The organism is Streptomyces sp. CLCI03 (genome assembly GCF_053615355.1).
On the sequence record NZ_CM132132.1, the window covers coordinates 7,222,928 to 7,447,927 of the forward strand.

201 protein-coding genes and 8 pseudogenes (2 of these 209 only partly in view) are annotated in these 225,000 nt (G+C 72.9%); 125 read left to right on the forward strand and 84 right to left on the reverse strand.

Features of this window, described 5'->3' with window-relative positions; translation table 11 throughout:
* Window positions 1-245: the 3' portion of a VOC family protein gene (locus ACWG52_RS33230; RefSeq protein WP_390136202.1), read on the forward strand. The gene continues 127 nt to the left of window position 1, outside the view; 245 of the gene's 372 nt are visible here — the last part of the coding sequence; the start codon falls outside the window, past its left edge; it ends in the stop codon at window positions 243-245.
* A gap of 27 nt (window positions 246-272) precedes the next feature.
* Here ACWG52_RS33230 and ACWG52_RS33235 read toward each other — a convergent pair whose 3' ends face one another.
* Window positions 273-569, reverse strand: coding sequence for a DUF1232 domain-containing protein (locus ACWG52_RS33235; protein WP_389807047.1), 297 nt, complete (start codon window positions 567-569; stop codon window positions 273-275).
* Between the two features lie 7 nt (window positions 570-576).
* The gene (locus tag ACWG52_RS33240; RefSeq protein ID WP_390136204.1) at window positions 577-1,089 is read right to left on the reverse strand and encodes a MarR family winged helix-turn-helix transcriptional regulator; all 513 of its coding nucleotides are present in this window, start codon (window positions 1,087-1,089) and stop codon (window positions 577-579) included.
* 123 nt (window positions 1,090-1,212) lie between these two features.
* Between ACWG52_RS33240 and ACWG52_RS33245 the strand changes: the two genes are divergently transcribed.
* The 3 genes from ACWG52_RS33245 (at window position 1,213) to ACWG52_RS33255 (ending at window position 6,356) form a co-directional block, all read left to right on the forward strand.
* Window positions 1,213-1,776, forward strand: coding sequence for a DoxX family membrane protein (locus tag ACWG52_RS33245; RefSeq protein ID WP_389807045.1), 564 nt, complete (start codon window positions 1,213-1,215; stop codon window positions 1,774-1,776).
* A gap of 175 nt (window positions 1,777-1,951) precedes the next feature.
* A complete protein-coding gene (locus ACWG52_RS33250) occupies window positions 1,952-4,507 on the forward strand; it encodes a discoidin domain-containing protein (RefSeq protein WP_453126753.1) in 2,556 nt (851 codons plus the stop codon).
* A 64-nt stretch (window positions 4,508-4,571) separates the two neighbouring features.
* Complete coding sequence (locus ACWG52_RS33255; protein ID WP_390136209.1) at window positions 4,572-6,356, forward strand: glycoside hydrolase family 15 protein; 1,785 nt, start codon at window positions 4,572-4,574, stop codon at window positions 6,354-6,356.
* Window positions 6,357-6,369: 13 nt separating this feature from the next.
* On the opposite strand, the gene ACWG52_RS33260 is transcribed toward ACWG52_RS33255, so the two are convergent.
* Entirely contained in the window at window positions 6,370-8,631 is a 2,262-nt protein-coding gene (locus ACWG52_RS33260; RefSeq protein WP_453129093.1) for a SpoIIE family protein phosphatase, read from the reverse strand.
* A 187-nt stretch (window positions 8,632-8,818) separates the two neighbouring features.
* On the opposite strand from ACWG52_RS33260, the gene ACWG52_RS33265 reads away from it, so the two are divergent.
* Window positions 8,819-9,556 (forward strand): class I SAM-dependent methyltransferase, encoded by a 738-nt coding sequence (locus tag ACWG52_RS33265; RefSeq protein ID WP_389807042.1) that lies wholly within the window; start codon window positions 8,819-8,821, stop codon window positions 9,554-9,556.
* Window positions 9,557-9,580: 24 nt separating this feature from the next.
* Here the strand turns inward: ACWG52_RS33265 and ACWG52_RS33270 are convergent, their stop codons facing one another.
* Window positions 9,581-10,516, reverse strand: a complete 936-nt coding sequence (locus ACWG52_RS33270; RefSeq protein WP_389807041.1) for an alpha/beta hydrolase fold domain-containing protein — start codon at window positions 10,514-10,516, stop codon at window positions 9,581-9,583.
* A 211-nt stretch (window positions 10,517-10,727) separates the two neighbouring features.
* Between ACWG52_RS33270 and tdh the strand changes: the two genes are divergently transcribed.
* The 4 genes from tdh to ACWG52_RS33290 all read left to right on the forward strand — a co-directional run bounded on the left by tdh (window position 10,728) and on the right by ACWG52_RS33290 (window position 16,032).
* Window positions 10,728-11,756 (forward strand): L-threonine 3-dehydrogenase, encoded by a 1,029-nt coding sequence (gene tdh, locus ACWG52_RS33275; RefSeq protein WP_389807040.1) that lies wholly within the window; start codon window positions 10,728-10,730, stop codon window positions 11,754-11,756.
* Between the two features lie 177 nt (window positions 11,757-11,933).
* Window positions 11,934-13,142, forward strand: a complete 1,209-nt coding sequence (locus tag ACWG52_RS33280) for a glycine C-acetyltransferase (protein ID WP_375943412.1) — start codon at window positions 11,934-11,936, stop codon at window positions 13,140-13,142.
* A gap of 84 nt (window positions 13,143-13,226) precedes the next feature.
* Entirely contained in the window at window positions 13,227-14,141 is a 915-nt protein-coding gene (locus tag ACWG52_RS33285) for a LysR family transcriptional regulator (RefSeq protein ID WP_389807039.1), read from the forward strand.
* A 583-nt stretch (window positions 14,142-14,724) separates the two neighbouring features.
* Window positions 14,725-16,032 carry a S41 family peptidase gene (locus tag ACWG52_RS33290; RefSeq protein WP_453126757.1) on the forward strand — a complete coding sequence of 436 codons (1,308 nt, stop codon included), beginning with the start codon at window positions 14,725-14,727 and terminating at the stop codon, window positions 16,030-16,032.
* Window positions 16,033-16,089: 57 nt separating this feature from the next.
* Here ACWG52_RS33290 and ACWG52_RS33295 read toward each other — a convergent pair whose 3' ends face one another.
* Entirely contained in the window at window positions 16,090-16,869 is a 780-nt protein-coding gene (locus ACWG52_RS33295; RefSeq protein ID WP_386017212.1) for a DeoR/GlpR family DNA-binding transcription regulator, read from the reverse strand.
* Window positions 16,870-17,057: 188 nt separating this feature from the next.
* On the opposite strand from ACWG52_RS33295, the gene ACWG52_RS33300 reads away from it, so the two are divergent.
* The 3 genes from ACWG52_RS33300 to ACWG52_RS33310 all read left to right on the forward strand — a co-directional run bounded on the left by ACWG52_RS33300 (window position 17,058) and on the right by ACWG52_RS33310 (window position 19,401).
* Window positions 17,058-17,960 (forward strand): SIS domain-containing protein, encoded by a 903-nt coding sequence (locus tag ACWG52_RS33300; RefSeq protein ID WP_390136215.1) that lies wholly within the window; start codon window positions 17,058-17,060, stop codon window positions 17,958-17,960.
* On the forward strand, window positions 17,957-18,793 hold the full coding sequence (locus ACWG52_RS33305; RefSeq protein ID WP_389807035.1) for a class II fructose-bisphosphate aldolase: 837 nt from the start codon (window positions 17,957-17,959) through the stop codon (window positions 18,791-18,793). The genes ACWG52_RS33300 and ACWG52_RS33305 overlap by 4 nt, the downstream gene beginning before the upstream one ends.
* Before the next feature lie 71 nt (window positions 18,794-18,864).
* The gene (locus ACWG52_RS33310) at window positions 18,865-19,401 is read left to right on the forward strand and encodes a hypothetical protein (protein ID WP_389807034.1); all 537 of its coding nucleotides are present in this window, start codon (window positions 18,865-18,867) and stop codon (window positions 19,399-19,401) included.
* Window positions 19,402-19,501: 100 nt separating this feature from the next.
* Here ACWG52_RS33310 and ACWG52_RS33315 read toward each other — a convergent pair whose 3' ends face one another.
* Together ACWG52_RS33315 and ACWG52_RS33320 are read right to left on the reverse strand one after the other, a co-directional pair.
* A complete protein-coding gene (locus tag ACWG52_RS33315; RefSeq protein ID WP_390136218.1) occupies window positions 19,502-20,188 on the reverse strand; it encodes a hypothetical protein in 687 nt (228 codons plus the stop codon).
* A 73-nt stretch (window positions 20,189-20,261) separates the two neighbouring features.
* A complete protein-coding gene (locus ACWG52_RS33320; protein WP_389807032.1) occupies window positions 20,262-20,813 on the reverse strand; it encodes a DinB family protein in 552 nt (183 codons plus the stop codon).
* Between the two features lie 125 nt (window positions 20,814-20,938).
* Between ACWG52_RS33320 and ACWG52_RS33325 the strand changes: the two genes are divergently transcribed.
* Together ACWG52_RS33325 and ACWG52_RS33330 are read left to right on the forward strand one after the other, a co-directional pair.
* Entirely contained in the window at window positions 20,939-22,129 is a 1,191-nt protein-coding gene (locus tag ACWG52_RS33325) for an acyl-CoA dehydrogenase family protein (RefSeq protein WP_389807031.1), read from the forward strand.
* Between the two features lie 22 nt (window positions 22,130-22,151).
* Window positions 22,152-22,442, forward strand: a pseudogene (locus ACWG52_RS33330) (alanine--tRNA ligase); the annotation flags it as partial.
* 86 nt (window positions 22,443-22,528) lie between these two features.
* Here the strand turns inward: ACWG52_RS33330 and ACWG52_RS33335 are convergent.
* Window positions 22,529-24,265: an amidase gene (locus ACWG52_RS33335; protein ID WP_453126763.1), complete on the reverse strand. Its 1,737-nt coding sequence runs from the start codon at window positions 24,263-24,265 to the stop codon at window positions 22,529-22,531.
* 173 nt (window positions 24,266-24,438) lie between these two features.
* Between ACWG52_RS33335 and ACWG52_RS33340 the strand changes: the two genes are divergently transcribed.
* Window positions 24,439-25,161, forward strand: coding sequence for a TetR/AcrR family transcriptional regulator (locus ACWG52_RS33340; RefSeq protein WP_390136223.1), 723 nt, complete (start codon window positions 24,439-24,441; stop codon window positions 25,159-25,161).
* A 104-nt stretch (window positions 25,162-25,265) separates the two neighbouring features.
* Here ACWG52_RS33340 and ACWG52_RS33345 read toward each other — a convergent pair.
* From ACWG52_RS33345 to ACWG52_RS33355, 3 genes and pseudogenes are all read right to left on the reverse strand, one after another.
* Window positions 25,266-25,621: pseudogene (locus tag ACWG52_RS33345) on the reverse strand (DedA family protein); the annotation flags it as partial.
* 176 nt (window positions 25,622-25,797) lie between these two features.
* Window positions 25,798-27,501 carry a SulP family inorganic anion transporter gene (locus tag ACWG52_RS33350; protein WP_389807028.1) on the reverse strand — a complete coding sequence of 568 codons (1,704 nt, stop codon included), beginning with the start codon at window positions 27,499-27,501 and terminating at the stop codon, window positions 25,798-25,800.
* 87 nt (window positions 27,502-27,588) lie between these two features.
* Window positions 27,589-28,059 carry a pyridoxamine 5'-phosphate oxidase family protein gene (locus ACWG52_RS33355; protein ID WP_389807027.1) on the reverse strand — a complete coding sequence of 157 codons (471 nt, stop codon included), beginning with the start codon at window positions 28,057-28,059 and terminating at the stop codon, window positions 27,589-27,591.
* A gap of 215 nt (window positions 28,060-28,274) precedes the next feature.
* Here ACWG52_RS33355 and ACWG52_RS33360 point away from each other — a divergent pair, with 215 nt between their 5' ends.
* Both ACWG52_RS33360 and ACWG52_RS33365 read left to right on the forward strand, forming a co-directional pair.
* Window positions 28,275-28,538 (forward strand): hypothetical protein, encoded by a 264-nt coding sequence (locus ACWG52_RS33360; protein WP_389807026.1) that lies wholly within the window; start codon window positions 28,275-28,277, stop codon window positions 28,536-28,538.
* Window positions 28,539-28,632: 94 nt separating this feature from the next.
* Complete coding sequence (locus ACWG52_RS33365; RefSeq protein ID WP_389807025.1) at window positions 28,633-29,331, forward strand: response regulator; 699 nt, start codon at window positions 28,633-28,635, stop codon at window positions 29,329-29,331.
* A gap of 15 nt (window positions 29,332-29,346) precedes the next feature.
* Here ACWG52_RS33365 and ACWG52_RS33370 read toward each other — a convergent pair whose 3' ends face one another.
* The 3 genes and pseudogenes from ACWG52_RS33370 to ACWG52_RS33380 form a co-directional block, all read right to left on the reverse strand.
* Window positions 29,347-31,077: a sensor histidine kinase gene (locus tag ACWG52_RS33370; protein ID WP_390166765.1), complete on the reverse strand. Its 1,731-nt coding sequence runs from the start codon at window positions 31,075-31,077 to the stop codon at window positions 29,347-29,349.
* Window positions 31,078-31,228: 151 nt separating this feature from the next.
* Window positions 31,229-31,480: pseudogene (locus tag ACWG52_RS33375) on the reverse strand (universal stress protein); the annotation flags it as partial.
* Between the two features lie 15 nt (window positions 31,481-31,495).
* On the reverse strand, window positions 31,496-31,837 hold the full coding sequence (locus tag ACWG52_RS33380; RefSeq protein WP_453126766.1) for a universal stress protein: 342 nt from the start codon (window positions 31,835-31,837) through the stop codon (window positions 31,496-31,498).
* A 12-nt stretch (window positions 31,838-31,849) separates the two neighbouring features.
* Between ACWG52_RS33380 and ACWG52_RS33385 the strand changes: the two genes are divergently transcribed.
* Window positions 31,850-31,975, forward strand: a complete 126-nt coding sequence (locus ACWG52_RS33385) for a hypothetical protein (protein WP_453126768.1) — start codon at window positions 31,850-31,852, stop codon at window positions 31,973-31,975.
* Window positions 31,976-32,053: 78 nt separating this feature from the next.
* Here ACWG52_RS33385 and ACWG52_RS33390 read toward each other — a convergent pair whose 3' ends face one another.
* Window positions 32,054-32,962: a universal stress protein gene (locus ACWG52_RS33390; RefSeq protein WP_389807023.1), complete on the reverse strand. Its 909-nt coding sequence runs from the start codon at window positions 32,960-32,962 to the stop codon at window positions 32,054-32,056.
* A 252-nt stretch (window positions 32,963-33,214) separates the two neighbouring features.
* Here ACWG52_RS33390 and ACWG52_RS33395 point away from each other — a divergent pair, with 252 nt between their 5' ends.
* The 3 genes from ACWG52_RS33395 to ACWG52_RS33405 all read left to right on the forward strand — a co-directional run bounded on the left by ACWG52_RS33395 (window position 33,215) and on the right by ACWG52_RS33405 (window position 35,957).
* Window positions 33,215-33,883, forward strand: a complete 669-nt coding sequence (locus ACWG52_RS33395; RefSeq protein ID WP_389807022.1) for a CBS domain-containing protein — start codon at window positions 33,215-33,217, stop codon at window positions 33,881-33,883.
* Between the two features lie 34 nt (window positions 33,884-33,917).
* A complete protein-coding gene (locus tag ACWG52_RS33400) occupies window positions 33,918-34,823 on the forward strand; it encodes a universal stress protein (protein WP_389807021.1) in 906 nt (301 codons plus the stop codon).
* 141 nt (window positions 34,824-34,964) lie between these two features.
* Window positions 34,965-35,957: an Acg family FMN-binding oxidoreductase gene (locus tag ACWG52_RS33405; protein ID WP_389807020.1), complete on the forward strand. Its 993-nt coding sequence runs from the start codon at window positions 34,965-34,967 to the stop codon at window positions 35,955-35,957.
* Here the strand turns inward: ACWG52_RS33405 and ppk2 are convergent.
* The 8 genes from ppk2 to ACWG52_RS33445 all read right to left on the reverse strand — a co-directional run bounded on the left by ppk2 (window position 35,954) and on the right by ACWG52_RS33445 (window position 41,468).
* Entirely contained in the window at window positions 35,954-36,742 is a 789-nt protein-coding gene (gene ppk2 / locus ACWG52_RS33410) for a polyphosphate kinase 2 (protein WP_371587276.1), read from the reverse strand. The two genes, ACWG52_RS33405 and ppk2, sit on opposite strands and share 4 nt — an antisense overlap.
* A 139-nt stretch (window positions 36,743-36,881) precedes the next feature.
* Window positions 36,882-37,478, reverse strand: a complete 597-nt coding sequence (locus tag ACWG52_RS33415) for an Rv1733c family protein (protein WP_453126772.1) — start codon at window positions 37,476-37,478, stop codon at window positions 36,882-36,884.
* A 41-nt stretch (window positions 37,479-37,519) separates the two neighbouring features.
* The gene (locus tag ACWG52_RS33420) at window positions 37,520-38,020 is read right to left on the reverse strand and encodes a flavodoxin domain-containing protein (protein ID WP_389807018.1); all 501 of its coding nucleotides are present in this window, start codon (window positions 38,018-38,020) and stop codon (window positions 37,520-37,522) included.
* 221 nt (window positions 38,021-38,241) lie between these two features.
* The gene (locus ACWG52_RS33425; RefSeq protein WP_389807378.1) at window positions 38,242-38,691 is read right to left on the reverse strand and encodes a universal stress protein; all 450 of its coding nucleotides are present in this window, start codon (window positions 38,689-38,691) and stop codon (window positions 38,242-38,244) included.
* Window positions 38,692-38,699: 8 nt separating this feature from the next.
* Window positions 38,700-39,488 carry a hypothetical protein gene (locus tag ACWG52_RS33430; protein WP_453126774.1) on the reverse strand — a complete coding sequence of 263 codons (789 nt, stop codon included), beginning with the start codon at window positions 39,486-39,488 and terminating at the stop codon, window positions 38,700-38,702.
* Window positions 39,485-40,243, reverse strand: coding sequence for an HAD family hydrolase (locus ACWG52_RS33435; protein ID WP_389807016.1), 759 nt, complete (start codon window positions 40,241-40,243; stop codon window positions 39,485-39,487). The genes ACWG52_RS33430 and ACWG52_RS33435 overlap by 4 nt, the downstream gene beginning before the upstream one ends.
* Window positions 40,240-40,386, reverse strand: a complete 147-nt coding sequence (locus tag ACWG52_RS33440) for a hypothetical protein (protein WP_389807015.1) — start codon at window positions 40,384-40,386, stop codon at window positions 40,240-40,242. Before ACWG52_RS33440 ends, ACWG52_RS33435 begins: the two co-directional genes overlap by 4 nt.
* A 5-nt stretch (window positions 40,387-40,391) precedes the next feature.
* A complete protein-coding gene (locus ACWG52_RS33445; protein ID WP_389807014.1) occupies window positions 40,392-41,468 on the reverse strand; it encodes a zinc-dependent alcohol dehydrogenase family protein in 1,077 nt (358 codons plus the stop codon).
* 176 nt (window positions 41,469-41,644) lie between these two features.
* On the opposite strand from ACWG52_RS33445, the gene ACWG52_RS33450 reads away from it, so the two are divergent.
* From ACWG52_RS33450 to ACWG52_RS33465, 4 genes and pseudogenes are all read left to right on the forward strand, one after another.
* Window positions 41,645-41,929, forward strand: coding sequence for an MBL fold metallo-hydrolase (locus ACWG52_RS33450; protein WP_389807013.1), 285 nt, complete (start codon window positions 41,645-41,647; stop codon window positions 41,927-41,929).
* Window positions 41,930-41,988: 59 nt separating this feature from the next.
* On the forward strand, window positions 41,989-43,062 hold the full coding sequence (locus ACWG52_RS33455) for an MBL fold metallo-hydrolase RNA specificity domain-containing protein (protein WP_389807012.1): 1,074 nt from the start codon (window positions 41,989-41,991) through the stop codon (window positions 43,060-43,062).
* Between the two features lie 51 nt (window positions 43,063-43,113).
* A pseudogene (locus ACWG52_RS33460) lies at window positions 43,114-43,191 on the forward strand (CBS domain-containing protein); the annotation flags it as partial.
* 205 nt (window positions 43,192-43,396) lie between these two features.
* The gene (locus ACWG52_RS33465) at window positions 43,397-44,869 is read left to right on the forward strand and encodes a sialidase family protein (protein ID WP_389807011.1); all 1,473 of its coding nucleotides are present in this window, start codon (window positions 43,397-43,399) and stop codon (window positions 44,867-44,869) included.
* 61 nt (window positions 44,870-44,930) lie between these two features.
* Here the strand turns inward: ACWG52_RS33465 and ACWG52_RS33470 are convergent, their stop codons facing one another.
* Complete coding sequence (locus ACWG52_RS33470; protein WP_389807010.1) at window positions 44,931-45,344, reverse strand: VOC family protein; 414 nt, start codon at window positions 45,342-45,344, stop codon at window positions 44,931-44,933.
* Window positions 45,341-45,904 (reverse strand): MepB family protein, encoded by a 564-nt coding sequence (locus ACWG52_RS33475; protein WP_389807009.1) that lies wholly within the window; start codon window positions 45,902-45,904, stop codon window positions 45,341-45,343. The genes ACWG52_RS33470 and ACWG52_RS33475 overlap by 4 nt, the downstream gene beginning before the upstream one ends.
* A gap of 310 nt (window positions 45,905-46,214) precedes the next feature.
* On the opposite strand from ACWG52_RS33475, the pseudogene ACWG52_RS33480 reads away from it, so the two are divergent.
* Window positions 46,215-48,062: pseudogene (locus ACWG52_RS33480) on the forward strand (glycoside hydrolase family 15 protein); the annotation flags it as partial.
* Between the two features lie 61 nt (window positions 48,063-48,123).
* Here ACWG52_RS33480 and ACWG52_RS33485 read toward each other — a convergent pair.
* Window positions 48,124-48,516 (reverse strand): TOBE domain-containing protein, encoded by a 393-nt coding sequence (locus tag ACWG52_RS33485; protein WP_386017179.1) that lies wholly within the window; start codon window positions 48,514-48,516, stop codon window positions 48,124-48,126.
* 141 nt (window positions 48,517-48,657) lie between these two features.
* Here ACWG52_RS33485 and ACWG52_RS33490 point away from each other — a divergent pair, with 141 nt between their 5' ends.
* The 3 genes from ACWG52_RS33490 to ACWG52_RS33500 are packed head-to-tail and all read left to right on the forward strand — an operon-like array spanning window position 48,658 to window position 53,266.
* Entirely contained in the window at window positions 48,658-49,563 is a 906-nt protein-coding gene (locus ACWG52_RS33490) for an oxygenase MpaB family protein (protein WP_389807008.1), read from the forward strand.
* A 26-nt stretch (window positions 49,564-49,589) separates the two neighbouring features.
* Window positions 49,590-51,701 carry a serine/threonine-protein kinase gene (locus ACWG52_RS33495; RefSeq protein WP_389807007.1) on the forward strand — a complete coding sequence of 704 codons (2,112 nt, stop codon included), beginning with the start codon at window positions 49,590-49,592 and terminating at the stop codon, window positions 51,699-51,701.
* Complete coding sequence (locus ACWG52_RS33500) at window positions 51,698-53,266, forward strand: phytoene desaturase family protein (RefSeq protein ID WP_389807006.1); 1,569 nt, start codon at window positions 51,698-51,700, stop codon at window positions 53,264-53,266. Before ACWG52_RS33495 ends, ACWG52_RS33500 begins: the two co-directional genes overlap by 4 nt.
* 58 nt (window positions 53,267-53,324) lie before the next feature.
* Here the strand turns inward: ACWG52_RS33500 and ACWG52_RS33505 are convergent, their stop codons facing one another.
* Window positions 53,325-54,164, reverse strand: a complete 840-nt coding sequence (locus ACWG52_RS33505; protein ID WP_390136242.1) for a LysR family transcriptional regulator — start codon at window positions 54,162-54,164, stop codon at window positions 53,325-53,327.
* Between the two features lie 105 nt (window positions 54,165-54,269).
* Here ACWG52_RS33505 and ACWG52_RS33510 point away from each other — a divergent pair, with 105 nt between their 5' ends.
* Together ACWG52_RS33510 and ACWG52_RS33515 are read left to right on the forward strand one after the other, a co-directional pair.
* A complete protein-coding gene (locus ACWG52_RS33510) occupies window positions 54,270-54,995 on the forward strand; it encodes an SDR family oxidoreductase (protein WP_389807004.1) in 726 nt (241 codons plus the stop codon).
* A gap of 326 nt (window positions 54,996-55,321) precedes the next feature.
* Entirely contained in the window at window positions 55,322-55,729 is a 408-nt protein-coding gene (locus tag ACWG52_RS33515; protein WP_389807003.1) for a PPOX class F420-dependent oxidoreductase, read from the forward strand.
* A gap of 105 nt (window positions 55,730-55,834) precedes the next feature.
* Here the strand turns inward: ACWG52_RS33515 and ACWG52_RS33520 are convergent, their stop codons facing one another.
* Window positions 55,835-56,284 carry a nitroreductase family deazaflavin-dependent oxidoreductase gene (locus tag ACWG52_RS33520; protein ID WP_389807002.1) on the reverse strand — a complete coding sequence of 150 codons (450 nt, stop codon included), beginning with the start codon at window positions 56,282-56,284 and terminating at the stop codon, window positions 55,835-55,837.
* Between the two features lie 40 nt (window positions 56,285-56,324).
* A complete protein-coding gene (locus tag ACWG52_RS33525; RefSeq protein WP_389807001.1) occupies window positions 56,325-57,533 on the reverse strand; it encodes an FAD-dependent monooxygenase in 1,209 nt (402 codons plus the stop codon).
* A gap of 97 nt (window positions 57,534-57,630) precedes the next feature.
* On the opposite strand from ACWG52_RS33525, the gene ACWG52_RS33530 reads away from it, so the two are divergent.
* From ACWG52_RS33530 to ACWG52_RS33545, 4 genes are all read left to right on the forward strand, one after another.
* Complete coding sequence (locus ACWG52_RS33530; protein ID WP_389807000.1) at window positions 57,631-58,344, forward strand: TetR/AcrR family transcriptional regulator; 714 nt, start codon at window positions 57,631-57,633, stop codon at window positions 58,342-58,344.
* 424 nt (window positions 58,345-58,768) lie between these two features.
* On the forward strand, window positions 58,769-60,172 hold the full coding sequence (locus ACWG52_RS33535) for an alpha/beta hydrolase family protein (RefSeq protein WP_389806999.1): 1,404 nt from the start codon (window positions 58,769-58,771) through the stop codon (window positions 60,170-60,172).
* A 135-nt stretch (window positions 60,173-60,307) separates the two neighbouring features.
* On the forward strand, window positions 60,308-60,853 hold the full coding sequence (locus ACWG52_RS33540; RefSeq protein WP_453126779.1) for a hypothetical protein: 546 nt from the start codon (window positions 60,308-60,310) through the stop codon (window positions 60,851-60,853).
* A 9-nt stretch (window positions 60,854-60,862) separates the two neighbouring features.
* Entirely contained in the window at window positions 60,863-61,237 is a 375-nt protein-coding gene (locus tag ACWG52_RS33545; RefSeq protein WP_389806997.1) for a VOC family protein, read from the forward strand.
* 22 nt (window positions 61,238-61,259) lie between these two features.
* Here ACWG52_RS33545 and ACWG52_RS33550 read toward each other — a convergent pair whose 3' ends face one another.
* Window positions 61,260-63,179 (reverse strand): serine hydrolase, encoded by a 1,920-nt coding sequence (locus ACWG52_RS33550; protein WP_453126782.1) that lies wholly within the window; start codon window positions 63,177-63,179, stop codon window positions 61,260-61,262.
* 402 nt (window positions 63,180-63,581) lie between these two features.
* Between ACWG52_RS33550 and ACWG52_RS33555 the strand changes: the two genes are divergently transcribed.
* From ACWG52_RS33555 to ACWG52_RS33595, 9 genes are all read left to right on the forward strand, one after another.
* Entirely contained in the window at window positions 63,582-64,697 is a 1,116-nt protein-coding gene (locus ACWG52_RS33555; protein WP_389806995.1) for a nitronate monooxygenase, read from the forward strand.
* 5 nt (window positions 64,698-64,702) lie between these two features.
* Window positions 64,703-66,286 (forward strand): acyl-CoA synthetase, encoded by a 1,584-nt coding sequence (locus tag ACWG52_RS33560; RefSeq protein WP_389806994.1) that lies wholly within the window; start codon window positions 64,703-64,705, stop codon window positions 66,284-66,286.
* 312 nt (window positions 66,287-66,598) lie between these two features.
* Entirely contained in the window at window positions 66,599-67,702 is a 1,104-nt protein-coding gene (locus ACWG52_RS33565) for a calcium:proton antiporter (RefSeq protein WP_389806993.1), read from the forward strand.
* Between the two features lie 118 nt (window positions 67,703-67,820).
* Window positions 67,821-68,417 (forward strand): hypothetical protein, encoded by a 597-nt coding sequence (locus ACWG52_RS33570; protein ID WP_453126784.1) that lies wholly within the window; start codon window positions 67,821-67,823, stop codon window positions 68,415-68,417.
* A 450-nt stretch (window positions 68,418-68,867) separates the two neighbouring features.
* On the forward strand, window positions 68,868-69,065 hold the full coding sequence (locus ACWG52_RS33575; RefSeq protein WP_453126786.1) for a hypothetical protein: 198 nt from the start codon (window positions 68,868-68,870) through the stop codon (window positions 69,063-69,065).
* 252 nt (window positions 69,066-69,317) lie between these two features.
* Window positions 69,318-69,596 carry a hypothetical protein gene (locus ACWG52_RS33580; protein WP_453126788.1) on the forward strand — a complete coding sequence of 93 codons (279 nt, stop codon included), beginning with the start codon at window positions 69,318-69,320 and terminating at the stop codon, window positions 69,594-69,596.
* A gap of 319 nt (window positions 69,597-69,915) precedes the next feature.
* Window positions 69,916-74,751: an RHS repeat-associated core domain-containing protein gene (locus ACWG52_RS33585; protein ID WP_453126789.1), complete on the forward strand. Its 4,836-nt coding sequence runs from the start codon at window positions 69,916-69,918 to the stop codon at window positions 74,749-74,751.
* 17 nt (window positions 74,752-74,768) lie between these two features.
* On the forward strand, window positions 74,769-75,257 hold the full coding sequence (locus ACWG52_RS33590; protein WP_453126791.1) for a hypothetical protein: 489 nt from the start codon (window positions 74,769-74,771) through the stop codon (window positions 75,255-75,257).
* 255 nt (window positions 75,258-75,512) lie between these two features.
* Window positions 75,513-77,063, forward strand: coding sequence for a fatty acyl-CoA synthetase (locus ACWG52_RS33595; protein ID WP_390136254.1), 1,551 nt, complete (start codon window positions 75,513-75,515; stop codon window positions 77,061-77,063).
* A 40-nt stretch (window positions 77,064-77,103) separates the two neighbouring features.
* Here the strand turns inward: ACWG52_RS33595 and ACWG52_RS33600 are convergent, their stop codons facing one another.
* Together ACWG52_RS33600 and paaK are read right to left on the reverse strand one after the other, a co-directional pair.
* Window positions 77,104-77,880 carry a YhjD/YihY/BrkB family envelope integrity protein gene (locus ACWG52_RS33600; RefSeq protein WP_389807374.1) on the reverse strand — a complete coding sequence of 259 codons (777 nt, stop codon included), beginning with the start codon at window positions 77,878-77,880 and terminating at the stop codon, window positions 77,104-77,106.
* Between the two features lie 149 nt (window positions 77,881-78,029).
* The gene (gene paaK, locus ACWG52_RS33605) at window positions 78,030-79,334 is read right to left on the reverse strand and encodes a phenylacetate--CoA ligase PaaK (RefSeq protein WP_389806987.1); all 1,305 of its coding nucleotides are present in this window, start codon (window positions 79,332-79,334) and stop codon (window positions 78,030-78,032) included.
* Between the two features lie 298 nt (window positions 79,335-79,632).
* On the opposite strand from paaK, the gene ACWG52_RS33610 reads away from it, so the two are divergent.
* On the forward strand, window positions 79,633-80,154 hold the full coding sequence (locus ACWG52_RS33610) for a hypothetical protein (RefSeq protein ID WP_390136256.1): 522 nt from the start codon (window positions 79,633-79,635) through the stop codon (window positions 80,152-80,154).
* A 27-nt stretch (window positions 80,155-80,181) separates the two neighbouring features.
* Here the strand turns inward: ACWG52_RS33610 and ACWG52_RS33615 are convergent, their stop codons facing one another.
* On the reverse strand, window positions 80,182-81,810 hold the full coding sequence (locus tag ACWG52_RS33615) for an acyl-CoA synthetase (RefSeq protein WP_389806985.1): 1,629 nt from the start codon (window positions 81,808-81,810) through the stop codon (window positions 80,182-80,184).
* Between the two features lie 198 nt (window positions 81,811-82,008).
* Here ACWG52_RS33615 and ACWG52_RS33620 point away from each other — a divergent pair, with 198 nt between their 5' ends.
* The 9 genes from ACWG52_RS33620 (at window position 82,009) to ACWG52_RS33660 (ending at window position 91,641) form a co-directional block, all read left to right on the forward strand.
* A complete protein-coding gene (locus ACWG52_RS33620; protein ID WP_033213936.1) occupies window positions 82,009-82,809 on the forward strand; it encodes a crotonase/enoyl-CoA hydratase family protein in 801 nt (266 codons plus the stop codon).
* A 193-nt stretch (window positions 82,810-83,002) separates the two neighbouring features.
* Window positions 83,003-83,962, forward strand: coding sequence for a Zn-ribbon domain-containing OB-fold protein (locus ACWG52_RS33625; RefSeq protein WP_389806984.1), 960 nt, complete (start codon window positions 83,003-83,005; stop codon window positions 83,960-83,962).
* The gene (locus tag ACWG52_RS33630) at window positions 83,962-85,020 is read left to right on the forward strand and encodes a thiolase domain-containing protein (protein ID WP_389806983.1); all 1,059 of its coding nucleotides are present in this window, start codon (window positions 83,962-83,964) and stop codon (window positions 85,018-85,020) included. Before ACWG52_RS33625 ends, ACWG52_RS33630 begins: the two co-directional genes overlap by 1 nt.
* Window positions 85,017-86,183, forward strand: coding sequence for a thiolase domain-containing protein (locus tag ACWG52_RS33635; protein WP_453126796.1), 1,167 nt, complete (start codon window positions 85,017-85,019; stop codon window positions 86,181-86,183). The genes ACWG52_RS33630 and ACWG52_RS33635 overlap by 4 nt, the downstream gene beginning before the upstream one ends.
* Window positions 86,184-86,328: 145 nt before the next feature.
* Window positions 86,329-86,556, forward strand: a complete 228-nt coding sequence (locus tag ACWG52_RS33640) for a DUF397 domain-containing protein (RefSeq protein WP_202505543.1) — start codon at window positions 86,329-86,331, stop codon at window positions 86,554-86,556.
* A 327-nt stretch (window positions 86,557-86,883) separates the two neighbouring features.
* Entirely contained in the window at window positions 86,884-87,291 is a 408-nt protein-coding gene (locus tag ACWG52_RS33645; RefSeq protein ID WP_033213929.1) for an ACT domain-containing protein, read from the forward strand.
* 103 nt (window positions 87,292-87,394) lie between these two features.
* Complete coding sequence (locus tag ACWG52_RS33650; protein ID WP_389806982.1) at window positions 87,395-90,256, forward strand: ATP-binding protein; 2,862 nt, start codon at window positions 87,395-87,397, stop codon at window positions 90,254-90,256.
* A gap of 34 nt (window positions 90,257-90,290) precedes the next feature.
* Window positions 90,291-91,052: a maleylpyruvate isomerase family mycothiol-dependent enzyme gene (locus ACWG52_RS33655; protein ID WP_390166750.1), complete on the forward strand. Its 762-nt coding sequence runs from the start codon at window positions 90,291-90,293 to the stop codon at window positions 91,050-91,052.
* 88 nt (window positions 91,053-91,140) lie between these two features.
* Entirely contained in the window at window positions 91,141-91,641 is a 501-nt protein-coding gene (locus ACWG52_RS33660) for a hypothetical protein (RefSeq protein WP_033213927.1), read from the forward strand.
* Between the two features lie 28 nt (window positions 91,642-91,669).
* Here ACWG52_RS33660 and kstD read toward each other — a convergent pair whose 3' ends face one another.
* The 4 genes from kstD to ACWG52_RS33680 form a co-directional block, all read right to left on the reverse strand.
* On the reverse strand, window positions 91,670-93,466 hold the full coding sequence (kstD, locus tag ACWG52_RS33665; protein ID WP_389806980.1) for a 3-oxosteroid 1-dehydrogenase: 1,797 nt from the start codon (window positions 93,464-93,466) through the stop codon (window positions 91,670-91,672).
* A 172-nt stretch (window positions 93,467-93,638) separates the two neighbouring features.
* Window positions 93,639-94,283 carry an ATP-binding protein gene (locus tag ACWG52_RS33670; protein ID WP_389806979.1) on the reverse strand — a complete coding sequence of 215 codons (645 nt, stop codon included), beginning with the start codon at window positions 94,281-94,283 and terminating at the stop codon, window positions 93,639-93,641.
* A 59-nt stretch (window positions 94,284-94,342) separates the two neighbouring features.
* Entirely contained in the window at window positions 94,343-94,936 is a 594-nt protein-coding gene (locus ACWG52_RS33675; protein ID WP_389806978.1) for a hypothetical protein, read from the reverse strand.
* A 217-nt stretch (window positions 94,937-95,153) separates the two neighbouring features.
* Window positions 95,154-96,281, reverse strand: coding sequence for an aminoglycoside phosphotransferase family protein (locus ACWG52_RS33680; RefSeq protein ID WP_389806977.1), 1,128 nt, complete (start codon window positions 96,279-96,281; stop codon window positions 95,154-95,156).
* 231 nt (window positions 96,282-96,512) lie between these two features.
* Here ACWG52_RS33680 and ACWG52_RS33685 point away from each other — a divergent pair, with 231 nt between their 5' ends.
* Entirely contained in the window at window positions 96,513-98,000 is a 1,488-nt protein-coding gene (locus ACWG52_RS33685; RefSeq protein WP_033213919.1) for a DNA-binding protein NsdB, read from the forward strand.
* 109 nt (window positions 98,001-98,109) lie between these two features.
* Here ACWG52_RS33685 and ACWG52_RS33690 read toward each other — a convergent pair whose 3' ends face one another.
* Complete coding sequence (locus ACWG52_RS33690; protein WP_389806976.1) at window positions 98,110-99,531, reverse strand: PP2C family protein-serine/threonine phosphatase; 1,422 nt, start codon at window positions 99,529-99,531, stop codon at window positions 98,110-98,112.
* 487 nt (window positions 99,532-100,018) lie between these two features.
* On the opposite strand from ACWG52_RS33690, the gene ACWG52_RS33695 reads away from it, so the two are divergent.
* From ACWG52_RS33695 to ACWG52_RS33710, 4 genes are all read left to right on the forward strand, one after another.
* The gene (locus ACWG52_RS33695; RefSeq protein ID WP_389806975.1) at window positions 100,019-102,247 is read left to right on the forward strand and encodes a xanthine dehydrogenase family protein molybdopterin-binding subunit; all 2,229 of its coding nucleotides are present in this window, start codon (window positions 100,019-100,021) and stop codon (window positions 102,245-102,247) included.
* Between the two features lie 21 nt (window positions 102,248-102,268).
* On the forward strand, window positions 102,269-102,724 hold the full coding sequence (locus ACWG52_RS33700; RefSeq protein ID WP_389806974.1) for a (2Fe-2S)-binding protein: 456 nt from the start codon (window positions 102,269-102,271) through the stop codon (window positions 102,722-102,724).
* A gap of 160 nt (window positions 102,725-102,884) precedes the next feature.
* Window positions 102,885-104,300, forward strand: a complete 1,416-nt coding sequence (locus ACWG52_RS33705) for a PucR family transcriptional regulator (RefSeq protein WP_389806973.1) — start codon at window positions 102,885-102,887, stop codon at window positions 104,298-104,300.
* A 51-nt stretch (window positions 104,301-104,351) separates the two neighbouring features.
* Window positions 104,352-106,301: an APC family permease gene (locus tag ACWG52_RS33710; protein ID WP_389806972.1), complete on the forward strand. Its 1,950-nt coding sequence runs from the start codon at window positions 104,352-104,354 to the stop codon at window positions 106,299-106,301.
* Here the strand turns inward: ACWG52_RS33710 and ACWG52_RS33715 are convergent.
* Window positions 106,210-107,532, reverse strand: a complete 1,323-nt coding sequence (locus tag ACWG52_RS33715) for a helix-turn-helix domain-containing protein (protein WP_389806971.1) — start codon at window positions 107,530-107,532, stop codon at window positions 106,210-106,212. The two genes, ACWG52_RS33710 and ACWG52_RS33715, sit on opposite strands and share 92 nt — an antisense overlap.
* 139 nt (window positions 107,533-107,671) lie before the next feature.
* Here ACWG52_RS33715 and ACWG52_RS33720 point away from each other — a divergent pair, with 139 nt between their 5' ends.
* The 9 genes from ACWG52_RS33720 (at window position 107,672) to ACWG52_RS33760 (ending at window position 116,048) form a co-directional block, all read left to right on the forward strand.
* Window positions 107,672-108,235 carry a TetR/AcrR family transcriptional regulator gene (locus tag ACWG52_RS33720; RefSeq protein WP_453126803.1) on the forward strand — a complete coding sequence of 188 codons (564 nt, stop codon included), beginning with the start codon at window positions 107,672-107,674 and terminating at the stop codon, window positions 108,233-108,235.
* Between the two features lie 56 nt (window positions 108,236-108,291).
* A complete protein-coding gene (locus ACWG52_RS33725; RefSeq protein ID WP_453126805.1) occupies window positions 108,292-108,912 on the forward strand; it encodes a DUF6461 domain-containing protein in 621 nt (206 codons plus the stop codon).
* Window positions 108,913-109,036: 124 nt separating this feature from the next.
* Complete coding sequence (locus ACWG52_RS33730) at window positions 109,037-109,279, forward strand: helix-turn-helix domain-containing protein (RefSeq protein ID WP_030723034.1); 243 nt, start codon at window positions 109,037-109,039, stop codon at window positions 109,277-109,279.
* A gap of 161 nt (window positions 109,280-109,440) precedes the next feature.
* The gene (locus tag ACWG52_RS33735) at window positions 109,441-109,881 is read left to right on the forward strand and encodes a hypothetical protein (RefSeq protein WP_389806968.1); all 441 of its coding nucleotides are present in this window, start codon (window positions 109,441-109,443) and stop codon (window positions 109,879-109,881) included.
* A complete protein-coding gene (locus ACWG52_RS33740) occupies window positions 109,878-110,675 on the forward strand; it encodes a hypothetical protein (protein ID WP_033213886.1) in 798 nt (265 codons plus the stop codon). The genes ACWG52_RS33735 and ACWG52_RS33740 overlap by 4 nt, the downstream gene beginning before the upstream one ends.
* A gap of 71 nt (window positions 110,676-110,746) precedes the next feature.
* A complete protein-coding gene (locus ACWG52_RS33745; protein WP_033213885.1) occupies window positions 110,747-111,166 on the forward strand; it encodes a roadblock/LC7 domain-containing protein in 420 nt (139 codons plus the stop codon).
* A gap of 125 nt (window positions 111,167-111,291) precedes the next feature.
* Window positions 111,292-111,666, forward strand: a complete 375-nt coding sequence (locus tag ACWG52_RS33750; protein ID WP_389806967.1) for a hypothetical protein — start codon at window positions 111,292-111,294, stop codon at window positions 111,664-111,666.
* A gap of 195 nt (window positions 111,667-111,861) precedes the next feature.
* Window positions 111,862-115,440: a CDP-glycerol glycerophosphotransferase family protein gene (locus ACWG52_RS33755; RefSeq protein ID WP_453126808.1), complete on the forward strand. Its 3,579-nt coding sequence runs from the start codon at window positions 111,862-111,864 to the stop codon at window positions 115,438-115,440.
* Window positions 115,441-115,565: 125 nt separating this feature from the next.
* On the forward strand, window positions 115,566-116,048 hold the full coding sequence (locus tag ACWG52_RS33760; protein WP_161288950.1) for a VOC family protein: 483 nt from the start codon (window positions 115,566-115,568) through the stop codon (window positions 116,046-116,048).
* Window positions 116,049-116,124: 76 nt separating this feature from the next.
* Here the strand turns inward: ACWG52_RS33760 and ACWG52_RS33765 are convergent, their stop codons facing one another.
* On the reverse strand, window positions 116,125-116,853 hold the full coding sequence (locus ACWG52_RS33765) for an SIR2 family NAD-dependent protein deacylase (RefSeq protein ID WP_389806965.1): 729 nt from the start codon (window positions 116,851-116,853) through the stop codon (window positions 116,125-116,127).
* A 152-nt stretch (window positions 116,854-117,005) separates the two neighbouring features.
* On the opposite strand from ACWG52_RS33765, the gene ACWG52_RS33770 reads away from it, so the two are divergent.
* From ACWG52_RS33770 to ACWG52_RS33780, 3 genes are read left to right on the forward strand one after another with little or no spacing between them, the layout of a single operon-like run.
* Window positions 117,006-117,434, forward strand: a complete 429-nt coding sequence (locus ACWG52_RS33770; RefSeq protein WP_389806964.1) for a hypothetical protein — start codon at window positions 117,006-117,008, stop codon at window positions 117,432-117,434.
* A 42-nt stretch (window positions 117,435-117,476) separates the two neighbouring features.
* On the forward strand, window positions 117,477-118,451 hold the full coding sequence (locus ACWG52_RS33775) for an ATP-grasp domain-containing protein (RefSeq protein WP_389806963.1): 975 nt from the start codon (window positions 117,477-117,479) through the stop codon (window positions 118,449-118,451).
* The gene (locus tag ACWG52_RS33780) at window positions 118,448-119,290 is read left to right on the forward strand and encodes a GNAT family N-acetyltransferase (protein ID WP_389806962.1); all 843 of its coding nucleotides are present in this window, start codon (window positions 118,448-118,450) and stop codon (window positions 119,288-119,290) included. Before ACWG52_RS33775 ends, ACWG52_RS33780 begins: the two co-directional genes overlap by 4 nt.
* Window positions 119,291-119,377: 87 nt before the next feature.
* On the opposite strand, the gene ACWG52_RS33785 is transcribed toward ACWG52_RS33780, so the two are convergent.
* Window positions 119,378-119,821, reverse strand: a complete 444-nt coding sequence (locus ACWG52_RS33785) for a subtilase-type protease inhibitor (RefSeq protein WP_389806961.1) — start codon at window positions 119,819-119,821, stop codon at window positions 119,378-119,380.
* A 327-nt stretch (window positions 119,822-120,148) separates the two neighbouring features.
* Between ACWG52_RS33785 and ACWG52_RS33790 the strand changes: the two genes are divergently transcribed.
* Together ACWG52_RS33790 and ACWG52_RS33795 are read left to right on the forward strand one after the other, a co-directional pair.
* Window positions 120,149-120,886: an ABC transporter ATP-binding protein gene (locus ACWG52_RS33790; protein ID WP_390166740.1), complete on the forward strand. Its 738-nt coding sequence runs from the start codon at window positions 120,149-120,151 to the stop codon at window positions 120,884-120,886.
* Window positions 120,880-123,354 (forward strand): FtsX-like permease family protein, encoded by a 2,475-nt coding sequence (locus ACWG52_RS33795; RefSeq protein WP_389806959.1) that lies wholly within the window; start codon window positions 120,880-120,882, stop codon window positions 123,352-123,354. Before ACWG52_RS33790 ends, ACWG52_RS33795 begins: the two co-directional genes overlap by 7 nt.
* Here the strand turns inward: ACWG52_RS33795 and ACWG52_RS33800 are convergent.
* Both ACWG52_RS33800 and ACWG52_RS33805 read right to left on the reverse strand, forming a co-directional pair.
* Window positions 123,351-123,812 (reverse strand): Crp/Fnr family transcriptional regulator, encoded by a 462-nt coding sequence (locus ACWG52_RS33800; RefSeq protein WP_033213868.1) that lies wholly within the window; start codon window positions 123,810-123,812, stop codon window positions 123,351-123,353. The two genes, ACWG52_RS33795 and ACWG52_RS33800, sit on opposite strands and share 4 nt — an antisense overlap.
* Before the next feature lie 192 nt (window positions 123,813-124,004).
* On the reverse strand, window positions 124,005-124,313 hold the full coding sequence (locus tag ACWG52_RS33805; protein ID WP_030722976.1) for a hypothetical protein: 309 nt from the start codon (window positions 124,311-124,313) through the stop codon (window positions 124,005-124,007).
* 235 nt (window positions 124,314-124,548) lie between these two features.
* On the opposite strand from ACWG52_RS33805, the gene ACWG52_RS33810 reads away from it, so the two are divergent.
* Entirely contained in the window at window positions 124,549-126,471 is a 1,923-nt protein-coding gene (locus tag ACWG52_RS33810; protein ID WP_389806958.1) for a glycoside hydrolase family 5 protein, read from the forward strand.
* On the opposite strand, the gene ACWG52_RS33815 is transcribed toward ACWG52_RS33810, so the two are convergent.
* Complete coding sequence (locus ACWG52_RS33815; protein ID WP_389806957.1) at window positions 126,472-127,944, reverse strand: MFS transporter; 1,473 nt, start codon at window positions 127,942-127,944, stop codon at window positions 126,472-126,474.
* A 77-nt stretch (window positions 127,945-128,021) separates the two neighbouring features.
* On the opposite strand from ACWG52_RS33815, the gene ACWG52_RS33820 reads away from it, so the two are divergent.
* Window positions 128,022-128,609 (forward strand): helix-turn-helix domain-containing protein, encoded by a 588-nt coding sequence (locus ACWG52_RS33820; protein WP_382515089.1) that lies wholly within the window; start codon window positions 128,022-128,024, stop codon window positions 128,607-128,609.
* Window positions 128,610-128,779: 170 nt separating this feature from the next.
* Entirely contained in the window at window positions 128,780-131,509 is a 2,730-nt protein-coding gene (locus ACWG52_RS33825; RefSeq protein ID WP_389806956.1) for a DNRLRE domain-containing protein, read from the forward strand.
* Window positions 131,510-131,575: 66 nt separating this feature from the next.
* On the opposite strand, the gene ACWG52_RS33830 is transcribed toward ACWG52_RS33825, so the two are convergent.
* The 6 genes from ACWG52_RS33830 to ACWG52_RS33855 form a co-directional block, all read right to left on the reverse strand.
* The gene (locus ACWG52_RS33830) at window positions 131,576-134,092 is read right to left on the reverse strand and encodes an acyl-CoA reductase (RefSeq protein ID WP_390166734.1); all 2,517 of its coding nucleotides are present in this window, start codon (window positions 134,090-134,092) and stop codon (window positions 131,576-131,578) included.
* A complete protein-coding gene (locus ACWG52_RS33835) occupies window positions 134,089-135,237 on the reverse strand; it encodes a LuxE/PaaK family acyltransferase (protein WP_389806954.1) in 1,149 nt (382 codons plus the stop codon). Before ACWG52_RS33835 ends, ACWG52_RS33830 begins: the two co-directional genes overlap by 4 nt.
* Window positions 135,234-136,379: a GNAT family N-acetyltransferase gene (locus ACWG52_RS33840; RefSeq protein ID WP_389806953.1), complete on the reverse strand. Its 1,146-nt coding sequence runs from the start codon at window positions 136,377-136,379 to the stop codon at window positions 135,234-135,236. The genes ACWG52_RS33835 and ACWG52_RS33840 overlap by 4 nt, the downstream gene beginning before the upstream one ends.
* Window positions 136,376-137,698 (reverse strand): MFS transporter, encoded by a 1,323-nt coding sequence (locus tag ACWG52_RS33845; RefSeq protein ID WP_390136294.1) that lies wholly within the window; start codon window positions 137,696-137,698, stop codon window positions 136,376-136,378. Before ACWG52_RS33845 ends, ACWG52_RS33840 begins: the two co-directional genes overlap by 4 nt.
* Window positions 137,695-138,978: a phenylacetate--CoA ligase family protein gene (locus tag ACWG52_RS33850; protein WP_389806951.1), complete on the reverse strand. Its 1,284-nt coding sequence runs from the start codon at window positions 138,976-138,978 to the stop codon at window positions 137,695-137,697. Before ACWG52_RS33850 ends, ACWG52_RS33845 begins: the two co-directional genes overlap by 4 nt.
* A gap of 316 nt (window positions 138,979-139,294) precedes the next feature.
* On the reverse strand, window positions 139,295-139,720 hold the full coding sequence (locus ACWG52_RS33855; RefSeq protein ID WP_389806950.1) for a DUF3224 domain-containing protein: 426 nt from the start codon (window positions 139,718-139,720) through the stop codon (window positions 139,295-139,297).
* Between the two features lie 107 nt (window positions 139,721-139,827).
* Between ACWG52_RS33855 and ACWG52_RS33860 the strand changes: the two genes are divergently transcribed.
* The gene (locus ACWG52_RS33860) at window positions 139,828-140,829 is read left to right on the forward strand and encodes a helix-turn-helix transcriptional regulator (protein WP_389806949.1); all 1,002 of its coding nucleotides are present in this window, start codon (window positions 139,828-139,830) and stop codon (window positions 140,827-140,829) included.
* A 41-nt stretch (window positions 140,830-140,870) separates the two neighbouring features.
* Here the strand turns inward: ACWG52_RS33860 and ACWG52_RS33865 are convergent, their stop codons facing one another.
* Entirely contained in the window at window positions 140,871-141,347 is a 477-nt protein-coding gene (locus tag ACWG52_RS33865; RefSeq protein WP_390166730.1) for a hypothetical protein, read from the reverse strand.
* A 96-nt stretch (window positions 141,348-141,443) separates the two neighbouring features.
* Between ACWG52_RS33865 and ACWG52_RS33870 the strand changes: the two genes are divergently transcribed.
* Window positions 141,444-141,743, forward strand: coding sequence for a hypothetical protein (locus ACWG52_RS33870; RefSeq protein ID WP_389806947.1), 300 nt, complete (start codon window positions 141,444-141,446; stop codon window positions 141,741-141,743).
* A gap of 10 nt (window positions 141,744-141,753) precedes the next feature.
* On the opposite strand, the gene ACWG52_RS33875 is transcribed toward ACWG52_RS33870, so the two are convergent.
* Together ACWG52_RS33875 and ACWG52_RS33880 are read right to left on the reverse strand one after the other, a co-directional pair.
* On the reverse strand, window positions 141,754-142,596 hold the full coding sequence (locus tag ACWG52_RS33875) for a MerR family transcriptional regulator (protein ID WP_390166894.1): 843 nt from the start codon (window positions 142,594-142,596) through the stop codon (window positions 141,754-141,756).
* 68 nt (window positions 142,597-142,664) lie between these two features.
* Window positions 142,665-143,105 carry a hypothetical protein gene (locus ACWG52_RS33880; RefSeq protein ID WP_389806946.1) on the reverse strand — a complete coding sequence of 147 codons (441 nt, stop codon included), beginning with the start codon at window positions 143,103-143,105 and terminating at the stop codon, window positions 142,665-142,667.
* Between the two features lie 187 nt (window positions 143,106-143,292).
* On the opposite strand from ACWG52_RS33880, the gene ACWG52_RS33885 reads away from it, so the two are divergent.
* Entirely contained in the window at window positions 143,293-144,693 is a 1,401-nt protein-coding gene (locus ACWG52_RS33885; RefSeq protein ID WP_453126816.1) for an MFS transporter, read from the forward strand.
* Window positions 144,694-144,989: 296 nt separating this feature from the next.
* Window positions 144,990-145,724 (forward strand): peptidoglycan-binding domain-containing protein, encoded by a 735-nt coding sequence (locus ACWG52_RS33890; RefSeq protein WP_390166728.1) that lies wholly within the window; start codon window positions 144,990-144,992, stop codon window positions 145,722-145,724.
* Window positions 145,725-145,885: 161 nt separating this feature from the next.
* Here the strand turns inward: ACWG52_RS33890 and ACWG52_RS33895 are convergent, their stop codons facing one another.
* The gene (locus tag ACWG52_RS33895; protein ID WP_389806943.1) at window positions 145,886-146,629 is read right to left on the reverse strand and encodes an SDR family NAD(P)-dependent oxidoreductase; all 744 of its coding nucleotides are present in this window, start codon (window positions 146,627-146,629) and stop codon (window positions 145,886-145,888) included.
* A gap of 244 nt (window positions 146,630-146,873) precedes the next feature.
* Here ACWG52_RS33895 and ACWG52_RS33900 point away from each other — a divergent pair, with 244 nt between their 5' ends.
* The gene (locus ACWG52_RS33900; RefSeq protein ID WP_389806942.1) at window positions 146,874-147,950 is read left to right on the forward strand and encodes an RNA ligase (ATP); all 1,077 of its coding nucleotides are present in this window, start codon (window positions 146,874-146,876) and stop codon (window positions 147,948-147,950) included.
* A gap of 168 nt (window positions 147,951-148,118) precedes the next feature.
* Window positions 148,119-149,036: an NADP-dependent oxidoreductase gene (locus ACWG52_RS33905; RefSeq protein WP_389807370.1), complete on the forward strand. Its 918-nt coding sequence runs from the start codon at window positions 148,119-148,121 to the stop codon at window positions 149,034-149,036.
* Between the two features lie 80 nt (window positions 149,037-149,116).
* On the opposite strand, the gene ACWG52_RS33910 is transcribed toward ACWG52_RS33905, so the two are convergent.
* From ACWG52_RS33910 to ACWG52_RS33925, 4 genes are all read right to left on the reverse strand, one after another.
* Window positions 149,117-152,023: a poly(A) polymerase gene (locus ACWG52_RS33910; protein ID WP_389806941.1), complete on the reverse strand. Its 2,907-nt coding sequence runs from the start codon at window positions 152,021-152,023 to the stop codon at window positions 149,117-149,119.
* Window positions 152,023-153,828 carry an RNA ligase family protein gene (locus ACWG52_RS33915; protein WP_389806940.1) on the reverse strand — a complete coding sequence of 602 codons (1,806 nt, stop codon included), beginning with the start codon at window positions 153,826-153,828 and terminating at the stop codon, window positions 152,023-152,025. The genes ACWG52_RS33910 and ACWG52_RS33915 overlap by 1 nt, the downstream gene beginning before the upstream one ends.
* 139 nt (window positions 153,829-153,967) lie before the next feature.
* Entirely contained in the window at window positions 153,968-154,639 is a 672-nt protein-coding gene (locus tag ACWG52_RS33920) for an NAD(P)-dependent oxidoreductase (protein ID WP_389806939.1), read from the reverse strand.
* Window positions 154,640-154,775: 136 nt separating this feature from the next.
* A complete protein-coding gene (locus ACWG52_RS33925; RefSeq protein WP_453126819.1) occupies window positions 154,776-155,582 on the reverse strand; it encodes a hypothetical protein in 807 nt (268 codons plus the stop codon).
* Between the two features lie 3 nt (window positions 155,583-155,585).
* Here ACWG52_RS33925 and ACWG52_RS33930 point away from each other — a divergent pair, with 3 nt between their 5' ends.
* Window positions 155,586-155,747: a hypothetical protein gene (locus ACWG52_RS33930; RefSeq protein WP_453126821.1), complete on the forward strand. Its 162-nt coding sequence runs from the start codon at window positions 155,586-155,588 to the stop codon at window positions 155,745-155,747.
* Between the two features lie 1,290 nt (window positions 155,748-157,037).
* Here ACWG52_RS33930 and ACWG52_RS33935 read toward each other — a convergent pair.
* Complete coding sequence (locus tag ACWG52_RS33935) at window positions 157,038-158,252, reverse strand: DUF418 domain-containing protein (protein WP_389806937.1); 1,215 nt, start codon at window positions 158,250-158,252, stop codon at window positions 157,038-157,040.
* 266 nt (window positions 158,253-158,518) lie between these two features.
* On the opposite strand from ACWG52_RS33935, the gene ACWG52_RS33940 reads away from it, so the two are divergent.
* The 4 genes from ACWG52_RS33940 to ACWG52_RS33955 all read left to right on the forward strand — a co-directional run bounded on the left by ACWG52_RS33940 (window position 158,519) and on the right by ACWG52_RS33955 (window position 161,926).
* Window positions 158,519-159,547, forward strand: a complete 1,029-nt coding sequence (locus ACWG52_RS33940; RefSeq protein ID WP_389806936.1) for an NUDIX domain-containing protein — start codon at window positions 158,519-158,521, stop codon at window positions 159,545-159,547.
* 271 nt (window positions 159,548-159,818) lie between these two features.
* The gene (locus ACWG52_RS33945) at window positions 159,819-160,334 is read left to right on the forward strand and encodes an SRPBCC family protein (protein WP_389806935.1); all 516 of its coding nucleotides are present in this window, start codon (window positions 159,819-159,821) and stop codon (window positions 160,332-160,334) included.
* 163 nt (window positions 160,335-160,497) lie between these two features.
* Window positions 160,498-161,232, forward strand: a complete 735-nt coding sequence (locus ACWG52_RS33950) for an SDR family oxidoreductase (protein ID WP_389807368.1) — start codon at window positions 160,498-160,500, stop codon at window positions 161,230-161,232.
* Window positions 161,233-161,380: 148 nt separating this feature from the next.
* Window positions 161,381-161,926 (forward strand): hypothetical protein, encoded by a 546-nt coding sequence (locus tag ACWG52_RS33955; RefSeq protein ID WP_389806934.1) that lies wholly within the window; start codon window positions 161,381-161,383, stop codon window positions 161,924-161,926.
* 19 nt (window positions 161,927-161,945) lie between these two features.
* On the opposite strand, the gene ACWG52_RS33960 is transcribed toward ACWG52_RS33955, so the two are convergent.
* Entirely contained in the window at window positions 161,946-162,347 is a 402-nt protein-coding gene (locus ACWG52_RS33960; RefSeq protein WP_389806933.1) for a hypothetical protein, read from the reverse strand.
* Between the two features lie 132 nt (window positions 162,348-162,479).
* On the opposite strand from ACWG52_RS33960, the gene ACWG52_RS33965 reads away from it, so the two are divergent.
* The gene (locus ACWG52_RS33965) at window positions 162,480-163,382 is read left to right on the forward strand and encodes a hypothetical protein (protein ID WP_389806932.1); all 903 of its coding nucleotides are present in this window, start codon (window positions 162,480-162,482) and stop codon (window positions 163,380-163,382) included.
* A 354-nt stretch (window positions 163,383-163,736) separates the two neighbouring features.
* A complete protein-coding gene (locus ACWG52_RS33970) occupies window positions 163,737-164,687 on the forward strand; it encodes a class I SAM-dependent methyltransferase (RefSeq protein WP_390136313.1) in 951 nt (316 codons plus the stop codon).
* An 81-nt stretch (window positions 164,688-164,768) separates the two neighbouring features.
* Here ACWG52_RS33970 and ACWG52_RS33975 read toward each other — a convergent pair whose 3' ends face one another.
* Window positions 164,769-166,247 (reverse strand): DEAD/DEAH box helicase, encoded by a 1,479-nt coding sequence (locus ACWG52_RS33975; protein ID WP_078908897.1) that lies wholly within the window; start codon window positions 166,245-166,247, stop codon window positions 164,769-164,771.
* Between the two features lie 75 nt (window positions 166,248-166,322).
* Entirely contained in the window at window positions 166,323-166,817 is a 495-nt protein-coding gene (locus ACWG52_RS33980; protein WP_389806930.1) for a MarR family winged helix-turn-helix transcriptional regulator, read from the reverse strand.
* Between the two features lie 108 nt (window positions 166,818-166,925).
* Here ACWG52_RS33980 and ACWG52_RS33985 point away from each other — a divergent pair, with 108 nt between their 5' ends.
* Window positions 166,926-167,294, forward strand: coding sequence for an HGxxPAAW family protein (locus tag ACWG52_RS33985; RefSeq protein WP_389806929.1), 369 nt, complete (start codon window positions 166,926-166,928; stop codon window positions 167,292-167,294).
* A 243-nt stretch (window positions 167,295-167,537) separates the two neighbouring features.
* The gene (locus ACWG52_RS33990; RefSeq protein ID WP_033213830.1) at window positions 167,538-167,744 is read left to right on the forward strand and encodes a cold-shock protein; all 207 of its coding nucleotides are present in this window, start codon (window positions 167,538-167,540) and stop codon (window positions 167,742-167,744) included.
* 79 nt (window positions 167,745-167,823) lie between these two features.
* On the opposite strand, the gene ACWG52_RS33995 is transcribed toward ACWG52_RS33990, so the two are convergent.
* On the reverse strand, window positions 167,824-168,453 hold the full coding sequence (locus ACWG52_RS33995; protein WP_389806928.1) for a TetR/AcrR family transcriptional regulator: 630 nt from the start codon (window positions 168,451-168,453) through the stop codon (window positions 167,824-167,826).
* Window positions 168,450-168,803 (reverse strand): DUF1304 domain-containing protein, encoded by a 354-nt coding sequence (locus tag ACWG52_RS34000; RefSeq protein WP_389806927.1) that lies wholly within the window; start codon window positions 168,801-168,803, stop codon window positions 168,450-168,452. Before ACWG52_RS34000 ends, ACWG52_RS33995 begins: the two co-directional genes overlap by 4 nt.
* 142 nt (window positions 168,804-168,945) lie before the next feature.
* Between ACWG52_RS34000 and ACWG52_RS34005 the strand changes: the two genes are divergently transcribed.
* Window positions 168,946-169,965 carry a BtrH N-terminal domain-containing protein gene (locus ACWG52_RS34005; RefSeq protein WP_453126827.1) on the forward strand — a complete coding sequence of 340 codons (1,020 nt, stop codon included), beginning with the start codon at window positions 168,946-168,948 and terminating at the stop codon, window positions 169,963-169,965.
* A gap of 10 nt (window positions 169,966-169,975) precedes the next feature.
* Here the strand turns inward: ACWG52_RS34005 and ACWG52_RS34010 are convergent, their stop codons facing one another.
* Window positions 169,976-170,314 carry a thioredoxin family protein gene (locus ACWG52_RS34010; RefSeq protein WP_389806925.1) on the reverse strand — a complete coding sequence of 113 codons (339 nt, stop codon included), beginning with the start codon at window positions 170,312-170,314 and terminating at the stop codon, window positions 169,976-169,978.
* A 118-nt stretch (window positions 170,315-170,432) separates the two neighbouring features.
* Between ACWG52_RS34010 and ACWG52_RS34015 the strand changes: the two genes are divergently transcribed.
* A complete protein-coding gene (locus ACWG52_RS34015) occupies window positions 170,433-170,702 on the forward strand; it encodes a hypothetical protein (RefSeq protein ID WP_389806924.1) in 270 nt (89 codons plus the stop codon).
* A 5-nt stretch (window positions 170,703-170,707) separates the two neighbouring features.
* Here ACWG52_RS34015 and ACWG52_RS34020 read toward each other — a convergent pair whose 3' ends face one another.
* Entirely contained in the window at window positions 170,708-171,073 is a 366-nt protein-coding gene (locus ACWG52_RS34020; protein WP_389806923.1) for a DoxX family protein, read from the reverse strand.
* A 293-nt stretch (window positions 171,074-171,366) separates the two neighbouring features.
* Here ACWG52_RS34020 and ACWG52_RS34025 point away from each other — a divergent pair, with 293 nt between their 5' ends.
* From ACWG52_RS34025 to ACWG52_RS34040, 4 genes are all read left to right on the forward strand, one after another.
* A complete protein-coding gene (locus ACWG52_RS34025) occupies window positions 171,367-171,726 on the forward strand; it encodes a YciI family protein (protein ID WP_386237621.1) in 360 nt (119 codons plus the stop codon).
* Window positions 171,727-171,793: 67 nt separating this feature from the next.
* On the forward strand, window positions 171,794-173,014 hold the full coding sequence (locus ACWG52_RS34030; RefSeq protein ID WP_389807366.1) for an RNA polymerase sigma factor: 1,221 nt from the start codon (window positions 171,794-171,796) through the stop codon (window positions 173,012-173,014).
* A 134-nt stretch (window positions 173,015-173,148) separates the two neighbouring features.
* Window positions 173,149-173,907: a TetR/AcrR family transcriptional regulator gene (locus ACWG52_RS34035; RefSeq protein WP_453126831.1), complete on the forward strand. Its 759-nt coding sequence runs from the start codon at window positions 173,149-173,151 to the stop codon at window positions 173,905-173,907.
* Window positions 173,904-174,578 carry a hypothetical protein gene (locus ACWG52_RS34040; RefSeq protein WP_389806921.1) on the forward strand — a complete coding sequence of 225 codons (675 nt, stop codon included), beginning with the start codon at window positions 173,904-173,906 and terminating at the stop codon, window positions 174,576-174,578. The genes ACWG52_RS34035 and ACWG52_RS34040 overlap by 4 nt, the downstream gene beginning before the upstream one ends.
* Window positions 174,579-174,619: 41 nt before the next feature.
* On the opposite strand, the gene ACWG52_RS34045 is transcribed toward ACWG52_RS34040, so the two are convergent.
* Window positions 174,620-176,098, reverse strand: a complete 1,479-nt coding sequence (locus tag ACWG52_RS34045) for a condensation domain-containing protein (RefSeq protein ID WP_453126833.1) — start codon at window positions 176,096-176,098, stop codon at window positions 174,620-174,622.
* Between the two features lie 125 nt (window positions 176,099-176,223).
* Here ACWG52_RS34045 and ACWG52_RS34050 point away from each other — a divergent pair.
* Window positions 176,224-176,421, forward strand: a pseudogene (locus ACWG52_RS34050) (response regulator transcription factor); the annotation flags it as partial.
* A 17-nt stretch (window positions 176,422-176,438) separates the two neighbouring features.
* Here the strand turns inward: ACWG52_RS34050 and ACWG52_RS34055 are convergent.
* On the reverse strand, window positions 176,439-177,776 hold the full coding sequence (locus ACWG52_RS34055) for a hypothetical protein (protein WP_453126835.1): 1,338 nt from the start codon (window positions 177,774-177,776) through the stop codon (window positions 176,439-176,441).
* A complete protein-coding gene (locus ACWG52_RS34060) occupies window positions 177,773-178,693 on the reverse strand; it encodes a LysR family transcriptional regulator (protein ID WP_453126837.1) in 921 nt (306 codons plus the stop codon). Before ACWG52_RS34060 ends, ACWG52_RS34055 begins: the two co-directional genes overlap by 4 nt.
* 71 nt (window positions 178,694-178,764) lie before the next feature.
* Here ACWG52_RS34060 and ACWG52_RS34065 point away from each other — a divergent pair, with 71 nt between their 5' ends.
* Complete coding sequence (locus tag ACWG52_RS34065) at window positions 178,765-179,712, forward strand: Rossmann-fold NAD(P)-binding domain-containing protein (RefSeq protein ID WP_389806917.1); 948 nt, start codon at window positions 178,765-178,767, stop codon at window positions 179,710-179,712.
* A gap of 5 nt (window positions 179,713-179,717) precedes the next feature.
* Here ACWG52_RS34065 and ACWG52_RS34070 read toward each other — a convergent pair whose 3' ends face one another.
* The gene (locus ACWG52_RS34070; RefSeq protein ID WP_453126839.1) at window positions 179,718-180,476 is read right to left on the reverse strand and encodes a GntR family transcriptional regulator; all 759 of its coding nucleotides are present in this window, start codon (window positions 180,474-180,476) and stop codon (window positions 179,718-179,720) included.
* A gap of 203 nt (window positions 180,477-180,679) precedes the next feature.
* Between ACWG52_RS34070 and ACWG52_RS34075 the strand changes: the two genes are divergently transcribed.
* Genes ACWG52_RS34075 through ACWG52_RS34095 form a run of 5 tightly spaced genes read left to right on the forward strand, consistent with a single transcriptional unit; the run spans window position 180,680 to window position 185,468 of the window.
* Window positions 180,680-181,843: an ABC transporter substrate-binding protein gene (locus ACWG52_RS34075; protein WP_453126840.1), complete on the forward strand. Its 1,164-nt coding sequence runs from the start codon at window positions 180,680-180,682 to the stop codon at window positions 181,841-181,843.
* Window positions 181,843-182,733: an ABC transporter permease gene (locus tag ACWG52_RS34080; RefSeq protein ID WP_390136335.1), complete on the forward strand. Its 891-nt coding sequence runs from the start codon at window positions 181,843-181,845 to the stop codon at window positions 182,731-182,733. The genes ACWG52_RS34075 and ACWG52_RS34080 overlap by 1 nt, the downstream gene beginning before the upstream one ends.
* Window positions 182,721-183,653 carry an ABC transporter permease gene (locus ACWG52_RS34085; RefSeq protein ID WP_453126842.1) on the forward strand — a complete coding sequence of 311 codons (933 nt, stop codon included), beginning with the start codon at window positions 182,721-182,723 and terminating at the stop codon, window positions 183,651-183,653. Before ACWG52_RS34080 ends, ACWG52_RS34085 begins: the two co-directional genes overlap by 13 nt.
* A 4-nt stretch (window positions 183,654-183,657) precedes the next feature.
* Window positions 183,658-184,761, forward strand: a complete 1,104-nt coding sequence (locus ACWG52_RS34090; protein ID WP_389812795.1) for an ABC transporter ATP-binding protein — start codon at window positions 183,658-183,660, stop codon at window positions 184,759-184,761.
* The gene (locus tag ACWG52_RS34095) at window positions 184,758-185,468 is read left to right on the forward strand and encodes an HAD family hydrolase (protein ID WP_389812798.1); all 711 of its coding nucleotides are present in this window, start codon (window positions 184,758-184,760) and stop codon (window positions 185,466-185,468) included. Before ACWG52_RS34090 ends, ACWG52_RS34095 begins: the two co-directional genes overlap by 4 nt.
* On the opposite strand, the gene ACWG52_RS34100 is transcribed toward ACWG52_RS34095, so the two are convergent.
* Window positions 185,426-185,935, reverse strand: coding sequence for a hypothetical protein (locus tag ACWG52_RS34100; protein ID WP_389812802.1), 510 nt, complete (start codon window positions 185,933-185,935; stop codon window positions 185,426-185,428). The two genes, ACWG52_RS34095 and ACWG52_RS34100, sit on opposite strands and share 43 nt — an antisense overlap.
* A gap of 86 nt (window positions 185,936-186,021) precedes the next feature.
* Between ACWG52_RS34100 and ACWG52_RS34105 the strand changes: the two genes are divergently transcribed.
* The 3 genes from ACWG52_RS34105 (at window position 186,022) to ACWG52_RS34115 (ending at window position 189,371) form a co-directional block, all read left to right on the forward strand.
* Window positions 186,022-187,110: a DUF2330 domain-containing protein gene (locus tag ACWG52_RS34105; protein WP_390166705.1), complete on the forward strand. Its 1,089-nt coding sequence runs from the start codon at window positions 186,022-186,024 to the stop codon at window positions 187,108-187,110.
* Between the two features lie 106 nt (window positions 187,111-187,216).
* A complete protein-coding gene (locus ACWG52_RS34110) occupies window positions 187,217-187,804 on the forward strand; it encodes a hypothetical protein (protein ID WP_390166703.1) in 588 nt (195 codons plus the stop codon).
* 127 nt (window positions 187,805-187,931) lie between these two features.
* Window positions 187,932-189,371, forward strand: a complete 1,440-nt coding sequence (locus ACWG52_RS34115) for an amidase (protein WP_390136342.1) — start codon at window positions 187,932-187,934, stop codon at window positions 189,369-189,371.
* 41 nt (window positions 189,372-189,412) lie between these two features.
* Here ACWG52_RS34115 and ACWG52_RS34120 read toward each other — a convergent pair whose 3' ends face one another.
* From ACWG52_RS34120 to ACWG52_RS34130, 3 genes are all read right to left on the reverse strand, one after another.
* Window positions 189,413-191,053, reverse strand: a complete 1,641-nt coding sequence (locus ACWG52_RS34120; RefSeq protein ID WP_453126845.1) for a carboxylesterase/lipase family protein — start codon at window positions 191,051-191,053, stop codon at window positions 189,413-189,415.
* Between the two features lie 131 nt (window positions 191,054-191,184).
* Entirely contained in the window at window positions 191,185-192,090 is a 906-nt protein-coding gene (gene surE / locus ACWG52_RS34125; RefSeq protein ID WP_389812816.1) for a 5'/3'-nucleotidase SurE, read from the reverse strand.
* Between the two features lie 116 nt (window positions 192,091-192,206).
* On the reverse strand, window positions 192,207-193,460 hold the full coding sequence (locus ACWG52_RS34130; protein ID WP_389812820.1) for an MFS transporter: 1,254 nt from the start codon (window positions 193,458-193,460) through the stop codon (window positions 192,207-192,209).
* Between the two features lie 647 nt (window positions 193,461-194,107).
* Between ACWG52_RS34130 and ACWG52_RS34135 the strand changes: the two genes are divergently transcribed.
* The 3 genes from ACWG52_RS34135 to ACWG52_RS34145 all read left to right on the forward strand — a co-directional run bounded on the left by ACWG52_RS34135 (window position 194,108) and on the right by ACWG52_RS34145 (window position 197,595).
* Entirely contained in the window at window positions 194,108-194,851 is a 744-nt protein-coding gene (locus ACWG52_RS34135) for a phosphatase PAP2 family protein (protein ID WP_389812823.1), read from the forward strand.
* A gap of 113 nt (window positions 194,852-194,964) precedes the next feature.
* Complete coding sequence (locus ACWG52_RS34140) at window positions 194,965-196,530, forward strand: carboxylesterase/lipase family protein (protein WP_389812826.1); 1,566 nt, start codon at window positions 194,965-194,967, stop codon at window positions 196,528-196,530.
* Window positions 196,531-196,587: 57 nt separating this feature from the next.
* Window positions 196,588-197,595, forward strand: coding sequence for a LacI family DNA-binding transcriptional regulator (locus ACWG52_RS34145; protein WP_389812829.1), 1,008 nt, complete (start codon window positions 196,588-196,590; stop codon window positions 197,593-197,595).
* A 47-nt stretch (window positions 197,596-197,642) separates the two neighbouring features.
* Here ACWG52_RS34145 and ACWG52_RS34150 read toward each other — a convergent pair whose 3' ends face one another.
* The gene (locus tag ACWG52_RS34150; protein WP_390136345.1) at window positions 197,643-198,872 is read right to left on the reverse strand and encodes a serine hydrolase domain-containing protein; all 1,230 of its coding nucleotides are present in this window, start codon (window positions 198,870-198,872) and stop codon (window positions 197,643-197,645) included.
* A 184-nt stretch (window positions 198,873-199,056) separates the two neighbouring features.
* On the opposite strand from ACWG52_RS34150, the gene ACWG52_RS34155 reads away from it, so the two are divergent.
* A complete protein-coding gene (locus tag ACWG52_RS34155; RefSeq protein ID WP_389812835.1) occupies window positions 199,057-199,827 on the forward strand; it encodes a MerR family transcriptional regulator in 771 nt (256 codons plus the stop codon).
* A gap of 64 nt (window positions 199,828-199,891) precedes the next feature.
* On the opposite strand, the gene ACWG52_RS34160 is transcribed toward ACWG52_RS34155, so the two are convergent.
* Both ACWG52_RS34160 and ACWG52_RS34165 read right to left on the reverse strand, forming a co-directional pair.
* A complete protein-coding gene (locus tag ACWG52_RS34160; RefSeq protein ID WP_389812838.1) occupies window positions 199,892-200,653 on the reverse strand; it encodes a phosphatase PAP2 family protein in 762 nt (253 codons plus the stop codon).
* 119 nt (window positions 200,654-200,772) lie between these two features.
* A complete protein-coding gene (locus tag ACWG52_RS34165; RefSeq protein ID WP_453126850.1) occupies window positions 200,773-201,723 on the reverse strand; it encodes an alpha/beta hydrolase fold domain-containing protein in 951 nt (316 codons plus the stop codon).
* A gap of 260 nt (window positions 201,724-201,983) precedes the next feature.
* On the opposite strand from ACWG52_RS34165, the gene ACWG52_RS34170 reads away from it, so the two are divergent.
* From ACWG52_RS34170 to ACWG52_RS34205, 8 genes and pseudogenes are all read left to right on the forward strand, one after another.
* Entirely contained in the window at window positions 201,984-202,427 is a 444-nt protein-coding gene (locus tag ACWG52_RS34170; RefSeq protein WP_389812844.1) for an ATP-binding protein, read from the forward strand.
* 217 nt (window positions 202,428-202,644) lie between these two features.
* Window positions 202,645-204,261: pseudogene (locus ACWG52_RS34175) on the forward strand (AMP-binding protein); the annotation flags it as partial.
* 141 nt (window positions 204,262-204,402) lie between these two features.
* Window positions 204,403-204,771: pseudogene (locus ACWG52_RS34180) on the forward strand (acyl-CoA thioesterase); the annotation flags it as partial.
* Window positions 204,753-207,056: an oxidoreductase gene (locus tag ACWG52_RS34185; RefSeq protein WP_453126851.1), complete on the forward strand. Its 2,304-nt coding sequence runs from the start codon at window positions 204,753-204,755 to the stop codon at window positions 207,054-207,056. The pseudogene ACWG52_RS34180 and the gene ACWG52_RS34185, both read left to right, overlap by 19 nt.
* 20 nt (window positions 207,057-207,076) lie before the next feature.
* Complete coding sequence (locus ACWG52_RS34190; RefSeq protein WP_389812850.1) at window positions 207,077-208,096, forward strand: carbon-nitrogen hydrolase family protein; 1,020 nt, start codon at window positions 207,077-207,079, stop codon at window positions 208,094-208,096.
* Complete coding sequence (locus ACWG52_RS34195; protein ID WP_386024347.1) at window positions 208,093-209,205, forward strand: cupin domain-containing protein; 1,113 nt, start codon at window positions 208,093-208,095, stop codon at window positions 209,203-209,205. Before ACWG52_RS34190 ends, ACWG52_RS34195 begins: the two co-directional genes overlap by 4 nt.
* Before the next feature lie 109 nt (window positions 209,206-209,314).
* The gene (locus ACWG52_RS34200; RefSeq protein WP_453126854.1) at window positions 209,315-210,220 is read left to right on the forward strand and encodes a fumarylacetoacetate hydrolase family protein; all 906 of its coding nucleotides are present in this window, start codon (window positions 209,315-209,317) and stop codon (window positions 210,218-210,220) included.
* Between the two features lie 8 nt (window positions 210,221-210,228).
* The gene (locus ACWG52_RS34205) at window positions 210,229-211,008 is read left to right on the forward strand and encodes a maleate cis-trans isomerase family protein (RefSeq protein WP_389812858.1); all 780 of its coding nucleotides are present in this window, start codon (window positions 210,229-210,231) and stop codon (window positions 211,006-211,008) included.
* Between the two features lie 293 nt (window positions 211,009-211,301).
* On the opposite strand, the gene ACWG52_RS34210 is transcribed toward ACWG52_RS34205, so the two are convergent.
* From ACWG52_RS34210 to ACWG52_RS34225, 4 genes are all read right to left on the reverse strand, one after another.
* Window positions 211,302-212,357: a zinc-binding dehydrogenase gene (locus ACWG52_RS34210; protein WP_453126856.1), complete on the reverse strand. Its 1,056-nt coding sequence runs from the start codon at window positions 212,355-212,357 to the stop codon at window positions 211,302-211,304.
* Window positions 212,358-212,411: 54 nt separating this feature from the next.
* Window positions 212,412-213,266: a DMT family transporter gene (locus ACWG52_RS34215; RefSeq protein ID WP_390136353.1), complete on the reverse strand. Its 855-nt coding sequence runs from the start codon at window positions 213,264-213,266 to the stop codon at window positions 212,412-212,414.
* A gap of 100 nt (window positions 213,267-213,366) precedes the next feature.
* Window positions 213,367-214,164 (reverse strand): ATP-grasp domain-containing protein, encoded by a 798-nt coding sequence (locus tag ACWG52_RS34220; protein ID WP_389812866.1) that lies wholly within the window; start codon window positions 214,162-214,164, stop codon window positions 213,367-213,369.
* Entirely contained in the window at window positions 214,161-215,069 is a 909-nt protein-coding gene (locus ACWG52_RS34225) for an ATP-grasp domain-containing protein (protein WP_389812869.1), read from the reverse strand. The genes ACWG52_RS34220 and ACWG52_RS34225 overlap by 4 nt, the downstream gene beginning before the upstream one ends.
* A 153-nt stretch (window positions 215,070-215,222) precedes the next feature.
* Here ACWG52_RS34225 and ACWG52_RS34230 point away from each other — a divergent pair, with 153 nt between their 5' ends.
* Together ACWG52_RS34230 and ACWG52_RS34235 are read left to right on the forward strand one after the other, a co-directional pair.
* On the forward strand, window positions 215,223-216,641 hold the full coding sequence (locus ACWG52_RS34230; protein ID WP_453126858.1) for a hypothetical protein: 1,419 nt from the start codon (window positions 215,223-215,225) through the stop codon (window positions 216,639-216,641).
* 9 nt (window positions 216,642-216,650) lie between these two features.
* Window positions 216,651-217,382 carry a DUF7873 family protein gene (locus ACWG52_RS34235; protein WP_033225830.1) on the forward strand — a complete coding sequence of 244 codons (732 nt, stop codon included), beginning with the start codon at window positions 216,651-216,653 and terminating at the stop codon, window positions 217,380-217,382.
* Between the two features lie 466 nt (window positions 217,383-217,848).
* Here ACWG52_RS34235 and ACWG52_RS34240 read toward each other — a convergent pair whose 3' ends face one another.
* From ACWG52_RS34240 to ACWG52_RS34250, 3 genes are all read right to left on the reverse strand, one after another.
* Complete coding sequence (locus ACWG52_RS34240) at window positions 217,849-218,574, reverse strand: anti-sigma factor (protein ID WP_375943532.1); 726 nt, start codon at window positions 218,572-218,574, stop codon at window positions 217,849-217,851.
* On the reverse strand, window positions 218,571-219,182 hold the full coding sequence (locus ACWG52_RS34245; RefSeq protein ID WP_030725819.1) for a sigma-70 family RNA polymerase sigma factor: 612 nt from the start codon (window positions 219,180-219,182) through the stop codon (window positions 218,571-218,573). Before ACWG52_RS34245 ends, ACWG52_RS34240 begins: the two co-directional genes overlap by 4 nt.
* A 111-nt stretch (window positions 219,183-219,293) precedes the next feature.
* Window positions 219,294-220,292, reverse strand: coding sequence for a DUF1996 domain-containing protein (locus ACWG52_RS34250; RefSeq protein ID WP_390136355.1), 999 nt, complete (start codon window positions 220,290-220,292; stop codon window positions 219,294-219,296).
* Between the two features lie 82 nt (window positions 220,293-220,374).
* On the opposite strand from ACWG52_RS34250, the gene ACWG52_RS34255 reads away from it, so the two are divergent.
* The 4 genes from ACWG52_RS34255 to ACWG52_RS34270 form a co-directional block, all read left to right on the forward strand.
* Window positions 220,375-221,358: a phosphotransferase family protein gene (locus tag ACWG52_RS34255; RefSeq protein WP_453126862.1), complete on the forward strand. Its 984-nt coding sequence runs from the start codon at window positions 220,375-220,377 to the stop codon at window positions 221,356-221,358.
* A 216-nt stretch (window positions 221,359-221,574) separates the two neighbouring features.
* Window positions 221,575-222,324, forward strand: a complete 750-nt coding sequence (locus ACWG52_RS34260; RefSeq protein ID WP_389812885.1) for a DUF1838 family protein — start codon at window positions 221,575-221,577, stop codon at window positions 222,322-222,324.
* Between the two features lie 447 nt (window positions 222,325-222,771).
* Complete coding sequence (locus ACWG52_RS34265) at window positions 222,772-224,535, forward strand: S8 family serine peptidase (protein WP_389813216.1); 1,764 nt, start codon at window positions 222,772-222,774, stop codon at window positions 224,533-224,535.
* 216 nt (window positions 224,536-224,751) lie between these two features.
* Window positions 224,752-225,000, forward strand: partial view of an AAA family ATPase gene (locus ACWG52_RS34270; RefSeq protein ID WP_390136538.1) — the 5' portion only. The gene runs 2,517 nt beyond the window's last position; the window shows 249 of its 2,766 coding nt (coding positions 1-249); the start codon lies at window positions 224,752-224,754; its stop codon lies off the right edge, out of view.

The following is a 225,000-nucleotide window of genomic DNA, read 5'->3' on the forward strand; positions in this document are numbered from 1 at the left end:
ACGGCGACGTCGTGATCGGGCTGTTCGTGGGCATGTTCGAGAAGAACATGCTGACCTTCAATCCGGGCTGGGACAGCAACGCGAGCGCCCTCGACTCGTTCACCGACATCCGCGAGACGCAGCGGCGGCTGAAGGCGCGGGGCGTGGAGTTCCTGACGGAGGTGGACGGGTCGGGCTCCGGTCCGGGCAGCTTCCTCGTCGTCGACCCGGACGGGAATCCGGTCCTCTTCGACCAGCACGTCTGATCCCCGAGAGGGACGGACCGGGCCGGCTCAGGCGGGGGCGCCGGGCTCCTTCGAGGAGCGGGCGGCTCCGGCCGCCGCGTGCAGCGCGCGCAGTGCCACCAGCAGGATCCCGATGTCGTCCAGGTACACCGGATCGGGGATCAGGTCCACCGGCGAGATGGTGTAGACGACCGCGACCCAGAACAGAGCCTTGTCCTGCAGCGGGATCCCCGCGTCGACCAGCAGCCGCCGGGCCGCGAAGACTCGTGTGAGCAGCACGGCGGCGAGGATCGCGACCCCCACCGCGAGGAGTGTGCCCAGGGCGAGCCAGACCTTTCCGTCCATGGCGGCCCTATACCCCGATATCGGGCCGCGATACCTCGGAGGCGGTCGCAGTCGTTCCGGTGGCCTCTCCGCGCAGCCGGCGACCGACCTCGCCCAGCCCGTCGGCGAGCGCGTCGAGCTGCTCGGTGGTGAGGACGTCGACGAGGATCTCCCGGACCGTCGCCACGTGCCCGGGGGCCGCCTCCTCCAGCTTGGCGCTGCCGGCGTCCGTGAGGACGGCGAAGACGCCGCGCACGTCGGAGGGACAGCTGCGGCGGCGGACCAGACCGGCCTTCTCCATCTGGGTGACCTGGTAGGTCAGCCCGCTCTTGGAGTTGATCAAGCCGTTGGCGAGCTCGGTCATCCGCAGTTCGCGCCCGGGCGCGGCGGCGAGCCGTACCAGGATCTCGTACTGGGGGTGGGAGAGGCCCGCCTCGTCCTTGAGCTGTTGGTCGAGGCGGCGGTTCACCAGGGCCGACGCGGCGAGGAAGCCGCTCCAGGCGCGCATCTCGCGGTCGTCCAGCCATCTCGGTTCAGCCATGGCTCCAGACTACACAGGTTGTTCCAATTTGAATCAATGGTTAGGGTCAGGGTCCAGCGGTTCGAATTTGAACAACTCCTCCTGCCTCCCCACCGGGCCGCCCGACCGGAAGGACCCCCCCCGATGACCAGCCCCTCCGTCACCTCGACGAAGCCGCAGGCCGCCGCACCGGCCGTACGTCCCGCACTCGCCGCCCTCTCCACCCCCGGCCACGACACCGGCCTGCTCCTACTGCGCCTGGTCCTCGGTCTGACCATGGCGGCGCACGGCGCGCAGAAGCTCTTCGGCTGGTTCGGGGGCGGCGGCATCAGCGGCACCGGTCAGTTCTTCACCGCCAGTGGCTACCCTGCGGGTGACGCCATGGCGGTCCTCGCCGGCCTCACGGAGACCCTCGGCGGGCTCGGCCTCGCCCTCGGACTGCTCACCCCGCTCGCCGGAGCCGCGATCGTCGGCACCCTCATCAACGCGATCGCCGTCCACGGCGCCGGCTCCTTCTTCGCCCCGAAGGGCATCGAGTACGAGCTGCTGCTGACGGCCGGCGCAGCGGCCCTCGCCCTCACCGGCCCCGGCCGCTACGCCGTCGACCGCTTCCTGCCCGTCCTGCGCGGCCACCGCCTCGCCCACGGCGCCCTCGCCGTCGCCCTCGGCGTGGTCCTCGCCGTCGCGATGCTCCTCGTACGCGACTGAGGGGTCGCCAGACCGCCGCGATCGTCGACGCCGCGTGGGCCGCAGTGGCCCGCCCGGCATCGACGCATTTCGCCCGGTCAGACAGTTTTGCGCCAACTCTCTTTGATCTCAGGCGAGTTGCTGCTGTGCTCACCTATGTTCTACGGGGCACATCGGTTCGCCCCAGGAGGTCAGATTGCAGAACAGGCGCTTCCTCGCCCTTCACCGCGCGATACGCCGTTCCCACCTGCTCATCGCCCTCGGCCTCGGCTCGCTGCTGATCGGTCTGACCCCGTTGTTCGTGGTCACGAGTACGGCAGCGGCCGGTCGCGCCCCGGCACCCCGTCCGGCGCCCGTGCCCTTCGACCAGCAGACGGCGAAACAGTCGCCGCACCACGGCATCGTCCCCGCGAACGCGATGGAGCCGACGGCCCCGGTCCTCGACCGGGCCGGATGGACCGCCACGGCGAGCGACGAGGAGACCGGCGCCGAGAACGGCCGCGCGGCCAACGTCCTCGACGGGAACACCGCCACCCTCTGGCACAGCAAGTGGGCTCCCACCCCCACCCCGCTGCCCCACGTCATCACCGTCGACATGCACCGCACCGAGGTCGTCTCCGCCCTCGTCTACCGTCCCCGCACCAACGGGCCCAACGGGCGCGTCGGCGAGTACAGCATCAGCCTCAGTGCCGACGGACTGGGCTGGGGGACCCCCGTCGCCACCGGCACGCTCGCGGACGACGCGAGCACCAAGACCCTCGGATTCGCCCCCCAGGGCGCCCGGTTCGTCCGGCTGACCGCGCTCAGCGAGGCGGGCGGCCGCGGACCCTGGTCCTCCGCCGCCGAGATCGACCTGCTGGGCGACCCCGGCACCCCGGCGGCCACCATCGACCTCTCCCGCGCCGGATGGACGGCCACGGCGAGCGACGAGGAGACCGGCAGCGAGAACGGCCGCGCGGCCAACGTCCTGGACGGCAAGGACGACACGCTCTGGCACAGCAAGTGGGCTCCCACCCCCACCCCGCTGCCGCACAGCATCACCATCGACATGCACCGCACGGAACTGGTCTCCGCCCTCGTCTACCATCCCCGCTCCAACGGTTCCAACGGGCGCGTCGGCGCGTACTCCATCGCCACCAGCACCGACGGCGTCACCTTCGCCGCACCGGTGGCCACGGGCACCTGGCGCGACGACGACACCGTCAAGACCGCCACCTTCACCCGCGCCGCGTCCGCCCGCTTCGTCCGGCTGACCGCGACCGGTGAGGCCGGCGGCCGTGGACCGTGGACCTCCGCCGGCGAGATCCGCCTGAGCGGACCGTCCAGCCCGGCCGTCCACGGTTCCTGGGGCCGCATCACCGGCTTCCCGCTCGTCCCGGTGGCCACCGCGGCCCTGCCCGGCGACAAGCTGCTGGCCTGGTCCGCGTACGCCGTCGACCGCTTCGGCGGCAGCAACGGCTACACGCAGACCGCGATCCTGGACCTGAAGACGGGCAAGATCACCCAGCGGCGCATCGACAACACCGGACACGACATGTTCTGTCCCGGCATCGCCATGCTCGCCGACGGCCGGGTCCTGGTCACCGGCGGCAGCAACGCGGAGAAGGCGAGCATCTACGACCCCGCCACCGACGCCTGGTCCGCCACCACGAGCATGAACATCGCCCGCGGCTACCAGGCCATGACCCTGCTCTCCACCGGCGAGGCGTTCGTCCTCGGCGGCTCCTGGAGCGGATCCACGGGCACCGACAAGGCCGGTGAGGTCTGGTCCCCGGACACCCGCACCTGGCGCACCCTCCCCGGAGTGCCCGCCGCCCCGGCACTGACGGCCGACCCGGCCGGACCCTACCGCGCCGACAACCACATGTGGCTGCACGCCACTTCGGGCGGCAAGGTACTGCAACTGGGCCCGAGCAAGCAGATGAACTGGATCTCCACCAGCGGGCAGGGCGGCATCACCCCCGCCGGCACCCGGGCCGACAGTGCGGACGCCATGACCGGCAACGCCGTCGCCTACGACGTCGGCAAACTGCTCACCCTGGGCGGCTCACCCGCCTACCAGGACAGCCCCGCCACCCGGCGCGCCTACACCGTGGGCATCTCGGGCAACCAGGTCCAGGCCGCCCGCACGGGAGACATGGAGCACGCCCGCGCCTTCAGCAACAGCGTGGTCCTGCCCGACGGCAAGGTGGCCGTCTTCGGCGGTCAGGCCCATCCGGTGCCGTTCAGCGACGCCACCTCCGTCCTGACCCCCGAGCTGTGGGACCCGGCCACCGGCACCTTCACCCCGCTCGCCACCATGGCCGTGCCGCGCAACTACCACAGCGTGGCCAACCTGCTGCCCGACGGACGGATCTTCTCCGGCGGCGGCGGTCTGTGCGGCGACTGCGCGACCAACCACCCCGACGGGGCGATCTTCACCCCGCCGTACCTGCTCAACGCGGACGGAACCCCGAAGCCGCGCCCCGCCATCACCGCCGGCGTACCCCCCAGGGCCGCTCCCGGCGCCTCGCTCACGGTGAGCACCCAGGGCCCGGTGGCGTCCTTCGTCCTCATGCGGGCCGCCGCCGCGACCCACTCCACCGACAACGACCAACGCCGGGTACCCGTGGTGTCCACCGCCGCGGGAGGGGGCGCGTACCACGTGTCCGTGCCCGCCGACACCGGTGTGGTCCTGCCGGGCACCTACATGCTCTTCGCCCTTGACGCCCAGGGCGTACCGAGCATCGGCCAGTTCGTCACGATCTCCTGATGCCATGAGAGGTGTCCGGGGCCTGAGCTGATTGGCCCCGGACATTCAGGGGAATAGCGCACAAATGACACAACCCATCGAAGACTACGCACTCATCGGCGACCTGATGACCAGCGCACTGGTCGGCCGCGACGGGTCCATCGACTGGCTGTGCCTGCCGCGCTTCGACTCGGCGGCCTGTTTCGCCAAGCTCCTCGGCGAGGAGGAGAACGGCCACTGGCGCATCGCGCCCCTCGACGCCGCCGTCGGCGAGCCCTGCACCCGCCGCGCCTACGTCGACGGCTCGCTGATCCTGGAGTCGTACTGGGAGACCGAGACCGGGACCGTCAAGGTCACCGACTTCATGCCCCAGCGCGAGATCGCCCCCGACGTCATCCGCATCGTCGAGGGCATCAGCGGCACGGTCCGGATGCGCAGCACCCTGCGCCTGCGCTTCGACTACGGCCACGTCGTGCCCTGGGTACGCCGCAGCGACGGCGATCGGGTCGCGGTCGCCGGACCCGACTCCGCCTGGTTCCGCAGCGAACCCCCGGTCCGCACCTGGGGCGAGGCGAACAGCACCTGCTCACAGTTCCCGGTCACCGCCGGCCGGCGCGTCGCCTTCGTCCTGACCTGGCACCCCTCGCACCGGCCGCGCCCCGAGCCCTGCGACCCCTTCGACGCTCTCGACCAGAGCCTCGCCGACTGGCGGGAGTGGACCTCGCAATGCCGCTACGAGGGCCCGTACCAGGAGGCGGTCACCCGCTCCCTGATCACCCTCAAGGCCCTCACCTACGCACCGACCGGCGGCATCGCCGCCGCGGCCACCACCTCCCTTCCCGAGGAACTCGGCGGCGTCCGCAACTGGGACTACCGCTACTGCTGGCTCCGGGACTCCACCCTCACCCTCGGCTCGCTGCTGTCCACCGGCTTCCTCGACGAGGCCCGCGCCTGGCGCGAGTGGCTGCTGCGCGCCGTCGCCGGCGACCCCGCCGACCTCCAGATCATGTACGGCATCGCCGGCGAGCGACGGATCCCCGAGAGCGAACTGCCCTGGCTGCGCGGCTACGCCTCCTCCGCCCCGGTCCGGGTCGGGAACGCCGCCGTCGACCAGCTCCAGTTGGACGTGTACGGCGAGGTCATCGACTCCCTCCACCTCGCCCGAACGGCCGGGCTGCCCGCCGAACGGCACGCCTGGCGGATCCAGCTCGCGCTGCTCGACTTCCTCGAACGCAACTGGCGGCGGCCCGACGAGGGCCTGTGGGAGGTCCGGGGCCCCCGCCGCCACTTCGTGCACTCCAAGGTGATGGCGTGGGTGGCGGCCGACCGGGCCGTCCGCACCCTGGAGAGCGACCCCTCCCTGGACGGCGAGGTGGAACGCTGGCGGGCCATGCGCGACGAGGTGCACGCCGACGTGTGCGACCGGGGCTACGACCCCGTGCGCGGCACCTTCACCCAGTACTACGGCTCCGAGGAGCTCGACGCGGCGACCCTGCTCATCCCCAGGGTCGGATTCCTGCCGCCCGACGACCCCCGCGTCATCGGCACGGTCGACGCGGTACGCGCCGAGCTCGGCAGCAGCGGACTGGTCCGCCGCTACAGCACCGCCGGCTCCACGGTCGACGGACTGCCGGGTGACGAAGGAGCCTTCCTGGCCTGCTCGTTCTGGCTGACCGACGCCCTGCACATGACGGGCCGCAGGGAGGAGGCCCGCGCCCTGTTCGAGCGGCTGCTGGCCGTACGCAACGACGTCGGCCTGCTCGCGGAGGAGTACGACCCCCTGGCCGGACGCCAACTCGGCAACTTCCCGCAGGCGTTCAGCCACGTCGGCCTGGTGAACAGCGCGCTCACCCTGGCGAGCCCGGACTGAACCGCCCGACCTCCTACGGATCCCCGCCGGTACGGGAGGCCAGCAACAGGGCGATGTCGTCCGGCCGATCGGCGGTGTTGCCCGCCTCGCTGATCAGCCGGTCGGCGGTCTCGGTCAACGGGGACGGCCGGGCCGCCTCCAGCGCCGTCCGCAGCCGCTCCACCCCGACGTCTATGTCGAGCCCCGGCTTCTCCACCAGCCCGTCCGTGTACAGGGCGAGGATCGAGCCCGTCGTCAGCCGCAGCTCCGTGACCGGGTACGAGGCCTCCGGATCGATGCCGAGCACCACCCCGCCCGCCAGGTCCAGCACCTCGGTCCGGCCGTCCGGGTGGCGCAGCAACGGCTGGGGGTGCCCGGCCCGCGCCGCCATGACGGAGCCGGACGCCGGGTCGAGCAGCATGTAGCAGCAGCTCGCGAACTGGCCCGGATCCAGGTCGATGAGCAGCTGGTTGGTACCGCTCACCACCTGCTCCGGGGTGCTCCCGCTGAGGGCGAAGGCCCGTACCGCGCTGCGCAGCTGGCCCATGGTCGCCGCGGCCGCCACACCGTGGCCCTGGACGTCCCCGATGACCAGGGCCAACAGGCCCGCGCCCGTCTCGACGACGTCGTACCAGTCGCCGCCGACCTCCATGCCCTGGGTGCCGGGGAGGTAGCGGCCGACGGTGTCCACGTGCTCGCGCACCGGCAGCCGGTGCGGCAGCAGGGCCGACTGCAGACCGCGGGCGAGCGCCACCTCGCTGTCGTAGCGCCGGGCCCGCGCGAGTGCCTGCGCGATCAGACCGGCCAGCGCCGTCAGCACCGTGCGCTCCTCCGGGCTGAAGCCGCGGGGCGAGTCGAAGCCGAGGATGCACGAGCCGACGGGACGCCCTGAGGCGATCAGCGGCAGGAAGGCGCGGGCGCCGACATCGGCGTCCAGCGGAATCCCCGGATAGGCGGCGGCCAGGTGCTGCATCGACTCGAAGAACATCGGCCGGCCCGTGGTCAGCGTCTCCACGCCCGGCAGCCGGACGTCGAGGGAGACCCCGTCGAACCGGTTGAGGAAGCCCTGCGGGAAGCCGGTCTCCCAGGCCAGGTACAGATGCCGCTCGTCCAGCAGGTAGATCGCCAGCTGGCGGCCGCCGAAGGCCGGCAGCAGCTCCTCGGTCACCACCGCCGACACCTGCCGGGCCGTGACCGCCTCCGTCAGCGCGATGGCGAGAGCCACCGGCCGGTACAGGGCCGAGGCCTCGTCGGCGGACACGTCGAGGTCCGCGTACCCGTCCACGTCCACATCCATGTCCACATCCATGTCCACGTCGGTGTCGGCGTCGGTGTCGGCGCGGGCGTGGGCGTGGGTGTGAGCGCCGGTGTCCGGGTCCTGACGGATCCGTGACGCGGGCGCGTAGGCAGGTTTCACGGAGGTGCCCAGGGTCAGGGTCACCCCGTCGGCCGCGGGATACAGGTCCACCGACAGCCACTGCCCGGGCGGGTGCCGGCCGCGTCGGGCGGGGAAGTGCACCGGCTCGCCGGACATGAAACCGGCCCGGAAGTGGTCCTCGTAGGCGGGATGCCCGAGCCACGGCAGTGCCTCCCACAGCAGCCGCCCCCGCAGATGCGGCCCGTCGACGCCGAGCAGCGCCTCCGCCGCGGTGTTCACGTAGCCGATCCGGCCCTCCCGGTCCAGGGACAGGACCGCCTGCGCGAGCCGGTCCGCGGCCTTGCGGGCCCCCTCGGCCCCGGCCTCGGGCGGTGGCGCCGGTACCCCCATCGGGTCGCCCTCCCACAGAACCCGCCCCCCGGCCGCCGCGAGGGCGGTGAGGTCGGCGGCCAGCTGCTCCGCGGCCCGCCGCAGCCGTTCGCGGTCCGCGGTCCCGACCGGGATCCCCGGGGTCGCCTCGCGCAGCACCACCAGCACCCCGAACCGTTCCGTCCCGGCGGTCACCGGCTCGTACAGCGAGGCGAAGGTGAACGGCAGCCCGGCCATCAGCTGCGGGAAGCGGCTCATCGCCGACTCCGCGTCGGGCAGGAGCACGGCCTGCCCGGAACGGTAGGCCTCGGCGACCGGGTAGGGGCGGTTCACCTGCATCCGCCACCAGGGCCGGAACAGCTGCAGCGGCAGCCCCGTGAACACGGCCAGCAGGAGCAGCCCGGTCGTGGGCGAGCGCAGGTAGATCCCGGCCGCGTACCCGCCGACGGCCTCCAGTGCACGCGTGGCGGCCCGCACGAGCACCTGGGTCGTCGCATCGGGGGCATCGCCGGTGTCAGGCGCGGCGCCGAGGCTGTCCGCTCTGGCCATCACACAGCCAGGATGCGCCCTCGGCGGCGGCCGCTGCATCCCGGCCGGTCGCGGCCGTGCCCCGGCCGATAGGCCGACCGCTTCCCTCGTCCGGGGGACGCACGGGTGTGCGGGCCACCCCTCGCGGGACGGCGCGGGGCACGATACCCAGGCGTCCCACCCCCGGCAGGCCCCCGGAAGGCAGAGCATGCGGTTCCAGTACGACACCATCGGCGAGCGCTACGCGGAGTCCACGAGCACGGCGGCCTTCTCCGCGGCCGACACCTACACCCTGCACGGAGCCCTCGACGCCCTCGGCGGGGTGCGCGGGCTCGACGCCCTCGACCTGGCCTGCGGATACGGATACAACACCCGGCTGCTGGCCCGAGGCGGGGCCCGGCGGACCGTCGGCGTCGACGTCTCGGAGGAGATGATCCGACAGGCCCGCGCGCACGAGGCGACCAAGGACCGGCCGGACGTCGAGTACCACGTCGCCGACGCCGCCGGCCTGCCCCACCTCGGCCCCTTCGACCTCGCGACCGCCGCCTACGTCTTCAGCTACGCGCCCGACCGCAGATCCCTGCACGCGATGTTCCGGTCCGTCCGCGCCAACCTGCGGGCGGGCGGGCGGCTGCTGGCCATCGTCCCCAACGCGGGGGCGTTCCCGCGCGTGGACTGGTCGCCGTACGGGGTGCGCATCCTCGACCGGGTCCCGGACGGCGACGCGCCGCTGCTCAAGGCGCATTTCCTGACCCAGCCCCCGGTGCCCTTCGAATTCCGTGAATGGGCCCACGCCGACCTCGCCGAGGCCGCCGTCGAGGCGGGCTTCGTCACCGTCGGCTGGCAGCCGAACCGGACCCCGCCCGCCGACGCCGTACGCGACGAGGCGTACTGGACGGCGTACCGTGCCTGGCCGATCAGCTCACTGATGACCTGCACGGCGTAGGGGGCGGCCGTCACCGAACCGCCGTCACGATCCGCCGTGCCCGCCGTGCTCTCGGAGCTGCGCCGTCGACCTGATCAGCTCGACGATCCGCTCGCGCGCCGCCCGCCCTTCCGGGACGGGCAGCAGCGGGTACCCGTGCGGCAGCCCCGCCGCTTCGTGGAACTCCACCTCGGCCCCCTCCGCGCGGGCCCTGCGGAGCAGCTCCCGGCTGTCCGTGGTCAGCACGTCCCGGGTCCCGGTGAACACCGTCATCGGCGCCAGCCCGGTGAAACCGCCGTGCAGCGGGCTCACCCGGGGGTCGTCGGCGGCCAGGGTCCCGGCGTACAACCGACCGGCCTCCAGCAGCCCCGGGCGGGCCAGCAGCGGATCGGCCGCCTCCAGGGCCGCCTGGTCCGGATGGCTCATGGTCACGTCCAGCCAGGGCGAGATCAGCACGATCCGGGACGGCTGGTCCCCGGTGCGGTCGCGGAGCCGCTGCGCGGCCGCCAGCGCCAGCCCGGCCCCGGCCGAGTCCCCGATCAGCACCGTCCCGGCGGGGCCGCCGCTCGCGATCAGACCGCTCAGCAGGTCGGCCGCGATCGGGACGGTCCGGTCGGCCGTGCCGCGCGGAGCGAGGATGTACGCCGGTACGACGACCCGCGCCCGCGCCTGCGTGACCAGGGTCCGGATCAGCGCCCAGTGCGGGCGGACCAGCTCGTGGATGTACCCGCCGCCGTGCACGTACAGCACGTGCGCCGCGGGCTCCGTCCCGAGCGGGGAGACGTCGTACACCGGCCAGGCTCCGACGAAGGTCCGCGAGATGTCGGCGACCCGACCCAGCCAACGCGGCGGCAGATGGGAGGCGGGCCTGCGGGCGGACTCCGCCACCCTGGTCCGGACGGCCTCCGCGCTCGCGTACCGTCTTCGCCGTCCCGCCGCGATCAGCGCCGCCGACAGCGCTCTGCTGCGCAGACTCGGCACGCCCCTCACCTCCCCTTTTCCCCACGCCGTCGCCGGCGCGAGCCCCTTCCCCGTCACGGGAGGAGCATAGGCGTGAAGCTGTGCTGTCGACCCGCTTAAGAAAGTCTCGATGGACTGATCACCGCGCCGATCGGCAGATTGGTGCACGTCACCACCGCCGTTCGGGCCCATCCGCCCGCGGCGTACCCTTCCGCATGCCTGGAGCCACCCCATGAAGGCACTCGTCAAGCACAAGGCAGAACCCGGCCTGTGGCTCATGGACGTCCCCGAGCCCGAGTACGGCCCCGGCGACGTGCTGATCAAGGTGCTGCGCACCGGTATCTGCGGAACCGACCTCCACATCCGTGCCTGGGACGGCTGGGCGCAGGGCGCGGTCAAGACCCCCCTCGTCCTCGGCCACGAGTTCGTCGGCGAGGTCGCGGCGCTCGGCGCGGACGTCCAGGACATCGAGGTCGGCGCGCTGGTCAGCGGCGAGGGCCACCTGGTGTGCGGCAAGTGCCGCAACTGTCTGGCCGGCCGCCGCCACCTGTGCCGCAGCACGATCGGCCTCGGGGTCGGCCGCGACGGCGCCTTCGCCGAGTACGTGGTCCTGCCCGCCCAGAACGTGTGGGTGCACCGCACCGCCGTGGACCTGGACGTCGCCGCGATCTTCGACCCCTTCGGCAACGCCGTGCACACGGCGCTGTCCTTCCCGCTGGTCGGCGAGGACGTCCTGATCACCGGCGCCGGCCCGATCGGCATCATGGCGGCGGCCGTGGCCCGGCACGCCGGCGCGCGCAACGTGGTGATCACCGACGTCAGCCCCGAGCGCCTGGAGATCGCCCGCAAGGCGGGCGCCACGCTCGCCGTCAACGTCGCCGAGTCCTCGATCGCCGAGGCGCAGGCCACGCTCGGCCTGCGCGAGGGCTTCGACATCGGCCTGGAGATGTCCGGGCGCGCCGAGGCCATGCGCGACATGATCGACAACATGACGCACGGCGGCCGGATCGCCATGCTGGGCCTGCCCGCCCAGGAGTTCCCGGTGGACTGGGCGAAGGTGGTCACCTCGATGATCACGATCAAGGGCATCTACGGTCGTGAGATGTTCGAGACCTGGTACGCGATGACCGTGCTGCTGGAGGGCGGGCTCGACCTCAGCCCGGTCATCACCGGCCGCTACTCGCACCGTGACTTCGAGGCCGCCTTCGACGAGGCGTCGACCGCCCGCAGCGGCAAGATCATCCTGGACTGGACGGCGTAACCGACCGCCACGCCGGTCGGCGCGGCCTTCGCCGTACCGGCCGCCGTACCGGTCGCCGTACCTGCCGTCCCACCCATCGAACCATCTCCCTCGGGCCGGGCCCCGCACACCCTCCCCCCTCCGCGGGGCCCGGCCCCCCTCCCTCGTCGCCCTCCGCCGCACAAGGAGAACCGCACCATGTTCGAGACCGTCCGCGAGGACCTGCGCTCCACCCTCGACGAGATCCGCGCCGCCGGCCTGCACAAGCCCGAGCGCGTGATCGGCACCCCGCAGAACGCGGCCGTCGCCGTCACCTCGGGCGGCGCCGCCGGCGAGGTGCTCAACTTCTGCGCCAACAACTACCTGGGGCTGGCCGACCACCCCGAGGTCGTCGCCGCCGCGAAGGACGCGCTGGACCGCTGGGGCTACGGCATGGCCTCGGTCCGCTTCATCTGCGGCACCCAGGAGGTGCACAAGGAGCTGGAGGCACGGCTCTCGGCCTTCCTCGGCCAGGAGGACACGATCCTCTACTCCTCCTGCTTCGACGCCAACGGCGGCGTCTTCGAGACCCTCCTCGGCGCCGAGGACGCGGTCATCTCCGACGCCCTCAACCACGCCTCGATCATCGACGGCATCCGCCTCTCCAAGGCCCGCCGCTTCCGCTACGCCAACCGCGACCTGGTCGAGCTGGAGGCCCGCCTGAAGGAGGCCACCGAGGGCGGCGCCCGCCGCAAGCTGATCGTCACCGACGGCGTCTTCTCCATGGACGGCTACGTCGCCCCGCTCGCGGAGATCTGCGACCTGGCCGACCGCTACGACGCGATGGTCATGGTCGACGACTCGCACGCCGTCGGCTTCGTCGGCCCCGGCGGCCGCGGCACCCCCGAGCTGCACGGCGTCATGGACCGCGTCGACATCATCACCGGCACCCTCGGCAAGGCCCTCGGCGGCGCCTCGGGCGGTTATGTCGCGGCCCGCGCCGAGATCGTGGAACTGCTGCGCCAGCGCTCGCGCCCGTACCTCTTCTCCAACTCCCTCGCCCCGGTCATCGCGGCCGCCTCCCTCAAGGTCCTGGACCTGCTGGAGTCCGCCGGTGACCTGCGCGAACAGCTCGCCGCCAACACCGCGCTCTTCCGCACGAAGATGACCGAGGCCGGCTTCGAGGTGCTGCCCGGCGACCACGCCATCGCCCCCGTCATGATCGGCGACGCGGCCGAGGCGGCCAGGATGGCGGAGCTGCTCCTGGAGCGCGGCGTGTACGTGATCGGCTTCTCCTATCCGGTGGTGCCGATGGGCGCGGCGCGCATCCGCGTCCAGCTCTCCGCGGCCCACTCGACGGCCGACGTCGAGCGCGCGGTGGCCGCCTTCATCGACGCCCGTGCGGCCCTCGGGACCGCCGGCGCCTGACGGGAGCACGAGGCCGCAGGGGAACACGAGGTCGCAGGGGAACACGAGGTCGGAGGGGCCTGCGCACCCTGAGACAATGGTGGGGTGATCGACCCCCGCCGGCTGCGCATCCTGCGGGCCGTGGCGGACCACCGTACGGTGACCGCCGCGGCCGCAGCCCTGTACCTCACCCCCTCCGCCGTCTCCCAGCAGCTCGCGGCGCTGGAACAGGAGACGGGCCACGCGCTGCTCACCCGCAGCGGGCGTGGCGTACGGCTCACCGCAGCCGGTGAGATCCTGCTGGGCCACGCCCACGAGGTGCTCGCGCAGCTGGAGCGGGCGGAGGCGGAACTCGCGGCGTACGCGGGCGGTTCGGCGGGCGAGGTCACCGTCGCCGCCTTCGCGACGGGCATCGCGGAGGTACTGGCTCCGGCCATCGCCCGTCTCGCGCTGGAACGGCCCGGCATCCGGCTGAGGGTCCGGGACGCCGAGGGCGACCAGAGCCTGCCGCTGCTGCTGGACGGCGAGGCCGACCTCGCGCTGGCCGTCGAGTACCGGGGCGGCCCGGGCGCCGACGACGCCCGACTCTCCGTCCTCCCGCTGTACGCGGAACCCTTCGACGCGGTCCTGCCCTCGGGGCATCCGCTGGCCGACCTCCCCGCGGTGTCGCTGGCGGACCTCTCCGACGCGGACTGGGTGGGCCAGTACCCCGGCAACCCGTGCCACGACGTGACGCTGCTCGCCTGCGAACTGGCGGGCTTCCAGCCCCGGTTCGTGCACTCCTCCGACGACTTCCGCGCCGTGACGGCGCTGGTGGGCGCCGGGGCCGGAGTGGCCCTCGTACCGCGCTCGGCCCTGCGCGGCATGGACCTGAAGGAGGTCCAGGTCCGCCCGGTCACGGGCCCGGCCGCCACCCGCCGCGTCTTCGCGGCGACCCGCCGAGGCGGCGAGACCCACCCGCTGATCGCCCCCGTCCTGGCGGCTCTGCTCAGGGAATCGGAGCGGCTGCCGGCCCACTGAGGCCGTCGGTGGAAGGAGTACCTCAGCCTGACCGCCGAACCGGTGCGTGAACACCTGGCCGCCGCCACCCAGCTCGAAACCTTCCTCACGGGTGCGGGCACCCTCACCCTCGACCAGCGGATGCTCCTCGTCGACCAGGCGCTGGTGCTGCTGGAGCAGAACTACGTACACCTGCCCCTGAAGATCTCGATGCACGCCGTCAACCCCGTACAGCGGCTGCGCCTCATCCGCCGGCAGCCGGAGCAGCAGACGGCGGCCACCATGCCGCCCGAGTGGATCTTCCACGCGGAGCTGTCCAAGGTGTTCCACTCGGTCCGGGACCTGCACACCAACTACCAGCTGCCCGCACCGTTCGCCGGGAAGATCGCCTTCCTCCCGTTCCTGGTCGAGGAGAGCACCGACGGACCGGAGCCCCGTTTCCTGATCACCCGCGTCGTCCAGGGCTTCTCCGCACCGACCTTCGCGCCGGGCGTCGAGGTCACCCACTGGAACGGTGTCCCCATCGAGCAGGCCGTCGAGCTCAATGCCGCCCGGTTCGCCGGAGGCAACGCGGCGGCGCAGCCGGGGCGTCGAGTCGCTGACGGTGCGCTCCCTCTCGGCCCATCTGCCCCCGTTCGAGGAATGGGTGACCGTCAGCTACATCGGTACCGACGGCGTCGCCCGCGAACTGCGCGAGAACTGGCAGATCGTGGAGAACCGCCCGTCGGCGGCCGGCCCGGCGGGCGAGGCCTCGCTCGTCCTGGGCCTGGACCACGAGTCCGAGGAGGTCAGCCGAGCCGAGGTCATGCTCTTCGTCCCCCACGTCATCGAGCAGCAACTGGCCGTGGACGCGGGGAGGTCCCCGGACATCGCGGCGGGCGAGACCGCGAGCACGATGCCGGAGGTCTTCACGGCCCGTACCGTCCAGACCCCCTCGGGCACCTTCGGGCACATCCGCATCCACACGTTCCACGTCCCCGACGCCGGTGCCTTCGTCGAGGAGTTCGTCCGGCTGATCGGCGAGCTGCCGCAGAACGGCCTGATCGTCGACGTGCGCGGCAACGGCGGCGGCTCGGTCTGGGCCTCCGAGCTCACCCTCCAGACCCTGACGCCCCAGCGGATCACCCCGGAACCGTTCCAGTTCATCAACACCCCCCTCAACCTGCGCATCTGCCGCAGCAACCCCACCCTGCGGGCATGGGTGAATTCCATGGAGCAGTCCGTCGAGACCGGCGCCACCTTCTCCGCCGCCCTGCCCCTCACTCCGGAGGACCTCGCGAACCGGATCGGCCAGCAGTACTTCGGGCCGGTCGTCCTCATCACCAACGCCCGCTGCTACTCCGCGACCGACATGTTCGCGGCCGGCTTCCAGGACCACGCGATCGGCACCGTGCTCGGCACCGACGACAACACCGGAGCGGGCGGCGCCAACGTCTGGGAGCAGGGCCGGTTCATGGAGGACTTCCCGGTCGCCTCCTCGCCGTACCTCCCGCTGCCGAACGGAGCGGGGATGCGCGTGGCGATCCGTAGATCCCTGCGGGTCGGCGAGCGGGCCGGGACGCCCCTGGAGGACCTCGGGGTCGTCCCGGACGAACGCCACCGGATGACCCGCCGGGACCTCCTGGAGGGCAATGTGGACCTGATGGCGCGGGCCGGCGAACTCCTGCGGTCCCAGCCCGTGCGCGAGCTGACCATCGCCGACGTCACGCGCGCCGACGGCTCGCTCCGCCTCAGCCTGAAGACCGCCAACGTCGACCGGGTGGACGTGTACCTCGACCGCCGGCCGCGCACGTCGGTGGACATCCCCGACGGGCGGGCGGACGTCACGGTACCGGGCGCCGGCGCGGCCACGTCGGTACGGGTGGACGGCTTCGCGCTGGGCGAGCTCGTCGCCAGCAGCAGGCGGTTGTAGGGCACGGCCGCGGGGGACGGGAGGGCGGCCGGGCCCGGGAGGCTCCGGCCGCGCCCCTCAGACTCGCAGCACCTCCACGCCCGCGGCCGCGAACTCCTCGGCGACCTCCGCCGTCAGGCCGGTGTCCGTCACCAGCACGTCCACCGACGAGGTCGCGCAGATCCGGGCGAACGCGCGGACGCCCAGCTTGCTGGAGTCGGCCGCGACGACCACCCGGCGGGCGCGTTCGCACAGCAGGCGGTTGATCGAGGCCTCGTCCTCGTGGCGGGTCGCCGCGCCGTCCGTCGGGTCGAAGCCGTCCACGCCGAGCACCGCCGTGTCCACCGCGAGTTGGCCCAGTACCTGCTCGGCGAGGGGGCCGGTCAGCTCGTACGACTGGGGGCGGGCCACCCCGCCGGTCAGCACGATCTTGAACTGCGGTCGGATCACCAGCTCGCCCGCGATGTTGAGGGCGTTGGTCACCACCGTGAGCGCGGGCGAGCCCTGGGCCAGGTCCGGTCGCCCGGCCAGGGCCCGCGCCACCTCGGTGGTCGTGGTGCCGCCCGTCAGGCCGATCACCTCGCCCGGGGTGATCAGGGCCGCCACCGCCTCGCTGATCCGCTGCTTCTCGGCGGCCCGGCGCGACGTGCGGTAGCGCAGGGGGAGTTCGTACGAGACCCCGTGCAGCACGGCCCCGCCGCGCGTGCGGACCAGCAACTGCTGCTCGGCCAGCTGGTCGAGGTCGCGGCGGATGGTCGCGGCGGACACGCCGAGGGTCTCCGCCGCCGGTTCCACCTCCAGCTCGCCCCGTTCCACGAGCAGGTCCAGCAGCGCCTGCCAGCGCTCCTTGCGGGTCATCGGCCGCCCCCTTCGGTGTTCTGCGACATACGTTCCACGGCGTTTCCCGGCGGTACCCGTCGGCCCGCCCGGCGACACTAACTCAGCCGCTCCAGCCGTGGATGCTTGAAGTTGCGTGAAACAGGCCGCTACCTTGCAGGAAAACGCAATCGAGCCTTCCGGACCCGCCTGTCACAGAGGGAGCCTGCATGAGTCACGTCGCGTACGAGTTGGGCACACAGCCCGCATGCTGGGAGCGGGCCGCCGAACTGGCCCCTGCCAGGCGGGCGGTGCTGCCGCAGCCGGGGGAGCGTACCGCGATCGTCGGGTGCGGGACCTCGTACTACATGGCCCAGGCGGCCGCCGTGCTGCGCGAGGAGGCCGGCCAGGGCGAGACCGACGCCTTCCCCGCCTCGGAGTTCCCGCGCCACCGCCGCTACGACCGGGTCGTCGCCCTGACCCGGTCCGGCACCACCACCGAGGTACTGGACCTGCTGGCCGGGCTCCGCGACGCGGGCGTACCCACGACCGCGGTCGTCGGCGATCCGGCGACCCCGGTGATGACCGCCGCGGACGAGCTGGTCGTCCTCGACTTCGCCGACGAACAGTCCGTCGTGCAGACCCGGTTCGCGACCACCGCCCTCACCCTGCTGCGCGCCCACGTCGGGCTGCACACCCCCTCGGTGGTCGCCGACGCCCGTACCGCCCTCGTCGAGCCGCTGCCCGCCGACATCGCCGGCCGGGGCCAGTTCACCTTCCTCGGCCGCGGCTGGAGCGTCGGGCTCGCCCACGAGGCGGCGCTGAAGATGCGCGAGGCCTCGCTGTCCTGGGCCGAGTCCTACCCGGCGATGGAGTACCGGCACGGGCCGATCAGCGTCTCCGGACCCGGCACCGTCACCTGGTCGCTCGACGAGGCCCCGGACGGGCTCGCCGACCAGGTCCGCGCCACCGGCTGCCAATGGGTGCCCGGCGGGCTCGACCCGCTGGCCGAACTGGTCCGCGTCCACCGACTCGCCCTCGCGGTCGCCGCCCACCAGCAGCTGGATCCGGACGCACCGCGCCATCTCACGCGCTCGGTGATCCTCGCCACCGGCGAGGAGGCCGTCCGATGAGCCTCGTCCGTGCCGGCGATCTGGTCCTGGAGGCGACCGCGGCCGGCCGGGCCGTCGCCGCCTTCAACATCATCACCCTGGAGCACGCCGAAGCCGTCGTCGCCGGGGCCGAGGCGGCCGGCCTGCCGGTCATCCTCCAACTGAGCGAGAACGCGGTGAAGTTCCGCGACGGGCGGCTGCTGCCCATCTCCCGGGCCGCAGTCGCGTGCGCGGAGGCCGCCGGGGTCCCCGTCGGCCTGCACCTCGATCACGTCAAGAGCCCCGAGCTGCTCCGGCAGGCCTGCGACGCCGGATACAGCTCGGTGATGTACGACGCCGCGCAACTCCCGTACGCCGAGAACCTGGAGGCCACCCGGTCCGCGGCCGACTGGGCCCACGCCAACGGGCTGTGGATCGAGGCCGAGCTGGGCGAGGTCGGCGGCAAGAACGGCGCCGCCCCGCTGGACCCGCACGCGCCCGGCGCCCGTACCGACCCCGACGAGGCCCGGCGGTTCGTCGCCGACTCCGGGGTCGACGCCCTGGCGGTCGCCATCGGCAGCAGCCACGCGATGACCAGCCGGACCGCGGCCCTGGACCACGTGCTGCTGGCCCGTCTGGCCAAGACCGTGGAGGTGCCGCTCGTCCTGCACGGGTCCTCCGGGCTGCCGGACACCGAGCTCGCGGCGGCCGTCGCGGGTGGCATCCGCAAGGTCAACATCGGCACCGCCCTCAACGTGGCGATGACCGAGGCCATCCGTACCCACCTGACCCCGGCGGACCCCCGGCCGTACCTGACGGCGGCCCGTACGGCGATGACGGCGACGGCGACGGCTATGATCGGCGCCCTGAACTGAGGGGTGGCCGGTGACCGGTGGCAGGTGACCGGTCACGGGCTACGGGCTACGGGCTACGGGGGACGGCGATCATGGACACGCAGCGGGGACGCACGAACCGCCGCCGGTTCCTGCTGATCGCCGGCCTCCCGCTGCTGACGGCGGGCGCGGGCCTGACCTACCTGATGTGGCCGGAGCCGCCGCGCCGGCCCGAGGTCCGCACCGACCTGGAGCCGCTGAACCGGCGGCTCGGGCCGTTCCTCGGCGAGCTGACCGACGCGCACTGGCTGGGCTACGACATCGACGACACGGGTGACGGCCGGAGCATTCCCGGCCCCGACTCGCGGATCCGCGTGGTCGGCGTCGCCCATCTCCCGGCCGGCGGCGCGGCCGCGATCACCGGCAAGCCCGACCACGCCTTCACCGCCGCCGGGGCTCCGTCCGACCTGCCCGACGCGCTGCGGCAGTACCTGCCCGCCGCGACCTGGCAGCACAGCCCCGGCTTCGACGCGTACGCGAACGGCCAGGGCGCAGCGGGCCAGGCCTCCGACGGGATCCCCTCGGGCCGGTACCTCTTCGACCCCGCCCGCGACCTCGTCCACTTCGACGTCCTGTACCTCTTCACCTGACATCCCACTCGGCGGGAGGACGTACGCGGCGCCGTCGAAGGCGCGCGGCGCGCGGTGTTCCGTCGTACGGCAGACGTGCCGGGCCTGGCGGGGGCGGGCGTCAGCGCGGTGTGAGGCGGGCCTGGTGGTACCGGATCCCGTGCCACCGGGCCTGGTCCGGTCGGGCGCCCCGGTCCAGGGTCCGGGTGCCCTCGGCGAGCGTCAGGGCGTGTCCGGCGGACAGGACGAGAGCGACGAACCACCTGGACCGGTCGGGCTCGACGGTCTCGTCGTAGTACCAGTCGGCGGTGACACGGTCCTCCCCGGTGAGGAACGGCCGTTGCAGGAAGTCCTGGACGGGGAGCGGGAAATGGCCCAGCACCCCCTGGGCCTCCCGGTCCAGCTCCAGACGCAGTACGGGAACCCCCGGCAGGCCCGGGGCGGTGGCCCGCCCGTCCGCCGCAGGCCTCCCGTCGAAGGACCGGCTGTGCAGCGAGCCGGGCTCCACCCGGGTGCGCTGCCCGCGGTACTCCGCCACGCCGTCCCGCAGCACCTGGCCGACCCGGCACAGCCCGCGGTCCCCGACCACCAGGGCGGTGGGCCGGCCGTCGGCGTCCGGCCCGGCCCACCAGGTCAGGCACCGGCCGGCCTTCTCCAGCAGCCGGGCCCGTACGTCCCCCGGGAGCAGCTCCCAGTAGGCGTGTCGGGCCGGGATCTCGGGGTCCGTGGGAAGCGCGCCCGGCTCGTGGATCTGCGTCACCGCCCGCGTGAACTCGGGGTCCTCGCGGCGCCATGCGTCGATGTCCATATCCGCACATTGTGCGGCAGACGCCGGAACCACACCTGCCTTTCCGGTGAGTCGGCCGGGCCGGCCCGTGACCTCAGATACCTCTGGCCCCGTCGATCCGTTCGCGCAGGAGGTCGGCGTGCCCGTTGTGCCGCGCGTACTCCTCGACCATGTGGATCAGCACCCAGCGCAGCGACACCTTCCCGCGCCACGCGTCGACGGCCTCGACGTCCAGATCGGGCGCCTCGGCCACGAACCGTTCGGCGAAGGCCACTTCGGCCCGCCACGCCTGCCAGGCCGCCTCGACCGCCGAGGGATCCGCGAGGGCCCCGTCGAAGTCCCCGTCGGGATCCTGCGCCGAGGAGAACAGGGGCGGCGCGTCCTCGCCCGCCAGAACCAGCCGGAACCAGCGGCGCTCCACATCGGCGAGGTGCCGCACCAGCCCGAGCAGCGAGAGCGTGGACGGCTCCACCGACCGGTGGGCCAACTCGGCCTTCAGGCCTGCGCACTTGAGCTCCAGGGTGGCGCGGTGGTCCGCGAGGAAGGCGACCAGCATCGGCCGCTCGTCACCGGTCGCCGGGCCGCCGAAGCGGCCGTCCCGCTCGGGTTCGACGAAGAATTCCGCTCTGCTGCGTGGGCTCGTCATGGTGGCGAGTATGAACGCCGACCTGGAGCTGCCGGCACCCGGGTCCTTCCGAATTCTTGTAACAGGTTCTACTCTGACCGCCGCCACCACAGCGCCCGGTAGGACCGTGAGACCCCGGAGGGGCCGTGCACCTCGAATACACGCCTGAGCAGCAGCAGTTGCGCACCGAACTGCGCGCCTACTTCGCCGAGCTCGTGCCGCAGGACGTCTACGCCCGCTACGAGGACCCGGCCGCACAGAAGCGCTTCTACCGGGACACCATCCGCCGGCTCGGCGCCGACGGCTGGCTCGGGGTCGGCTGGCCCAAGGAGTACGGCGGCCGCGGGATGACCCCGATGGACCAGTTCATCTTCTTCGACGAGGCCGCACAGGCCGTCGTACCGCTGCCGCTGATGGCCCTCAACACGGTCGGGCCGACCATCATGCAGTTCGGCACCGAGGAGCAGAAGGCGTACTTCCTGCCGAAGATCCTCGCCGGGGAGATCGACTTCGCCATCGGCTACAGCGAACCCGACGCCGGCACCGACCTCGCGGCGCTCAAGTGCAAGGCCGTCCGCGAGGGCGACGAGGAGACCGGCACCTACGTCGTCGACGGGCAGAAGATCTGGACGACCAACGGAGACACCGCCGACTGGGTCTGGCTCGCCGTACGCACGGACCCCGAGGCCCCGGCCCACAAGGGCATCACCATGCTCCTGGTCCCGACCTCGGACCCCGGCTACTCCTGCACCCTGATCAACACCCTCGCCTCGCACGACACCACCGCCAGCTACTACGAGAACATCCGCGTTCCGGCGAGCCGCCGCGTCGGCCAGGAGAACAAGGGCTGGCGCCTGATCACCAACCAGCTCAACCACGAGCGCGTGACCCTCGCCGCCCACGGCACCATGGCCATCCGGGCCCTCCACGACGTCCAGCGCTGGGCCGCCGCGACGAAACTCGCCGACGGCCGCCGGGTCATCGACCTCTCCTGGGTCCGCGGCCGCCTCGCGCGCACCCACGCCCGGCTCGACGCGATGAAGCTGCTCAACTGGCAGATGGTGGGCGCGGTCCAGGCCGGCACCCTCACCCCGCAGGACGCGTCCGCGGTCAAGGTGTACGGCTCGGAGGCCCGCCGGGACGCGTACGCCTGGCTGATGGAGATCGTCGGCGCGGCCGGCTCGCTCAAGGACGGTTCGGCGGGCGCGGTCCTGCACGGCGAACTCGAACGCGGCTACCGCAGCGCGGTGATCTTCACCTTCGGCGGGGGCAACAACGAGATCCAGCGCGAGATCATCTCCTGGATCGGCCTCGGCATGCCACGCGTACGCCGCTGAGTGGCTGTGACCGACAACGATGGTCGGCGCGGGCGTGCGCCGCTCGGAGGCCGCCGTCGGCGTCGGAGGCTTCGCCTACCTCGCCCGCGAGCGGGATCCGGTCGCACGGATCGCCGAACAGCTCGGCGCCCCGCGCGCCGAGCTCCCTGAGAAGATCGCCGGCCTCCTGGACCGGCTCAAGGCCGCCGACCGGGAGAACGCCCGCCTCAAGCAGCAGGCCACCACCGCCCGCGCCGCCGATCTCGCCGACGGCGCGGTGGATGCGAACGGCGTCCAGGTCGTCACCGCCACCTCCGACGGCGGCGCCGACGCGTCCGGCCCGCACCCCGGCCTCCGCTTCGTTGGGCGGGTCGCATCCGCTGATGGCCCTTGCGACCCGCCCGGAGACCTCCGGTCAGGTCACCGTGCCGACAGCCGCGGCGTACGCGGCGGTACCGTGCGGCGGCTGCCGGTCTTCTCGAAGGCGGCGGCCAGGGTCAGCAGGGCGTTGTCGTCGTAGGCGCGGCCCGCGAAGGTCAGCCCGACGGGCATGCCGATGTCGGCCATGGTGCCCATGGGCACGGTGACGGTCGGGATGCCGAGGTGGCGGGGGACCAGGTTGCCGTTCGCGACCCAGACGCCGTTGCGCCAGCCGAGGTCGGCGGAGGCCACGGAGACGTCCATGTCGGCGGGACCCACGTCGGCGACGGCGGGGAAGACCACGGCGTCCAGGCCCAGTCCGTCCATCCACTCCTCCAGGTCGACGCGGCGCGTCTCCTCCAGCCCGCGCAGCCCCTGCTCGAGGTGCGGCATGTCGGTGAGGGACGCGTACGGGCGCTCGCGCACGAGGCGCGGGTAGTCGCCGATCGTGTCGTCGAAGCCTTCGTAGCGGTCGGGCAGTTCGCCTTCCTGCTTGGGCCAGATGCGGGTGCTGTCGACCTCGGCCAGGGTGGGGAGCGCAGGGTCGCCGTTGGCGCGCAGGAAGTCGTCCCATGCCCAGGCGGACAGGTCTTCGATCTCGAAGGTGAGGTACTCGCGGCTGACCAGTCCGCGGGTGAGCAGCGAGGGCGCGCCGGGGCGGTCGGACTCGTAATTGGACACCACGGGGAAGTCGACCTCGACGACCTCGGCGCCGGCGGCCTCCAGGTCGCGGCGGGCGGCCTCCCACAGGGTGATCACCGAGTGGCGGGTGTCGATGCGCTGACCGGTCTGGCCGCCGATGCCTCCGTCGGGGTTCGTTCCGGCGTCGGGGTCGGCGTTGACGTACATCCTGGGTACGCCGACGCGCTTGCCGGCGAGTGCGTCGGATGCGGACTCGGCGTCGGCGGGTGCGAGGGCCGGGTAGGAGGCGGGCCGTACCTGCGAGGGGGAGGGCAGCGGCACCCACGGCTGTGCGCGCCAGAGGTCCCCGCGCGTGTTCGGGTCGTCGGCGACGATGACGTCGAGCAGTTCGAGGAGGTCGGCCATGGTGCGGGTGTGCGGGACGACGACGTCCATGGTCGGCACGAGCGGCCAGTTGCCGCGGACCGAGATCACGCCGCGGCTGGGCGTGTAGGCGCACAGCGCATTGTTCGACGCGGGGGCCCGGCCCGAGGACCAGGTCTCCTCGCCGAGGCCGAAGGCGCCGAAGGACGCCGCCGTCGCCGTGCCGGAGCCGTTGGACGAGCCGGAGCCGTAGGCACTGGTGAGCCAGTCGGCGCTGTACGGGCTCTCCGCGCGGCCGTACACACCGCGCTGCATGCCGCCGTTCGCCATCGGCGGCATGTTGGTCAGGCCGATGAGAACGGCCCCGCCCGCGCGCAGGCGTTCGATGGCGAAGGCGTCGCGCTGGGCGACGAGGTGCTCGAAGGCCGGTGAGCCGGACGCGGCCGTGAGCCCCTCGGCGAGGTAGCTGTCCTTGGCGGTGTACGGGATGCCGTCCAGCGGGCCGAGTGTCTCTCCGCGTGCACGGCGGGCGTCGGAGGCCTCCGCGTCGGCGCGGGCGTCCGGGTTCATCACGACCATCGCATGGAGAGCGGTGGCCGTGCCGGGGCGGTCGTAGGCGTCGATCCGGGCGAGGTAGGCGTCGAGCAGGCCGACCGCGGTGGTCTCCCCCTTCTCCAGCGCCGCGCGCAGGTCGGCGATACAGGTCTCCACGACATCGAATCCGCGCGTCATGAGGGTGTCTCCTGGGTGGTGGGTCGTACGGACGGGCCGCCGGCCGTCGGGGTGGCCGCGCACACGGCCGTCACACTCCCCATCGTCCTGACTAGATTTTCAGTCTAGACTAAGAATCTAAACTCTCGGAACCTAGACTTGTGGCTTGGATTTCCGGAACTGAAAGTGAGCTCATGCCAACGTCAGAGACCGGGCCCGGGCTGCCCGACCGGCTCCTCCCGTCGGGCGGCGTGATCGGGTCCGCGGGCGCCGAGGCCGGCGCCGTGTCCCGGTCCGTCGACCGGGTCCCGGTCGACAGGAAGCGTCAGCGCAGCGGGGACGAGGCGCGAGGGCGGGCGATGCGGGCCGCCATCAGCGTCATTGCCGAGAAGGGGGCGGCGGGCCTGCGGATGTCGGACATCGCCGAGCGGGCCGGCATGAGCACCGGACACATCCTCTACCACTTCGGCAAGAAGGACCGGCTCCTGCTCGAAGTCCTCGCGTGGAGCCAAGCGGACCTCTGGGCCCGGTTCCACCAGGCCGCCGACCAGGCCGCGTCCCCTGCCGAGAAGCTGGACCTGTTCGTCCGCTTCTACCTGCCCCGCCACCAGGGCGACGAACGCTACGCGCTGTGGACACAGGTACTGGCTCAGCGCCACGACGAAGCAAGCCGGCAAACCCTCACCGAGCTGCTGGACGGCTGGGACGAGCGCCTGGAAGCCATCCTGCGTGAGGGTCGGGATCGGAGGCACTTCGCCGACGTGGACATCACCGAATTCACCATCCGAGCCGTGGCCATGCTGAGCGGAATCTCCGAAGACGTGATGTTCGGACGGTCCCGCTGGCAGCACACCTCCGCACACGCGTTCGCCCTGTCCGCTCTCGAACGCGAGCTGCGTCCCACCGGTCAGGAGTGACGGCGCGGAGCCGCCGCTCCCGACGGCCGCGCGAGCCGGCGCTACGACCAGGGGCAGCGCCGCGGCGACGATCACCGCGTGACCGGTGTCCAGGGCGACCGGGCTCACCGCGCATCCCCCCGCGGGGTACGGGGACCCCGCCGGCGGATCATTTCGACGGCCACCGGGGTGAGGGGGACGACGAGGGCCACGATCGGCAGGAGGTAACGGTCGACGTCGGGCACGGAGGCGCCGGGGGCGTATCCGGCGAGGACGAGACCCACGGTCCAGAGGAGCCCGCCCACGACCTGCCAAAGGGTGAAGACACGGGCGGGCACGCCAAGGCTCCGGCCGGCGGATTGAGCACCGTGCGCACCACCGGTACGAAGCGGGCCAGTACGACGGCCTTGGCGTGCCCGTAGCGGTGGAGGAGGTCCTCGGCGCGCTCGGCTCCGTCGCGGAGCTTCCGGCTCCGGCAGCGTCCTCAGGCGGACCGGCTGACCAGCCCGGGGGCGTCCTGATCTGCACCTTGCACCTCGGGTGGGCAGCCGGCGCGCCCATGGTCGTCGACCGTGCCCACGGCGGCGTACTGCGCTCGACTTCTACCGAGCTGCTGTGCCGAAGTGCCGGCAATCCTGGCCACAGGCCGGGACCTGCTCAGAGTGCCGGTTCGCGGCCTGTGCCGCGTTGCCAGTCCCGGTAGGCGGCGACGGCGGTGGGGAGCGTGGGGAAGATGTGCTCCGGCCCGATCTTCGCCGTCAACCCGTAGGCGTCGAGGGGGCGGCGCAGGTCGTGCTTGACCCGGGCGAGGGCGAACACGATGTCCTTCTCGGCGAGTTCGCCGCGCAGGGCCTCCACAGCGTCGAGGGCCGTGATGTCGACCTCGACGTTCGCTTCGGTGTTCAGGACGAACCAGTGCACCGGTTCGTCCTGAACCGCCACAGATGCCAGGGCCCGGCGGCGGAAGTCCTCGGCGTTGGCGAAGAACAGCGGGGAGTCGTACCGGTAGATGAGCAGACCGGGAATGGTGCGCGCGGTCGGGTAGTCGTCGATGTCGTGCATGCCGGCCAGACCGGGCACCATGCCCTCCACCGCGTCGTGGGGGCGGGCGACCCTGGTGAGGAGTTCGGCGACGGACAGCGCCACGGCGAGGAGCACGCCGTACAGGATGCCGAGGGCGAGGACGCCCAGTCCGCAGCCGAGGGCGAGCAGGAACTCGCGCCGGCGGAAGGCCGCCAGCCGGCGGAACTCGCCCACCTCGATCAGGCGTACGGCGGCGTAGACGACGATGGCGCCGAGGGCGGCCGACGGGGTGTGGGCCAGCAGTGGGCCGAGGAAGAGCAGGACGGCGGCCACGCAGACGGCGCCGACGAGGGAGTACGCCTGGGTGCGGGCGCCGGCCGACTCGGCGAGGGCGGTGCGGCTGGCGCTGCTGCTGACGGGAAAGCCGTGCAGGACGCCGGCGCCGATGTTGGACACACCGAGCGCGAGCAGCTCGCGGTTGGCCGCCAAGGGGTGCGGGTCGTCGTGGCGCGCGAAGGCGCGCGCGGTCAGGACTACGTCCGAGTATCCGACGAGGAGCACGCCGAAGGCGGGCAGGACCAGGTCGGCGTAGTCCGACGGATCGGGTAGGGCGAAGCCCGGAAGGCCGGTCGGCACGACTCCGATGACGCTGATGCCGTGGTTCTCGTCGAGGGCGAAGCCCGCCACCACGGCGGTGGCGAGCGCCAGCACGACGAGGGGCCCGGGCAGCGGGCGCCACACCCGGGGCAGGGCGAACAGAAGGGCGAGACATCCGGCGGCGAGCACGGCCGTGGGCAGGTGCACGTCACCGAGGTGGTGGAGGAAGGAGAGCAGTTGGGGGAAGAAGCCCGATCCACCACCGCTGGTCCCGGTCAGGCGGGGGAGCTGGTCCACGATCATGATCAGGGCGACCCCGGCCAGGTACCCGACGAGGACCGGCCGGGAGAGGAGATCCGCGAGGAAGCCCAACCTGGCGGCCCACGCGACGAGGCAGAGCAGGCCGACCACGACGGCCAGGGCCGCCGACAGCACCGCGTACCGCGCGGGGTCACCGGCCGCGATCGGGCCCACGGCCACGGCGGTCATGAGGGCGGTGGTCGATTCCGGTCCGACGGACAGCAGACGGGAGGACCCGCTGAGGGCGTACAGGACCATGGCCGGCAGGGCGGCCCACAGGCCCACGACCGGCGGCAGGCCGGCGACGCCGGCGTACGCCATGACCTGCGGTACGAGATAGGCGGCGACGGTGATGCCGGCCGGCACGTCACCCCGGAGCAGGCCGGCCCGGTAGCCGCGGAAAGCAGGTGGGACCGCCACGGTCCGTCCGCGCTTCGGCATGGCACCTCCGGAACTCCTGCGGGCGTGTGCCGCACCATCGTGACGTGCGGAGAGCCGCGTGGAGGTGAAGCGCGCGAAGGGGCACCGCTACGGGCCGCCCTCGCGCAGACGGAAGCCGGTGACCAGGTCGGGCCGGATCCGGATCGCTCCCGACGCGCCGCCCGCGGTCCAGCGCTGCAGCAGGCGCACGTACCGGTCGATCTCGGCGGGGTCGGTGACAGCGGTCGCGTAGCCGGTGGCGACCACGCTCCAGCCCAGGTGTTCGCCCGGGTCGATGTCGTCGGCCTCGTAGGCGACGACCACGCCCGCACCCTGCTGGGTCGCGAGCAGCGCGGCCAAGGTCGATCCGTCCTGGACGCGGACGATGATGTCGCCGGCATCGAGAACGTGGTTGACGGGGCGTACGGCGGGCAGCGCGTGGTGGGTGAAGACGATCCGGCCCAGTTCGGCGGTGCCGAGGAGCCGCAGCGCCTCGTCGACGCCGAGCTCTTCCATCCGCCGTCCCGGCACACCGACGGCAGGTGAAGAGGTGGTGGCACCGGCCGGGTGGCTTTTCATCGTGGACGTCCTTCGTCGAGCGAGCGGGCCGCGATCCGGACGGACGGCGTGGTGAGGGAGGCGAACACTCCGCGGACGAGCGGTCTGCTGCCAGGATCTCCACGCGCGCCGATCTCGGACAGGGGCCGATCGGCCCCCGGACGGGACCGCAGGGCCCATGGTCGCGATCGGTGGAACCACCAAGACTGAAGGCGGACTCGAACAGGAGGCCGTCCATGAGCACCCCTTCACCCACCCGTATTTCCGAGGCGTTGTCCGCCGACTGCCGCTCCCGACTGATGGAACTGGCCCATGAGGTCGACTTCGAGGAGGGGACGCGGCTCTTCCGGGAGGGCGGCCACGCCGACGCGGAGCGCGTGCGGACGCTGATGGACGCCGACACCGCCTTCGGCTCCGCGCTCGGCCACTGGGTCGGGCAGGTTCTCGCCGACCGGCTGCAGGCCGCCCGCGTGCGCCTTCTCGACCTGTACGCGCCCTAGGGCAGCGGCAGCTTCCTCTGATACGGGTGCGCCGTCCACCTTACTGAGATAATTCGGATGGAAATGTGTCATAGCGGCCGAATCGGAGGTGGTCATGTCCGACGATCCGAATGCCTCCGCCGGGGCACCGATCAAGGTGTTCCTCCTCGACGACCACGAGGTGGTCCGTCGCGGGCTGCACGACCTCCTGGACGGCGAGCCGGGCATCACCGTCGTCGGCGAGGCGGGCACGGCCGAGCAGGCACTGGACCGCGGGCCGGCGCTCCGCCCGGACGTGGCCGTGCTCGACGTAAGGCTCCCCGACAGCGACGGCATCACCGTCTGCCGAGAGCTGCGCTCCCGCATGCCCGGCCTGGCCTGCCTGATGCTGACGTCCTTCGACGACGAGGACGCGCTGTTGGACGCGATCATGGCGGGTGCCGCCGGGTACGTGTTGAAGCAGATCAAGGGCTCCGACCTGGTCTCCGCCGTACGGACGGTGGCGACCGGGCAGTCCATGCTGGACCCGGCCACCACCGCCCGTCTGATGCACTCCCTGCGGGACCCCGAGGCGGCGAAGGAGCCGCAGGACGCCCGGCTGGCGGCGTTGTCCGAACGTGAGCGGGCCGTCCTGGAACTCATCGGCGACGGCCTCACCAACCGGCAGATCGCCAAGCGGCTCTACCTGTCCGAGAAGACGGTCAAGAACCACATCTCGCGGCTGCTGGGAAAGCTCGGCGTGGAGCGGCGGGTCCAGGCGGCCGTCATCGCCGCTCAGGTGCACGAGCACGAGACCGGGACGGCGAAGCGGTAGCGACGACGGTGCCGGTCACCGCGGTGGTGGAGCCAGCGGCACCTGCCACTCCAGGCGCGTCCCCCGCGCTCCGTCGTCCCGCGCCGCGATGTGCATCCGGCCGCTCAGCCTTGCGGCACGCTCCGCCAGATTGCGCAGTCCACTGCGCCGACCGCTCTCGGACAGGCCGACGCCGTCGTCGGTCACGGTGATGGTCAGGTTTCCGGCGCCCGCCGCGATGGAGACCTCCGCCTGCGTGGCTTCGGCATGGCGGGCGACGTTGGTGAGTGCTTCCCCCACCACCGCGAGGGCCTCGTCCGCGACGGCCGACGGTACGTCGGTGTCGATCAGCCCCTCCACCCGCAGGGCCGGTGCGAAACCGAGAGCTGCCGCGGCCTCGTCCATGGCCCGGACCAGGCGGGAGCGCAGCTTGGACGACTGACCCGGGGTCCCGTGCTCGCGGAGTCCGAAGATGGTGGACCGAATGATCTTGATGGTGGCGTCCAGGTCGTCCACCGCACGGGAGAGCCGTTCGGACGCCTCGGGGTGGTCGATGAAGCGCTGGGCGCTCTGGAGGGTCATGCCGGTGGCGAAGAGGCGCTGGATGGCGAGGTCGTGCAGGTCGCGGGCGATGCGGTCGTGGTCCTCCAGCAGGCTCATCTGCTCGGTGTCGCGACGTCGTTCGGCCAGCTCCAGCGCGAGGGCGGCCTGGCCGGCGAATCCCGGCAGCGCGGCGATCTCCTCGCTGGCGAAACCGGGGCGGCCGTGCCGCCGGGCGAGCATCAGGACGCCGCTGAGCTTCTCCTCGGTGCCGACGGTGACGGCCACGGCCGGGCCGAATCCGGTCCACCTCTCGGGCTGGACGGTGACGCGCTCGTCGGTCGCCACGTCGGGGACCGTGACGAGGCCGTCGCGAGCCAGTGCGGCCTCGGCGAGCGTCCCCCGGATGCTGGGCAGGACGATCCCGCGGTGCGCCTCCGCCCCCTCTCCGAGGGCGAGGGAGCCCCGCAGTTCACCGGCGGAGCCCAGCAGGTAGAAGACGCCCATGTCCGCGGTGGTGATGTCCTTGGCCCGTTCCAGCATGCCTTCGAGGACGTCGTCCTCGGGCGCTCCGGAGAGCAGGGCGCTGGTGATGGCCGAGCCGGCCTCCAGCCAGCGCTCGCGCAGCCGGAGGCCCTCGAAGAGCCTGGCGTTCTCGATGGCGATGCCGGCCGCCACCGCGAGGGTCGACAGGACCGCCTCGTCCTCGGCGTCGAACTCGACTCCACCGCGCTTCTCGGTCAGATAGAGGTTGCCGAAGACCTCCTCACGGATCCGGATGGGGACTCCGAGGAACGAGTGCATCGGCGGATGGTGGGCCGGGAACCCGTACGAGGCGGGGTGCTCGGACAGCTCGGACAGCCGCAGTGCCTCGGGGTGGCGGATCAGCTCGCCGAGGATGCCGTGGCCGGAGGGCAGGTCCCCGATCTGCCCGCGCAGTTCGTCACTGATGCCGACGGGCAGGAACTGGGCCAGCTTCTTGTCGGTTCCGATGACTCCGAGAGCCCCGTACTCGGCGTCGACGAGGACCACGGCGGCCTCGACGATGCCGCGCAGGACCTGGGGCAGGTCGAGTTCCCGGCCCACGGACATGACGGCTTCGAGCAGACCGTTCAGCCGGTCCCGGGTGCCCCTGACCTCGTCGATCCGTACCTGCAGTTCGTCCAGCAGTTCGTCGAGCCGCAGCCGGGGGACACCGCCGCGGGTGGGCTGCTCGCCTGCGCTCATCCCCACCTCCGGCCGGAAGCGATGACGAGTCGGTCATCGCTTCCACGGTATCTCCGGCCGGAAGGCCCGGCCTTTCCGTACAGCGGGCCGTCGCGCCGTACGGCCTGCGGCGCGGCCGGTCGTGGCGGGCTCGGTCGGCCGGGACGGTGATCACCGGGCAGTGCGCGCGGTGGAGCAGGCCGTGGACGACGGATCCGATCCGCGTGCCGGTGTATCCGCCGCTGCCGCGGCGGCCCACGACGACGGACAGGGCGTGTTCCGCGGCCTGTGCCAGTTCCTCGACCGGGTGGCCGGTGAGTACCTCGTGCGTCACGTGCACGTCGGGGTACTTCTCGGAGGGGCCGGCGGTGGCTTCGGAGAGCACGGTGCGCTGCCCCCGCAGTGCCGTCCTCTCGTCGAGCATGATCAGCGGCCGCTGTCACACGCACACGACCCGCAGCGCCGCACCCCGCAGGTCGGCCTCGTCGAAAGCGAAGGCCAGAGCGGCCGCGGCGGACGCGCTGTCGTCGATGCCCGCGACGACGTAGGGCGGCTGCCCGCTGATGTGCTCGGCGTCGCCCACGACGACGACCGGACAACGGGCCTGGGCGGTGACGGGGACCACGAGCGAGCCGGCGCTGAAGACCTCCGCGGTGCGGCTCAGGTGCCGGGAGCCGAGGACGATCATGCGGGCTTCCCGTGCCGCACCGCCCAGGACGGGGGCGGGGAAGCCGCCGAGCAGATCACCGGTGACGGCGACCTCGGGGTGGCGGCCACGCACTCAATAGCACGTTTGTTCGAGTCTGTCGGATCCGGCCTGGCTCAGGGCGGTCTGGCCGGGGGTGCCGTCGACGTGCTGGGTGTCGTGCTGGGGCGGTACCGCGAGCACCAGGCGCAGCGGGAGCCGGCGCCGTTGTGACTCGTCGGCGGCCCAGGACAGGGCGAGGTGCCAGTCCCTGTCCCACGACGATGTCGCCGCTTCCTGCCGGGTGGACGGTCATGACCGGATCCCGAAGTCGCTGCCGGTCCGGGGGATGAGGAGCACAGGGCAGTGGGCGTGGTGCAGCAGGCTGTGCGTGGCCCTGCCCAGGTCGCGGGTCATTCCGAGGGCGCCGGGGACCCGGCGGCCGCCCATGACGAGCAGATCGGCGTGGCGGGACGCCTCGACCAGGACGCCGGCGACGGAGATGCTCTTCTCGGCGTCGGCCCGCACGTCAAGATCGGGGAACTCCTCGCGGATCGCGTCCGTGACGGCCCGCAGGGTCTCCGCGTGGCCGCCCGCGATCGCGTCGACGCCGTCGAGCATCGTGACCACCTCGCCGACGGAATCCAGCATGTGCCATACATGGAGCAGCCGCAGCGACGCTTTGTGCAGCTCGGCTTCCCGGGCGGCGTACCGGGCGTACAGGAGGTCGTGCTCGTCACGGACCGCCGCGAGGACGGTGCCGGTCTCCTCGACCTCGTCCACGCCGCGGACGACGATGACGGGGGTCATCGCGGCGGCCGCGACATCCAGGCCGACCGAACCGAGCAAGAGGGAGTCGAATCCGCCCAGGCCGCGGTTGCCGACCACGATCGTGCCGTGGAGCCCGGCCGCCCGGTGCAGGCTCTCGACGGCGCCCGTACGGCTGAACTCGGTGGTCACGCTCAGGCCCGGGAACGCGGCCGACACGGCCTTCGCCGTATCGTCCAGGAGCTCCCGACCGCCGACGCGGACCCGTTCGACGGTCTCCGCGGGCAGGTACAAGGCCCTGCCGTCGGTGTCGGCACCGTAGACGATGCGCAACGGTCGGTCCCGACGTTCGGCCTCCTCGGCCGCCCACAGGGCAGCGACGCGCGCCGGCTGCGAGCCGTCCACACCGACGACGACCGAGCTGGTGTCCGGCGTACGGAATGTGCTGTCCACGATTCCTCCCATCCGAGAAGCCATGAGGGACACCTTTCCCGCCGGCATCCTCGGAGCTTCGGGAAGAGGGCCGCCCGGGACCCCTCGACGGGACCAAAGGTCCCCATCGTCCTAGGCTCGGCACCTGGGGCCCTACGGGCCCTGGAACGGGACCGTTCGGCCCTCGATCACCGGCAGGCGACGACAGAAGGTGGGTGCACGCCCCGACAACGGACATCAGCCTCGCGCGACGCCGCGGAGCAGGAGGGTCTCATGAAACACATCAAGGTGGCGGACCTCATGACCGACGAGGTCGTCTCCGTGGCCCCGGGCACCGCCTTCAAGGACACCGCGAAGCTCCTCGCCCAGTACGACATCTCCGGAGTCCCCGTCCTGGACGACGAGGACCGTGTGGTGGGCGTCGTGTCGCAGACGGACCTGTTGGCCTATGCCGCGCCCGGCCCCGATACGTCCTGGCAGAACGGCACAGAGGCGGAGCCGCCCACCGCCGGCGATGTCATGTCCGCGCCTGCGGTCACCGTCCGGGCCGAAGAGACGGCGGCTGACGCCGCACGGCTGATGACCCGCCGGGGCATCGAACGTCTCCCCGTCGTGGACGTCGAGGACCGGCTCGTCGGCATCGTCACCCGCCGCGACCTGCTCCGCATGTTCCTGCGGCCGGACTCCGAGATACGCCGACGGGTCACCGGCGAGGTCCTCACGGAAGTGCTCGGTGTGCCGACCGGCGACATCGACGTCCACGTGGTGGACGGCATCGTCACCCTCGACGGCCATGTCGAGCGCCGGAGTCAGCTCACCGCACTCCTCAGCCTCGTCGAGCGACTCGACGGGGTCGTCACCGTGGCATCGCAGGTGACCGCCCGAACCGACGACACGGCGACCACGCACCCCGACCACGCCCGCCACGCGATGCCCTGGTGACGAGGCGCCGGACCGGACGCAGGAAGGCGCAGCCATGAAACACCACATCACCGTCGGAGCGGACGGCTCCCCGGAGAGCCGGGCGGCGGCACGCTGGGCCGCACGGGAAGCCGTCCTGCGGCAGGTGTCGCTGCGGCTCGTACACGCGGTCGACTGGCCCCTGGACCCCGTGCTCCCCGGCTTGGGACGCCAGGACGTCGACCTCTGGGCGGACCACGCGCTGACCGGGACGGTGCGGGAGCTGCACGAGCGCCACCCGCACCTGGAGATCTCGACCCGCTGCCTGACGGCCCGACCGGCCGCCGCCCTCGCGGCCGAGGCCGCCGACGCGGGTCTGCTCGTTCTGGGATCGCGCGGTCTGGGCGGCCTGGTCGGTTTCCTCGTCGGCTCGGTGGCGATGTCGACCGTGGTCGCGACCGACACCCCGGTCGTCCTCGTGCGCGTCGCCGACGACCCGGCGGACGCGGAGGACTCGGGGGACACGGAGGGCTCGGACGGCCCGAGCGCAGGTTCACGGGCCGAGGTCGTCGTGGGCGTCGACATCCACGAAGCGTGCGACCGGGTACTCGCCTTCGCTTTCGAAGAGGCGGCGCGGCGCGATCGCCCACTGAAGGCCGTGCACGGCTGGAAGATGCCGGCCGCCTACAGCTACGTCCCCTTCTTCGACCCGGACGACGAACGCGACATCGCCAGGAGCGTCACACGCATGGTGGAAGACGTGCTGCTGCCCTGGCGGCACAAGTTCCCGGAGGTGAGCGTCAGCCACGACGTTCGCCTGGGATCCGCGGGCGAGCATCTCGTTCGCGCCTCGCGGGGCGCGGGACTCCTCGTCGTGGGACGCCATGTGCGCCGCTCTCCCCTCGGCGCTCACCTCGGCTCGGCCGCCCACGCCGTTCTGCACCACGCGGCAGCCCCCGTGGCCGTCATCGCCCACGGCTGAAGGAGGCCCACCTGAGGGCGCCACCGCGACGCACCCGCGTCGGCCCCGCCTCACCCGCGCGGTGACGCACCACGCCACCACGCCACCTCATCCGTCGCCGTCGCGGCGCACGACCGAGGCCGCACAGACAGGAACAGTCCCGTGACCGCACCACACTTCGACCCCGACACCGTCATCCGGCTCGTGGGCGACGCCGTCACCGCCCCATCCATGCACAACGCCCAGCCATGGAAGTTCGTGTTCCACGTCGGGAGCGGTGCACTCTCCCTGTACGGCGACGCTGAACGCGCCATGACCCGAACCGACCCGGTCCACCGCAGCCTCCACCTCGGCTGTGCTGCGGCACTGTTCAACCTCCGCGTGTCCGCGGCCCGGAGCGGCCTCCCGGTCCGCGTGCAGCTCTTGCCCGACGACGCCGAACCATGGCTGCTCGCCACGGTGACCATCGACGAGACCGCGGACACGGACCGCGAGTCCGCCTCCCTGCACGACGCCATCCGGCGTCGGCACACCAGCCGGTACCCCTTCAGTGAGGAGCCGGTGCCGACGGAGCTGCTGGACGGCCTGTGGACCGCGGCGCGTCGGGAGGGCTGCCGGCTGACCGTCCCGGACACCTGGCACATCGACACCGTGCTCGGGCTCGTACGGGACGCAGAACACCGCGAGGAGATCGATCCGCTCGCCCGAGCGGAGACCACGGCCTGGACCTCCCCCACGCGGAGCGCTTCAGGCACACGTCCCGACGGCATTCCCACCACCGCGTTCGGCCCCAGGGCTGCCGGCGGGCCCGCCCCCGTACGCGACTTCGGTTGGGCCGACCCGATACCGGATCGCGGCTGGGCCGTGTTCGAGAAGCGACCGCAGCTGGCTCTGCTCAGTACCGAGCGGGACGCGAGAGTCGACTGGCTGCGCGCCGGTCAGGCGATGGAACGGGTACTCCTCCAGGCCACCGCCGACGGCCTCGCCACCTCGATGACCTCCCATCCCCTGGAATGGCCGGAGCTGCGCTGGACGGCCCGCGACCCGGTCGCGGCCATGGGACACGTACAGATGGTCTTCCGCCTCGGCTACGGCCCCCCAGGCCCCGACACACCCCGCCGCCCCTTGACCGAGGTGCTGGAAGTCCGGGACTAGGCAAGGGTGGCCGCGTGGTCGGGCACTTCGGTCTGCAGCTCCTTGGACGGACGCTGGTAGCCGGTGGACGGCGGCCTCGGCGGCAAGGTCGGCGACGGCACGGCCACGTCCTCGTAGGGAACCGAGGACAACAAGTGGGCCATCATGTTGAGCCGTGCGCTGCGCTTGTCGTCGCTCTCGACCACGTACCACGGGGCATCGGCCGTGTCCGTGTGGACGAGCATCTCGTCCTTGGCCCTTGAGTATGCCTCCCAGCGCGTGAGGGACTCCAGGTCCATCGGGGAGAGCTTCCACCGGCGCAGCGGGTCCTCCGCGCGGCGCCGGAACCGTTCCTCCTGCACCGCGTCGCTGACGGAGAACCAATACTTGCGGAGCAGGATCCCGTCCTCGACCAGCATCCGCTCGAACTGCGGGCACTGGCGCAGGAAGAGCTGGTGCTCGGCGGGCGTGCAGAAACCCATGACGTGCTCCACCCCGGCACGGTTGTACCAGCTGCGGTCGAAGAGGACGATCTCTCCGGCGGCCGGTAGATGCTCGACGTACCGCTGGAAGTACCACTGAGTACGCTCCCGGCCGGTCGGTGTGGGCAGGGCTGCGATGCGCGCGACACGGGGGTTGAGGTGCTCGGCGACGCGCTTGATCGTTCCTCCCTTGCCCGCAGCGTCACGGCCCTCGAAGACGACGACCAGGCGGGCGCCTTCCGCACGCGTCCACTCCTGGAGCTTGACCAGCTCCGTCTGGAGTCGCAGCAGCTCCCTCTCGTAGACCGCCTTCTTGAGACCCAACGCAACCACCGTCCCTTTCGCCATCGGGTGCTGCGATCAAGTCGGTCACGGTCTGCGCCTGCGCGCAAGGTTGCCTCGCGCGTCGCACGGGTGGCCGCTCGACGGCAGCCGCGCTCACTGCGCGAGGCCCGGGACGGTCTCAGTCATCGCCGGCTCCCTGCCCGGGGCGCAGGCGGCCGGACCACCGGGGCTCGATGTCTGCCCACTCCGATTCCCAGGACCGTGCGCTGCACGCGTCCACGATCCGCAGGCGCACGGCGACAAGGGCGCCGCCGACGAGAACGATGCCGGCCAGCGCTCCGGTGCCGATGCCCACCGCGTTCAGAGCGATGTCGGATCGGCTGGGCGGCGCGGCGGCCACGGTGCCGTTTCCGTCGACCCACAGACGGACCGTGTCCCCGTGCCGGGTTCCCGCCGGAACGGGGATGGTCGCGGAGTGTGGGCGCTGCGAAGGGTAGTGCCACGTTGCGGCCGCCACGGTGACCGGCCGGCTGCTGGGCAGTTCACCCGCTCGGTAGGTGGTCTCGCCGACGGTGGTGGCCGTCACGGTGTGCCGGTGGCGCGCGATGTTCTCGGCAGACCGGTGGCCGTCGGTCCAGGCGGACCGCCCGAGGGCGAAGCCGGCGATGACGGCCAGCAGACAGGTCAGCGCGAAGGCGGCACGCATACGGGTCCGGGTGCGGTCGGCATCCCGCCTGAGCGGGTTGGCTCCCGTCCCTTTCGTCCGCCGGTGCATGGCACACCTCCGTGCTGTGCGTGCCGAGCCGGGCCGTCCCTTCAGGCGGCGACGACCTCGGCGCTGATGTGGTGGGCCCAGTTCCGGATCCGTTCGGGGTCGCGGAAGTCCCCGCCCTTGCCCTGGCGCGTCAGTGCCTTGGCGAGGAAGCCCGGGGTGTGGGCCGTGACGCTGCCGCCGAAGGTCATGTGCTCGCGCGCTCCGACCAGCTGCATTTCCCGGGCGACGGCCGAGACCGGAGGGATGTCGTGTTCCTCGGCCGAACGGTCCAGCGGGCCGCTGCTGAACATCCACACCGGGCGGTGCCGGAGGGATTCGGCGTTGCGTTCCGCGCAGTGCTCGGCCTTGCTGTTCCAGCGGCCTGCGTAGAGGGAGCCGCCGAGGACCACGGCGTCGTAGGCGCGGACGTCGTGGACGTCGTCGGCGGGCAGCACGACCGCGTCGAGACCGTCCTCGCGGAGGGTCCTGCCGATCTGTTCGGCTATGCCTGCGGTGGCGCCGTGCCTGCTGCCGTAGGCGACCAGGACTCGCTTGGTGCTCATGGCGGGTGCTCCTTGATTCCGTGGTGCGGGGCTGGTGCCCACTGTCACGCCGCCGACGGCTTGTCCGCATGGGCCGGACGGATCCCTACAGGGACCATTCGGTCCTCCGTCCGGCCGAGGAGCGCTGCTGAGGAGGTGAGCGCCGAGACACCCATCGGCGCAGGACCTGTCCCGGCCCGCCGCGACGTACCGGCCCGCCGGATCGCACGGTGATGCGGTGGCTATGCGACGGGCACGTCCTGTCGGATGATGGTGATCGGGCACGGAGCGTGGAGCGCCGCCTGCTGGCTCACCGAACCGAGCAGGGCTCGGCTGAAACCGCCGCGCCCCCGGCCGCCCACGACCAGCATGTCCGCACCTTGTGCCGCATCCACCAGGACATCGACCGGATTTCCGCGCACCAGGCGCTGGTGCACGGACGCGGCGCCGTCCTCACCGAGGACCGTGCGCACCTCCTCGACCAGACGCCGCTCGGCCTCTTCCTCGTCGAACGTGGCGTCCACCGCCGGCGCCGACCACGACGCGGCACCGGGCAGGTCCCAGGCGCCGACCGCCTCTACGCGTCCCCCCACCAGCCCTGCGTACCGGACCGCCCAGCGCAGCGCGGCCTGGGACGAGGGCGATCCGTCGACACCCACCACGATCCGCGGAGCCTCTTGTTGCCTGTTCATCATCCCGTTCACCTTTCCCAACGGCTGATACATCCACAGTGTGTGCATCGCGAACGCGCCGCCACGTGAGACGGCACAGCCTCCGCTCCACACATTCGACTTCCGATCCGCCGGTACCGGCCGCCCGTCGCATCAGCTCCCTGGTAGTCGGAACCATCGCTCCTGGCCTGCGGAAACGCGTTCGTGCCGGCCTCCGGGCAGGACCAGGGGCACCGGGCCCAGGAGCGACGAGGGGACGCTGATGCCGAGCCGAGCCGACCCGGCCGGAACCGGATACGGATGTCCCGGTGCCCCAGGTAGGAGATCGAGAATGAGGAACCGGGCACCTGTGAGAGGGGCACCGGGTCGATGCGCAGGCCGTCGCCGTGGGGTTCGAGTCCGACGATGCCGCGCTCGACGAGGCAGAGGGTGCCGCTCATGGCACCGAGGTGGATCCCTTCGCCGGTGGTGCCGCCCTGTGCGTCCGTGATGTCACTGAGCAGGGCTTCCTGGCAGTGGCGCCAGGCGTCCGGGCCCTGCTGCCGGGCGAGGATCCAGCCGTGGACGAGGCTGCTGAGCGTGGAGCCGTGGCAGGTGCGCCGCAGGTAGTGGTCCACCGTCCTGCGCCAGAGGCCGTCGTCGAAGGGGTATCCGAGCCGCGTGAACAAGGACGCGAGTTCGGCGGGGCGGAAGAGGTGGCCGAGCATGAGGGTGTCCGCCTGCTTGGAAGCCCGGTAGCGGTTGGGGGTGTCGGATTCGACCAGCCGCTCGGTCCGGGGATCGTAGCGTCGGTACTCCCATCGCCATGCGGTGGTCACGGGCGATCGCCTTCGAGTACGGCGGGCAGCCCGCCGAGGTCGGGGAGGACCAGATCGGCGCCGTGCGCGCCCAGGGCGTCCCTCATGCGTGGGTCGTCCTCGCGGTCGAGCCCCACCACCAACCGGAAGCCGCCCCGGTGTCCGGCCTCGACGCCGGCGAGAGCGTCCTCCACCACGGCGGCATGTGCGGGGGGCACGCCAAGACGGCCGACAGCTTCGAGGAAGAGTGCGGGTTCGGGTTTGCCCGGAAGCCCGAGCACGGCCGCGTCCTGGCCGTCCACCAGGGCGTCGAAACAGTCCGCGAGTTCCGCGGACTCCAGGAGGGAGCGGGCGTGCCGGGAAGCCGAGACAGCCGCGCACCGCACCGCCTTTCCATGCAGTTCCTGGAGTGCCGGCCGCACGTCCTCGAAGGTGCGGACGCCGTCGGTCCGCAGCATCGCGGCGAAGACCTCCTCCTTGCGGGCGGCGACCGCGTGGACGGTGGCGCACCCGGGCGGGTCCTCGGGCGTTCCGGGCGGGAGGTCGACGTGACGGGCGGCGAGGAAGGCGCGTACGCCGTCGAGGCGGGAGCGGCCGTCGACCAGGTCCCGGTAGTCGCGGACGGCGTCGAACGGGCGCGGTCGCGCACCGGCGTGCGATGACTGCCACTCGGGGAGGCAGCCGTCGAAGGTCTCCTTCCAGGCGGCCGCATGGCGGTCCGCCGTGGCCAGGAGCACTCCGTCGGTGTCGAAGACGACCGCGCGCAGGCCGTTCATGAGCCGTCGGCGCCGCACCGCCGGCCCAGTTCGTCGCGGCTCGGACCGAGGGCTTCGCGGCGGGCCGCCAGGCGGCGGCCCAGGTCGGTGCGTCCGGTCAGCTCGCCGGAGTGCCGGGGACGGATGCTCGGCATGCTCGTCACGGCACTCACCGCTCCTCGGGCGGTACGGCGACCGTGTCGTGCTGCGGTCCGCCGAGTACGACCTTGAGGGCGCCGGTCTCTCCCGCGCGGGAGAAGACGTCGTACGCCTCTTCCATCCGGTCCAGCTCGAAGCGGTGGGTGACCATCGCGGCCCCGGGCAGGCGGCCCGCGGCCATCATCCGCAGCAGCATGGGGGTGGAGTGGGTGTCGACGAGACCGGTGGTGATGGTCACGTCCTTGATCCACAGGTCTTCGAGGTGGAGGACGGCGGGCTTGCCGTGGACCCCGATGTTGGCGACCCGGCCACCCGGGCGGACCATGCGGGTGCACATCTCGAACGCCTCGGGCACGCCGACGGCCTCGATGACCACGTCCGCGCCGAGCCCGTCGGTGAGGTCCTCCACCAGCCGCTCGGGCTCCTCGTCCGCGCTCGCGGTGGCATCGGCACCGAGGCCGCGGGCGGCGGCGAGCCGGGACGCGGCGAGGTCGACGGCGATGATCCGCCCAGGGCTGTAGAGCTGCGCCGTGGCGATGACGGCCAGCCCGATGGGTCCGGCACCGACCACGACGACGGTGTCGCCCGGGCGCACGTTGCCGTTGAGCACGCCGACCTCGTAGGAGGTCGGGAAGATGTCGGCGAGCAGTACGGCGTCGTGGCCGGCCAGGGCGCTGGGCAGCGGGTGGACGGAGAGGTCGGCGAAGGGGACGCGGACGTATTCGGCCTGGGTGCCGTCGATGGTGTGGCCCAGGACCCAGCCGCCGCCTCCGCGGCACTGGCCGTAGTGGCCCTCGCGGCAGAACCGGCAGCGGCCGCAGGCGGAGATGCAGGAGATCAGGACGCGGTCGCCGGGGCGGACGCCGCGGACATCGCCGCCGGTCTCGACGACGGTACCGACGGCCTCGTGCCCCAGGATCCGTCCCGGTGTGACCTCGGGGACGTCGCCCTTGACGATGTGCAGGTCGGTGCCGCAGATGGTGACGGCGTCGACCCGGACGATCGCGTCGGCGGCGTCCTTGATCGAGGGGTCCGGAACATCCTGCCAGGAGGTCTGTCCGGGCCCGTGGAAGACGAGTGCCTTCATGGCGCGGCCTTCTCTCTGTGCGCTGTGCGGGAGGGGTCACCATCAGGCTGTGCTCGCACCCCCTGGTCCCGCTTGGGCCGGTCGGCCCCTACCCGGGACCGGTCGGTACCCGGCGGACAGGGCGCCGCGGTGCGACGGTGGAGACCGGCATCCGCTCCCGAAAGAGGGCCGCTGCCATGTCCCGGTCAGCCCCGTGCCCCGCTACCGCCCGCCCGGCCCTGCTGAGGTTCCTCGGCGGAGTGCGGACGGTCACCGGCAGCAAGTTCCTGGTCGAGAGCGACCACGCCCGGATCCTTGTCGACTGCGGACTCTTACAGGGTGTCGCGGACCTACGGCGCCGCAACTGGGACAAGCTGCCCTGCGACGCCTCGGACATCCACGCCGTCGTCGTCACACACGCCCACCTGGACCACTGCGGCTACCGCGCCTGGTCCGGCACGGATTCCGAGGGCCGATCCTGACCACCGCGGCCACCGCCCGGCTCGCCGAGATCGTCCTCGGCGACAGCGCCCGCCTCCAGATGGAGGCCGCCGAGCACGCCAACCAGCACGGCTGGTCCAAGCATCGGCCCGCCAAGCCGCTCTACGACGACGATGACGTCGACCGCACGATCGAGTACGTCGACCCGGTACCGGTGGGCAGCGAGATCGAGATCATGGCCGGCACGAAGCTGATGCTGCACCACGGCGGCCACATCCTCGGCTCCGCCTGGGCGCACCTGACGCCGGAGGACGGCCACACCCTTGCCGTCAGCGGCGACCTCGGCCGCCCCGGCCACCCGCTCCTGCTGCCGCCCGAGCCGTTCTCCGGCGCCGACGTCCTGCTGATGGAGTCGACGTACGGGAACCGTCGCCACGACCACGGGAGCGCACGGCGCGCATTCGCCTCGGTGATCACCCGCGCACTGGCCCGGGGCGGAACCGTGGTCATCCCCGCCTTCGCGATCGACCGCACCGAAGTCGTCCTGCACGAACTCGCCGCCCTGCGCGGCGACGGCACCTTGCCCCGCCACGTACCCGTCTACGTCGACAGCCCCATGGCCCTGGCCGCACTGGACGTCTACCGCGACGCCGTACGGGCCCACTCACCCGAGCTTCGCCCCGAGATCCTCGCCCGGGGCGAGGCGGCGATCAGCCCGGAACCCTTCCTGGCCGCCCGCACCGTCCAGGAGTCCATTGACATCAACAACTCCGGCGGACCGGCGCTCATCGTCTCGTCCGCCGGCATGGCGACCGGCGGCCGCGTCCTGCACCACCTCCACCGGATCCTGCCCGACCTCCGCAACGCCGTGGTCATCGTCGGCTTCGCCGCCGCCGGCACCCGCTCCCGAGACCTCGTCGACGGCGCCCGCACGCTCAAGATGTTCGGCGAGTACGTCCCCGTACGCGCCGAGGTCGCCGACGTCCCGCTGTTCTCGGCGCACGCCGACGCCGACCAGATCATCGACTGGCTGCGCGCCGCCCCGGCCCCGCACACCACCTACCTCGTCCACGGCGAGCAGAGCGCCGCGGAAACGCTGCGGGACCGGATCGATGACGAACTGGGCTGGACGGCCGTCGTACCCAAGTTCGGGGAGGCCGTGCTGGTCCGCTGACCAGGGCCGGACGGCCCCGGCGGTCTGCACCCGCCCACCCGCGCCGACCTGATGACCACCCCGGCCGTCACGATCCGCCCCGACACCACCTTGCACCGGGCCGCCCACCTCATGGCCGAGCGGCACATCGAGCGCCTGCCTGGCGGCTCCGCCGTGCCCGTCCGTGACTCCGGGGGCGACTCCGTCGTTCGGCCCATCAAGGGCACCGGCCGCAGCGCCGAAAAGGACCGAGCGGAGTCCCCCCACCCTTGCGTTCCGGTACGGCTCCGCGCCCCGGGCCGCCCCGACGACGGCGTCCCGGGGCCCCAGCCGACCGGCCCGGAGGAGATCCCGCATGCGCGCCGTCCTGCCCCTGACCGCCGTCACCACCGCCGCGCTCCTGCTCGTCACGGTCACCGGAGTGACGTCCGCGGCGGACCGGAACCCCGACGGCACGCCGCCCCTGGTCAAGGTGTCCCACGGCGACCCGTACGCGGACTGCACCATCGGCGCGAGATCCCCCGACAGCGTCGCCTACCCGGGCACCGAGGTCGAGCCGTACCTGTCCGTCGATCCGCGCGACTCCCGGCGCGTGGTCACCGTGTTCCAGCAGGACCGCTGGAACGACGGCGGCGCCCGCGGCCTGGTGGCGAGCTGGACCACGGACGGCCGCGCCTTCCACCGGAGCACGCTGCCGTTCAGCCTCTGCGCCCCGGGCGGAGCGGACTTCGAACGGGCCACCGACCCCTGGGTGAGCACCGGACCGGACGGAACCGTCTACGCGAGCGGCGAGGGCGTCGACTTCGTCAAGAGCACGCGCACCGGCCTGCTGGCCGCCACCTCCCACGACGGCGGACGCACATGGCAGAACCTCACCACCACACACGTCGACGAGCAGCCGTTCTTCAACGACAAGCCCTCGCTCACCGCCGACCCGATCCGCAAGGGCACCGCCTACCAGGTCTGGAACCGCCTCGACAACGACCCGCCCGGCGCCGGCTCCCTCGACGGTCCGGGCTACATCTCCGTCACCCGTGACGGCGGCCGCACCTGGAGCGGGGCCCGGCGCTTCGTCGACACCAGCACCGTGCCCGACACCCAGACCATCGGCCATCAGATCGTCGTGGACCGGCACACCGGCACCCTGTACGACTTCTTCGACCGCATCACCTACTCCGAGGACCTGAGCACCGTCGTCGAGGCCCGCTACGAGATGGTCACCTCGACCGACGCCGGAGAGACCTGGAGCGCCCCGGTCACCGTGGCCGAGGACACCTCCGTACCGGAGGTCGACCCGAACGACCCCACCAAGGCGCTGCGCGCCGCGTCCACCCTGCCCAGCCCGGCCGTCGACCCGAAGTCGGGCACGCTCTACATGGCGTACGAGGGCTCGGACTTCTCCGGCGGCGAGTTCGATGCCGTCCAGCTGGTGCGCTCCACCGACGGCGGCCGCACCTGGGGAGCCCCGGAGCTGATCAGCCCGGCGGGGGTGCCGGCCTTCTCCCCGTCGGTCGCGGTCGACGAGCGGGGCACGCTCGCGCTCACCTACTACGACCTGCGCTTCCTCCGGCCGGGCAACACCACCACCCTGCCCACCGCCTACCAGCTGGCCACCCTGCCGCACGGAGACCCGCGGCGACGCACCGAACGCCAGATCTCGCGGGTCTTCGACTGGCTGCAGGCTCCGTTCGCCGGGGGCTACTTCCTCGGCGACTACCAAGGCCTGGTGGCCGACGGCAAGGGAGTACGGGCGGTGCTCACCGAGACCCACTCCGACGCACCGGAGAACCGTACGGACGTGTACACCGGCACGTTCCGCACCCACTGACCCGACGCGGACGCCGTCGGTCGGCCGGCCCGACCGCCGCCGGCCGCGGGGGTCCCGCGCGTCAGTCCGGGGCGGTGAACGCGACGAGTTCGACCTCGAAGCCGTCCGTGTTCTCCAGATAGGCGGCGTAGTGCCGGGAGCCGCCCGCGTGGGGATGACGGTCCGGGAACATCAGCTGCCAGCCGTGGCGGGTGGACTCCCGCGCCAGACGGTCCACCGCCGCCGCGTCCTCCACGTGGAAGGCCAGGTGGTTCAGCCCCGGCCGGCAGCGGTCGTGCCGGTCGGCGCTGAGGGCCGGGGACCGTTCGACGACCAGGTACGTCGGCCCCAGCCGCCAGCTGCGGCCGTCGGCCCAGTGCTGGTAGGGGGTGTGCCCCAGGGCTTCCAGGAGCCAGCCGAGGGAGGCGATCGCGCGGTCGAGGTCCGGCACCCACAGCTCGACGTGGTGCAGCGTGCCGCTGACGGGCCGGCTCACGAGTAGAGCTTCCGGGCGCGATCGAGATCGACGGGGCCGTCCTCGGGCCGGGGCAGCGGCAGGAAGTGTTCCAGCTGCCACTTCTGGGCACTGCCGGCCTGCCGGTTGGTGGTGGTCACCCAGGGCGGATAGACCCGGAAGGCGCGCTTCCCGCCGGCGCCGTCCGTCGAGACGATCCCGTGCCGGCGGAGCGCGTCCAGGGGGAGGACGAACTGGCCGAAGTGCTCACCGTCGCGCGTACCGATGACGAAGAGGTCCACCGGGTCCGCGGCGTCGAACGGCTGGATCGGTCCCTGCGGTGAGCGCTTCCAGACGGTGACGAACTGGCCGACCTTCGTGGGGGTCGTCCTCGCCGCGCGGAACCGGACGGCGAGGCCGTCCACGGTGAAGGTGTGGGCGGCGTAGTCGGCGCTCTCCGCCTCCGGGACCGGCTGCGAGCAGGTGAACCCGCAGGGGTCGTAGACGAGCGCCTTCGCCGCGACGAGGTCCGCGTGGGCCGTGGTGGTGTCCGACCAGGGCCGGGGGAGTGGAAGGGGTGCGGGTGCGCGGTGCGTCGTCATGCCCTCACCCTGTCATGACACGGGACCGGTCCCGCGGCCCGCCGTCCGGTGACCACGGCTCCCGCGTCCACCGGACCACGGCCTGCGGACCACGGCCTGCGGACCGCGGCCTGCGGACCGCGGCCTGCGGACCGCGGCCTGCGGACCGCGGCCTGCGGACCGCGGCCTGCGGACCGCGGCCTGCGGGCCGCGTGGCGATCACCGGCGCAGGATCCGAGAATGAGAGGCGGCCCGAGCCACGCGAGGCCGAAGCCGCGGGCCGCGCGGGCCCGCGCGGCCCGAGGGTCTCCCCGCGAACCGTGGAGGGCCGATGCGTCCCTATCCGCCCATCGCCGAGCACGGACTGATCGGGGACCTCCAGACGTGCGCGCTGGTCTCCTCCGAGGGCGTGCTGAACTGGTTCTGCTCGCCCCGTTTCGACTCACCCAGCGTCTTCGCCGGGCTGCTCGACCACGACCACGGCGGATACTTCGCCATCACCGCGGACACCCCCGCCGCCGAAGGCGGGACCGAGGGCGCCGGAGTCGTCACCCGCCAGCTCTACCTCGCCGACACGGCCGTCCTGATCACCCGGTTCCTCACACGGGACGGCGTGGGGGAAGTGGTCGACTTCATGCCCGTCGACGACCCGCACACCGTCACCGACCGGCACCGGGTGGTACGGGTGCTGCGCGTGGTACGAGGTTCCGTGCGCTTCGCGCTGGAGTGCCGGCCGCGCTTCGACTACGGCCGCGCCCCCCACGCCCTCGTCGTGGAAGGCCCGGCCGCGCGCTTCGAGGCGCCGGGCACCACCGCCCACCTGCACGCCGTCGGACACGTCACGCTGGAGGCCGACGGCAGCGACGTACGGTCCACGGTGACGCTGTCCGCCGGTGAACGCGCGGCCGTCGTCCTGACGGTCTGCGACGCGGGCGCCGAGCCGCCCCGGCCGCCGACGCCCGACGACCTGGTGGAGGAGTTCGCCGCCGTACGCCGCTACTGGCACGACTGGATCGGGCACTGCACCTACCGGGGCCGCTGGCAGCAGATCGTCAACCGCTCCGCCATCACCCTCAAGCTCATGACGTACGCGCCCACCGGCGCGCCGATCGCCGCCGCGACCATGGGCCTGCCCGAGGAGGAGGGCGGCGAACGCAACTGGGACTACCGCTACACCTGGATCCGCGACGCCTCCCTGGCCGTGCGCGCCATGCTCGACCTCGGGTTCGCCGACGAGGCCGACGCCTTCCGCGGCTGGCTTCAGAGGCGGATCATGGACGGTTCCGCCCCCAACGGCGAGCCGCTGCAGATCATGTACCGCGTGGACGGGGATCCGTACCTGTCCGAGGAGACCCTCGGCCATCTCGCGGGGTGGCGCGGCTCGGCCCCGGTGCGCGCGGGCAACGGCGCCGCCGGACAGCTGCAGTTGGACATCTACGGCGAGGCGGTCTACGCGCTGGTCCAGGCGGGCCGGTCCGGGGAGTCGGCCGGCTACGACGGCTGGCAGCACTTCGCGGAGGTCCTGGACTGGCTGTGCGACAGCTGGGACCGTCCCGACGAGGGCATCTGGGAGACCCGCGGCGGCCGGCAGGACTTCACCTACAGCCGCGTCATGTGCTGGGTCGCCCTGGACCGCGGCATCCGCCAGGCCACCGCCCTCGCCCGCCCGGCCGACATCCCCCGGTGGACCGCCGCCCGGGACGCCATTCTGCGCCAGATCATGACCCGCGGCTGGAGCGCGGAGCGTCGGGCGTTCGTCCAGCACTACGGCACCACCGTCCTGGACGCCTCCCTGCTGATGATGCCGCTGGTCGGCTTCATCTCCCCGAAGGATCCCCGCTGGCTGTCCACCCTGGAGGCCATGGACGGCGAACTCGTCTCCGACAGCCTCGTCTACCGCTACGACCCCGCCGCCTCGCCCGACGGCCTACGGGGCTCGGAAGGCACCTTCTCCCTGTGCAGCTTCCTCTACGTCTACGCCCTCGCCCGGGCCGGTGAGGTCGAGCAGGCCCGTTACGCCTTCGACAAGATGCTCACCTACGCCAACCACGTGGGGCTCTTCGCGGAGGAGATCGGGCCCAGGGGCGAGCAGTTGGGCAACTTCCCGCAGGCCTTCACCCACCTCGCCCTGATCGTCGCGGCCCTCGCCTCGACACGGAGCTCGACAAGGAGTGAGCGGGCCGACCCCGACTCACCGAGCCGAGCGGTCGGCCAGGGCCCGGTCGGCTCGGTCGGCCCGGTCAGTCGAGGTCGATGTGGACGCTGGTGGACTTCACCCGGGCGACGGCCCGCACGCCGACCGCGAGCCCGAGCTCCTCGACCGCCTCGCGGGTCAGCAGGGAGACCACGCGGTGCGGACCGGCCTGCATCTCGACCTGGGCGGAGACCTCGCCGAGCGTCACCGCCGTCACGATCCCGGGCAGCGCGTTGCGCGCCGACGTCGCGGACTCGCCGTCCCCCTCGGCCGCCTCCTGGGCGAGCGCCACGCAGAAGGCGGCCAGATGCACGCCCTCGACCATCCGCTTGTTGCCCTCCCGCAGGGTCGGGAAGCGACCCGCGTCCGCCCAGCGGCGCGCGGTGTCGGTGCTGACGCGGAGGAGTTGGGCGGCCTCGCCGATCGTGTAGAGCTGCACGCCGCAACTCTATGCCGCCGACGCCCGGGCCGGCGCTCGGCAAGAGACGGGAAGGAACGGTTCGGCCCCCGAGGTTCCGCCGACCGCGGCCCCCGATCGGTAGGCTGGAGCCGCCGGACGCCTGTGACGGGGAGGTACGCGATGGGGACCACCGGTACCGGACCGCGCCCCGGCGCCGACCCGGGGCTGTACGGCCCGTCGTCCGTCACCTGGCAGTGCCACGGCGACCCGATGATGTGGATCGCCGGACTCCGCGCGCTCTACCTCCAGGCCCTCCACCCGCGCGCCGTCCGCGGGGTCATGGAGAACTCCGACTTCCGGCGGGACGCCTGGGGACGACTGCTGCGCACGGCCGACTTCGTCGGCACCCTCACCTACGGCACCACCGAGGCCGCCGAGCACGCCGGTCTCCGCGTCCGCGCGATCCACCGCAAACTGTCCGCCACCGATCCGGACACCGGCGCACGCTTCCCCGTGGACGACCCCGAGCTGCTGCTGTGGATCCACTGCGCGCAGATCGACAGCTTCCTGCACGTCCTGCGCCGCTCCGGCGTCCGCCTCACCCCCGCCCAGGCCGACCGCTACGTCGACGAGAACCGGGTGAGCGCCCGCCTCGTCGGGCTCGAACCGGCCACGGTCCCCGCCGACACCGCCGCGCTCGCCGCGTACTTCGAGGCGATCCGCCCCGAACTCGCCGCCGGCCCCGACGCCCTCGCCGTGGACGACTTCCTGCGCGGCCCGCCCGTCCCCGCCCTCCTCGTACGTGGCCGAAACCTGCTGTGGCCGCCGATCGCCGGTCTGGCGTACGGTTCCCTCCCGGGCTGGGCGCACCAGCTGTACGGGCGGCCCGCACCGGCCCCGCGCAGCGTCACCCGACGCCTGCGCCTCACCGGGCGCGTACTGCGCAGCATTCCCGCAGGTCTACGCTGGCAGCTGCCTCCAGGTCACATCTTGAAAGCGATGCGTCGCATGGGCCCCGGGAGCCGCCCCTCGCCGTACACACTGCGTACATCAGCGGCCATACTGGACCGGCCGGGGAGGGCGTAGCACGACAACGGGGGCGGCTTTAAGACATGGCGGAGTCCAGACTGATCCAGGGCCGGTACCGGTCGCTCGATCTGATCGGGCGCGGCGGCATGGGCGAGGTATGGCGCGCCCGGGACGAATCGCTGGGCCGACAGGTCGCCGTGAAGTGCCTCAAGCCGATCGGTGCCGAGCAGGACGCCCACTTCACCCAGGTGCTCCGCGAGCGGTTCCGGCGCGAGGCGCGCGTGGCCGCCTCCCTCCAGCACCGCGGAGTCACCGTCGTCCACGACTTCGGTGACGACAGCGCCGCCGGCGGCCCCCTGTACCTCGTCATGGAGCTCCTGGAAGGCCGCAATCTCAGCCAACTCCTGGAGGACAACGACACCCGCCCGCTCCCCGTGGACGTCGTCGTCGACATCGCCGAGCAGATGGCCGCCGCCCTCGGCTACACCCACGACCAAGGCGTCGTCCACCGCGACCTGAAGCCCGCCAACATCATGCGGCTCACCGACGGCACCGTGAAGATCTGCGACTTCGGCATCGCCCGCCTCGCCCACGACATCGGCTTCACCGCCAAGCTCACCGGCGGCGGCATGGCCATGGGCACCCCGCACTACATGTCGCCCGAACAGATCGCGGGCGGCGAGGTCGACCACCGCAGCGACCTCTACTCCTTCGGCTGCGTCCTGTACGAGATCGCCACCGGCGCCCCGCCCTTCGACCTCGGCGACTCCTGGTCGGTCCTGGTCGGCCACCGCGACAACGCGCCCGTACCGCTGCGCGAGCACCGCCCCGAGCTGCCCGGCTACTTCGACGAGGTGGTCCTCGACCTGCTCGCCAAGCGTCCCGAGGACCGGCCCGGCGACGCCCGCCACGTGCACCGCCGGCTCGTCGAGGCACGGCTGGGCCCGGGCGGGCTGCCCGGCGCCCAGGCCCCGCTCCCGCCCTGGGCCCGCGGCATGACCGCCGGCCGCAAGGCCGGGATCGACGCACGGCCCGCGAGCGGCGAATGGGCCGTGCTCACCGGAGCCTGGACGGCCGCGCGCCCCGCCGGCCGGTCGCCGGTGCCGCGCCCGCGCGGCGCATACCCCCCGGTCCACCCCGGCACCACCACCATCGTGCGACCCGCGCCCGCCGAGGACCCGCGGCTCACCGCCGCGTACGGCTTCCCGCGCCCCGCCGGCCCGCGCGGCAGCGGCCCCGACGCCCTCGCCGCCGGACACGCGCGCGCGTACGCGCTCAGCCGCGAGGGCCGGCCCGCGGAAGCGCTCGCCGGGTACACGGCCGTCGCCGAGGGGCGCACCCGGGTCCTCGGCGCCGATCACGCCGACACCCTCGCGGCGCGCCAGGAGACGGCGTACGAACTGGGCCGGCTCGGCCGCCACCAGGAGGCGCACGACGTCTACCGCGCGGTGCTCGTCGCCCGCGAGCGCACGATGGGCCCGCTCCACCCCGACACCCTGCGCTGCCGGCACAACCTGGCCTGCGCGCTGGGCGCCCTGGGCCGGTTCGCGGACGCCCACGCCACCGCCGCCGAGGTCGCCGCCGACCGGGCGGCCGTCCTGGGCGCCGAGCACGCGGACACCCTGCTGACCCGGTACGAGGCGGCGTACGCGCTCGGTCGCCTGGACCGCTGGCAGGAAGCCCTGGTCGCCTTCCACGAGGTCGGCCTCGTACGGGAACGGGTGCTCGGCCGCGACCACCCCGACACGCTGGCCGCCCGCTACGAGATCGGCATCGCCCTCGGCCGCACCGGGAGGAGCGCCCAGGCCCTCGACCTGTTCCGGGCCCTGGTCCGCGACCGCACCCGCGCCTACGGGGTCACCGACCCCGAGACGCTGCGCGCCCGGCACGTCCTCGGGGTCAACCTGGGCCGTCTGGAGCGTTGGGAGGAAGCCGTGGCCGAGGCCCGTCAGGTGGGTGCCCTACGGGCCGAGGTGCTCGGCCCCGAGCACCCGGACACCCTGGTCAGCCGCCGGGAACTCGCCGGAGGGCTGGGCCGGCTGGGCCGCTGGGACGAGGCGCTGCCCATCTACCGCGACCTCTCCGGAATCCGCGAACGGTCCCTCGGCGACGAACATCCCGACACGGTCCTGGCCCACGCCGACGAGGCACACTGTCTGGAGCGGCTCGGCCAGGTGTGCTACCAAGAGCCATGACGACCTTCGGGCGGGACGTGTACGACGACGTGATCGTGGGCGGTGGGCACAACGGCCTGGTGGCCGCCGCGTACCTGGCTCGGGCCGGCCGCTCGGTGCTGGTCCTGGAACGGCTGGGGAACACGGGAGGGGCGGCCATCTCCAGCCGTCCCTTCGTGGGCGTCGACGCCAGACTCTCGCGCTACTCCTACCTCGTCTCCCTCCTCCCGTCGAAGATCGTGCGCGACCTCGACCTGCGGTTCGCGGTACGCCGCCGGACGATCTCCTCGTACACGCCCACCGAGCGCGGCGGGCGGCCCGGCGGACTGCTCGTCGGCGGCGGCGAGCGGCGCACCCGGGAGTCCTTCGCGCGACTGACCGGCTCGGAGCGGGAGTACGAGAACTGGCGCGCCTTCTACGGGACCACCGGGCGGGTCGCGGAGAAGGTGTTCCCGACCTTGACGGAGCCGCTGCCCACACGGGCGGAACTGCGGGCCCGGATCGACGACGAGGCCGCCTGGCGGATGCTCTTCGAGGAACCCCTCGGGCAGGCCGTGGAACGGAACTTCGCCGACGACCTGGTCCGCGGCGTGGTCCTCACGGACGGCCTGATCGGCACCTTCGCGGACGCCCACGACCCCTCCCTCGCGCAGAACCGCTGCTTCCTCTACCACGTCATCGGCGGCGGCACCGGCGACTGGGACGTGCCCGTCGGCGGCATGGGCGCGCTGACGGACGCCCTCGCGGCGGCGGCCCGGGCGGCCGGAGCCGAGATCGCGACCGGCCACGAGGTGCTGCGGATCGACACGGACGGGGTCGCCCCGGCCGAGGTGGTGTTCCGTACGGCGGCCGGGGAGGGCCGGGTCGTCGGCCGTACCGTCCTGGTGAACGCCTCGCCGAAGGCCCTGGCCGAACTCCTCGGCGAGACCCCGCCCGCAGGCGCGGCCGCGGCTCCGGAGGGCGCCCAGCTGAAGGTCAACATGCTGCTGCGCCGACTGCCCCGGCTCCGGGACACCTCGGTGGACCCGAGCGAGGCCTTCGGCGGCACGTTCCACATCGCCGAGGGCTACGCCGAGCTCGCCCGGGCCTACGCGGAGGCCGCCTCCGGCGAACTGCCCTCCGTACCGCCCTCGGAGATCTACTGCCACTCGCTGACCGACCCGACGATCCTCGGCCCGGAACTGGTGGAGCAGGGCTACCAGACCCTGACCCTCTTCGGTCTGCACGCCCCGGCCCGGCTCTTCGAGAAGGACAACCAGCAGGCCCGCGAGGTGCTCCTGACGGCGACCCTCGCCCAACTCGACGCGCACCTCGCCGAACCGCTCACCGACTGCCTCGCCTTCGACGCGGACGGCCGCCCGTGCATCGAGGCGAAGACCCCGCTGGACCTGGAACGCGAACTGCGGCTGCCCGGCGGCCACATCTTCCACCGCGACCTGTCCTGGCCCTACGCCGACCAGGGCGGCCGGTGGGGCGTGGAGACCGCCCACCGCAATGTCCTGCTGTGCGGGGCGGGCGCGGTCCGAGGCGGCGGTGTCAGCGGGGTCCCCGGGCACAACGCGGCGATGGCGGTACTCGGGCACTAGGGGGCTTGACTGATCGGCAGGGCACGCCCTGGGTCGTCTCTTTCGGACCGTGCCGTCGTCAGAGGCGCGTCGCGGTGCGGACCAGGTCGGCGACGGCCTTGGATCTGCTGTGCGGTGGCCAGGCGATGACGGTCGTGACCGTCGGTGCGTCCACCACCGGCACCGTCGCGTGGTCGTCGCGCAGGTGGGCTCGGAGGGACTCGGGCACGACCGCGCAGGCCCGTCCGAGCGCGATCAGCTGGAACAGCTGGGTGTGGTCGCGCACCTGAGGGCCAGGTCCGTCCGAACAGCCCCCGCCCCGTCGAGGCCAGCGCGGCAGGGGCAGGTCCGGCAGGGCGGTGACCTCGGCCATCGACACATGGGGTCGGTCGGCCAAGGGGTGCCCCGCGGGCAGCACCACGACCTGCTGTTCGGCGCGCAGTTCCTCGATGTCGAGTCCGGCCGTCGTGTCGAAGGGCCGCTGGAGCAGAGCGACGTCGGCCCGCCCGTCGCGCAGCAGCCCTTCCTGCTCCCCGGGCCCGCACAGCACCACCTCGACGGCGACCGCGCCGGGCTCGGCGGCGTAGGCGTCCAGCAGCTTCGACAACAGTTCGCCGGCCGCTCCGGCTTTCGTCGCCAGCACCACACCGGGCCGTTCGGCAGCCGCGCGGCGGGTGCGGCGCTCGGCGGCCTCGACCGCGGCGAGCGCGGCCCGGGCCTCCCGCAGAAGCACCGACCCGGCCTCGGTCAAGGAGACCGCGCGAGCGGTGCGGTGCAGCAGAACCACTCCGAGCCGCCGCTCCAGCTGCTGGATCGCCCGGGACAGAGGTGGTTGCGCCATGGCGAGCCGCTGCGCCGCCCGCCCGAAGTGCAACTCCTCCGCGACGGCGACGAAGTATCGCAACTCCCGCGTCTCCACCGCATCATCGTATCCGCCGCTGACCAGGACCGATATCCGCGGGGTATCGCCACCCACCGAGTCGGTCTTGGACGCCCCACACGCGTCCGCACCACGATGGATCACATGACTGAACAGACGATCGCGCTGGTGACCGGCGCGAACAAAGGAATCGGATACGAGATCGCGGCGGGCCTGGGCGCCCTCGGCTGGCGCATCGGCGTGGGCGCGCGGGATCAACAGCGCCGCGACACCGCGGTGGAGAAGCTGCGCGCGGCCGGGACGGACGCCTTCGGCGTCCCGCTCGACGTGGCGGACGACACGAGTGTGGCCGCCGCGGCCGAGCTGATCGCCGACCGGGTCGGAAGGCTGGACGTCCTGGTCAACAACGCCGCGATCACCGGTGGTTCGCCGCAGACGCCCACCACGGTCGATCCCGCGACGGTACGAGCCGTCGTGGAGACCAACGTGATCGGGGTCATCCGCGTCACCAACGCGATGCTGCCCCTGCTGCGCGGTTCGACATCGCCGCGGATCGTGAACATGTCCAGCAGCGTCGGCTCGCTCACCCTGCAGACCACGCCCGGCATCGACATGGGCCCGGTGCCCACCGCGTACTTGGCGTCGAAGACCTTCCTCAACGCCGTTACCGTCCAATACGCCAAGGAGCTGAGGGACACCGACATCCTGATCAACTCCGGTTGTCCCGGCTTCACCGCCACCGACCTCAACGGCTTCCAGGGCGTCCGCACCCCCCAGCAGGGCGCGGCGATCGCGATTCACCTCGCGACCCTGCCCGACGACGGACCGACCGGCGGATTCTTCGACGACGCCGGAACCGTGTCCTGGTGACGGGCTGAGGGGCTGACCGGCCAGGCGGGCCGCTCAGCTCCACGGCCGCAGGGCGCTCCAGGTGCCACCGGTCGCCGAGAAGACCAGGTCCGAGCCCTCGAAGACCTCCCGCGCGTTCTGCGGGGAGCCGTCGCGGCGCGGCCACGCCCCGGCCCGAAGGCGGCCGGTGCGGTGCGAGATCGCTCGGCCGGACGGGTGGATCGTGCCTGCCGCGTCCGCCCGCCGGGCCCCCGTGGTGGCGCCGGTTTTGCAGGCTGTCCGTTGCCGGTCCCCTCCGAGGCCAGTCGGCCCGGGGAGGGCAGTCAGCCGAGGGAAGGAACCGCCGCGTGTCCGCCGCACTCTCCGACGACCTGAAGAAGCTCATCGACGACAGCCCGGTCTTCGCGACCGTGGCCACGATCCAGCCGGACGGCAGCCCGCAACTGTCGATCACCTGGCTCACCCGGGACGGCGACGACCTGCTGGTCTCCACGACGGTCGGCCGCCGCAAGGAGAAGAACCTGCGCGCGGACCCGCGGGTCACCGTCATGATCAACCCGGCGGACGCGCCGTACTCCTACGCCGAGGTCCGCGGCACGGCCCACCTGACCACGGAGGGTGGGCAGGAGCTGATCGACGAGCTGTCGCGCAAGTACACGGGCAAGGCCTACGCCGACTTCAACCCGGCGTCGAAGGAGGACGCCCAGCGCGTCGTCGTGCGCGTCACCCCGCGCAAGGTCGTCGGCTCGATCTGACGCGTCCCGGACGGGCCGACGGGAGGAAGACTCCCGTGGGCCCGTTCCCGCGGTGCGCGCCCCGGCCCGTGCACGCGCCTTCGGGCACGGGCCGGGCCGTCGTGGTCATCCGGTGGGTTCGATGACGACGATCGGGATCTCGCGGTCCGTCTTGGACTGGTACTCGTCGTACGCGGGCCAGTGCCCGACCATCACCGGCCAGTACGCGGCGCGTTCCTCGGGGGTGGCGGTACGCGCCGTGCCCTGCATGATCTTCGTGCCGACCTGGATGCGGACCGTGGGGTGCTCGGAGAGGTTGCGGTACCAGAGCGGGTGCGCGGGGTCGCCGCCCTTGGACGCGACGACCAGGTAATTGCCGTCGGCCTCGCCGTAGATGAGCGGGGTCCGCACCGGCTTGCCGGACACCCGGCCCAGGGTGGTCAGCAGGAGGGTCTGGGTGCCGTTCCAGTACTGGCCCTCCGAGCCGCCCGAGCCCGCGTAGAGCTTGACGTGGTCCAGCTGCCAGGTGCCCTCCCTGGGGTCGGTCGGGTGGTCCCAGTCGATGTCGGTCGTCATGTGTCTGTGCCTGCCTTCGCGTCGGAACAGTCGGCGAACCTCACCAACGAGCACCAACGCCCTTGGGCACGGTGTCCATTCCGTCCGGGAGCGCGAATCCGTCGAACAGCGCAGCCATCGCCCGGGTGGTGACATGGGCCGGGGTGGCCCGGACGGCGAGGTCGCGGACGGCCACGCCGAGGGGGTGGCGAAGGGCGGCGACCCGCCCGGCCCGGCGGGCGCGGACGCGGATGGCGTCGGTGCGGGCGCAGCGGGCCGCGCTGTAGGCGGCGAGGGCGGCCGGGACCTGCGCGGGGCCGGCGTCGGCCAGCAGGTGGCCGAGGACCGCGGCGTCCTCGACGGCCTGGCAGCCGCCCTGACCCAGGTTGGGGGTCATGGCGTGGGCGGCGTCGCCGAGCCAGGCCAGGCGTCCGTGATGGAAGCGGGGGAGCGGCGCGGCCAGGTCGTACAGGTCGTGCTGGAGCACGGCCGCCGGGTCGATCCGGTCCAGCAGGGCCGGGATCGGGTCGTGCCACGTGCCGTAGCGGCGTAGGAGTTCGGCGCGGACGTCGGCGGGACGGTGGCCCGCGGGGACGACGGCGGTGGCGTAGAGGTAGGTCCGGCCGTCGGCGAGCGGGACCACGCCGAAGCGCTCGCCGCGGCCCCAGGTCTCGGCGGTCGCCGTCCCGGCCAGGTGCGCGGCGGCCGGCAGGACCGTGCGCCAGGCGGTCTCGCCGCTGTGGCGCAGGCCGGGGTGGCCCGGGAAGTACTGGCGGCGCAGCGGGCTGTGGATGCCGTCGGCGGCGATGACCAGGTCGGCGCCGTCGAGGTCGCCGGCGTCGGTGCGGACCACGGGGGAGCCGTCGGCGTCGTCGACGGAGGTGACGGCGACGCCGTAGCGGATCGCGGTGGTGGGAAGGGCGGCGGCCAAGGCGTCGGCGAGGGCCGAGCGGTGCAGGGCGAGCGGCGGGCCGCCGAAGCGGGCGCTCAGGGCGGCGGTGTCGGCGCGGCTGAGCCAGCGGCCGTCCGGGCGGCGCAGGCCCATCGCGGCGGGGACGGCGCGGCCCGCCGCGCGGGCGATGTCGAAGCCGATGGTGTCGAAGGCGCGCAGGGCGTTGGGGGCGAGCACGATCCCGGCGCCGACGGCGGTCGGCCCGGCCGCCCGCTCGCACACGGTGACCCGCCAACCGTGCCGGTGCAGGGCCAGGGCCGCGGTGAGCCCGCCGATCCCCGCGCCCGCCACGACCGCGTGTCGCTGAACCGTCGACATGACGAGTCCCCCGTTTCCTCTTCCTCGGTTCTCCTCCACCGGATCCTCTACATGTGTAGAGTCCGATGCCGTCACTCTACAGCTGTAGAGTGGCCTGATGTCCACCCCCCGTACGGGCCCGCCCGCGGCGGACCGCAGAACGCTGATCGCCGACACCGCGATCGACCTCGTCGCCGCCGCCGGGCTCCGGGGCCTGACCCACCGCGCGGTCGACGGTGCGGCGAGGCTGCCGGCCGGGAGCACCTCGTACTACTTCCGTACGAGGACGGCGCTGATCGGGGCCTGCTACGCGCGACTGGCCGAGCTGGACCTCGGCGACGTCGGCGAGCTCAGTGGCTTCGGCGAGGTCGGCGATGCGGGCGGCGAGGTCGGCGATGGCGAGGTCGGCGAGGTCGGCGGCGAAGGCCCGTCCCGGCCTTCGCCCCCGCCCCCGCCCCAGCCCGGGCTCGCGCCGGTGGACCGGGAGGCGGCGGCGGCCGCGTTGGCCGGGTTGCTGCACCGCTGGCTGACGGTGGGCCGCGCCCGCCAGCTGGCCCGCTTCGAGCTGAGCCTCGAAGCGGCCCGCAACCCCGAACTGGAGGCGGACTTCCACCGGGCCGGTCAGGGGGCCCGGGCCCGCGCCACGGCCATCCTCATCGCCCTCGGGGCGCGGCGGCCCGAGGAGGCCGCCGAACTGCTGGTCGCCTGGACGGACGGACTGCTCTACGACCGGCTGGCCGGCGCCCTCGCACGCTCCCGATCGGCCCCGGACCTCCCGGAACTGACCTCCATCACCCGGCGGATGCTCGACGCGGTCCTCGCCGAGGGCTGACCCCGGCGGTGCCGCCGGAAACCGCCGGCCCGGCCGGGAACTTCCCGGATTGGTTGACCGTTCATCCAGGTGTGGGACCGCGCGCCCACCCTCACACGCCCAGGCCGGCCACCCCCCCGGTCGGCCCGGGCCCGCCCCGATCGGCCTCCCCCCCCGGCCGGTCGGGGCCCATACGTACGCTGGGCCGCGTGCGATCGTCGCCGCCGTCCTTCCGCCGAGGCGGTCGGGGTGGGGAAACCCGCCCCCGCATACCCCGGACGGCGCAAGAGCGCCCGCCCCCGGAAGACCGCGCCACCACCCCGGCCCCCGGCCCCGCCACCTGCCGCGCACGACGACGGCCGGGGTACGGACGGCGGGCTCGGCGCGGACCGCGCGCGGCGGGACGGCAGGCCGGCGCGCCGGGTCGGCGCTACGTTCCGGAGGCATGAACCGCATACCTGGTGATCGGCACACCGGCCCCACCCGACGCGCCCTGCTCACCGCCGGGGCCGGTGCGGCCCTCGCTGCGGGTTGCGCGCGCGGCGGCGCCTCCGGCGCTCCGGCGGCGGAGTCCAGCGGCACCGCCACCCCCACCGCGGCCGCCGGCGGTCTCACCCCCGGCGTGATGACCCTGTTCAAGGACCCGGGCTACAACTTCAACGGGCTCCTCGCGCTCGGTGCCTCGGGCGCCGGCGCCGCCGAGGTCGGCGAGGTCCTCACGGCCGTGAACGCGATCAACGACTCGGGACTGGGCGCCCAGTCGTACGTGAAGACCTTCCGTGCCCTCGGTGACCAGCTGCTGAAGGCACCTCCGGGCGCGCCGGCGGACACCCGGACCAAGCAGTTCCGGGCGCTGCGCGCCGCCCAGTACTACGGCCAGGCGCTCTTCTTCGTCCTCGGGTCGGACGACCCCGGCAGCGAGGAACAGCTCTACAAGGCGGGGCGTGGAGCCTGGGACACCTTCTGTGACCTGTGCGAGCCCGCGCCGGTGAAGGCGAACGTCCCCTACGGCAGCACGCCGCTGCCGGTGTGGTTCTTCCGCCCCGACACGAGCGGCAGCCCCCGCCCGACGGTGATCCTCACGAACGGGAGCGACGGCCAGAACGTGGACATGTGGACCTACGGGGTCCCGGCCGCGCTGGACCGTGGCTGGAACGCGCTCGTCTACGACGGGCCGGGCCAGGGACAGCTGCTCTTCGTGGACCAGGTGGTGTTCACGCCCACCTGGGAGAAGGTCGTCACCCCTCTCGTCGACTGGCTGTCCGCCCGCCCCGACGTGGACCCTGGCCGGATCGCCCTGACGGGCCTGAGCATGGCGGGCGACCTCGCCCCGCGGGCGGCCGCCTTCGAGTCCCGGATCGCCGCGCTGGTCGCCATGCCCGGCTGTGTGGAGCCGTGGCTGGGCTTCCCGCCCGAGATCCGGCAGATCCTCACCCCCGACAAGCAGGAGACGAACGACATCTGGAACAAGGAGGTCGTCCCCGAACTGCCTCCGGACGCGGCCGACGTGATGAAGAAGCGCTTCGAGCCCTTCTCGATCCCGGCCATGCTCGAAGCGCGGCAGGGCAAGCTGTTCACCGACTTCTACACGCCCGCCACCCGCATCCAGGCGCTGACCATCACCGATGTCGTCGGCCGGATCAAGGCCCCCACCCTGGTACTGGACTACGAGGGCGAGCAGTTCTACCCCGGCCAGCCGCGCCGCATGTACGACGCCCTCACCTCGCCCAAGGACTACCTGAAACTGACGGCCGCCGAAGGCGCGCAGCTGCACTGCTCCCCGATGGCCCCGCAGCTGCACTGCGAAGTCGTCTTCGACTGGCTCCAGAAGACGCTCCCGGACCGCTGACGAACGGCTCCCGCTCCAGGGGGCGCGGTTCCGGCCGGACACGAACCGCCGGCGACCGCGTCGACTCCGCATCAGGGGAACGTCGCCACCCGCCCGTGGCGACGACACCGGCCCTCGGAGCGGAGCAGTACAGCCATGGCGACCATCGCGGTGACCGGCCACGTGAACCTCACCGCGGCGAGCGTCGCGCCGGTCGAGGAGGCGCTGCGCACGCTGCTCGGCCGCTACCCGGCCGCGGAGCTCACCGGCATGTCCTGCCTGGCCCCCGGCGCCGACACCGTCTTCGGGCATGCCGTACTCGCCCTGGGCGGGCGGCTGGTGGCGGTGCTCCCCTCGGACGACTACGGGGCGCGGATGCGGGAGGGCCCGGACGCCGTCGCCTTCGACCGCCTCGTCGAGGCCGCCGCCGAGGTCGAGGTCATGCCGTACCGAAGGGCCGGCACGGATGCCTACGCCGCCGCCGACCGACTCCTGCTCGGCCGGGCCGAACTCCTGGTCGCGGTGTGGGACGGCGGGCCCGGCGGCAGGCAGGGCGGGACGGGCCACACGGTGGCCGCGGCCCGTGCGCGGGGGCTACCGGTGGAGGTCGTCCGGCCGGCCGGCGCCGCCCGCCAGGACCCCGCCCGAGGCAAGCGTCGGCGCCGTTCCCCGATCTCCTCCGCTCGACAGGACAGGACTTAGGATCCGACCATGATCGCTGAACTGCAGTGCGTGGTCCTGGACTGCCCCGATCCGCAGTCGCTCGCCGAGTTCTACCGTTCCCTGCTGGGCGGCAACGTCAACCAGCAGGACCGGCGTTGGGCGCTCGACGAGAGCTGGGCGACGCTCCACACGCCCTCGGGCCCGGTCCTCGCCTTCCAGCAGGCCCTGAACCACGTGCCCCCGCGTTGGCCCGACCCCACCCGGCCGCAGCAGTTCCACCTGGACCTGGGCGTCCCGGACCTGGACCGGGCCCAGGAGGAGGTACTGGCGGCCGGCGGGACTCTGCTCGACGGCTCGGACGGGCGCGGCTGGCGCGTCTACGCGGACCCGGCGGGGCACCCCTTCTGCCTGGTCCGCCACTGAGCCACCTACCCGGTCGGAGCGGTCAGTCCGTCGATCGGGTCCACCCGATGGCCTCGATGCGGTCGGCGTCCGCCGGGCGGTCCTCCGCGAAGAGCAGCCGGCCCGGTTCCGCCACACGGACGACGTCCACGTAGGCCCCGCGCCCTACGTAGCGGCCGGTCGCGGTGTGGCGGAAGCGCAGCCGTACCTCGCGTCCCGCCCAGGCGGCCGTGAGGGGGGCTTCGAGGCGGTGCCAGACGCGGCCCGACCAGCCGCTCACGGAGCCCCGCGGCCACTGTTCGGGCGCGCCGCCGGTGGACCGCAGCGTGCTGAAGGGCAGCGGCTCCCAGTGCTCCCCGTCGGCGGAGGCCTCCAGGTGCAGGGCGCCCTCGCCCGGCACCGTGTCCCACCACACGGCGCAGCGCAGCCGGGCGGCGGCCGTGGCCGGGCCGAGCGGCGGCAGCGTGAGGGTGCCCGAGGCGCCGGGCAGGATGCCGGAGAACCAGGCCGCGCCGCCGTGCCGGGTGCGGACCGGGACGGCGCGGGCGAAGCGGTTGCCGACCGCGACCCGCGGCGCGCTGCCGGCCCGCCAGGTCCGCACGGGGTGGACGGAGTTGCCGAGCAGGATCAGGAACGAGTCGGTGGAGGGGTCCAGGACCAGGGAGGTGCCGGTGAAGCCGGTGTGCCCGGCGGAGTGCGGGGTGGCCATGGCGCCCATGTACCAGTGCTGGTAGAGCTCGAAGCCGAGGCCGTGGTCGTCACCGGGGAAGGCCGTGTTGTAGTCGGTGAAGAGCAGCTCGACGGAGGCGGGGCGCAGGATGCGCTTGCCCGCGTAGACCCCGCCGTCGAGGAGGGTGCGGGCCAGGACGGCCAGGTCCCAGGCGGTGCCGAAGACCCCGGCGTGGCCCGCGACGCCGCCGAGCGCGTACGCGTTCTCGTCGTGGACCTCGCCCCACACCAACCCGCGGTCCAGGCCGGACCAGGGCGGGCGCTGGACCTCGGTGGCGGCGATCACACGGCGCCAGGAGAGCGGTGGGTTGTAACGAGTGCGGTGCATCCCGAGCGGAGCGGTGATCTCGTCGCGGAGCAGCGTGTCCAGAGTGCGACCGGTGATCCGTTCCAGGAGCAGTTGCAGCGCGATGAGGTTGAGGTCGGAGTACCGGTAGACGGTCCCCGGGGTCTCCTGCGGTCGGACCGACCACAGAAGCCTCAGTCGCCCCTCCCGCGTGGACTCCTGGTAGAAGGGCGCCCAGGAACGCAACCCCGAGGTGTGCGTGAGCAGCTGGCGGACCGTGATGATCTCCTTGCCGCCGCCGACGAACTCCGGCAGGTACCGGCGCACCGGAGCCTCCAGCTCCAGGCGCCCGCGTTCCATCTGCTGCACCGCCAGGACGGAGGTGAACAGCTTGGTCAGCGAGGCCAGGTCGAAGACGGTGTCCTCGGACATCGCGATCCGCTCGGCCGCCGGGAACTCCCGGACCCGGTCGGCCCGGCCGTCGTAGTCCGCGTACCGGACCGCGTACCCCATGGCGCGGTGCAGGGCGATGGTGCGGCCGCGGCCGGCCAGGACCACCGCCCCGGCGTAGTAAGGGTGTTCGGGGGAGGGGCCCAGGAAGCGCCGGGCCTCGTCCGCGACTCCTTCCAGGTGCTGCTCCGACAGGCCCGCCTGGCGCGCCGACCCGTACCGCAGTCGCAGCCCCTGGAGCGCGCGCCGTTCGGCGGGACCGCCCGCGGCGCCGGCGGAGCCCGGGAGCGCCGCGTGCAGGACGAGCACCCCGCCCAGCGCGAGCAACCGCGCGCCGAGCCGCCGCCGGTTCAGCCCGCGGCCCGGTGTGGCCACGCCGTCGCCTCCCTCGGCTCCCTCGCTTCCCTCTCCACGGTCGTGCGGTCGCTCACGACCGATGTCGTCCGGCCGTTCCGTGCCGACCTCCGCCACCGCTTCGGCCCCCGTGTCCGCTGCCATGTCCGGTCCTCCTCGTCCGCAACCCGCGCCCACAACACCCGCACCCGCCGTGCGCATTCCGCGCCCGCAGCCCCGCTGTCCGCACGGCTCCCGCGGCCGCCGCGGGCGGACCGTCGTCCTCCGGGCGTGCCGAGTGCCGGCCCGCCTCTACGCCGGCCCGCCGCTCCGCCCGGAGCCCGCGTGTCCGCGTGCCCGGCCCGCGACCCGTACCGGTCGAGCGCGCCGCGAACGGACCGGCCGGCCGGAGCCCGGTACCCGTCGAGCGCGCCGCAGGCGATCCGCACGGTAGTGGGTATCTGCCCGCCCATCGGGCACCCTCCGCACCGACCGACCCGTAAAGAATCTGACACTGCATCAGAAAATCTCTTCCCTCGGCCGGCGGGCTGCGGCATCCTGCCGCCCATGGAGACGGAGCTGAGCAAGAAACTGGGAGTCGAGCACGCCATCTTCGGCTTCACGCCCTTCCCGGCGGTCGCCGCTGCCATCACCCGCGCGGGCGGTTTCGGTGTGCTCGGCGCGGTCCGCTACACGGCCCCCGACGACCTGAAGCGCGACCTCGACTGGATGCAGGCGCACACCGACGGCAAGCCCTACGGCCTCGATGTCGTCATGCCCGCCAAAAAGGCCGTCGACGGCATCTCCGAGGCCGACATCGAGGCGATGATCCCGGCCGCCCATCGCGCCTTCGTCCGCGACACCCTCGCCAAGCACCACGTGCCCGAGCTCGCCGAGGGCGAGGCCTCCGGTTGGCGGATCACCGGCTGGATGGAGCAGGTCGCCAGGAGCCAGCTCGACGTCGCCTTCGACTACCCGATCAAACTCCTGGCGAACGCCCTCGGTTCGCCGCCCGCCGACGTCATCGCGCGCGCCCACGACCACGGCGTCCTCGTCGCCGCCCTCGCCGGCAGTGCCAAGCACGCCCGCCGCCACGTCGACGCCGGCATCGACATCGTCGTCGCCCAGGGCTACGAGGCCGGAGGCCACACCGGCGACATCGCCACCATGGTCCTGGTGCCCGAGATCGTCGAGGCCGTCGCCCCCCTCCCGGTCCTCGCCGCCGGCGGCATCGGCAGCGGCGAGCAGATCGCCGCCGGCCTCGCCCTCGGCGCCCAGGGCGCCTGGCTCGGCTCGCTCTGGCTCACCACCACCGAGGCGGACCTCCACTCGCGCGCCCTCACCGAGAAACTGCTCGCCGCCGGCTCCGGCGACACCGTCCGCTCCCGCGCCCTCACCGGCAAGCCCGCCCGCCAGCTGCGCACCGAGTGGACCGACGCCTGGGACGACCCGGCGGGTCCGGGCGCGCTCCCCATGCCGCTCCAGGGCCTGCTCGTCGCCGAGGCCGTCTCCCGGATCCAGAGGTACGAGATCGCGCCCCTGCTCGGTACCCCCGTCGGCCAGATCGTCGGCCGGATGACCGAGGAACGCGGCGTCCAGGCCGTCTTCGACGACCTCACCAGCGGCTTCGAGAGGACGATCGACCGCATAAACCGCATCGCCGGCCGAGTCCGAGAGGCGTGACCGACATGACCGCGACGACGTCCACGACCCCCGCCACCGACCAGCAGCCGCCCAACGGCTTCTGGGCCCAGGCCGCCGCCGACCCCGGGCGCACCGTACTCGTGACCCCCGAGGGCGAGGAATGGAGCGCCGGCCGGCTGCACGCCGACGTCAACCGTCTCGTCCACGGCCTGCGCGCCGCCGGACTGGAGAAGGGGGACGTCTTCGCCGTCGTCCTCCCCAACGGCGTCGAGTTCCTCACCGCCTACCTGGCCGCCTCGCAGGCGGGCTTCTACCTCGTTCCCGTCAACCACCACCTCGTGGGCCCCGAGATCGCCTGGATCGTCTCGGATTCCGGCGCCAAGGTCCTCATCGCCCACGAGCGCTTCGCCGAGGCCGCCACGGCCGCCGCCGACGAGGCGGCCCTGCCCGCGAGCCACCGCTACGCCGTCGGAGCGGTCGCCGGCTTCCGCCCGTACGCGCAGCTCCTCGACGGGCAGCCCGCGACCGTCCCCGAGGGCCGCACGCTGGGCTGGGTCATGAACTACACCTCCGGCACCACCGGTCGCCCGCGCGGCATCCGCCGCCCGCTGCCCGGCAAGCTCCCGGAGGAGACGTACCTGGGCGGCTTCCTCGGTATCTTCGGCATCCGCCCCTTCGACGGCAACGTCCACCTGGTCTGCTCGCCGCTCTACCACACGGCCGTCCTCCAATTCGCGGGCGCGGCCCTGCACATCGGGCATCCGCTGGTCCTGATGGACAAGTGGACCCCGCAGGAGATGCTCCGCCTGATCGACGGCCATGCCTGCACGCACACCCACATGGTGCCGACCCAGTTCCACCGCCTCCTGGCCCTCCCGCAGGAGACGAAGGACGCGTACGACGTCTCCTCGATGCGGCACGCCATCCACGGCGCCGCGCCCTGCCCCGACCACGTCAAACGGGCGATGATCGACTGGTGGGGCCGGTGCGTGGAGGAGTACTACGCGGCCAGCGAGGGCGGCGGCGCCTTCGCGACCGCCGAGGACTGGCTGAAGAAGCCGGGAACGGTCGGCAAGGCCTGGCCGATCAGCGAACTCGCCATCTTCGACGACGACGGCAACCGGCTGCCCCCCGGCGAACTGGGCACCGTCTACCTCAAGATGAACACCGGCGGCTTCAGCTACCACAAGGACGAGGGCAAGACGCGGAAGAACCGCATCGGCGACTTCTTCACCGTCGGCGACCTCGGCCTGATGGACGAGGAGGGCTACCTCTTCCTCCGCGACCGCAAGATCGACATGATCATCTCCGGCGGGGTCAACATCTACCCCGCCGAGATCGAGTCGGCCCTGCTCACCCACCCGGCCGTCGCCGACGCCGCCGCCTTCGGCATCCCGCACGCCGACTGGGGCGAGCAGGTCAAGGCGGTCGTCGAACCGGCCGAGGGTTTCGTGGCGGGCGACGCCCTGGCCGCGGAGATCCTGCACCACTGCGAGCGACAGCTCGCCGGCTACAAGCGCCCCAAGACGGTCGACTTCATCGAGACGATGCCGCGCGACCCGAACGGCAAGCTCTACAAGCGGCGGCTGCGCGACCCCTACTGGGAGGGCCACGACCGCGCGATGTGACGGTACGCGCCGACCGCGCCCCCCGGGGGGCCGACCGGCGGGAATCCCGGCCGTCCGTTCCGGGGCGCAGGTCCGGCCGCCGCCCCGGGCCGGCCGGCGAGCCGGCGCACCGAGGCCGCGGCCCGTCCGCCCGGACCACCCAGGTGCTCCCCGGCCGGTCCGGGCGTCCGCGGCACCCCGCGTACGGCCGCTCGGCACCCGCGCGCTCGCCCCCCCCCGCCACGCCCGGGATCGCGTGAGAAATGCCACGAGAGGCGCCAGGAGGCGCGCCTTGCGCCGCACCGTCGGGACAATTCTGGCAACTTGGCCGATATGAGTACGGCAACCCGCAGATCGTTCCTGACCGACTGGACCGTCGTCGTCCCCGTCGTCGCGCTCGTCGCGCTCGTCTTCAGCTGGGGACGGGACCTACCGGGATTCGCGGTGGCGCTCGTCGCGCTCTGTCTCGCGGGCGCGGTGCTCGCGGCCGTCCACCACGCCGAGGTCGTCGCCCACCGCGTCGGCGAACCCTTCGGCTCCCTCGTCCTCGCCGTGGCGGTCACCGTGATCGAGGTGGCGCTCATCGTCACCCTGATGGCCGACGGCGGCGACAAGACCGCCTCCCTGGCCAGGGACACCGTCTTCGCCGCCGTCATGATCACCTGCAACGGCATCGTCGGCATCTCCCTGCTCGTCGGCGCCCTACGCAACCGGGTCGCCGTGTTCAACCCCGAGGGCTCCGGGGCCGCCCTGGCCACCGTCGCGACCCTGGCCACCCTCAGTCTGGTCCTGCCGACGTTCACCACCAGCAAGCCGGGACCGGAGTTCTCCACGGCACAGCTCACCTTCGCAGCCGTCGCCTCGCTCGCCCTGTACGGGCTCTTCGTCGCCGTCCAGACGGTCCGTCACCGCAGCTACTTCCTGCCCGTGGACACCGGCGGCGGTGCGGCCGGCGGCGAGGAACACGCCGACCCGCCCACCGCCCGCGCCGCCTTCGTCAGCCTCGCCCTGCTGCTGATCGCGCTCGTCGCCGTGGTGGGCGACGCCAAGGCCGTGTCCCCGACCATCGAGCGGGCCGTCGCGGCCGCCGGACTGCCCCAGGCGGTCGTCGGTGTGATCATCGCCCTGCTCGTGCTGCTGCCCGAGACCCTCGCCGCCGTCCGGGCCGCCCGCCGCGACCGCGTCCAGACCAGCCTCAACCTCGCCTACGGATCCGCGATCGCCAGCATCGGCCTGACCATTCCGGCGATCGCCCTCGCCTCGATCTGGCTCTCCGGCCCGCTCCTGCTCGGCCTCGGCCCGATCCACATGGTGCTGCTCGCCCTCACCGTCGTGGTCAGCGCCCTCACCATCGTCCCCGGGCGCGCCACACTGCTCCAGGGCGGAGTCCACATCGTGCTGCTGGCCGCGTACCTCTTCCTGGCGGTCAGCCCTTAGGCCGTGTTCCGGTTCCGGATCACGAGGGTGGTCGGCAGCCGCCGGCGTGCTCGGCCTCTTGTCGGACACCGCTGTTACGTTGACGTGAGGATCTTGCTTCGGCCTCTGGAGGGGGCGTATGTACGACGAACGGCTCGCCGAGTTCTCCCGCGAGCGGCTGGACGGCCGTCCGGTACCCGACGATCTGCGCGTTCTCCTGGTGGCGCAGTGGGAAGGGCGCACCGACTTCACCCGCCTTCTCGACCTGGACTTCTTCGAGGCAGGAGAGGTTCACCCGCTCCTGGACACCAGCTATCTGAGCGAAACGGAACTCGCGGACCCGGAGATGCAGGCCGTCAACGCCGCAGCCGCGGAGATGGCCACATACGTCAAGCTCGTGGCGAAGGGCGGAAAGGGGTGGATCGGCTACTGGCTGCACCCCGACGAACCCGCGGAACGGGCCTGGCATCTCACGGAATTGGACACCGAGTTCACCTTCTGGGGCATGGTCGGCCGCACCCTGACCGAGGGGGCCGCTGCCGAGCGGGCAAGCTACCAGGACGAGCCCGACGAGCGAATCGCGTTCACCCGGCTGGCCGCCGAACTCGCCGATCTCGGCATCGCGCTGAGCACCCAGGACTACGACGCCCTCGATGACACCGAGTACAGGGTGAGACCGGAGGAACTCATGGAGGAGCTGATCGAAGCCGAACGCGAGAAGCGCGGTCTTCGCTGAGCGGGGCGACGCATGCGCCCCGGGCGCCGCGCGGGAGGAGTACGCCTTGTCGCCGGCCTGTCCGGGGTTGACCACGAACGACAGACAGTGGACGGCGGTGCCGGTCGGCCGACAGATGAACCGTGCAGGTCGGACCGCCGCCGGAGCGGCCGGGGGCAGCCGCCTTCCGTCGCACCGCAACGTCGCGCCGCCGCCGGAGGTGCTCCGCGCTCCGGATCCGGCTCGGCCTCGGCGGCCGTACCCAGGGCGGACAGGATTTCTTCGTCCACGACCGGGCCGGCCGCGTCGTGGTGGGCGCGGGCGGGGGTCGAGTCCACGACGACGTGGCCGGCGGCTTCGGCGATCATCTGAACCACGATCGCTGCTCCGCACAGGCCCTGGTGGAGCCCCCGCACGCTCCGACGTGCCCCCGCGCCAGGCCGCGTCCGGGATGCTCCTTACCCTCCTCCCATGAGCATGGACGTTCCCGAGTACGTGCAGGACCGCGAGCTGGTCGCGGGCGAGGAGCTCGCACGCGAGCCCGCCTTCTGGCTAGCCCATCTGATGCTGACGATCGGCGATCCGGGTGAGCCCTCCGAGCCGTACGGTGTGGACGCGTCCGCCTACGACGAGATGGTGGAGCGCCTCGGCAACCCCGACCTGCCGTGACCGGTACTGCGGCTCCGCTTCGACGGCGGGCACACCGCCTATGCCGTCTACGCCAACGAGGAGGACGAGAACAACGTCGAGTTCTTCGTCCGACACCCCCGATGGGGGCGCCTGGGCCATCTCGGCCAGTGCGGCGCCGACGACGCCCGCCCCGGCCTGTCGTGGACGGAGCTCGTCACCCTCGCCACCAGTACCCAGAACGGTGGCGAAGGCCTGACCGATCCGTCCGAGCGCCTGCTGCTCCTGCTCCCGATGCTCGGCGACGCCGACCTGCCCGCCGAGGCCCCCGACACCGTCGCCCGCGCACTGGCCCACTGCGGGATACGCGCGGACGCCGCCCGGGAACTGGCCGCGACCCTGGTGGGGGAGCCCGACCCGGCCGGTGGGCCACGGTGGGCGGTGACGGAAGCCAACCCGATCCCGGTGTGTTCTTCCCCGTACAGCCCCCGCCGGGTACCGCTCGCCCTGGGCATCACCCCGGATCAGGAACATGCCCTGGCCGCCGCCCTCGGGGCGACGCCGGCGGGGTGACCGACGCGCGCGGGGCGGGCGGCGGCGGGTTCGGCGGGGCGACTCGCCGTCGTTCGCGGACCGGCGCCACCCTCAGCTTCGGCGACGTGAAGACGTCCCCCCACGGCTGGGGGTTGCCCCGGGTGGGTGCCCCGACGGCTCCCAACAGCCCCCGGCGTGCGTAAGAAGAGAGATCTCATGCATGTCGTACGCCCGGATGCAGCTGCGACCCCTTCCTCGGCTGCCCGGATTTGCAGGTGCGGATTACCTGTCAGATCAGTTGCGTGATAGGACTGTTCGATTATCTGAACGGTTCTGACTTGCTGGGGATGAGGTTCACGTGGCTGTCACGGTGCCCGACTGGGCGGACACACTGCTGGACCTGATCGGTGTGGCCTGGCCGAACGTCGACGAGGACGCCTACCGGGCGATGGCCGATTCGCTCCGCGAGTTCGCCGAGGACCTCCTCGACGACGGCCAGCTCGCCAACAACCACGTCGAGCGCCTCCTCTCCGCCAGCAAAGGGGAGTCGATCGAGGCCCTGAACCGGCACTGGAACACGGTCAAGGGCAAACACTTCAAGGACATCGCGGACGCGGCCCGCACCATCGCCGGCGCGATGGACATGGCAGCCGACGCAGTCGAGACGATGAAGTACGCGGCTCTCGTCCAGCTCGGCTACCTCGCAGCCGAAGCCGGCATCGCGCTCTCCCTCATCCCCGTCACCGCGGGCCTGTCCGCCCTGTTCGGCGCGGCCGCGATGCGGCTGACCCAGGAGGTCGTCAAGCGGCTCATCAAGGAGTGCGTCGAGGAAGCCGTCGGCTACATCGTGTCCGCGATGACCGAGCCGGCCGTCGCCGCCCTGGAGGGCATGGCCGCCGACCTCGTCGTCCAGCTGGGCTCGATGGCCCTCGGCTTCCAGGACGGCGTCGACCTCGACCAGACCAAGAACGCGGGCAAGGAAGGCTTCGACGACGGAGTGAAGTCCGGCAAGGAAGCACTCCACCTCGCCTCCGCCGGCGGCTCAGGAGCCGGTGGGGGCGGCGGCACCGGCCTGGTCGACCTCCACATCGAGCACTCCGAGCACGCCCGCGCCGGCACCAGCCTCAACTCCGTCAGTACCAACATCCACGGCAAGACGACCACGCACCTCACCAAGGCCAAGTCCCACCACGGTCGCACCCGCGGCCGCGACTCCATCGCCCAGGCCATCGACCCTGTCGCCGACAAGGCCATGGCGGCCCTGGTCAAGGCCACCAAGGCCATGGGCGACCACGTCGGTACCACCCTCCCCAAGGCCGTCAAGAAGATATCCACCGACCACAAGAAGAACGACGACGCCATCCACGACGCCTTCAACCGCCTGAATCGCAAGAACTCCGGTGGTGGCGACGGGACGGGACCCGGGCGTGACGCGGGTGGAAAGGGCACGGGCAGTGGCGGCGCGGACGGATCGGCCGCCCGGGGCCCCAAGTCCACCCGCGATGTCAAGGACGATCCGCGTCGGAACGGTGTGCCCCTCAACTCGCGTCGCTGTGAGACCGATCCGGTCGACGTGGCCAGCGGTCAGATGGTCCTCGCCCACACCGACCTCGCTCTCCCCGGTGTCCTGCCGCTGCTGCTGCGCCGCACCCACGTCTCCGGGTACGACTACGGCCGCAGCTACGGCCCCGGCTGGGCCTCCACCGTCGACGAGCGCCTGGACATCGACGTCGACGGCCTGGGCGGGAGCGTCTGGGCACGTGAGGACGGCTCGCTGCTGTTCTATCCGCGTCTGCCACGCGACGAGTGCGACGCCGTCCTTCCGGTGGCCTGCTCCCGGCTTCCGCTGCGCCTCGTGGAACGCACCGAGTTCGGCGACGTGACCTACGCGATATCCGATGCGCACTCCGGCCTCACGCGTACCTTCACCGGCAACCCCTACCACGGCACTGCCTGCCACTGGCTGAGCTCCATCAAGGACCGCAACGACAACGCCGTGCACTTCCACCGGGAAGCGGACGGCCGACCGATCTCCGCCACCCACGAAGGGGGCTACCGGGTCGATTTCACCACCGACCCCACGGGCCTCCTTACAGCGCACGCCCTGCGCACGCCCGACGGACAGCAGACGCTCCACACCTTCGGCTACGACGAAGCCGGGAACCTCCGGGCCGTGGCCCACGACGACAGCGCTCCGCTGCTCTTCGACTACGACGGAGCGGGCCGGATCACCTCGTGGACCGATCGCCACGGAGCGGCGTACTCCTACGACTACGACACAGCCGGCCGCGTCGTACGCACCACCGGCCCGGACGGCATGCTCTCGTCCCGGTTCTCCTATGCGACCGATCCGCACCACCCGGACCTGCGCATCACCCGGTTCACGGACTCCACCGGCGCCGTGACCACCCATCACGTCAACGGCCTCGGCCAGGTCGTCGCCGAAACCGACCCGCTCGGACACACCGTGCTGCGGCAATGGGACGGCTTCGACAACCTGCTCGCCAGGACCGACCCGCTGGGCAACACCGCCCGGTTCACCTACGACGACCAGGACAACCTCATCGTCCTCGACTTCCCGGACGGCACAAGGTCCACCGCCCAGTACAACGACCTGAACCTGCTGGTGGGGCTGACCGGCCCCGACGGCGCCACCTGGCGGCAGGAGTACGACGAACGCGGCAACCGGACGGCCGTCCTCGCCCCGGACGGCTCCGTCGCCCGCTTCGGCCACGACGAGAACGGGGCCGTGATCAGCCGTACCGACCCGACGGGTGCGGTCGAACGGCTCACCCGCGATGCCGCCGGCCTCGCCCTCACCCTCTCCGACTCCCTGGGAAACTCCTTCTCGGTCGTACGGGACGCCTTCGGCCGTCCCGTCGAAGGTACTGATCCCCAGGGGGCGGTGACCCGGACCGAATGGAGTCCACAGGGGTGGGCGCTGCGCGCCACCGCGCCCGACGGCGGTGTGGAGAGCTGGACCTGGGACGCCGAGGGCAACTGCACCGCGCACACGGACGCGGCGGGTGACACCACCCATTTCGAGTACGGCCCGTTCGACCTGCTGACCGCGCGCACCGGGGCCGACGGCGCCCGCTACGAGTTCCGGCACGACACCGAGCTGCGACTTGTGCAGGTACGCAATCCCCAAGGCCTCACCTGGGACGACACGTACGACGCGGCCGGGAACATGACGCGAGAGACCGACTTCGACGGCCGAAGCCTCCACTACGCCTACGACGCCGCGGGGCGGATCGTCTCCGTCACAACCCCGACCGGCGAAGTGATCACCAGCGAGTACGACACCTGCGGTCGCGTCACCGGCAAGCACGTGGGCGCCGCATCGACCCGCTACCGGTACGACACGGCGGGACAGCTCACCTCCGCCGTCTCCACGGCGCCGTCCGCCGTGGATCCCGCCACCGCATCCGCCTCTTCCGTCACCCTCGAACGCGATCCACTCGGCCGGATCGTCGCGGAGACGGTGAACGGGCGCACCATGCGATACGCCTACGACGTCGCAGGCCGGGTCGCAGCACGCACCACACCGGGAGGGACCGTCTCCCGGGCCTCCTACGACACGGCAGGCCGACGCAGCAGCCTTCTGGTGGGCGGCCACCACATCGGCTTCGACCGGGACGGCCGGGGACGGGAGCTGACGCGCACCATCGGAACCGATGACCGACCGCTGGTCATCGGTTCCACCTGGGACACCGCCGGCCGGCTCGCCACGCGCCGGGTGACGGCCGGAGACCGGACCTTGCGGTCCCGTGCCTACGGCTACCGCGCGGACGGTCACCTCGACCGCCTCACCGATGAGCTGGACGGCGTGACGGTCCGCTTCGAGATGGACCCGGTCGGCCGCCCGCTCCGGGTCACGGCGGCGAACTGGCAGGAGTCCTACGCCTACGACCTGGCCGGGAACCAGACTGCCGCCGACTGGCCGGACCGCGCGCACCGCATCGAGGGGCGCGGCGAGCGCACGTACCACGGGACACGGCTGCTCGGCGCAGGGAACATCCGGTGCGAGTACGACGAGGCGGGGCGCACCGTGGCCCGGCACCGGACGACCCTGTCGGGCCGCAAGGAAGCGTGGCGGTACACCTGGGACGCGGAGAATCGCATGACCTCCTGCCGGACCCCCGACGGGGTCCTGTGGCGGTACGACTACGACCCGTTGGGGCGCCGGACGGCAAAGCACCGCATGGCACAGGACGACCGGACCGCCGTGCACTCCGTGTACTTCGCCTGGGACGGCAACCGTCTTGCCGAGCAGGTGGACACCGCGCACGCCACGGTCACCACGTGGGAGTACGACGGATACCTCCCGTTGGCTCAGTGGGAACGGCGCCTGCTCGCGCCGGAGACTCCGCCGACCGCCGAGCCGCAGGCCGATCAGCACGCCGACGCACGGTTCTTCGCGATCATCACCGACCTGGTGGGCGCGCCGAGCGAGCTGGTGGACGAGGACGGCCACATCGCCTGGCAGGCTCGGGCCACCGTATGGGGCGCGACGACCTGGAACCGCAACGCGGCCGCCTACACACCGTTGCGCATGCCGGGACAATACGACGACGCCGAGACGGGCCTGTACTACAACCTCCACCGGCACTACGATCCCCAGACCGCCCGCTACGCCAGTCCTGACCCTCTGGGCCTGGGCGCAGCCGCGAACCCCGTCGCGTACGTACTCAACCCGCACCGCTGGTCCGACCCCGAGGGCCTCATCGCCAAGGGCTGCACGGAGCACGGCGGCTGGTACAGCGGCCTGAGCCCGGCCAACCTCAAGAACGCCGACGGTACGCGGCGCACGGATACCAACATGGAGGTCAACCACATCCCGGCGAAGAATGCGTACGCGCACCTGGACGAGCCCGGCTTCAAGACCAACAAGGACGGCGGCGGCGCCGGCATGGGCCCGGCGATCCGGATGGAGTACGACGATCACCGCGGTGTGACGAGCACGGGGTCCAGCGCGGAATCCATCAAGTGGCGTGCCGAGCAACGTGCGCTGATCGATGCCGGCCGGTGGGACCTGGCGATGAAGAAGGACATCGACGAGATCCGGGAGCTGTACGGCGACAAGTACGACACGCACATCGCGGACATGGTCGAGAGCCTCAAGGTGAACAAGAAGTTCCAGAAGATGCTGGAGAAACGAGGCTGGGAAATAGACTACGAAGTGCTCAAGTAGACAATCGGAGAAACAACATGGATCTGCTCCTGGCACCACCGACCGCCGCCGGGCCCGTACACCTGGGAAGTCCGTACGAGGAGGCCCTGACAGCGCTCCGGCCCTGGGGCGAGCCGCGGGTGATCGGCCCCACCTCCCGGCGGGCGCGTCGGCTCACGGGCGACTTCGACGGGGTCGGCTACACGGTCTTCTTCGATGCGGAGGACCACACGACCGCCGTGGAACTGTGGTGGCCCGGAGAGGGCCGACAGAGCACCACGCGTGTCCTCCTGGACGGGCATGACGTCTTCACGGCCCCCGCCGACACGGTCCTCGCGGATCTGCGCGAGCGCGGGTGGACCGTGGATGCCGAGGATCCGGAGAACGTCTTCGTGCCCGGCGTCTCGCTGGGCTTCACCCGTCAGACCTCCCAGGAGGTACCGCGCGACGGGCAGGGCCTGCCCGTCTCCTTCACCTCGGTCCTCGTTGCGGGCAAGAGCTACTACGACTTCCGCTACGCGCAGTAGATCGGACGAAGAGGCCCGGGGCACGGCGGCCGTCGCGGCGAGCAGAGCGGCGCCCGTGAGGGCGACGCGGCGGAGTGCGGGACGCGTGCTGAGACGCAACAGTCCTCCCAAGTGTCCTGTGAACGGGCGTGGTCACCCGTCGACAGGCGGTACCTCCGTGCCCCCACACTCATTCAGCTCCTCCGATGATCTGTCGACATCCCGTTCGGTATCCGGTGATTGACCTTGGGCGTACGGGGGGACGAGGATCGCGCCATGACGGCAGACCGGGCGGTGCGGGCAGGGCGAGCGGTACGGGACGACACGGTCGACGGACTGGTGCGGCACAGCGCGCGGCGGGTCCCCGACCGCCCGGCCGTCCGCTACCGCGAACGGACCTGGACGTACGCGGAACTCGACGCGGCCGTCACCACCGGTGCCGCCCTGCTGCGGGAGCGGTACGGACTGGCCGCCGGGGACCGGGTCGCCACCTTCGCCCACAACTCCGATGCCTACCTGCTGGCCTACCTCGCCTGCGCCCGGGCCGGGCTCACCCATGTCCCGGTCAACCAGAACCTCACCGGCGAGGACCTCGCCCACATCCTGGACAACTCCGCGAGCGCCCTGGTCCTCGCCGATCCCGACCTGGCCGGGCGGATCCCCGACGGGTACCGGGTACGGGCGCTGCGCGACGCCCCCGACTCCTTCCTGGCGGAGCTGGCCGATCCGCTGCCCTTCGCGGCCGACCGGGATCCGGACGCGCTGGTACAGCTCCTCTACACCTCGGGGACCACCGCCCTGCCCAAGGGCGCGATGATGACGCACCGGGCCCTCGTGCACGAGTACGAGAGCGCGATCGAGGCCTTGGACCTGGCCGAGGACGACCGGCCCGTCCACTCGCTGCCGCTCTACCATTCGGCGCAGATGCACGTCTTCCTGCTGCCGTACCTGGCGGTCGGGGCGCGGAACACGATCGTGGACGCGCCGGTCGCGGAGCGGATCTTCGACCTGGTCGAGGCGGGGGAGGCCGACAGTCTCTTCGCCCCGCCGACGGTGTGGATCGGCCTGGCCGACCACCCGCAGTTCGCGGTGCGCGAGCTGGGCGCCCTGCGGAAGGCGTACTACGGGGCTTCGATCATGCCGGTCCCGGTCCTGGAACGGCTGCGCGAGCGGCTGCCGGACCTCTGCTTCTACAACTGCTTCGGCCAGAGCGAGATCGGCCCGCTGGCCACGGTGCTCGGGCCGGCGGAGCACGAGGGGCGGATGGACTCCTGCGGGCGGCCCGTGCGCCATGTGGAGGCGAAGGTGGTGGACGAGGACGGGAGGGATGTACCGGACGGCACGGCGGGCGAGGTCGTCTACCGCTCACCGCAGCTCTGCCTCGGGTACTGGAACGACCCGGTGGCCACGGAGAAGGCCTTCCGGGACGGCTGGTTCCGCTCGGGCGACCTCGCGGTGCGCGACGCGCAGGGGTACTTCACGGTCGTGGACCGGGTGAAGGACGTCATCAACTCGGGCGGGGTGCTCGTCGCCCCACGGCAGGTGGAGGACGTGCTCTACACCCACCCGGGCGTGGCCGAGGCGGCGGTGATCGGGCTGCCCGACGAGCGTTGGATCGAGGCGGTCACGGCGGTGGTGGTACCGCGCGGGGAGGCGGGGGAGCCGGGCCGCGTGACGGAGGGTGAACTGATGGCCTACGCCCGGGAGAAGCTCGCCCATTTCAAGGCCCCGAAGCGGGTGCTCTTCGTGGGCGCCCTCCCGCGCAACGCCAGCGGCAAGATCCTCAAGCGGGAACTGCGCGACCGCTTCGCCCAGCCCGGCGACTGAGCCGGCCGGCGACCCCGGCCACCGGCGCGGCGAAGCCCGCTCAGCCGGGGTGCGGAGGGTGCGCGGCGGGGTCCTCGGGCGGGAAGAGCCCGCTGCGCCGGAGCCGCCGCAAGGTGAGGTGCTCGTGCACGAGACGGCCGACGAGCGCGCCCCCGTAGACCACGAAGCCGACGCCGACCAGCCAGGACTGGACGACGAGCAGGGTACCGAAGGGGCCGTAGATCACCGCGTTGGAGGCGATGAGCGGGGAGAACACCAGCTGCGAGAAGATCCGCAGCCCCAGCAGCCCGAGGCTGGTCGCCACCGCTCCCGGCACCAGGGCGCGCCAGCGGACCCGGCCGCCGAGCAGCAGGCGCTGCGAGACGATGAAGAACAGACAGGTGCCGACGAGGTCGCCCAGCGCGCCGAGGATCGTGCCGAAGGCGTTGTCCGACGGTGAGGGGATCCCCACGAGCAGGCCGAGGTAGCAGACCAGCAGCGCGAGCCAGACGACGTGCAGCCACATCGTGTGCCAGCGCGCGGTCGGCAGGTCCCAGACCTTCTCGTAGCCGGTCTGCACGGCCGACCCGAAGGTCAGGCCGAACACCGCGAGCGCGGCCAGACCGAACGCGGTCGTCCGCTCCAGCGCCAGGTCCGCGGCGCCGAACAGCATCTCCACCCGGACCCGCGAGGCCTCCGTCACCCCGAGGGCCTGCCCCAGCCAACGGCCGAATCCCGAGCCGCTCCCGGGCGCGGCGGCCGCCACGACCACCAGCAGCGGCACCAGGGTGAGGAAGCCGAGAGCCGCGAAGCCCATCGCCCGGTGCATCAGCTCCATCTCCCGGCCGCGGCTCCAGGCCAGCCCGATCTGGGAGCCCTGGAGCCGGTCGTAGAGCTGCCGGAGGGAGGAGATCACACCTCATGGACTACCCCCGAGCGCCGGCTCGCTCCCGGGGGCCACCTCCAAATGGGCCCGAAGGGGTGGTCTCAGCGGCCGGATCCGCGAAGGTCGACCAGCCTCTTGATCTTCCCCACCGAGCGCTCCAGCGTCTCCGGGTCGACCACCTCGACCCGCACGGAGACTCCGACCCCCTCCTTGACGGCCCGGACCACGGCGTCGGCCGCGTCCTGCCGCCGCTCGGCGTCCGTCTCCCGCCGTGCCTCCACCCGTACCGTCAGGGCGTCCATCCGGCCCTCCCGGGTCAGCCGCAGCTGGAAGTGGGGAGCCAGCCCCGGCGTCCGCAGCAGGACCTCCTCGATCTGGGTCGGGTACACATTCACCCCACGCAGGATGATCATGTCGTCGCTGCGGCCCGTGATCTTCTCCATCCGACGGAAGGCCGGCCGGGCCGTCCCGGGCAGCAGCCGGGTAAGGTCCCGGGTGCGGTAGCGAATGATGGGCATGGCCTCCTTGGTGAGGGAGGTGAAGACCAGCTCGCCCGGTTCACCCTCCGGCAGCACCGCGCCCGTCAGCGGGTCGACCACCTCGGGGAAGAAGTGGTCCTCCCAGATGTGGAGGCCGTCCTTGGTCTCCGCGAACTCCTGGGCCACACCCGGTCCGATGACCTCGGACAGGCCGTATATGTCCACCGCGTCGATGTCGAGCCGTTCCTCGATCTCCCGGCGCATCTCCTCGGTCCACGGCTCCGCGCCGAAGATCCCCGTCCGCAGTGAGGTCGCGCGCGGGTCGATCCCCTGGCGCTCCATCTCGTCCAGCAGGGTCAGCATGTAGGAAGGGGTCACCATGATGACCTCGGGTCGGAAGTCCTCGATGAGCCGGACCTGCCGGTCCGTCATCCCGCCCGACGCGGGCACGACCGTACAGCCGAGGCGCTCGGCGCCGTAGTGCGCGCCCAGGCCGCCGGTGAACAGTCCGTACCCGTAGGCGATGTGGATGATCTGGCCGGGCCGTCCGCCCGCCGCGCGTATGGACCGGGCCACGACATCCGCCCAGGTCGCGAGGTCCTTGTCGGTGTACCCGACGACGGTCGGCCGCCCGGTGGTACCGCTGGAGGCGTGGATGCGGCGCACCTGGGAGCGCGGCACGGCGAACATCCCGAAGGGGTACTGGTCGCGCAGATCGGCCTTGGTGGTCAGGGGGAACAGGGAGAGGTCGGCGAGCGACCGACAGTCGTCGGGATGCACACCCGCCTTGTCGAAGGCCTGCCGGTAGAAGGGGACCTTCTCGTAGGCACGGTGCAGGGTCGCCCGCAGCCGGGTGAGCTGGAGCGCGGCCAACTCGTCATGGCCCAGCCGCTCGCCCTCGTCGTGCAGATCCGTGTACACCGCCATGCCGTCACCTCATCATGAGAACCGACCGATCATTCGGTAGATTGCCAGGAATCCGCAGGTGAAATCAATGACTCGAACGAGTGATCGTCTGTTGTGGTGCCCCACATGTCCACCCTCACCACCTATGACGGAACGAACTCCGGGGGATCTCGGCGACCTCGCGGCGCGGCGTCTTCCGATCCTCGTCGACCCGCGCGGTACGGGCGAATCGGCGATACCGGACGGCCGATGATCGGTCAAGATCGACGGGGTGGCAGACTGGCCGACCGTATCGCGAACCGAGAGGACCCACATCATCGTGCGACGGATCCTGGTGCTCGCAGCCGTGGCGTTCCTGGCCTTGGCGGCATTGGCGACGGCCACGGTGGCCGCCGGCGCCTATCTGCTGCGGGACCTCGGCCCGCTGCCCCCGCGCTACTCGGGTCCGCCGCTGCCTCGCGAAGCGGTGGTGTCGGAGATGACCTCGATACTGGCGGCGGAGGGCGTCACGGTGGAGCGGGAACCCTCCGGGGGCATGCGCACGTGCCACGAACGGCTCTCAGGGCGTCATGCGCCGGAGACGGCGGACGCCGCCGTGGCGGCGGCCTTCGCGCGGGCCCGTTCCGACCACGGCTGGCAGGACGGCCCCGACATGGGTGAGCGGACGTTGACCCTGACGAAGGGCAACTGGACGGTGATGTCCAGCCTCATGGGCGAGCAGGCGTCAGGTCGGCCTGTACCGGTATTCATGGTGCTGACCTGCGTGGACGAGGACGACGCCACCACCGCCCCCACGGCACCCTCCGCCCCGCCCCTCACACCCGCGCCGGCGTCGTCCTGAGCGGGCGCGGGGCGTGCGACCGTACGACTACGCCGTGTCCGCCTCCGTCGCCACCGCCTTCGCCCAGCGGTAGTCCGCCTTGCCGCTCGGCGAGCGCTGGATGGCGGGCGCGATGACCAACTGCCGCGGGATCTTGTAGCCCGCCAGCCTGGTACGGCAGTGGCTCTGGATCTGGTCCAGGGACGGGGCCCGGGCACCCTCCCGGACCTGGACCACCGCGGCCACGTGGCTGCCCCAGGTCGGGTCCGGGACCCCTGCCACCAAGGCGTCGTACACGTCCGGGTGGGACTTCAGCGCCTGCTCGACCTCCTCCGGATACACCTTCTCGCCACCGGTGTTGATGCACTGCGAGCCGCGGCCGAGCACCGTGACGATGCCCTGTTCGTCCACGGTCGCCATGTCGCCGAGCAGCACCCAGCGTTCCGTGCCCTTCTGGAAGAAGGTCTCGGCGGTCTTCCCCGGGTCGTTGTAGTAGCCGAGCGGGACGTGCCCGCGCTGGGCGAGGCGTCCCGGCTCGCCCACCGCCACCGGCTCGTGCGTCACCGGGTCCACCACCTGCGTACGGTCGTTGACCTCCAGTCGGAAGCCCTTCTCCGGGCCGGAGTCGTCCGTCGCCCGACCGTTGGACCCGGACTCGGACGACCCGAAGTTGTTCAGGAGCAGCACGTTCGGCACCAGCCGCTGGAACTCGGCGCGCACCGTCTCCGACATGATCGCCCCCGACGAGGAGACGCTGAACAGCGACGACAGGTCCGTGCCCTTGAGCGGCCCGTTCAGGGCGTCGATCAGCGGCCGCAACATCGCGTCGCCGACCAGCGAGACGCTGGAGACCTTCTCCTTCTCGATCGTGCGGAGCACTTCCTCGGGCGCGTACTTGCGGTGGATGACCACGCGTTGGCCGTAGTTGAAGGCGATGAAGGAGGTCAGCGTCGACGTGCCGTGCATCAACGGCGGCGCCGGGAAGAAGGTGAGCCCCGCGCCGCGCGCCGCGACCCGCTCGGCCAACTCCTCCGGCCGCTTCACCGGCTCGCCCGAGGGCTCGCCGCCGAAGAGCCCGGCGAAGAAGAGGTCCTCGGCCCGCCACATCACGCCCTTGGGCATGCCGGTCGTGCCGCCGGTGTAGATGATGAACAGGTCGTCGGGGCTGCGCGGCGGGAACCCGCGACCGGGTGAGCCGGCCGCCTCGGCGTCCGCGTACGGGATCGGCGCGATCGAGGGCTCCGGGGCGCCGGCGGGAGCCTCGCCGACCCGGATCAGGTGCCGGAGCTTCGTCGTCCGCGGCAGCGCCGCCGCGACCCGCTCGGTGAACTCGCCCTCGAAGACCAGGGCGGCGAGATCGGCGTCGTCGTAGAGGTAGACCAGCTCCTCCTCCACATACCGGTAGTTGACGTTCACCGGGACCAGCCGGGCCTTCAGGCAGGCCAGCACGGTCTGCAGGTACTCGATCCCGTTGTAGAGGTGCAGGCCCAGGTGCTCGCCCGCCTTGAGACCGCTGTCGAGCAGGTGGTGGGCGATCCGGTTCGCCGCCGTGTCGAGCTCCGCGTACGTCAGGCGGCGCTCGGCGCCGGTCCCGGGGTGGTCCACGTACACAAGGGCCTCGCGGTCCGGGACCACGTCCACGACCGACTCGAACAGGTCGGCAAGGTTGTACTCCACCGTTCCTCCTGACCCTGGATGTTCCCGAAGTTCCCGGCGACCGGACACATGGCCGGCCTGCTCCGGCGGTCATTAGAGCGCCGGAGACGGCAACTGGGAAGGGTGCCCGCCAAGAAATCTGACTGAGTGTCAGAAAACTATTGAACTGCACCCTCCCCTACTGCAACCTGTTCTAGGTCTTGAGATGGGAGGACGGCAATGGGTGGGACGGAACACCTGACCGTGGATCGGCACGGCGCCACGCTGGTGCTCACCATGAACAGGCCCGAGGCGAAGAACGCGCTCTCGCTGCCGCTGCTGGTGGGGCTGTACGACGGCTGGCTGGAGGCGGACGCCGACGACGGGATCCGCTCGGTGGTCCTCACCGGCGCGGGCGGGGACTTCTGCGCCGGAATGGACCTCAAGGCCCTGGCCGGGAAGGGAATGGCGGGCGACCTCTACCGGGACCGCCTCAAGGCCGACCCCGACCTGCACTGGAAGGCGATGCTGCGCCACCACCGGCCGCGCAAGCCGGTGATCGCGGCGGTCGAGGGCTACTGCGTGGCCGGCGGCACCGAGATCCTGCAGGGCACGGACATCCGGGTGGCGGCCGAGGGTGCCACCTTCGGACTGTTCGAGGTCAAGCGCGGGCTCTTCCCGATCGGCGGCTCCACGGTGCGGCTGCCGCGCCAGATCCCGCGGACGCACGCCCTGGAGATGCTGCTGACCGGCCGGCCGTACTCCGCCGCCGAAGCCGAACGGATCGGGCTGGTCGGGCGGGTGGTGCCGGACGGTACGGCGCTGGCGGCGGCCCTGGAGATCGCGGAGCGGATCAACGCGTGCGGGCCGCTGGCGGTGGAGGCGGTCAAGGCGTCGGTCTACGAGACCGCCGAGCTGACGGAGCGGGAAGGGCTGGCGTCCGAACTGCTGCGGGGGTGGCCGATCTTCGACACCGCCGATGCGAAGGAGGGGGCGCGGGCGTTCGCCGAGAAGCGGCCGGCGGTGTATCGGCGCGAGTAGTGCGGGCCGTGCCGGTGCCCTGCCGGTGCCCTGCCGGGTGCGGCGCCGTTGCCGGGGGCGCTGCCCCGGACTCCCGCGCCTCAAACGCCGGCGGGGCTGGAAAGAGCGCCTCAAGCGCCGGCGGGGCTGGGGGGAGCGCCTCAAGCGCCGGCGGGGCTGACATCAACCGAATCGATCGCATCGGAGAGCCACCATGACAGCTGCCTCCCCACCGGAGATCCTCCGCGCGCCCCTCGTCGTCGAGTTCCCCTTCACCCGGTCGCTCGGGCCCGTCCAGAGCGCCTTCCTCACCGGCCTGCGCGAGGGCACCGTCCTCGGGGTGAAGACCTCCGACGGCAAGGTGATGGTCCCGCCCGTCGAGTACGACCCCGTCACCGCCGAGGAGATCCGCGAGCTCGTCGAGGTCGGCGCCACCGGGACCGTCACCACCTGGGCGTGGAACGATCGGCCCCGCCCCCAACAGCCCCTGGACACCCCCTTCGCCTGGGTGCTGGTCCGGCTCGACGGCGCCGACACCGCCCTCCTGCACGCCCTCGACGCGCCCGGCCCCGACGCGGTCCGCACCGGCATGCGGGTACGCGTGCGCTGGGCCGCCGAGCGCACCGGCGCCATCACCGACATCGCCTGCTTCGAACCGTACGACGGCCCCGCGGGCGGCGAAGCCGTCCCGCACGACGGGGACTTCGCCGACGCCGTCACCGGCATCGTCGCCGAGGCCCGGCTCGACTACGTCTACAGCCCCGGCCGCGCCCAGACCGCCTACATCGACGCCCTCTCCGAGCGGCGGACCGTCGGCGAGCGCTGCCCCTCCTGCCACAAGGTGTACGTCCCGCCGCGCGGGGCCTGCCCCACCTGCGGGGTCGCCACCACCGACCGCGTCGAGGTCGGACCCGCCGGCACGGTCACCACCTACTGCATCGTCAACATCAAGGCGAAGAACCTCGACATCGAGGTCCCCTACGTCTACGCCCACATCGCCCTCGACGGCGCCGGCCTCGCCCTCCACGGACGGATCGGCGGCATCCCCTACGACCAGGTCCGCATGGGACTGCGCGTCGAGCCGGTATGGACCGAGGGCGGTCGCTACCCCGACCACTACCGCCCCACCGGCGAACCGGACGCGGACTACGACGCGTACAAGGAGCTCATCTGATGGCCCGATACGCCCGCGAGGTCGCGGTGGTCGCCTTCGCGCAGAGCGACCACCTGCGCCGCACCGACGAGCTCAGCGAAGTCGAGATGGTCATGCCGGTCCTCCACCAGGTCCTGGCCGCCACCGGCCTGAAGGCCGGCGAGATCGGCTTCACCTGCTCCGGCTCCAGCGACTACCTGGCCGGCCGGGCCTTCTCCTTCACGATGACCCTCGACGGGGTCGGCGCCTGGCCGCCGATCTCCGAATCGCACGTCGAGATGGACGGGGCCTGGGCCCTCTACGAGGCCTGGGTCAAGATCCAGACCGGCGAGGCCGACACCGCGCTCGTCTACTCGTACGGGAAGTCCTCCCCGGGATCGGTCCGTGACGTGCTGACCCGCCAGCTCGATCCGTACTACGTCGCCCCGCTCTGGCCCGACGCGGTCGCCCTGGCCGCCCTCCAGGCCCAGGCCCTGATCGACGCGGGCGAGACCGACGAGGCCGCCCTGGCCGCCGTCGGCGCACGCAGCCGGGACGCGGCGGTCGCCAACCCGCACGCCCAGCTCCGCGGCCCCGTCCCCCAGGGCGACCACCAGGTCCGGCCGCTGCGCACCGGGGACTGCCCGCCCATCGGCGACGGCGCGGCCGCCGTCGTCCTGGCCGCCGGCGACCTCGCGCGGCGGCTCTGCGAACGCCCCGCCTGGATCACCGGAATCGACCACCGCATCGAGGCCCACAGCCTGGGCCTGCGCGACCTCACCGACTCCCCGTCCACCCGGCTCGCCGCCGAACACGCCGGTGTCTTCGAAGCCCCGGTGGACACGGCCGAACTGCACGCCCCGTTCTCCTCCCAGGAGGTCGTGCTGCGCAAGGCCCTCGGCCTCGCCGACGAGGTGAGCGTCAACCCCTCCGGGGGAGCGCTCGCCGCCAACCCGATGATGGCCGCCGGCCTGATCCGCATCGGCGAGGCGGCCGCCCGGATCCACCGCGGCGCGTCGCGACGGGCCGTCGCCCACGCCACCTCCGGCCCCTGCCTCCAGCAGAACCTGGTCGCCGTCCTGGAAGGGGACGCAAGGTGAGTAAAGAGCCCGTGGCCATCGTCGGGATCGGCCAGACCAAGCACGTGGCGGCCCGCCACGACGTGTCCATCGCCGGCCTGGTCCGCGAGGCCGCCGCCCGCGCCCTCGCCGACGCCGAACTGACCTGGGCGGACATCGACGCGGTCGTCATCGGCAAGGCCCCCGACTTCTTCGAGGGGGTGATGATGCCCGAGCTGTACCTGGCGGACGCCCTCGGCGCCGTCGGCAAGCCGATGCTGCGCGTGCACACGGCCGGTTCGGTCGGCGGGTCCACCGCCCTGGTCGCCTCGAACCTGGTGGCGGCCCGCGTCCACCGCACGGTCCTCACCCTCGCCTTCGAGAAACAGTCCGAATCCAACGCCATGTGGGGCCTCTCGCTCCCCGTCCCCTTCCAGCAGCCGTTGCTCGCCGGAGCCGGCGGCTTCTTCGCCCCGCACGTGCGCGCCTACATGCGGCGCACCGGGGCGCCGGACACCGTGGGCTCGCTCGTGGCGTACAAGGACCGGCGCAACGCGCTGAAGAACCCGTACGCGCACCTGCACGAGCACGACATCACCCTGGAGAAGGTCCAGGCCTCGCCGATGCTGTGGGACCCGATCCGCTACTCGGAGACCTGCCCCTCCTCCGACGGCGCGTGCGCGATGATCCTCACCGACCGGGCGGGCGCGGCCCGTTCCCCGAAACCGGCCGCCTGGGTGCACGGCGGCGCGATGCGCAGCGAGCCCACCCTCTTCGCCGGCAAGGACTTCGTGTCGCCGCAGGCCGGCAAGGACTGCGCGGCCGACGTCTACCGCCAGGCGGGTGTCACCGACCCGCGCCGGGAGATCGACGCGGTCGAGATGTACGTGCCGTTCTCCTGGTACGAGCCGATGTGGCTGGAGAACCTCGGCTTCGCGGCGGAGGGAGAGGGCTGGAAGCTCACCGAGGCCGGGGTCACCGAACTCGACGGCGACCTGCCGGTCAACCCCTCGGGCGGCGTGCTGTCCACCAACCCGATCGGCGCCTCCGGCATGATCCGCTTCGCGGAGGCGGCCCTCCAGGTCCGCGGCCAGGCCGGGGAGCACCAGGTTCCGGGCGCTCGCCGGGCGCTCGGGCACGCCTACGGCGGCGGCGCGCAGTTCTTCGCGATATGGCTGGTGGGGGCACAGGAGCCGACCTCCTGAACACAGGCCCGGCCGACGACGGAGGGGCCGGCCGGGGACCCGGACCGGCCACGGGTGACGCACCGTGGCCTGTCCGGCACCCGCCGCGGTGGTTAACCTGGCCCCCGGACGACGTACCGGGAGGAGCACGCACGTGGCCGAGAGCATGACTTCACAACCCCTCGCAGGCTGGGGGAAGCCGGACCTCGATCTCACCGAGGCGGACTGGCAGTCGAGCAGCCGGGGAGTGGGCGACGTCCAGATCGCCTTCGTCGAGGGCTTCATCGCGATGCGCAACAGCGAGCGCCCCGAGAGCCCTTCGCTGATCTTCTCGCCGGACGAGTGGCACAAGTTCGTGCTGAACGCCCGGGGCGGTGAGTTCGACCTGACCTGACCGGGCACCGTACGGACGCGGCGCACCACCGGGCGCGGAGCCGCCGGCCCGGTGGCCGCCGAAATCCCTCGATGTCGGCTCGGGACGCCGGGCAGGACGGGGGCATGACCTTCACCCGCCGAAAGGCCGAGGCCGCGTAGCCGGCCCGGCGCGCTGCGCGCCGTACGAGGAACCCACGCCGTCCGCCCGGCCCCGCCCCGCGCGATCGACGACGTCGCCGTGGTCCGCGACGAACCGGCCGACGCGTACCGGATCCTGCCGCCCGTGGCCCGCCGCGCGCCGGGCGATGGACCCGGTGCCCGCCGGGGCGATCGGTAGAGTGGCCGGATGAGTGGAGAGCAGGACCTGCGGAAACTTCTGAGCGGGATGCGGCCCGAGTTGAACGAGGGGCGGTACGTCTTCTGCACCGTCGACGGCACCACCGTCCCCGCCGGGACCACCCCCGTCGCCACCGTCCTGGAACCCGAGGGGCTCACCCTGGTCCTGCGCCAGGAGGACGCCGACGCGGCCGGACTCGCCTACGACTACACCGCCGGCTGGATCACCCTGCGGATCCACTCCGCCCTCGACGCCGTCGGACTCACCGCGGCCTTCGCCACCGAGCTCGGCGCACACGGTCTGAGCTGCAACGTCATCGCCGGCTACCACCACGACCACCTCTTCGTCGCCGCTGACCGGGCCGAGGAGGCCGTGGCCGTCCTGGAAGGGCTCGCGGCCCGGTCCGTACACCACTGATCCGCCCCGGAAAAGAAGATCGGATTCTTTTCCGCAGTGGCATCCCTCGCGCTGTGCGCCGGGCGTACGCTGAACCCCCGAACAGGCCTGGGGGGTACCAGCCATGACGGACCGCCGGACCCGCACACGGCGCACCATGGTCGAACGCGACGCCGAGCTCGCGATCGTCGACGAAGCCCTGGACCAACTCACCGGTCCCGGGCCGGACGCGGGTGGCGCGCTGCTCGCCTTCTCCGGCCCCGCCGGCCTCGGCAAGACCACCCTGCTCGCCGAACTGCGCCGTCGCGCCCACGTCCGCAACTGCACCGTCCTCGCCGCCCGCGGCGGTGAACAGGAGCAGAGCCAGCCCTTCCACGTCGCCCGCCAGCTCATCCAGCCCCAGCTCGCCGGCACCTCCGAGCAGGAACTGCGCGCCGCCCTCGGGGGCTGGTACTCCATCGTCGGCCCGGCCCTCGGACTCTGCGCCCCCGAACAGGGCGCCCCGCCCGACCCGCAGGGCCTGCGCGACGGACTCGACTGGGTCCTCACCCACCTCGTCGTCAAGCGCGCCCCCGTCGCCCTCGTCCTCGACGACGCCCACTGGGCCGACCCCGAGTCCCTCGGCTGGCTCGCCGCCTTCGCCCCGCGCGCCGAACACCTCCCCCTGCTCCTCGTCGTCGCCTACCGTCCCGACGAACTGCCCGAGCACGCCGACGCCTTCCGTACGCTGCCCGGCCGGGCGGGACAGCGCCCGCTGCCCCTGGCCCCGCTCACCCCGGCCGCCGTCGCCACCCTGGTCCGCGAGGCCGTCGGCGCCCACGCCGACGACGCCTTCTGCCAGGAGGCCTGGGCCGTCACCACCGGCAACCCCTTCGAGGCCGTCGAACTCACCGCCAAGGTCCGCGGCAAGGGCCTGACCCCCGTCGAGGCGAACGCCCCGCAACTGCGCGACCTCGCCGCCGCCCAGCGCGGCAGCGGCCTCGTCGCCCGCCTGGAACGCCTCGGCCCCTCCACCGTCCGCTTCGCCTGGGCCTGCGCCGTCCTCGGCACCGCCATCCCGCAGGACCTCGCCGCCCGGGTCGCCGCCCTCGGCGCCGAGGAGGCCGTCGACGCCACCAGGCGGCTGCGCGACTCCCGCATCCTCTCGGCGGCCACCGCCGAGGAACCCGACGCCGGGCTGGAGTTCGTCCACCCGCTGATCGCCACCGCCATCTACCGCGCCATCCCCGACGCGCTCCGCGTCGCCCTGCACGGCAAGGCCGCGGCCGCCGTCGTCGACGCCGGACTCGGCTCCTCCGCGGCCGCCCGCCACCTCCTGGAGACCCACCCCGAGAACGACCCCTGGGTGGTCCGCACCCTGCGCGAGGCCGCCGGCGAGAACCTCCGCGCCGGCGCCCCCGAGGCCGCCCGCCGCCAGCTCGCCCGCGCCCTGCTCGAACCCCCTGACTTCGACGAACGCGCCGCCGTCCTCTACGAACTGGGCTGCGCCTCGCTGCTCACCGAGCCCGCCAACACCGTCAACCACCTGCGGGCCGCCCTCGCCGAACCCTCCGACGACCCCACCCTGCGCCAGGGCATCGTCATCCGGCTCGCCCAGGTCCTCGCCCACAGCGACCGCCTCGCCGAGGCCTCGGAATCCCTCGCGCGAGAGATCCCCTACACCCAGGACGTACGTGCCCGGCTGCGCCTGCAGTCCGAGCAGTTCATGTGGGACGCCTTCAACGCCGCCGAGACCGACTCCCCGGCCCGCTCCCGCAGGCTCGCCCGCCTCGCCGACCGGCTCACCGGCCGCGACCTCACCGAGCGGTACATCATCGGGCTGCGCGCCTGGGACGCCTGCCTGCGGGGCGAGCCGGTCGACGTGGTGCTGCACCACGCCGGACGGGTGCTGGATCGGCCCTTCAGCTGGGCCCACGAGGACCGCGGCTTCGAGGTCCCGGTCCTCGTCGCGATGGCCCACATGTACACCGACCGGCCCGGACGGGCCGAGGAGCTGTTCGAGGCGGGCACCGCCGAGTTCGAGCGGCACGGCTGGCGCGGGGCGCACCTCTCCTTCGCCTACAGCCTGCGCGCCTACGTCCGCTACCGGCGCGGACGGCTCGTGGAGGCCGAGGAACTGGCCCGGGCCGGGCTGCGGCTCGCCGAACGCGTGGGCCGGCGTACCCCCGTGCACTGGTACGCCATAGCCATCCTCCTCACCACCCTGCTCGCGCGCGGCCGGCCCGAGGAAGCCTGGGAACTGGCCCAGGAGCACGAGTACGGCAGCCCCTTCCCGGCGGCCGTCGTCTTCCCCGACTCCCAGACCGTGTACGCCGAACTGCTCCTGTCCCGGGGCGAGACGCAGGCCGCGATCGTCGAACTGGAGGCGGTCGACCGGCGGCTGACCCCGCGCGGCATCCAGAACCCGTCCTGGTGCCCCTGGCAGCTGCACCTGGCCCGGGCGGTGGCCGCGGACGATCCGCCGCGGGCCCGCGCCCTGGCCGACGACGCCCTTCGCCGGGCCCGCGCCTTCGGCGCCGCCTCGGGCATCGGCCAGGCCCTGCGGGTGGCGGCCCAGGTCGCCGCCCCCGAGGACCGGGCCGGGCTGCTCCAGGAGGCGGTCGCCCTGCTCTCGGCGTCACCGGCGGGCTACGAACTGGCCTGCGCCCTGGCCGCGCTCGGCACCGAGCTGCGGGACACGGACCTGTTGATGCAGGCCCTGGTGACGGCACGGGAATGCGGTGCGGAAGGGCTGGCCGCGCAGACCACCGACACCCTGCTGGGGCTGGGCGGCTCCCTGCCGTGCGGCCTGGCTTGGGAGGACGAGCTCACGGAGGAGGAGCAGCGGGCCGCGGACCTCGCGGTGCGGGCCGACAAGGAGCCCGTGCCGGAGGTCGTGGTGCTGCCCTCGCCGGACTGGGACCTGTCGGCGGCCTGCCGCAAGCTGGGCACCGACCGGCCCGGTCTCAGGGAGGCACTGGAGGCGTTCGCCCGTAGCTCAACGTGATCGGATCCACCCCCCGCCGGGCAGGGTCAACCGTATGGATCACGTCGAGAGACTCGTCATCTTCCGGACCGAGACGGCGGCATTCGAGAAGGCGGTGCGCCGGGCCTTCGACCCCGGCGAGCCGGCGCCCGCGGTGCCCTCCTGCCCCGGTTGGTCCGTCACCGACCTCGTCCGACACCTGGGTGGGGTGCACCGCTACCTCGCGCACATCCTGCGCGAGCGGCTCACGGCCCCGCCCGACCCCGCCGGCCTCGGCCTCCCCGAGCCCCCGGAGGCCCCGGACGCGCTGACGGACTGGTTCGTACAGGGCGCCGGGGAGCTGGCGGACCTCTTCCACGAGCTGGGCCCGGACACCACGGTCTGGACCTGGTCGGCCGAGCGGACCTCCGGCTTCTGGCTGCGCATGCAGCTGATCGAGCTGGCCGTGCACCGCTGGGACGCCGAGTCCGCGACCGGCACCCCCGGCCCGCTCGACCCCGCCGTCGCCGCGGACGCCGTGACCCAGACGGTCGAGGTGATGGCCCCGGCCCGCCGCGGATGGGAGCAGGCACCGCCGGGGGCGGGGGAGAGGTACCGCTTCCGGCGTACCGACGGACCGGAATCCTGGACGGTCCTCTTCTCGGGTGACCAGGTCCTGCTGGAGCCCGGCTCCACCGCCCCGGCGGACGTCGAGGCCGCGGGGACCGCCTGCGACCTCGCCCTGTTCCTGTGGCGCCGCCTCCCGCCCACCGCCCTGCGCGCCGAGGGCGACGCCGCCCTGCTCCCGCACTGGTTCACGCTCGTCCCACCGGTCTGACCGGCCGGGCCGGCGGGCCCGGCCCGGGCAGGTCCCCGGATGCGGGCCCCCGGACCGGAAAACTCGCGCGGCCACGTACCATGGCGGCATGTCCTTCCTCCGCCGCCACCGCGCCGCCACACCCGCCGGCCCGGACTTCGATGTCCTGGCCATGGACCCGGGGGACTGGCCGGGCAATCTCGGGGCCGGGCTGCTGCCCGCGCCCGACGGCAGCTGCCAGGGTGTCTTCCTCCGTTACGACCTGTTCGGCGGACGCGGCCCCGCGATGATCATCGGGAACCTCCCGGAGGGCTCTCCGGCCCGGGACCTCACCGACGGCCAGATCCCCTTCGAGGTGGCCCAGCTCCTCGACGCACTGGAGAACGACGAGGACGTCGAGGTCACCGGCGTCGAGGACTGCCCCGTCATGCAGGGCGACAACCTCCTCATCGTCCGCAAGGTCAAGCTGTCGGAGTCCCGCATCTCCTGCGTCCAGTTCGACCGCAGCGACAACGTGCTGGTCACCATCGCCAGCTGGGACCGCCCGATCACCGATGACCTCTACGCCCTCCTGAAGCCGCTCCCCGCCGAGCTCTTCCAGCAGGGCTGACCGTCCTCCGTCACCCAGGGGACGGGCGTCATGCGTCCGCGACGGCGTTCGCCGCCACGTAGCCGAACGTCATCGCGGGGCCGATCGTCGATCCGGCGCCCGCGTAGCTGTGGCCCATCACCGCCGCGCTCGCGTTGCCGGCCGCGTACAGGCCCGGGATCACCGAACCGTCCGGGCGCAGCGCCCGGGCCCGGGCGTCCGTGACGATGCCGCCCTTCGTACCGAGATCACCCGGCACGATCTTGAACGCGTAGAACGGCGGGACCCAGACGGGTGCCAGGCACGAGTTCGGGTGCACTCCCGGGTCCGTGTAGTAGTGGTCGTACGCCGTGTCGCCCCGGTGGAAGTCGGCGTCGTCGCCGCTCCACGCCTGCGCGTTGAAGCGGCTCAGCGTCGCCCGCAGCGCGCCCGCCGGGACCCCGATCTGGCCGGCCAGCGCGTCCCAGGTCCATGCCTTCTTCGCGGCACCCGCCTGGTACCACGCGTCCGGGAAGGGCAGCGTCGGCAGGATGTCCTTGAACAGGTACTTGTTGCGGTAGTGCTGATCCACGATCAGCCACGCCGGGATGTGCGAGCCGACCGCGCCCCGGTCCTTCTCGTACATCACGTGCACCACATCGCTGTACGGCGCCGCCTCGTTGACGAACCGCGCGCCGTTCGCGTTCACGATCAGCCCGCCCGGCAGGGTCCGTTCGGCGAGGCAGAAGTACGGCTCCCCGGGCAGCGGGATCGACGGCCCCCACCACGCGTCCTCCATCAGCGCCAGCGAGGCTCCGGCGCGCTGCCCCGCGCGGATCCCGTCGCCGGTGTTCTCCTTCGCTCCCACCGACCACTGGGTGCCGATCGGTTGCTGCTGGTACTGCGCCCGCATCGCCGCGTTGTGTTCGAAGCCGCCCGAGCCGATGACCACCCCGCGCCGGGCCCGTACGGTTCCCCGTACGCCCCCCTGCTCCACCACCACGCCGGTGACCGCACCGCCCTCCTGGACCAGGTCCACCAGCGGGCTGTTCAACCACACCGGAACTCCGGCCCGCTGGAGACCGGCGCGCAGCCCGGCCGCCAGGGCCTGCCCCATCGTCAGTGGCTTCTCGCCGCGCAGCGCGGCCTTCGTGCCGCGCGCCAGGCACTCGGTGGACACGGCGAGACCCTTGGCGCTCACCGCCGCCAGGTTCAACCACTTGTAGTCCTGGCTGAAGACCACCATCCCGGCCGGGACCGGCATGTAGGCCGGGTTCAGGTGGGACAGTTCGGCACCCAGGATGTTCCCGTCGATCTGGTCCGGTTCGATGGAGCGACCGTTCGGCAGGCCTCCCGGCAGATTCGGGTAGTAGTCGCTGTAGCCCTCCATGAAACGGAACCTCAGTGGGCTGTTGGCCATCACGAAGTCCAGCATCCGCGGCCCGTTGGCGAGGAACGCGGCCTGCCGGTCGGCCGGCACCTCTGGCCCGACGACGGCGGCCAGGTACGTCGCCGCCTTCTGCGGGGTGTCCGGTACCCCCGCGCCCAGGATCACCGAGTTGTTGGGCAGCCAGATACCGGCGCCCGACCGGGCGGCCGATCCGCCGAAGGTCGGGGCCTTCTCGACCACCAGCACGCTCAGGCCCCGCTTGGCGGCGGTGAGCGCGGCGGTCATCCCGGCCGCCCCGGAGCCGACCACGACGACGTCGTACTCGCCGAGCGGCGGCCCGTCCTGGGCGCCGGCGGCCCGGGCGGTGGCGGACGGCAGCACGGTGGCGGCGAGCACCCCGGCACCCGTTCCGGCGAGGACCGTACGTCTGGACGGGAGGGTGGCGGGGGCGGTGGTGCGTGAAGCGCTTGCGGACATGGGCAGGCTCCAGCGGTGTGGGGAGGAGGGGAAGTGCCTCCAGCATTTCTGATGCTGAGTCAGAAAAGGTGTTCGGGGGATCATGGGATGTCAAGACATCCGGCGCCGGGCGCGTGCACGCGGGGCAGGGCGCCCACGCCGCGCACCGCACTCGGGTCGAGCCGCCCCGTGGTCACGGACCCGGCCGGTCCTCGCCGTGGCGCCGGTCGTCGAGGCGGGCGGTCAGGTAGGGCCAGTGCGCGGACCACAGCGCCGGATCGTCCGCGGTCAACGACCACCGCGCACGCAGGGCTTCGTCCGGCAGGAAGCGGACACAGGTCCCGGTGGTGCCGTCGGCCTCGACGGGCAGCAGATCGGTCACCGGCACGCCGCGCTCGTAGCGCCGACTCCAGGACCCGTTGACGCGGCGATTGGTGTGGATCAGCCACTCGCTGAGCGCCGCGACCACGGACATGCCACGACGCGGATGTCCGTCCGGAAGCCGCTCCGCCTCCGGGAAGTCGAAGAACCGGAGGTCCTTCGTGGCCATGACCGGCTTCTTCACCACCCGGCCGTGCTCGTCGACCCGCGTGTCGGTGCCCCGCCCGTCGTCCTTCACCGACACCGAGCCGTCGGCGTGCAGCGTCACCACGCACCGTCCGCCGCCCCGGCCTGCGGCCTCGTCGGCGGCGTAGGCGACGACCTCGAGAACGAGGTGTTCCGGCCCGCCGGGCATGAACTCCGCGGATCTGCGGCGGATCCCGTCGAGATGGTCCCGGTCCACGGACCCGGCCCAGTCGTGCGTGGTGTTGACCCAAGAATTCCTTGATCCATCCATCCGGGAAGTATCCGCCGGCGGACAGGTCGCGGGCTCGCTGCGTGTCCTCGGGGGTGATGTCACGGCATCCGGCGCCGCCGCCTCCAGTACGCCACGGTCACCACGCCCAGCAGCGGGCCCCACAGGACCAGCGGGGCGTAACAGACGTAGAACCACAGGGCGCTCCGGCCGCCCACCTCGCTGGGGAAGTCGGTGGGCACCGGATCGCCCTGGAGGGTGGTCCCGGATACCTGGGTCACCAGCGCGAGGACGGTCCAGAGTCCGGTCAGCGCGACGGCACCGAGCGCGGCCGGGACGACGGCGGCCACCACCGGGATCCGCCGGCCGCCCAGGACCGGGATCCAGCGGGGGAGCACCTCGCCCCACGCGGCCACCAGCCCGACCGCCGTGAAGGCCAGCAGCTCGGAGAGCACCGAGAGGAGGACGACGTACACCTCCAGCGGCAGCCAGTGCGGCAGCTGCCCGCTGTCCGCCGAGGAGTGGTCGACGAAGAGCAGGCCCAGCCGCCACAGACCGGACGGCAGGACGGTGAACGGGATGGCGAACGCGCAGATCCGAGCCCAGCGCGGAACCCCCTCCACCGGGGTGTGCGCGGACTTCCAGGCGGCGCGGACGCGACCGCCCGACGGGCGGTCGTCGACGGGTACGGGCATGGTCTCCTCCGGAGCCGCGGACAGCCTTTGCCCGCTCCCTTTCGAAGATCGCAGCCGCGCCGGCGTACGCGGATCGCCCGCCGGACGGATCCGCCTCCACCGTGTGGGGGAGCCCGGTCCGCCTCTCGGATGAGGGGCCACGCCCCGGGTCCGCGGCCGTGAACCGGCGAAGCCCCGTGGCGGTGGGGGCCACGGGGCTTCGCGTATCGGGGGACGGTCAGCGGGTGCCGACCGCCGCGCGGACCGCTCGGCGCGCCATTCCCGCATCGTCGTGCAGGCGGCGCAGCAGCAGCCGCTGCTCCTCGCCGGAGGCCAGGGCGCCCACCGGCAGCGGCTGGGTCGGGGCGGTCGCCAGCATCGAGCGCTGCACCGCCGTCTCGGACATCCGGATCTCCCGGGTCAGGACCAGCATCAGATTCACCAGGAAGGCGTCCCGCGCGGCCGGACCGGCCGACTGGGCGAGCCGGCTGATCTGGGCGCGGGCGGCCGGGGCGTCGCCCAGTACCGTCCACAGCGTCGCCAGGTCGTAGCCCGGCAGGTACCAGCCCGCGTGCTCCCAGTCGAGCAGGACCGGCCCGGCCGGCGACAGCAGCAGGTTCGACAGCAGGGCGTCACCGTGGTTGAACTGCAGCGCCGTACCCGACAGCTTCACGCCGTGCAGCAGCTTCTGCAGGTCACCGAGGTCCCGGTCGGTCAGCAGGCCCAACTCGTAGTCGCGGGCGATCCGCCGCGCGTAGTTCATCGGAGTCCCGAACAACTCCGCCGGCGGCCGCCACTGGTTGACCCGGCACACCGCGCCCAGGGCCGCCCGGAGGTCCACCCGCGGCGGCGGCTCCACCGGGTGCCGCTGCAGTGCCGCGACCCGGCCCGCCATCCGCTCCACCACCAGCGTGCAGTTCTCGGGGTCGGCGGCGATCAGCCGCGGCACCCGGACCGGCGGGCGGTGCCGGACGAACGCCCGGTATGCCGCTATTTCGTGCCGGTAGCGCTCACGCCACTCGGGCGAGTGATCCAGTAAAACCTTCGCGACGGCGGTCATCCGTCCGGTGGTGCCCACCAGGAGGACCGAGCGGCCGCTGCGCCGTAGCACCTGCACCGGGGCGAACTCCGGACAGATCCGCTGCACCGAGGCGAGCGCGGTGCGCAGCTGCGCCCCCTGCGGCCCCGAGAGGTCGATTCTTCCGCTGACGGGCAGGGATCCGGTGCCGGGCATCCGGCGCGCCCGGACGGCGCCCTGTGCAGGAGCCGACGGACGGCCGGGTTCGAGGTAGGGGCTGCCGCCGCCCGCCGGGAGCGTGCGGTGCGACCGGACCGGTGCGGACACGGAGGACGTTGCTGCGTACATGGTGATACGGATCCCTTCGTGCGCCGACGAGTTGCGTACGCCGCCCCGCCGGATCCCGTACTTCACCCTGGGGAGTTCCGCCGGTGAACCGGGTCGGGGAGGCGCATTCCTACCTGACACCCGGCGCAAGGTGGCGAACCATCGGGCGTGCCCTGGCGAAGCCTGGCGAATAGTCGCTGGGCATCTGACGGCGGGCTACTGTCAACTCAGCCGAGAACCTGGGGGCTTGACGTGAGCAAAGGTCCAAACACCCGCTTGAACGACCTGTTCGGCCTGGCCGGCTGGTCGAAGGGCGAACTGGCGAGGATGGTCAACAGACAGGCGGCGGCCATGGGCCACCCCCAACTGGCCACCGACACCTCGCGGGTGCGGCGCTGGATCGACATGGGGGAGGCCCCCCGCGAACCGGTGCCCACGGTACTGGCAGCACTGTTCACCGAGCGGCTCGGTCGTGTCGTGACCATCGAGGACCTCGGGTTCGTACGGCAGCGGCGCACCTCCAGACGGCAGCCGGACGGGGCTCGTGAGAACCCCGACGGGATGCCATGGGCGCCCGAACGCACAGCCGCGGTCCTCACCGAATTCACGGGAATGGACCTCATGCTCAACCGTCGCGGTCTGATGGGCGCGGGAGCGGTGCTCACCGCCGGCTCCGCCCTCAGCAACGCCATGTACGACTGGCTGCACACCGACCCCGCCCTGGCCAAGGAGGCCCGGAACTTCGGGGATTCCTTCCAGGCCGACCCAGCGGGCTACGACCGCTACGAGGCAGCGCCCATCGGCTCCCAGGAGATCGAGGCGCTGGAGCGCTCCGTGGACGTGTTCCGTGCCTGGGACGCCTCCAGGGGTGGCGGACTGCAGCGCAAGGCCGTCGTCGGCCAGCTCAACGAGGTGGGCGGCATGCTCGCCTACCACCACCCCGACCACCTGCAGCGGCGCCTGTGGGGGGTGGCGGCCAACCTGGCGGTCCTCGCCGGCTGGATGTCCCACGACGTGGGCCTCGAACCCACCGCGCAGAAGTACTTCGTCATCGCCGCGCACGCGGCCCGCGAGGGTGGCGACCGGCCGCGCGCGGGCGAGGCGTTGTCCCGCGCCGCCCGCCAGATGGTCCACCTGGGCAAGCCGAACGAGGCCCTGGACCTGATGAAGCTCGCCCAGTCGGGCTCGGGCGAGCAGACCCTCCCGCGCACGCGCGCCATGCTGCACACCATCGAGGCCTGGGCGCAGGCCGCCATGGGCAAGGGCCAGGCCATGCGCCGCACCCTCGGCGAGGCGGAGGAACTGTTCGTCTCCGACAAGGGTGATGTGCCCCCGCCGAGTTGGATGCAGCACTTCGACGAGGCCGACCTGCACGGCATGCAGGCCCTCGCCTACCGGACCCTCGCGGACCATGACGCCGCCGCGGCGCCGATCGCCGCCCGCCATGCCAAGGAGGCCCTGCGGCTGCGCGGCGAGGGCTACCAGCGCTCGCAGATCTTCGACTACATCTCCATGGCCTCGGCCTGCTTCATCGCCGACGAGCCGGAGCAGGCGGACCGGTACGCGCGCCTCGCCCTGGTCTCGATGAACGAGACCTCCTCGCACCGGACCTGGGACCGGCTGCGCGAGATGTACCGGCTCACCGCCCAGTACTCCGGGTACGCGCGCATCGAGGACCTGCGTCAGGAGATCAAGCTGGCCCTCCCGGACACCCCGGCGCCGCGCACCACGGGGGCGTAGGGCGGTCAGGTCCTTGCGTGAGGCCCTTGTACGGAGACGAGAAAGGCCGCGCCTGACGGCGCGGCCCTGAAGCTCCTCCGTAGTCCCTCCGTGGGAACGTACGGGCCCGTTACCCGCCGACCCGGGCGACGAGCACACAGGCGTCGTCCTCGCGCTCGCTCTCGCCGAACTCCTCGATCACGATGCGCACGCATTCCTGAGCCGACCGCGCCGCCGAGAACCGCGGCGCCAGCGCCAGCAGCCGCTCGGTACCGTCCGCCCGGCTGAACTCGATGCTGCGCGGCGTCAGTCCGTCCGTGTGCAGCACCAACAGGTCGCCGACCTCAAGGTGTTCCTCCACCTGCCCGTACGAGGCTCCCGAGGTCGCGCCCAGCAGGACGCCCTCCGGCGGCAGCAGGGAACGTCCCGACCCGCGACGGAAGAGCAGGGGCGCCGGGTGGCCGGCCTGCGCCCAGGACAGGACCTGGCGCGCGGGATCGTAGCGGCAGCACACGGCCGAACCGAGCGCGGGCTGTACGGAGGTCTCCAGGAGCTGGTTGAGCCAGCCCATCAGGGGGCCGGGCTCGATGCCGGCCATGGCCATGCCGCGCAGGGCGCCCAGCATCATCGCCATCCCGGAGGTGGCGGTCACCCCGTGCCCGGTCAGGTCGCCGACCGTCAACATCGAGCTGCCGTCGGGGAGTTCGAGAGCGTCGTACCAGTCGCCGCCGATCAGCGCGCTGGTCGCGGAGGGCAGGTAGTGCGCGGCCACGTCCAGCGTGCCCGCGCTGCCGTACGGGAACCGCAGGGAGCCGCGCCACGGGGGGAGCACGGCTTCCTGCAGCTCGACCGCCAGCCGGCGCTCGGTCTGCGCGATCTCCCGCTGGCGCTGCAGCGAGTCACGGGACTCGCGCACAGCGCGCTGGCTCCGGCGCAGTTCACTCACGTCCCGCAGGACGGCCCACATCGAGGCCGTACAGCCGTCGGAGTCGAGTACCGGCTCGCCCCTCATGTGCAAGGTCCGGACCCGGCCGTCGGCCCGGACGATGCGGAACTCGCCGTCGATCGGCTTGCCGTCCACCAGACAGGCGGTGACCCAGGCGGTGAGCAGCGGTTGGTCCTCGGAGAAGAGGGTCGAACCCAGTTCGTCGAGGGGGAGCGCGCCGGACTCGGGCGAACGGCCGAAGATCTGGAACAGCTCGTCGGACCAACTGACCTCGTCGGTCAGCAGGTTCCACTCGGCGCTGCCGACGCGGGTCTGGGCCTCGGGCACGGCCTCGGGCGCCACCTGCGGCTGTTCGACGATCTCGGGCGCCGGCGGCAGGCCCTCCTTGAGCTGACCGAGGTGCTCGCGCAGGTCGTCGAGGTGGTGGACGGCGAGATCGCACAGTGCGCGCTGCCAGCGGCCCTGGGCGTCGTCGTCGTCGACGACGGTGTCGCGGCGGACCGCGTCCACTTCCCCCCGCAGCCGCCGGGTCTGCGAGATCAGCGCGTCCACCGACCCGGGCTCGGGCGGCTGCGCGGGACGGTCCGCGAACAGGTGGGACGGCATGAGAACTCCGATACAGGCGCGGCACGGCCAAGTCTGAAGGAAGGACCGGTAACGACTGTTGCACAGGGCGCGACGGTGTGTAAGGCGTTTGGCAACATCCGCTACGTTCTTGCTTCTGGTATATGCCGCAGGCCTCCGGACCCGCTCGGAGCGTGCGAACGAATTCGGTCAGGTGAACTCCCGCGCGGCGCCCGGGCATCGGCCGGTCCGGGTGGATCCACCCCGGGAACGGCGGCCGGAATCAGGCCATCCGGTGGCCACCGCTCGATCGTACGGCCGAGCTGTACGAGCCCTGCCCATTGCCACGATCGCGTAAGGAACGGATCAAGGCGGGCCCTCGGGATACCCCCGAAAGAGTGATGTCGGCGTAGGTGACGCGGCGTGATCAGGGCTTCCCAACGCCCTGCCGGGTCGCTACCCTACGTGCCGGTAATGAGCCGGGGGAGGTCTGCGCGGGCGGACCCGCGCAGCGTGGGGACACAACGACATGACCGGGCCGAACCACGCCGCGGGGCAGAGCCGCCGTTCCTTCCTCACCCACCTCGTGGCCGCGCCCACCCTGGCCCTGGTCACCCGGGCCGGAGCCGACGCGCTCGCCCCGCAACCCGCTCACGCCGTGGTGCCCTCCCTGCCGGCCATCGCCGACGTGATCGACCTCGGCGACCTGTTCATCCTGGCCGGCGCCCCCACCTCCGCCCTGCTGGCGCTCGCCGTGGAGGCGGACGGCACCATCCGCTTCCGGCTGCCGCGCGAGGAGGTCGGTCAAGGCCTCACCACCGCCGTGGCCATGCTGGTGGCCGAGGAACTCGACGCCCCGTTGGCCGACGTCCGCGTGGAACTGGACGACGCCCGACCCGAGCTGCTCTTCAACCAGCTCACCGGATCCTCCAACTCCGTCCGCTCCCTCTACGGGCCCGTCCGTCAGTGCGCCGCCACCGCCCGGGCCCGCCTCGTGGCGGCCGCGGCCCGCCGCTGGAGCCTGGCCCCGGCCTCGCTGGCCACGTCCGGTGGCACCGTCCGAGCCCCCGACGGCCGCACCGCCGACTACGGCGACCTCGCCGCGGCCGCCGCCGACCCCGGCCTGATCGTCCTCGGCGCCACCCCCAAGAAGCGGGCCGGGCACACCCTCGTGGGCCGGCCGACCGGCCGCGTCGACGCCCGCGCCATGGTCACCGGCGCCCTGCGGTACACCCTCGACCTCGACGTGCCCGGTGCCAAGCCCTGCGTCGTGCGCCGCCCGCCCACCCTCGGCGGCACGGTCCGAGGCGTCACCAACCTCGCCGCCGTCCGGGCCATGCCCGGTGTCCTGCACGTGGTGACCGTCCCGACCGGGGTCGCCGTCGTCGCCGAGACCTTCGGCCAGGCCATCGACGCCAAGTCCGCCCTCCAGGTCACCTGGGGCCCCGGCCCCGCCGACCAACTGTCCGACGACGGGATCCGCGCCAAGCTGCGCGCCGCCACCCCGCCGTTGCTCGTCCCGCCCCTGCTGACCCCGTACGTCGACGCCGAGTTCGACTTCGCCTTCGTCAGCCACGCCCCGATGGAGACCAACTCCGCCGTCGCCGACGTGCGCGACGACCGGGCCGAGATCTGGTCCGGTCTCAAGTCCCCGATCGTGGCCCGCGAGACCATCGCAGCCGAACTGGGTCTACCGCTGTCCGAGGTCACGGTGCACGTGGTCCAGGCCGGCGGATCCTTCGGCCGGCGGCTCTTCTTCGACGCCGCCCTGGAGGCCGCCCGTATCTCCAAGGCCTGTCGCCGCCCGGTCCGGCTCATGTGGACGCGCGTGGACGACACCCGGCACGGCCGGATGCGCCCCGCGACCCATCACAGGATCCGTGCCACCCACCTGCTGGGCGAGGTCCTCAGCTTCGAGCACCGCGTGGCCGCCGCCGAGACCGACTTCCGGCACGGCCTCGGCGAGATCATCACCGCCACGGCGGCCAGTCTGCCGCTCGGCATCGGCAACGCCACCCTCGCCCAGACCCTCTTCCTGACCACGGTGAAGTCCCCCTACCACTTCGGACTCACCACCCAGGCCCTCACCGAGGTGCCCACCGGCATCCCCACCGCCTCCTGGCGCTCGGTCTACTCCGCCAACACCCGCGGAGCCGAGGAGATCGTGGTCGACGAACTCGCCGCCCGCACGGGCCGGGACCCGTACGCCTTCCGGCGCACCTTCCTGAAGACCGACGCCCAGCGCGCCGTACTCGACAAGGTCGCGAAGGAAGGGAACTGGGGACGGCCGATGGAGGCCGGGTGCGCGCAGGGCATCGCCTTCCACGAGGAGTACAAGTCCCGTACCGCGTGCCTCGTCGAGATCGACGCACGCGACCCCGACCACGTCCGCGTCACCAAGGCCGTCATCGCCGTGGACGTGGGCCTGCCGGTCAACCCGCGCGGGCTGGAGGCGCAGATGATCGGCGGCCTCACCGACGCGATCTCCACCACCCTGCGTGCCGGCCTGCACCTCCACAAGGGGCTTCCGCTGGAGGGCAGCTACAGCCAGTTCCATTGGGCCCGGCAGCGCGACACCCCGCGGGACGTACGGGTCTTCGTACTGCCAGCCACCGGCGAGGAGCCGGGGGGAGCGGGCGAGCTCGGCGTGCCCGCCGCCGTCGGCGCGATCGCCAACGCCTGGGCCAGGGCCACCGGTTCCAAGCCGCGCAGCTTCCCCCTCGACTTCGACGTCGACTTCACCCCCTACCCCCGATAGCCCCGGATCCAGGAGTACGCAGTGCCCTCGCACACCTTCACCGTCAACGGGCGGAGCGTCACCGTGGACGCCCCCGACGACCTGCCCCTGCTGTGGGTGCTCCGCGACATGCTGGGGATCCACGGCCCCAAGTACGGCTGTGGGGTGGACGTCTGCAAGGCCTGCACCAGCCACCTGGACGGCGCCGACATCCGCCCCTGCGTGGTGCCCGTCTCCGCGTGCGCCGGCAGAACGGTGACCACCATCGAGGGCCTGGCGGACGGGGAGGACCTGCATCCCGTGCAGGAGGCCTGGCTCGAACAGGACGTCTCCCAGTGCGGTTTCTGCCAGCCCGGTCAGATCATGGCCGCCGTCGCCCTGCTGAAGCGCACCGCCGACCCCACGGACGAGGACATCGACGCCATCGCCAACATCTGCCGCTGCGGCACCTACTTCCGCATCCGGGAGGCCATCCGCAGCGCGGCGCGCAAGATGTGAGCGGCGGCGGACCCCGGGGTTCCCCCGTGGATGCCGGGATCCGGCCGCTCATGGGTAAACCTATGCGGCCCGGCGCCCGTCGGCAGGGTTCGCCGTGCACAGTGACCGGCCGAGAGGGGTATCACAGCGCACAGTGAGCGTCGGATGGTTGAATGCACCGGTGTCCCGCTCCGACGACGTCCTCAAGCTGCACCGGCTCGCCCATTCCGGCGGGTCGGCCGCCCTGCTGGACTGGCTCTCCGCCCGCCTCGGCGGATGGGCCGGGGTGGTGGACGCCGAACACGGCCGTGGCCCGGAGACCGCCGTGCGGGGCGCCACCGAACTGGCCGCCCGCGGCGTACGGTCGGCCGTGCTGCACGCCCCCGGCTCCGCCACTCTGCTGTTCGCGCTGTACGGCGGGCGGGCACTGGCCGCCGTACTGGAACAGCCGCACCACCCCGACGCCGCGGTCCTGCTCGCGGACGCCGCCGCGCCGCTGGCCCTCGTCCTGCGCGCCGAGGAGGCCGCCCGGCGGGAGGAGCGGGCCGCGCTCGCCGAGTCGCGGGCCCGCGAGGCGGTGCTCCGCCTGCTGATGGACGGCCGGCTCCCCAGTGCCCACCAGATCGCGGAGGCGTTGGGGCCCTCGCTGCCCGAGCCGATGCGCCTGTACGTCGTCGAGTGCCGCGCCGGCCGGCTCTCCGAAGTGGCCCGACTGTGCGCGGAGCTGACGCAGGGCCGGGCCTGGACCGTGCGCTGCCCGGTCTACGTACGCCACCTCATCGTGCTCGCTCCGGGCGGCCAGGCGGCGTCCGCCGGCCACGACTCGCTCGCGGACGCGCTGGTCGCGGTCGCCCCGGACTGCACGGTCGGGGCCAGCGGGGAGCTGCCCCTGCGCGAGGCCCCGGCCGCCTACACCCAGGCCTTCCACGCCCTGGCTGTCGCCCGGGAGCGGGACGAGCGGCACGCCCGCTTCGGGCCCGGCCCGGAGCTGGTGCTCGCCGCGCGGGAGGCGGGGGCCGGCTGGGCCGAGACCCTGCTCGCGCCCCTGGACGCGTACGAGCCCCGGCGCCCCCAGGACCCCGGCGGACAGGAACTGCGCGCCACCGCCCACGCCTGGCTGAACTTCGCCTCGCACGCCACACGGCTGCTGAGGATCCACCGCAACACCCTCGCCGCCAGGCTCCGGCTGGTCGAGGGGCTGCTCGGGCTGGACCTCGCGCGCCTGGGGGACCAGGCGGCGCTCTCGCTGGCGCTGCGGCTGACCCCGGGGACGGCACGGGGCGCGGGGGTGGCCGCGGCGGCCACCCCCGGTCTCGACGCGGTGCTGCGCGATCCGCGCGTGACCGCCTGGGCCATCGCCCGGCTGAGCGCGCTGAGCGGCCCTGACGCTCCGTCGGGCGCCCGGGACACGGTCCGCGCCTGGCTGGCGCACGACGCCCAACTCGCGGCGGCGGCCGCGGCGCTGGGCGTCTCCGTCCCGGGCGCGCGCAAGCGGCTGAGCCGTATCGAGGTGCTGCTGGAGCGCTCCCTGCTCCAGTCCCCGAGCGCCCGGCACGACCTGTGGCTGGCGCACCGGGCGGAGGAGCTCGCCGGGTGACACAAGCGGCAAAAGGGATGATCGGTGAAAGGAATCGACGATCATGCCCGAATGAGGCGTATCAATGCGAAACGCATGCTGGTCGGCGAGCCCCTCGACACCGCCCGCCTGGGCGAGACCCTGCTGCCCAAAAGACTCGCCCTGCCGATCTTCTGCAGTGACCCGCTCTCCTCCGTGGCCTACGCCACCGAGGAGATCCTGCTGATCCTCGCCCTCGGCGGCGTCGCACTGCTGCACCTCACCTGGTACGCGGCCGCCGCCATCGTCTTCCTGCTCATCGTGGTCGTCGCCTCGTACCGGCAGACCTGCCACGCCTACCCGGGCGGAGGCGGCGCCTACGTCGTCAGCTCGGAGAACCTCGGGCAGACCGCCGCGCTCACCGCCGCCAGTGCCCTGCTCGTCGACTACGTGATGACCGTCGCCGTCTCCGTCGTCTCCGGCGTCTCCGCGATCACCTCGGCCGTCCCCGCGCTCAGCGACCACGAAGTGGTCCTGTCCGTCGCCTTCGTGGTGCTGCTGACCCTCATGAACCTGCGCGGTGTGCGGGAGTCGGGCCGGGTCTTCGCCATCCCCACCTACGGCTTCGTCCTCGTCATCTACCTCATGTTCGCCGTCGCAGCCGTACGGCTCGGGACCGGCGACACCATCCGCGCCGAGTCCTCCGACCTCCCGATCACCCCGGTCGACACCTACACCGGATTCGCCCTGGTGTTCCTCACGATGCGCGCCTTCGCCTCCGGGTGCACCGCCCTCACGGGCGTCGAGGCCATCAGCAACGGCGTACCCGCCTTCCGCAAGCCCAAGGCCAAGAACGCCGCGACCACGCTCGCCGCGATGGGCGTGCTCTCCGTGACGATGTTCGTCGGCATCACCGCCCTGGCCATGTCGTACCAGGTGCACGTCGCGGCCGACCCCACCGAACTGGGCCTGCCCCCGGGCACCCCGATGTCCACCGCCCTCGCCCAGATCGGTCGCGCCACCTTCGGCAGCTGGCACTTCCTCTTCTACCTGCTCCAGGCCGTCACCGCGGGCGTCCTGATCCTCGCCGCCAACACCGCCTTCAACGGCTTCCCGATGCTCGCCTCGATCCTGGCCAAGGACCGGTACGCGCCCCGCCAGCTCTTCAACCGCGGCGACCGGCTCGTCTACTCCAACGGCGTCGTCCTGCTCGCGCTCGCCGCCATCGCCCTCATCGTGGCCTTCGACGCCGAACTGACCCGCCTCATCCAGCTGTACATCATCGGCGTCTTCGTCTCCTTCACCCTCTCCCAGTCGGGCATGGTCCGGCACTGGAAGAAGGTGCTCGCCTCGCCCACCACCCCGCGCGAGGAGCGGATCCACATCCACCGCAGGCGCGCCATCAACGCGGTCGGCGCCGCCCTGACCGCACTGGTCCTGGTCATCGTCCTGCTCACCAAGTTCACCCACGGAGCCTGGCTGGTCGTCATCGCCATGCCCCTGCTCTTCCTCGGCATGAAGAGCGTCCGCCGCCACTACGACCAGGTCGCCCGACAGGTCGCCGTCGCCCCCGACGCCATGCCGCGCAAGCCCGCCCGCCACCACGTCCTGGTCCTGGTCGCCGCCGTGCAGGCCCCGACGCTCAAGGCCATCGGCTACGCGCAGGGGCTGCGCCCCGACACCCTGACCGCGGTCACCGTCGCCGCCGACGAGCAGGAGGCGACCCGTCTGCGCGAGGCCTGGGACGGGCACGACACCGGCCTGGCGCTGAGGATCCTGCACTCGCCGTACCGGGAGGTGGTGGGCCCGATCCTGGCCCACGTCGAGGAACTGGCCGCCGCGCCCGGGACGGACATGCTGTCGGTGGTGATCCCGGAGTACGTGGTCGGCCACTGGTGGGAGCAGCCCCTGCACAACCAGAACGCCCTGCGGCTGAAGGCGCGGCTCCTCTTCACGCCGGGCGTCGCGGTGATCGACGTGCCGTACCTCCTGGAGTCCGCGAGGTCCGCGCGGTCCGCGGACCCGGCGCCGCGGGACGGGTGACCGGTTCCGCCTCGACGCGCTGCAGCACCGCCGAGTGCGCCAGCGCCAGCTCCACCACGTGCCGGGGGTCGGACAGGGAGCGGCCGGTGAGCTGCTCCACGCGCCGCAGCCGGTTGGAGACCGTGTTGCGGTGGCAGTACAGCCGCTGCGCGGCGTCCGTGGTCGAGCCCTGACAGGCCAGCCAGGTGCCCAAGGTGGTCAGCAGCGTCCGCCGGTCCTCCACGGGCAGCGCGAGCACCGGACCCAGCACCACCTGACGCAGCCGGCCGGCGAGCTCGGCCTCGGCCGCGACCAGCGCCGCCGGCAGCCGTTCGTCCAGCAGCGCGGTACGCGGGCCCTCCGACTCGGGGGCGGTGCGCAGCGCCAAGGCCGCCAGCCGGTGCGCGCGAGCCAGTTCGGCCGGCGCCCCGACGACCGGGCCGACCCCGGCGCGCACCCCGAGCGGCGCGAGCAGGTCCCGTACGGACTCCAGCGGATGGTGGCCCAGCTCCACCAGGCCGACCTCCCCGTCGGCGCGGTAGCGCCACAGCACCCGCGGGGCGGAGGCCGCCCCGGACCCCCCTGCCGGGGCGGGCGGGACGGCCGCGGTCGGCGCCGTGGACGGGCTGCCGGACGGGGTCCCTGACGGGCCGGCGGACATCTCGGCGGCCAGCACGACCACGGTGAAGCGGCCCCGCTCCGGCAGCCCGAGCTGCGCGGCGGCCGCCTCGGCCGCCGCCGACGGTCCGTCCGCGCCGTCGAGCAGCACGTCCAGCAGCGCCGCCCGGCGCTCCCGGTCCCGGTCGCCGTGCGCGGCCTCCGTCCGGCGGTACGACTCGGTCATGGCGTCCGCCGTCCGGTCCACCACGTCCCACAGCACGGACGCGGCCGGCAGCAGCCGGGGCAGCGCCGCCCGGTCGTGCGCGGTCACGGACTCGGTGAGGCTCTGCCAGAGCATCCGGCCACCGCGGCGGTGCGTACGCAGCAGGGAGGCGAGCGGCAGGCCCTGCTCGGCCCGGAGCGCGCCGACGGCCCGGGCGTCGGCGAGCTCCACCGGCAGACCTCGGCAACTGCGGAGCAGCCCCTCGACGGCCTGACGAAGGGTGTCGTGGATCCGCTCGCGCAGCTCGGCCCGGCCCAGCAGGGCGGCGTAGGCGGGGTCCTCGGCCAGCGTCCGATCGGCGAGCCGGTCCGCCGCGACGGCGATCCGGCGGGACAGGTCCTCGCGTATCTGCTCGATGATCCGCTCCATGACGGGCAGCCTGACACGGGTGAGGGGGCGCTGGGGAGGGCCCGGACCGGGCACGTCCGCTACCGTGTGCGAATCACTGCACCTGCAGTGCTCACCCGATGTGCCCCGATGCGCCCCACCCACCCCCAGGGATCCGCCCATGCGCCAGAACCCGCAGCGCCGCGCCGCACTGCTCGACGCCGCCATCGAAGTCCTGGCGCGCGAGGGCTCGCGCGGCCTGACCCTGCGCGCGGTGGACGCCGAGGCGGGCGTGCCCACGGGCACCGCCTCGAACTACTTCGCCAACCGGTCCCAGCTGCTCGTACAGATCCTGCACCGCACCCGGGAGCGACTGGTCCCGGACCCGGCGGACCTGGCCGGCCCGCTGGACACCGAGGTCCTGCTCACCCGGCTCCTGGAGCGGATGCGGCGCGAGCGCAGTGTGCACATCGCCATGCTGGAGCTGCGGCTGGAGGGCACCCGGCGCCCCGAGCTCCAGACCGAGCTCGCGTCCTTCCAGGGCCTGGAGCTGGAGGCCAACATCAGGTGGCACCTGGACGCGGGCCTGCCCGGGGACCGACAGGGTGTGGTCCTGATGTACCTGGCGATGCTGGGCCTGATCGTGGACGACCTGACCGCGCCCGCGATGCTGGAGGCGCACCCGGCGCAGGGGCTCATTCGGACGATGGTCGAGCGCCTCCTCCCGGAGAAGCCCACGGACTGACTATCGTGCCGGGGAACAAGCACCGGCGGGGTGGGCAAACCGTGGGGAGCGCGGACATGGTGGACATCGCAGAGGACGTGGCGGACGGAATCAGTCGGCTGGCCGACTGGGACCAGTGGTTCGCCGGTCTGACCTTCGCCCGGGGCATAGGCCCCGGCGAACTCGCCGTACGGCTCGGCGCGCTGCCGGGCGTGCGGCCCGGGCCGCTCGACGCCCACGACGCCTGGAGCATGGTCGCCGAGACCGTGGACGGTGACGGCGTGGCCCGGGTCGGCCGGTGGGGCGGCTGGTCCTTCGCCGTCGAACACGGTCTGCCGGCCGGAGCCGAACGGCTCGCCGAGGTCTCCCGGGGCGGCGTCGAGGCCGTCCACCTCGACCCCCAGCCCGACCGTCCGCCCAAGCAGTTCGCGTACGCCCGGGACGGCGAACTGATCTGTTGCTTCGGCCTCGGCGAGGAATGCTGGCGCGGCGGCCACCGGCCGGACTTCCTGCTCCCGGAGCTGATCGCGGCCGGGATCCTCACCCCGGACGGCGCGTGCGCCCGCCCGGCGGGCGAAGGCGACGCGGAGCGTGACCGCCGTACCCTCGCCGTCGTGGAACGTCGCTTCGGCCTGTCCCTGCCGCGTCACCTGATCGCCGGCACCCCGCTCCCGGCGTACGTGACCTGCACGCGATAGCGGTCCGCCAAGAGCCGGGATGCGGTGATCTTATGCTCAGGTTTACGCGAGTCCGCTGGTTTTGCGCCCGGTGAGCCACTTTGATGGGTTTGCCAGGCCTCGTACCGGAGCAGGGGGACTAGTCATGGGCACCGACCACAGTCAGAAGGACAGCACACCCACCCTGATCGGCTCCGTGCAGCGCGCGCTGCGCCTCCTGGAGGCGATGTCAGCGGAGGGCGGGGTGACGGCGAAACGGCTCGCCCGGCTCACCGGGATCCCTTTGCCCACGGTCTACCACCTGCTGCGCACCCTCAGCCACGAGGGTTATGTGCAGCGCGAGGGAGGGTCCTTTCGCCTCGCGGACGATCTTCCGCTCGCTTCGTGATCAAATTCCGACGCGTTCCGGCCAAGCTCTCGCACCCTTCCTGGCATGTTCCAGCGGAAAATGCCAGAACGCCCTTTCGTACAGTGGAACTTGAGTAAGTTCCCTCCTGTCGCGCCGTACGAACCGTGCACCCCGCACGTCCGGCCGGGAGGGGAGCCCGCGTGCCCGGGATCGACGAATGCCTGCTCGAAGCCATGGCCCTGCCTGGTGCGCGGGGGGCCGCGCTGGTCGACTGGAGCAGCGGACTGGCCCTCGGCACCGCCGGGGAGTCGCCCGTGGGTGACCACGAGACCACCGCCGCCGAGACCGCCGAACTGGCCCGGGCGGCAGCCGAGTACGAGTCCTTCGCCCCGGCGGGGACCGACCCGGCACACGGCGGCGGAGCCGTTCCCTCCGCCGGTTCGTCCGCCGGCTTACCGGCCGGCCCGCCCGTCGAGGATCTGATCGTCACCACCCGCACTGGATACCACGTACTGCGCTTCGTCGAGACGAGCTTCGACAGCAGCGTATTCCTGCACCTGTGGCTCGACCGTGCGGACGGCAATCTCGCCCTCGCGCGCCACAGGCTCCGTGCCCTGGCCGAGGGGCTGGTACTGAGATGACCTCCCCGGCCACCGCCACGGCCCCGAATGCCTTCGCCGCTGTCTCCCCCCTTCTCACCCGACTCGCCGCGGAGCGCGCCACCGGCGCCCTGCTCCGCGACCGCGGCACCCTCTTCCTGGAGGACGGCCGCATCGTCCACGCGGAGAGCCCGGCCACCCCCGGTCTCGACGTCCTGCTCACCACCGGTGGCGGCCTCGCCCCCGAACGCTGGCGCGAGGCCGTGGACCGGGCCGGTGCCCGCCGTCAGGTCGCGCGCTTCCTCGTGGACAGCGGCGGGCTCGCCGGCGGAGAGCTGGAGATATGCCACCTCGCCGCCATATTCGACGCCGCCTTCTTCGCACTCTCCCCGGGCAGCGGGCCCTCCCGCTTCCGCCGCGGGGCCACCCACTGGATCGGCTCGGTCCGGTCCGTTCCCGCGGCCGCCGTCGAACGGGAGACCCGGCGCCGCCGGGACCTGCTCGACGCGGTCTGGCCGTACCCCCTGCTGGACACCTCCCCGGTCGTCCCCCGGGCGGCCGCGCCCGGACAGACGATCACCGCCCGACAACGGGCCCTGCTCGGCCAGGCCGACGGCCTGCGCACCCCGGCCGACCTCGCGTGGGTCCTCGGCCGGCCCGCCTTCCACACCCTGCTCGACGTACGGCGCCTCGCGGCGGCCGGACTGGTCGAGACCCCGCACACCCCGGCCCCGCCGCCGGCCGTGGCGCCCCTGCCCGACTGGATGACCGAGGCCCAATCCCCGGACGTGGCGCTGCTCCGCCGGTTACGCGACGCACTGGAGGCAAGTCTGTGAGGCTCCCGCTGCGACCGGCCCTGCGCGCCGACCGCTCCGAGCGTAGGCAGCCCGAAAGGAGTAAGGCCGACATGAGTACGGTGCCCCCCGAGACGGAGGCCGAGATACTCGCCGAGCTTCGCAGGCTGCGGGCCCGGGTACCTCAGCTCACCGGCGCCCTGGCTGCGAGCGCCGACGGTTTCGTCCTCGCCCAGGACAGCGCGGCCACCGAGGCCGAGTCCGTCGCCGCGCTGACCGCGGCCGCCCTCGGGGTGGCCCAGCGGCTCAGCGACTGCACCGGCCAGGGCGCCTTCCGCGAACTGCTCGTGCGCGGTGAGGACGGATACGTCGCCACCTACGCGGCCGGCCTGGCGGCGGTCCTCACCCTGACCGCCGAGCCGCGGGTCAACGTCGGGCGCCTCCACCTGGAGGCCCGGCGCTCCAGCCTCCGGATAGCCGAACTGATCGACCACACCCTCGGGCGACGGGGCCCCGGAGCCCCACCCGGTTGATCCGTGGTCCGACCGGCGGCCGAGCCCGAGATGTCCGGTGCGTTCCGCCGCAGCCACCTCCCACTACAGCCAGTCACGTTCCCCTCACATCCCAGTAACAGTGAAACGAGAAAGAGGACACTCTCATGGTCAATGTGGAGACCGCGCTCAAGGAAGCCACCACCACCATCGAAGGCGCGATCGGTGCCGCGCTCGTCGACTACGGCAGTGGTATGGCCCTCGGCACCATCGGGGGCGGCAAGGACCTCGACCTGGCGGTCGCGGCGGCGGGCAACACGGACGTGGTGCGCGCCAAGGTCCGCACGATGGAGATGCTCGGCCTCAAGGACGAGATCGAGGACATCCTGATCACGCTCGGCGGCCAGTACCACCTGATCCGACTGATGAAGAGCCGTGGCTCCACGGGCTTCTTCCTCTACCTGGCCCTCGACAAGAAGCGGGCCAACCTCGCGATGGCCCGCCATCAACTGAAGAAGATCGAGTCCGATCTGGAGATCTGACCGGCCCGATCCGGGCCGGTCGGGCCGTCTCCCCCCGCATCGCCGAAGTGGCGGACGGCTGAATTCTTTGCCGTCCGCCCTGGCGGTTGGCTTCGTATGCCCCATATGGGTGGAGTTTATGACTCTGTTACAGAGTAGGATGCTGTGAGCAGCTGATCATCGACAAAGCATAAAACGCTGGAGAAACCGCCACCCATGCCGCCGCGCCTGAGTATCGTCGTCCCCGTCTACAACGTCGAGCTTTATCTCGACGAGTGCCTGGAATCCATCGCATCCCAGACCTTCGAAGACTTCGAGGCCATCCTCGTGGACGACGGGTCCACGGACACCAGCGCCGTCATAGCCAAGGCCTTCGCCGCCAAGGACAAGCGCTTCCGCGTCGTGATGCAGGACAACGCAGGCCTCGGCGCGGCCCGTAACGTGGGTGCCCGTCACGCCGACAAGGACAGTGAGTACCTGGCCTTCGTCGACAGTGACGACACGATGCCGGACTACGCCTACCAGCGTCTCATCGACGCGCTCGACGAGACGGGTTCGGACTTCGCGGGCGGCAACGTGAAGCGTTTCCGCTCCGTCGGCATGCAGCAGTCCTGGGGGCACCGGGCCGCTTTCGCCCGCACCCAGCTGAAGACCCACATCTCGAAGTTCCCGGCGCTGGTCACCGACCGCACCGCGTGGAACAAGGTGTACCGGCGCAGCTTCTGGGACCGGCACGGCTTCCAGTACCCCGAGGGCATCCTCTACGAGGACGCCCCGGTCAGCATCCCCGCGCACTACTTCGCCTCCAGCGTCGACATCATCAGCGACTGCGTCTACCACTGGCGTGTGCGCGAGACCGGCGAGCGCTCCATCACCCAGCGCTCCACCGACCCGATCTCCCTCATCGACCGCGTGAAGTCCGTGCGCCTGGTGCGCGAGTCCCTCAAGGCCAAGCAGGGCGCCAAGTACGTCCGTTACCTGCGGGACTACGACTACAACGTGCTGAGCGAGGAACTCCCGCTCATCTACAAGTACGTCGGCGAGGGTGGCCCCGACTTCCGCGCCGCCTTCGTCAAGGAGGTCGGCGGTCTCGTCCGCGAGATCGGCACCGGTCCCTGGTCCGACCTGACCGTCGCCGACCGACTCAAGGCGTACCTGGCCGGCGAAGGCCGCGTCGAGGACTTCATCGCGCTCCAGCACCACCAGCGCGACTACCACTACAGCGTGCCGGTCAAGGGTCTCGCCCGCCCGCAGGCGGACTACCCCTTCCTGCGCGGCCGTCCGCCGGTCCCGGCCAAGATCCTCACCCTCGGCCCGCGCGAGCGCCGCGTCGTCAGCCGCCTGGAGCAGGCGGCCTGGGTCGACGGCAAGCTGCTGCTGCGCGGCTACGCCCTCCCCGGCCACCTCGGTGCGGAGAGCCGCCTCGGTACCCGCAAGATGCTGGTCTTCCGCGAGGGGGGCAAGCGCCGCCGCTCCGTCGTCAGCGCCCGGACCGTCGCCTCCCCGATGGCCACGGTGATGTCCCCGCACCTCGCCCTGCGGCACGCCGACTGGGCCGGCTTCACGGCCGTCGTCGACCCCTCGATGTTCCAGTCGGGCGGCAAGTGGAACCAGGGCATATGGACCACGTCGATCGCCGTCACCGGAGCCGGCGGGCTGCACCGCGCCCGCCTGCGGGGCGGCGAGCACGACACCGGGCAGAACCCGCCCCCGCACTGGGTGGCCCCCGACGTCCGGATCGTCCCGACCGTCGCCGGCGCCCTCACCATCCAGGTCGAGATCGCCCGCGCCCGCGCCCTGGACGTCCACGCCGTGGGTGACGACGCCGTCGAGATCACCGGCGAACTCACCGCCGAGGCCATCGGATCCACCGCGCTGCAGGCCGTCCACGTCACCACCGGCACCGTCCTGTCCTACCCGCTGGAGACCGCCGCGTCCGGCGCCGACCGGGCCACCTTCACCGCCCGCGTACCGCTGGCCGACCTGGCCGCCGTACCGGACGCCGCGTGCGAGCCCGGCGAGTGGACCCCCGAGCCGTGGAGCCTCTCGGTCATCGGCCCCGACGGCACCAAGCACCGCATGGTCCACGACGAGCGCGGCGGCTTCGAAGGCCTGGTCCTGCCCCTGCCCGGCGATGAGAGGGACCGTGCCCTCTTCGCCAAGCGCGGAAACACCGGCCACCTGACCCTCTCGGTACAGCCCTCCCCGCCGCTGCTCGACGAGGTCACCGCCGAGGACGGCACCCTCACCCTGCGGGGCCGCTTCGTCGCGCCGACCGACGAGGCCTACGAGCTCGTCCTGCACAACGCGCAGGGCGTGGAGTTCAGCTACCCCGTCACCCGAGACGGTGCCACCTTCGAGGCCGTCTTCGAGCCCGTGCTCCCCGAGGCGTACGCCGGCCGCACCACGATCCCCGAGGGCCGTTGGTGGCCGACGCTGCGCCCGGCCGCGCAGAGCGGAACCACCGCCGGACTGCTCGGTGTCGACCGCGGCGCCCCCGTCCAGATGAGCCCCGGCCTGCTGTTCGCCGGGCCGCACCCGATCACCGTGCAGGGCCGCCGGATGCGGGTCGAGGCCCGCTTCTACGACCGCATGGCGCTGGTCGTCGACCCGCTGCTCAGCCCGCACGACCGCTCCAACTACGCGCAGCGCGTCGCCCGCGTCGAGACCTACCCGGCGCAGCGCGCCCTGCCGGTCAAGGACATGGTCGTCTACGAAACCTTCCACGGGCAGCGGGCCGGCGACTCCCCCCGCGCCATCCACGAGGAACTGGTGCGCCGCGGCGAGAAGCTCGACCACGTCTGGCTGGTCCGCGACGGCCAGGCGGAGATCCCCGCGACCGCCCGCGCCGTGCAGCACGGCAGCGTGGAGTCGTGGGAGGTGCTCGCCCGCGCCCGCTACTTCGTGACCAACGACAACGTGCCGGACCGCTTCCACCGCCGCGCCGGCCAGGTCGTCGTCCAGACCTGGCACGGTACGCCGATCAAGCAGATCGGCCACGACTTCGTGCACGACTACTACACGAGCCCGGAGATCCTGGAGGGGCTGGCGCACGACAGCGCCCAGTGGACCCTGCTCGCCTCCCCGAGCTCCTACGCCACGCCCCTCCTCAAGCGCGCCCTCGGCTACGACGGCGAGGTCATCGAGGCCGGCGGCCCGCGTACGGACGCCCTGGTACGGCCCGACGCGCAGCGGATCGCCGAGGTCCGTCGCCGTCTCGGCCTGCCCGAGGGCAAGAAGGTCGTCCTCTACATGCCCACGTGGCGGGAGAACAACGAGTCCTTCACGGGCGGCTACAAGCTCGACCTGCGGATCGACCTGGAGCAGGCCCGTCGCGAGCTGGGCGAGGACCACGTCCTGCTGATCCGTGGCCACCACCACGTGACGGAGCAGGTCCGTGACGGCGTCCGCGACGGGTTCGTCGTCGACGTGTCGCGCTGGCCCGACGCGACCGACCTGCTGCTGGTCGCCGACGTGCTGATCTCGGACTACTCCTCCGTGATGTTCGACTTCGCGCACACCGACCGGCCGATCCTGCTCTTCACGTACGACCTGGCGCACTACCGCGACACGCTGCGCGGCTTCAACTTCGACCTGGAGGCGAAGGCGCCGGGACCGCTGCTGGCGGACTCGGCGAGCCTCATCGAGGCCGTGCGCAACGCGGACGCGCTCGGGGCGGAGTACGCCGAGGCGCGGGCGGCGTTCCGCGCCGAGTTCTGCGACCTGGACAAGGGCGACGCCGCCGAGCGCGTCGTCGAGCGGATGCTCGCGCAGGGCGCGGAGTTCGCCAAGTAGGCCGAACGGGCGAAATACCGGCTGCATGCGGACCGGCCCCGGACCCACCGATGAATTTCGGGTCCGGGGCCGGTCTGCATGTGAGGGACGGTGTCCACCGTCCCGTCACCGGCCCGGAGGCAGAGATGAGCGGCAACGGATTCACCACGTGTCTGTGGTTCGACGGCAACGCGGAAGCGGCCGCCGACTACTACCTGTCCGTCTTCAAGGACGGCAAGATCGGCCGGATCGGCCGGTACACGGAGGCGGGCCCCGGCGAGGCCGACTCGGTGATGGTCGTCGAGTTCGAGATCAACGGTCAGCGGTTCATCGGCCTCAACGGCGGCCCCCAGTTCCCCTTCACCGAGGCGATCTCCTTCCAGATCCGCTGCGCCGACGAGGCGGAGGCGGACTACTACTGGGACGCGCTGACCGGTGGCGGCGGCGAAGAGGGAGTCTGCGGCTGGGTCAAGGACAGGTTCGGCGTGTCCTGGCAGGTCATCCCGCCGGGTGCCATCGACCTGATCGCCGACCCGGACCCCGGGCGCGCCGCCCGGGCCACCGCCGCCATGATGCGGATGAAGAAGCTGGACGTGGGGGAGATGCGCCGGGCGGCGGACGCGGGCTAGCCGGCCGGGCCGGCGCCGGGCCAGGTATCGGGCCACGTGTCGGGCCTGGGTGTGGCCGGGCGCGTCGGGGCGTGGGTCAGGACGTGGCGAACCGGGCCAGCAGAGCCGGCAGGGCCGTACCGATCGGCTCGCGGACGATCTCGTCGGCGAGCGGGTCGTACGGGGTCTCCTCCGCGTTCACGATGATCAGCCGGGCCCCGGCCTCCGCGGCCATCCCGGCGAGCGACGCGGCGGGCTGCACCTGCAGGGTCGACCCGACGGCGATGAAGATCTGGCAGCCCTTGGCCACGGCGATCGCCTGCCCCAGCACCTCGGGGTCGAGCCGCTGGCCGAACATCACGGTCGCCGACTTGAGGATCCCGCCGCACACCAGGCAGGCGGGATCCGGCTCCCCGGCGGCCACCCTGGCCAGCGCCTCGTCCATCCCCGACCGGGCGTGGCAGTCCGTGCACACCACCGACCGGGCGCTGCCGTGCAGCTCGAACACCTTGCGGTCGGGCATCCCGGCGAGCTGGTGCAGCCCATCCACGTTCTGGGTGATCACCCGTACCGGGGTGCCACCGCGCTCCAGCTCCGCCACGGCCAGGTGCGCGGCGTTCGGGCGTGCTCCGAGCGCGCCGAGCTCGGCGCGCATCAGCCAGGAGCGGCGCCGGATCTCCGGATCGGCCATGTAGTACGCGTAGGTCACGAGCTTCTCGGCGTCGGGTTCCCGCCGCCACAGGCCCTGGGGCCCCCGGTAATCCGGAATTCCGGATTCGGTGGACATTCCGGCCCCGCTGAACACTGCGACAAGTGGCTTCCCCATGCGTCGACCCTATGTACGGGTGCGGGCCGCCCGCGAGCCGATTTCCGCGCACCGGCCGGAGGGTCGTTTCTGCGGTGAATCCCGACCCCCGCAGGAGTGAGATCCGGGCCCCGCCCTCCCGATCCACCGGCCCGGCGGGTACAAGACCGGACATGATGCTCAAGCCGTACCGTCTCGGTGCCCTGCTGCTGACCCTGCTCGTGCTGCCGGTCATGCCGTCCGTTCCCGCCCTCGCCGCGCCTGCCGCCGTCGCGGGGAAGGGACACACCGCTGCCCAGATCAGCGACTTCCTCAGTGGCTTCTACGGGGACCACGGTCCCTCCGCGCAGGACCGGGAGAACCGGATCTCGCAGATCCTCAAGGAGAGACAGCAGGTCAGTGAGGACATCGACGTCCTGCTCTGCTCCCACGAGGAGCCGCAGGAGATCACCGTCGGCCCGGTCACCGTCGCCAAGGCCGCCTCGGTGGGCTGGGCCACCGTGACCACCCACTGGGCCTCGGGTGCCACGGACACCTTCACCGCCTACGTGCGTCTCGACTCCGACCCCATCCGGCTCGACGACGTGATCTGCGCGGGCTGAAATCCGTACGGTGATCGACGGAGCCGTTCATAGGGTGGGCGCATGGCTACGACAACCGCGACCACCACCACCGTCCTCTACTGCCACGACCCGTTGAACGAGCGCCGGGCCGACGCCCACTTCGCGGCGGAGGCCCGGCAGTTGCGTGCCGCCGGGGGCGCCGCCCTGCTCATCGACCACGACGCGCTGCTCGCCGGGGACGCGGAGCGGGCCGTCGCGCGTGTTCCGGAGGGGGCCGGAGCCCTCTGGTACCGGGGCTGGATGATCCCCGCGGGTCCGTACGCCGCACTGGACGCGGCCCTGCGCCTGCGGGGTGGCGAGCTCGTCGTCACCCCGCAGGCGTACCGGCGCGCGCACGAACTCCCCGGCTGGTACGAGACCTTCGCCGGACTGACCCCGGTCAGCGGCTGGTTGCCGGCGGGGCCGGGCGCGGTCCCGGACCCGGAGGGGCTGGCGGCCCTCGCGGCCGGCCTGCCGCCGGGAGCCGCCGTCGTCAAGGACTATGTGAAGTCCCGCAAGCACGAGTGGGACGAGGCCTGCTACGTGCCCGACCTCGCCGACCCGGCCGCCCTGCATCGCGTCGTCGACCGCTTCGTCGCACTGCAGGGCGAGTTCCTGACGGGCGGGGTGGTGCTGAGGGCCTTCGAGCACTTCGTCACGCCGGAGGGGGCGGCCGCCGAGGTACGGGTGTGGTGGCGGGACGGGGTGCCCCGGCTGGTCACGGCCCACCCCGACAGCCCGGTCGCCGAGGTCCCGCACCCGTTCGATCCGACTCTCGATCCGGTCCTCGATCCGGCCCTCGCACCCGTCCGGGCGGCCGTCGAGGCGCTGGGCTGCCCCTTCGTGACCACCGACCTCGCGCTGCGCGCGGACGGGGTGTGGCGGGTCGTCGAAGTAGGGGACGGGCAGGTCAGCGACCTCCACCGAGAGGCCGATCAAGCCGCCTTCACACGTCTCCTGACGGCTGATCAGGCACCCCTGCGCACACCGGCCCCATCTGGTACAACACCGGCATGACGGGATTCGAGATCGCCGGCGCGAGCGCCGCCGACATGAAGCTGATCCGCGACTGGGCCGACGAGGAAGGATGGAATCCGGGGGACTCGGACCGGTTCGCCTTCGCGGTCGCCGACCCGGAAGGGTTCCTCGTGGGGCGGCTGGACGGCGAGCCGGTGGCCTGCATCTCCGCCGTCCGGTACGGCGGAGGCTTCGGCTTCATCGGCTTCTACATCGCCCGGCCCGCCGTCCGCGGCCAGGGGTACGGCATCCGGCTGTGGCACGCCGGGACGGAACGGCTCGACGGTCGGCTCGTGGGCCTGGACGGAGTCGTCGACCAGCAGGACAACTACCGCAAATCCGGGTTCCGTTCGGCGTGGAACAACTTCCGTTACGAAGGCGTGCCGCAAGGGGAGGACGACCGCGCCGTCGAGATCGTGGACGCGGCCACCCTGCCCTTCGGTCGGCTCGCCGCCTACGACCGGCGGTTCTTCCCCGCGGCGCGGGACGCCTTCCTGTCCGCCTGGACCGGGCTGCCCGGCCGCACCGCCCTGGCCGCCGTCCGGGACGGCCGGATCGAGGGCCTCGGCGTGATCCGCCCCTCCAGCGCCGCCCACCGGATCGGCCCCCTCTACGCGGCCACCCCGGCGGTGGCGGCGGCCCTGGTGCGGCGGCTGGCCCGGCACGCCCCGGACGGGGAGGTGTCCGTGGACGTACCGGACGCGAACCCGGAGGCCGGCGCGCTCTTCGAACGCCTCGGCCTGGCACCGGCCTTCGAGACCGCCCGCATGTACACCGGCCCGACACCGGACCTCGCCCTGACGGAACTGTTCGGGGTGACCAGCCTCGAACTGGGCTGAGGATCCGGTGGTCCTGGCGGCAGGTCGCCGCGGGCCGGGCCGGACGGCGGTCGCACGGCGCCGCCCGGCCCGGCGATCCACGGGGGGTCAGAAGCCGAACAGTGTGCCGGAGGTGTTCCGCAGGCCGCACGGGTTGGCGAAGGTGTAGCTGTAGTCGAGCCGGCGGCCCTGCCACACCCCGACGGCCGACACCGTCATCGGGTTCCACTCCCTGGTGCAGACGGCGTCGGCGGCCGGTGCGGCGAGCGGGTCGAGCTGCGAGCCGTTCGCGCGTAACTCGGCGCACGCGGCGACCGGGTCGGGGTGCGTACCGCCGGGCGTCGGTGAACAGACGAGGGTCACGGCGCGCCTGACCGTGCCCGCTTCGGCATCGGGTCCGGTCGTCACACTGAGCACCAGCGCGGACGGGGCGTACAGGCTCTCCGTACCGGTCGGTGCGGCCCCGGCCGTACCCGGCCAGGCCAGTGCGGTGAGCGCGGTGAGCGCCATGGCGGCGGAACCGAGCCCGAGACCCTTTGCGATGGACCGCATTTCGAACACTCCCTTGGGTTGGTGTTTCGGATAGCGGACGCAGTCTTGCCGACGTGAGCGGTGAACGCCCGCTCCCACCCCCATTTTTCGTCACCGATCGTGTACGAATGACTGCAGACCGCAGCCATGCGGGCGGGCTGACCTGTGGGGGAGCGAGCCGCCGAATCGGCCGAACACCGACCGGGACACCTCCCCGAAACCTGCCGCGGCACGGCTGTGATCTGCCCGGACGGGGTCCTGGCCCCCTCCGGGGGTAGGGCCGGCCCCACCCCCGGGACACGGCCTGGGCCCGCTGTGCCGTGCGATCCGCGACGGTTGGCTGGGGGCATGAAGAACGACGTGATCCAACTCACTGACGTCACCCGGGTCTTCGGCTCCGGCGACCGGGCCGTCACCGCCCTCGACCGGGTTTCCCTCGACTTCCCCCGGGGCACCTTCACGGCGGTCATGGGCCCCTCCGGCTCCGGCAAGTCCACCCTGCTCCAGTGCGCGGCCGGACTGGACCGGCCCACCTCCGGCAGCGTGCGCGTCGGCGGCACCGAACTCGGCGACCTCGGCGAGACCCGGCTGACCCTGCTGCGCCGCGACCGCATCGGCTTCGTCTTCCAGGCCTTCAACCTGCTGCCCGCCCTGACCGCCGAACAGAACGTCGCCCTCCCGCTGCGGTTGGCCGGCCGGCGCCCCGCCAAGGCCGAGGTCCGCGAGGCCCTCGCCCGGGTGGGACTCGGCGACCGGGCCCGGCACCGACCCGCGCACCTGTCCGGCGGGCAGCAGCAGCGCGTGGCCCTGGCCCGCGCCCTCATCACCCGCCCCGAGGTGCTCTTCGGCGACGAACCCACCGGCGCCCTGGACTCACGGACCGGCCGCGAGGTGCTCACCCTGCTCCGCTCCATGGTCGACACCGAACACCAGACGGTCGTCATGGTCACCCACGACCCCGTGGCCGCCTCCTACGCGGACCGCGTGGTCTTCCTCGCCGACGGCCGGCACAACGGTGAACTCCGGGGTGCGCCCGCCCAGGACATCGCCGCCCGGATGACCGCGCTGGAGGCGGCGCCGTGCTGACCCTCGCCCTGCGCACCGCCCGCACCCGCTGGGTCACCTTCGTCGGAAGCTTCGTGGCCCTGGCCCTCGCAGTCGGCCTCCTCACCGCCATGGGGCTCGGACTCGCCGCCACCCTGGACGCCCCGCTCCGCCTGCCGGAGCGGTTCGCCCAGGCACCCGTCGTCGTCAAGGGCGACGACGTGCTGCGCGTCCCCGTCGCCGGCGGGGAACGCACCGCCGAGCTCGCGCACCCCAGGCCCGTCACCCCCGAACTCGCCCGGCTGCTGGCCGCCCTCGGCCCCACCACCGAGGACCGGTCCTTCCCGGTCCGCGCCTTCGGCGGGCCGAAGCACCTGGTCGGCCATCCCTGGTCGGTCGCCGCCTTCGCCCCGTACACCCTCGACGGGGGCCGCGCCCCGCACTCCGACGACGAGGTCGTGACCACCGGCTGGGCCCGGCCCGGCGCCCGGATCGACACCGACCACGGCACCGTCACCGTCGTCGGCACCGTCACCGACCGCGGCTTCGAGGACGCCGTCTTCTGGACCGACGCCCGCGCCGCCCGCCTCTCGCCCGCCATCGACCAGCTCGTCGTGGCCGCCGACCCGACCGCCGTGGAGGTGGCCGTACGGGACGCCGTCCGGGCGCTCCCGGGCCGGGACGCGGAGGTCCGGGTCCTGACCGGCCGGGACCGCCGGTACGCCGACCCCGATCCCGAGCGCGACGGCGAAGCACTGCTCGCCGTGAACGCCGCGCTCGGCACCGCGGGCGGTGTCACCGGCTTCGTCTCGGTGTTCGTCGTCGCCTCCACCTTCGCCTTCGCCGTCGCCCGACGCCGCGAGGAATTCGCCCTGTTGCGTACGGTCGGCGCCACCCCGGGCCAGATCCGCCGCACGGTGATCGCCGAGGCGCTGCTGCTCGGCGTGGCCGCCTCCGCGGCGGGCTGCCCGCTCGGGGCGTACGGGGCGCCCGTGTTGGTCTCGTACCTGGTGGACGAGGGGCTCGCGCCCCGCTGGTTCACCCTCGGCGACGCCACCTGGCCCTTCCACGCCGCCTTCTGGGCCGGCCTGCTCGTCGCCCTCGCGGGGGCCGTCGCCGCCTCCTGGCGGGCGGGCCGGGTCGCCCCCGCCGAGGCGCTGCGCGAAGCCGCGTTCGAGACGCGGACCATGACCCCGGGGCGCTGGATCGTCGGCGCCGGACTGCTGGTGGCCGGACTCGGCACCCTCGCCCACGCCCTGCTCACCGACCCGTCCGACCTGCTCCACCGCAAGACCTACATCAGCCGTCCGATGCTCCTCATCGTCGCCTTCGCCCTGCTGTCACCGGTGCTCGTGCGGCCGCTGGTCCGGACGATCGCCTGGCTCCCCGCCCGGCTGCCGGGCGCCGGCGGGATGCTGATCCGGGAGAACGCGTCGGCCGGAATCCGCCGTACCGCGGCCGTCGCCGCCCCCGTCCTGGTCACCGTGGCCCTCGCCGGATCCCTGCTGGGCACCACCGCCACGCTGAACGAGGCCAAGGCCGCCGAGATCCGGTGGCGGACCACCGCCGACCACGTGATCACGGCCGGCGCGGGCGGGTTCGATCCGACCACGATCGAACGGATCCGGGCCGTACCCGGAACGGAGGTCTCCGCCACCGCCGCGACCGCCGTCCACGTACGGGAGGAGGGGACGGCGCTGATCCGCTCCGACGCCCGCGCCGTGGACCCCGCCGCACTGGCCCGGACCGCCCGACTGCCCCTCACGGCCGGCGCGATCACCGATCTCGACGACGACTCCGTCATCGTCACCCAGGAATGGGAGCGGCACACCGTCGGATCCACCGTCGAGGTATGGCTCGGCGACGGTACCCGCAAGTCCTTGCGGATCGCCGCCGTGATGAGCATCGGCACCGGCGGCAACGGGGCCTACGTCACCCCCGCCAACGCCCCCGGCGCGACGGTGGACCGGATCGACGTACGCCTCGCCCCCGGCGCGGACCCCCGGGAGGTCGGCGCCGCGCTGGCCGAGGCCGCCCGGCCGGCCGGGGGCCGCGTGCTGACCGCGGACCGGTGGATGTCCGAGAACCGGCCCGGGACCGGCCGCACCACCCGGGCGGGCCTCCTGCTGGTCCTCGGCATCGCCCTGCTCTACACGGGCATCGGGCTCGCGAACACCCTGGTCATGGCCACCTCCGACCGGGCCCGCGACCTCGCGGCGCTGCGGCTGGCCGGCGCCGGCCGAGGGCAGGTGCTGCGCCTGGTGGCGGGGGAGTCCCTGCTGGTCGTCCTCGTCGGCGCGATCGCCGGGACCCTGGTCGCCGCCCTGAACCTGGCCGGCGTCCGGGCGGCGCTGGGCGTCCTGCACGTCCGCGGCGGCCTGGTGGTCCCGTGGAACGCCCTCGCGGCGACGCTCGGCGCCTGCGCGGCCGTGGCGGTGGCCGCCGCGGTCGTCCCGGCCGCGCTGTGCCTGCGGCGCGGGGCGGCCGAGCGGGCGGGAGTACGTGGTTAGGCGGTGCTGCTGAGGCGGGGCGCGTACATCTCCAGCAGGCGGGTGCGCGTCTGCTGGAGGCGCATCGCGAGGACGCGTCCGACCCAGTGCCCGATCGCGGAACCGAAGGTGGGGTCGGCGTCCATCAGCATCCGCACGGTCGCCGCGTCGAACTCGTACGCCCGTACCGGCGTCATCGCCTCCGCGCCCAGCTGCCACACGTACGGCGGGAACAGCCAGGACCAGCCCACCAGCTCGCCGGGGCCGAGGCTCTCCACGGGCGCGGGCCGGCGGCCGGCGACGGGGATCTCCAAGGTCACGGTGCCGGACCGGACGATCCAGAAGGAATCCGCCCGGGTGCCCTCGTCGAAGATGCGCGCGTTCTCCGGGAAATTGACCTCACGGGCCTGGGACATCAGCCGTCCACGGTGCTCGGTGGACAGGACGGCGGCGATCCGGATGGGGGAAGGTGTGCTCACGACGGCCTCCGATCACGACCCCCCACGACGCTCCTGCTCTCCCAGTGTCGCCGACAGCCGCCATATCGCGGCCGGACGGGACCCGGTTTCTTCCACGCCCGATGCGGGAACGGGGCTCCTGAGGCCTTGTGCGCCTTGGGATCCTTCACGGGGTCCTGCCGTTCGAGCCCGGTCCGATCGACCGGGCACGAGCTAAGGGGTGTCTTCGGCGTTCGCCTCCAGGCAGGCCAGCTCCATCGCGTCGAGGACGGCTTCGTGGCTGCGCCCGCTCAGCTCGGCGACGTTCTCGATCTGAGCCGTCGCCCAGGCCGCCAGGGTCATCACCAGCACCCTGAGCCCGTCGGTGCCGTGCTCGGCCAGCACCGCGTCGGCGACGACCATGGCCTCCTCGGGGACCTGCTCGGGCGGTTCGAGGCCCGCCAGACCCCGTAGCAGGGTGAGGGTGCGGCGGGAGATCTCCGGCGTCATACCCGCCAACCGCATGTCTTCCTCGTCGTCCATCCGCCCCGCCCTCCGGTGCCGTGCCGTTCACCTCAGGGCACGGTAGAGGGGCGCGGCCCCGCGCGGGGCCGTTTCTCCAGGGTGACGGTGCGTGATCGGGTCTCGACCGGCCGGATCCGGCGGGTGCCGACCGTGGCGGAAACCGTCCCCGCGTTCGACTTCCCCCGGAAGCGACCCGCCGGTAACCTGCCCGCGGCAGCCGCCCGCCGGGACGGCCTTTTCCGGCAGGAGCGAGATGAAGAGCCTCTTACGCGCGGCCCTGTGCGCCCTCCTGCTGGTGGCCGGCGCCCTCGCGGCGCCCTCCGCGCAGCCCGCCCACGCTGCCGCCCCGCCGCCCACGGTCGCCCCGGGCACCGCCGAGGCCTGGACGCCACCGCTGTCCACCCGCGGCCGGTACATCGTCGACGCGCGGGGCGACCGCTTCCGCCTGCGCTCCGGGAACTGGGACGGAGCCCAGGGCTCCTGGAACGGCTCGGGCGACCGGGAGGATCCCGCCACGCACCACAGCGGCCAGAACGCCCACGGCATCCCGATCGGCCTGGACCGGGCGCCCCTGCCCGCCCTGCTCGCCGACTTCCGGTCCCTGGGGCTCAACAGCATCCGGCTGCCCTTCTCCAACGAGATGCTGCGCGACACCACTCCCGTCCCGGACTCCGCCGTCGCCGCCAATCCGGCCCTGCGCGGCCGTACGCCCCTCCAGGTCTACGACGCCGTGGTCGACGCCCTCACCGACGCCGGCTTCGCCGTCATCCTGAACAACCACACCGTCACCACCCGTTGGTGCTGCGGCCTGGACGGCAACGAACGCTGGAACAGCGGTCGCTCCACCGCGCAGTGGGCCGACGACTGGGTCCTCCTCGCCCGCCGCTACCGCGACAACCCGCGGGTGGTCGGCGCCGATCTCTACAACGAGGTCCGCCGCGACGTCTTCGACGACCCCAACTGGGGCCTCGGCGACAACCACGACTGGCACGCGGCCGCCCAGGAGGCCGCCGACCGCATCCTCACCGAGGCCAACCCGAACCTGCTGATCGTCGTCGAGGGCATCAACTGGTTCGGCCTGCCCGTGGACGGCTTCCCGCACGGCCGCCCCACCCTCACTCCGGTACGCACCCTGTCCCACACCCTGGTCACCTCGAACAAGTTGGTCTACTCGGCCCACTTCTACGGGTACACCGGCCCCCGGCACAGCGGCGCGACCGGCATGGGCGAGACCCATGACCTCCGCTACCAGGACATGACCGCCGCCGAGCTCGAACAGACCCTCTACGACCAGGCCTTCTTCGTGTCCGCGGAGACCGGTACGCACTTCACCGCCCCCGTCTGGATCAGCGAGTTCGGCATCGGGGCCGACGAGAACGGCGCCGCCCCGCGCACCTGGTTCGACCGCATCACCGCCCACCTGACGCGCGTCGACGCCGACTTCGCGTACTGGCCCCTCGTCGGATGGAGCACCGACGCCCAGGGCAACCCCGGCGGCGACAGCTGGGCCCTGCTGCGCTACGACGCGACCGGCCACCGCTCCGGCGTCCTGGACGCGGGCGACTGGCGCACGGCCCGCTGGTCCCCGCTCGCCACCACCCCCGGCCGCACCGGACCGGTCCCCGCCACCACCTCCTGGTACCAGCTGACCACCGACCACCGTGACCACAACGCCTCGCTGCGCACCCGGGCCGCCGGGGACTGGGACAGCGGGGCCCGCAAGGCGGTCTGCCCCGACGGCGCCCGCCTCGCCGGGCTCGCCCACACCGGCGGCCGCGGCCTGTGCACCAGCTCCGACCTGCGCACCCCGACGGGCGGGCACACCGTGGTCCGCGACGAGACGTACGTCCCGCCGGGCGGCGACTGGGCCGGCGGGTACACCAAGTTCCAGTGCCCGGCGGGCCAGTTCCTGATCGGCTACAGCCTGCGCGGCGAGCGGGTCTCGGCCGCGCTGTGCGCCCCGGCCCGTACGGCGCTTCCCGGAGCCGGCCGGACGGTGTGGTTCGACCGGGGGGACAACCGTCCGTCCGGCGGCCCCGGCGGAGACTTCGCCTACGGCAACCACAAGGGCCAGTGCCTGCCCACCGAGTACGCGGCGGGCATCGCCTTCACCACCCGCCTCGCCACCCGCCCGTCCCCGGCCGCCCTGCTGTGCCGCCCCCTGCCCGCCGCGTGATCAGGCGTCGGACGGGGGTGCCGCTCGGCCCGCCACGGCGACGGCGGCGAGCGCGACGAGGATCAGGGCCGAGGCGACCAGGAAGGTGAACCGCATCCCGGTGGCCACGGCCCCGGGGGGCGCCGAGGCGATGTCGGCCGAGGCCGAGGCGTGCGTGAACACGGCGCCCATGACGGAGGCGCCGGTGACCAGGCCGAGGTTGCGCGAGAGCCCCAGCATGCCGGAGACGACGCCCCGCCGCTCCGGGCCGACGTCCGCCATGACGGCGGTGTTGTCGGCCGTCTGGAACACCGCGTAGCCGGCGGTCACGACCGCGAGCGGGGCCACGTACCCGAGGACCCCGAGCGACGCCGGTGTCAAGGACAGGGCGGTGGCGCCGGCCGTCATCGTCAGCAGCCCGAGCAGGGTCGTGCGCCGCGCTCCGAACCGGTCCGCGAGACGGCCGGCGGGCACCCCGGTCACCGCGGCGACCAGCGGACCGACGGACAGGACGAATCCGACCGGGGCCGCGCCGAGCCCGAGCGTCCGGGAGAGGTAGAACGGCCCGACCACCAGCGTCGCCATCATCACCGTCGACACGAGCGCGTTCGAGGCGAGGCCCGGCCCGATCACCGGATCACGGACGAGCGCCCCGCGGACCAAGGGGGAGGCGGCCCTCGATTCGACGCGTACGAAGAGGGCGACCCCGCACGCGGCGGCCACGAGCAGCGCCGTGTCGAGCGCCCCGAAACGGCCGCCACCGAGCGTCATCGCGAGCGCGTACGCCGACAGGGTCAGCGCGAGCAGCAGCGTGCCCAGGTGGTCGAAGCGGGCCCGATCGCCCCCGGGTTCGCGCCGATCGGCGGGCAGATGGCGGTGCGAGAGCAGGAACGCCACGATCCCCAGAGGCACGTTGACCAGGAAGAGCGCCCGCCAGCCGAACCCGGCGAGCAGGGCCCCGCCCAGCGAGGGCCCGAGAGCCGTGCCCACCGCGGACATCGTGCCGAGCAGCCCCATGGCGCTGCCCGTCCGTTCCTTCGGAACCGTCTCACCGACGAACGCCATGGTGAGGGCCATCATCACGGCCGCGCCCACCCCCTGGGCCGCCCGGGCACCGACCAGCAGCCAGAGCGTCGGCGCGGCGGCGCACAGCACCGAGGCCGCGGTGAACAAGGAGATCCCCGCCAGGAGCAGCCGTCGGCGGCCGACCAGGTCACCGAGGCGTCCGGCTCCCACGACCAGGGCGGTGACCGCGAGGAGATACGCGAGGACGACCCACTGGACCGCCGGGAAGGAGGCGGAGAACACCTGGGCCAGGGTCGGCAGGCCGACGTGGGCGATGCCGGTGCCCAGCGAGGAGAGCAGAACGGAGAGGGACAGACCGGCGAGCGCCCACCGGACCGCGAGCCGGTGCGCGCCCGTGGACGCCGTCCCGTCCTGGCCGCCGGTGCGGTGCTGTCGGTGTCCGGTCGCGTAATCACTGTGTGGGCTCATGCCGGGAGGGTGCGGTCGCCGGGTCGCCGGCGGCAAACCTTGTTGCCGTTTCCGGGACGGCCGGGTGCAATGGCCGTATGGACGACACGCCATCCCCCCACCAGGCGGTCCTCGACGAGGTCGCCCCCCGGCTCAGACGGCTGCGCGCCCGACGCGGACTCACCCTGGCCGCGCTCTCCGAGACGACCGGCATCTCGAAGAGCACCCTGTCCCGGCTGGAGTCCGGGCAGCGCCGCCCCAGCCTGGAACTGCTGCTGCCACTGGCGGCCGCGTACCAGGTACCCCTGGACGACCTGGTGGGCGCCCCCGAAGTGGGAGACCCCCGGGTACGGCTGACCCCCCGCACCCTGCCGAACGGCGGTACGGCCGTGCCGCTGACCCGCGGCCCGGGCCCTCTCCAGGCGTACAAGATGCTCATCCCCGACCGGGGCGGAGAGCCGGAGCCGCGGACGCACGAGGGCTACGAGTGGCTGTACGTGCTGGAAGGCCGGCTGCGCCTGGTCCTCGCCGAGCACGATCTGGTCCTCGGCCCCGGCGAGGCGGCCGAGTTCGACACCAGGCTGCCCCACTGGTTCACCAGCGCCGACGGCCGACCGGTGGAGATCCTCAGCCTGTTCGGGCGGCAGGGCGAGCGCATGCACGTCCGGGCGAAGCCCCGCGCGTGAGCCCGGGGCCGGCGCGATTCTGCATCCGATGTGTCAAGTGGGATGAATCAGGCCTCGAATCGCTCTAGGGTGCGCCCGTGGGCATGGTCGTGGACTGCTGTTCGGCGATTTTCGGCCATCTCCCGCACGGTCGCACCCACGGCCGTACCGCACATCGAACTGGGGGATTCATGCGTAGATCCCGAGGGCTGGTGGCCGCTCTCGCCCTGTCCCTGGCCGGAACCGGAGCGGGGGTGGGCCTCGGCCTGGTCCCGCAGGCGGCGGCGCTCACCCCGCCCGTCGCGTTCACCGCCGACGCGCTGTCCACCTGGCAGCCCGACGGCGTCGTCTGGGCCCTCGCCGAGGCGGGCGGCCAGGTCTTCGTCGGCGGCACCTTCTCCACGGTGCGCCCGCCGGCCGGAGGCTCCGGAAGCGAGCGGTCGGCCGTGAACTTCGTGGCCCTCGACGCCGCGACCGGCGCCCCGACCTCCTGCGAGCTGTCCTTCACCGTGGGCTCCGGCACCGCCACGGTCCGCGCGCTCGCCCTGTCCCCGGACAAGGAGACCCTGTACGTCGGCGGCTACTTCGGCGCCGTCAACGGCACCCCCGTCTCCAGTCTCGCCGCCGTCGACGTGGCGAGCTGCACCGTGAAGCAGGGCTTCCGCCCGGCCTTCGCGGCCACCGTGCGCGCCCTGGCCGTCACCGGCGACACCGTCTACGCGGGCGGCGACTTCCTCACCGTCGCCGGTCAGCCGCGCGGGCGCTTCGCCGCCGTCGGCGCGACCGACGGCGCGCTCAAGCCCTTCACCGCCGACGTCGACGAACCCGGGCGCGCCGTCGAGGTCACCCCGGACGGCGAGAACGTGATCCTCGGCGGCGACTTCTTCACCGTCAACGGCACGAACACGCACGCACTGGCCGTCGTCGACGCGACGAGCGGCGCGCTCACCAAGTCGTACGCCGGCTTCATCGAGACCAACTCCGTCGTCAAGGACATCGCGACCGACGCCACCGGCTTCTACACCGGCAACGAGGGCACCGGTGGCGGGGTCTTCGACGGCCGGATCGCCCTGAACCTCGGCGACTTCGGCCAGCGCTGGCGCGACACCTGCCTCGGCGCCACCCAGGCCGTGCTGCCCTACCAGAACGTGCTCTACAGCGCCTCGCACGCGCACGACTGCTCCAGCGTCGGCGAGTTCCCCGACGGACAGCGCCACCACCTGCTCGCCCAGCCCACCACCGGCACCGGCAAGCTCGGCTGGGCCCCCGACACCAACGACGGCATCGGCGAGGGCATCGGACCGCGCGTGATGACGGTCGGCTCCAAGGCCGGCGTCCAGTACCTGTGGGTCGGCGGGGAGTTCACCACCGTCAACGGAGCCGCGCAGCAGAGCCTGACGCGCTTCGCCTCCACCGGGGACACCGGCGCGCCCACCGTGCCCGTGGCGAGCGCGGTCAGTTTCAAGTCGGACGAGGCCCAGGTGCGCTGGCGTACCAGCCTCGACCTCGACGACAGCGCGCTGACCTACCGGATCTACCGGAACGGCGCGGCCACGCCGATCGCCACAATCACCGCCGACTCGCTGTTCTTCCGGCGACCGCAGGCCTCCTGGACCGACACCACCGTGGCGGCCGGCCAGTCGTACACCTACCGTGTGACGGCCACCGACGGGGCCGGCAACACCAGCGCCCTGTCCGCGACGGCGAGCGTGACCGTCCCGACCACGGCGGAGGCCTACCCGAACAAGGTCCGCTCCGACGGCGCCGAGCTGTACTGGCGCTACGACGAATCGGCCCTGCCCTTCGTCGCCGACTCCTCGGCGGGCAACCAGAGCGGCGTCCACAACAACGCTCCCGCCCTGCGGCAGACGCCCGGTGCGGTCTCCGGCGCGAGCACGGCGATCGGCTTCAACGGCTCCAACACCCACGTGTACGGGGACAAGCGGCAGTCGATCGGCAGCACCTACAGCGTCGAGACCTGGTTCCGGACCGACACCACCCGAGGCGGCAAGCTCGTCGGCTTCGCGAACCGCCAGGCCGGCGGCTCCAACCAGTACGACAAGCACGTCTACATGACCAACGACGGACGGCTGGTCTTCGGCGTCTACACCGGAGCCACCCGCACGATCACCACCCCGGCCGCCTACAACGACAACCAGTGGCACCATGTCGTCGCCACCCAGGGTCCGGGCGGGATGACCCTCTACGTGGACGGCGCGCCGAAGGGCACGCTGAACGTCACCACGCACGAGAACTACGCCGGCTACTGGCGCACCGGCGGCGACAACCTCAACGCCTGGCCGAACCGTCCGACCAGCGACTACTGGGCGGGCCGGCTCGACGAGACCGCCGTCTACCCGACGGTGCTCAGCGCGGCACAGGTGCAGAACCACTACGCCCTCGCCACCGCCCCGGCCGACTCGGTGGTCCAGGTCCCCGTGGCGGAGGACACCTACGCCAACGCGGGGGCACCCGCCACCAACTACGGCACCTCGGGATCGCTCGCCGTGCGGGGCACCTCGTTCTACGCGAGCTACCTGCGCTTCGACCTGCCCGCCGCACCCCCGGGCACGGTACTGAAGGCGGCCGCGCTCAGCGTGAAGACGAGCACGCAGAGCGGCGCCGGCACCACGGACACCGTCTCGGTGGTCCCGATCACCGGCTCGTGGAGCGAGGGCGGGACCACGTACAACAACCGGCCCGCGCTGGGTGGTCCGGCGCTCGGCACCTTCGCCGGGATCGCGGACGGGTCGGCCGTGCACACCACCGGGCTGACCACCGCGAGCGTCGCGACGGCCCTCGGCGGCAGCTACGGCCTCGCGCTCACCAGCACCGGCACCGACGCCCTGTGGCTGTGGTCCTCCGAGGCACAGGCGAACGAAGGGACACCGCAGCTGACGCTCACCTTCGGCGCACCGTGACCTGACACCCCCAGGGGACAGGAAGGGGCGCGGGTCGGCCTGAGGGCCGGCCCGCGCCCCGCTCGTCTAACGGCGCGCGTCCACCACGGCCAGGAGCTTGCCACTGGTCGCACTGCGGTCCAGCGACGCGCCGTCCACCGCCTCGACCACCAGCTCCAGCAGCCGCTCCTCGACCGCAGAGCGCAGCTCCGGGTAGCCGGCCAGGAAGACCTCCCGCAGCCGCTCCGGGTCGCTCGCCGCGGTCCGTTCCACCCGTACGGTCAGTCGCTCGCGCGCGTCGGCCGAGTCGAGCCGGACCTGCAGCTCGCCCCGGTGGCCGCCCTGTTCCTCGGCCAGGTCCAGGAAGCGCCGGAGGTTCAGGAAGTACGTCGCCACCCGCATCACGTCGCCGGTGCGGCCCCGCAGCTCGAAACGCGGCGCGTGCCGTCCGCACGGGCAACGGCCCGGGACCTCCCGGCCCAGGTCACCGATCACGTACCGGCCAAGCCGCTGGCCGCGCCGGGCATGCGTGGTGAACACCAGCCGGCCCGTCTCGCCCGGGACCACCGGGCGATCCTCGGCCAGGTCCAGGATCTCCATCGTGTGCAGGTCGGCGTGCAGGTGGTGGACGCCGCCGGAGCTCTCGGTGCACTGGTAGCCCAGCGGGCCGAGGTCGGTGCTGCCGTAGGTGATCGAGTGGACCACCTCGATGCCGAAGGTGTCCTTCAAGGTGCGCCGCTGCTCCTCGGTGAAGTGCTCGCCGCCGTAGAACACCTTGCGCAGGCCGCCGTACGCGCGCAGCGCCTCCTCCTCGGCGTGCAGCAGCTGCCACAGGTAGGAGGGCATGCCGAAGAGGGTGTCGGCCCCGTGGTCGATCAGCGCCTGCGCCGTGGCCCGGTGGTCGGGTCCCGCCGACAGCGGCAACTGCACCCCGCCGAGCCGTTCCAGCACGGAGAAGAAGCTGATGAAGCTGCCGTACATGGAACCGCAGTAGAACAGGTTGGCGGTCCGGTCCACGGCCGGGTCGTAGCCGGCGGCCACCAGGCCCCGGGCCGCGGCGTGCATCTGCGTGTCGTAGTCGTCGTAGCTGAAGACCGACAGCGTCGGCGCGCCGGTGCTGCCGCCGCTGCGGAAGTACAGCTCGGCATCGGCCCGCGTCAGCCGGCGGGCCGGCTCCTGCACGTCCTCCTTGCCCAGCAGCGGGCCCGCGGGACGAGGCAGCAGCACGGGCCGGACCAGGTCGTCCAGGCAGGCGGTCGTGGCGAAGCCGGCCGGATCGGCCTGGACCGCGACGCGGCGGCTGTAGCGCTGCAGGGCGTAGACGCCGTCGTGCGGCTCACCCGCGTAGCTCCGCAGCATGGCGCCGACCGGTGTGACCCGGGTGACGCCCGCGGCGAGGGCGGTGCGGGACAGCTCGGCGATGTCGGTGGCGCTGCCCGCGATGCCCGCCGTCTGCAGGTAGCGGCGCATCGGCCGCAGGGTGGCGATCAGCCGCTTGCGGGGCAGCGGCTTGACCCACACGCTGCGGTGCAGCGGCGAGGCGGTCAGCGGGGACCGGGTGTCGGCCATGACCCGCCACGACCCGTCGGGGGCGGCGAACACCCGCGTCAGACCCAGGTGCTCCTCCAGCCGGGCCATCAGCTCGGTGGTGGTCAGCTCGGCCGCCTCCGCCGGGTCCGGCTCCCGCGCCGGAGCACCGGTCGCGGCCGGCGGCCGGGTGGCGAGCACCGCGGCGAACCGCTCGGCGAAACCGAAGACCTCGTCCTCGTCCTCGGTGTCGAGGTAGACCACCTGAGGGCTGGAGCACGCCTCCTGCTCGTACAGGCAGACGTCGTCCGCCAGGGCGTCGAGCGTCCCGGCGTCCGACCACGCGTCGGCCGTCAGGTAGGCGAAGGAGATCCGGTGCCCCCACTCCACCAGCCGGGCCCCGGCCGGTACATGGCCCGCCACCCCTTCGACGGCGGCCTCCCCGCCCCAGACGGCGACGGCGTCCGCCGGCGCGCACATCAGACGCAGCCACTCCTGCCGGGAGGAGGGGAAGCGCAGGACCACGATCCGCGCGGCGAGTGCGCCGCTGGGATCCAGGGCCGCGAGCTCGGCCATCAGGTGCTGGGTCAGCAGGGTGTCGTCGCCGCTGGTCTTGAGCACGTTGACGTTGCCGGCGAGCAGGCCCTCGACGATGCTCAGGGGCGCGACCGTCGCGGCGTTGCCCGGCGCGATGTGGGCGACCATCCCGACGGGCGCCCACGCCTCGTAGACCGTCTCGCGCGGATCCGCCCGGTTCAGCCGGCCTGGCGTCGCGCTCCCCAGTTCCCGGCGCAGCTTGCGCGTCAGCTCCCGCCGGCCGAGGAGAGTGCCCAACTCGGCCAGGACGGCCGGGTCCTCGCCCTCGGGCAGGTGCGCGGCGAGCCGGGCCCGCACCGGGTGGTCGGGGTCGGCCAGGGCGGCGCCGAGGGCGTCGCACGCGGCCAGGACGGTCTCGGTCTCCAGCCCCTCGGCCAGCGCGGCCTCGACGGCCGCGGGCAGCTCGGCCAGGCGGCGGGCGGCCTCCTCGTCGTCGATGAAGGAGCCCTGCCAGTAGTGGTGGTGCACGTTCACGGTCACGCCATTCCCTTCATCAGTTCCGCTGCGGCCACCGCGCAGCTGCGGTTGCGGCTCACCCCGGCACGGCCGTGGACGGTGAACCAGGGGGTCGGGAGCTCGCACCCGCAGGCGTCGCCCGGTCGGAGGGAGGCGAGGTCGCCCATGACCACGCTCTGCGCGGGCACCGAGGTGATGTAGGGCGACACGAGGTGCAGGTAGCCCCGCTCCCCGTACGGCAGGGGTTCGAGCGTGCGGGTGGAGCGGATCGTCACCCGCGACCAGACGGGCGCGTGCAGCCGGTGGTGGTCGCACTCGATGTACGGGATGCAGTGCTCGACCGACCCGAAGGTGTCCCGGATCCGCTCACCGGGAATGCCGAGCTGCTCGGTGACCCGGGAGTACAGCTCCTCCTTGCCGATGCGCCGGTCGGAGTGGCCCTTCCACCCGCCGCCGAGGACGACGAGGGAACCCTCGGGCAGGCGCAGCGGAGGCAGCCCCATGGCCCGCATCCGCTCCAGCGTGAAGAAGAGGAAGGCCGGGAAGCCGAGGATGCGGACCGGGGCGTCCTCCCGCTCGAAGCGGCGCAGTGCGGCGATGCAGCCGAAGGGGTCGAACTCGTGCTCGCCGCCGGTGTTGCGCAGCGCGTACGCGACGCTGCGCGCGGGGGCGAAATCGCACAGGTAGTTGTCGGTGAAGGCGGTCCCGAGGTTCAGCGAGGGGGCCGGCTCGTAGCTGTAGAGGAGGTAGTTGACCTCCTGGTCGGGGGTGATCCACCCGTTGCGGTCGAAGATCCGGGCGACCATGCGCTGGGCGGAGCGGATGGTCCACCGGTCGAAGAACATCTGCGACTTCTGGCCGGTGGTGCCGGAGGAGGTCAGGTGCAGGTCCACGTCCTCGCGGGGGATCGAGAGCACCTCGTGCCGCTTGAAGAAGTTCGCGTGGACGAGCGGCGTACGGTACGGCTCGGCCGGGGGAGTGGCCTCGTACAGGGAACGGAAGAACGCGGAGCGCTCGGTGTGCCAGGCGTTGCTCTCCGCCATGGCCGCGGCGAACAGCGCGTCCTGCTCGGGGCCGAAGGCGTACGGGTCGGTCAGGTCGCACAGTTCTTGTACGTGCGGCAGCAGGGCCGGGTCGGGTACGGCGACCGGCGCGAGATGGGGGTTCATGAGGCAACCTCGGATGATGTGGGCAGGTGTGTCGACGCCCAGGCCGACACGTAGCAGTCCAGGTACGGCTGGAGGGGCGGTTCGACGGCGACGCCGCGGAAGTCGATGCGCTCGCCGGAGCGGGACAGGACGACGTAGTCGTGGAAGCCGTCGCCGTCCGCGCGCATGGCCGGGTAGAGGGCTCCGGCGACGAACCCCTGGGCGAGGAAGGCCGAGAGGGCCTCGTGGTGCGCCAGCGGTACCAGGGCTTCGACGTAGCCGGCGCCCGCGCGGGCCAGGGCCCGGGTGACGGGTTCGAGGTGGGCCGCGGCGGCGGCCGGGTCGGGATGGGCGGTCAGCAGGGAGCCGTAGCCGCCGGCGCGGTTGAGGTAGGCGTAGACCTCGAAGCGGCCGTCCTCGGGGGTGAGCAGCACGTTCGGTGTGTGCAGCGGGTAGAACCAACCCTCGGCGTGCGGGAACCGCTCGCGGAAGCGGCGGCGGACGAAGGCCGGCGCCTCGATCACCTCCAGCCGTTCGACGGCCGTGTGCGTCACGGCCGCCGGGAGCGGGCGGTCGGTGGCCGTGACGCCGGGGTACTCGATGCCGAGCGCGGACCCGGAGGTGCGCAGCAACGGCATCAGCGGGGCCGGTACTTCGGCGACGGGGATCCGACGGTCGAGCACTCCGTCGGCGTGACGCGCGTAGAGCGCGAGGGTTTCACGGGTGCTGAGATCGACCGCGTTGGGCAGGATGCCCAGGGGGCGGAAGCCGTTGCGGGCGACGACGCGCTGCGGACCGGCGCCGACGGTGCGCACGGTGGCGTACACCGAGTCCAGGCGGCCCGTGTCCAGCATGCCGGCGCACAGGGCCTCGGTCAGGGCGGCGGCCAGGCCCGCCGAGCGGTGCTCGGGGTGCACGGCGATGCCCTCCAACCGGCCGGTGCGGCTGCCGGCCTCGCCGCGGATGGCGGCGGACCCGGTCAGGGCCCCGGTGTCGGCGCAGCGGGTGACGAGCCACAGGGAGTGCGGGTCCGCGATGAGCCGGGCCATCTCGGCCGGGTCGGTGCCGAGCGCCACCGGGTAGTGCGGTCCGTAGACGGCGTAGTAGAGCTGGCGCAGTTCGGCGATGTCCGCGCGGACGGCCGGGCCGATCACGGGGCTCATCGCTCGCCTCCCGCGGATTGCGCGGCGGCCGCCTCCGGCGTACGGAACCCGAGCAGGGCCAACGCGCAGGCCGCGGGGAGCAGTCCGATGCCCTGCGCGAGGCAGAGCGTCTGCGGGGAGAGGTGATCGCCGGCGGAGCCGAACACCAGGGACGCCACCGGAAGGGAGGCGCCCAGGACGGCCTGCATCACGGCGAAGAAGCCGGGCTTGTCCGCCGCCGGCACCATCCGCTGGAACAGGGCGACGAAGCGGACGCTGACGGCCCCGGCACACCAGCCGGCCACGGCCAGAGCGCCCGCGACGACCGGGCGCTGCGTGAACAGTCCCGGCGTCGCCAGGGCGAGGGCCATCAGCACCAGGCACCAGGCGCCGGCGACGGTGGGCCGGCCCGGCACGAGGGTGCCGGTGAACGCGCCGACGAGCGCCCCGGTGCCCAGGGCGGCCTCCAGCAGGGCCACGGTGCCGCCTCCGCCGAGGAGCACCGACCGGGTGTAGAGGGGGATGACCACGAACACGGCGGCGGTGAACAGGTTCGCCGCGGTGAAGCAGATCAGGATCCGCCGTACGGAGGGCAGTTCGGCCAGGATGCGGCGGAGCGGGCGCCGCGGGGGCGCGGCCGTCGCCGCACCGTCGTGGCTGTCCACCACGACGGTCCGGAACCGGGCGCTCGCGACGAGCACGGCGGCGCCGAGATAGGCGGCCGCGCAGCCGGCGGACAGTCCGGCCACGCCCGCCCGGTCGACGGTCAGGGCGCCGAGCAGCGCGCCCACGAGGCCCGCCAAGGACTGGGTGGACAGCTCGAAGCCGGTGGCCGTCTCGATGTCGGCGTCGTCGACGAGTTCGGGGACCGAGGTGGTCAGACACGGGTCGAAGAACGCCTGGCAGGTGGCCAGGGCGAGACCGGCGGCGTACACCGTGGTCAGCGGCAGGTCGCCGCTGTACGCCCACAACGCGAGGGCGGTCGAGGCGACCCCGGCCACGGCGGCGGCGGTCCGCAGCACCGAGCGGTGCGCGCACCGGGCGACGACCCCGGCCACGACGGGTGCCAGCGCCACGGCGGGCAGCGTGCAGACGGCCATGAACAGCCCCGAGGCCAGACCGCGGGCCTCGGGCACGGCGTAGGCCACGATCCACCAGGACACGCCGACCTGGAACATGCGCACGGCGGCCTGGGTGAGGACCTGGCCGAGCCATACGGCGCCGAAGGCGCGGTTGCGCAGCACCAGCGGAGCACGCCGGTGCTCGGCCCCGGTCCGGCGCTCCGGCTGCTCCTCCGTGTCGGCGCTGTCGGCCGTGTCGGTCAGGGGTGCGGCGGTCATGCGGTCGGCCTCTCGTCGAGGACACGGACGAGCTTGCCCGTGCGCGGGTTGACGGCGAGGTCGCGGTGGCGCGCCCACTCCACGGACAGCGGGTGCACGAACCCGGCACGGACGCTGTCCGGATAGAGCGGCCGTACGGTCTCCAGCTCCGTGACGACGGCCTCGGCCAGTGCCGCCCGGTCGCCCGCGACCGGGCCGCGGGCCTCGTCACCGGGGGTCGTCGCCAGTCTCAGGACGAGTCCGTCACGGCCGTCCCAGCGGCGGACGACGAGTTGCATGCCGACCACGTGGCCCGCGGTGTCCGCCGCGGCGACGGCGTCCTGGGCGTCCTGCGTGTAGAGGGAGACGGGACCCACCCGCACGCCCTCCTCGGCGCGCCCGAGGATCCGGAAGTGGCCGGGCCCGGTGCCGGTCCACTCGGCCCGGTCGCCGGCGGGATAGCGGATGATCGGCATCAGCCGACGGAAGAGGCTGGTGACGACGACGCGGCCGGGCCGCCCCGGTTCCGTGATGGGCTCATCGGTGGAGTCGTCGAGGATCTCGACGACCGCGTACGGGGAGAAGGCCCGGTGCACCCGGGCGTCGGGGCCGGACACCGGGCGGCCGAGCAGGCCCGCGTCGACGCTGGCGTAGCCGACGGAACGGACCTCGGCACCGGGGAACGCGGCGGCCAGCAGGCGCCGTTGGTCGTCGAAGAGGGCCTCACCGCCGAAGAGGAGCAACTCCACGGAGTCGAGCCGGACATCGCAGGAGACGACCTGTTCGGCGAGCCGGCACAAGGTGGTGGGTGTGCCGGTCAGCACCTGGGCGGCGAGATCGCGCAGCGTGGGGATCGTCGACTCCAGCGGCGCGCCGCCGCCGATGGGCAGGCGGACGTTGTCCACGGGCGCGTGGGCGAGCGAGTCGAGGACGAAGAGGAAGCTGGCGTAGAGCTCCCCGGCGTAGAAGAGGTCGGCGACACGGTGGCCCGGGCGCAGACCGGTGTCCACGAGCCCCTGGCCGAAGGCGGTGACGAAGGTGCGCCACTCGTCGCGGGTGTAGACGGAGAACTTGGGGGACCCGGTGGTGCCGCCGGTCTTGTAGACCGTGGCCTCGCTGAGCGGGCCGGTCAGCACACGGCTGTCGTGCAGGGTGTTGGCCGCCCAGAAGTCCTGCTGGTCGACCACCGGAAGGTCGGTGAGGCGGTCGACGTGCGGTGGCAGGGACGCGTAGAGGTCCCGGTAGTAGGGCGAGTTGTGGCGGGCGAAACGTATGAGGTCCGTGAGCTGCTGGGCGGACATGAGCCTTTGCCTGGGTGACGGGAACGGGGACGGGAGCCACGGCGGCCGCGGCGAGAGCTGTGACTCGCCCGCGGCATCGATCCGGTGTGAACGGGGGACCCCCCGGCGCCCCCGCCTCCCTCTGACGCACGCCGAAAGCTGACGTGCAGTCATGATGATGAAACATCAGTCCACTCATCGCCAAATTGGCCGAGTATTTCCGGACAGTGGAACCGAATTCAACAATTTCTTCGGACCAATTGGTTCCGGTAACGACCTCCGGCGGGTCCCGGGACCCGCCGGAGCGGCCGCTCGGTCGACGGCTCGTCCCCGTTCCTCAACGGGACGGGGCCTCGCCCAGCTCGTAGACGAAGGTGTACGCGACGGAGGTGTCACCGTGGCGGTAGGTGAAACCGCCGGAACCCGTCAGCCCCACGAGGTCCCCGGTGCCGGAGCCGGGCACCACCTCGAAACGGCAGACCGTGCCGTCGGCGTCGAAGGTGCCGCGCTCCTCCAGGACGAAGCTGCCCTCGCGGCCGTCGAGGCCGCCGGAGACCAACTCCATCCCGCTGTAGGAACCGAGGTTCTCCCCGGTGTAGGCGATCGTGTAGTCGCAGGCGGTCCCGGCCGCCGAGATCCCGCCCGTGAAGGCGTTGGCGACATGGGCATGGGCGAGCCGCGGGACGGCGTCCGCGGCGCCGACCGGGCTCTCCTGCCAGTTGGCGAAGGTGAAGCGGCCACCGGTCTCTACGGGCGTGGGCATGATGGGCGACGGTCCTCTCGGCCTGCCGGACGGCCTCTCCGCCCGGTGTGCCCCAGGCTGGCAGCCGTACCTGACACCTTCTGTCAGGTACGGGAGACAATGACGCCATGCGCGCCGACCGGCTTCTCTCCCTGCTCCTGCTGCTGCAGAACCGCGGCCGGATGACCGCGCCCGAACTCGCCGCCGAGCTGGAGGTGTCGGTGCGCACCATCCACCGCGACATCGACGCCCTCGGCGCCTCCGGCGTCCCCGTCCTCGCCGACCGCGGCCCGGCCGGGGGCTACCGGCTGGCCGACGGCTACCGCACACGCCTCACCGGCCTCACCGACGCCCAGGCCGGCTCCCTCTTCCTCGCCGGCGCCCCCGGACCCGCGCGGGAACTCGGCCTCGGCGCCGATCTGGCCGCCGCCCAGCTCAAACTCCAGGCGGCGCTGCCGGCCGCGCTCGCCGAACGGGCCCGCCGGATCCAGGACCGGTTCCACCTCGACGCGCCCGCCTGGTTCCGGGAGGCCGACCCCGTCCCGCACCTCGCGCAGATCGCCCAGGCCGTCTGGGACCAGCACGTCCTGCGCACCCACTACCGCCGGTGGCGCGGTGAGGTACGGCGCGCACTGCGTCCGCTCGGCCTCGTCCTCAAAGGGGGCATCTGGTACCTCGTCGCCGATGTCGACGAGGCCGTACGCACCTACCGCGTCTCCCGGTTCCTGACCGTGGACACGACGCCGGAACGCTTCGAACGGCCCGCCGGATTCGAACTGGCCGCGTACTGGCAGGAGTCCACCAGCCGCCTGGACGCCGCGCTCCGGCAACAGACCGCCGAACTCCGCCTGTCCCCGCGCGGGCAGCTGCTTCTGCCCATGCAGTTCGGGGCGGCGGGCACCCGGGCACTCGCCGAAGCCGAACCGGCCGACGCGGACGGCTGGGTCCGGCTGCGCATCGCCGTGGAGTCCCAGGCCGTCGCCGTCGGCGACCTGCTGCGCCTGGGCACGGAGGCGGAGGTGCTCGGCCCGCCCGAACTGCGCCGCGCCCTCGCCGAGACGGTGACCGCGCTGGCCGGACGCTACGCCCCTGACGAGGTGTCCGTGCCGGCCCCGCGTGCCTCACCCTGAGCGCCGACCCGGCGGCCGTCCGCCGGGTCGGCTCGGAATACTCAGGGTCCGCCGGGTCCGCCCGGTCCGCCCGGGGGCTCCACCTCCAGGAAGCGGCGCCGCCGCGGGCCCCGGTACAGCAGGCACACCCAGCCCAGCGACTCCAGCACGGCGGCGCAGGCCGCCAGCCGCTCCTGCTCCTCACCGGCCGCTCCGCCGCCCGCCGGGCCCACCCAGGTCACCTCCGCCCGCCCGGGCTCCGCTCCGGCCGCCACGCGGTAGCCCGTCCGCGTACGCCGCCCCTCCTCGTCCACCGCCGACGCCGCGACGCCCGCCGCCTCCAGGGCGAGGGCCACCGCGCGCGGCGGCCGCCGCACCTCCCACGGCGCGGGAACCGCCGCGCCCGCCGGGCCGTTCACCAGTCGGCGGATCTGCAGCAGCCCCTCGTACGCGGTGCGCAGCTCGGCCTGACGCCCGACCGGAGCGGCCGCCGGACCGTCGCCGGTCGCGGGCTCGAAACCCTGCCCGGGTACCACCATCACCCACCCCCGCCCCGCCCGTCTGAGTACCTCACACCCAACGGCCTGAGTATCCACCCCGATTCCCGGACGCTGCTCCGCCGCTGGAATGGGGACATGACTTCACAGGACCCGAGCGGCGCGACGCCCGCCCGCCCGCGCATGCAGCACGTGACCACCGCCGGCTCGGCCCTGGCCGTGGCCCTGGTCCCGCTCGTGGTCGGCGTCCTGTTCGCCAAGGCGATGGCCGCCGACCCGATGACGCCGGTGAACGCCCTGATCGCGGGCGGCGGACAGCGGGCCGCGCTGCCCCGGGGCGAGTGGAAGCGACGCGGCCACACCACCGTGCGCAGGCTGCGCACGGCCCGGCGCGACACGGCCCGGCGGTGTGCCCGAGCCTGCGGCCGCCGCCCCTGAGCGGCCGGGGTCAGGAGGTGGCGGCCAGCGGCTCCTGGAGTTCGGTGACCCACTGATCGGGATCGTCCGGGCAGGCCAGGGTCAGCTCGCGGGCGTACCCGGCCGAGCGGTGCCCGTGCGCGTCGATCCACCGGGCCAAGGCCTGCGACGTCGGCAGGATCCCGTCCATCGACCCTCGGTGCACCACCGTCGCGGCCCGCTCCACCGCCGCCAGCGTGACGATCCGGACCTCGCCCCCGAGGTCCTCGGCGCGGACCGACGCCGCCACCGGCAGTCCGGCGTGGACGAGGACGGCCGACGCGGATCCCGTCCCGGGCACGTCCTCGTAGTAGGCGGTCCCCGGGCCGGTCGGGACGACCCCGGCCGCCTCGATCCGGCGGCACAGCTCGTCGTAGAGCGGCCCGATGACCGGGCCGATGTCCTGCGGTTCGTAACTCCCGGCCGTGCCGGTCAGCTCGGCGAGCCGGACGGGCGGAAGGCTTTTCACGACGATGTCGTCGGCGGGCATGGATCCCTCTTTCTCGATGGTCCGGAGCCTCGCCTCGACCTGGACCAGCCGGGCCGCCGCGGCGGCCATGGCGCTCTCCAGCTCGGCCTGCCGCAGTCGCAGCATGCCGCGCAGCTCCTCCGGGCCCACCCGCTCGGCGAGGATCGATCCCACCTGGTCCAGGGAGAATCCGAGTTCCTTGAGCGCGATGACCCGGTTGAGGCGGGCGAGCTGCCCGGCCTCGTAGGAGCGGTAGCCGGTGAAGGGGTCGACACGTGCCGGGCGCAGCAGTCCGAGGGCGTCGTAGTGACGCAGCATGCGGACCGACACCCGGCCGTGCTTGGCGAAGTCTCCGATGGTGAACATGACGCTCTCCACTACAAGGTCTGACACAGGGGGAGGGTCAAGCGTCGCACTGGGGGAGGGCGCGGTGGTCAGCGGCCGTACTGCCGCAGACACAGGTCGACGATGGACGGCGGCACCGTGCCGTCCGCGGCCGCGCACAGCTGGTCCAGACGTGGCGGCGGGGCCGGCCGCCGCCGCGGATGGTTCGTCGCCGCTCCCGGTACCCGCTTGCGCCGCGGCGGAGCCGCCTTCGCGGGGGCCCGCTCGCGCGGGGGCTCGGGCTCCGGGCCCGCCTTCGGCGCCGGCCCGCGGTCCGCGTCCGGGCGCTGGGCCGGGGCCGGTGACGGTGCGGCGACCTCGGGCAGCGCCCCCAACGGCAGGGCCAGGGGGGCCGGAACCTCGGGTGCTTCGGCCGGCGGAACGGAGCCCCGTACGGGAGCCGGCGCGGAATCCCGCGGCCCGACGGAGACACAGCCGGTGCTCGCGAGGAGCACGACGAGGGAGAGGGGCACGGCGCGGCGTAACTGCATCCGACCACCTTGCCGTACCGCCGGGCCGGTCCGGTTCCCCTCTCACGCGTGCGGGTGACACCGGCCCGGTGGGAATGGTCGGGGCGTGTGGGAAATTGGAACGGCAGTACGGGTGAAGGGGGAGGCGCGACCCCCGGCTCCCCGTGCCGTGTCCTGCCCGCCGATCGTCCGTACGGAGTACCGATCCATGACCTCAGCTGCCGCGCCCGGCAACCGTCCCGCGCCGCCGCCCGAGTCCGGCCCGACCGGGGGTCCCGGGTCCGGTCCCGAGTCCGAGTCCGAGTCCGAGCCCGGTTCCGGCTCGGAGTCCGGCTCCGAGTCCGAGTCCGAGTCCGGTTCCTGGTCCGATACCGGTGCGGAGTCCGTCTCCCCGCCGGTGGCCCGATCCGCACCGGGGAGCGACGGGGCTCCGTGGCGGGGCTGGGCGGCCGTCTGCGCCGTCTCCCTCGGGATCTTCTGCCTGATCACCTCCGAACTGCTGCCCGTCGGGCTGCTCACCCCCGTCGGGGCCGCCCTCGGCGTCTCCGACGGGACCGCGGGCCTGATGGTCACCGCGCCCGGGCTGGTCGCCGGTTTCTGCGCGCCGCTGGTCACCGTCGGCGCCGGCCGGCTCGACCGGCGTCTCGTGCTGTGCGTGCTCATCGCCCTCATGGTCGCCGCCAACCTCGCCGCCGCCCTGGCCCCGAACTTCGCCGTCGTCCTGGCGGCCCGCCTGCTCGTCGGCGTCAGCGTCGGCGGATTCTGGGCCGTCGCCGGCGGACTCGCCGTACGCCTCGTCCCCGAACGGCACGTCGGCCGCGCCACAGCGCTCGTCTTCGGCGGCGTCCCCACCGCCTCCGTGCTCGGCGTCCCCGCCGGCACCCTGCTCGGTGAACTCGGCGGCTGGCGCACCGCCTTCGCGGCGGTCGGCGGCCTCGGCCTCGTCACCCTGACCGCCCTGCTCGTGCTGTTGCCCCCGCTCCCGGCGACCCGGCACATCACCTTCCCCGAACTCCCCGCCCTGCTCCGGGAGAACCGCGCCGTGCGGGCCGGGGTCATCGTGACCTTCCTCGTGGTGACCGGGCAGTTCGCCGCCTACACCTTCGTACGGCCGATCCTGCAGGAGGTGTCCGGAGTCGACGCCCGACACATCAGCACCCTGCTGCTCGGCTACGGCGTCGCCGGGGTCGCGGGGAACTTCCTGGCCGGGCCGCGCGACGCGTACCGCACCCTCCTCGTGGTCAGCTCCGCCCTCACCGTCGTCCTCGCGTCGATCGCGGTGCTGCCGGGACCGGCCGTCGGCACCGTGCTGCTGCTGGCCTGGGGACTCGCCTACGGCGGGGTCTCGGTGAGCGTGCAGGGTTGGATGATCAAGGCGGCCCCGGAGGCGCCCGAAGCCGCGTCCTCGCTGATGGTGGCCATGTTCAATTTCGCCATAGCGGCGGGCGCACTGTGCGGCGGTCTCGCGGTGGACGGACTCTCCGAGCCCGCCGCCCCGCTCGGCGGTGCCGCCCTGATGCTCGCGGCCGCCACCACCGTGTGGGTCACGGCGATCCGCCGCACCCCTGACAGATCGGATGGACAGGGGCGGATCGGACACCGGGCTTGACCCGGCCCCCGCATGGGGGCAAGAGTGCGCCGATCAAGAATCACCGCGTGAGCCGCACTTCGGAGATACGTCAGATGTCCAGATCCGTTCGCCCGTCGATCGACCCGGCCGAAATCGGCGGTTCTCCGGCACGCGGCACCCACGGTACGCGTAGCGCCCACGGCATCCTCGGTCTGCCCGGCGCCCCCGCCGCCGCAGCCCCGGCTCCCGCCGCCCGGCGGCAGGGAGCCTGACCGACCGGGTGGGGGCCGGCACCGCACCGCCGCGCCGGCCCCCGTCCCCGCCGGGAGACCACCATGCGCCAGGACCCTGATGAGAGCGGGATCGTCCCCGACGACCACCTGCTCGTACGCCCGTACGTCGCCCCCTCGGGCCCACCGCCCCCGTCGACCGTGCCCGCCTGGCCGCAGGCCGGCCCCCTCGCCTTCCCCGGCCCGGCGCACGCTCAGGCATCCGAGGTCCCGGCGGCCGCCGGCGCCGCGGCTCCGCGCCCGACTGCTGCCCGTGGCCGGCGCGGTCGGCTCCCGTTCGCCGTCCTCACCCTGCTGTCGCTCGCCGCGGTGGGCGCCCTGGTGCTCCTGCTGAGCGGTCCCGAAGCGCATCCGCCGCGGGCCGGAGCGCCCGCCGAGCTGTCCGTACCGATGCTTCGGGGGCACAACCCGAACTCCGGCGTCGAGGTCGGCGTACCCCGGCCGACCGCGTCCGCACGGTCCTCCGCCGCCTCCGCTTCTCCCACGCCCTCCCGAGCGCCGAGTGCCTCCGCGAGCCAGGACGCGAAGCCGCCGACCTCGCCCAGTGCTTCGGCCTCGGGCCCGTCGGGTTCCGCCGGGACGCTGCGGATGGGGGACACCGGCCCCGAGGTACGTGCCCTGCAGGAGCTGCTGTACCGGCAGGGGTTCACGTACGTCTCCGTCACCGGTGTCTACGACAGCCAGACCAAGCGCGGTGTCGGTCAGCTGCAGCGCGACCGCTCCATCAAGGGCGACTCCCCGGGCGTTTATGGCCCGGCCACCCAGGCGGCGATGCGCTGAGCCTCGACCGGTGCCCGCGCCGCCGCCCCCGGCCGGACGGTCACAGTGTGGCGACGGCGTTCGCACGCTCCTGCCTCACCGCCGTCGCGCTGCTGCTCTTCATGGTGGTGTTCAGCCAGGGGCACGGGATCTGAGTCCTGGACGGGCGGCCCCGGCCTCGATCAGCGGCCGCCGGAGACCCGCAGCACCGTGCCCGTCGTGTACGAGGCGTCCGGGGAGAGCAACCAGGCGATCGCCCCGGCGATCTCGTCGGGCCGGCCCGGCCGACCGAGCGGGATGCCGGCCGCCGCCTTCGCCGGACGGTCGGGATCGCCCATCGCCGCGTGCATGTCGGTCTCGATGATGCCCGGTGCCACGGCGTTGACCCGGATCCCGTCCGGACCGAGCTCCTTGGCGAGCCCCACCGTGAGCGCGTCGACGGCCGCCTTGGTCGCCGCGTAGTGCACGTACTCCCCGGGGCTGCCCAGGGTCGCGGCCGTGGAGGAGACGTTCACGATCGCCCCGCCGTCGGCCTCCGCCATGTCCCGGGCAGCCCGGCGGCAGCACAGCAGGTACCCGAGGAGGTTCACCTCCACCACCCGCCGCAGGTCCTCGGTGCGGGCGTCGGCGAGCCGGCCCAGCTGGCCGGTCACCCCGGCGTTGTTCACCAGCCCGGTCACCCTGCCGAGTTCGGCGCCGGCGATGTCGAAGAGCCGCTCGACGGCGCACTCCTCGGACACGTCACCGCGCACGGTCACACAGCGGGCGCCGGCGGCACGGACCCGCTCGGCGACGGCCTCGGCCGCCGCCGCGTCACGGGTGTAACCGAGCGCCAGATCATGCCCGTTCGCGGCCAGCCGCAGACAGGTCGCCGCACCGATGCCTCTGCTGCCGCCGGTGACGACGGTGACCGGGCGAGCTGACATGGGAGCCTCCTGCGGGACATGGAACGCGGAACATGGCACATGGAACACCGAACGTGGAGCGTCGGGTGAAGGTCGTGGGTCGTGGGTCGTCGGGCGTGGGTCGTGGGGCGCCGGGGCGGGGCGGGCAGGCTAGCACCGTGATAATCGCTGGACCAGCGGAAATGGCGAGCAGCAGAGTGGTCGTCACCGACGCGCCGCACCACCGGGCGTCGTCCGTGTCCCTGACCACCGTTGGAGCCGTCCCATGTCGACCTTGCGCGTGACCGCCGAAGAACTGACCGTCCATGAGCACCCGAACGCCGACGCGTTGGAACTGGCCCAGGTGGGCCTCTACCGCGCCGTGATCGCCAAGGGGGCTTACCGGACGGGCGAGTTCGCCATCTACATCCCCGAACAGGCCGTGCTGCCCGCGGATCTGATCGAGGAGCTCGGCCTCACCGGACGGCTCGCCGGCGGTTCCGCCGACCGGGTCAAAGCGGTCCGGCTCCGCGGCGAACTCTCGCAAGGACTGGTGTGCCGGCCACGCGCGCTCGCCGACGTCGACCTGGCCCTGGCGGCCAAGGAGGAGACGGACTTCGCGGAGCTGCTCGGCATCACCAAATGGGCCCCGCCCATACCCACGACCATGAGCGGCGACGTCGAGGCCGCCGCCGACCTGATGCCGTGGGTCGACATCGAGAACCTCCAGCGCTACCCGCACATCTTCGAGCCCGGCGAGCCGGTCGTCCTCACCGAGAAACTGCACGGCACCGCCTGCCTGTTCACGTACGTGGTCGAGGGTGAGCGGTCCTACGTCTCCTCCAAGGGGTTCGGCTCGAAGGGACTGGCGCTCAAGGAGGACGAGCGCAACCTCTACTGGCGGGCCGTCCGCGGCCACGACGTACCGGCCGTCGCCGCGGCCCTGGCCGACCGCCTCGGCGCGACCCGGGTCGGGATCTTCGGCGAGGTGTACGGCAAGGGCGTCCAGGACCTCTCGTACGGGACCGACGTACGCACCGCCGACGCGCCGCCCGGACTCGCCGTCTTCGACGTCTCCGCCGAGATCGACGGGCAGACGCGCTGGCTGGACCCGGTCGCCGTCCTGACGGACGGTGAGCTTCCGCTGGTGCCACGGCTGTACGAGGGCCCGTACGACCTCGACACGGTGCTGGACCTGGCGAGCGGCCGCGAGACCGTCTCCGGGAAGGCCGTGCACCTGCGCGAGGGCGTCGTCATCCGACCGTCGACGGAGCGCTACAGCCCGGTCGTGGGCGGCCGGGCCATCGCCAAGGCCGTCAGCCCGGCGTACCTGACGCGCAAGGGCGGCACCGAGTACGAGTGACCCTCCCGCGTCGGCCGTGCGACGCACGGCGACGCCGCGCCGCGCCGCGCCCGCTCCACCTCGTGGGGCGGGCGCTTCGTGCATGGTGGGATGAACCGGGGGCGGGTTCCACCAGCACACGGAGAGGTCGGGTACATGTCCCAGTCGGGCCGGAGCAGCCAGGAAACCATGCGGGCGATGGCGTACGAGACGTACGGCGGGACGGAGGTGCTCTCCGAGACCCGGCTGCCGATGCCCAAGGTCGGACCGGGTGAGGTGCTCGTCCGGGTCAGGTGCGCCGGCGTCAACCCCGTCGACTGGAAGATCATGTCGGGCGGGCTGGACCCCCTGATGGACGTCGTCTTCCCGGTGGTGCCCGGCTGGGACGTGTCCGGCACCGTCGAGCGGGTCGGCATCGACACCCCCGAATACGCCGAGGGCGACGAGGTCATCGCGTACGCCCGCAAGGACTACGTGCACGGCGGGACCTTCGCCGAGTTCGTCACGGTGCCCGTACGCGCCCTCGCGCACAAGCCCGCCTCGCTCGACTGGGCCGGGGCGGCGGGGCTCCCGCTCGCCGGGCTCACCGCCTACCAGCTGCTGACCCGCCTCGGCACCGGCAAGGACGACACCGTCCTGATCCACGGCGCCGCGGGCGGTGTCGGCTCCTTCGGCGTGCAGATCGCCCGTGCGCTGGGCGCCCGGGTCATCGGCACGGCGTCCCCGCGCAACCACGACCGGGTACGGGAACTGGGCGCCGAGCCCATCGAGTACGGGGACGGACTCGCCGCGCGGGTACGGGCCCTGGTGCCCGACGGCCCCACGGTCGTCGCGGACTTCGTCGGCGGTGTCGGCGCCGTCACCCGGGAGGTCCTCCACGACGACGGACGGCACGCCTCCATCGCCGACCCGAGTGTGCTCGGGGCGGGTGGCGAGTGGATGTGGGTCCGACCGGTCGGCAGCGATCTGGCCGAGCTGGGCCGGCTCGCCGACGCCGGGCAGCTGAAGGTGCCGGTCGCCAAGACCTTCCCGCTGGGCGAGCTGGCGGCCGCCTTCGAGCTGAGCCAGGGCGGGCACACCGCCGGGAAGATCATCATCGAGATCTGACCCGTCCTGCCGCCGGTGTCGGTGCAGGTGCCGGTGCCCGTGCCCGCGGCCGTCGTCGCCGTGGCCCGTGACCCGACCCGTCACGCCAGGTCCGGCACCTCACCGCCGGCCGCCCAGGAGACCTCCACCCCCGGCAGTCCGCTGCGCCAGGGGCCGACCAGGGCGGCCAGGCGCGTCGCGTCCGGGGGAGTGGAGCCGAGGCCGATCGCGTAGCGTGCCAGGGCCGGGCCCGACTCGAACGGGCGGGGCCAGGCGTGCGCGTCCGCGACACCGGCCTCCTCCAACGACCCGAGCAGGGACCGCAGTCGTCCGCGCACCCGACCCAGGGTCGCCTCGAACTCCCCCTCCGTGGCCGCCCGTACGGTCACCACCGCCCAAGCGGCGTGCCGACGGTGCAGCGGCGGCGGCCCCGGGACCCACACGCGGTCCGCGGGACCCGACTCCAGCAGCTCCCAGGCCGCGTACAACTCCTGGACCAGCAGGTCGCGCAGGCCGGGCCCGACCTGGGCCGTACAACTGCGCACCGGCTCCGAGGGGGTCAGGACCGTGACCGCACCCGGCCCGTACCGTGCGGCACCCGGCCCGCCTGCCGCCGCACCCGGATCCGCCCCCGACAACGACACGGGCTCGCGCCAGTCCCAGGCGGCCCACCTGCCGAAGAACTCGCGCAGCAGGGCGTCGGGCGGCAGCGCCCCGACCTCCTCCACCGTGCGCGCCGCGAGAACCGCCCAGGCCAACCCGGGCAGCCCCCCGAACGGAGCCGAGTCCAGCCCCCGGGCCCGCGCCCATGCCTTCACCCGCCGGGCCAGCCCGGCGAACGCGGCATGCCGCTCCGCGCCCACCCGTTCCCTCACCGCATCCGCGTCACCGACCGCGCTCAGCGCGAGCGCCGCCGCCTCGCCCAGCTCCGCCCGCCGGGCCACCGCGTCCGCCGGATCCAGCCCGCCGGTGGACACCGTGACCAGATCCACCGACAGCCCGCCGACGCGGAACCGCAGCCCCGGCACCCGCGCCCCCGTCACCTCGCGCAACCGCCCCGCCTCCGGCAGCGCCGCCGCCACCCGGTCCCGTACGAGCGCCACCTCGGCCGGACCGCCCGGCAACGCCGCCACCAGGTCCAGATCGGCCTCCGGCAGCGCGCAGCCCATACGGCGCGACCCCGCCGTGTGCACCCGACCGTCGCCGAGGGCGGCACGGATGCGCGCGGTGACCGACTCGGCGGCCCCGTCCCGGGGCGCGGGCGCGGGCCGTTCGACCGTCTCCGGCTCCCAGCGCACCTCGCCCGTCCCCAGTGCCACCGTCGCCCGGACCCGCATCGGCCCGTCCCCGCGCCGCGAGAGCACGGCCACCTCCCCGACCCGCGCGACCACCGGGCCGCCCAGCCGCGCCGCGAAGGCCGCGACCGCCCGCTGCGGGTCCTGGCTGCGTCCCAGCGTCAGATGCGGGGTGTAGCCGCCCTGTTCGCCCGTCCGCCCCCGGCAGCCCGGGAACCGCTCCGCCAGCGAGCGCCGGAGCTCCTGCCAGGGCGCCTCACCGGCCGCCGCCGGATCCAGCCAGACGGTGGCGTCCTCACGGTGCCCGAAGCTGTGCACCCCCTCCAGCCGGGCGGGGAACGGCCCGGTCGCCGCGGCCACCTCCGCCAGCAGCGGCAGCGCCTCGGCGAAGGAGGACTCCGGGACGAATCCGAAGAGCAGGTTCACGTGCGCGGGCCACCGCCCGGCCTGCGGGTCGAGCGTGCGGCGCAGCTCCCGTACCGCTTCCGGCAGGGCCGGCGGCAGCCATGCCACCGCCGTCCGCGCGGTCGCCGGCACGTCGAGGCGCGCGGGCGCGCCGCCCGGCTCCCCGAACTCCACCGTCGCCTCCACACCGAAGTGGTCGGAGATGAACAACCCTTCCGGGGCGGGCGAGTCGCCACGCAGCGCCGCCCGCGCCACCCGGGCGGCCGTGCACCGCAGCAGGATCCGGTCCAGTCGGGCCGCCCGGCCCGACAGCGAGCCCACGGCGGCCAGCGGATTGGCCGTCGGGTCGAAGGTCGGGGTGTCGTCCGCCGCCCCGTGTACGTCGCTCCAGGCGTCCCGCATGCCCAGCGCGGCGGCGGGCCCCTCGGCGCCGTGCCGGCCGTCGTTGAAGTCGCCCAGCAGTGCCACCCCGGCCTCGATGCCGCCGAGCCCCTCCGCGAGCCGGGCGAGTTCGGCTTCCCGCCGCAGGTGCCCGTTCTCGGTGTGGTCGCTGGTCAGGTGGGTGTTCGCGACGACCAGTGGGCCGGCCATGGTGTCCACCGTGACGGCGGTGACGGCCTTGTGCGGGCGGAACAGGTGCATGCCCGCCTCCCGCACCGGCAGCCGGCTGAGCACCAGCAGCCCGCACGCGTCGACGTCCCGGCCGCCCGGATCCGTACCGAGGGTGTAGGAGGCCCGTACCCACGGCGCCGCCAGCAGCATCCCGAGCAGCTCGGGTTCGACCTCCTGCAGCGCGATGACATCGGCATCGGCGGCCGCGAGATCGGCCAGCAGCAGCGGCCGGCGCCGGGCGGTGGCGATGTGCGGGGCGTCGTACCGGTCCCAGAGCGTGTTCCAGGTCAGCAGCCGTACCGAGGAGACGGTGGCCGCCGTTCCGTCCCCGTTCCCGTTCCCTTCCCCGCCGCCGGGTACCGGCTCGGCGGGCCGCCAGGCGCCGCCGCCCGCCGGGTCCCACGCGTGCGGGGTCCGCGCGGTGAAGAACGGGGCCCGCAGCAGGCGCGGATCACGGACCCGGCCCGCCGAGGTGACGTCGATCCGGTCCACGCCCGTGGCCCGGTCCCACACCAGCTCACCGTCCGCCTCGACGAACAGCACCCGGTGCCAGGGGATGTCGCCGCCGGGCACGAAGGAAGGCAGCGGGACCCGCTTCGGCGCGGCCCCGCGCTGGAGCAGCCCGAGCACGAACCGCGCCGGATCGAACCGGGAGTCCCAACGGACCTGGTGGTAGAGCTCCTCGCTGGTACGCATCAGTACGCCCCCCGTCCCTGTTCCCGCCGCTGTGCCTGTCCCCGCTGCCGTCCGGTGTCCGTGGGCCCGGCCGCGAGGCCACCGGCGGTGTCCTCGACGACGCCGGCCGCACCGATGTACCACGTACGGTGCGCCTGACCGGCGTACGGCGGGCTGAACCGGCGCAGTTGCGCGGCCAGTACCTGCGCCGGCACCGGATGCGGGCGCACGCCGTTGCGCCGCACCAGCTCCGCCTCCTCCACCAGCACCACGGCGTGGGTGACCAGCGCGTCACGGCGCCGGGCGACCGAACCGGCCAGGCCACGCTGCTGGTCGGTGAGCGAGGTGGCGTCCCACACCACCGTCCCGCCCCTGGCGAGCGCCGCGTCGAGCCGGTCCAGGCCCTCGCTCAACACCTCGGCGTTGGCCCCCTGGTCCGCCCGGGACCCCCTGGCCGTGCGCAGGTCGTCCAGGCCGATGTACGTGTCCACGCCGGGCAGTTCGCGGCCGAAGGTGCTCTTCCCGCTGCCCGAGGGCCCGCACAGCTGCACCAGTCGGGGAAACGTTCCCTCGCGCCACTTCCAGGTCGCCGCCACGGCTTCCTCCACCGCGGATCCCGAGATCCTGCCCTGCCCGAACGCCCGCCGGGCCTCCGCCCAGCAGCGGTCCGCGGCCTCCGGGTCCAGCCCGGCGAGCGCCTCCCTCAGCCCGCCGCGCAGCGCCTCCAGCGGATCGGGGCCGAGCAACCCCGCCTCCTCGGCGCACAGCGCGGACCACTCCACGCACTCCCGCGCCGCCGGCCCGTCCGCCAGCGCCCCGGCGAGCGCGTGCAGCACGCCGAGATCGGCCGCGGCGGCCATCCGGACCTGGCCGGCCCGCCGGTCCTCGTCCGGGAACGGCTGCTGCAGGTACGGGTACAGCCCCACCAGGTCGCAGACCCGTCGTGCGAGTCCCATCCCGACCGGGCCGGCCGCGAGCCGCGCCGCGATCCGGGCCCGCGGCTCGCGGTGGAGCACGGCGGCCAGGACTCCGGCCAACCGGTCCTCCCCGGTCCGCCCCGCCCCGTCGATGCGGGCCACGGCCTCGGCGACCTCCTCCGCGTCGGCGACACCGGCGGTGTCGGGGGCGTCGGTGCCGCTCGGCCCGAGCGCGGCGAGCAGGCCCGGGACGTCGGCCTCGGCCCCCGAGCGCACGGCCCACAACGGGGCCGCCGGACCGAGCCCGTTCGGTACGACCTGCGCGAACATCCAGTGCGTACTCGTCTGCACATGGCCGACCCGCACCCACTTGGCCACGCACCGCCCGAAGTCCTCGCGCGCGAAACCGGCCACCGTCCGTACGACGTACCCCTCCTGGCGCGCCGTGTCGAGCTTCAGCCGGCGCAGCGCGCGCTCGTCGAAGACGCCCCGCCACAGCACGCGCGGGGTGGGCACGCCCAGGCCGCTCAGGAACCGTACGGTCCGGTCCCAGTCGAGGCACTGCTCCCCGTCCCATACCGAGAAGCCGTAGAACCAGCTGTCCAGGTCCTCGTACGGGATCGAGTGCCGGGCGTAGAGGTTCTCCCCGCACACCCGCCAACCGGCCGGGATCCCGGGGCCGATCCGGCCCTGGAGGCCCTTGACCCACGCCCGCGAGGGGTGGTGCGCCGAGTCGAGGGAGCGGGCGTGCAGGCCGTCCGCGTACAGGGTGGTGTTCTCCCCGTCGAGCTTCTCCGTGACGACGACCTCGCGCCCGGCCAGCGCTCCCGGTCCGACGGCCCGGACGTCGTCCGCCGTGGCCCCGGGGGACCAGGGCAGGTGCGGCGTACGGGGATAGTGGATGCGCATGATCCGCTCCTGCTCGGCATCGGGTGCCTGGTCACTGTAGGTAACCTGAGCGGCCGCCTCCACCCATATAGGCCTTCCAGCACGTCGCGCACGTCGCGTACGGGTCCCCGCACGTTCCCCGCAACGCCCTGCCGGGCGCTCAGTGGGCGACGGTGAACCGCCGGCCCGCGTGCGCGTCCCGCTCGATCTCGTCGACCAGGGCGACGGCGAAGTCCTCCGTGGAGATCCGGCTCCGGCCCTCCTCGTCGACCACCAGGTCGTCGAGTCCCAGCCGGTAGGTGCCCGTCCGCTCGCCCGGCCCGATCTGCGCGGCCGGGCTCAGACAGGTCCAGCGCACCTCCTCGACCGGCACGCTCCGCAGGAAGTCCAGGGCGTCCCCGTGGGCGTGCATCAAGGCCAGGACGGGCTCCGGAACACCGGGCTCGTCCCAGACGGCCGGACCCGCGGGGGTCCGTAGCGACCCCGCCCCGCCGACGACGACCACCCGCGGCGCGGGCGCATCGGTACCGAGCGAGCGCACCCCGCCGATCAGCGACTTCGCGGCGGTCACCAGGGCGGCCGGGTCCCCGCGGCCGGGTCCGAAGGCGCTGACCGCCACGTCGTGCCCGGCCACCGCCGCGGCCACCGACCCCGGATCGAGGACATCGCCGCGCACCACGACGAGCGCCCCGGCCCCGGTCCCGCTCCCGGAGTCCGGGAGCCGCGCCGGATCGCGGACGACGGCCGTGACCTCGTGGCCACGCCGAAGTGCTTCGCGCAGCACCCGGGTTCCGATGCTGCCGCTCGCGCCGAAGAGGGCGATCTTCATCATGGCGACTCCCTGAGGTGGAGGGCTGTACGGGGCTCCGGTCGGGCCCCGCCCGCCCCATCCAAGCGAACCCGCCCGCCACTCCCGGGCCGCCGGGCCGGGGCCGGTGGGATGAACCGGTCCCGAGGTCGCGCGGCCGTCAGCCCACGACGGGCACGTTCACGGACGCGGGAACCGGCACCGGCCCGGGAACCGGCACGGCGGCGGCCAGCCGGCCCGCCGCCGCGAAGTGCAGCCGCTCCAGCCGGGCCGCGTACGGCCAGCCGGCCGCCCGGTAGAAGCACAGGTCGCTCGGGATCGGCACGGCCCGCAGGTCCGCCGCGTGCGTCCCGTCCGGCAGCTCGGTGGCCGCCGCGAGCAGGGGGTCCACCGAACCGGCCCACTCGCCGACCGGGGCGGGCCGAGGCCACGGCTCCCCGGTGTTGGGGAACAGCCACCGGGTGTCCCGGGCCATCCGCGCGGCGAAGTCCGGGCCCGCCGCCGCCCGCCGGGCCAGGCGCGCGAAGGTCAGCAGCAGGTCCGGCAGGGACTCGGCGAGAAGCGCCAACTCCGGGTACGTCCGCAGGCTCTCACCGTCGCCGGGCACGGAGACGACGTACCCCCAGCGGCCGGTCGCCGGGTCGATGCGGATCTGCGCGAGCGCGTGGCCGCGCCCGTGCACGATCCGGGCGAGCGGCCAGTACGACCCGTCGCCGCCCAGCATGCGGTGCAGCTCGGGGTCCACGGCGTGCTCGGGCGCCCCCGGCAGCAGGCGCAGCGCCGGGAGTCCCGCGATCGCCACCCCGCCGATCTCCCGGAACACGGTCCGGACGTCCTCGGGGACCGGGACCGACCAGCCGTCCATGTCGGAGTCGGCGCAGCCCGCTTCGAGCTCGACGAGGCCGGGGCAGCTGTCGGCCAGTTCCCGCAGCTCGGCGACCGCACGCCGGGCGGCGTCGGCCGGCACGCGGTGGCGGCGTACGGCCCGGCCGAGGAGTCCCCGCTGACCACGCTGCGTAGCAGGAGGGCCCGCCCCTCACCGACGATCTCGAACTGGACCTCGCTGCTTCCGGTGTCGGCGGTGTTGTGGACGGTGGAGAAGTACGGCTCCCAGTCCACGGAGCACGGGTAGCCCGGCAGGCCGTGCAGGTCGACGAGATCGGTGAGCGGGTCGCCGCGGCCGACGAGGGCGGCGAGTTCACGATCGACCCCGCTACCTGCCCCACCCGCCTGATCCGCCTCGCCTGCCTCGCCCGGCTCATCCGCCTCGGCGAGTGCGACGGTGGAGGTGGCCGGTACGGAGAACGCGCCTCTCGGCCGGTCCGCGACCCCGTCCGCGAGTCGTTCGGCGAACCCGGCGAGCCATGTGGTGAAGTCCGGTGCCTCGACGGTGACATCCGGGTCGGACCCCCACGGGTTGACGGCCACGACCGGCCCCCAGCCGGCGGCCCCGACCCCCACGATCAGCGAGCCCTCCCCGAAGTCCGTCTCGCCCAGGGTCCAGCAGCCGTCCGTGAACACCTCACGGCCGCGCGGCCCGAAGCGGTACTCGTGGTCCTCGGTCTCCAGGCCGCCGATCTCCCGCAGAACGACCCGTACCTCCTCGGGCACCGGGACGGCCCAACCGTCCAACTCCGCGTCCGTGAAACCCTCGAAGAGCTCCAGCTCGTCCGGCCGCTCGCGCGCCAGCTCCTTCAGCGCCCGTACGGCGTCCACCGCCGACGGCCCCGCGTGGTACATGCTCCTGGCTCCCCGTGTCGTCCGCTCCGCGGCTCCGAGGGTATCCCCGCGGCCTGCCAGGGCATGACCGAACCGTGCGACGGGCCGAGACGCGCTCAGCGGCAGAGGGCCACGATGGACGGGTGCACGGTGCCCTCGGCCGCCTCGCACAGGGCGGACATGTCGTACGAACGCTGCGGCGCGGGGCGGGGCTTCGCCACCGTCGGCGGCCGCTTGCGGGGCTTCGAGGGCGCCGCCGGCTTCGCCCGCCGGTCGGGTCGCCGGGGGTGCGGGGCCTTCGCCTCGGCTCGGCGCGGGCGATGCGGCCGCTCGGCCGCGGCCCGAACGGGTGCCGGCCCGGCCTCCGGGACCGAGGGCGGCGCGGGCCGGACGGTCGAGACGGGTGACACGGATGATGCGGGCGAGGCAGGTGAGGCGGGTTCGGATGCTGTCGGCAGGGGGCCCAACGGCAGGGCGAGGGGTGCCGATCGCCCGGCCTGCGTACGGTCCGCCGCGGATGCCGCCCGTGGCGCGTCCGGGGGAGCGGCGGGACGTACCGTCACACACCCGGTGGTCAACACGAGCGCGGCAAGGGCGAGAGGCAGGGTCAGGGGCAGGGCGTGGCGCAGCTGCATCCGCCCAGCCTGCCGTACCGGCGCCGTACGAGCCGAACCCCGTCACACGCACGGGTGATGACGCGCGTTCAGGCCGGGCCGCGCACGCGCGTGGCCAGCCGCAGCACGTGTTCCACCGGGCCCCGGCGCAGCGGGCTGTCGGCCCAGATCCGCTGCCAGGCCCAGGTCAGGGCCAGAGCCGCGACGCTGAAGGCCAACCAGGCGGACCAGGACGCCGCGCCGTGCGCCGGACCGGCCAGCACCAGCGCGTGGACGACGTACGCGCTCAGGGCCATCGCCCCGAGCAGGGTGAGCGGCCGCAGCAGGCGCACGCCCACCGCGTGCCGGGCCGCGAGCGCGCACAGGCCGATGAGGGCGCAGCCGACGCCCGCGTTGCCCAGGGTCTCGGGCGGGGTCTGGCTGTAGGGGTCGGCGACCAACAGCCAGTACCAGGAGGTGCTGGGCACGGCGCCGTACTGGCCGGCCAGGACCTCCCGTACGGGATCGGCCGCGGACAGGGCCTGCGGATGATGGACGGCGATCGCCTCCAGCAGCCGCTGCCGGGCGCCGAACACATGGCTCGCGAGCCAGGCCGAACCGTACCCGGCGACGGCTGCCACCGTCCCCCACACCGCCATCCGCCGGGCCACCGACCGCACCCGCACGTCGCACAGCCGGGCGAGGGCCATCCCGACCAGCACGTACGGGAAGTAGGTGGCCAGCGGATACGCCCCGGTGACCAGCAGTTCCAGCAGCACGCGGCCCAGCCCGGACCAGCTGGCCAGGTCCGCGGCCTCGGGGACCAGGCCGCGCCCGGAGACCTCGTAGCCGAACACCGGGCCCAGCAGGAACGACAGCAGCGGTCCCACCACCACCGACGCGGCCGCCACGGCGGTGAGCACCGGGGTGGACAGCCGGGTGAAGGGCTCGGCCGCCAGGAAGTACACGGCGAAGAAGGCCAGGATGACCAGGATCCCGGGCCACAACGAGGCCAGCGACAGCCCGAGTACGGCCAGCAGCGCGCACCGGATCAGCAGGGGACGCCAGCGGCGCGTCCAGCCCGCCGGGCGCCGCGCCGGGTCCTGCCCGCGCTGGGCGAGAACCAGGGAGAAGCCGGCGAGCAGGGTGAAGAGGGCCGGGGCGCGTCCGTCCGCCGCGACGAGGAGGTATCCGGCGCCCTCGGGCTCCGGGCCGGGGCCGACGTGCACGGCGAACATGCCGAGGACGGCCAGGCCGCGTACGGCGTCGACTCCGGCGAGCCGGCCGGACCCCGCGGCCGCCGCCCTCGCGGCGGGGCCCGTCACGCGCCGCACGTCACGTGGTCGCGCGGGGTGCAACGGGTCTCGCATGTAGAGGTCTCTCCCGGGTCCGTCCGCATTGGTCGGACCGACGGTTCTCACACCGCCAGTCCGCATCCGGAACGTACCAGGACACACATAACCAAGTAATAAGGAGGTATAGGGACGGTAAAGGCGCGGGGTGTCGGTGAGGGTGGGGCGGTCGCCGTAACCCGGGGGCCGTGCCCGCTGTTGCACAGTCCGGCGGGTCCACCCACGGTGAACGGAGTCCGATGCCGCAGCTGACCGACCAGGGCGCGATCGACGAGGACGAGCGGGAGCGGACGGGGACCTGGATGACACCGGCGGAGTACGGGGCCTCGCGGGCCGCCGTCTGGACCGCGGCCGTCGTCCTCGTCACCGACACCCGCGGCCGGATCCTCGTCCAGAGCGTCGACTACCGCTCCGACCGGCTGCTCCCCGGCGGGGCCGTGGACGCCGGAGAGGCGCCGTCCGCGGCGGCCGCCCGTGAGCTGCGCGAGGAGCTCGGTGTCGACGGCCGCTACCCGCGCGGCCTCGCCGTCGACTGGATCCCGGCCGACACCCCCGGCTTCCCGCCCGAGATGCGCTTCCCCGGCGAGATCCTGCACGTCTACGACGGCGGCACCTGGACCCCCGACCGGATCGAGGCCGTCCGCCTCCCGGCCCAGGAGATCACCGGCATCCACTTCGCCGAACCGGCCGACCTGCCCGACGTGATGGACCCCGGCGACGCCCGCCGCGCACTGTCCGCCCTGCGCGCCCGCGTCAACGGCTCCGGCACCGCCCTGCTGGAGGACGGCCGCCCCACCGCGCCGACCGCCCTCGACCGGCTCGGGGTCCTGCGCACCCGGCGGATCCCGCAGCTCGGCGCCTGGCACCCCGGCCCGGTCCCGGAGTGGCTGCCCGTACAGGACCTGTCGGCCTGGCTGTTCGCCCCCGACGGCCGGGTTCTGCTGCTGATCTCCCGGGCCACCGGCGCCGCGCACCTCCCGCCCCCGACGGCCGGCTCCACGCGCGACGCCGTCCCGCTCGGCTACCGGCACGGCGAGCAGGGTGTCCATGCCCGCATCGCGGCCCGCATCACTGTCCTGCCACCGGCCGCGGACCCGGAGTACGCGCGCCTGCTGGCCACGCCGGAACAGATCCGTGAACTGAGCGACTGGGGGCGGGCGGGCGACGACGAACTCGCGGCGGTGCACGCCGCCCGCACCCGCCTCGGCCTCCCCGCCCCCACCCGCACCCCACCCACCGAACTCCCCGAGGAGGGCACCCGGCGGTGAGGTGATGGGACCCGCAGGAGCGGGCGCGGGCGCAGGGGCAGCTCTGGTTGGACTCCGAGCCCCGCGAAAGCGTCCTGGACGGCCCGCTCCGCGCCTGGCGGGCCGCGGCGCGGGCAGGCCTCGGGCTGTGCGGGCTCGCCTTCCACGTGGACCGACCACGGACCGGGCGCCTCACCGACCGGGGTAGGTGCGGCGTACGGCCCCGCCCCGCTACCACCGCCATGATCGGGAAATCCGGCGTCCGCGGTCCGCGGTCCCGCAGCATGGGGCCATGAGCGACAGCGCGATCACCTACACCCTGTACATCCAGGCCGATCCCGCCAGGGTCTGGCAGGCCCTCACCGAGCCCGCCTTCACCCGCCGGTACTGGGGCCTGAGCTTCGAGACCGACTGGGCGGTGGGCTCGCCGATGGACTGGGTCGAGCGGGGGGCCCGGACCAGCGACCCCGAACAGGTGGTCCTCGACTGCGTCCCGGACCGCCTGCTCTCCTACACCTGGCACACCTTCACCCCGCAGTGGGCGGCCTCGGTCGGGATCGGCGAGGAACTGCGGGCCGAACTGGCGAAGGAACGCCGTACGAAGGTGACGTACGAGATCGAGCCCGTCGGCGACACCCTCGCCCGGCTGACCATCCTGCACGAGGACTTCGAACCCGGCGGCACCCTGATCGGCATGTGCGGCCGGGCCTGGCCGATGCTCGCGTCCAGCCTCAAGACCCTGCTGGAGACCGGGGCTCCGCTGCCGGAGGCGGACCAGGAGGGGGATCCGGAGACGGGCGGGGCCTGAGGCGTGACGCGGAGAGTCGGTACGCGTCAGCGTCCGCGCCCCGGTCGCCCGAACGGCCCGGCTCTCCGCGGTTGCCCCCGGCCCGCCCCCGCCCCAGCCACCTCCGCACGCACCTGAGATCATGTGTACGGACCACGAATCCGGAGCGGGAGTGAGCGCAGACATGCCACGGGAACACCAGCGCGTCGTCATCACCGCCGCCGGCCGCGACTTCGGGCGTACCCTCGCCCTCCAATTCGCCGGCAGGGGCGCCGAGGTGCACCTCTCCGCGCGGACCCTCGAAGCCGCCGAACGCGTCCGCGAGGAGATCCGCGCCCAGGGTCACGCCGCGGACCGCGTCCACGCGTACGCCTGCGACCTCAGCGACCCCGCCTCCGTACGGGAGTTCGCCACCGCGGTCGCCGCCCGGGCCGACCACATCGACGTGCTCGTCAACAACGGCTCCCGCTACCAGCACGGCACGGACCTGCTGTCCGCCTCCGACGAGGACGTGGCGGACACCCTCGCCTCCGGCGCCACCGGCACCGTCCTGGCCACCAAGGCCTTCCTCCCACTGCTCCTGAAGTCGGCCGGGCCGGACATCGTCACCATGGTCTCCGGCTGCGGGGAGACCGGCCACCACCGGTCCGACGCCCACGCCGCCTTCTACGCCGCCAAGAGCGCGCAGGCCGGCTTCACCGAGATCCTCTCCCGCAGGCTTCGCGACCAGGGCGTCCGCGTCATCTCCCTCTACCCGCCGGACTTCGAGAACCACGACCCGCTCTCGGAGTCCTGGGAGGGCGCGCCGCGCACGGCGAAGGACCCGCTCACGGCGCAGTCGCTCGTGGACTGCATCTTCTTCGCGATCGGTCAGCCCCGCGACTGCTTCATCAAGTCCTTCCACTTCGAGCAGGTCTGACGGCCACGCGCGCGGCGTACGGACCTCCCGGGGCGGCGGCCACCGACCGGTCGGTGCGGAGCGTTGGATGCGGGCGCCGCACCGCTGAACGGCCCCTGACGGCACCCTGACCGTCGGCCGCCGACGGAGGTCGTGTGGAATGGGGGCCATGGCGAGAGGAAACGACGGGCAGCGACCCGCCACCGGCATACCGGCGCGGCCCCCGATGAACGGCCCCGACGCCGACGAGCCTCCCGAGCACTGGCGCTACGCCCGCCACCTGGAGGCCCTGGCCGCGGCGCCGGGCCCGGGCCCGGGCGCGGGCGCGCAGGCCGAGGCGGAGGTCGTGGCCGCCGTGCTGCGCGATCCCGACCGGGTGATGGCCGAGAGCGCGGTGGTCACCCATCTGGACCGGCGGGCCGTGCAACTGCTGGCCGAGGAGGAGTTCCCCGCCTGGGCCCGGGCCATGGCCGCCGCCCTCGCCGGCCGGGCCTTCCCCGAGCGCCGGCTGCGGGAGTGGAACCTGCTCAAGGCCGTCACCCGCGGCGAGGCCTGGTCCGCCGAGGAGCTCACCGCCGCCTCCGACTGGTGCCAGCGCACCGCGGCCCGGCTGTTGACCTCGTACGAGGCCTTGGCCCTGCTGGCCACCGACGCCCGCACCCGCCGCGTCCGCAACGCGGCCGCCGAACGCCTGCGGCGCGGCACCGGGCTCTGAACGGCGGACCGGGGTCCGGTCAGCCGTTCGCCCGGTCCCGGAGCGGAGCGTCGGTCGCGTCGGGTGACGGTGGTTCAGGTGAACGGACCGGGCGACCGATGTCCGACGGCCACCCGGGGCGGGTCTTCGCGGCGAAGTCCGCGAAGTCGGCCCTCAGGTACCGGGGGTCGACAGGCTTCAGCCGGATCTGTTTCCGGTCGTCCGCCCACCAGATCTCGAAGTCGCCGACCGCGCCTTCGGTCGGCCAGGACTCGCTCCGTCGCGGCAGGAGCAGGACGTCGACGAAGCCTTCGACATCGAGGCCGATGTCCACGACGATCCCGATCGCACCGGGACGCGGCACCTTGACGACCGTGCCCCTGAACACCTGCCCGAAGACCAGGCCTTCCCGAATCCGCTCCCACCGTGCGTCCGTCACCACGGAGCCATGGTCCCACCCGCGCACCGAATTCCTCGACCTGCTCGGGAAGACGGCCGAGGAGCAGGTCCGACCCGAGCCAGGTACCGGAATATTGCGTGTTCGCCCCGCCGGTCGCGGACGTAGCCTCGGGGCGTGTTCCAACTCCTCCTCGCCGTATCCGCGTTCACCGTGGCCGCCGCCGTGTACGCGGTCATCGGCCTGCGGTGGTGGCGTCGGGCACGGCTGCGGCGTGCCGTCCTCCGGCTGGTCTCCGGCCTGGAACTGGAGCCGTACCACGCCGCCGAGTTGAGGTCCGAGGAGATCGAGGCGGCGGCGGCCGAGCTGCTCCTCGGCGGGTACCTCGACATCGACGGGGAAGGGGCGGCGCGGCTGACCGACGCGGGCCGCGACCCGGGTCGGACGCCGCCCGGCCACCCGTTGCCCGCCGCTCTGCTGGACGCCGTACGCCGGTACGACCCCGAGCCGGTGTCGATCGGCTGTATCGACCGGTACGACACGGAGTACCTGATCGGGCGCAGTGCGTACGCACGGGACCGGGACGCCCTGCTGCCCCGGATCACCCGGATCCCGCGGACGCCGACGCATGACCGGGGGCGGCTGCTGGACTGCTGCGGGTGCGTGGGGATCGTCCTGCTGGTCGGTTTCTGGTGCGTGGCGGGCGTCCTGCTGCTGCACGCGTACCCGCACGGCCCGCGGGAGTGGGCCGCCTCCGCGGTGGCCGCCGCGAGCCTCGCGGCGCTCGGCTTCGCCGAAGGCGCCGACCGGGCGATCCGCGCGCGCACGGCCTGCGAGGACCCGCTGGGGGACCACGCCCGGAAGCAGGTGCACCCCGCGCTCGCGGCGCTGGACGAACGGCAGCGGGAGCGCGTCCGCCGGAGCGCCGACGACGACCGCGGATGGCACGGTGTCGTGTATGAGGTCGACGACCCGGGCGAGGGCGACGACGACCTGACGGACGAGGACGACGACTGGTGGAACGCCTACCACTACCGGGCTGCCGACGAGGACGACGAGGACGGCAAGCCCGTCGGCTGACCGGGCCGCCTGAAGGGATCCTCCCGCGACACCGGCCGCTGATCGGACGCGCAAGCGGAGTGCGTGGCGGTCACCCATCTCCGGCTCCACGCACCGCAGTTGCCGAGAGCCGCGGCGGGGCCCCGGACCTGTACGAGCCCCGGCACCTGCCGGCGGCCACCGCTCGGACCCGGCGCACGCGCGTCGCGCCATCGGCCCGAGCGCCGAGGGCGTAGCACAGGACGGACAGGAAACCGGAATCACATGATGATCGCGTTTACATCTCGTCACGCGTCGATCCAGGGCGTAAGGTGCCGTTACCCGGCCGGGTATCAGCGTGAAAATCGATGCCACTTCGCTGGAGGACGACTCTCCGTGCCGCACGTTTCACAAGCTTCCGTCACGACCCCCGACGGTGAGCCGACCCCGCCCGTGCCCACCACGTACGAGGAGGTCAAAGGCTGGTTCTCGGCGTACGACCAAGTGCTCTTCGACTGGTTCCTGACACGTCAGAACAGCGACGAGGAGCAGCTGGGTGACCTGCTGGAGCTCGGTGCCTTCATGGGCAAGAGCGCGATCTTCCTCGGCCGGTACCTCCGGCCCGGCGAGGAGTTCACCGTCTGTGACCTCTTCGACTCGCCCGCGACGGACGACTTCAACGTCGCGGAGAACCGCAGCTCCTACCCCACGCTCACGCGCCGCGGCTTCGAGACGAACTACCTGGCCTTCCACGAGGCGCTGCCGACGCTGATCCAAGCCCCGACCTCGGTCGTCGCCGACCGGGTCAAGCCGACGAGCTGCCGGTTCGTGCACGTCGACGCCTCGCACCTCTACGAGCACGTCGCCACGGACATCGCGTCCTCGCGTCTCGTCGCGACCCCGGACGCGGTGGTGGTCTTCGACGACTACCGTTCCGAGCACTGCCCCGGCGTCGCGGCCGCCGTCTGGAGCGCCGTGGTCACGGGCGACCTGCACCCCATCTGCGTCTCGGGCTCGAAGCTCTACGCGACCTGGGGAGATCCGGAGCCCCACCAGGCTGCCCTGCTCGCGTGGCTGGAGGGGCGCAGCGACCTCTGGCACGGTGTGGACGTGATCGACGGACGCCCCCTGGTACGCATCGGGGACGAGGGCGTGGTCGCACCGGCGCCCCCGCAGCCTCTGCACCCCGCGCCGCCGGCGGAACCGGCTCCGGCGCCCGCTCCCGCCGCCGCGCAGCGGCCCGCCCCGCCCAGGCCCGGTGCCCGCTGGCGCAAGCTGGCCAAGGACCTGCTCCCGCCCGTGGTCACCCGCGCGATCGTGGCGCGCAACCGCCGCCGCAGGGGCTGACACCGCAGGCCGGCGCGTTCCCCGGACCGGATCCGGTCCGGGGAACGCGGGGCAGGCGTACGCGGGGCAGGCGTACCCGGGTCAGATGCCGCGGCGCACCCGGGCCGCACGGCGGGCCTCGGCCTGCTGACGCGCCTCGATCGTCTTGCGGGACTCCTTGCCCCGGCCCGGGCGGGTGCCGATGCCGCGGAAGGCCAGGTCCGAGCCCGAGGGCTTGCCCTTGGCGTCGGTCGGCGCGGAACCCGCCAGCGGGACCCCGGAGGGAGCCTTGGCGCCGGTGATGCGGGTCAGTGCGGCCTCGCCGGACCGTACCTGCGTGATCGTCGGCCGGATCCGGGCGTCGGCGAGCAGGCGGACCATGTCCCGACGCTGGTTCGGGGTGACGAGGGTGACGACCCGGCCGGATTCGCCGGCCCGGGCGGTACGGCCGCCCCGGTGCAGATAGTCCTTGTGGTCGGCGGGCGGGTCCACGTTGACCACGAGGTCGAGGTCGTCGATGTGGATGCCGCGCGCCGCGACGTTCGTGGCGACCAGGACGGTGACGGCCCCGGTCTTGAACTGCGCCAGGGTCCGGGTGCGCTGCGGCTGCGACTTGCCGCTGTGCAGGCCCTCCGCCCGTACGCCCATGGCCCTCAGGTGCTTCACGAACTGGTCGACCCCGTGCTTGGTGTCGAGGAACATCAGCACCCGGTTGTCCCGGGCCGCGATCTCGGTCGCCGCCGAGACCTTGTCGGCCGCGTGGATGTGCAGGACGTGGTGGTCCATCGTGGACACCGCGCCCGCCTGCGGGTCGACGGAGTGCGAGACCGGGTCCTTCAGGTACTTCCGGACGAGCTGGTCCACATTCCGGTCCAGGGTCGCCGAGAACAGCATCCGCTGTCCCGCGTGGTGCACCTGGTCCAGGATCTCGGTGACCTGCGGCATGAAGCCCATGTCACACATCTGGTCGGCCTCGTCGAGCACGGTGATCTTCACGCGCTCCAGGTGTACGTCCCGCCGCCCCACCAGGTCGCTGAGCCGCCCGGGGGTGGCCACCACGACCTCGGCGCCGGTGCGCAGGGAACTGACCTGGCGGCCGATGGACAGCCCGCCGACCACGGTGGCCATCCGCAGCTTCAGCGCCGCGGCATACGGTTCCAGCGCCTCGGTCACCTGCTGCGCCAGCTCGCGCGTCGGTACGAGGACCAGGGCCAGCGGCCGCTTCGGGTCCGCCTGCTGCCCCGCGGTACGGGCCAGCAGTGCCAGGCCGAAGGCGAGGGTCTTGCCCGAGCCCGTCCGGCCACGGCCGAGGACGTCCCGGCCGGCCAGCGCGTTCGGGAGCGTCGCGGCCTGGATCGGGAACGGCTCCGTCACGGCCAGCGAGGCCATGGTCTCCACCAGCTGGGCGGGCAGGTCGAGCTCGGCGAAGGACTTCACCGGCGCGAGCGCGGGCTCCTTCGGCGCGTGCATCGTGAACTCACCCTGCGGGCCGAGGGTCCGGGCGGCCTTGGCGGGGGTTCGGGCACCGGCCTTGGCACCGCCCTTCACACCGAAGCGCCCATGAGCTGACGGATTCCTCATGCAGGACCTTTCGAAGCAGAAAGAAGGGGAGGGAAGAAAAGAAGATGGTCAACCGCCCATGGTACCAGCGGGGCCTTAAACCTCCCCGGCGGTCAGTTCCCCCGACCGCACCTGGGCACAGTGGGCGCGGATCTCGACCGCGGCGCGGCCGAACCAGTCCGCGATCACGGCGATCTCGTCGGGGGTGTAGTCGGCGAAGAGGGTGGCCAGCCGGTCGTACATCGGCTGGTACACGGCGATGACCCGCGCGGCGGCCATGGGATCGGCCACCACCCGGACCCGGCGCCGGTCGGCCGGGTCGGGGACGCGCCGCGCGTACCCGGCGCGTTCGAGGCGGTTGAGCACCCCGGTGACGGCTCCCGTGGTCAGGTCGAGGAGTCCGGCGAGATCGCCGGCGGCGAGCGGGGTCTCCCCGGCGCCCAGGATGTGTCCCAGGCAGGTCAGGTCGGTGACGTTGAGCCCGAGCAGCTGCGCCACCTCCTGCTGGCCGACGATGCCCAGGGCGACGTACTGGTCCATGCGCGCGATCGCCTCGCCGGCCGTGGCCGGGGGGCGGGTCTTGCCCTGCACCCAAATACTCCTTAGGATCTAAGTTACTTAGTGAGTGAGATGCTTACCTCGCGAAATAAGCTTCCCGCTCTCGTGAGCGTACTGCTGAAGGTCGGACCAGGGAGAATCATGAGCGCGCACGGCCACGTAGACCTCGGCCACACGGTGGCCGGCTGGACCGGGACCACCCTGGCCCTGCTGGGCTTCGCGGGAGCGGGCGCCGCCGTGTGCGCGGCCTGGTTCCCCGGGATCTGGCTCGGCCTCGGCGTCGTCGTCGTGGCCGGGATCGTCACCTGGGTGCTGCATCTCGCCGGATGGGGCAAGCCGAGCGGACCCCGGCCCGAGGCCGACTGGGACTGGCGCGTCCGGGACGCCGGCGCCCACGCGGGGCATGCCGACTGCCTGGGCTGCCGGGCCGGAGGACCGCGGCGGGCCCGCGCGGCGGCCCTGCCGTCTCCGACCACCGCGTCGCTGCCCGCCGCGGACGGCGGCGCGTGAACACGTGGGCTCCGAGGCCCTCCCGAAGCGACCCCTGAAGCGCCCTCCGAAGGCCTCCTGAAGGGCTTCTCGAAGGGCTCCCGGATGATCCGCTCCCTCATTTCGCGGACAAGGCGGCCAGAAGTTCGAATGTACGGCTTGCCCCGGTCGGCCGCGTTCAGCGTGTGCTCCGGGGGACCGTTGGGCAGGATCGAGACGGCCGCGTGTGCGGCCCGCAGTGGAACGTTGTGAAGGATCAGCCAGATGGCAACAGGCATCGTGAAGTGGTTCAACTCGGAGAAGGGGTTCGGCTTCATCCAGCAGGACGACGGCGGCCCCGACGTGTTCGTGCACTTCTCCGCGATCGAGACCACCGGGTTCAAGTCGCTGGAGGAGAACGCGCGCGTCGAGTACTCCGTCTCCCAGGGGCCCAAGGGTCCGCAGGCCGAGAAGGTGGTTCCCCTCAGGTAGTCCACTTCACGGGCCGCGCCCGTGACGCGAAGCCCCGCCGGTCCGCCCGGCGGGGCTTCGCGCGTCCCGGGCGCCCGCGCTACCGCGTCCGCGCCGGATTCGGTCCACCGCCGGGCCCGATCGCGCGGTGGAGGGCCATCAGCAGCCGCCACAGGTGGTCCGCCAGGGTCTCCGGATCCGCTCGGATGTCCTCGTGCAGCCAGTCCGCGAGGACGCCGGTGAACGCGGCGGCGACCGCCGACCCGACCAGCTCGGGGTGCGGGGCGCCCACCGCCGCGCGTTCCGCCACCGCCCGGGCGCGCAGTTCCCGGTGGAGGCGCCTGCCGAGCGGGCCGTCGCCGCCCGGGAGCAGCAAGGTCCGGTAGAGCGGCGCCCGGCCGGCCGCCTCCGCCAGGAAGGCGGCCAGCGCGGCGGGGGGCCGGGCCGGGGGGAGCGGTGACGGGCCGGTCTGCCAGGCGTGCAGGGCGTCGACCGCCGCGTGCACCACGTCCGCGCACGCGTCCACGGCCAGCGCGGTGAGGTCCTCGTAGTGCAGGTAGAAGGTGGCCCGGCCGACGCCGGCCCGGCGGACCACCGCCGAGACGCTGACCTCGGCGAGCGGCCGGTCGGCGCACTCGGCCAGCAGGCTCGTCCGTAGCCGCCCCTTCGTCCGGGCCGTACGGGGGTCCTCCGCGCGCGGGTCCTTCGTACGGGGTTCCTCCGGGCTCACGAGGCCAGCAGCGCCGCGCCGAGGGCGAGGGCCCCGGGCAGGGCCTGGGCCACCAGGATCCGGCGGTTGGCGGTGGCCGCCCCGTAGACCCCGGCGACGATCACGCAGACGAGGAAGAAGATCTGGGTGGCGAGCGAGTCGATGACGAGCGACCAGACCAGGCCGGCGGCGAGGAAGCCGTTGTAGAGGCCCTGGTTCGCGGCGAGCGGCGCGGTGAGGCGGGCGGTGTCCGCGTCGAAGCCGGACAGCGCGCGTCCCGGGGGCCGCTGCCACAGGAACATCTCCAGCACCATGAAGTACACGTGCAGGGCGGCCACGAGGCCGATCAGGATCTGAGCGACCGTGTGCATGGCCGCCTCCACTTCTCGGGTTCGGTGTGCGGATCGGTGTGCTCGGTGAGCGGGGCGACGTACCGACCGGTATACCGGTCGGTATTTTCTGGACAACTGTACAGGAAGTCCGGTCGTCGGCCCCCGCCGCTACGCTGGCCCGATGACCGAGCAGGCACCCCTGCCGAAGCCCAACGGACTCCTCTACGAAGACTTCGGCACCGGGCGGCACCGTGAGAGCTCCCTCGTCCGGCACGCGCTCGGCAGCGTGCACGAGGAGGAACTGGTCGCGGGCCTCGCGGGCGGCATCGGCTTCATGTACTTCGTCTTCGAGTACGCCGGGCACCCACCCCTGCTGACGATCGTGGCTCAGGCCCACCCCGACCCCTGGGTGGAAGCCGCCCTCGACCGGCTCGGCGTCCCCTACGAGATCACCCACAGCTCCCGCCCCCGCTGGGACCGCGTGCACACCGCCCTCGACGCGGGCCGGCCGGTGTTCTGCGCCGTCGACCGGTCCCGGCTCCCCTGGCACGGCGGGATCCCGGACGCGATGGCCGGAGCCGATCCGTACACCGTGGTCCTCGCCGGGTACGAGGGCGACATCCTCCACGTCGAGGACGGGGCCCCGGCCCCCTACCGGATCGCGGAGCGGGAGTTCGGCGAGGCCTGGACCGGCCACCGCAAGGGCCGTCACCGGATGCTCGTACCCACCGGCCCCGCCGTCGGATCCCCCGACATCGACGGGGCCGTGGCCGCCACCGCCGCGCGCCTCACCGGGCCCGTGCTGGGCAACAGGTTCGACGTCAACTTCGGCCTCTCGGGCATGGAGAAGCTCGCCGCCCAGCTGCGCGACGTCCGTACCAGGACCGGCTGGGAGCGCCGGTTCGGCACCCCGGAGGCGTTCCTCGCGGGGACCCGACGGCTGTACGCGTGCCTGGAGGAGGAATGGACCGCTCCCGGCGCCACCCGCCCCCTCTACGCGGACTTCCTCGACCTCGCGGGACGACCGGAGGCGGCCGCCCTGTTCCGCGATGCGGCCGGCAACTGGTCCCGGCTCGCGGAACTGGCGCGCGCGGCCGACCCGGACGCGGACGCCCCCGGGCGACGGGCCCTCTTCGACGAGCTCGCCGCCTTGGTGGACGGCGCCCTCGCCCTGGAGCGCCGGGCCGTCACCCTGCTCTGAACCCCCGGGCTCAGAGGTGTGCGTCCAGGAACGCGCGGAACTCCTCGCGCGTCATCGGTCCCGCCTGGCTCGCGACCGCCTCGCCGTCCTTGATGAGTACGGCGGTCGGTGCGCCCGTCACCCCGTAACGCCTGGTCGGCTCGGGGCAGCGGGTCATGTCGGTGCGGACGGCGGTGAACCGTGTGCCGTACTCCTCGATCAGCTCTCCGACGACGGAGTCCATCGCGCGGCACGCCTCGACGGCCTTGGGCCAGGTGCCGCAGAAGTACGCGAGAACGGGTCCGGTCGTCATCGAGAGGATGAAGTCGAACTCCTGGTTCTCCAGTGGCTGGTGCACCCGACGTGTCATACGTGTCGCTCCTCGCTCGTGCGCCGCCCCGGATCGGGAGGGCGGCCCCCATCATCGCCGCCGCACCGGTCCGCGGCCGCCGGGTCCGTTGTCAGTGGTGGCTGTGAAGCTGAACGGTATGGACGACAGGATGCTTCGGCGCCGGGTCTACGGCGCCGACCACGAGGACCCCGACCCAGGGCCGCGCCCGGGACACACCTACGGCGAGCTGGTCGGCGGGCCGCTCGACGGGCTCCTCCTGGACATCACCGGCTGGAGCGCGCCCCAGCTCGCGGAGGAGGCCAGGCTCCCGACCGAGATAGGGCGCTACGGAGCGGGCGGCCGCGCCCACTACCGCCGCCGCGCGGGGGACCCGGGTCACTGGGACTGGACGGGAGACGGCCGCTGACGGTCTCAGGCGTCCCGGCTCACCTTGCGGGCCCACAGCACCAGCGGCACCTGCAGGGGCAGTCGGCCGAGCGTCACGGCCCGGGTGCGGGGGGAGCCGTGGCGCGCGTCGACGGCCATCTTCACGTTCGCCGGGAACACGCCGACGAAGAAGGCCGCGGTGGCCAGCGCGGCCACCCGGCGGGTGCGCGGATGGGCGACGCCGACGGCGAGTGCCAGTTCGGCCGCCCCGCTCGCGTACGTCCACGCGCGCGGGCTGCCCGGCAGCGAACGGGGCACGGTCGCGTCGAACTTCCCGGGCACGGCCGCGTGGGCGACCGCCGCCGTGGCCAGCAGGCCGGCCAGCAGGAGGGGGGAGGAGGCGCGGGGCATCGTGGGGTCCTCTCGAAGGTGTCCGGGGCCGCGATCCTACTCGTGAGTAGTCGCCGGTGCGGCCGGGCGGTCGGGCCCCGCGGGCGCCGGCCGTGACACCCCGGTCCGACTGCCCGAACGCCCTGGTCCGGGCCACCCGGGTGGCCCGGATCCGCGGCCGGACGGGGGGCCGCGGTGGCGGCCCCGGGAAAATCTTCGAAGAATTTCCCGGAGGCTGTCGATCCGGGCGTCTCCCGTTCGACGCAAGGGTGAGAGGCGGGGAGAGTCCCCGCCCTCCCGACCGAGGAGTCACCATGCCGCGCTTCCTGACGATGATCCGTATCAACGAGCAGGACCTGCCCGCCGACACCGCCTTCCCGCCCGAGTTCGAGCAGCGCATGGGTGCCCTCCTGGAGGAGATCACCAAGGCCGGCGTCATGCTCGACACCGCCGGACTGCTCCCGACCTCCGAGGCCACCCGCCTCAGCTGGTCCGACGGGAAGATCAGCTACACCGACGGCCCCTTCACCGAGACCAAGGAGGTCGTCGGCGGCTACTCCCTCAGCCAGTGCAAGGACAAGGCCGAGGCCATCGAGTGGACCCGGCGCTTCCTGGAGATCCACCCGGCGGAATGGAAGATCAGCGCCGAGGTCCGGGAGATCCAGGAGATGTGATCCCGCGCGCCCGCGCCGCGTTTGCCCTGCCTCGTCACGGCTGCTCTGATGGGTGGCCGTGACGGCAGTGAGTGCGGCCCAGGCGGTCGAAGCGGTGTTCAGGATCGAGTCCGCGCGGATCATCGCCTCGGTCGCCCGTGTCGTGCGGGACGTGGGCATCGCCGAGGAGATCGCCCAGGACGCCCTCGTCGCGGCGCTGGAGCAGTGGCCGCGGGAGGGGGTCCCGGACCGGCCCGGCGCCTGGCTCATGACCACCGCCAAGCACCGTGCGATCGACCTCGTCCGCCGCAAGGAGACCTACGCGCGCAAGCTCGCGGAGGTCGGCCGGAGCCTGGAGGACGTGCCCCCGCCCGCCGAGCCGGCCGACCCCGAGGACATCGACGACGACCTGCTGCGCCTGATCTTCACCTCCTGCCACCCCGTGCTCGCCACCGAGGCCCGGATCGCGCTCACCCTGCGCCTGATGGGTGGGCTCACCACCCAGGAGATCGCCCGCGCCTTCCTCACCTCCGAGGCCACCGTCGCCCAACGCATCGTCCGGGCGAAGAGGGCCCTGGCCAAGGCCGGGGTGCCCTTCGAGGTCCCGTACGGCGCCGACCGCGAAGCGCGCCTCTCCTCCGTCCTGGAGGTCATCTACCTCGTCTTCAACGAGGGGTACTCGGCCACCGCCGGTGACGACCTCGTCCGGCCCGCCCTGTGCGAGGACGCCCTGCGCCTGGCCCGCGTACTGGCAGCCCTGATGCCCGAGGAGCCCGAGGCGCACGGCCTGGCCGCGCTGCTGGAGTTCCAGGCCTCCCGGATCGCCACCCGCACCGGCCCCGACGGCGAGCCGGTGCTGCTCGCCGACCAGAACCGGTCCCGGTGGAACCGCATGCTCATCCACCGGGGCGCCCGGGCGCTGGGCCGGGCGGGGAACGGCCCGTACGCCGTCCAGGCCGCGATCGCCGGCTGCCACGCGGCGGCGGTCCGCTACGAGGACACGGACTGGCCGAGGATCGCCGCGCTGTACGGGCGCCTCGTCCAGCTGATCCCGTCCCCGGTGGTGGAACTCAACCGGGCGGTGGCCGTCTCCATGGCCGAGGGCCCGGCGGCGGCCCTGCCCTTGGTCGACGCCCTGGCCCGGGAACCGGCCCTGCGCGCCTACCACTTGCTGCCCAGCGTACGGGGAGACCTGCTGGAGCGGCTGGGCCGGAGCGAGGAGGCCCGGGCGGAGTTCGAGCGGGCGGCCTCCCTCACCCGCAACGCACAGGAACGCACCCTGCTGCTGGGCCGCGCGGCCCGCCTCTGAGCGACACCGCGACCCGAGGACCGCCCTCGCACCGCCGCACACCCTTGCCGCGCATGTTTACGTCATATACTTTGTGTACGTCATAAACGTGCGCGCCCAGTGGTCGGGGTCGTGGTCGGAGAGGAGGGGCCTCGATGCCCCGTGAGCCCCGCGGGCCGAGCGGATCCACCGCACCGCCCGACCTCGACACCGTCGCCGACCTGCTGTGGCGGGTGGACGCCGAACGGACGGCCGAGGGTCGCGCGCGCCTCACCCCGCGCCGGATCGTCGACGCGGCCGTCGCCGTCGTCGACGCCGACGGGCTGGACGCGCTGTCGATGCAGCGCGTCGCCACCGAGCTGGGCTGCACGGCGATGGCCCTCTACCGGCACGTGCCCGGCCGCGAACACCTGCTCGCGGCCATGGCCGACACCGCCGGCGGCCGCCCGCCCGCAGCCCCCGGGGTGGGCTGGCGCGCCGAGGTGGAGGCCTGGGTCGACGCGCTGTGGTCGACGTACCGCGCCCATCCGTGGATGGTGCGGGTCCCCACGGTCAGCGCCCCGGTCGGACCGAACCAACTCGCCTGGTTCGAGGCACTGCTGAGTCCGCTCGCCCGCTCCGGCGCCGCCCGCGACGAGCTGATCCCGCTCGCCACCTTCATCTCGGGCGCCGTGCGCGACCTGGCCAGGGTCGCCACCGAACTCGACCCGGCCGGCGCCGCCTCGTACGGACGCATCCTCGCCGAGCGCCTCGACCCCGGGAACTTCCCCACATTGTGCGCGCTCGCGGGCGAGGCGGGCCTGGACGAGGAGGAGGACGGCGCCGTCGACCCGATCGTGGCCTGCGGCATCGCCCGCCTGCTCGACGGAATCGAGAAGTCTCCACCCGCACGAGAGGAAGACGGAAACCGATGAACGAGAAACACCTCTTAAGGCTCACCGGAATCTGCGGCGTCACGGCGGGCGCGCTCGCCGCCGTCGCCGTACCGCTGTACTTCGTGCACTCCGGACCGCCGCCCGCCGGCAACGTCCTGGCCCGTATCCTCCTCAACCTCCTGACCTGCGCCGCCCTGCTCGTCTTCCTCGCGGGCCTGCGCCACGTCATCCGCGGCGCGGGACCCGCCTTCGACGGGCCGGCCGGCCTCGTCTTCGGCGCGGGCCTGGCCTACGTGACCATCACCCTGGTCGCCGCGTCCGTCGAGGCGGGCATCGTCCTGGAGAACCCCGGCGGAGGCCTCGACCCGACCGTGGACGGCCCGCTCGCCCACGCCAACATGCTGCTGCACGGCTCGGCCGCCCGGCTGCTGACCGCCGTCCTGCTCACCGCCGCCGGGTACGCGATCCTGCGCGCCGGGATCCTGCCCCGCTGGACCGGGTACACGGCCTACGCCGTCGCCGCCGTCAACCTCGCCTTCGTCCCCTCACTGTTCTTCGGGACGGATGCCGCCCGCTTCTACAGCGCCGTGGGCTGGGGCAACACGGCGCTGACGGCCGCCCTCCTCGTCTACTGGGCGTTCGCGGTCGGGATCGCCGTGCTGCGGCGCACCTCGGCGGCCGGCCTACGGGGGGCGGCCCGACCGGCCTGACCGGACCGACCGGCCCGACCTGCCTGACCCGGGGGCGCGGCTCAGCCGCGGCGGGCGAACGCCGCCACGTCCAGCGGGGTCCGTACGGGCCGCCGCGGCGCGGTCAGCGCGATGGGCCGACGGAACCCGCCGGACCGGGAGATCTCCTGCACGGTGAGGCGCAGCGCCTCCTGGAAGTCGCCCATGGTCCGGCGGGCCGCCGGGGTGTCGACGTAGAGGGAGTTCATGTGCAGCCCCTCCGTGTCCCGTTGGAACCACGAACAGGCCCCGTTGGCGCGCGCCGACCACACATGGGTGGTCGGCCGCCAGTCGTCGTGACGCTCGGCCCCGGGGCACTTGCGCATGTCGATGTACGAGAAGAAGTTCACCGGGTGCGGCCAGGAACGGGCGGCGAACTCCTCGGGCGCCAACAACTCCCACGCCCGCACGAACGGCACGTCGAGGTGGCGCATCATCTCGCCGAACCCGGCTCGCACCGAAGCCATGACCTGGGCGAAGTCCCGGCCCGGCGAGGCGTCGAACTCGATGGGCAGGGTGTTGACGAACCAGCCCACCGAATGCGCCCAGGTGTCCCTGCCGCGCTCACTGACCGGCATCAGGCCGCGGTAGACGCCCGGACCGCCGGCCTCGCGCAGGCAGACGGCGACCGAGGCGAGCACCCCCATGAACGGCTTGCCGTCGACCGCCAGGCACGTCTTCTCGAACACCTCGGCCTCGGCGGCGTCCAGCAGGGTCGAGGCCTCGTTGACGATCGGGTACATCCGGCCCGGTTCGACGCCCAGGTCGAGGGGGAAACGCGGGAAGAACTCGCCTGCCTCCCCCATGAACGCCTTCCAGCAGTCGAGGCGTTCGTCGCGGGCGTCGATGGACAGGTAGCGCCGGCGCTGTTCCTCGGCGAAGTCGAGATAGCTGGGGGCGGGCGGCAGTTCGACGCTCTCGCCGCGGCACAGGGCCTCGTACCCGAGCGACACCTCGCGGGCCACGATCGGCATCGACATGCCGTCGCAGACGATGTGGTCGAAGGCGAGGTAGACCGTCGCGGAGTCCTCACGCTCCACCGCACCCATGATGAACAGCGGCCAGGAGAGGGTGTCGATGCTCCGCTTGAACCGCTCGACGAGGAACTCGCGCAGCAGGTCGGAGGTCTCGAAGGCGGCCACCTGCTGGGGTTCGAGGGCCAGGGAGGCGGGGTCGAAGGGCTCACAGGCCACCTCGCCCGCCAGCCGGCGGAACGCACACCGCAGGACCTCGTGCCGCTGCACGAACGAGAGCAGGGACTGCGCCAGCGCCCCCTCGTCCAGCGGACCGACCACTTCGAAGGTCACCGCGACCCAGGACGCGACCGGGTCGTCGGCGGCCCTGCTCTCCTCGGCGACGGTGAAGTGCTTGTCCTGGTTGAAGGACGCCTTCCTGCCCACCGGGTCACCCGTGTCGGCGGCCTCAGCCGCCGTGGACCTGAGCCGCCACTCGACCACCCGACCGGGTGCCATGTGGTGCATCTCCAGAGGAAACTGCCGCATTCCGTCATCCCTTCGCCCCCGAGTCAACCCCCAGGCCCTAACGACCCCCGGCCCGGGGAAGTGACGAATTCACTCGGGCCGGTCCGGCCGCGGGGCGTCGGCGGGAGTTCACCGGGGGTTCAGCCGGGCTCTCCAACGCCGAGCCGGCGCGCGCGTTCACGCTGAGCGAGGCGACGGTGAAGACCCATGTGGCCCGCATCTTCGCGAAGTTGTCGCTGCGCGATCGGGCCCAGGCCGTCGTCCTCGCATACGAGACGGGCCTGGTGACACCGGGATCGGTCACCGCTCCATGTCCGGGACCCCCGCCGGCGCCGGCGGGGTGATCCCGGCCGGCGGGCCGTCAGGGCACCAGCTCCACCATCACGGTGCGCGGCAGCGAGGGATTGCCCGCCGCTGCCTCCGCCACCTGATGGTCCTCGTCGGAGAGCAGCTCGGTGATGGCCTCGGGCGGCAGCGCCGGGTGGGCGGCCGCCCGAGGCCGGGACGTACGGTCCGCCAGGCAGGCGAGCAGAGCCGGGCCGGTCGCGTGGGGGTGCTCGGCGATCTCCTTGAGCACTCTCCGTACCCCCGGCCGATGCTGCGTCAGGTACTCCAGAAGGGGACCGGACGCGTCGGGGTTGGCGGCCACCGCGGCGAGGACCTGCACCCCGTGCCGGGCGACCATGGCGCGCAGCGACTCCTCGGACAGCCCGGGGTGCGGGGCGATGGCCCGGACCACGGACGCGTCCGCATCGACCGCCAGCGCCTCGCGCAGATGCGGGGGCAGATCGCGCCGCTGTGCCACGAGCATCCGTACGGCAGCGTGGCGGGACCCGGCCAGCTCGGTGAGTTCGGCGGGCGTGGCGGCGGCGATCCGCGGCAGCGCGTTCCAGGCCGCCCGGTCGCCGACCACCAGCTCGCTCAGCAGGTCGAGCGGTACATACGGATGCTCCGCGACGGCGCGCCGTACCTCGATCTCAGGATCGGCGGCCAAGACGCGGATCAGCTCCTGGCCGATCCCGGGGTTGCGCGCGAAAGCGATACGGAGCCCGGGATGCGACTCGGCGACGAGCCGGGCGTAGAGCGCCTGCGGCAGATCGGTTCGCTCGGACAGCGCCCACTTCAGCGGCAGTTCGGGGTCATCGGCCAGGGCGAGGACGGCTTCGAGCGGGGTGGACAGGTTGGCCGATACCGAGAGGCGGACCTCGGGATCCGGGTGGAGTGCGAGGCGGGCGGTCACGGGCGAGTCCGTCCAGAGCGCCAGTTCCTTCACGACCTCCTCGTCGGGGTCGGCGGCGAGCAGGTCCACGGCGTCCTGCGGCAGGCCGGGGCAGGAGGCCAACTTCCAGCGGATCTGCGCGTCCGGGTGCGTGGCGAGGAAGCGGGCCCACGCGAGGTTCCCGCGGCGCTCGTCGAGGAGGGCCACGGCCGCGTTCGGCATGGAACCGGGATCCACGTCGGCGGCGTCGAGCGTCCCTCCGTAGGCGAGGTGGCGGGCCATCGTGTCGGAGTGCGCGGCGAGTTCCAGGATCTGGTCGTGGCGCAGATCGGCGCGGTCGGCGAGGCCGTGGAGCAGGTCATCGGCGAACTGCGACTCGGGGTCGGCCCTCGCCTCCCGCAGCGCGAGCGTCAGCAGTCGGTCGACGAGCTCGGGCGGCAGCGCGGGATTGGCGGCCAGTCCGCACAGAAGGTGGTTCAAGGGCACTCTCCGGTCGGGGTGTGGGTCGAGGCGGCAACGGTCAGGGCGGCGGCCAACGCCTGGGCGTGGGGCTGTGGGCGCCGCCGCCGGGGGAGGACGAGCCCGATGTGCCGGGCGGGGCGCGGGGGTTCGACGCGGACCACGGCCGACTCCTGGGTCGGAGCGAGTGAGACCTGTGGGATCAGGGAGACGCCGACGCCTGCCGCGACCAGCGTCTGCGCGAAGAAGTAGTCGGTGGTGGAGGCCGCCACCCTGAGGTCGAAACCGGCGAGTTCCGCGTACCGGCGCAGGAAGGCCTCCGTCTTGAGGCAGCCCAGCACCCAGCGGTCGGCGCCCAGTTCGGCCAGGTCCACCGAGGTCCGGTCCGCGAGGCGGTGGCCGCGCGGCAGCACCAGCCACAGCGGATCCTCCATCAGCGGAACCCAGTCGAGCCCCGGACGCTCACCCGGGCTTACGGGTGGCGGCCCGTCGAAGTGGTAGGCCAGCGCGAGATCGGCCGCGCCGCCGCGCACCATCGGCACCGCGTCCTCGGGCTCGCTCTCCCGCACGGTCAGCTCCACCTCGGGGTGCTCCGCCACGAACCGGGCCAGCGCCGCGGGCAGCAGGTGCCGGCCCCCGCTGGTGAAGGTGGCGACGGTCATGCGCGGCCGTGGCGCCGTGAGCCGGTCGATCGCGTGACGGACCTGGTCCAGCTCGGCGGCGATCGACTCGGCCGCCTCCACCAGCAGTCGGCCGGGCTCGGTGAGGGTGACCCCGCGCGTGCTGCGCACCGCCACCGGGTGGCCGACCGCACGCTCCAGCGCGGCGATGTGCTGCGAGACGGCCGACGGGGTCAACAGCAGGGCGCCGGCGGCCCGGTTGAAGCTGCCGTGTTCGGCCACCGCCCGAAGGACACGCAGCCGCTGCACATCGATCATCAGTTTTCCTTACGATGCGTTCAGCGGGTGGTCGGTTCCGCTGGGGACGATACAGCGGCAGAGTCGAACGCATGAAGCGGATTCTTGTCATCGGCGGCAGCCGGTACTTCGGAAAGTCCCTGGTCACCGGGGCGCGCGAGGCGGGCGACGAGGTCACCGTCCTCAACCGGGGCTCCGGCGCGCCCCCGCCCGGCGTCGGCCGGCTCGTCGCCGATCGCGATGACGAGGCAGCGTTGCGGACGGCGCTCGGCCCGCGCGACTTCGACGTGGTCGTGGACCAGGTCTGCTACACACCGCTCCAGGCCGCCGTCGCCCGGCGGGTGTTCGCCGGGCGGACCGGCCGTTACGTCATGACCTCGACGATGGAGGTCTACGACCCGGCCACGCTCCCCGTCCCCGCCGTCCCCGCCGGCCCCGTCCCCGTCCCCGTCGCCGAGGCCTCGCTCGATCCCGCCCGGCTGCCGTTCGCGGGGGCGACGGGCCGGCCGCCCGAGGACTGGCCCGCGTACGTCTACGCCGAGGGGAAACGGCAGGCCGAGGCCGTCTTCCTGCGGGACCCGGTCTTCCCGTACGTCGGCGTGCGCGCCGCGCACGTCCTCGGCGGTGGCCCGGCGGAATTCACCGGGAGGCTCGCGCACTACGTGGAGCGGATCGCCGCCGGGACCGCCGTCGACGTCCACGAGGCCCCGTACGCCACCTCGTTCATCCATCACCAGGAGATGGCCGCGTTCCTGTACTGGACCACGGATCAGACCTTCACCGGGCCCGTCAACGCGGCCTCGCACGGTGCGCCCGACGTGATCGCGCTCTGCGAGGCGGTCGCGGCGCAGGTCGGACGCGACCCGTCGTACCGCGTGGTGGGGGAGGGTGCCGCTGCCTCGCCCTTCTCCTTCGACCGGGCCTACGCCATGGACAACGGCCGGGCCTCGGCGCTGGGCTTCGACTTCGGCCGGGTCGCCGACTGGCTGCCCGGGGCGATCGCCGAGACCGCGCACGAGACCGCGCGCGCGGCCGGTTGACGCGGTCACTGGTCTCCGACGCGTCGCTCCAAGGGAGTTGCTACCGACGAGTTGCTCACACTGAAGGTCACGCTGCCGGCCCGGTAGCGGTCGTCGGACCACTCGATCGGGCGGCCGGTGGCGGTCGCGGACACGTGTCGCTGGCGCAGCAGCGGGCTGCCGCGCCGGATCTGGAGCAGCCGGGCGTCCTCGCTGCCGGCCGCAAGCGCGTCGATGAGGTGCTCGCCGTAGTGGGCGGTGACCCCCGAGTCCTCGGCCAGGCTGTCCATGACGGAGCGGCAGTCCACCGGTAGCGCCTCGACGGCCGGCGCGACCCAGTCGGCGTAGGCGGTCCGCTCCACCATCGTGGGTTCCCCGTCGAGCAGTCGCAGCCGCAGCACGGCCAGGATCTCGGTACCCGGGGGCAGTGCGAGCCGCTCCGCCTCCTCGGCCGTGGCGGGCCTGCGGGCGCGGGTCAGGAAGCGACTGGCGGCCCGGTGCCCGAGCCCCTCGGCCCACTGGGCGAAGCTGTTCAGCTCGCCGAAGCTGTGCCGGCGCTCGCGGCGCAGGACGATGCGCCGCGCGCCTTGGCGGGAGCCGATCAGTCCCTCCGCGGCCAGGGTGGCGACCGCCTGGCGGACCGTCCCGCGCGACGCGGACCAGCGGGCCGCCAGGTCGCTCTCCGAGGGCAGGTGCGCCCCCACCGGGAGTTCGCCCGAGAGGATCGCCCGCCGCAGCGCCTCGGCGATCTCCAGGTACCTGGCCGTGCCCGCGTTCGTACCCATGCCCTTCGCCCCCTGTTCGCCGTGCACCGGTCTCCCATGATCATTCCAACAGGTTCTGTCACGGCTTCTTCCGGTCATTCTTCTCTCTTCTTCGAGTGGTGCTCCCGGGGACAGGCGCCGTTCACCGTCCGTACAGCGGGCCCGGGCGAACTGGAGCCAACTTGTTCAGACAAGTGAACCCACCCTCGTCTCCGGGAGAGACCGTGCTCAGTTCCTCCGCCCGTCGCGGTGCGGCCGTTCTGCTCAGCGCCGCCGTACTCACCACGCTCAGCGCGTGCGGTGCCGCCCCCGACCCGAAGTCCGGCGGCGCCGACGGCGCCAAGAACGGCGTGCAGCCGGGCGCCGCGACCTCGGTCGCCGACTTCGGCTCCTTGGAGGCCCTCGCCGCCGCCGCGCAGAAGGAGGGCGAGCTCAACGTGATCGCGCTGCCGCCGGACTGGGCGAACTACGGCGAGATCATCAAGGCCTTCGAGGCCAAGTACAAGATCAAGGTGAACAGCGAGAACCCGGACGCCTCCAGCTCCGACGAGATCGCCGCCGTCAAGTCCCGCAAGGGCCAGAAGCGCGCCCCCGACGTCCTCGACCTCGGGATCGCCTTCGCCCGCAGCGGCGCGGCCGAGAACCTCTTCGCCCCCTACAAGGTCACCGCCTGGGACAAGATCCCCGCCGCCCAGAAGGACGCCGACGGCCGCTGGACCAACGACTACGGCGGCTACGTCTCCATCGGCTGCGACGCCGCCCGGATCCCCACCTGCCCGCAGACCTTCGCCGATCTCCTCAAGCCCGAGTACAAGGGCAAGGTCGCCCTCAACGGCAACCCCACCAAGTCCGGCTCGGCCTTCGGCGGCGTCTACGCGGCCGCCCTCGCCAACAAGGGCTCCTTCGCCGACATCCAGCGCGGCATCGACTTCTTCGGACAGCTGAAGAAGAGCGGCAACTTCATCCCCGTCGAGTCCACCCCGGCCACCGTGGAGAAGGGCGAGACGCCCATCTCCATCGACTGGGACTACCTGAACGCCGGCTACGCCGACCAGTTCAAGGGCAAGGGCGTCGACTGGAAGGTCGCCGTCCCCGCCGACGGCGTCTACGCCCAGTACTACTCGCAGGCCATCAACAAGGACGCCCCGAACCCGGCGGCCGCCCGCCTGTGGCTGGAATTCCTCTACAGCGCCGAGGGCCAGAACCTCTGGCTGAAGGGCTACGCCCGCCCGGTCCTGCTTCCCGGCATGACCCAGGACGGCACCGCCGACCAGGCCGCCGTCGCCAAGCTCCCGCAGGTCCAGGGCACCCCGACCTTCCCCGCCTCCGAGGAGCTCGACAAGGCCAAGGCCACCCTCGCCGAGAAGTGGGACAAGGCCCTCTCCTGATGTCCTCCACCACCACCCCCCGCGCCGCCGCCGGCACCCGCCGTCGGCGGCGCGGCCCGCGCACCTGGCTCGCGACCCTCCCGCTGCTCACCTTCACCGGGCTCTGCTTCGGCATCCCGCTCGGCGCCATGGCCTACGGCGCGGTCACCCGCACCGACCCGGCGAGCGGCGCCACCCAGGTGACCGGCGAGCACCTCGCGCGTTCCCTCCAGGGCCCCTACCTCGGCTCCCTCATCGGCAGCGTCCAACTCTCCGCCCTCACCGCACTCGTGGGCGGCGTCCTCGGCGTGGTGATCGCCCAGACCGTGGTCACCTCCCGCTCGGCGGGCCTGCGCGGCGCCGCGCTGACCGCCTCCGGCGTGCTCGCCAACTTCGGCGGCGTACCCCTCGCGTTCGCCTTCATCGCCACCGTCGGGATCTCCGGCGTCGTCACCCAGCTCGCCGACCTCACCACCCTCGGCTGGAACCTGTACTCCTTCACCGGCCTCACCGTGGTCTACCTGTACTTCCTGATCCCCCTGATGGTGCTGGTGATCGCCCCGGCGCTGGACGGACTGCGCCCGCAATGGCGCGAGGCCGCCCAGAGCAGCGGGGCCACCGGACGGCAGTTCTGGCGCCACGTCGGGCTGCCCGTGCTCGCGCCCTCCCTGCTCGGCGGGTTCGTGCTGCTCTTCGGGACGGCCTTCGCCGCCCACGCCACGGCCGCGGCCCTCGTCGGAGGTTCCGTCCCCCTGGTCACGCTCAAGATCGCGGACGCGCTGTCCGGGAACGTGCTCACCGGCCAGGAGAACGTGGCGCTCGCCCTCGGCCTCGACATGATCCTGATCGCCGGTCTGGTCATGGCCGTCTACCTGCCCCTCCAGCGACGGAGCGCCCGATGGCTGCGATGACCCCGACCACCCGGTACCCCGACCGCACCGAGGACACCGGGCGACCGGACACCGGGGCCCCCGCACGGACCCCGGCCCGCCGGCCCCGCTCCCGGATCTGGCGCGGAGCCGTCCTCGCCGTCGCCGGCGCCTACTTCCTGATCCCGCTCGTCGCCTCCTTCGTCTTCACCGTCCACGTGCCCGGCCAGGGCGTCACCTTCGAGGCGTACACCGAACTGCTCTCCGCCGACGGCTTCACCGAGAGCCTGCTGCTCTCCCTCGGCCTCGCCGCCGCGACCATCGCCCTGTCGCTGCTCATCGCCGTGCCCGCGCTGGTGGCCGTACGCATCGGCCCGCCGCGGCTGCGTCCGATCGTCGAGGTGATGTGCATGCTGCCGCTGGTGGTGCCGCCGATCGCGCTGGTCACGGGCATCACCACCGTGCTGCGCTGGGGGCCGGAACACCTGTCGCGGACCCCGCTCTACCAGACCTTCCTCGCCGTCCAGAACGAGAAGTTCCCCGTCGTCCTGGTCCTCGCGTACACGGTCCTCGCGCTCCCCTTCGTCCACCGCTCCCTCGACGCCGGCCTGCGCGCCCTCGACGTACCGACCCTCGTCGAGGCCGCCCGCAGCTGCGGGGCGAGCTGGCCGTACGTCGTCCTGCGCGTCCTGCTGCCGAACCTGCGGGCCTCGCTCGCCGGCGCCGCCTTCCTGACCCTGGCCCTGGTGCTCGGCGAGTTCACCATCGCCTCCCTCCTCGGGTTCCAGCCCTTCGCGGTGTGGATCGTCTCGATCTCCGGAGCGCAGGCCCGGATGTCTGTGGCCGTGTCCATCCTCAGCCTCCTGATCACCTGGCTGCTGCTGATCGCCCTCTCCCGGGCCGGGACCGCCCCCTCCACCACCGCGGCCGCACCCGCCACCACCTCCCGCAAGGAGTCCTGAGCCCATGCCCACCACGCCCACCACCCTGCCCGCGGCCAGGAAGCCGGCGGACGCCGACCGGCCCACGGGCGCGCGCGTCGAATTCCGGTGCCTGCGCCGGGCGTTCGGATCCACCGTCGCCCTCGACGGGCTCGACCTCACCGTCGAACCCGGTGAGCTCCTCGCCCTGCTCGGCCCGTCCGGCTGCGGGAAGACCACCGCCCTGCGCGTCGTCGCCGGCTTCGAACAGCCCGACTCCGGCGAGGTCCTCGTCGACGGACAGGACATCACCCGGGTCCCGGCCAACCGCCGCGACGCCGGGATGGTCTTCCAGTCGTACAGCCTCTTCCCGAACCTGAGCGCCCGCGACAACGTGGCCTTCGGCCTGCGGGTACGGGGGGTCGCCGCGGCCGAGCGCCGTGAGCGCGCCGCCGAACTCCTCGACCTCGTGGGCCTGCCCGACCACGGCGACCGCTACCCGCACCAGATGTCCGGCGGCCAGCAGCAGCGCGTCGCCCTCGCCCGCGCCCTCGCCCTGCGCCCGCGCGTCCTCCTGCTCGACGAGCCGCTCTCCGCGCTCGACGCCAAGGTACGGGCGAACCTGCGCGAGGAGATCCGCCGCCTCCAGCTCTCGCTCGGCATCACCACCGTCTTCGTCACCCACGACCAGGAGGAGGCCCTGTCGATGGCCGACCGGGTCGCCGTCCTGAACGCCGGGAAGCTGGAGCAGTGCGCCGCCCCGGCCGAGCTGTACGACCGCCCGGCCACCCCCTTCGTCGCCGAGTTCGTCGGCACCATGAACCGGCTGCCCGGACGGCTCGCCGGGTCCGGCCTCGTCGAGGTGGCCGGAGCGCGCCTGCCCGTCGACGGCCCGATCCCCACGACGCCGGGGGTACAGGTCCTCGTCCGCCCCGAGAACGTCACCGTCACCGCCGACACCGAGGGCACGGCCACCGTGGCCTCCGCCTCCTTCTTCGGCTCCGTGACCCGGCTCCACCTGGAGCTGCCGGACGGGGTGAGCGTCAAGGCGGACCTGCCCTCGCGGGACGCCGGAGCCCTGGTGCCGGGCGCCCGCGCCACCGTCGGACTGGCCGAGCGGCCCGTGCTCGTCGTGGCCGGGCCCGCGTGAGCGCCCTCGCCGCGGTCCTGTTCGACATGGACGGCACCCTCGTCGACACCGAGGTGCTGTGGTGGCGCACCACCGAGGAGATAGCCGACGGCCTCGGTCATCGCCTCACCGACGCGGACGCGCCGGAGGTCGTCGGCCGGGCGGTGGAGGACACCGCCGCCCACCTCGTACGGGTCTCGGGCGCGGGCGACCCGGCCGAGGTGGCGGCGGCGCTCACCGAGAGCTTCTTCCGCGAGGTGGAGGCCGGGGCGCCGATGCGGCCCGGCGCCCAGCGGCTGCTGACCGCACTGGAGGCGGAGGGCGTGCCCTTCGCCCTGGTCAGCGCGTCACCGCGGGTCGTCGTCGACTCGGTGGTCGGGGGCTCCTTGGCCCATGTCCCCTTCGCCTTCACCCTGTCCGCCGACGACACCGCCCGTACGAAGCCCCACCCGGACCCCTACCGGGCGGCCGCCGGGCGCCTCGGCCTCGCCCCGGGCGCCTGTGTCGCGGTCGAGGACTCACCGGACGGCGCCGCCTCCGCCGAGGCCGCCGGCTGCGCGGTCCTGGTGGTCCCGTCCCTGCTGGCGGTCCCCCCGTCACCGCCGCGGACCTTCGCCGCATCCCTGGAGGACGTCGGCGTGGCCCGGCTGCGGAGCTGCCTGACGGCCGCCGGCCGACCGCCGGCTCAGGCCGGCAGGCCGAGGATGTCCAAGATGCCCTCCGCGTAGGCGGCCGCCCCGGACCCCGGGGCGGTGGCGACCTCACGGCGGAAACCGTCCACACCCGTACGGATGAAGGCGGCACACTGCCCGTGCAGTCCCGCCTCGTGGGTACCGCCGTCGTCCACCGTGCACAGCAGGGCGAGCAGGGTCCACAACAACGCCTCGCGGGTCGCCTGCCGCGGCGGGTGCGCGGCCCACGCGGCCATCAGGACACCGCACACCGCCGGGGCGGGCGGCTTCAGGTGCTCCGCGAAGAAGACATGCCCCTCCAGCGCGTGGAACGCGGACGGATGCCCCTCGGCGGCATCCCGCACGGCGTCCACCAGATGGCCCGCCGAGCGGCCGCAGCCGCACTCGATGGACTCCCAGTCGTGCCGTGCGATCTCCAACACCACGGCATCCGGAACCAGCGGGCTGCGCAGCACCGCGGACCGGCGCAGCAGAGCCTGCCGCTGCTTCTCGCTCCCCGTCATGGGGCACAGTATGAGGCCAGGTCGAAGCGGTCGGCGAGGGGGGTCGGAACCGGATCGCAGGGGCCTTCGTCACAGACCCCGTGTGGATGAAACGAAGAATCGTGGCACTGCTGTTCGCCCTGCTCGTGACCCAGCTGGGCGCACTGGTCAACCCGGCCTACGCGTGCGGGTGCGGGGCCATGATCCCCGACGGGCAGTCCCGGATCGGAGTCGACCGGGAGACCTCCGTCGTGCGCTGGGACGGCCGTACGGAGCAGATCGTCATGCGGTTCTCCGTCGGCGGGGACGCCCACCGAGCCGCCTGGATCATGCCGGTACCGAGCCGGGCCACGGTCGAGCTGGGCGACGGCGCGATGTTCGACGAACTGCGCCGGCTCACCCTGCCCGAGCACAGGAACCGCACCTACTTCTGGCCGCGCGAGCGCGACTGGCCCTTCTCCTCGAACACGGGGGACAGCGCCGGAGCCCCGATGCCCGGCGGCGCGGCCCCGCCCGTCGGTGTCGTCGGCCGTGAACAGCTCGGTGACTTCGACGTCGCCCGGCTCACCGCCACCGACCCGGGCGCCCTGAAGAACTGGCTGGAGAGCAACGGCTTCGAACTCCCCGACCGCCTCGCCACCGAGGTCGAGCCGTACGTGGACCAGCACTGGGAGTACGTGGCCGTCCGGCTCGCCCCCCGGGAACAGGGCAAGCCGCTGCGCGGCGACCTGGACCCGCTGCGGATCCGCTTCGACAGCGACCGCCTCGTCTACCCGATGAGGCTCTCCCGGATGGCGAAGACCCCGCAGTCCCTCGGCCTGTACGTCCTCGCCGACCACCGCATGGAGCCCGCCTCCCCGATCGGCGGGTCCGCACCCGAGGTGACCTTCGCGGGGACCATCCACCCCGAGCGCGGGCCGCTCGCCGAACTCGCCGGCGCCGAACCCGTCTTCCTCACCGCCATCGACCAGCGCTTCCCGGTACCGGGGCGGATCGACGCCGACCACGAACTGCGCGCCACCGCCCAGGACACCCCGTACCGCCGGGTGATCCACCACGACGAGCTGCTCACGGTGGGAGGGGTCCCGGCCTGGCTGCTGACGCTGGGGGTCGTCGCGGTGGCGGCGACCGCCACGGCCGTCATGGTGCTCCGGATCCGCGACCGCCGACCGCACCCCGCCGGGGCGGCGGCCTGACCCGCACGGGGTCCCGCCAGGTGTCCGTCGGACCGGGCGGGTACTCACGCCGAGGTGAGTACCCGCCCCGATGTTCCCCACCGCCCCACCCCGTACGGTCCGGACCATGACTTCCGTACAGCCCTCCGCGCCGGCGGCGCCGTCGCGTCCGCGGCCGCGCCCGCGTCCTCGCCCCGTGTACGCGGCACTGGTACTCGGCGTCGCCGCACTCCTCCTGGCCACCTGCTGGGGCGCGTACCGCCTGTGGAACGGCGCACCGTACCCCGAGGTCGATCCCCATGTCGTCGCCACACGAATCGGCGCGGAGGCCGAGCGCGTCGAGAACGATCTGGCCCTGCCCGGCGGGCCCCGCTCGCTGCCCCACCGGATGGAGACGGGCGCCTGCTACTACCGGGGACTGCGTTCCCTCGCCCACATCGACGAGAGCCGCCCGGACGTCCGGACCTTCAGCCTCGAACAGGAGACGACCGGCCTCCCGGAGGACACCGCCCGGGCCGCTCAGGAGCGCCTCCGCTCCCGGCTGTCGCGGCAGGGCTGGAAGCCCATCGGCCAGAACCTCTCCACCACGGGCTTCCGGTTCGAGAACCGGGACACCGGCGACCAGGTCCATGTGGCCTGGTACAAGCACACCGGGACGCTCGTATTCCGTGTCTACGCGCCCTGCGGGAAGATCCCCGACGGCTACGCCCTGTAGGGGCGCCTCCCGGCACGCCTGATCCGTCGGTTCGCCGACGACATCCCTGCCGGGGTTGACGCGCGGGCGCCGGGACACCAGCCTTGCACCGGAGTTACCGACAGGTAAGGGGAAAAGGGTGGTTTCCATGGCGGAGGACGACGCACGACGGCGCGAACAGGACGCGGAAGACGCCGAGTTGATGTTCCAGGGGGTCGCGCACCAGGCCGAGCTGGTCCGCACCGGCAAGACCACCTCACGCGCCCTCGTCGAAGCCGCGCTGCGCCGCATCGGGCGGACCGACCCCGTCCTCGGAGCCTTCCGCGTCGTCCTCGCCGAGCAGGCCCTCGCCGAGGCCGATGCCCGTGACGCCACGGCGCCGACCGGTCCGCTCCACGGCGTCCCCGTCGCCGTCAAGGACGAGCTGGACGTCGCGGGCCAGGTCACCACCTTCGGCGGCTCCGCCAACCGCACCCCCGTCGCCGCCGATTCCGAAGCGGTACGCCGCCTGCGCGCCGCCGGAGCCGTCGTCATCGGCAAGACGACCATGCCCGAGTTCGGCCAGTGGCCCTTCACCGAATCCGCCGCCCACGGCCACACCCGCAACCCCTGGGACACCACCCGCACCCCCGGCGGCTCCAGCGGCGGCAGCGCCGCAGCCGTCGCCGCCGGACTGATCGGAGCGGCCCTCGGCGGCGACGGCGGCGGATCCATCCGCATCCCGGCCGCCTGCTGCGGCCTGTTCGGCCTCAAGCCCCAGCGCGGCCGGGTCTCCACCGCCCCCCACGCGCACCTCTGGTACGCGCTGGGCACCGTGGGGCCGCTGACCCGCAGCGTGGGCGATGCCGCACTGCTCTACGACGTCCTCGCCGGCACCACCCCCACCGACCGCTGGAGCGCCCGCCCCGCGACCACCAGCTGGGTGCGGGCCCTGGAGACCCCGCCCGGCCGACTGCGCATCGGCTACTCGGTCAAGCCCGCCGTGCCCGGGGTGCGCCCGCATCCGGAACACGTCGGGGCCGTCCTGGAGTCCGTACGGGCGCTGCGCGAACTGGGTCACGACGTACGGGAGGTCGACCCCCGCTACCCGGACGCGACGGCCCCGTTCGCCGCGCAGTTCTGCGGCGGAGTCCGCGCGGAGGCCGACGCCGTCGAACGTCCCGACCTGCTGGAACGACGTACCCGGCGCACCCTCGCGCTCGCCCGGCTGGTCCCCGAATCCGCCGTGGAACGCGGGATCCGGGCAGGAGAGCGGCTGGCGGAGCGCGCCGACCGGATGTTCACCACCATGGACCTGCTGCTGACCCCGGTCGTCGCCGAGCGCCCGCGGCCGGTCGGCGCCCTGGACGGCGCCGGGCTGCTGACGGCGCTGGCGCGCTCGCGCCCGATGGTCGCCTACACCGCACTGTGGAACGTCACGGGGCACCCGGCCGCCTCCGTCCCGGCGGGCCTCGGCGAGGACGGTCTGCCGCTCGCCGTGCAACTGGTGGGCCGCCGGGACGACGAGGTGACCCTGCTCCGGGTCGCGGCGCAGCTGGAGGAGGTCCGACCGTGGGCGTCGCGACGCCCACGGCCGCCGGCCGCCTGACGCAAACCCCGCGGCCGTCCGGTCGGGGATGCGCGGAAACCTCAGAGCGGCCGGGGAGGCTGCGTCCGCCAGAACGCGCACTGGTGCTCCGCCCCGAACGAGGTCGTCGTCCGCGTCTCCGCCGGATCCAGGGTGAGCACCACGCCGGCCGCCCCGGCCCCGGATCCGACGCCGGTCGGCGGCCACGGGGCCTGGCCCGCCACCACCGGGGCACCGAAGCGGGCGAACGCCGCCCAGTACCGCTTCATCCGGTTCCCGAGCGCGACCTGCACCGGGGTCAGCGGGCGCTCGCCCATCGTGAAGTCGTGCAGATAGGCCAACTCCGCACTGTGCGCGTTCGACTCGTCCAGGCCCGGCACCTGCGCCCCCGCGAGCGTCGGCGACCGCGGGTCGTCGAACTCGTAGACGTACGTCGGCACCTGGGCCGCGAACAGCTGCGCCGTCCACGCCGTATGGCACGCGAACGTCGAGTCCGTCATGACCGCCGACAGCGCCAGGTACGGCGAGCCGTACGTCGCGACCGGGTAGCGCGCGAGCACCTCGGGCCCCGCCGCCCCGTGAGCGCTCAGGATCTGCGCCGTGTACTGCTCGGCGGTCAGGTACGGCTGGGTCAGGGCGACGAAGAACCGGGCCTCGGAGCGGGTGCTCCCGATCAGCACCGGCACCTTGTTCCACGCGCCGCTCCCGATGGCCTGCGCGGGAGCGACCGGAAGCAGCCCGTCACCGGCGGCCGGCCCCCGTGTGGGCAGCGCACGGGCCGCCTCGACCAACGCCGGACCGGACGCGGCGCGCAGACAGGCCGCCATCTCGGCGGACGCGACGCACCCCGCCGCCGCGGCGAAGGACCGCGCCTGCGCCTCGGCTTCCGCCCGGTCCGGTGTCCCCAGCAGGGTGCACGGACCGCTCTGCAGCACGGCCCGGTGGAACAGGCCGGCGGCCGACGGGGCGGCCAGCAGCGCGCAGACCGAACCACTGCCCGCGGACTGCCCGGAGATCGTGACGCTGCCCGGATTCCCGCCGAACGCATCGATGTTCGCCCGGGTCCAGCGCAGCGCCGCGAGCTGGTCCATCAGCCCGAAGGACCCGGACCGCAGGGCGTTCTCCCGGCCGAGCTCGGGCAGTTGGAGATAACCGAGCTGCCCCAGGCGGTAGTTGATGCTGACGACCACGCTTCCGGTGAGGTCGGCCATGGTCCGCCCGCCGAACTGGGTACCCGTTCCCTGGCTGTACGCACCTCCGTGCATCCAGACGATCACCGGGAGCCGGGCTCCGGGACGGGCGGTCCGGGGCCGGTAGACGTCCAGGTACAGGCAGTCCTCGTCGGCGGCCGCCGGATCGCTCAGGCCGAAGGGCGAGAACTGCAGGCACGCGGGGGACTGCCGGGTGGCCTCCCGTACGCCGGTCCACCGGGGCGGGGGCGCCGGGGCCCGTAGCCGGGCGTCCCCGACCGGGGGAGCGGCGTAGGGGACGCCGAGGAACTCCTGCGCGCCGTCGCGCGACCGGCCGCGCAGGGCGCCCTGCGCGACGGTGACCACCGGGTGCGACGACGACCCGCCGGACGGCGACGTCGACGGCGACGGTGACGCGGTCGCAGGTGGTACGGAGGCGAGCAGTGCCACCAGGGCAAGTGCGGTACCGAGCAGGGACCTTGCCGAGGGCAGCCGTTTCCGGAGCCTCTTCATCCGTCCTCCTGGAGATGTGCCGATGCGTGCCGAGGTCGCCCCGGGGCGGGGCGGATGCCGTGCCGGGGTGGGGCCGGGAGGGGTCCGGCCGAGGCGGAGCGGGGTGCGCGCTCCGCCCCGACCGGGGCCTGTCAGGGGCGGAGCCCGGCGATCAGCGCGGCGGTCACGGCCTGGTCGACCGGCCCGGTGTTCCAGTTCGGGCTCATGGGACTCACGGCGATCCGGTCGGCGGTCACGGCCTCGACGTCACCGCCCTTGGCCGCGGGCCGCAGGTCCACCTTCACCGTCACCTTCCAGGTGCCGTCGCCCGCGTCGGTGAAGTCCGGTTCGAGCAGGGTCTGCGGGTCCTGGAAGGTCGCGGCCACACCGGCGGCCGTTCCCTTGCCGTCCGCGCCGACCACCGGGTGGTTGACGTTCAGACCGACGCCCTTGGGCAGCAGCGCCCCGGAGCGGGCCCGCGTCCGCAGCCGGTCGATCAGCTTGACCGCGAAGTCGAGCGTCGGCCCCATCGCGTTGACCGTGGTGACCGGGTCGGGCGCGGCGACGCCGCCGGTGCTCAACGCGATGGCCGGTACACCGTGCTCCAGCGCGGCGACGGCGCCGCCGACCGTCCCGGAGTGGGTGGCCAGACCGGCGACGTTCGGGCCGAAGTTGGTACCGGAGACGACCAGGTCGGGGGCGTCGCCCGCGAACACCTCGGCGAGCCCGAAGGCGACGGAGTCGCCGGGGGTGCCGTCGACCGCCCAGACCTTCGGCTCGGGGTGCTTCACCGTGATCGACGGGCCGCTCAGCATCTTCGTACCGGTGCCGCTCTGATTGGTGAGCGGGGCGACGATCGTGACGTCGTGCCCGGCGGCGGTCAGCCGCTCGAAGGCCTTGCGGATGCCGGGGGCGTTGTAGCCGTCGTCGTTCGTGAGCAGGATCCGCAACGGGCCGGCGGGCGCGGTCCGCGGCGCGGCGACCGCCGGTGCCGTACCGGCCAGCGCCGGCGTGCACAGCAGCAGCGCGGCCAGCGGCAGAACTCGCTTGCGTCTCACAGGTTGCTCCTTGGTAGGGGAGGTGATCGAGGGTGAGCAGGGGTGGGAACCGGCGGGCGCACGACCCTCGGCGTGCGCCCGCCGGAGCTGCGGACGGGCGGGCCCGGGGGAGGGGGTCAGCGCACGCTGCGGATCGGGAGGATGGCGAGCGCGCCGACCAGCGAGAGGGCTCCGCCGACGAGGAAGAGCGGGGTGTAGCCGCCCAGGCCGGTGACGACGGCCGAGGCGACGAACGGGGCGATGATCTGCGGCCCGGCGTTCGCGATGTTGAGGACGCCCATGTCGCGGGCGGCGTCCTCGGCCCGCGGGAGGACCAGCGTGACGAGCGCGGTGTCGACGGCCATGAAGCAGCCGAAGGCGAGTCCGTTGAGCGCGCTGAAGACGAGCATGCCGGTCCAGGTCGGGCTGATGACCGGGACCACCATGACGAGCCCGGCGAGCGCCGCCGACACACCGACGAACACCTTGCGGCGGTTCCAGCGGTCGGACAGCAGACCGCCCACCACCGTGGACACCGCCATCGCGACCATCGACACCGGGGTGAGGACGGCCATCGCGGCCGGCGGGGTCAGTCCCTCGGGCAACGTGATGTGGTCGCCGAGGATGTACAGCTGGTAGCCGACGACGGAGAAGTAGCCGAGGACCATCAGGGCGCGGCCGATGAAGGCCCAGCGGAAGTCGTGGTTGGCCAGGGCCGAGAGGAAGGCGGCCAGTTGGGCTCCCTTGGGTCCGGCGGGCGCCTCGGTGGCGGGTCCGGTGCGCGCGACGTCCCGGCAGAAGAGGCTGAGCAGCAGGGCGGATCCGGCGACGATCGCGCCGAGGATCAGGTAGCCGGTGCGCAACTGGTCGGCGGTCCGGGAGGCGATGAGCACGCCGACGGTCCCGCCGATGGGCAGACCGAGACCGACGAGTGCGGACGCGGTGCCCCGGCGGGACGCGGGGATCCGGTCGGGCACGATCGCGGTGACCGCCGCCTGGAAGACGTTCATGGTCGCCTGGATCAGGCACCAGACGATGCCGACGAGCAGCGCCGTGCCCACGTTGCCGAGGAGGGCGAGCAGGGCCAGCGAGGCGAGACCACCGCCCACGATCCACGGGTTGCGGCGCCCGCTGCGGTCGGAGAGGGCGCCGGCGATGGGGTTGAAGGCGGTGGCGAAGACCGCGCTGACCCCGCCGATCAGGCCGAGGACGGCGACCTTGTCGTCGGGGGCGATCGCGGCGACCTGGGTGGGCAGCAGAACGGAGCCGACGCCCATGTAGAGCGCCATCATCGCCGAGTTGGCGACCAGCAGGAGAGGCAGGAGACCACGCCGGGGGGCGGGCTCCCCGGTCGGGGGTACGGACGGTTCGACGACTTCGGGCGTGGCCATGACGACTCCTCGGGGGACGGAGCGGGGAGGTGGCGTGCGAGGGAGGAAGAGGGGGCGGCCCATGAGCGGGCGCCGGACGACGTCGTCGCCGGGAACTGCGGTGGCGGACGTCGTTCGTAACGTGATGTTGTTACACGTGTCACCAAGTGCGGTGGACACTGTGTAGCACCCATTTCCGGCCTCCGCCAGGTCTCAGGGCGCGTCGTTGTACAGATCGTGACCGTCGGGGCGGTTGGTCGGAGCACTCGTGTAACCATCACTGCCCGGCCGGCGGACGCGGCGGATGTGACGAGAAAAGCCCTTGCCCTTGTGGCGGTCGTGACGCGTCGGCCATACTCCGTGCCGCGCCGCGACGATCCTGTCGCCGACGGGTCATCGGAAGTCCACCGTGCCATCGGGTGTCGTGCGCCGTGTCGCCGTGCCGCCGCGGCTTCCGGTCGCACCCCGACGTCGTACCTCGACGCGGCACACCGATGTCGTACCTCGACGTGGCACCCCGACGTCGCACCCCTGATGTCGCAGCCCGAGCTCGCGTCCCGATGGCCTTCACCGAGGCGTTGCCCAGCGCCCTTCCTCGCGTTCCACCGTCCCGTGCCTGCTCTCCGCGTGCCCCCACCGCCTGGCGAGACGACCGTGAAAGGCCCGCCATGTTCCCCTCGCCCTCCTTCGTGCCGCCGTCCCGGCCGTCCTTGCCGGACCCGCCGCCCCGGCATCACCTTCCGGCGGCCCCGCCGCGTCACGCCCTCGGTCTCGGGATCGCCCTCCTGGTCCTGGCGCTGCTCGCCGGGCTGCTGGTCCGGCTGGACCGGCGGCCCTTCTTCCAGGGGCTCGACGACAGCTGGGCGGCCTCCGTGAACGACTCCGCCGGCGCGGCGTCCCCCGACGGCGACGGCCTCGGCGGCTTCACCACCGTCCTCGACCGGCTCGGCGGCCCGCTCGGGATGGTCCTGCCGCTGTTGGTGATCGGCTGCCTGTGCGTCTACGGGCGCTGGCGCTCGGGGCTGTTCGTCCTCGCCGCCACCGTCGTCGCCAACCTCGTCGTGCTCCTGCCCCTCAAACAGCTGGCCGACCGGCCGCGTCCGCCGCACCCGCTGGTGCTGGTCAACGACGGCTCGTACCCGTCCGGGCAGGTGTTCAGCGCGGTGACGCTGGTGGTCTGCGTTGCGGTGGTGGTGTTCCCGCCCCGTGCGCGACGCTGGTGGTGGGCGTTCGGAGCCTCGTACGTCCTCGCCATGATGGGCAGCCGGACCTGGCTGCACGCCCAGTGGCTCAGCGACACCGTCGCCGGCGCCCTCGTCGGCGTCGGCACCTGCCTCGTCCTGTGGCGGGCCTTCGCTCCGCTGCTGGAGGCGGAGTCGGAGCGGATGGCCTCGAACAGCCTGTGGCTCTGAGAGGCGCTCCCAGGACGTCAATTATTGAGCAACATTGACGTTCGACAAATTTCCGCCATATTCTCGATCGGGCGGCGCGCGTCCGGCGCGCGGCAGCGAGGAAGGAACGGCTCATGCCCAACCCCCCGGCCCAGGACCGCACGGTGGTGGACCTGCCCGCAGGCCGCCTGCGCGGCGCGATCGACGGCGGGGTCACGGTCTTCCGCGCCGTTCCCTACGCCGCCCCGCCGGTCGGTGACCTGCGCTGGCGCCCCGCCCGGCCGCACGCCGGCTGGAGCGGCACCCGGGACGCCACCACGGACGGTCCGAGCGCGCCGCAGATGTACGTGGAGGGCGGTGACCCCGTGCTCGGTGGGCACGGGGCGCCCCCCTTCGGCGAGGACTGTCTGACCCTCAACGTGTGGACGCCCGCCGCCGACGACGCCCGCCGCCCGGTGCTGGTCTGGATCCACGGCGGCGGCTTCGTGTCCGGGTCCGGCTCGCTGCCCGGCTACTCCGGCGAAACCTTCGCCCGCGACGGCGATCTCGTCGTCGTGAGCGTCAACTACCGCATCGGACCGCTGGGTTACCTCTACCCCGGTGAGAGCGGCGGCGGGGTCGGTGACGGCCGCGGCGACGGCGACGAGGGCGGCAACTTCTGGCTCACCGACCAGCTGGCCGCCCTGCGCTGGGTGAAGGAGAACATCGCCTCCTTCGGTGGCGACCCGGACTGCGTCACGGTCGCCGGGCAGTCCGGCGGCGCGGTGTCCACCGCCGTCCTCGCCGGTCATCCGCGGACCGAAGGCCTGATCCGGCGGGTGATCCTGCAGAGCCCGCCCTTCGGCCTGGACCTCCCCGGCCCGGCCGCGTACCTGGAGCGGACCGCCGCCTTCCTGGAGCTGGCCGGGGCCAAGGACCTGGCGGAGCTGCGTACGCTGCCCTGGCCGGAGCTGATCGCGGCCGGTGGCGGACTGTTCGCGCAGACCGTGCGCTGGGGGTACTGGCCGACGCCGTTCCTGCCCGTGATCGACGAGGTGACCCTCACCGGGCACCCCGCGCAAGCCCTGCTGGGCGGGGCCGCGGCCGGTATCGACGTCATGATCGGCTGGACCCGGGAGGAGGCGAACTTCGGCTTCGCCCTGGACGAGGGGTACGCCGCCGCCACGCGCGCGCAGGTGGTCGACCGGATCGCGGAGACCTTCGGGAGCGAGGCCGCGGAAGGCGTGTACGCCGCGTACGAGCGGGCCCGGCCCGGCGCCCGTGCCGCCGACGTCCTGATGGACCTCATCACGGACGAGCTGTTCCGGGTGCCCGCCCTGCGGCTGGCCGAGGCCCGGGCCGAGGCGGGGAGCCCCGTGTGGGCCTACCAGTTCGACCTCCCCACCCCCGCGTACGAGGGCCGTCTCGGCGCCGCGCACTGCCTCGAACTGCCCTTCGTCTTCGACAACTTCGACCAGTGGTCGCACGCGCCCTTCCTGGCCGGCCTCACCCCTGCCGTCCGTGACGGCCTCGCGTACGCCATGCACCGGGCCTGGATCGCCTTCGTCCGCACCGGCGACCCCAACCACCCCGACCTGCCGCGCTGGCGCCCGTACGACACGCGCACCCGCACCACGATGCGCTTCGACTCGGTCGTCACCGCCCTCGACGACCTCGCGGGAGCCTCCCGGCTCCTGCACACCCCGGCCCCCTTGATTTAACTCGTGTAACCTGAGAAGGAAGGAGTCACCCGCACAGAAGGAGCGTCGAGGGGCGTCATGACCAGAGACACTCACGTCCCCGCATCCATCACCAGCGCCGACGTGGCCCGCCTCGCCGGGGTCTCGCGCGCCACGGTCTCCTTCGTCCTCAACGACACCCAGGGCCACCGGGTGAGCGCCGGGACCCGTGCCCGGGTGCTCGACGCGGCGAAGCAGCTCGGCTACGTACCGCACGCGGCCGCCCGGTCGCTGCGCGCCGGCCGCAGCAACCTCGTCCTGATGCCCGCGTCGATCTCCGCGGTCGGCCGCCTCGTCAGCGACTGGGTCGACGATCTGCACAGCGAGCTCGACCGCTTCGGCTACACGGCCGTCCTGCACGCGGGCCGCTTCGCCGACCCCCTCGACGCCGCCCGGGCCTGGGCCGAACTGCGCCCCGCGGCCGTCGTCGCCCTGGACGGCGACCGCTTCACCCCCCAGGCGGCCGAGGTACTGGCCCGGGCCGGGGTGCGCGGCATGCTGGCCTTCGCGTCCCACCCCGTCGAGGGGGTGCACACCATCGGCTTCGACCACACCCGGATCGGTGCCACCGCGGCCGAGCACCTCATCGCGCGCGGCCGGTCCCGGATCGGCGTGGTCATGCCCCAGGAGCGCGGCCTCGGCACGCTGGCCGAGCCGCGCCTGGCGGGAGCCGAGTCGGTCGCGGCCCGCCACATGGCCACGGTCACGCCCGTCGAACTGTCCTACACCCGGGAGTCCGCGACCGCCCTCGCCCGGCGCTGGCGCGGCCTCGAACTGGACGCCGCCTTCACCTACAACGACGAGTACGCCGCCCTGCTGCTGCACGCGCTCCAGGCCGAAGGCATCAGCGTGCCCGACGAGGTCGCCCTGGTCGGCTGTGACGACCTGGTGCTCGCCGAGCTCCAGCAGCCCCCGCTGACCACGGTCCGGCTGGACCTGCCGTCGGCCGCGCGGATCGCGGACGCCGTGCACGAGCTGATCGAGACGGGCACGGCGGCGCCGGTGCCGGCGGTGACACCGCTCCTGGTCCACCGCCAGACCTCCTGACCGCCTGACCGCCGGACCTGCTGTCCCCTGGCCCGCGCGTGGCTCTCTCAGTGCTGGACGGCCTGGTAGACCGTGGTCCAGAAGTCGTGGACAAGCCGTGGTGAATCCGGGGTGGACATCCCGACCTGGGTGAGCAGGACCCCGGTGAGCCGGTTGTCCGGGTCGGCGTAGGCCGTGGTGCCCGTGCCGCCGTCCCAGCCGAACTGACCGACGGGCGCGTACCCGCCGCGATGGGTGCGTACGGCCATGCCGAAGCCCCAGCCGCCGTGCAGTCCCTGTCCCACGGCGATATGGGCGATCCTGCCGTACATGGCGTCCCGGGCGGCCTGTTGTCCGGGCGTGAGGCGGTTGGTGGTCATCAGCTCGACCGCAGGCCGGGACAGGATCCGTTCGCCGCCGTGCGTCCCCCGGTTCAGCAGCATCCGGAAGTAGGCGTGGTAGTCGTCGACGGTGGAGACCAGCCCGCCGCCGGCCCCCTGGAACACCGGCGGCCGGCTCGCCCTTCCACCGACCGCCTCGTCCCACACGACGAACCGTCCGGTCTCCGGATCGGGCCCGTACAGAGGCGGCAGCCGGTCGATCCTGTCGGCGGGGACGTGGAAGGCGGTGTCCTTCATGCCCAACGGATCGAGGACGCGCTCACGCAGGAACGCCTCCAACGGCTTGCCCGTGACCCTGGCGACCAGCACACCGACCACCTCGTTGCTGAGGTCGTACTGCCATCGTTCGCCGGGCTGGTACGAGAGCGGCAGTTCCCCGAGGCGGCGCATCCACTCGTCCGGGGCGGGCGCCGGCCCGGACGCCACGCTGTAGTCGAGACGCTCGAAGGTCGCGGCCCTGATCGGGGAGTCCATCGACCCGAAATCCATCCCGAGCCCGAACGTGGAGGTCAGCAGGTCCCGTACGGTGATGGGCCGCCGGGCCGGCACGGTGTCCTCCAGCGGGCCGTCGGGCCGCTTCAGCACCCGACGGTCGGCGAGTTCGGGCAACCAGGGATCCACCGGGTCGTCCATGCGTAGCCGACACTCGTCGAGCAGGATCATGGCCGCGGCCATCGTCACCGGCTTGGACGTGGAAGCCATCCGGAAGATCGTGTCCCGACGCATCGGCGCACCCCCGTCGTGGCGCATCGTCCCCACCACCTCGACGTACGTCTCGTCTCCCCGGGAGACGAGGGCGACGAGTCCGGGGATCTTCCCGGACTCGACATGTCGTGCCAGTACGTCCCGCAGTCTGCGCAGCCCTGCTTCGGAGAAGCCGCTGTTGCCTGTCGCCATGATGAATCCCCTTGTCCACGGTGCCGGTTCTGTGCAGACCGTGCACCTTGACCCGAGGTCAAGGTCAATACCCGTCGTGGACGAGGGCCGCTTCGTACGCCGGCCGACGGGCCGGAAGGGCTGCGAGCTACCCTCACCCCTGTGATCACCTGTAACTCTCAAGATCAGGAGGTGTGCTGATCCGATGAAAGGCGGGCTCACGATCGGCCAGGCGGCGGCGTTCGTCGAGGTCACGATCAAGACCGTGCGTCACTATCACCGGCTCGGCCTGGTCGCCGAGCCGGAACGCGACGGGTCCGGCTACCGGCGGTACCGATCGGCCGACCTGCTCCGCCTGGTCCAGGTCCGGACCCTGGCGACGGCCGGAGTCCCGCTGGCCGAGATCGGTGACGTGCTCGACGCCGATCCCGAGCCGTTCGCCGCAGCCCTGGACGACGTCGCTCGCCGCCTCACCGAACGGATCGAGGACCTGATCGCCCGCCGTGACACGCTGCGCCGACTCACGGGCGGGGACCGTCTCCTGCTGCCCGACCGGGCCTGCGCGGTCCTGGAGCGACTCACCGATCTCGGCTTCGATCCCGACTACGTCGCCACGCAACGAGAAGCCCTGGTACTGACCCGGGCCCTGATCCCGGAGATCTTCGACGGCTTCCTGACGCGGCTGGAACATTCGCTCGACGATCCCGGGTACGTCGAGCTGACCAAGCGCGCGGCGGAAGCGGCCTCCTGGAACCCCGACGACCCGCGGATCGAAGAGCTGGCGTCCCTCCTGACCCACAAACTACTGGGCGACCGGGCGCTCCTGTCGATGCCGCCCCGGAGCCGGTCCGACACCGCCGCCAGGTACGGAGCGGTCAACCACCACCGCGAGGACCGGGCGCCGGCCGTCGCCCGGCTGAACGCCCTGATCGAAACGAACCTGCGAGCCGCCGGCATCGACGTCCCGTATCAATGACGCCGCCCGGCGGACCCGTCGGCCGGGGCCCGATACGAGCCCCGGCCGACGGCGTGTGCTCGGGTCAGGCCGGGCCCGCGCCCGCGGCCGCCCCCCGGCGGTCGTGGGCACGGGCGCGTTCCCGGGCGAGGGCCGGGCCGAACAGCCACCACGCCACCAGGCCCACCCCGGCGCCCGCCGCGGCTCCGGCCGCCGTGTCGCTGAGCCAGTGCGCGTGCAGCCAGGTACGGCTCCACATCATGGCCAGGACGAAGACGGCGCCCCCGATCCACCACGCCCGCCGCCGGGCGACCGGGATCAGGAGCACCCCGAGCAGCACGACCAGGAGCGCCGCCGTGGCCGCGTGGCCCGACGGGAAGGAGCCGTGGTCGACGCGGACCAGCGGGTGGGCCGGGCGCGGCCGGTCCACCAGGTGCTTGAGGCCCTGGACGACGAGCATGTTGCCGCCGAGGGTGGCGGCGAGCAGGAAGCCGGCCGAGACCCAGCGCCTCCGGACGAGCAGCAGGAGCAGTACGGACAGCGGTATCAAGGAGCCGACCGGACCGCCGATCAGGTCCAGGAACGTGGCGGCGGCCTGGTAGGCCCCCTCGTGCGGGCCGCCCATCAGGACCAGCCAGCGGTCGTCCAGCCCCTGGAACGGCGGATCCGCCACGTCGGAGCGGACGACGAGAGCCGGCAGCACGGCGCCGGCGAGGAGCAGGACACCCGCGACGAGGAGGCCGCGGCGGCGCGGCGCCCCGGGCTCGGCGCGCCGGCCGCTCCCGGCGGATCGGTGGGGTCCGCCGGGTCTGCCGTGCGGGGTGGTGGTGGTCGGGTTGCCGGACATGGCTGCCTCTCGTGACCGCGGCGGGGGCCCGCGGCCGGGTGCGCTGTGGAGGGGAACGCGGGGGCGCGGCCGGCGGGGCCGCGCCCCCGTGGTGGAACGGGGGCGTCGGACCGGCGCCGTCAGGCTCCCGCGCCCAGGTGCAGGGCCAGGAAGGCCACGCCCCCCGCGACGATGGCGGGGATGTCGTGGGAGCCGAGGAAGATGTGATCGGCGCCGTCCACGGGCTGCAGGGTGACCTCGCCCCCGGCGCCCTTCAGCGCCGCCGCGAGGGCCTCGCTCTGGCTGTACGGGACCAGGCCGTCGTGGGTCCCGTGGACCAGCAGGAACGGCGGCGGGTTCGAGCCGGCCGCGTAGGTCACGGGGCTCGCGGCCCGCGCCAGGTCGGGCCGCTCGGCGACGCCGGCACCGAGCAGGGCCTCGTAGGGGTCGGGGAAGTCCGCACCGGGCATGGCCGGCAGGGGGTGGTCGGTCAGGGCCACGAGGTCGGAGACGCCGTACCAGTCCACGACCGCGCGGACCCCGGTCTCGCCGGAACCGACGCCCTGCGTACCCTCCAGCTCCGCGCCCTGCGGGCTGTGGGGGCCGACGAGCCCGGCGAGCGCGGCCAGGTGGCCGCCCGCGGACTCGCCCCAGACACCGATCCGGTCCGGGTCGATGTCGAGGTCGGCGGCGAACGCGCGGACGTAGCGGATCGCGGCCTTCACATCGTGCAGCTGGGCCGGGAACGGAGCCTCAAGGCTGTGCCGGTAGTCGATGGAGACGAGGGCGAGCCCGGCCGCCAGTACCGCCCCGTGCAGCAGCTCGGCGGGGACGGTCGGCGGCGGGTAGCGGCGGTCGCCGTCCAGCCAGCCGCCACCGTGGATCCAGACGATCGCCGGGAACGGGCCTTCGCCGGCGGGCACCTGCACGTCGAGCAGCCGGGGGCGGTAGCCGGGCGTGGTCGCGTAGGTGATCCCGTCGAAGCGGCGGACGCCGTCCGAGCCCGTCACGGGCGGTACGGGGGACCGGTACGGCGGGGGCGGCCAGGTCATGTCGGCCATGTCGATCTCGGCGGGAGGAGTTCGTGTCATTGCGGCCCTTCCAATTCGGCGTCGTCCCGGTGGAGCGGTGGAGCGGTGGCGATGCGGCCGGTGGGGCGGACGCAGGCTTCGCGTCGTTTGTCCGGAATGCTTGCGCGAGTCACCGGGGGAGGCGTAGCGTGTTACACGTGTAATCAAGGACTCTAGCGACGCATTTCCGCTGACCACAAGCCCAGGAACGATCCAGATTTCGGATCAGTTACACGAGCTACTGCAGTGGCGGCGCCGCCTTCCCCCTCCGGGAGCACGTCATGCTCACCATCGCCGACACCCCTGCGGTTCCCGCGGTCCGAAGCTACGTCCACTGGGTCGCCGCCCCCGACGCCGCGAGCGTTCCGCAGGTCAGGTCCCGTGTGCGCGCCACTCTCGACGGCTGGCGGGTTCCCGGCGAGGTCGTGGACGCCCTGCTGCTGGCCGTCAGCGAACTCGTCGGCAACGTCGTCCGGCACGCCGGTGGCGCCGGCCGGATGCGGGTCGTCGTCGCGGCGGGCGGCGGCTGGTTCCGGCTGGAGGTCGCCGACCGGGGTGCCGGACTGCCGCGGCTGCCCGCCCCTCGCGCGGAGGTCGACCCGGAGTCCGAAAGCGGCCGCGGGCTGCTGATGGTGCAGCTCATGACAGCCGAACTGGGTGGTGAACTCTCCGTCGTCGCCCACGAGTTCGGCAAGTCGGTGCGGGTGCGCGTCCCCGCCTCCTGAATCGTGCCGCAGGCGTTCGGGCGGGTGTCCGCGCAGGTGTCCGCAGGTGCGGCCGCGGGGGTGTTCGCGGAGGTGGCCGCACAGGTGTCCGGTGGGCGCACGGAGGCCCTCCAGGGGCTTTCCGGTCCACTCGATATCGCGAGATGTTGACGGACGCCAAATATTCGACATAGCGTGCATCCATCTCCCCGCTGCTCCCTGATCGAGGTGCCGCCCCATGGAGCTCTCCCCTTCCGCGTACGCCGATTCCTTCTGTCGTGATCGGCTTCCGCCCTTCCCCCTCTGGCCCGAACTCCACTTCGAACTTCCTGAGTTGGAGTACCCGGACCGCCTCAACTGCGCCCGGCGCCTGCTCGACGACGCCGTCGAGCGGCACGGCCCCGACCGTCCCTGTCTGCTCACCCCGACCGAGCGCTGGACCTACGGCGAACTGCAGCACCGCGCCAACCAGGTCGCCCAGGTCCTCACCGAGGACTTCGGTCTCCGGCCGGGCAACCGCGTCCTGCTGCGCGGCCCCAACAACCCCTGGCTCGTCGCCGCCTGGTTCGGTGTCCTGAAGGCCGGCGGGGTCGCCGTCACCACCATGCCGCTGCTGCGCGCCGGAGAACTCACCGAGCTCACCGAGATCAGCCGGCCCTCCCTCGCCCTGTGCGACCACCGCTACGCCGACGAGCTCGCCCCGGGCCACCGCCCCGGTCCGCCCGACCTGCCCGTCCTCACCTACGGAGGTCCCGGACCGGACGACCTGGCCGCGCGCTGCGCCGCCAAGGACGGCCGGTTCACCACCGTGGTCACGGCCGCGGACGACGTGGCACTGATCGCCTTCACCTCCGGTACCACCGGGCGCCCGAAGGCGACCCTGCACTTCCACCGCGACGTCCTGGCGAACGCCGACACGTTCTCCCGGCACGTCCTCAAGCCCCGCCCGGACGACGTGTTCACCGGCACGCCGCCGCTCGCCTTCACCTTCGGGCTCGGCGGACTCGTGGTCTTCCCGCTGCACGTGGGGGCCGCGACCCTGCTGATCGAGCAGGCGGCTCCGCTGCAACTGGCCGACCTGGTCGCGGAGCACGGCGTGACCGTGCTGTTCACCGCGCCCACGGCCTACCGGGCGATCATGGAGGCCGGGGCGGTGGACCGGCTGGCCGGGCTGCGCCGCTGCGTGTCCGCCGGGGAGCCGCTCCCGGCCGCGGTGTGGCACGAGTTCCACGCCGCCACCGGTCTGCGCATCATCGACGGCATCGGCGCCACCGAGATGCTGCACGTCTTCATCTCCGCGGCCGACGAGGACATCCGGCCCGGTGCCACCGGCCGGCCCGTTCCGGGCTACCGCGCCGCCGTGGTCGACGAGAACGGTGAGCCCGTCCCCGACGGGCAGCCCGGACTGCTCGCGGTCACCGGCCCCACCGGATGCCGCTACCTGGAGGACCCGCGCCAGGCTTCGTACGTCAGGAACGGCTGGAACATCACCGGTGACACCTACATCCGCGACACGGAGGGGTACTTCTGGTACGTCGCCCGCAGTGACGACATGATCGTCTCCTCCGGCTACAACATCGCGGGCCCCGAGGTCGAGAAGGCCCTCGTCACCCACCCGTACGTCGAGGAGTGCGCGGTGGTCGGGGCCCCGGACGCCCGGCGCGGCATGCTGGTGAAGGCGTACGTGGTCCTGGCAGCCGGTGTCCCGGCCGACGGGGCGACCGTCCGCGAGCTCCAGACCCACGTCAAGGAGACCATCGCCCCGTACAAGTACCCGCGCGCCGTCGAGTTCGTCAGCGCGCTCCCACGTACCGGCACCGGCAAGCTCCGGCGCGGTGAGCTGCGCGAACGCGCCCGCACCGACGCCGCCCCCACGCCGGGTCCGATCCCCGCCCCGGCACCGGCCGAGCCCGCCCGCGTCGTCGTCGAACGCCGCGTCGAGTGGACCGACACCGACGCCGCCGGCCACTACCACCACTCCACCGTCGTGCGCTGGGTCGAGGCGGCCGAGGCCGTCCTGCTCCACCGCCTGGGCCTGTCGCACCTGTTCGGCAGCACGCCCCGGGTCCACTTCGAGGCCGACTACCGGGCCCGCCTCTGGTTCGGGGACGCCGTGCGCACCGAGCTGAAGGTCACCGAGGTCGGCACGGCCTCCCTGCACTACGCCTTCACCGTACGGGGCGCACAGGGCGGCGAGGCGGCGAGGGGCCGCATGGTCATCGCCCACTCGGCCGCCCACGCCACCGGGTCGACCCCCTGGCCCGACGAGGTACGGGACCTGCTCGGCACGGCCGGACCGCAGCAACCGGAACTACTCACCACCGCACCATCAGCAGGAGGCACGCCGTGCGCGTCGCAGTCATAGGAGGAGGGCCCGGCGGACTGTACTTCGCGGCCCTCACCAAGCAGCTCTCCCCGCACTGGGAGGTCACCGTCTGGGAACGCAACGCCCCCGACGACACCTTCGGCTTCGGGGTCGTCTTCTCCGACGAGACGCTCGACGGCATCGCCCAGGCCGACCACGAGATCTACGAGGCCATGTCGGCCGAGTTCGCCCGTTGGGCCGACATCGACGTCCGGCACCGGGGGAACACCCTCACCTCGGGCGGCCACGGCTTCGCGGCCCTCGGCCGGCAGCACCTCCTGCGCATCCTCCAGCGGCGCTGCGCCGAACTGGCCGTGGACGTCCGCTACCGCACCCAGGCCCCGCCCGCGGCCGAACTCGCCGCCGAATACGACCTGGTGGTGGCGTGCGACGGCGTCCGGTCGGCCACCCGCGCCGCCTACGCCGACACCTTCGCCCCCGACCTCGACGAGCGCTCCGGCCGCTACATGTGGCTCGGCACGGACAAGGTTTTCGAAGCCTTCACCTTCATCGTCGACGAGCAGGACTTCGGCACCCTCCAGGTGCACGCCTACCCCTACGACGCCACCCGCTCCACCTTCATCGTGGAGATGACCGAGGACGCCTGGCGGCGTGCCGGCTTCGCGGAGTTCGCCGACCGCGACCATCCGCCCGGCACCAGCGACGAGGACAGCATCCGGCGCTGCGAGGAACTCCTCGCCGACCACCTCGACGGCCACAGCCTGATCCCCAACAACTCCAAGTGGCTGCGCTTCACCACGGTCCGCAACACGACCTGGCGGCACGAGAACGTCGTCCTGCTCGGGGACGCCGCCCACACCGCGCACTTCTCCATCGGCTCCGGCACCAAGCTCGCCATGGAGGACGCCCTGGTCCTCGCGGCCAGCCTGCACGAGCACCCGGACGTGCCGACCGCCCTCGCCGCCTACGAGCAGGAACGCAGGCCGGTGGTGGAGTCCACCCAGCGCGCCGCCCAGGCCAGCCTGGAGTGGTTCGAGCACATCGACCGCTACACCGGCCAGGACCCGCACCAGTTCGCCTTCAACCTCCTCACCCGCAGCCGCCGCGTCACCTACGACAACCTGCGCGTCCGAGACGAGGGCTTCACCACCGCCGTCAACCGCTCCTCGGCCGTGCCGCCGATGTTCCGCCCCTTCCCGCTCGGCGGCCTGCTGCTGCGCAACCGGGTCGTCGTACCGCCCACCGCCCTGCACACCGCACGCGACGGCGTCCCCGGCGACTTCGACCTCGTCCACCTCAGCACCCAGGCCGTCGGCGGCGCCGGGCTGGTCCTCGCCGGCATGACGGCCGTCAGCGCCGACGGCCGGGCCACCCCCGGCTGCCCCGGCCTGTGGAACGAGGAACAGGAGGCGGCCTGGCGGCGCCTCACCGACTTCGTCCACGGCCAGAGCGACACCTGCCTCGGCATCCAGCTCACCCACGCCGGCCGCCGCGCGGCCACCCACGGCGGCGGGCAGCCGGTCGCCGCCTCGGCCCTGGCCTGGGACGAACGCGGCCCGGTGCCGCGCGAGGCCGACCGGGCCGACATGGACGCCCTCGTACGGGACTTCACGGCCGCGGCCCGGCGGGCCGACCGGGCGGGCTTCGACGCCCTGGAACTCCAGTACGGGCACGGCCACCTGCTCTCGGGCTTCCTGTCCCCGCTGACCAACCTGCGCACCGACGAGTACGGCGGCGATCTCGACGGCAGACTGCGGTTCCCGCTCGAAGTGCTGCGCGCCGTAAGGGAGGTGTGGCCGGCCGGCAAGGCGCTGCTCGTGCGGATCTCCGCCGCCGACTGGGCCGAGGGCGGCACCACCGAGGCCGACGCCGTCGCCATCGCCCGCGCGCTCGCCGAGGCGGGCGCCGACGCCATCGACGTCTCCACCGGCGAGGTCGTCGCCCACGAGAAGCCGCGCTACGGCCGCAGCTACCAGACCCCCTACGCGGACCTCATCCGCAATGCCACCGGGGTGCCCACCATCGCCGTCGGCGCGATCTCCACGTACGACGACGTGAACTCCATCATCCTGGCCGGCCGGGCCGACCTGTGCGGCGTCGGCCGCGCCCAGCTCCACGACCCCCTGTGGACCCTGCACGCCGCTGCCGCCCAGGGCTACCAGGGTCCGGCCGCGCCCTGGGCGCGCGCCTGGCGGGCGGGCAGCGGGCGGCCCCCGGCGGCGCGGACCGACCGGATCCCGCCGCGCCTGGAGCTCCTGCGCCGGCCCGCCGCGTCCGTCCACCGCCGCTGGCTGCCCCGCGCGGCCGTCCCCGCCCACCGATAGAGCCGGAGGTACCCACGCCCATGGACAGGGACCACCTGCCCCGCTTCACGGCAGCGGCCGTCCAGGCCGCGCCCGTCCACCTCGACACCGCCGCCACCGTCGACAAGGCCGTCGCCCTGATCGCCGAGGCCGCCGCGAACGGCGCCGAACTCGTCGTCCTCCCGGAGGTGTTCGTCCCCGGCTACCCGTACTGGAACTGGACGATGAACCCGGTCCAGGGTTCACCCTGGTTCGAGCGGCTCCAGCGCGCCTCCGTCGACATCCCCGGCCCGCACGTCGACCGCCTGCGCGCGGCGGCCCGCCGGCACGGCGTCGTCCTCGTCATCGGCGTCAACGAGCGGGCCGCGCACAGCCTCGGCGTCCTCTACAACACCCTGCTGACCATCGGCCCCGACGGCGAACTCCTCGGTGTGCACCGCAAGCTGGTGCCGACCTGGGCCGAGAAGCTGACCTGGACCGGCGGCGACGGCAGTTCGCTGAAGGTCCACGACACCCCGGTCGGCCCGCTCGGCGCCCTCGCCTGCGGGGAGAACACCAACACCCTGGCCCGCTTCGCCCTCCTCGCGCAGGGCGAACTGGTCCACGCCTCCTGCTACATCGCCCTGCCCGTGGCTCCTGCCGACTACGACATGGCCGACGCGATCGCCGTCCGCACCGCCGCCCACAGCTTCGAGGGCAAGGTCTTCTCTGTCGTCGCCTGCTCCACGATCTCCCCGGAGATCGTGGACGCCCTCGCCGGCGACGACGAGGAACTGCGGAAGCAGTTCACGCGCCCCCGCAGCGCCCTGTCCGGGATCTTCGGCCCCGACGGCCGCCCGGTCACCGAACCCCTCGTCGACGAGGAGGGCATCGTCTACGGCGAGATCGACCTCGCCCGGTGCATCCAGCCCAAGCAGATGCACGACATCGTCGGCCACTACAACCGCTTCGACGTCTTCCGCCTCGAAGTGGACAACCGTCCCAGGCCGCCCGTCACCTTCACCGTCGCGCCCACGGTTCCCACCCTCGCCACCCCCGCCGCTCCCGAGGAGGACGTATGACCATCGAGCAGGACGACACCGTGCTCGGCCGTGCCCGGGTGTCCGACACCCCGGAACTCACCCGCTACTACGAGGAGCTCGCCACCCTCGACGCGGGCGCCCTGTGGACCGTCGCCAACGACATCGAGCCCTGGTACCCGCAGCCGAAGTCCGTCCCCGTGCTGTGGCGCTACAGCGAACTGCGCCCCCTGGTCCACAAGGCCCTCGGCCTCGTCAAGGGCGACGACGCCGGCCGCCGCGTCGTCATGCTGGTCAACCCGGGCCGGGGGGACGTCAGCGCCGCCGCAGGCCTCCTCTACACCGGCCTGCAGATCATGGGACCCGGCGAGGCCATGACCGCCCACCGCCACCAGGCCGCCGCGCTGCGCTTCGTCCACGAGGGCACCGGCGCCTGGACGATCGTCGACGGCCAGAAGCTCAAGGTCGGCCCCCGGGACTTCGCCATCACCCCCAACGGCACCTGGCACGAGCACGGCAACGACGCCGACGACGCCCCCGTCATCTGGCAGGACGGACTCGACATCCCCCTGGTCAACGCCCTGGACGCCGGGTTCTACGAGGTCCACCCCGAGCTGTACCAGACCCCGGGCAAGGTCATCAACTCCTCCTTGCTGACCTACGCGGCGAACCTGCTGCCGTACGGCGTCGAGAAGTGGACCCGGCCCTACTCCCCGCTCCTCGCCTACCCCTGGGAGCCCACCTACGAGGCCCTGCGCGGCCTCGCGAAGGCGACCGAGGGCTCCCCGTACGACGGGATCATCGCCGAGTACACCAACCCGGTCACCGGCGGCTCCGTCATGCCGACCATGGGCGCGCACATGCAGCTGCTGCGCCCCGGCCAGGCCACCCTCGCCCACCGCCACACCGGCTCGGTGATCTACACGGCGGCCAAGGGCCACGGGGTCTCGGTGATCGCCGGACAGCGCTTCGAGTGGCGGCAGGGCGACATCTTCTGCGTACCGTCCTGGGCCTGGCACGAGCACCACAACCTCGACGCGTCCGAGGACGCCTGCCTGTTCTCCTTCGACGACTTCCCCGTCATGCGCTCGCTCGGCTTCCACCGCGAAGAGGCGTACCCCGACAACGGCGGCCACCAGCCCACCCCCTGAACCGCTCCGCCGTACCGGACGCCGCCGGCCCTGACACCGGCCCCGGTACGGCGGAGCCCCGCCGCCGATCCCCCCCCGGCACCCTCCCTCTCCTACGCAAGGAGCCCTCATGCGGCTGCTCAGCTACACCCTCGACGACGCCTCCGTGCGTCTCGGCGCACAGGCCGACGACCTCGTCGTGGACCTCACCGCCCTGGCCCGGCAGGCCGGCGTACGACTGCCCGCGGACCTGCTGTCGTTCATCCTGGCCGGCGCGGCCGCCCAGGAGACCGCGCACGGCCTGCTGGCCGCCGGTCCCGAGGCCTGGCCCGCCGAGGCCGTCCACCGGATCGACGCCGTGTCCCTGTGCGCACCCCTGCGCCCCGGCAAGATCATCGGTGTCGGTCTCAACTACATCGAACACGTCGAGGAGTCCAGCCGCAGCCTCGACACCGACAAGGACCTGCCGCCGCGGCCCGTCCTCTTCGGCAAGCCCGCCACCGCCGTCACCGGCCCCGGCCGGCCGATCCTGCACAACGCCGACCTGACCACCCAGCTCGACTGGGAGTGCGAACTCGCCGTCGTCATCGGTCGCCCCGCCTTCCGGGTGAGCGAGGAGGAGGCGTACGAGCACATCTTCGGCTTCAGCATCCTCAACGACATCAGCGCCCGCGACCAGCGCCGCTCCGGCCAGTGGTTCTTCTCCAAGGGCCAGGACTCCTACGCCCCCTTCGGCCCGGTGGTCGTCACCCGCGACGACATCCGGGACCCGATGAACCTGGACCTCTCGCTGCGCGTCAACGGCGTCACCAAGCAGAAGTCGAACACCCGGCACATGCTCTTCCCCATCGCCCGCCTCATCGCCGACATCAGCTCCGGCATGACCCTGGAACCCGGCGACGTCATCGCGACCGGTTCGCCGTCCGGCGTCGGCGCCGGCATGGTCCCGCCCGAGTACCTGCGCCCCGGTGACACCGTCGAAGCCACGGTCGAAGGCATCGGCACCCTGACCAACCCCGTCGTCGACGCCCGCTGAGGAGAGCGATGTCCCCCCGTACCCACCGCATCGGCCAGATCGTGCCGAGCTCCAACGTCACCATGGAGACGGAGGTTCCGGCCATCCTCCGGGCCCGCCAGGCCGTCGTACCCGACGAGCGCTTCACCTTCCACTCCAGCCGGATGCGCATGACCCACGTGACCCCGGAACAGCTCAAGGCCATGGACGCCGACTCCGACCGCTGCGCCGTGGAACTCTCCGACGCCCGGGTCGACGTCCTGGGCTACGCCTGCCTGGTCGCCATCATGAGCATGGGGCTCGGCTACCACCGTACCTCCGAGCAGCGCCTGCACACCCGGACCGTCGAGAACGGCGCGCCCGCCCCGGTCGTCACCAGTGCGGGCGCCCTCGTCCACGGGCTGCACACCATGGGCGCCGAGAAGATCGTGCTGCTGGCCCCCTACATGCGCCCGCTGACCCGGACCGTCGTGGACTACCTGACGCACGAGGGCATCGAGGTCCTGGACCACCAGGCCCTGGAGATCCCCGACAACCTCGACGTCGCCGCCCACGACCCGGCCCGGCTGCCGGGCCTCGCGCGGGCCCTGGAGTACGCCGACGCGGACGCGGTCGTGCTCTCGGCGTGCGTGCAGATGCCCTCCCTCGGCGCCATCGAGGAGGCCGAGCAGCTCCTGGGCAAGCCCGTGGTGTCCGCGGCGGTGTGCACGGCCCACCAGATGCTGCGGGCCCTGGACCTCGACGCGGTGGCCCCGGGAGCGGGCCACCTGCTGTCGGGCAGGTACGCGCGCACCCCGCTGCCGAGTTAGCCGGTACGCCCACGGGAGCGTCGCCGCGGAGTGGCGCGCGGCCGGGGTCCCTGACGCGAAGACCTGTGCGGTGAGTTCCTGGACGGCGCCCACCGCACGGAGGTCCTCGCCGTGTTCACGCCCTCGACGGACCTCTCGTGTCCTTGGCGGAGACCCGGGCACGGGCGAGGGAACCGATGCGTGAGGGGTCCCACCCCGTGTGGTCGAGCGCTCTGCGGTCCGCCCGTACCGCCATTTCGGGTGCGGCCAGGTCGGCCGCCGGCCGCCGGCCGCCGGGACCGGGCGGTCGCGGCTCAGCCCCGGGCGCGCGATCCCGGGAGGATGATCGTGACCCCGCGCCCGGCCGCCGTGCCCATCGCGGCCAGGGCCGCCGGGGCGGCGTCGAGCGGGATCGTCGAGGTGACCAGCAGGTCCGGCCGCAGCGCGCCGCCCCGGACCAGCTCCATCATCGGCGGGTAGGCGTGCGCCGCCATGCCGTGGCTCCCCAGGATCTCCAACTCCCAGCCGATCACCCGGTCCATCGGCAGGGCCGCCGCCCCGGCCGCCGCCGGCAGCAGTCCCACCTGCACGTGCCGCCCGCGTCGGCGCAGCCCGGCCACCGAGGCCGCCGCCGTCGCCGGTGAGCCCAGCGCGTCGAGGGACAGGTGCGCGCCCCCACCGGTCGCCTCCCGGACCGCCCGCGCGGTGTCGGCGGTGTCCTGGGCGTCCAGGCAGTGCACCGCTCCGAACTTCCGCGCCAGCTCCAGCGCCCCCGGCGCCGTGTCCACGGCGACCACCCGGGCCCCGGCCGCCGCCGCGATCATCACGGCGGAGAGCCCCACCCCGCCGCAGCCGTACACGGACACCCACTCGCCCGCCGCCACCCGGCCCCGTGCCACCACCGCCCGGAACGCCGTCGCGAAGCGGCACCCGAGACCGGCCGCCGTCGCGTACGACAGCTCCTCGGGCACCGCCACCAGATTCACATCGGCGTGGTCCAGGGCCACGTACTCGGCGAAGGACCCCCAGTGCGTGAACCCGGGCTGCGTCTGCCGCGCGCACACCTGGTGGTCGCCGGCCGCGCAGTCGGCGCAGCTGCCGCAGGCGCACACGAACGGCGCCGTGACCCGGTCACCGACCCGCCAGTTCACGACACCGGCCCCCACCGCCTCGACCACACCGGCGAGTTCGTGGCCGGGCACGTGCGGCAGCACGATGTCCGGGTCGTGCCCCATCCAGCCGTGCCAGTCGCTGCGGCACAGCCCGGTGGCCTCCACCCGTACCACCACCCCGCCCGCCGGCGGACTCGGCTCCGGTACCTCCCGTACCTCGGCAGGCTCGCCGTACCGTTCGAAGACCACCGCTCGCATGGATCCCGCCCTCCGCTCGACTGCCCGCACGGTACCCGTCGCCGAGGGCGCCGTTCACGGCGCTCCCTCGCCGGCCCGGGCGAGCGCCAGCACGCCCCCGCAGATCAAGGCGATGCCCAGCAGTTGGGGGAGCAGCCACCAGCCCGACCGCAGGTGTTCCTCGTACAGGACCACCCCCAGCGCGATGCTGATGCTCGCGTCGCCGAGGGTCAGCGCGGGCTGCGAGGCGACCAGCGGGCCGCCCTGCATGGCGTGTTCCAGCAGGAGCAGGGCGCAGATGCCACTGGCCCCGAAGGCGTACGTCTCCCAGGTCGTCAGGAAGGCGACGAAGCCGCTGTCGTCGAGGACGTGCACCGAGGACTTCATCAGCGCGGCGGTGAGCGCGTAGCAGACGGCGGTGGCGGCGCCGAGGCAGCCGGCCCGAGCACGGCCGGGCGGCAGGCGCATCCCGGCCACGGCCAGGGCGGCCACGACGACCGCGCACGCCGGCAGGGCCACCACCCAGCGCTCGGCCGGCACGTCCGTCCGGTTGCCCACGGGCGAGGCGGCCACCAGAGCGACCCCGAGCCCCGCCACCACCCCCGCCACGGCCAGCCACAGCGCCCCCGGCAGCCGCTGCCGCGTCACCAGCGAGGCGATCAGAAGCGCGAGCGGCAGCTCCAGCACGAACAGCGGCTGTACGAGGGCCAGGGCACCCGTGGCCAGCGCCACGGCCTGGCCCACCCCGGCCGCGATCACGGCCAGGATGCCGCCGATCCACAGCGGCCGCCGCAGCAGATCGAGGACCAGGCCGAATCGGAAGCCGTCGCTCTGCGGCACGGTCAGCGCGGCCCGCCGCTGGAGCACGGTGGCGAGTGCGTTGCTGAACGCCGCGAACAGCGCGAAGAGGACCGGCAGGACGACGCCCATGCTCCGATCCTCACGGCGTCCGCCGCCCCGCCGTGGCACGACACCGGGCCACGACCGTCCTGCCCCGCGCATTCCCCCGTCCGGACCTGCCCGGCAGTCCTCAGGGCCGCCCCGCGGCCCGGCGCAGGGCCAGCTCGGCGAGGGCCTCCGGGGCGCCGGCCTGGCCCCGGACGCCGGGGAAGGCGTTGATGTCCACGATGAGCGGTGTCCCGCCGCCGGTGTCGATGATGTCCACGCCGTAGACGTCGAGCGCGAACACCGCACCCACCTCGCGCACCAGTTCGGCCCAGCCGGACGGCAGTTCAGCGAGCGGCAGCGGGCGGGTGGGGCCACGGCCCTCGGGGGAGAGCTCCGAGCGGCGCAGGGCCGAGAACACCTGGTCCCCTATGGCCCACAGTTTGTGGTCCCAGCCGCTGTTGGGCGCGTAGTCCTGCACCACGACCGGCTCGTGAGGCCATTCGCGGGCCAACTCCCGCAGCCGTGCCGTGTCGTTCACGCGGGCGACGAGGTCGCCCCGGCGGCTGCGCCGGCTCTTGACCACCACGGGAGCCTCGATCAGGGCGCCCGCGGCCCACGCTCCGAGGGAGTCGTGGGTACGGGTCGCGGCGAAGGGCAGCCCGGCCCGCAGGGCGAGCTCGGCCATCGCCGTACGGTCCTGGCACAGCTCGGTGGCCGCGGCGGAGTTCACCACGGCCGCTCCCCGCCGCTCCAGGTGGCGCGCGAGACCCAGCGCGTGCGGTGTCCGCGACTTCAGCAGGTACACCTCGGCGAGCGGCAGCGGTACCTCCCCGGGCGTGACCGGATCGAGGGCTTCGACCGTGTGCTCCGGGGCCAGCAGCGCGGTCGTGTCCGCCAGCAGCGGGTGCCCGGGCTCCGGGGTGATCAGGCCGATCCTCACGCGCCGTCACCTCCCACGGCGGAGACCTGTGCGGGGATCGACAGGGGCACCGGGTACGGCAACGCCACGGGCGGCGGCGGGGGTGGGCAGGCGCCGCCCGCCCGTGCGAGGTCGAGGACGGCGCGGGCCACCCGCGCGGCCGCGTCCGGCACCTGACGGAAGCTCGGGAAGTCGTTCACGTCGACGACCACCGGGCCGTCCGGGCCCAGCAGCACGTCCACGCCGTACAGGTCCAGCCCGTAGACCGACCCCACCTGGGCGGCGATCGCCGCCACCTCGGCCGACAGCGGCACGCGCCGCTCCCGTACCGAGGGATCGGGGTGCAGCGGTGAACAGCGCTCGGTCGCGAACAGCTCGCCACCGACCGCGTACACCTTGATGTCCGTGCCCGAATTGGGTACGTACGGCTGGGCGATGAGCAGGCCCTCGCCCGCGAGCACGGGCAGCAGCGACTCCAGCCGCTCCGGCGAGGACACCAGGTGCACGGCCCGCCCGGAGCTGCCGTCGGCCGGCTTGACGACGAGCGGGTACTCCGCCTCCGGGATCTCCCGGAGCAACTCGGGGCGGGCCACCGCGTAGGTGGGCGGCAGCGGGAGCCCCCGGCCGCGCCCGAGGGCGGCGGCCAGTGCCTTGTCCCGTACGCCCCGGATCGACCGCGCGTCGTTGACGGTGGTCAGCCCGGCCGCGGCGGCGGCTTCGAGCAGGGTCAGTCCCGGGCCGCCGGACACCGTCTTGAGCACCCAGGCGTCGTGGGCGCCCGCGTCCACGGCCTCGGTCATGCGCAGCAGCGAGCCGCCGGGCCGCACGACATCCACGTGGTGCCCCCAAGCGGTCAGCTGTCCGATCACCTCGTTCGGCATGCCGTCGTGGCGGTAGTGCTCCTCCACCAGGAAGCAGAGCCTCATGGACCTTCCCCATATCCCCGGACGTCCGCCGAATCCGCCCGGCGAGTTGTGACGTCACAGGATGTCATGGACCGCAATGTGATGATCGGTCCGCGTGTGGGCTTCCTTGCTACCCTGCCCGTTCCGCGTCACCGGGGGAGGGATCAGGACGGCATGGGCGATCGGTGGACGGAGCCGCTGCACGGGCTCGCGGGGAACGAGGCCGCACCGGCGGACGTGCTGCTGCGACTGCTCGGCCACGAAGACGAGTGGCTGCGTCGCGCGGTTGCGCAGCGCGCGGCTCTTCCGCAAGAGGTGGTCGAGGCCGTGCTCGTCCACCCGGACCGCCGGGTCCGGGCCGCCTTCGCCCAGAACGGCGGAGCCGACCCCTACCAGCGTGCCCGGCTGGTCGACGACCCGTCCGCGTCGGTCCACCTCGCCCTGGCGCACGGCCCCCTGGCCTACCGGCGGCGGGTGGCCCCGCTCCCGGACCGGGCCTACGAGCGGCTGCTCGACCACCCCAGGGGCATGGTGTCCGGCGAACTGGTCAGGTGGGGCACCGCACCCGCCCACATCCTGGCGGGACTCGCGGACCACGAGGACCCGATGTTCCGGGAGGCGGCCTGCCGTGCCTGGGGCCGGCTCGCGGACGAGGTCCGGGAGCGGCTCCTGCACGACGAGGACCCACAGGTGCGGCAGGCCGCCGCCCTGCGGGTCTGCCACGAGGACGAGGAACGGACCACCTGGCTCGTCGACCGCTCGGGGAGCGGGTGGCACCTGGGGGAGGTCCTGGCGAGGGGCCGACTCACCCGAGAACTCGCAGAACGCCTGCTCGCGCGGGGCGAACGGATCGCCGCGCTCGCCGCCAACCCCTCGCTCCCGCCCGACCTGGTGGCCCGGCTGGCCGTCGACCCCGACCCGAGGGTCCGCCTCCAGGTGTCGGCCCGCCCCGAGCTGACCGAGTCCGAGCGCGCCGCCGTCGACCACACCGTGGACGCCGAGGACCGGCTGCCCACCCTGGGATGGGTGTGGGAGCGTCGAACGGACGCCGCGTTCCTACAGCAGTGCGCCCGTTCCGCGCACACCTGGCTGCGCCGCAGCGCCGCCGTCTGCCCCGGCCTACCGGCCGACGCCGTCGAACTGCTCGCGGGCGACGAGGACTTCGCCGTACGGCTGCTGCTCGCCGAGTTCCACCCCGAGCCGCCGCCCGAGTTGCTCCTCGACCTGTTCCTGAACGGCACCCACCGCGCCGTGGGCATGCTGGTCTCCAGGCCGGGATTTCCCGCCGCCGGGCTCGCCGCACGCCTCGGCGACTCCCCGGACCCGAGGGCCCGGCGCCTGGCCCTGCGTGACCCCGGCCTGGAGCCGGAACTCCTGGACCGGCTCGTCCGGGACCCGGAAACACGCGGCGCCGCCGGCCGGGACCCCCGGCTCCCGGTGGCCCGGATCCGGGAGTTGCTCGCCGACCCTGATCCCGAGGCGGCGGCCGCCGCGGCCGCCAATCCCGCACTTCCCGCCGCGGATATGCGTCAGTTGCTGGACCGGGCGAAGGTGCCGGAAATTCCGATGAATGAGCGGACGATCGGCTGCTAGGTTGATCACGTGCCGAAGTTGAATCAGATCATCGCAGTGGAAAAGGGCGTCAAGTCCAAGTCCCTCCAAGAGCTCACGCAGGCTCACCACGACGTCCAGAAGCCCGCCCTGCTGGCCGGAATCTCCCGGACCTACCAGCCCAAGGACGAGGAGGGCGAGCAGCTGCCGCCCGAGTCGACCCGGGTGCAGGTCAAGGCCGAGGACGTGCTGCGGGCGACGGCCGGCACCCTGACGAGGCTGTTCGACGTGACGGCGACCAAGGACTGGGCCAACCGCACCGCGGCCGCCGATGTCGTCGTGGACGGAACGGTCCTGCTGGCGCAGGTGCCCGTGCCGTACCTGCTCTTCCTGGAGAAGCAGCTCACCGACATGCACACCTTCGTACGGAAGCTGCCGGTGCTGGACGCCTCCGAATCCTGGAACCTGGACCCGTCCACGGACTCCTGGAAGACGGACCCGGTGCGCACCATCCGTACCAAGAAGGTGCCGCGCAACCACGTGAAGGCCGAGGCCACCGAGAAGCACCCGGCGCAGGTCGAGGTGTACTACGAGGACGTTCCGGTCGGGTACTGGACGACCGTGAAGTTCTCCGGTGCGCTGCCGGCCCGTCGGGTCAACGAGCTGCTCGACCGCGTGGAGAAGCTCCAGCAGGCCGTCAAGTTCGCCCGCGAGGAGGCCAACAGCGCCGAGGTCACCGACCAGCGGATCGGCGACGCGGTGTTCGGCTACTTGTTCAAGTAGCCCCGAAGACTCCCTCCGCATGTCTGCGGGGGGTGCGCGAGAGCGCAAGCTGAAACTGATGTTGAAGCTGAACGAGGGTGTCAGTTGGGGGTTCGAATCCCTCCCCCGGCATTGCGAGCCGGGGTGGCCCAAGCTGGTAGAGGCGGCCCTTCAATCTCAGATTATCGCTCCAGTCTCAGTATTCGCCGCCGAACACCGGATCGACCGAGCGTGGACGATCATCGATGGATGGGGGTTCAAGTCCCCTCTGTGCCTCTTCTCATGGCGCGGTAGTTCAAAGGTAGAACACGTCGATCTAAGAATGATCCGCGACTCTTAAACGTGCCGGTGTGCGCAATTGGGTGGCACACAGGAGCCCGGGAGCTGGATATGCTCCCGGGCTCCGTCACGTTCCGGCCCGGTCCCCGCCCGGACCCCGGACCCCGGACCCCGGAACCGGAGTCCGGGGTCCGGGCTCGCGCTCCGGTCAGACCGGTACGGACACGAACGTCCGGCCCGACTCGTTCTCGACCAGGATCGCCTTGACGTCCGCCGGGTCCACGGCCGCCGAACCGTCCAGCCCCGCGCCCTTGCCCTCGCCGTTCTCCTGGCCGCCCACGACCCAACTGCCCGCGGTCGTGCGCGTGCCGTTCTTGGAGACCACGACCAGCCGGCACCGCTCACCCGGTGGAACTCCCGTGACCGCGGCGCGCACCCGCACCCACTTCGTCGCGGGCGTCATCTGCACGGTCATCCGCGCGCCCGAGGACTGATCGGTCCCGGAGAGCGTCTTGGTCCCGGCGGGCGGCGGCGAAGGGTTCGCCGTGGCCGTCGGGGACGGTGGTGCGGGCAGCGCGACCGCGTCCGGATCGCCCGTACCCAGCTGGGTGCCGGCCCAGAACACGGCGGCCAACGAGGCCGCCACGGCCAGTCCCGCGAGGCCCGCGCGCCGTCGCGAGTCACCGGCCCGCTCACCGCGCATCTGCCGCAGGGTGCGCTGGAGCAGCAGGTCACCGCCCTGCGGCGGTCCGTCGAGGAACGCCTCGTCGGGCACCTCGCCCAGAGCCGCCTCCATCTCGCGCAACGCGGCCACCTCCTCCCGGCACTGCACGCATCCGCTGGTGTGTTCCTCGACCCGGCGGATCTCCTCGACGTCCAGGACGCCGAGCACGTAGGGGCCGAGCAGTTCCTCCTCGTGCCGCTGCCGGTTCATGCCACCACCTCACGCAGTCCGGCGGGCTGCTGGGGCGGCCTGCCCGATCGCTTTCCTTCTCTGGAACCGATGTCCCTGAATCCGTCGCTCTTGAAGACGTCGCGCAGCGCCTTGAGGGCGTAGTGCGAGCGAGATTTGACCGTACCCGCCGGGATGCCGAGGCTGTCGGCCGCCTCCGCCACGCTGAGCTGTCGGTAGTACAACTCCTTCAGGACGTCCCGGTGTTCCGGCGACAGCTGATCGAGGGCCCCCAGGACCGTCATGCTGTCCACCACGGAATCGGCGTGGTCCGCCTCCACCGGGGGAGCGGACGAGGCCCCGGACACCTCGGGCGGTCGGGCGGCCTTGGCCCGGTAGCGGTCGGTGATGATGTTGCGGGCCACCGTGAGCAGCCAGCCGCGCACCGAGCCCTTTCCGTTGACCAGCACCTCGGAGTGGCGCCAGGCCCGGATCAGCGTCTCCTGTACGACATCCTCGGCGGCGGCCCGATCCCCGGTCAGTCGGGTGGCGTACGCGAGCAGGGCGTGGCCGTGCTCCTCGTACACCGACTTGATCAGTGCCTCATCGGTCGAGCCCCGCCGAGTGCGGGGCCACAGTGGTCCGGCCATCTCACCCTCTCCGTCTTCCTCGCATATGTGGTGCGGTCGGAACACGCCACCAGGACGGATTCGGTTCACGTGACCTACGTCACTCGGATCCCGTCGCTCGGGTCGGGTCGCTCAGGTCCGGCAGACACGGCCCTTGTTGAGGCAGTCGACGACCGTGGCCATCTGCCGATCGGTCATCACGTTCACGAACATCGCGTGATCCGTCTTCGGGCTGTGCCGCTGCTCGGGGAAGGAGTCGAGGGCCACGTTCAGCCCCGAGGGGATGTCGTAGGCGAGGGAGACCCGCAGTTCGGGCACCGGGAAGGTGTCCTTCGGGCAGACGCCGTTCGCGGCGGTGAACAGCAGGTGCGAGCGGTGCGTGACGCCGACGGTGTCGATGCCGTTCCAACAGCTCGGGAAGACGAGGGTGCGGGTGACGCGCTCGCCCGCCGGGCAGCGCGGATAGCGGGTGGTGGCCCGGTCGGGGGAGCCCGAACACCCCCACCGCGCCCGGACGTCCGCCTCGCTGCCCGCCGTGTACGCGACGGCGTCCCCGGTCATCCCGCGCAGGAAGCGCGGCATCGGCACCACCTTGCTCACGGGATTGCCGCGGAACTCCACCTGGACCGAGGCCTCCGGCACGATCTCGCCGACGTTGCCGTGCCCCGCCGAATCCTCGTGCGGGCGCGTGCCCGGCCGATCGGGGCGACGCAGGACGGGCCAGTAGTACGTGGACCGGTCGCCGCCCGCACAGCTCGTGGCGGCCGCGGCCAACGAGGCCTCCGTCGACAGCGCGTCGGTGGCGAGGTTCCCCACGTAGGCGTGCGTGTGATGGGCGCCGCCCGGCAGGCCGGGCGAGACCACGAGATTGTCCTCGTTGTAGTGACGCTCCTCGTTGCGGCCGCAATCCACCACCATCGAACCGGTCGACCCCTCGGCCCCGGAGGCGGGAGCGGCCGCCGGAACGCGCGGAACCTCACGGATGTCCACGTAGTCGGAGGCCACCGGCCGCCCGTCCGCCGCCCCGGCCTGCGGGCCGACCGCTCGCCACGCCCCCAGTACCGCCGCGATCAGCACGCCGCTCAGGACCAGGCAGAGGGCGAGAGTGAGCAGCCGGTGTTCGTTCCCCATGCCGGTCACCGTCGCCGCTGGCGTCGCCGTCGTCAACCTGACATCCGGATGGTGGTCCGGGGAAGATCGATAGGCTGTCTCCATGACGGCGGGCGAAGAGACCGAAGGCGTGGGCGACGATCCGTACGGCGAGGGTTGGGACGCCACGCGCTCCTGGGTGGAGCACGGGCTGTCCGAGGCCGAACGCGTCGAGAACGTCGTACGGCTGCGCGGCGGCTGGACCTCGCGGATGCGCCGGCTGGACCTGGGCGGCCCGGACGGTCGGCGCTCGCTCGTGCTGCGGTCCTTCGTCGCACCCTTCTACGTCCGGCACGCGGAGGGACTGCTGACCCGTGAGGCGGACATCCTGCGGCTGCTCGCGGACACGGACGTACCGGCGGCCGAACTGGTGGCGGTGGACGCGACGGCGCGGCACTGCGACCACCCCTCCTTGCTGATGTCCCTGCTGCCGGGAACCGTGCGCGTGGGCGACCGGCAGGCCGACGACCGGGCCGACCTGCTGGCCCGCCAACTGGTACGCATCCATCACCTGCAGGTGCCCGCGCAGCGGCGGCCGCGCACCTACCAGCCCTGGGCCTCCGCCGAGCGCGTGAGTCCGCCCGCGGACACCGAGCGGCCCGAACTGTGGCAGCGGGCCATCGACGTCATCCGCCGCGAACCCCCGGCCTACCAGGGCCGCTTCCTGCACCGGGACTTCCACCCGGGGAACGTCCTGTTCACGGGTACGGGCGAGGATCTGCGGATCAGCGGTGTCGTCGACTGGGTGGAGACCTCCTGGGGGCCCGCCGACCTGGACGTGGCGCACTGCTCGACGGCCCTCGCCCTGCTGCACGGCGTACCGGCGGGGATGCGCTTCGCCGACCGTTACGCCGCCGCGGGAGGAACCCTGGCCGAGGACCGCACCGCCCATCTCCACTGGCGGCTGCTGGACGCGCTGGGCTTCGCGCCGGACGCGGAGAAGGTCGGCGTGCCCTGGCGCGAGTTGGGCCGCGTCGACCTGACGGCTCGTGTCCTGACCGAGCGGCTGGAGGGGTACCTCCACGCCCTCTTCGAGCGGTACGCCTGAGTCGCCGCATCCCGACCGGCCGCCCGTCGCGCACCGACGTCGGCCGGGATACGGCGAGCGCTCAGCCGAGGACGTCGGTCCCGAGGATCCGGCCGACGACCGCCGCGGTGCGCCCCAACTCGGCGTGAGGCACCGGGTCCCGCAGGCGCCGGCGCGGCCGAGGTTGTCCGTGGGGCCGCTTGTCCGGCCGTGCGGCGACCGCGCACAGTGGGGCGTATGACAACAGAGCTGACACCGGCCGAGCTCCTGCACGCCTTCGCCCGCACCCGCGCCTCGCTCGACGGCGCCGAGGTCACCTACTGGTGGACCGGGGACGTCCACTCCTGGGCCCCGGGCGAGCCCTACCGGCGCCTCTTCGGCTTCGAAGGGCTCAACGTCGCGCGCCTCGTGGCGGACGAGGAAATCGGCGGCTACCAGCTCCTGTCCCGGGAAGCCGCCTTCTACCTCGACCCCGTGACCCGGGAGATCCTGGAGACCTGGCAGGACAAGCCGGTCGTCCACGTCCGGAACGATCCGGCCGACCAGAAGTGGCGCCCCTTCCCGGTCCCCATGACGGACCTGGGTGACCAGATCTGCTTCAGCCTGGAGATCCCGCTGGCCTACCCCTCGCCCCTGCCGGTCGCGGAGTACCCGGCACAGTCCGCCGACGACACCTACCGAGCCCTGGAGCTGTTCGAGTTCTTCGCGCCCGCGAGCACCTTGACCACCGACGCGGTGAGCGTCCCCGCCACGATGTCCTGGACCCGGATGTCCCCGTGGCTGCCCTGGATGGAACAGGGGCAGCGCCCCGGCGGCCTCACCTTCCACTGCCGCGGCCGCAAGCTGGACTCGTACGCGCAGGTTCCGGAGCGCACCCGCGCATATATCGCCGAAAATCAGCCTGAATTCGCCCATGCGCCGGAGAAGTGGAGCGAGCCGAACGAGACCAGCTGGACGTACTTCCGCAAGCTGTTCCCGCCCCGCTAGAGCCGGCCCCCGCCTCCACCCCCGGTCCCGCGCGGCGTGCGCGCGGTCACCGAACATCCCTGGTCAGAGCCCTGCCAAGGGGCCCCCGGGGGGTGCCGCAGGGGGTGGACAAGGGTTTTCCCCGTATCGAGTTCATCCCCGTGTTGCCTACTGTCTGCCCACCGGCGATCTTCCCCTGGCTCTGCGGCACACACGCCAACCCCACATGGCGTGAAGGCGGCATCGGCCGGGGGGAGAGCCGGGACCGCCGTTGCCTGGCCCCGCTGTTGCGGCTCGGGCGACGTGGCGCGCGGCGGAGCCGGGGCGAGCTCGACCAACTCGCTCCCGGTCCCGCGGCCGCCGGAACCTCCCACACTGCACTGACCGGCCGCTCCGGCATGCCCGGGAACGGCCCTCGAAGGGGAACACGTGCACGCTTCCAGACGTAGGCTCATATCTGTGGTGGCCATGTCGGTCACCCTGCTCGCCGGCTCCGCGACCGCCTCCGTGGCCCTGGCCGTGGAGGCCCCCGCCGCGGCCCCCGCCGCCACGGTCGCCCCCACCGCGCCGGTCGAGAACCTCATCGTCGGATACAAGTCCTCGGCCACCGAGGCCAGCTCGAACACCGCGGCGGCGGACGACGCCACCGCCAAGGGCAAGAAGGCCGGCAAGAAGGCGAAGTTCGACCGCCGCCTCGGCACCGGTGCCGCGCTCGTCAACCTGGGTGGTGCGACCGCCCCGGCCGACGCGGCGAACGTGATGGCCCAGTTCCGCGCAGACCCGGACGTCGCCTACGTCGAGCCGGACACCCGCGCCTACGCCCAGGCCGTCACCCCGAACGACACCGAGTACGCCAAGCAGTGGGACCTCTTCGAGTCCACCGCCGGCATGAACGTCCCCGGCGCCTGGGACAAGACCACGGGCTCCGGCGTCACCGTCGCCGTGATCGACACCGGCTACGTCGCCCACTCGGACGTCGCGCCGAACATCGTCTCCGGCTACGACTTCATCTCGACCTCCTCCGAGGCCCGCGACGGCAACGGCCGAGACAGCAACCCGGCCGACGAGGGCGACTGGAACGCCACCGACGGCGAGTGCGGTGTCGGCTCCAAGGCCAGCACCTCCTCCTGGCACGGCACCCACGTCGCGGGCACCATCGCCGCGGCCACCAACAACTCCAAGGGTGTCGCCGGCATCGCCTACGGCGCGAAGATCCAGCCCGTCCGCGTGCTCGGCAAGTGCGGCGGTGCCACCTCGGACATCGTCGACGCGATCACCTGGGCCTCCGGCGGCTCCGTCGCGGGCGTCCCGGCCAACGCCACCCCCGCCAAGGTCATCAACATGAGCCTCGGCGGCCCCGGTGCCTGCGGCACCAGCTACCAGAACGCCATCAACGCCGCCGTCGCCCGCGGTACGACCGTCGTGGTCGCCGCCGGCAACAGCAACGCCAACGCGTCCGGCTACTCGCCCGCCAGCTGCAACAACGTGATCAACGTGGCGTCGACGAACCGCGCCGGCGAGCGCTCGTACTACTCCAACTACGGCTCGATCATCGACATCGCCGCCCCGGGCGGTGAGACCCGCCGCGCCACCGACACGCCCGGCACCGTCACCACCCCCGAGAACGCGATCCTCTCCACCCTGAACGCCGGCACCACCACCCCCGGTGCCGAGATCTACAAGCCCTACCAGGGCACCAGCATGGCCGCCCCGCACATCGCGGGCCTGGCCGCGCTGCTGAAGTCGGCGAACACCTCGCTGACCCCGGCCCAGATCGAGTCGGCGATCAAGACCAACGCCCGTCCGCTGCCCGGCACCTGCACCGGTGGCTGCGGCGCCGGCCTCGCCGACGCGGCCGCGACCGTCGCCGCCGTGACCTCGACGCCGCCCACCTCGGGCCGCGAGAACACCACGGACTACGCCATCGCGGACAACTCCACCGTGGAGAGCCCGATCACCGTCACCGGTGTCACCGGCAACGCCCCGGCCGCCCTCAAGGTGGGCGTGAACATCGTTCACAGCTACATCGGTGACCTCAAGGTCGACCTGGTCGCCCCGGACGGCAGCGTCTACAACCTGCACAACCGCTCCGGCGGCAGCACGGCCAACATCAACCAGGTCTACACCGTGAACGCCTCCTCCGAGGTCGCCAACGGCACCTGGAAGCTGCGCGTCAACGACAACGCCGGCGGCGACACCGGCAAGATCGACTCCTGGAACCTGACCTTCTGATCAGGAGCCAACTCGGCCTGACGGCCAGATAGTACGGACCAAAGCGAGCCCGCGGACCTGCTGATACACCTCGTATCGGCAGGTCCGACGGGTTTTCCCGGGACGTGACTGATTTCTGCGTCACAATCCGTGGTCGCCCGCCACTCGACCTCGTATTGTCGCCTCTCACAGGAAGGGCACAGGAGCTGGGGATCGAGAGGCTGGTGGCTGTGCGTGGTGGCGGCGACGGGGCACGCTGACACAAGTGTCGGACACGGAGAACTGGTCAAGGCGGTCGACCGCGCGTTGACCGCGCACGGCCGGGCGCTGTTGATCGGACCGGCCGGCGCGGGCAAGACCGAGGTCGTGCGCGCCGTCGTGGCCGCGGCCGAAGCACGCCGCGAGACCGTGCTGTGTCTGGCCCCCGAGGCCGCCGACCAATGGATACCCGAGGCGTCCGCCGCCGCCCTCCTCGCCTCCGTACCC

Excerpts from the sequence above, each read along its gene's own strand:
- ACWG52_RS34130 (WP_389812820.1), bottom strand. The coding sequence starts at position 193,460 with ATGGCCACGCCCGAAGTCGTCGAACCGTCCGTACCCCCGACCGGGGAG.
- ACWG52_RS33680 (WP_389806977.1), bottom strand. The coding sequence starts at position 96,281 with ATGTACGCAGCAACGTCCTCCGTGTCCGCACCGGTCCGGTCGCACCGC.
- ACWG52_RS34205 (WP_389812858.1), top strand. The coding sequence starts at position 210,229 with ATGTCCCCCCGTACCCACCGCATCGGCCAGATCGTGCCGAGCTCCAAC.
- ACWG52_RS34120 (WP_453126845.1), bottom strand. The coding sequence starts at position 191,053 with ATGAAGAGGCTCCGGAAACGGCTGCCCTCGGCAAGGTCCCTGCTCGGT.
- ACWG52_RS33890 (WP_390166728.1), top strand. The coding sequence starts at position 144,990 with ATGCGCCAGGACCCTGATGAGAGCGGGATCGTCCCCGACGACCACCTG.
- ACWG52_RS33660 (WP_033213927.1), top strand. The coding sequence starts at position 91,141 with ATGTCCTTCCTCCGCCGCCACCGCGCCGCCACACCCGCCGGCCCGGAC.
- ACWG52_RS34080 (WP_390136335.1), top strand. The coding sequence starts at position 181,843 with ATGTCCTCCACCACCACCCCCCGCGCCGCCGCCGGCACCCGCCGTCGG.
- ACWG52_RS33565 (WP_389806993.1), top strand. The coding sequence starts at position 66,599 with ATGAGTACGGCAACCCGCAGATCGTTCCTGACCGACTGGACCGTCGTC.
- ACWG52_RS34260 (WP_389812885.1), top strand. The coding sequence starts at position 221,575 with ATGACAACAGAGCTGACACCGGCCGAGCTCCTGCACGCCTTCGCCCGC.
- ACWG52_RS33825 (WP_389806956.1), top strand. The coding sequence starts at position 128,780 with ATGCGTAGATCCCGAGGGCTGGTGGCCGCTCTCGCCCTGTCCCTGGCC.
- paaK (WP_389806987.1), bottom strand. The coding sequence starts at position 79,334 with ATGGCGGTGTACACGGATCTGCACGACGAGGGCGAGCGGCTGGGCCAT.
- ACWG52_RS33905 (WP_389807370.1), top strand. The coding sequence starts at position 148,119 with ATGCGGGCGATGGCGTACGAGACGTACGGCGGGACGGAGGTGCTCTCC.
- ACWG52_RS33365 (WP_389807025.1), top strand. The coding sequence starts at position 28,633 with ATGTCCGACGATCCGAATGCCTCCGCCGGGGCACCGATCAAGGTGTTC.
- ACWG52_RS33260 (WP_453129093.1), bottom strand. The coding sequence starts at position 8,631 with ATGGCCAGAGCGGACAGCCTCGGCGCCGCGCCTGACACCGGCGATGCC.
- ACWG52_RS33360 (WP_389807026.1), top strand. The coding sequence starts at position 28,275 with ATGAGCACCCCTTCACCCACCCGTATTTCCGAGGCGTTGTCCGCCGAC.
- ACWG52_RS33370 (WP_390166765.1), bottom strand. The coding sequence starts at position 31,077 with ATGAGCGCAGGCGAGCAGCCCACCCGCGGCGGTGTCCCCCGGCTGCGG.
- ACWG52_RS34005 (WP_453126827.1), top strand. The coding sequence starts at position 168,946 with ATGACCGAGCAGGCACCCCTGCCGAAGCCCAACGGACTCCTCTACGAA.
- ACWG52_RS33750 (WP_389806967.1), top strand. The coding sequence starts at position 111,292 with ATGGTCAATGTGGAGACCGCGCTCAAGGAAGCCACCACCACCATCGAA.
- ACWG52_RS34015 (WP_389806924.1), top strand. The coding sequence starts at position 170,433 with ATGGACGACAGGATGCTTCGGCGCCGGGTCTACGGCGCCGACCACGAG.
- ACWG52_RS33845 (WP_390136294.1), bottom strand. The coding sequence starts at position 137,698 with ATGACCGCCGCACCCCTGACCGACACGGCCGACAGCGCCGACACGGAG.
- ACWG52_RS33420 (WP_389807018.1), bottom strand. The coding sequence starts at position 38,020 with ATGAGCACCAAGCGAGTCCTGGTCGCCTACGGCAGCAGGCACGGCGCC.
- ACWG52_RS33310 (WP_389807034.1), top strand. The coding sequence starts at position 18,865 with ATGGACACGCAGCGGGGACGCACGAACCGCCGCCGGTTCCTGCTGATC.
- ACWG52_RS33785 (WP_389806961.1), bottom strand. The coding sequence starts at position 119,821 with ATGCGGTCCATCGCAAAGGGTCTCGGGCTCGGTTCCGCCGCCATGGCG.
- ACWG52_RS33400 (WP_389807021.1), top strand. The coding sequence starts at position 33,918 with ATGAAACACCACATCACCGTCGGAGCGGACGGCTCCCCGGAGAGCCGG.
- ACWG52_RS33525 (WP_389807001.1), bottom strand. The coding sequence starts at position 57,533 with ATGTCGACGGTTCAGCGACACGCGGTCGTGGCGGGCGCGGGGATCGGC.
- ACWG52_RS33415 (WP_453126772.1), bottom strand. The coding sequence starts at position 37,478 with ATGCACCGGCGGACGAAAGGGACGGGAGCCAACCCGCTCAGGCGGGAT.
- ACWG52_RS33560 (WP_389806994.1), top strand. The coding sequence starts at position 64,703 with ATGACCGCGACGACGTCCACGACCCCCGCCACCGACCAGCAGCCGCCC.
- ACWG52_RS34025 (WP_386237621.1), top strand. The coding sequence starts at position 171,367 with ATGCCGCGCTTCCTGACGATGATCCGTATCAACGAGCAGGACCTGCCC.
- ACWG52_RS33755 (WP_453126808.1), top strand. The coding sequence starts at position 111,862 with ATGCCGCCGCGCCTGAGTATCGTCGTCCCCGTCTACAACGTCGAGCTT.
- ACWG52_RS33875 (WP_390166894.1), bottom strand. The coding sequence starts at position 142,596 with ATGTTCACCATCGGAGACTTCGCCAAGCACGGCCGGGTGTCGGTCCGC.
- ACWG52_RS33355 (WP_389807027.1), bottom strand. The coding sequence starts at position 28,059 with ATGAAAAGCCACCCGGCCGGTGCCACCACCTCTTCACCTGCCGTCGGT.
- ACWG52_RS34060 (WP_453126837.1), bottom strand. The coding sequence starts at position 178,693 with ATGATCGATGTGCAGCGGCTGCGTGTCCTTCGGGCGGTGGCCGAACAC.
- ACWG52_RS34010 (WP_389806925.1), bottom strand. The coding sequence starts at position 170,314 with ATGACACGTCGGGTGCACCAGCCACTGGAGAACCAGGAGTTCGACTTC.
- ACWG52_RS34140 (WP_389812826.1), top strand. The coding sequence starts at position 194,965 with ATGCCCAACCCCCCGGCCCAGGACCGCACGGTGGTGGACCTGCCCGCA.
- ACWG52_RS33945 (WP_389806935.1), top strand. The coding sequence starts at position 159,819 with ATGAGCGACAGCGCGATCACCTACACCCTGTACATCCAGGCCGATCCC.
- ACWG52_RS33815 (WP_389806957.1), bottom strand. The coding sequence starts at position 127,944 with ATGAGCCCACACAGTGATTACGCGACCGGACACCGACAGCACCGCACC.
- ACWG52_RS33805 (WP_030722976.1), bottom strand. The coding sequence starts at position 124,313 with ATGGACGACGAGGAAGACATGCGGTTGGCGGGTATGACGCCGGAGATC.
- ACWG52_RS34090 (WP_389812795.1), top strand. The coding sequence starts at position 183,658 with ATGCCCACCACGCCCACCACCCTGCCCGCGGCCAGGAAGCCGGCGGAC.
- ACWG52_RS33895 (WP_389806943.1), bottom strand. The coding sequence starts at position 146,629 with ATGTCAGCTCGCCCGGTCACCGTCGTCACCGGCGGCAGCAGAGGCATC.
- ACWG52_RS33620 (WP_033213936.1), top strand. The coding sequence starts at position 82,009 with ATGGGTGGGACGGAACACCTGACCGTGGATCGGCACGGCGCCACGCTG.
- ACWG52_RS33650 (WP_389806982.1), top strand. The coding sequence starts at position 87,395 with ATGACGGACCGCCGGACCCGCACACGGCGCACCATGGTCGAACGCGAC.
- ACWG52_RS33985 (WP_389806929.1), top strand. The coding sequence starts at position 166,926 with ATGAGCGCGCACGGCCACGTAGACCTCGGCCACACGGTGGCCGGCTGG.
- ACWG52_RS33670 (WP_389806979.1), bottom strand. The coding sequence starts at position 94,283 with ATGGATGGATCAAGGAATTCTTGGGTCAACACCACGCACGACTGGGCC.
- ACWG52_RS33745 (WP_033213885.1), top strand. The coding sequence starts at position 110,747 with ATGAGTACGGTGCCCCCCGAGACGGAGGCCGAGATACTCGCCGAGCTT.
- ACWG52_RS33465 (WP_389807011.1), top strand. The coding sequence starts at position 43,397 with ATGCGCGCCGTCCTGCCCCTGACCGCCGTCACCACCGCCGCGCTCCTG.
- ACWG52_RS33490 (WP_389807008.1), top strand. The coding sequence starts at position 48,658 with ATGGGGACCACCGGTACCGGACCGCGCCCCGGCGCCGACCCGGGGCTG.
- ACWG52_RS33720 (WP_453126803.1), top strand. The coding sequence starts at position 107,672 with ATGCGCCAGAACCCGCAGCGCCGCGCCGCACTGCTCGACGCCGCCATC.
- ACWG52_RS33570 (WP_453126784.1), top strand. The coding sequence starts at position 67,821 with ATGTACGACGAACGGCTCGCCGAGTTCTCCCGCGAGCGGCTGGACGGC.
- ACWG52_RS33920 (WP_389806939.1), bottom strand. The coding sequence starts at position 154,639 with ATGATGAAGATCGCCCTCTTCGGCGCGAGCGGCAGCATCGGAACCCGG.
- ACWG52_RS33545 (WP_389806997.1), top strand. The coding sequence starts at position 60,863 with ATGATCGCTGAACTGCAGTGCGTGGTCCTGGACTGCCCCGATCCGCAG.
- ACWG52_RS33535 (WP_389806999.1), top strand. The coding sequence starts at position 58,769 with ATGAACCGCATACCTGGTGATCGGCACACCGGCCCCACCCGACGCGCC.
- ACWG52_RS33540 (WP_453126779.1), top strand. The coding sequence starts at position 60,308 with ATGGCGACCATCGCGGTGACCGGCCACGTGAACCTCACCGCGGCGAGC.
- ACWG52_RS33715 (WP_389806971.1), bottom strand. The coding sequence starts at position 107,532 with ATGGAGCGGATCATCGAGCAGATACGCGAGGACCTGTCCCGCCGGATC.
- ACWG52_RS33790 (WP_390166740.1), top strand. The coding sequence starts at position 120,149 with ATGAAGAACGACGTGATCCAACTCACTGACGTCACCCGGGTCTTCGGC.
- ACWG52_RS33245 (WP_389807045.1), top strand. The coding sequence starts at position 1,213 with ATGACCAGCCCCTCCGTCACCTCGACGAAGCCGCAGGCCGCCGCACCG.
- ACWG52_RS33810 (WP_389806958.1), top strand. The coding sequence starts at position 124,549 with ATGAAGAGCCTCTTACGCGCGGCCCTGTGCGCCCTCCTGCTGGTGGCC.
- ACWG52_RS33305 (WP_389807035.1), top strand. The coding sequence starts at position 17,957 with ATGAGCCTCGTCCGTGCCGGCGATCTGGTCCTGGAGGCGACCGCGGCC.
- ACWG52_RS33500 (WP_389807006.1), top strand. The coding sequence starts at position 51,698 with ATGACGACCTTCGGGCGGGACGTGTACGACGACGTGATCGTGGGCGGT.
- ACWG52_RS33530 (WP_389807000.1), top strand. The coding sequence starts at position 57,631 with ATGTCCACCCCCCGTACGGGCCCGCCCGCGGCGGACCGCAGAACGCTG.
- ACWG52_RS34035 (WP_453126831.1), top strand. The coding sequence starts at position 173,149 with ATGCCCCGTGAGCCCCGCGGGCCGAGCGGATCCACCGCACCGCCCGAC.
- ACWG52_RS33870 (WP_389806947.1), top strand. The coding sequence starts at position 141,444 with ATGACTTCACAGGACCCGAGCGGCGCGACGCCCGCCCGCCCGCGCATG.
- ACWG52_RS33855 (WP_389806950.1), bottom strand. The coding sequence starts at position 139,720 with ATGCCCACGCCCGTAGAGACCGGTGGCCGCTTCACCTTCGCCAACTGG.
- ACWG52_RS33510 (WP_389807004.1), top strand. The coding sequence starts at position 54,270 with ATGACTGAACAGACGATCGCGCTGGTGACCGGCGCGAACAAAGGAATC.
- ACWG52_RS33780 (WP_389806962.1), top strand. The coding sequence starts at position 118,448 with ATGACGGGATTCGAGATCGCCGGCGCGAGCGCCGCCGACATGAAGCTG.
- ACWG52_RS33840 (WP_389806953.1), bottom strand. The coding sequence starts at position 136,379 with ATGAGCCCCGTGATCGGCCCGGCCGTCCGCGCGGACATCGCCGAACTG.
- ACWG52_RS34115 (WP_390136342.1), top strand. The coding sequence starts at position 187,932 with ATGGCGGAGGACGACGCACGACGGCGCGAACAGGACGCGGAAGACGCC.
- ACWG52_RS33770 (WP_389806964.1), top strand. The coding sequence starts at position 117,006 with ATGATGCTCAAGCCGTACCGTCTCGGTGCCCTGCTGCTGACCCTGCTC.
- ACWG52_RS33990 (WP_033213830.1), top strand. The coding sequence starts at position 167,538 with ATGGCAACAGGCATCGTGAAGTGGTTCAACTCGGAGAAGGGGTTCGGC.
- ACWG52_RS33865 (WP_390166730.1), bottom strand. The coding sequence starts at position 141,347 with ATGGTGGTACCCGGGCAGGGTTTCGAGCCCGCGACCGGCGACGGTCCG.
- ACWG52_RS33690 (WP_389806976.1), bottom strand. The coding sequence starts at position 99,531 with ATGCCGTCCCACCTGTTCGCGGACCGTCCCGCGCAGCCGCCCGAGCCC.
- ACWG52_RS34265 (WP_389813216.1), top strand. The coding sequence starts at position 222,772 with ATGTCGGTCACCCTGCTCGCCGGCTCCGCGACCGCCTCCGTGGCCCTG.
- ACWG52_RS33455 (WP_389807012.1), top strand. The coding sequence starts at position 41,989 with ATGGAGGCCGCCGAGCACGCCAACCAGCACGGCTGGTCCAAGCATCGG.
- ACWG52_RS33675 (WP_389806978.1), bottom strand. The coding sequence starts at position 94,936 with ATGCCCGTACCCGTCGACGACCGCCCGTCGGGCGGTCGCGTCCGCGCC.
- ACWG52_RS33335 (WP_453126763.1), bottom strand. The coding sequence starts at position 24,265 with ATGACGCGCGGATTCGATGTCGTGGAGACCTGTATCGCCGACCTGCGC.
- ACWG52_RS33740 (WP_033213886.1), top strand. The coding sequence starts at position 109,878 with ATGACCTCCCCGGCCACCGCCACGGCCCCGAATGCCTTCGCCGCTGTC.
- ACWG52_RS34255 (WP_453126862.1), top strand. The coding sequence starts at position 220,375 with ATGACGGCGGGCGAAGAGACCGAAGGCGTGGGCGACGATCCGTACGGC.
- ACWG52_RS33575 (WP_453126786.1), top strand. The coding sequence starts at position 68,868 with ATGAGCATGGACGTTCCCGAGTACGTGCAGGACCGCGAGCTGGTCGCG.
- ACWG52_RS34215 (WP_390136353.1), bottom strand. The coding sequence starts at position 213,266 with ATGGGCGTCGTCCTGCCGGTCCTCTTCGCGCTGTTCGCGGCGTTCAGC.
- ACWG52_RS33645 (WP_033213929.1), top strand. The coding sequence starts at position 86,884 with ATGAGTGGAGAGCAGGACCTGCGGAAACTTCTGAGCGGGATGCGGCCC.
- ACWG52_RS33475 (WP_389807009.1), bottom strand. The coding sequence starts at position 45,904 with ATGACGACGCACCGCGCACCCGCACCCCTTCCACTCCCCCGGCCCTGG.
- ACWG52_RS33910 (WP_389806941.1), bottom strand. The coding sequence starts at position 152,023 with ATGCGTACCAGCGAGGAGCTCTACCACCAGGTCCGTTGGGACTCCCGG.
- ACWG52_RS33885 (WP_453126816.1), top strand. The coding sequence starts at position 143,293 with ATGACCTCAGCTGCCGCGCCCGGCAACCGTCCCGCGCCGCCGCCCGAG.
- ACWG52_RS34165 (WP_453126850.1), bottom strand. The coding sequence starts at position 201,723 with ATGACACGAACTCCTCCCGCCGAGATCGACATGGCCGACATGACCTGG.
- ACWG52_RS33295 (WP_386017212.1), bottom strand. The coding sequence starts at position 16,869 with ATGACCCGCAAGGAGCGCTGGCAGGCGCTGCTGGACCTGCTCGTGGAA.
- ACWG52_RS34135 (WP_389812823.1), top strand. The coding sequence starts at position 194,108 with ATGTTCCCCTCGCCCTCCTTCGTGCCGCCGTCCCGGCCGTCCTTGCCG.
- ACWG52_RS33350 (WP_389807028.1), bottom strand. The coding sequence starts at position 27,501 with ATGCCGAAGCGCGGACGGACCGTGGCGGTCCCACCTGCTTTCCGCGGC.
- ACWG52_RS33580 (WP_453126788.1), top strand. The coding sequence starts at position 69,318 with ATGCTCGGCGACGCCGACCTGCCCGCCGAGGCCCCCGACACCGTCGCC.
- ACWG52_RS34245 (WP_030725819.1), bottom strand. The coding sequence starts at position 219,182 with ATGGCCGGACCACTGTGGCCCCGCACTCGGCGGGGCTCGACCGATGAG.
- ACWG52_RS33555 (WP_389806995.1), top strand. The coding sequence starts at position 63,582 with ATGGAGACGGAGCTGAGCAAGAAACTGGGAGTCGAGCACGCCATCTTC.
- ACWG52_RS34100 (WP_389812802.1), bottom strand. The coding sequence starts at position 185,935 with ATGACGGGGAGCGAGAAGCAGCGGCAGGCTCTGCTGCGCCGGTCCGCG.
- ACWG52_RS33730 (WP_030723034.1), top strand. The coding sequence starts at position 109,037 with ATGGGCACCGACCACAGTCAGAAGGACAGCACACCCACCCTGATCGGC.
- ACWG52_RS34225 (WP_389812869.1), bottom strand. The coding sequence starts at position 215,069 with ATGAGGCTCTGCTTCCTGGTGGAGGAGCACTACCGCCACGACGGCATG.
- tdh (WP_389807040.1), top strand. The coding sequence starts at position 10,728 with ATGAAGGCACTCGTCAAGCACAAGGCAGAACCCGGCCTGTGGCTCATG.
- ACWG52_RS34240 (WP_375943532.1), bottom strand. The coding sequence starts at position 218,574 with ATGAACCGGCAGCGGCACGAGGAGGAACTGCTCGGCCCCTACGTGCTC.
- ACWG52_RS33255 (WP_390136209.1), top strand. The coding sequence starts at position 4,572 with ATGACACAACCCATCGAAGACTACGCACTCATCGGCGACCTGATGACC.
- ACWG52_RS33765 (WP_389806965.1), bottom strand. The coding sequence starts at position 116,853 with ATGGGGAAGCCACTTGTCGCAGTGTTCAGCGGGGCCGGAATGTCCACC.
- ACWG52_RS34045 (WP_453126833.1), bottom strand. The coding sequence starts at position 176,098 with ATGCGGCAGTTTCCTCTGGAGATGCACCACATGGCACCCGGTCGGGTG.
- ACWG52_RS34085 (WP_453126842.1), top strand. The coding sequence starts at position 182,721 with ATGGCTGCGATGACCCCGACCACCCGGTACCCCGACCGCACCGAGGAC.
- ACWG52_RS33695 (WP_389806975.1), top strand. The coding sequence starts at position 100,019 with ATGACCGGGCCGAACCACGCCGCGGGGCAGAGCCGCCGTTCCTTCCTC.
- ACWG52_RS34065 (WP_389806917.1), top strand. The coding sequence starts at position 178,765 with ATGAAGCGGATTCTTGTCATCGGCGGCAGCCGGTACTTCGGAAAGTCC.
- ACWG52_RS33625 (WP_389806984.1), top strand. The coding sequence starts at position 83,003 with ATGACAGCTGCCTCCCCACCGGAGATCCTCCGCGCGCCCCTCGTCGTC.
- ACWG52_RS34250 (WP_390136355.1), bottom strand. The coding sequence starts at position 220,292 with ATGGGGAACGAACACCGGCTGCTCACTCTCGCCCTCTGCCTGGTCCTG.
- ACWG52_RS33725 (WP_453126805.1), top strand. The coding sequence starts at position 108,292 with ATGGTGGACATCGCAGAGGACGTGGCGGACGGAATCAGTCGGCTGGCC.
- ACWG52_RS33710 (WP_389806972.1), top strand. The coding sequence starts at position 104,352 with ATGAGGCGTATCAATGCGAAACGCATGCTGGTCGGCGAGCCCCTCGAC.
- ACWG52_RS33655 (WP_390166750.1), top strand. The coding sequence starts at position 90,291 with ATGGATCACGTCGAGAGACTCGTCATCTTCCGGACCGAGACGGCGGCA.
- ACWG52_RS33435 (WP_389807016.1), bottom strand. The coding sequence starts at position 40,243 with ATGAACGGCCTGCGCGCGGTCGTCTTCGACACCGACGGAGTGCTCCTG.
- ACWG52_RS34105 (WP_390166705.1), top strand. The coding sequence starts at position 186,022 with ATGAAACGAAGAATCGTGGCACTGCTGTTCGCCCTGCTCGTGACCCAG.
- ACWG52_RS33775 (WP_389806963.1), top strand. The coding sequence starts at position 117,477 with ATGGCTACGACAACCGCGACCACCACCACCGTCCTCTACTGCCACGAC.
- ACWG52_RS34040 (WP_389806921.1), top strand. The coding sequence starts at position 173,904 with ATGAACGAGAAACACCTCTTAAGGCTCACCGGAATCTGCGGCGTCACG.
- ACWG52_RS34195 (WP_386024347.1), top strand. The coding sequence starts at position 208,093 with ATGACCATCGAGCAGGACGACACCGTGCTCGGCCGTGCCCGGGTGTCC.
- ACWG52_RS34160 (WP_389812838.1), bottom strand. The coding sequence starts at position 200,653 with ATGTCCGGCAACCCGACCACCACCACCCCGCACGGCAGACCCGGCGGA.
- ACWG52_RS33820 (WP_382515089.1), top strand. The coding sequence starts at position 128,022 with ATGGACGACACGCCATCCCCCCACCAGGCGGTCCTCGACGAGGTCGCC.
- ACWG52_RS33265 (WP_389807042.1), top strand. The coding sequence starts at position 8,819 with ATGCGGTTCCAGTACGACACCATCGGCGAGCGCTACGCGGAGTCCACG.
- ACWG52_RS33850 (WP_389806951.1), bottom strand. The coding sequence starts at position 138,978 with ATGTCCGCCCAGCAGCTCACGGACCTCATACGTTTCGCCCGCCACAAC.
- ACWG52_RS33315 (WP_390136218.1), bottom strand. The coding sequence starts at position 20,188 with ATGGACATCGACGCATGGCGCCGCGAGGACCCCGAGTTCACGCGGGCG.
- ACWG52_RS33340 (WP_390136223.1), top strand. The coding sequence starts at position 24,439 with ATGCCAACGTCAGAGACCGGGCCCGGGCTGCCCGACCGGCTCCTCCCG.
- ACWG52_RS33520 (WP_389807002.1), bottom strand. The coding sequence starts at position 56,284 with ATGACGACCGACATCGACTGGGACCACCCGACCGACCCCAGGGAGGGC.
- ACWG52_RS33300 (WP_390136215.1), top strand. The coding sequence starts at position 17,058 with ATGAGTCACGTCGCGTACGAGTTGGGCACACAGCCCGCATGCTGGGAG.
- ACWG52_RS33595 (WP_390136254.1), top strand. The coding sequence starts at position 75,513 with ATGACGGCAGACCGGGCGGTGCGGGCAGGGCGAGCGGTACGGGACGAC.
- ACWG52_RS34190 (WP_389812850.1), top strand. The coding sequence starts at position 207,077 with ATGGACAGGGACCACCTGCCCCGCTTCACGGCAGCGGCCGTCCAGGCC.
- ACWG52_RS33880 (WP_389806946.1), bottom strand. The coding sequence starts at position 143,105 with ATGCAGTTACGCCGCGCCGTGCCCCTCTCCCTCGTCGTGCTCCTCGCG.
- ACWG52_RS33550 (WP_453126782.1), bottom strand. The coding sequence starts at position 63,179 with ATGGCAGCGGACACGGGGGCCGAAGCGGTGGCGGAGGTCGGCACGGAA.
- ACWG52_RS33760 (WP_161288950.1), top strand. The coding sequence starts at position 115,566 with ATGAGCGGCAACGGATTCACCACGTGTCTGTGGTTCGACGGCAACGCG.
- ACWG52_RS33915 (WP_389806940.1), bottom strand. The coding sequence starts at position 153,828 with ATGCGCATCCACTATCCCCGTACGCCGCACCTGCCCTGGTCCCCCGGG.
- ACWG52_RS33900 (WP_389806942.1), top strand. The coding sequence starts at position 146,874 with ATGTCGACCTTGCGCGTGACCGCCGAAGAACTGACCGTCCATGAGCAC.
- ACWG52_RS33395 (WP_389807022.1), top strand. The coding sequence starts at position 33,215 with ATGAAACACATCAAGGTGGCGGACCTCATGACCGACGAGGTCGTCTCC.
- ACWG52_RS34200 (WP_453126854.1), top strand. The coding sequence starts at position 209,315 with ATGCGGCTGCTCAGCTACACCCTCGACGACGCCTCCGTGCGTCTCGGC.
- ACWG52_RS33235 (WP_389807047.1), bottom strand. The coding sequence starts at position 569 with ATGGACGGAAAGGTCTGGCTCGCCCTGGGCACACTCCTCGCGGTGGGG.
- ACWG52_RS34210 (WP_453126856.1), bottom strand. The coding sequence starts at position 212,357 with ATGCGAGCGGTGGTCTTCGAACGGTACGGCGAGCCTGCCGAGGTACGG.
- ACWG52_RS34150 (WP_390136345.1), bottom strand. The coding sequence starts at position 198,872 with ATGGCGACAGGCAACAGCGGCTTCTCCGAAGCAGGGCTGCGCAGACTG.
- ACWG52_RS33630 (WP_389806983.1), top strand. The coding sequence starts at position 83,962 with ATGGCCCGATACGCCCGCGAGGTCGCGGTGGTCGCCTTCGCGCAGAGC.
- ACWG52_RS34155 (WP_389812835.1), top strand. The coding sequence starts at position 199,057 with ATGAAAGGCGGGCTCACGATCGGCCAGGCGGCGGCGTTCGTCGAGGTC.
- ACWG52_RS33445 (WP_389807014.1), bottom strand. The coding sequence starts at position 41,468 with ATGAAGGCACTCGTCTTCCACGGGCCCGGACAGACCTCCTGGCAGGAT.
- ACWG52_RS33590 (WP_453126791.1), top strand. The coding sequence starts at position 74,769 with ATGGATCTGCTCCTGGCACCACCGACCGCCGCCGGGCCCGTACACCTG.
- ACWG52_RS34110 (WP_390166703.1), top strand. The coding sequence starts at position 187,217 with ATGACTTCCGTACAGCCCTCCGCGCCGGCGGCGCCGTCGCGTCCGCGG.
- ACWG52_RS34170 (WP_389812844.1), top strand. The coding sequence starts at position 201,984 with ATGCTCACCATCGCCGACACCCCTGCGGTTCCCGCGGTCCGAAGCTAC.
- ACWG52_RS33600 (WP_389807374.1), bottom strand. The coding sequence starts at position 77,880 with ATGGAGCTGATGCACCGGGCGATGGGCTTCGCGGCTCTCGGCTTCCTC.
- ACWG52_RS33955 (WP_389806934.1), top strand. The coding sequence starts at position 161,381 with ATGGCGAGAGGAAACGACGGGCAGCGACCCGCCACCGGCATACCGGCG.
- ACWG52_RS33425 (WP_389807378.1), bottom strand. The coding sequence starts at position 38,691 with ATGAACAGGCAACAAGAGGCTCCGCGGATCGTGGTGGGTGTCGACGGA.
- ACWG52_RS33640 (WP_202505543.1), top strand. The coding sequence starts at position 86,329 with ATGACTTCACAACCCCTCGCAGGCTGGGGGAAGCCGGACCTCGATCTC.
- ACWG52_RS33495 (WP_389807007.1), top strand. The coding sequence starts at position 49,590 with ATGGCGGAGTCCAGACTGATCCAGGGCCGGTACCGGTCGCTCGATCTG.
- kstD (WP_389806980.1), bottom strand. The coding sequence starts at position 93,466 with ATGTCCGCAAGCGCTTCACGCACCACCGCCCCCGCCACCCTCCCGTCC.
- ACWG52_RS33835 (WP_389806954.1), bottom strand. The coding sequence starts at position 135,237 with ATGAACCCCCATCTCGCGCCGGTCGCCGTACCCGACCCGGCCCTGCTG.
- ACWG52_RS33280 (WP_375943412.1), top strand. The coding sequence starts at position 11,934 with ATGTTCGAGACCGTCCGCGAGGACCTGCGCTCCACCCTCGACGAGATC.
- ACWG52_RS34070 (WP_453126839.1), bottom strand. The coding sequence starts at position 180,476 with ATGGGTACGAACGCGGGCACGGCCAGGTACCTGGAGATCGCCGAGGCG.
- ACWG52_RS34000 (WP_389806927.1), bottom strand. The coding sequence starts at position 168,803 with ATGCACACGGTCGCTCAGATCCTGATCGGCCTCGTGGCCGCCCTGCAC.
- ACWG52_RS34230 (WP_453126858.1), top strand. The coding sequence starts at position 215,223 with ATGGGCGATCGGTGGACGGAGCCGCTGCACGGGCTCGCGGGGAACGAG.
- ACWG52_RS33975 (WP_078908897.1), bottom strand. The coding sequence starts at position 166,247 with ATGAGGAATCCGTCAGCTCATGGGCGCTTCGGTGTGAAGGGCGGTGCC.
- ACWG52_RS33320 (WP_389807032.1), bottom strand. The coding sequence starts at position 20,813 with ATGACGAGCCCACGCAGCAGAGCGGAATTCTTCGTCGAACCCGAGCGG.
- ACWG52_RS33940 (WP_389806936.1), top strand. The coding sequence starts at position 158,519 with ATGCCGCAGCTGACCGACCAGGGCGCGATCGACGAGGACGAGCGGGAG.
- ACWG52_RS34020 (WP_389806923.1), bottom strand. The coding sequence starts at position 171,073 with ATGCCCCGCGCCTCCTCCCCCCTCCTGCTGGCCGGCCTGCTGGCCACG.
- ACWG52_RS33860 (WP_389806949.1), top strand. The coding sequence starts at position 139,828 with ATGCGCGCCGACCGGCTTCTCTCCCTGCTCCTGCTGCTGCAGAACCGC.
- ACWG52_RS33240 (WP_390136204.1), bottom strand. The coding sequence starts at position 1,089 with ATGGCTGAACCGAGATGGCTGGACGACCGCGAGATGCGCGCCTGGAGC.
- ACWG52_RS33450 (WP_389807013.1), top strand. The coding sequence starts at position 41,645 with ATGTCCCGGTCAGCCCCGTGCCCCGCTACCGCCCGCCCGGCCCTGCTG.
- ACWG52_RS34145 (WP_389812829.1), top strand. The coding sequence starts at position 196,588 with ATGACCAGAGACACTCACGTCCCCGCATCCATCACCAGCGCCGACGTG.
- ACWG52_RS33950 (WP_389807368.1), top strand. The coding sequence starts at position 160,498 with ATGCCACGGGAACACCAGCGCGTCGTCATCACCGCCGCCGGCCGCGAC.